Raw genomic sequence first — 228,242 nt, forward strand, 5'->3', positions numbered from 1 at the left:
GAAGATCAGCGCGGAGATGGTGACGGGCTTTGCCCTCTCGGCGTCGAAGGTCGTGCTGGACGGGGGAGTGGGGCGGATGGTGCAGATGGCGCGCTCCAACCTTCGGAACATGCCGCGTCCTTAGGCGCGTTGGCTCTCCCCGTGGCGGCCCCCGAGCCGCCTCGGCCCGAGCCGCCGACGGACTGTATACGGCCGGATCGGCAGCGGGGCATACACAGTTGGCCCGATCGGCCGTGGTCGACGCGTCCCCATGGAGGTCGGTCGGCAGGCGGGTGGGACTCCTCTGGCCGGGCGCCGCCCCGAACGGCAGACGCAACCGCCTCCACCAGAGCCTCCTTCCACCAGCAGCGTCCCCCATGCGCCCCCGTGTGAAGGGTTGTTGACCATTCGACATGACTGCCGCGTTGCTGACGGGGCATGGATCCCGTGAACGTGTTCGAGCGGAAGGGAAACCGACAATCGGCGCGCAGGCGGGGGTCATGAAGAGTCAGGCACGAGGAGGTGGTCCGATGGCCATCGGGCCCTCCTCCGGGAAAGCGGCGGAGGAAACGGCCGACAGCGCGATGGACCGGCCGTCCGGAGCACAGCTCAGACGCAGGCTGGGCAGCGCGGACCTGCGGGCGGTGCCCGAAGTCCGCAAGGCGCTGCGGGAACTGTTACGGCACTGGGGGAGGCCGGGAAGATCGGAAGTCGCCGAACTGCTGACCAGCGAACTCGTCACCAACGCACTCATCCACACCGACCACGACGCGGTCCTGACGGCCACCGTCGGGCCCCGTGGACTCCGGGTGGAGGTAAGGGACTTCGTAGGACGCAGACCGACGCTGCGGGTACCGAACGCCGACGACGGTACGCACGGCAGGGGTCTCGTCCTCGTCCAGTCCCTCGCCGACGCGTGGGGGGTGCGGACCCATGGCGTGGGCAAGGCGGTGTGGTTCGAACTGGACGGCGGCGCGGTGTAGAGCTACCGCGCCGCCGTTCCTGTGTTCGCGGCCCTGACCGAACGGCCGTTGGTTCCAGTCGTCCTAGCCGAACTGCTGCTCGAGATCCTTGAGCTTGCGCTCCAGGGAGTCGAGGCGCGGCAGGGCCATGGTGTCGTCCTCCGCGGTGAGATCGACGGTGAACGGTTCAGCGCTGCTCTTGCGGACGGGCTGGAGCGAGGGCCGTGAGCGGACGGGAAGCTGCTCCGCGGCCGCCGATATGGCAGGCTCCGCGGAGGCCTGGGCGGAGGTCCGCTCCAGGGTCGCAGTCTCAAGCTCCCGTCCGCCACCGCCACCGCCACCACCGGGGCCGCGGCCGGGCAGGCCCTTGTGACCACGGCTGAGCGCTTTGAGGTGCGCCCGCTCGACGCGCTCCTCATTGCGGCGGCGCAGTCGGGTCTGCTCCTTCTGACGCTTGTCCTCACGCACCTCGTCCACGGCCTCGTCGAGGGTGCGCACGTTCTCGAGCAGCATCAGCGACCAGGCGCTGTACGTCTCGCGGGGCGCGCGCAGCCAGCGGACGATCCGGATCTGCGGCAGCGGACGCGGGACCAGGCCCGCCTCACGGAGCGCGGCACGGCGGGTCTGCTTCAGCGCGCGGTCGAACAGCACCGCGGCCGACAGGGACATGCCGGCGAAGAACTGCGGGGCGCCCTCGTGGGAGAGGCCCCGGGGGGCGTGCATCCAGTTGAACCAGGCGGCGGCACCGGCGAACGTCCATACGAGTATCCGGGAGCCGAGCGCCGCGTCACCGTGGCTGGCCTCGCGCACCGCGAGCACGGAGCAGAACATGGCCGCGCCGTCCAGGCCGAACGGGACCAGGTACTCCCAGCCGCCGGAGAGGCCGAGGTTCTCCTCGCCGAAGCCGACCAGTCCCTTGAAGGAGAGCGCGGCCGCGACCGCGGCGCAGATGAAGAGCAGGAGGTAGGAGGCGGTGCCGTAGAGGGCTTCCTTGCGCCTGCGGCGCTCCTCGCTGCGCTCCCACGAGTCTTCCGTGCCCGCCGCTTTCTCCCCGGACCGCTTGCCGCGCGCGAGCACCGCCACCGCCGCCAGCAGGCCCAGGAGCAGAACGGCGCCCGGAAGCAGCCAGTTCAGCGATATGTCGGTCAGTCTCATCTGGGGTCCCTTGCATTGGGATAGGGCGTAACGCCCGTCATAGTGGCCCAATCCCATCGGCCCTCAGGGGTTTTCGGGGCAAGAGGCCGCCAACGGAGTGCAAGGGGATGCGCAGGGCGACATTCTGCTCGAACTGCCGCGCGAGGGACGGGAGTTGAGTGCGATTAACACTACCCGTACGGGTGGTTCAACGGAAAGTGCCTGCGGCGCGTGGGGAAATTGTGAAACGCCCGCAATCCGCGGGGCGCACCCATGGGCAGTGCCGCGGGAGTTGATCTTAGAGCATGCGTGGCGGTGGCTTGTTCTCGATGGTGCCTCAACCGGCGGCGGCACCGGTCAACTTGGCGACACGGTCCGAGTCGCAGGTGCGCGGACAGGTGGCGCAGGTGTCCTCGGGGCGCAGTGTGTAGAAGAGGCAGCAGCTCACCCGGTCGCGCGTGGGCAGCGACTCCCCGTTCGGGCCGGTCAGTTCACGGAACGCGGCGGAACCGGCGTAGGGCCGGGTGGCTCCCGGCAGCAGCAGCTCCAGCTCGTTCCTCGCGCGCCGCTCCTCGCCCAGGAGGCCGGCGACGTACCAGAGGCCCTCGACGATCTCGTCGGTCGCCATGCCCCACAGGGCACGGCCGCGCCGCCGCATGCGCGGTCCGAAGCCGCCGAGCACCGGCTCCAGGTGCTCGGCCACCGCGGCCCGCACTTCGGCCCGTAGAGCCTCCTCGTCAGGTACGACGCGGGCGCCTGGCAGGTCTGCCGCGGGGTCGTCGGGCAGGCAGGCGAACTCGCCGGTCCGCACCGTCATGCGGCCGAGGGTGCGCTGGAATGTGACGTGCTCCACAGGGAAGCGGGGCACGCGGCGCTCCAGGAACCACGGCAGGGTGATCAGCAGGCAGGCCGGCCAGGCGTACCGGTGGAACCCGAAGCCGGCCACCACGTCGGGGCGCGCCCGCTGCCCGTAGTCCTGGATCACCTGCGCCTCGTCCCACGCCAGGAACCCGTCGAGGTCGGCGCCGCCCTCCGCGAGCCCTTCGACCGCGACCCAGCCCGCGCCCCGGGGAGCCACTTCTCCGGGCCCGAGTTCCGTGACGGTCAGGCCGGGGAAGACCTCGGTCAGCCGGGCGTACGCCTCCGCGAGGATCGAACGGGCCGGACGTGCGCCCGCCAGGGCGGAAGTGCCTGCGGTCGGGGCGGGAGCGCGCATGCGGAGACCACCATTTCGCGATCGCTGACAGGTAAGCCTTACCTTACCTCTCGTGGTCGAGGTTTGAACTGGCGGCGACTGGGCCTATGGTGCTTTACGGACGAGTAACAACCACCGCATTGACCCCCAAGGTCCGACAAGCCCGGAGGAGGTTCCCGTGGAGCAGGCCGGCCCGCGCAGCGCGTACGGCTCCACCGGAGTAGGGATCCCGGACCCGCGTACCGGAGCCCGGCGAGTGCCCGCGCAGCCGCAGGCCGCGGACGTGGACCGGGAGCGGGCTGCCGCCGCCCTCGCCGCCTCCGGAGTGGTCGTCGTCCCAGGAGCCCCCGGCCCGGCAGCCGCTTCCGAAGCCGCCGAGGCCCCCGTCGGCGGTGCCGCCGAGGTCCGTGGCGAGCACACGCACAGCGAGGCGCCCGTCCCGCGCCCCCGCGCCGAGTGCACGCGTCCCGTCGTACAGCGTGCCTCCGTACGCGGGCAGATCCTCGACGCCCTGCGCTCCGCGCTCGTCGCGGGCGAACTCGCGCCCGGGGAGGTGTACTCGGCGCCCGTGCTCGGTGAGCGTTTCGGGGTGTCCGCGACGCCCGTACGGGAGGCGATGCAGCAGCTTGCGCTCGAAGGCGCCGTCGAGGTCGTACCCAACCGTGGGTTCCGGGTCGTCGAGCGCGGCACAGGCGAGCTGGCCGAGCTCGCCGAGATCCGCGCCCTGATCGAGGTCCCGGTGATGCTGCGGCTGGCCCGCACGGTGCCCGCCGCGCGCTGGGCCGAGCTGCGCCCGCTCGCCGACGCGACGGTCCTGGCCGCCTCCCTGGGCTGCCGCGCGACCTACGCCGAGTCCGACCGTGTCTTCCACCGGGCGGTCCTCGCTCTCGCCGGCAACAGCCAGCTCGTGCGGATCGCCGACGACCTGCACCGCCGGGCCCAGTGGCCCCTGGTCGGCGGCCCCGCCACCCGCGGACGTGCCGACCTCGTCGCCGACGCCGCCGAACACACCGCCCTCCTGGAGGCGCTCGTCGCCCAGGACCTGCCGGTCGTGCAGTCGCTCGTACGGGAGCACTTCGCGGGCGCGTGACCTCGCGCACATTGCCGGTATGTCCCCTTCGGGGCGCCCGTGTCACGGACGTGTGGGTTCCGCGCGACAGGTCCCGTACAGGAGCAACCCGATAGCCGGCTGGTGGCGTGCTCCCCCGCACAGGAACGACCACACCTGACCTCGGGGGCGACCGGCGATGTATCCCGATCCGGGCCGGCAGGCGCAGCAGCAGTTCGACCAGTCACGGCGATTCCAGCGGATGAACGAGGACATGGACGCCCAGCGCCGCCGCCGAGCCCGCGGCGGCTCCGGCTCCGGCTCGGGCCTCGGGGGGCTGCTGAAGCCGGCCCTCCTCGTGGGCGTCGTCGTCCTCCTCGTCCAGAACCCCGAACTGCGCACCGAGGCCTGGACGTTCGTCCAGAACCTGTGGACGGACGTCCAGAGCGGCTAGCAGCAGCTAGGCCGTCGCCGTCGCCGTCGGCGGATCCAACTGCTGGGCCAGCCAGGTCGGTACGCCGCCCAGGAGTCGGAACAGCCGTCCCGCCTCGGCCCGTAGCCGGGACGCCTCCGGCTCGGTCTCGGCGTCCGCGAGTGAGGCGAGGGCGGGGACCGTACCGACGAGGAAGCCCAACTCCTCGCGGATACGCAGGGATTCGGCGAAGCCGTGCCGGGCCTCCGCCAACTCGCCCTCCTGCAGGGCGAGTCCGGCGAGGTGACGCCAGGTGAAGGAGAGCAGCAGCGTGTCGCCCTGCGCGGTGGCGCCGGCGTGGGCGCGCCGGTAGGCGGCGCGGGCCGACTCCGGTGAGTGCGCGAGGTTCTGGGCGAGCAGACCGCGCCGGAAGTCCAGGAGCGCCCGCCCCGGCGCCCCGGGCGTGATCAGCGCGGCGGCCCGGCTCAGCGCGGCCCGCGCCTCGTCAGCCCGGTCCCGTACGCCGAGCAGTGTGGCGGCGTACGCGAGCTGCCCGCGCTCACACGCCGCCGCGCCCCGCTCGTCGTCGCTCCGGGCCACCGCCTCCGCCGTCCGCAGCGCGTCCTCCGCCTCGGCCCAGCCCTGTTCGGTGTACAGGCACCCCTCGACGAGAAGCGACGCTCTCTGGAGCGCCGGTGCCGCGGTGCCCGGATCGAGCAGCGCCGCCGCGTCGGCCCAGCAGGCGCGCGAGCGCAGCCGCCATACCGCGGTCTGGAGTGGATCGTCACCTGCGGTCGTTCCGGAACCAGACATGGCGGAATGCGCCACGTTGCCCTCCCCGAGCACACCATTGAGCTGTTGAGTGGTGGCATCTCAGCACGGATCCCGGGGCCCGGCCAAGGGGGTAGGTGAAGGATTTCACAAAGTCATGGCTGTCACTCGGCGCATCCGAGGAGTCAGAAATCAGCTCATTCGCAGTGCCAGGAAGAAGTCCAGCTTGTCCTCCAGGCGTGAAAGATCACGACTCGTCAACTGCTCGATACGCCCCACGCGATAGCGCAGCGTGTTGACATGCAGGTGGAGACGGGTGGCGCAGCGCGTCCAGGAGCCGTCGCAGTCGAGGAACGCCTCCAGGGTGGGAATCAGCTCGGCGCGATGGCGACGGTCGTAGTCCCGCAGCGGATCGAGCAGCCGGGCCGTGAACGCCCGGCGCACGTCGTCCGGCACGAAGGGCAGCAGCAGCACGTGCGAGGCCAGCTCGTGATGCCCGGCCGCGCACACCCGCCCGGGACGCGCCGCGGCGACCCGGCGCGCGTGCCTGGCCTCCTCCAGCGCGCCGCGCAGCCCCTCCGCCGAGTGCACGGCGGCGCTGACGCCGAGCGTGAGCCGCCCGTCGTCGTCCAGGCCGGCCGTCAGCGGGTCCCGTACGGCCCCAAGAAGTGTCTCGGCGAGCAGCCCGGACTCCGAGCCGTCGTGCTCCGAGGACACCCCGGGAAGCGCGAGCAGGGCGATGGCCTCCTCGCCCGTGTGGGCGACGGCGATGCGGTCGGAGTGCTCGGCGCCGGAGGACAGCGGATTGACGAGGATCTCCTCAAGGAGCGACTGGGCGACCGGTCCGCCCTCGATGTCCGCGCCGTCCCACTCGACGCGGGCCACGACCACCTGCCAGTGCGGGGCCGCGCCGAGCCCGGGCAGCAGCACCGGAGCGGCCACCCGCAGGCGCGCCGCGATCTCGGCAGGCGCGGCACCCGTCTGCACCAGCTCCAGGACCTCCTGCGCGAGCCGCCGCCGCACCGTACGGGCCGTGTCCCGCCGTTCCCGCTCCACCGAGATCAGCTGGGTGACGCCCTGGAGGAGATCGAGCCGCTCCTCGGGCCAGTCCCCGGCGTCCGCCTCGACCGCGAGGAGCCAGTCGGAGAGCACCGTCTCGCGCACATCCCGGGACGCGCCCGTGGAGCGGCCCGAGGAGGGGACAGGGAAGAGCGAGTACGTCGTCGTGCCGACGGTGACCCGGTGCGGCCCCCGGCGCCCGGTGCGGGACGCCGCCAGATGCTCGGCGGCCAGCTTTGCGCAGACGTCCGGCGGCAGCGCGGCCCCCGCGAGCTTCGAGCCCGCGACGGCCCGGCCGGTGGGGGAGAGCACCCAGGCCCGCAGATCCAGGTCGGTGCCGAGCAGGTCCAGGACGACATCGGGTCCGCCGCCCGCGGGCCCTGACGTCATCATCCGTCTGTGCCGGTCCACCACGGCCGCCAGATCCCCGGCACGCTCGCCCGACACCTGCCGTACGACATGCTCGGTGATCGTCGCGAAGGCCACCGACTCGTTCACCCCGAACAGCGGCAGCCGGTGCCGTGCGCAGGCCTGGATCAGGTCGTCCGGGACGTCGCCGAGCTCCGCCTCGCCCGCGGCGAGGCCCGCGACCCCGGCGCCCGCGAGGATGCGTGCGAAGGGCTCGGAGTCGGCGGCGTCGTGCCGCCAGGCGAGACCGGTGAGGACCAGCTCGCCACCCGAGAGATAACGGCTGGGATCCTTGAGGTCCGTCGTCATCACACCCCGGACGGTGCGGTCCAGCTCGTCCTCGCCGCCGAGCAGCCGCAGGCCCAGCGCGTCGGTGTCCAGCAGTGCGCGCAGCCGCATTCTCGTCGCCGCCGATCTTTGTCTCGAAATCTACGATGGATCTGTATGGCGCTGGGGTGAGGACCCCGCGGGAAAGCTCCTGGGTGACGACCCCGCGGGAGGATCCACCACCCGCCTGAGCCTGTGTCCTGGGCTTTCGAGAGCTGTGCTCACTGTTTCCAGGGAAAAACAGAGAGGTTACCGATGACCTCCGTTCATACGAATCTACAAGATGCGCACCCTGGCCAGCCAACTCCTTCATGGTTTCAGTGACTGACCCTCATGGAGGACGGCGCTGTGTACTGGCCCCACTCCGCGTAAACAACTCATGAACGAGCCGGGCCCGCCGCACCCGATCTGGCTTGATCAGAACCACCACGATACGAATGAAGAGAGCCACTCATGGACTTCCTTCGCCCCGCCAGCTGGGAGGAGGCGCTCGCCGCCAAGGCTGAGCACCCCACCGCTGTGCCGATTGCGGGTGGCACCGATGTGATGGTCGAGATCAACTTCGACCACCGCAGGCCCGAGTACCTCCTCGATCTGAACCGCATCGGCGAGCTGAGCGACTGGGAGGTCGGCGAGGAGAGCGTGCGCCTTGGCGCCTCCGTGCCCTACACCAAGATCATGGAGCAGCTGCGCGGCGAGCTGCCCGGTCTGGCCCTCGCCTCCCACACGGTGGCCTCCCCGCAGATCCGCAACCGCGGCGGCGTCGGCGGCAACCTCGGCACCGCCTCCCCGGCAGGCGACGCCCACCCCGCGCTGCTCGCGGCGGGCGCCGAGGTCGAGGCCGAGTCCGTCCGCGGCACACGCCTGATCCCGATCGACGCCTTCTACACCGGGGTGAAGCGCAACGCGCTCGCTCCCGACGAGCTCATCAGGGCCGTACACATCAAGAAGGCCGACGGCCCGCAGCAGTACTCCAAGGTCGGCACCCGCAACGCCATGGTCATCGCGGTCTGCGCCTTCGGTCTCGCCCTGCACCCGTCCTCGCGCACGGTCCGCACCGGCATCGGCTCCGCCGCGCCGACGCCCGTCCGCGCCAAGGCCGCCGAGGAGTTCCTGAACGCGGCGCTCGAAGAGGGCGGCTTCTGGGACAACGGCCGGATCATCACGCCGTCGGTCGCCAAGCAGTTCGCGGACCTGTGCTCCGCCGCCTGCAACCCGATCGACGACGTCCGCGGTACCGCGAGCTACCGCCGCCACGCGGTCGGCATCATGGCCCGCCGCACGCTCACCTGGACCTGGGAGTCGTACCGCGGCTCCGCCGCCGGCACGGAGGGAGTCGCGTAATGCGCGTCAATTTCACGGTCAACGGCCGTCAGCAGGAAGCCGACGACGTGTGGGAGGGCGAGTCCCTGCTGTACGTGCTGCGCGAGCGGATGGGCCTGCCGGGTTCCAAGAACGCCTGCGAACAGGGCGAATGCGGCTCGTGCACGGTCCGCCTCGACGGCGTGCCGGTGTGTTCCTGTCTCGTCGCGGCCGGGCAGGTCGAGGGGCGCGAGGTCGTCACGGTGGAGGGGCTCGCGGAGTACGCGAAGCAGCGCTCCTGCGGGACCGGCGGTGCCTGCGGTACTTCGGGTACCTCGCTTCAGGACGCCCAGCAGTGGAATTCCAAGCCTCAGGACTCGCACACCGGCGAGGGCGGCGAACTCGCCCCCATCCAGCAGGCGTTCATCGACGCCGGCGCCGTCCAGTGCGGCTTCTGCACCCCCGGTCTGCTGGTCGCGGCCGACGAGATGCTGGAGCACAATCCGACCCCGACCGACGCGGACATCCGCGAGGCGCTCTCGGGCAACCTGTGCCGCTGCACGGGCTACGAGAAGATCATGGACGCGGTCCGTCTTGCGGCCGCCCGGCAGTCCGAGGCGGTCTGATCATGGGAACGACCGGCACACCCACCAACATCACCCAGGGCTCCAAGACCAAGGGCGGAATCGGTGAGTCCACGCTGCGCCCGGACGGCACCCTCAAGGTCACCGGCGAGTTCGCGTACTCGTCCGACATGTGGCACGAGGACATGCTCTGGGGCCAGATCCTGCGCTCCCCGGTCGCGCACGCCGAGATCGTGTCGATCGACACCTCCGAGGCGCTCGCCCAGGCCGGCGTCTACGCCGTCCTGACGTACGACGACCTGCCCACCGCCGTGAAGAACTACGGCCTGGAGATCCAGGACACCCCCGTCCTCGCCCACGGCAAGGTCCGCCACCACGGCGAACCGGTCGCGATCGTCGCCGCCGACCACCCGGAGACCGCGCGCCGCGCCGCCGCCAAGATCAAGGTCGAGTACCGCGAACTGCCGGTGATCACGGATGAGGCGTCCGCGACCGCGCCGGACGCGATCCTCGTCCACGAGGGCCGCGACGACCACCACATCGGCCATGTGCCGCACCCGAACATCGTGCACCGCCAGCCGATCCTCCGCGGAGATGTCGAAGCGGCCCGGGAGCGCGCCGACTTCATCGTCGAGGGCGAGTACACCTTCGGCATGCAGGACCAGGCCTTCCTCGGCCCCGAGTCCGGCCTCGCCGTACCCGCCGAGGACGGCGGCGTCGACCTCTACATCGCCACCCAGTGGCTGCACTCCGACCTCAAGCAGATCGCCCCGGTTCTCGGCCTGCCCGAGGACAAGGTCCGGATGACGCTCTCCGGCGTCGGCGGCGCGTTCGGCGGCCGCGAGGACCTGTCGATGCAGATCCACGCCTGTCTGCTGGCCCTGCGCACCGGCAAACCGGTCAAGATCGTCTACAACCGCTTCGAGTCCTTCTTCGGGCACGTGCACCGCCACCCCGCCAAGCTCCACTACGAGCACGGGGCGACCAAGGACGGCAAGCTCACGCACCTGAAGGCCCGGATCGTCCTGGACGGCGGCGCGTACGCCTCCGCCTCCCCGGCCGTCGTCGGCAACGCCGCCTCGCTGGGCGCGGGCCCGTACGTCATCGAGAACGTCGACATCGAGGCCATCGCGCTCTACACCAACAACCCGCCCTGCGGCGCCATGCGCGGCTTCGGCGCGGTGCAGGCGTGCTTCGCGTACGAGGCCCAGATGGACAAGCTCGCCGACAAGGTGGGCATGGACCGGGTCGCGTTCCGACAGCTCAACGCGATGGAGCAGGGGACGGTCATGCCGACCGGGCAGCCGGTCGACTCCCCGGCGCCGGTCGCCGAACTCCTGCGCCGCGTCAAGGCGATGCCGATGCCGCCGGAGCAGCAGTGGCTCGCGGCCGGCGAGGCCGCCGACGTACGTCAGTTGCCGGGCGGCCTCTCCAACACCACGCACGGCGAAGGCGTCGTACGCGGCGTCGGATACGCGGTCGGCATCAAGAACGTCGGCTTCTCCGAGGGCTTCGACGACTACTCGACGGCCAAGGTGCGTATGGAGGTTGTCGGCGGCGAGCCCGTCGCGACCGTGCACACCGCGATGGCGGAGGTCGGCCAGGGCGGTGTCACCGTCCACGCGCAGATCGCCCGCACCGAGCTGGGTGTCACGCAGGTGACCATCGCCCCGGCCGACACACAGGTGGGCAGCGCCGGTTCGACGTCCGCGTCGCGCCAGACGTACGTCACCGGTGGCGCCGTCAAGAACTCCTGCGAGCTCGTCCGCGAGAAGGTCCTGGAGATCGGCCGCCGCAAGTTCGGTACCTACCACCCGGCCTGGGCCACCGCCGAACTGCTCCTGGAGGGCGGCAAGGTCGTCACCGACGGCGGTGAGGTCCTCGCCGACCTGATCGACGTACTGGAGGACGAGGCCGTCGAGATCCAGGCCGAGTGGCGGCACCGTCCGACGGAGGCCTTCGACCTGCGCACCGGACAGGGCTTCGGCCATGTCCAGTACACCTTCGCCGCGCACCGCGCCGTCGTCGAGGTGGACACCGAACTCGGCCTGGTCAAGGTCATCGAGCTGGCCTGCGCCCAGGACGTCGGCAAGGCGCTCAACCCGCTGTCCGTCATCGGCCAGATCCAGGGCGGCACCGTCCAGGGCCTGGGCGTGGCGGTCATGGAGGAGATCATCGTCGACCCGGTCACCGCGAAGGTGCGCAACCCCTCCTTCACGGACTACCTGATCCCCACCATCCTCGACACCCCGACCATCCCGGTCGACGTGCTCGAACTCGCCGACGAGCACGCCCCGTACGGGCTCCGTGGCATCGGCGAGGCACCGACCCTCTCGTCCACCCCGGCCGTCCTCGCGGCGATCCGGAACGCGACGGGTCTGGAGCTCAACCGGACGCCGGTGCGGCCCGAACACCTCACCGGCACCGCCTAGCACTCTCCGGGCGGCGCAGGGAGCGTCACACTTCGCCGCGCCGCCCGGAGTACTCGAGTACCGCACCGCTCGCGGAACTTGACGCACCATCACCTTGCAGTCGAGCGTTCGTCTCGGGCCGTCCCCCGGGTCGTGCGGCCGAAGCACCTTCCCAAATCCCGCAGCCACCCACGTGGTTGAGCGGCCGTCAGGGCGGCTTGCGCGGGTGTCCCTTTGAACCTTGGGAGCAGGCCCACATGACCCAGCAGTCACTGGAGCCGAAGACCGTCGCGGAAGACGCGGGCGCGGGTAGCCGCGTCCCGGCCGGACGGTCCTGGCTCGACCGGTACTTCCACATATCCCAGCGGGGAAGCTCCGTCGCGCGTGAGGTGCGCGGCGGCACCACCACCTTCATGGCGATGGCGTACATCCTGCTGCTCAACCCGCTGATCCTGTCCGGCAAGGACGTCGCCGGGAACACCCTCGGCCAGCAGGCGCTGATCACCGCGACCGCGTTCGCGGCGGCCTTCAGCACGCTCCTCATGGGCTTCTTCGGCAAGGTGCCGCTCGCCCTCGCCGCCGGACTCTCCGTCTCCGGCGTGCTCGCCTCGCAGGTCGCCCCACAGATGACCTGGCCGCAGGCCATGGGCATGTGCGTGATGTACGGCGTCGTCATCATGCTCCTGGTCGTCACCGGGCTGCGCGAGATGATCATGAACGCCATCCCGCTTGCGCTGAAGCACGCGATCACCATGGGCATCGGCCTGTTCGTCGCCCTGATCGGCCTGGTGAAGGCGGGCTTCGTCCACCAGGGCGAGGCGACCCCGGTGTCCCTCGGCCCGAACGGCGAACTCGCCGGCTGGCCGGTGCTGCTCTTCGCCGCGACACTGCTCCTGATCTTCATGCTGCAGGCCCGCGCCATCCCCGGCGCGATCCTGATCGGCATCGTTGCGGGCACGGCCATGGCCGTCGTCCTGAACGCCCTCGATGTCATCGACCCCAAGCAGTGGGCGAGCGGCGCCCCCGAACTGCACGGAAGCGCCGTCTCGATGCCGGACTTCTCGCTCTTCGGCGATGTCGAGTTCGGCGGCTGGGGCGAGGTCGGCGCGATGACGGTCGGCATGATCGTGTTCACGCTGGTGCTCGCCGGGTTCTTCGACGCGATGGCCACGATCATCGGCGTCGGCACGGAGGCCAAGCTGGCCGACGCGCAGGGCCGGATGCCGGGCCTGTCCAAGGCGCTGTTCATCGACGGCGCGGGCGGAGCGGTCGGCGGGGTCGCCGGCGCCTCGGGCCAGACGGTCTTCGTCGAGTCGGCGACGGGCGTCGGGGAGGGTGCCCGTACGGGCCTGTCCTCTGTGATCACCGGTCTGTTCTTCGCTGCGTGTCTGTTCTTCACGCCGCTCACCGCGATCGTCCCCGGCGAGGTCGCCGCCGCGGCCCTTGTCGTCATCGGCGCCATGATGATGATGAACGCCCGGCATGTGGACTGGGCCGACCGCGCCACCGCGATCCCGGTCTTCCTGACCGTCGTGATCATGCCGTTCACGTACTCCATCACCGCGGGTGTCGCGGCCGGAGTCATCAGCTATGCAGCCATCAAGATCGCCCAGGGCAAGGCCCGGGAGATCGGGGCGTTCATGTGGGGCCTGACGGTGATCTTCGTCGTCTTCTTCGCCCTCAACCCGATCGAGACCTGGATGGGCGTGCACTGATACGCACGCCTTTCTGGATCCCTCCGCGCAACCGCTGTCAAGGAGACCGAGAGATGCTGGACATCGCCGAAGAACTGCACCGGTGGGTCGAGCAGGGACGCGACTTCGCCGTGGCCACCGTGGTGGCCGTCGGCGGCAGCGCGCCCCGCCGACCGGGAGCCGCACTGGCCGTCGACTCCGACGGCACGGCGATCGGCTCGGTCTCCGGCGGCTGCGTGGAGGGCGCGGTCTACGAACTGTGCCAGCAGGCGCTGGAGGACGGGCAGTCGGTCCTCGAACGCTTCGGCTACAGCGACGACGACGCGTTCGCGGTGGGGCTGACCTGCGGCGGCATCATCGACATCCTCGTGACGCCGGTCCGCTCCGGCGATCGCGCCCGGCCGGTGCTCGCGACGGCGCTGGCCGCCGCGGCGGGCGGGGAGGCGGCGGCGGTCGCGCGGATCGTGAGCGGGCCGGCTGAGCTGCTCGGACGCGCTGTTGTCGTCCGCCCCGACGGTTCGTACGAGGGGGGCTTCGGCGCCCATCCCGAGCTGGACCGGACCGTGGTGGGCGACGCGGTCGCCTTCCTGGACGCGGGCCGCACCGGCACGCTGGAGATCGGAGAGCACGGCTCTCGTTGTGGAGCACCGCTCACGGTACTGGTGGAGTCGTCGGTCCCCCCGCCCCGCATGATCGTCTTCGGTGCGATCGACTTCGCGTCGGCGCTGGTGCGCATCGGCAGGTTTCTCGGGTACCGCGTGACGGTGTGCGACGCCCGCCCGGTCTTCGCGACAGCCGCCCGCTTCCCCGACGCCGACGAGATCGTCGTCGAATGGCCGCACAGGTACCTGGCCCGTACGGAAGTGGACTCCCGGACAGTGCTGTGCGTACTCACCCACGACGCCAAGTTCGACGTCCCGCTCCTCCAGCTCGCGCTGCGGCTCCCGGTCGCGTACGTGGGGGCGATGGGGTCACGGCGGACCCACGTCGACCGGAACGAGCGCCTGCGTGAAGTGGGCGTGAGCGAGCTGGAGTTGGCGCGGCTCCGGTCCCCGATCGGGCTGGACCTGGGGGCCCGTACGCCCGAGGAGACGGCCCTGTCCATCGCCTCGGAGATCGTGGCCGACCGGCGTGGGGGGAGCGGGGTGGCGCTGACCGGGGCGCATACGCCGATCCACCATGACGGGGATTCGGTGTCGGCGTCGGCGTCGGCCTCGGTGGGGCGGATCGGGTCGGTGGCTTGACGCGCGTACGACCGACTGGCGGCGCGACGAAGGCCGGTGGCCTGAAGCCCGTACGACCGACTGGGTGTCGGCGGCCCGTACGACTGACTGGGTGTCGGCGCACCGAATGGATGAGGGGCCGGGCCCTCGCGGAACGCGGTGGGCCCGGCCCCTCATCCGTACGCGCGTAATCTCCGCGCCGCGTATTGACGCGAGCATGCTGCTCCAGCACGCTGCTGTGGGAGCGCTCCCGCAAGTCCTCGGTGACCGTTGCGAATCAGGAGTGAACCCAGATGAGACATGCCTCGACGTGGCTTGCCGCCCTGTCGCTCGGACTGGCGGCCCTCGCCCTCGCACCAGCGGAGACACAGGCAGCGGACGCCGCCGATCGCGTCCCCTCTCCGTATGTACCTTCCGCGCACGTGCCCTCGCTGTACGTCCCCGACGCCAACCCGGCGTCCTACCGCCAGGCGTTGGACCTGGCCCGCGCGGGCCGACTCCGCGAGGCCGCGGGCATCGTGGCGATGGTGAACACCCCGCAGGCCGTCTGGTACGGCGACCAGACGCCGGCCCAGGTGGAACGGCTGATCCGGGGGGTGACGCGGGACGCGGACCGGGAGGGCGCGATCCCGGTGTTCGCGCTGTACAACGTCCCGGGGCGCGACTGCTCCAACTACTCGGGAGGCGGGGCCTCCAACACGGCGGAGTACAAGGAGTGGATCGACGCGGTGGCGCGTGGGATAGGGGACCGCGAGGCCCTGGTCACCCTCGAACCCGACTCCCTCGCCCTCCTCCCCGCCGACTGCGGCCAGGACGACGCGCAGGGCACGAAGACAGCGGCCCGGTACACGGAGGTCAACTACGCGGTCTCCGTGCTGGAGCCGCTGCCAGGAACGCGCGTGTACCTGGACACCGGCCACCCCGGCTGGCACACCGTCAACTCCATTGTGCCGCGCCTGATCAGGGGCGGAGTCGCGCACGCCGCCGGCTTCTACACGAACGCCTCGAACTACAACACCGACGACGCCAACTCCTGGTACGGCAAGCTGATTTCCTCCTGCCTCGCGTACGTCGACGCAGGCGGCGACGCCACCGCGTGCCCCCACCAGTGGTGGCCGCGGGCCGACGCGCAGGCCTGGCTCGACTCCCATGTGCACGTTCCCGCGTCCCGGATGAAGCACTTCGTCACGGACTCCAGCCGCAACGGACAGGGCCCCTGGACGCCACCCGCCGGCAAATACCCGGACCCGCAGGACTGGTGCAACCCACCGAACCGCGGCCTGGGCGCCCGCCCGACCCTGCGCACCGGCGACCCCTTGCAGGACGCCCGCCTCTGGATCAAGACACCGGGGGAGTCGGACGGCCTGTGCCTGCGCGGCACACCGGGCCCCGAGGACCCGGAGCGCGGGATGATCGACCCCGCAGCGGGGAACTGGTTCGCCGAACAGGCCCTGGAACTGGTGCGGTTCGCCAACCCGCCGATTCTGCGCTGACGTTCCGGCCCGGACCCCAGCCCAGTTGTAGCGAGCCCGGCATGCCGTCCAGAGCTGTGACCGAGCATTCGTGCGGACCTCTCAACTGGAGCTCACCGAGGCTGAGTTCATGGCAACAGCGCAGCAAGGGCCGAACACCACGGATGTCACAACGGCGGTCGAGACTCTGCGGGAAGCAATGACGGCGGCGGGGATCGTGCTGCCGTCGCTGGGGGCGGATGTGGGGCCGCCTTCACTGAACCTGACCGCTCTCGGCCGGGTGGGCGTGGATGTCGTGCTGCGGCCCGGCCGACGTGATCCGGGGGTGCGTATGAGCGGATACACACCGGAGATCGGTGATCTCGTATGGGACGAGACGACGTGCAAGGTCGGCCGGGTCGTGGACCGCGTCGGCCCGTACTGGCAGCTCAAGCCGCTCGGCGGCGGGAGAGAGTGGGACGCGCACGGCCTCCTGCGACACGCCACGGCGGCGGAGAGGCTATCGGCGGGCGTTGCCCTCGCCAACGCCCGAAGCCGGGGGGAGCTGCCGTGAGCGGGGTTGGGTGGCGGCGCGGCGGCGGACGTGGCCACCTGAGGGCCGGTTACCGGCACCAAGGAGTTCGTCCGGCATCAGATGGCGTACCAGAGGTACTTCGAGCACGCGTCGGCGTACCCGGACTGCGTGGACGGTGTGCGCCCCGAGGCGCGGCGCCTGTGGCGCGTGGTCCGGGAAGGCCGGTCGGCCACGGTGCGGGTCCTGCCGCCCGCCGCGGTCAGGGCCGCCGCAGCAGTCTCTCGGCCGCCCGCCCGAACATCCACCGCCCCGCGCGCGCCAGCCCCCGGTCCAAGAACCCCGGCAACCACCGCACGCTGATCTCCTCCCGCCACACCACCCGAGAAGCCTCGTCGCTCTCCGGATGCACCTCGATCTCGGCCCACCCCGTCACGAACGTGCCGCGCTTGACCAGCCGGCACATGCCCCCGAGGCCGTCCCGCGGGGGCTGCCACACGACCACCTCCATCGGGTCGTCGAAGGCCACGGGGCCGAGCCCCGACCGCGCCACGAACACGGTGCCCTCGTGGGTCGGGGGCGGCGTGAGCACGGTGACGCGGGTCAGTGGGACCGCGTCCGCGTGCCGCTGCCAGTCGGTGAGGCGTCGCCAGGACTGGTCGACGGAATAGGGAGACGCGCGCTCCAGCAGGAAAAAGGCCACGGGGTGATCGTAGGCAGCGGAACGCGACGCGAATTCTCTATGCCGATTGTTGGCAGTTGGGGCGCGGCTGTTGCTCACGGCGGGCGGCTGGTTCGTCCATCGCCGCGCACAGGAGAAGCGGTAGCCGTACGACGACGAGGGCTCCCCACACGCCGGGGGGAGCCCTCGTCGTCGTACCGAAGGTCAGGCGGCGACAGGCAGACCCGGCGTACGGAAGACCCGGTGCTCGGCGTCGACCGCGAACACCTCGCAGCCCTCTCGCGCGGCGGCCCACTCGATGCCCTCCGCACCCATCGCGAACGCGGCGGTCGCCGTGGCGTCCGCCTCGGTCAGTGAGGCGGCCACGACGGTCATGCTGAGCAGTCCGGTCGCCGGACGGCCGGTGCGCCCGTCGACGATGTGGTCCCCGCGTTCGTACCGCGCGGACGTCGCCACCGCACCGTCGCTGATCTCCAGCACCGTGCACAGCCGGTCGGCCTGCTCGGGGTGCCGCACGCCCACCCGCCACGGGCCGCCCACCGAGGCCACGTCGCCACCGGCGTTCAGGCAGAACCTCGTCGCCCCGCGCGCCGCCAGCAGATCCGCGGCCCGCTGCACCGACCAGCCCTTCACCATCGCGCAGGGATCAAGACCGCGGCCCGGCAGCCGCACCTGGAAGGCGCCGAGAGTCGCGACCCGGTAGTCCTCGCACAGGTCGAGGACCTCGACCAGATCGGGGCTGAGCTCATGGGGTTCCAGCTCGCCCCGGTCCAGCCGGGACACCTCGCTGTCGGGCCTGAAGGGGCTGAACCGCGCGTCGACCTCGCGCAGCCATGCGAACACCGCGTCCGCGGTCTCGTCGCAGGCGTCACCGTCGTCGATCCGCAGCGACACCGGGAACCCCATCACCTGCTCGACTCGCCGCACCTCAGGCGCCCTTCGCGTCGAGGGCGGCCTGGAGGGACTCCCTGTAGCCGTCGCTGGTGATGGTGGCGCCGGACACGGAGTCGATGTCGGCGCTCTGCGCCTGAAGGGTCTCCTGGATCAGTACGGGCACGGCGGCCGTGGTCTGCGGGTGGTTCGGCTGCACCAGCATCCGTACGGAGGCGATCGTGTCGCCCTCGAAGGTCACCTCGACCTGCACGTCGCCCTTCTCGGTGGCGACGGTGCTGCCCTGCACGACCTGCGTGGCGGCGGCCGACGCGGACGGCGAGGAACCCGAGGAAGGGGGCAACGAGGGGGACGACGACGAGGGCGCAGGGGCGGCCGGCTCGGCGACCGTGGTGCTGGACGTCGTATCGGCGCCCGGTTCGTAACGCCACACCGTGATCAGGCCCAGGACGGACAGGGCGACGACGGACAGTACTCGCTTCACGGTGTTCCCCTCATCCAGCCAGGCTGAAGCGCTCGGAATGGATCTGCGGTCTGGGCACGCCCAGCTCACGCAGGGTGCGCAGGACGGCGCCGGTCATGCCGGGCGGACCGCACACGTAGACGTCCCGGTCAGCGATGTCGGGCACGAGCCTGACCAGCTCCGGCGGCGCCAGCCGGTCCGGTACAGGCGGTCCGGTGATCAGGTGCAGCACCGCGCCCTTCGCGTGGGCGAGGTCGCGCAGCTCGTCGTAGAGGACGGCGTCCTGGTCCTTGGCGACCCGGTAGACGAGCACCACGTGGCCTTCCAGTTCCTCAAGCAGCGCCCGCATCGGGGTGATGCCCACCCCGCCGGCGATCAGCAGGGTGTCCGGCCGCGTGCGGTGCATCGTGGTGAAGGCGCCGTAGGGGCCCTCGGCGAAGACCCGGGTGCCGACCTTCACGTGCCGCAGGGCGGCGGTGCCGGCGCCGGCCGTCTTCGCGGTCAGCCGCAGCGTCCGGCCGTCCGGGGCCGCCGACAGGGAGAACGGGTTGGCTTGCCACCACCGGTCTCTGGTCAGGAACCGCCAGAGGAAGAACTGGCCTGCCCGCGCGGGCAGTTGGTCCAGGTCACGCCCCGTCATGTAGATCGACACGACGTTGTCGGACTCGGGGACGACCGCGGAGACCCGTAGCTGGTGGCGCAGGTTCCGCCAGAGCGGGAGCACCAGCCGGCCCAGGAACACCGCCCCGAGCGCCGTGCCCCACATGCCCCACCAGTACGCCGTGGCCGCCGACGAGGTGGTGAACGTCGTACCGACCCCGACCTGGTGCGTGAACGCCAGGACCACCGCCACGTACGTGTAGAGGTGGATGAAGTGCCAGGTCTCGTAGGCCAGCCGGCGCCGGGCGTACCGCGCCGACACCGCGCCTATGACCATGATCAGCACCAGCGCGACGATCGCCCGCAGCACACCCTCCACGGTCTCGGCCAGGTTGACCACTTGGTCCACCGGGCCCATCGACGAGGACTCGGCGTAGCCGAAAGTGATGAAGACGGCGTGCCCGAGCAGCGTCCACAGCAGGCCGAAGCCGACCCAGCGGTGCCAGGACGTCAGCCGGTCCATGCCGATCCGCCGGTCCAGCCACGGCAGTCGGGCGACCAGCAGCAGCTGGAAGGCCATCAGGAGCGCCCCGTACAGCCCGGCCAGCCGCCCCAGGAGGATCAGGGCGTTCGAGTCGCGCGGGGACTGGAGGAAGAAGACGGCCACCACGACCACGTTCACGGCCAGCAGGATGTACAGGCCCGCGCGGGCCACCACCTTGGGACGTACCGCCGTGGGGGGCGGTTGGAGACGTTCGAGAGTCGTCACGGACGGGAGCTCCTCGTTCGGGTCCGGGGACACCGAGCCTGCCGGGTGGGAGCTGTCGTTCACCTGTCGATCAACTTTCAAGTTCTTACCGATACGCGTCCGGCGAGCCCGCGGGGATGGCGTACGGAGGCAGGTGAAGCACTATGGGCACGTGGAAAAAGTACGACTTCTCGTTGTGGACGACGATCCGCCCATCGCCGACCTGGTCGCGACGGTCGCCCGTTACGAGGGGTGGGAGGCCGTCACCGCCAATACGGGCGAAGAGGCGCTGAGCCGCGCCGCCGAGTTCCGTCCGGACATCGTGGTCCTCGACCTGATGCTGCCCGGCCTCGACGGCTTCGGCGTCCTGGACCGGCTGCGCCGGTCCGGCACGATGGTGCCCGTCGTGTTCCTGACCGCGCGCGACGGCGTGGCCGACCGGGTCGCGGGCCTCACCCGGGGCGGCGACGACTACCTGGTCAAGCCGTTCGCCGTGGAGGAACTCATGGCGCGGCTGCGGACCGTGCTGCGCCGCGCCGCCGGGCCCGGGTTCCAGCGTTCCGTGCTCAGGGTGGCCGACCTGACGATGGACGAGGACACCCGCGAGGTGCGGCGCGACGAGAAACTCCTCACGCTCACCCCCACCGAGTACGAGGTGCTCCGCTACCTGATGCGCAAGTCACCCACCGTCCTCACCAAGGCGCAGATCCTCGACCACGTCTGGGAGTACGGCTTCGGCGGCCGCTCCAACGTCGTCGAGCTGGTCGTCAGCCGCCTGCGCCGCAAGCTCGACGGCTTCGGCGAGGCCGGCGAACCGCTGATCCACACCGTTCGGGGCGTCGGATACGTGGTGCGGCAGGTCGCCGAGTGATCCGCCGGTTCCGGGAGGCATACCGCGGGATGCGCCTCGGCACCCGGCTGGCCCTGGGCCTGGGCGTGCTGTCGCTGGTGGCGTTCGCCGTCGTGGGCACGGCGCTGACGATGTCCATGCGGGACTACCTGGAACGCCAGCTGACCGAGCAGATGCAGCTCGTCCAGCTCACCCAGACCGAGCAGGTCAAGGAAGACGACAGCATGCACGGCGAGCCGTACTGGGGCTGGTACACGGCCTCGTACCAGGTCTCGGGCGACACGGCCGTGATCCGTCGGCCCGCCGACGCGCCCGCGGACGACGCCGCACTCGCCGCCACCGCCCAGGCGCTGGCCGACTCGGGTTCCGACGACCTCGTCCGTACCGCCGACATCAAGGGCGAGGGCAAGTACCAGCTGCGCGCCTGCGCCGTCGAACCCGGGGTGGTCCTGGTCACCGCGGCGCCCATGAAGGACATCGACAACACCATGCAACGGCTGGTGACGGTCCAGGTCGTCGCGTTCGCGCTCGCGCTGCTCGCACTCGTCGTGATCGGCCGGGCGGCGCTGCGGCGCGGCCTGAAACCGCTCAGCGACATGGCGCACACGGCCCGCGGCATCACCTCGCACGACTTCACCGAGTCGGCCCGGCTGCCGGTCCGCGCCGACCGCGGCAACGGCGGCCCCGAGGTCGAGGAACTGCGCACCGCGTTCAACACCATGCTGGAACACATCGACGACTCCCTCGCCGTCCGCACCGAGGCCGAACAGCGGCTGCGGCGCTTCGTCGCCGACGCCTCGCACGAGCTGCGCACCCCCCTGATGTCGGTACGCGGCTACGCGGACCTCTTCCAGTACGCGGCCGCCAACGAGCCCGAGGAACGCGACAAACACCTGGCCCGCCTGCGCGCCGAGGCCGCCAGGATGGGCATGCTCCTGGACGACCTGCTGCTGCTCGCCCGCCTGGACGCCGGCGAGGTCGAGGCCCCGCTCCGCCTGGTCGACGCGGACCTGGCGGAGCTGGCTCGCGAGGCGGCCGACGCCTTCCGCGCCGGCCACCCCGACCACGAGCTGACCCTGACAACGGGCCCCGACCCGGTCCGGCTGCGCCTCGACCCCCTGCGTATCCGCCAGGTACTCGACAATCTCCTCACCAACTCCGCGGTGCACACCCCGGTCGGCACGAAGGTGTCCGTCTCCGTCTCCGTCTCCGCCGGCGCGGCGGTGGTGCGGGTCGCCGACTCGGGCCCGGGCATCCCCGCCGACGACCAGGAACGGGTCTTCGACCGCTTCTACCGCGTCGACAAGGCCCGCACCCGCGACCGGGGCGGCAGCGGCCTGGGCCTGGCGGTCGCACTGTCCCTGGTGCGGGCGCACGGCGGCACGGTCGAACTGACCAGCCGCCCGGGGGCGACGGCATTCACCATCAGGCTTCCCCTCTGATTGCCATCCTCAGGCTTCCCTTCTGATGTGCAGCCGGTGGACCGCCCGGGAGCTCACTCGCTGCGCAGCACCTGGGCGATCGTCAGCCGCGCCGCACTCCGGGCCGGGACGAACGCGCCCAGGACCGCGATGGCGAGGCCGACCAGGGCCGTACCGGCCAGCGCCGGGGCCTGCCAGACGTCCGTCATGTACGAGGGCAGGGAGATGGACACCGCGTCCGCCATGCGTGGCACCACGAGGTGGTGGCCCGCGATGCCCAACGGGATGCCGAGCAGTGAGCCGATGGCACCGAGTGCGGCCATCGAGGTCACCATCATCGCCGTGACCTGCCGGGGTGTCATACCGATGGACCCCATCTGCGGCGTTGTCGTCGGTTGCCGACTCCCCCACTCTCGGCTGCGCTCGAGCGGGGGGGACCCCCATCGCGTCGTCGCCCTCCTCCGCCTTGCAGCTGCACGCACCACACCCCGCTCACCGGGACCGATAGGGGCGCCGCTGCTTTCCTCCACCGTGATCGGCCGGACAGGTCCTAGTCGTGGACACCTTCACACTCCGCCGCCCCCGGCGCTGCGACGGCCACGCCAGGTGGACCGGAGCTGCTCACCGGCCCGGGGAATCCCCGGCGGGCCGTAGCCAGGTGGTGAGGGCCCACCACCAGTGCAGCGTGCTCAGTGGCCCGGAGCGACTCTCCGCCGGGGCGTCGGTCAGTGATTCGCCGGTGATCTGCTGGAGCCGGCCGAGCCGGTAGCGGACGGTGTTGGGATGGGTGAACAGGACTGTCGCGGTCTGGTCCAGGCGGCGGCCGTTGTCGAGGAAAGTCAGTGCGGTGAGCGCGAGTTGGCGGTGAAAGGCGTCCGACTGGTCGAGCCCGTTCAGGAATCGAGCGCTCAGCACGGAGCCCAGTAGTGGCTGGTCCGCCAGGGCGATCTCGGCGGCGAAGTCGGTGAGGTCGTACAGTCCGCGTCGGCCCTGTCGGCGGCCGATGTCCACCGCCCGTACACACAGCCGGTAGAGCGGGCGGAGCTCGTTCAGGGGAGCGGCCGGGGAGACGACGACAAGGGCGGTCGCCTCGATCTCCTCGCGTGTGGGCGTGCGGGGACACAGGCCGACAAGCCGCCCTTCGACCAGCCCGAAGGTCCCACGCGGCACGGCGAGCCGGCTCATCGGCGGACGCGTGCGCGCGGAATCACCCATGTCCCGGACAAGGCAGTGGTGTTGGCCCCCGGGGCGGATGCCCGCCCGCACCAGTTCCTCGGCGGACGGGGTGACACCGCCGACCAGTAACTGCCGCAGGATCCGGGTCGGGGCACCGAGCGGCTCGTGCGCAGTGCCCCGCTCAGCCGCACGGTATCCGTTGATCACATGACGCTCGACCGCGTCCCCGTACTCCTTCAGGCGCATGACCATCGTGAGCAGTGCGCCGTCGGACACCCCGTCGGACCGGCAGCGGTCGACCATGATCTCCGTGGTGCGCGTGAACGCCGCCTGGAGGCCCTGCAGTACGGCGGTCATCGGGATGCCCTGGCCCGCGCGGTCGGCGCCGAGCAGCAGGGCGGCGGTGAAATCCTGTTCCTCGACCCGCTCGAAGGTGTCGAACCAGGTGTCGGCCGCGTGGATCATGGCGGTGACGTGCGAGCGGGTCTCCGCCTCGGCGAGCCGGGCCAGTTCGGGGGAGCGGTCTCTCGCCGCTTCGACGAGGGCACCGCACACGTCCACGTCCACGACCATGCTCCGCAGGATCCCGGCCACCGAGTCGTGCTCGTCGGCGACGTTCACGATCCCCCTCCCCGTCCAGGTCTGTCACCGGACCACAACAAAGCGGAGGAGCATTGGAGTTGGGCTCCTACCACACCGCTGTCATCGACTGATTTCCTGAGAGCTACCGAAGGTAACAGGACAGCTGTCGCAGTAACACCCTCCGCGTCGCCATGCCCCGCGCATCTCTTCTGGAAGGCAGCCCATGGAGAACTCAGCGACGCCGTCGGGCGTCAGCCGCCGGCACGCCCTGACCGTGGCGGGAGGCGTGCTCGCCGGTGCCGCCCTGACGGCGAACGCGTCATCGGCCTTCGCGGCCGAGGCCTCCGCCGCGGACGCGATCGTCGTCGGCGGCGGCCTCGCCGGTCTCGTCGCGACGGCGGAACTGGCTGCCGCGGGACGCAGGGTACTGCTCCTCGACCAGGAGCCGGAGAGCAATCTGGGCGGGCAGGCGTTCTGGTCCTTCGGCGGCCTTTTCCTGGTCGACTCCGAGGAACAGCGGCTGATGGGCGTGAAGGACTCCCGCGAACTGGCCTGGCAGGACTGGCTCGGCACGGCAGGCTTCGACCGAGGCGTCACCGACCCGGGCGGCCAGGACTACTGGGCCCACAAGTGGGCCGAGGCGTATGTGGACTTCGCCGCGGGGGAGAAGCGGTCCTGGCTGTACGAGTTGGGGGTGCGCTGGTTCCCGATCGTCGGCTGGGCCGAGCGGGGCGGCGGCCTCGCGGACGGGCACGGCAACTCGGTGCCCCGCTTCCACGTGACCTGGGGTACCGGTCCTGCCGTGGTCGAGCCGTTCGAGAAGAAGGTACGGGCGGCGGTCGCGGCCGGGAAGGTGACGTTCAAGTTCCGTCACCGAGTCGACGAGGTCGTCACGACAGGCGGCGTCGTGACCGGCGTACGCGGGGCGGTACTTGAGCCGAGCTCCGCCGCGCGCGGCAAGGCCAGCTCCCGCACGGTGGTCGGAGACTTCGAGCTCAGTGCCCCGGTCGTGATCGTCACCTCCGGCGGCATCGGCGCCAACCACGACCTCGTACGGCAGAACTGGCCGGCCCGGCTCGGTACCCCGCCCAAGTCCATGATCACCGGTGTGCCGGCGTACGTGGACGGCCGGATGCTCGCGATCACCGAGCGGGCGGGCGGGCGGATCGTGAACCCCGACCGGATGTGGCACTACACCGAGGGCCTGCGGAACTACGACCCGATCTGGGCCAACCACGGCATCCGCATCCTGCCGGGGCCGTCGTCGCTGTGGTTCGACGCCACCGGCAAGCGCTTCTCGGCCCCCGACCTCCCCGGCTACGACACCCTCCACACCCTCAAGTCGATCACGGCCACCGGCTACGACTACTCCTGGTTCGTCACGACGCAGAAGATCATCGCGAAGGAGTTCGCGCTGTCCGGCTCCGAGCAGAACCCGGACCTCACGAACAAGGACATCCTGATGCTGCTCTCGCGCATCTGGCAGACTCCCGAGCCGATCGAGCGGTTCAAGAAGAACGGCGTCGACTTCGTCGTCGCCTCAACGCTCTCCGAACTGGTCCGTGGGATGAACAAGTTGACCGGCGAGGGCCTCATCGACCTGGCCGATCTCCAACGGCAGATCGACGCGCGGGACCGGGAGATCGACAACCCGTACACCAAGGACATTCAGGTCATGGGAATCCGCAACGCCCTTGCCTACCCAGGTGACTCGCTCAGCCGCACCGCGGCGGCCCACAAGATCCTGGACCCCGACGCCGGACCCCTGATCGCCGTACGGCTCAACATCCTCACCCGCAAAACCCTGGGCGGCCTGCAGACCGACCTCTCCGGCCGGGTCCTGGACGCCACCGGCGCCCCCGTTCCCGGTCTGTACGCGGCCGGCGAGGTCGCCGGATTCGGCGGCGGCGGAGTCCACGGATACCGCTCTCTGGAAGGCACCTTCCTGGGTGGCTGCCTCTTCTCCGGCCGCCAGGCGGGCCGAGCGGCGGCCGCGGCCACGGCGTCCTGAACGTCGGGACGCGCCGAGCCCCTCTCGGTCCAGACGCTGCACCGTGTCCGCGGCCCGCCCACGCGGACACGCGGGCGGGCCGGTCACCTCGCCGTTGAGGTGCCGGCCGTTTCCGCATCGCTGTCCGTGGTCAGGCTGTCTGCTTCTTGAGCGAGGTCAAGTGGGCGAAGACGACGACGTTGGCCGAGTAGCCGTGCTTCTTGTCGAAGGTTCCGCCGCACGTCAGTAGTCGAAGTTCGGGACGGTTGGTCGTGCCGTACACCTTGTCGTCGGGGAACTTGTCCTTCGCGTACTTCTTCACTTCGTCGACGGTGAAGATGGCGGTTGCCCGGTCGGCCCGGGTGACCTTCACCGTGTCACCTCGGTGCAGGGTGTTGAGATTGAGGAAGATCGCCGGTCCGGTCCTGGTGTCGCGATGACCGACGATCAGGGAGGTTCCCGCCTCGCCGGGTGACGGGCCGTTGCGGAACCACCCCACCTCTTTCGGCCTGCTCAGTGGTGGAGCGCCCAACCGGCCCTTGTCGTCGAGGTCGAGGCCGGTGACCGGGGCCTCGATGAAGATGGCGGGAATGGTGATCTTCAGCGGCCGGGAGCGCGCCAGGGGTGTGTGCGGGGCCTGTTGGGGCGGTGCGTCACCGCCGCCCGCGGCGTCACCGGCGCGGGCGGCGGTGACCGGAGACCCGTCGGAGGAGTCCGAAACCGCCCAGACGATGCCGGTCACCAGCGAGAAGGTCGCACACAGCGTCATCGACAGACGGCACGCACGACTGGGCCCCCGTTGCCGTCGCCGTCGGCGTTGGCTATGCCTCGTGGCGGGCACGGCGGCGCGCGGCTCGACGGATCACGATCATCGCGGAGATGGCGATCCCGCCGGCGGTCAGGGCGGCGACGGTCCCGGAGTTCGAGTCGCTCTGGGAGCTGACGTTCTCCAGGTCCGGGACGCCTCCGCCACCTGCCGGCACCGCACCGATGGGCTTGTGGTGTTCCTTGCCCGGGCCGATCTCCGCGGGGCCGCGGCGCTGGTTCTCCTGGCGGTGGCAGTCGACCGAGAACCTCTTCAGCTTGGGGCCCGCAGGGGTGATCCACACCAGCTGGTACGTGCCCTGCGGGAGCCGGTACTTCGCGCTCTCCGCCGACCCGTTGATCAGCGGCAGCGTGCTCTGCAAGGTGTCGCCGGGTGGCATGGTCGGGGGCTGCGCAGTGATCGTCCAGGCGACCGCCGGCAACGACTCGAAGTTGCTCGCGGCGAGGGTGAACTCGCAGACCTCGACCCCGTCGCCGCCGCGCGAGTGCCAGTCGACCGAGCGGATGTCGATGGCGCCGCTGTCACCGGGAGCGGCGTAGGCAGCTCCCGAGCCGGCGAGGGTGGCGCCGGCGACCACGGCGGCCACCGCGGCACCCCCACGGAGGCCACGGGAGCGGAGGGAAGAGGACATGACCATGCTGGACTCCTTCAAGTCGGGATGATTGTCGTACTTATGGGCCAGACACGTAATGAATGCCATAAAACGGCAAAGGATGCGTTGAGACACCGCGAAGGTCATCAGATATAACTCGAATAGCCCAAGTCGCCCACAACTGGGTCGCTGTCGTCGCAGACCTTGTCATCGGGCTCATGACCACACCGCCACGGGCCGTCCACGCCCTCGCGTGCAACTGGCCCACGCGCAAAAGCCGCTCGTTCGCGCAGCTCGTCCAGCGGGCCGAACTGCACGGGCTCGTTCGGGCGGGCCTTGGCGCAGGCGGGTTCCTGTCCGGCGCCGAGCCGGTCGGAGCACACGGCGCACTGAACGCCCGCCCGCCCTCAGGACGTTGCTCGATGAGGCCGTCCGGCCAGGCGGGTACGCAGCAGCCCCGTTCGCCGACGCCCCAAGACCAAGCAACTCGCGCCGGCTACAGACCTACCGGCGTCCGTCCTCGCCGACTTCACCGACACCAGCATCAGCAAAGCCACCCGCTGGACCGGATACGCCACATGCGACTGGCTACGACATCGCATCCCGCACACAGACCCGGTTCGCACGTGGTGGGTGCGGGAGACCGCGAGCACGTAGACCGGTTCGCCGACCCCTACCAGCAATGTCCTGCGGTAAGTGATCTCGACCGTTGACCGTCCCAGGCAGCCGCCCAGTGTCCCCTAGGTGCCCGATCGGGCGGCAGCGGGCGGGAAATGCCGAGAAGTCGCTACGGCGATGGAGTTGGCCTCCTGCGCCGGGCGAATCGACGCCCGGCAACCCAGAGGTTGATCAGGAACAGCACTGATCCGGCTATGGGCCAGCCCACCGATCCACCGTCGCGGTACGTCTCGATGCCCACCACCAACAGCAACGAGCCGACCGCCAGGCCCATCAGGTCGAGGAGGGCGTCTGCCTGCCTCACGATCTTCGAAAGGTTGACCACGGCTTGATGGTGACAGGTGCCCCGCTCGCCGCCAAGGGCGAGTCTGTGCCGCGACCTGCATGTCTGCCGCGCGGCCGACGGAGCGACTGTCACCGGAAGCTGCTGACACACCGCCAAACTCTCCTGACGAACGGCCAAGACCTTCAGTCAGAGGCCAAGCAAGATCGCGATCTACAGCTGGAGTACCAGCGACGACGGCGCTCCCCAGCGCCGCCCGTACTCCCCGGATTCTCCCCAGCGACGGTCTCGGTCGAAGGCGCGGGCCGGGGGTGGGTCCATGCTTGCCTGGTGGCGGGCAACAGCCACGACGAGTGGCGATCTGGGGAACGGCGCTTTGGAGTCGGATCAGCCGTGCTGTTGGAGCTGTTCGGCCGGCACCGGCCGCCGCCCGGCCACGGGTCGTTCTGTACGACGGCCGGGTACGGCTCCACACGCCCTCGCGGTGCTCCGCGCCCGCGAACTCTTCGGCGAGCAGGCCGGGTTGGTCACCGGCGCGGTCTTCGCCGTCTCCGCGCCGGCCGCGCTGTCGGGCCGGCTGAAGCTGACCGCGTGGGCGAAACGGACCCTGTCCGGCCCGCGCGCCATCGTGTACGGGCTGGTGGTGATGGGTGCGGCCTTCCTGCCGCTGCTGACCCAGTCGTACGGCGTGGTGGCCGGGGTCGGTGCTCTGACGCTGTGCGCGGCACTGCTGGCCTGGGGCGGGGCGCTGCTCTACCCGTTCGAGATGGACACCGTCGTCCGGCTCTCCGGCGACCGGCTGGTGGCCACGCACTACGGCGCCTACGACACGGCCTCCGGCATCGCGATCTCCCTCGGGAACTTGGCCGTGGGGGCGTTGTTCGACACCGGGGTGCGGTGGCTGCCGTGGGCGGCGCTCACCGCCACCGGGATGTTCTGCGCGGGGTCGGTGGCGTGGTTGCACCGTGCCGGGCATCTGACGCCGAAACCGGTACCCGTACCTGTGCAGGGGTGATCGGTCCTCGTCGGCGGATTCAGTGCGCCTCGGTCACGGCCGCCGTGGCCGAGGCGGCGTCGCGCAGGCCCAGGCGCAGGTGCTCGACGTGGTAGAGGGCCTGTTCCAGGAGTTCGGCCACGTGGTTGTCGTACAAGGCGTAGATGATCGAGCGGCCCCGGCGCTCGCCGGTCACGAGGCCGAGGTTGCGCAGCAGGCGCAGCTGGTGGGAGCAGGCGGACTGCTCCATGCCGACGGCGTCGGCGAGTTCGGTGGCCGCGCAGGGGCCCTCCTGGAGGCGGGCCAGGATTCGCAGCCGGGACGGAGTCGCCAGAGCCTGGAGGGTGGCGGCCACGTCGGCAGCGCCCACGGCCTCCAGGCGCTCGCGCGCGGTGGCGGTGGTCTTGGCGTCAGCTCCGTGGCCCATGGCCCACATCCTACGGAGAGACGTCCATGAACGTATGAATGGGTCTTCATGTGGTCCTGTACGGTGGAGTGAGCGGCGCCGGAGTCCCTGGCTGCCGTTACCTCGTCATGCCGTCGGGAAGGACTGCCGCTCCGATGACCTCCACCCTCGCCCCGCCCGCGGCCGACCGGGCCGCGTCCCCGCGCCGGAGCGATTCCTCCGGGCGCCGCACCCGCCTCCTCGCCCTGCCCGAGGCGCGCTGGGCGGCCATCGCCACCGTCTTCTTCCTGCTCGCGCTGCCCCTCCAACTGACCGGCGCTGCGGCCTGGGCGTGGGGCCCGCTGTACGCGCTGTCGTACGTGACCGGCGGCTGGGAACCCGGCTGGGCCGGTCTGCAGGCGCTCAGGGAGAAGACACTCGACGTCGACCTCCTGATGATCGTCGCCGCGCTGGGGGCCGCCGCGATCGGCCAGGTCATGGACGGCGCCCTGCTGATCGTGATCTTCGCGACCTCGGGCGCCCTGGAGGCGCTGGCCACCGCCCGCACCGCCGACTCGGTGCGCGGCCTGCTCGACCTGGCACCCGCGACCGCCACCCGCGTCGCGGACGACGGCAGCGAGACGACCGTCGCCGTCGAGGACCTGTCCGTCGGCGACACGATCCTCGTACGCCCCGGTGAACGCATCGGCGCCGACGGCCGCGTCCTCGACGGGGCGAGCGACGTCGACCAGGCCACCATCACCGGTGAACCCCTCCCCGTGACCAAGGAGATGGGCGACGAGGTCTTCGCCGGCACCCTCAATGGCACCGGTGCGCTTCGGGTACGGGTCGAGCGGGACGCCTCCGACACGGTGATCGCACGGATCGTGCGCATGGTTGAGGAGGCGTCAGAGACCAAGGCGCCGACCCAGTTGTTCATCGAGAAGGTCGAACAGCGCTACTCGCTGGGCATGGTGGCCGCGACCCTGGCCGTGTTCCTCGTACCGCTCGCCTTCGGCGCGGACCTCACGGGCTCGCTGCTGCGGGCGATGACCTTCATGATCGTGGCCTCGCCCTGCGCGGTGGTGCTGGCGACCATGCCGCCGCTGCTGTCGGCCATCGCCAACGCCGGCCGCCACGGCGTGCTGGTCAAGTCGGCCGTGGTGATGGAACGGCTAGGGCAGGTCGACGCGGTGGCGCTGGACAAGACCGGCACCCTGACCGAGGGCACACCGCGGGTCACCGACATCCGGCCGTTCCCCGGATCCGGACTGGACGAGGGCGAGTTGCTGACCCTCGCGGCGGCGGCGGAGAACCCGAGCGAGCACCCGCTGGCCAGGGCCGTGGCGGCCGCGGCGCGCGAACGCGGGCTCGTCCTCGCCCCGGCGGAGGGCTTCGACTCGACGCCCGGCGTCGGCGTGACGGCCACCGTCGACGGGCACGCGGTCGCCGTCGGTGCCCCGGCCCGGCTGCTGCGCGAGACCACCGACGCCGCCTCCGCCCGCGCGGCGATGCTCGCCGGCGAGTTGGAGGAGGACGGCCGGACCGCCGTGCTGATCACCCTCGACGGTGTTCCGGCCGGTGTGCTCGGCATCGCCGACAGGCTCCGACCGGACGCGCGGGAGACCGTGGCCTCTCTCGCCTCCCTCACCGGGACCGCGCCCCTCCTGTTGACCGGCGACAACCCCCGCGCCGCCGCCCGTCTCGCCGCCGAGGTCGGCATCGAAGACGTACGGGCCGGGCTGTTGCCCGAGCACAAGGTGCACGCGGTTCGGGAACTGGAGGACGGCGGGCGCAGGGTGATGGTCGTCGGTGACGGCGTCAACGACGCCCCGGCGCTGGCCGCCGCCCACACCGGTGTGGCCATGGGCCGGGCGGGCTCCGACCTGGCCCTGGAGACCGCCGACGTGGTGATCGTCCGCGATGAACTCGCCACCGTGCCCGCCGTGATCGCCCTGTCCCGCCGGGCACGGGAGCTCGTCGTGCAGAACCTCGTCATCGCCGGAGTCTTCATCGCCGCCCTGGTCGTCTGGGACCTGGCAGGCCACCTGCCGCTGCCGCTCGGCGTCGCCGGCCACGAGGGTTCCACCGTCATCGTCGGCCTCAACGGCCTGCGGCTGTTGCGCGAGTCGGCCTGGCGGCGGGCTGCCGAGTGAGCCGCCGCAGGACTCCCGCCCAGGCCGCGCCCCGGTGCACGGTCACCGTGTGCCGGGGCTGCTGCTGCGGCACGGCCAAGGTCCCCGGCATCGACCACGCCGCCCAACTCGCACGGTTGAAGGCGGAGTTGGGGGCAGTCGCCCAGGTCCGGGCGGTGAACTGCCTGGACGCGTGCGAGCAGGCCAACGTCATCGTCGTGCAGCCCTCGCCCGAGGGGCGGGCCGCGGGCGGCCGACCGGTCTGGCTGGGGCTGGTCAACGACCCGGACGCGACGGCCGACATCGCCGAGTGGGTACGCTCCGGCGGCCCCGGCCTCGCCGATCCGCCCGAGATCCTGGATCTGTACGAGTTCGGGCCGTCCCGGCGGGTGCGGCGGGTTCTGGAGGGTTGAGCGCGGTCTCCACCGTCACGGGTGCACGTGCAAGGCGTCGGTGAGTTCGCCATGCCTGTGCCGCCAGCCGTTGTGCACCCGCTGGGCGCCCGCGAGGTGCGGATGACCCTCGTGCAGGCCGGTGTGCTCGTGCTCGACCGCCTCCTTCTCCGGCCACAGCCGTACCGCGAGCAGCCCTGCGCCCAGGGCTGTCGCTCCAAGTGCCGCCACCGCCGATTCCAGGCCTGCCGTCGCCCCGAGCCAGCCGGCCAGGGGGTAGGTCAGCAGCCAGCAGCTGTGGGAGAGGGAGAACTGGGCGGCGAAGGCGGAGGAGCGCTCTTGGGGTGGTGCCGAGCGGCGGATCAGGCGGCCGGTCGGGGTGAGCACCATGGAACAGGCGGCGCCGAAGGCGGCCCAGGTGAGCAGCAGGGCGGGCCAGCGCCAGCCGCCGCTGCCGGCAACCGTGACGGCGCTGAGCCCGGCGAAGACAAGGGTGAGCAGCAGGGCGCCGCGGAGCATCACGGTGCGGTCGGAGGCGCGGTCGAGTACGCGGGGAAGCAGCAGGGCCACGAGCATCGAGCCGCCGCCGTAGGCGCCCAGGGCCAGTGGTACGTCGGCGGCGCTGCGGTCCAGCTGGTCGCGGACGTACACCACGGTGTTGACGGTGACCGTCGCGCTCGCAGCCGCCACGGCGAGGTTGAGCGCGAGGAGTGCGCGCAGTCGTGGGGTGGCGAAGAAGAGGCGGGTTCCGGCGGTGGCTTTGGCGTACGCGCTGCCGGTGCGTGGTTCGGATGCCGCGGCAGGCTTGGGCACTACCGCGGAGACCACCAGGGCGGCGGAGGCCAGGAAGCCCGCCACTGTGCCCAGAAACAGCCAATTGTAGGTAACCAGGGAGAGCAGTGCGGCTGCCAGTGCCGGGCTGAACAGGCTCTCCAGGTCGTAGGCGAGGCGGGAGAGCGACAGAGCCTGGGTGTAGTCGCGTTCGGCGGGCAGGACGTCGGGGATGACGGCCTGGAAGGTCGGGGTGAACGCGGCCGACGCCGACTGGAGCAGGAAGATCAGGACGTAGATCTGCCAGATCTGGTCCACGAACGGCAGGGACAGGGCCACGGTCGCCCGGATCAGATCCGCGCCGACCATCAGCGCCCGGCGCGGCAGCCGGTAGGCGATCGCACCGACGGCCGGGGCGATGGCGACGTACGCCACCATCTTGATCGCGAGAGCCGTGCCGAGCACCGAGCCGGCATTGGCACCCGCGATGTCGTAGGCCAGCAGGCCGAGCGCGACCGTGGCCAGGCCGGTGCCGACCAGGGCGATGACCTGGGCGGTGAAGAGGTGGCGGTAGGCGCTGTTGCGCAGTACGGAGAGCATGCGGGGACGTCCTCGGGTCCTCGGCGCGGCGGACGGGAGCGGCGGACTCCACTATACGCATAGGTGCGCAACTGCGCACATGTGTTCATGCGTATCTGTCGGTCACGTGGAGCCTCACCGTCACGTTCCGGCCACTACCCTGTCCTCATGCCTGCTCGCGAGTCCTTGCCATCTGCACCTGATGCGCATCTGCGTGCCCCGGACAGCGCGCGCCTGGCCGAAGCCACCGAAGTGTTCACGATGCTCTCCGACGTGACGCGGCTTCATCTGCTGTGGCTGCTGGCGCAGGGGGAGTCGGACGTCGGCTCGCTGGCCGAGCGGTGCGAGGCGTCACGGACCGCGGTGAGCCAGCACTTGGCCAAGCTGCGTCTCGCCGGCCTGGTGGAGACCCGCCGTGAGGGACGGCACATCCACTACCGCCTGCGCGATGGGCACTTGCGCCGGCTGGTGATGGAAGCGCTCAGCCACGCGGACCACCGGGTCAGCGGCCAGGCTCCGCACGACTGACCGGGGCGGGTTCAGGCGGCCGAGGGGGAGGCGCCGTACGAGTCGGACTCCTCGATCGTGCCGCCGAGCCGGTCACGGGCGGCCTCCATCGCCGAGCGCGGGCTCGCCGACAGTGCCCACCGGTTCCCGACGAGTGCGCGGCCGGATCGGCCACACCGAGCAGGAAGCCGACCGGTTCGCCGTCGGCCTCGGCGATGTACGCCTGTGCGTGAGGGCTTGTCAGGTAGGTGCGCCTGTAGGCCGTCAGGTATCGCGGTCCCAGGAGGGCGAAGAAGCCGTCCGGGAAGTGCGCGCGGTGCTCGAAAGGCGCCCGGCCGACTCTCAGCGGTCTGAAAGCCGGCCGGGCAGCAGGTCATGACGAACAGATCACTCGGACGCGGTGGCACCCCGGCGGCGTACGAAGTAGAAGGCACCGCCGACCACGACGAGGACCGCGGCGACGATCCCGGCCCAGACGCCGGCGGACAGCCCGCTGTCGTCCTTCTCCTCGGCCTGGGCGGCGGGGGAGGCCGAGGGCGTGGTCTCCACGGGGATCGGCGAGGCGGAGGGCGAGGCCGAAGCGGTCTCGCTGGGGGACGGGCTGATCGGTGTCGCGCCCGGTGCCGCCGCCTTCAGCGTCAGGACCGGTGCGGGGTTCTCGCCGTTCTCTTCCAGCTCGATCCAGCGGTCGGTACGACCGTCGCTGTAGGTCTGCAGCGTCTTGAACGCCAGTTCCTTGGCGTCGGGGAGCTGCTTGACGACGATCGAGTACTCGGCGTTCACGCCGGCCTTCACCGCAGGGCCCTCGACGGTGTAACCGTCGTCGCTCGCGGTGAACTTCCAGCCCTCGGGGCCTTCGCCGTAGGTCACGTCGGCAGGCGCGATGCCCTCGGGCAGAACCACGCGGATCTCCGTGATCCCGGCGGTGTCCGACTCCGACTCGGCGTCGAAGGAGACCTCGACGTTCTCGGCGAGGGCCTGCGCCTTCTCCGACTCGACCTCCACATGGGCGGCGGCCGGAACGGCGGTGAGGAGGACCAGGGCGGTGGTCGCGGCCGACGCGAGGGTCAGACGGCGTGTGGTGCGGTGCTTGCTGATGGCACGGAACATGGGTGTCTCCAGGCAGGGGGAATACAGGGCGGCGTTCCTCGGAGCGCCCGCCCGGGCGTGGTCAGTTGGCGAGAGTGAGCCCCGCCTGGGGAGGACCTCTCCGTACCACCACGTCCGCGAGCACCGCCCCCTCGGGAGGTGGCCGTTCCAGCCATGTGAGGGCGCACGGCGGCGGCTCCGCATCCGCCAGGGGCGGGCGGTCCGCGAGCAGTGCCCGGACCGTGGCGATCCGGGCCCGCGCGGCCTCGACCGCCGTCGTCAGACCGCGCGCCAGCGACCAGCACACGGTGTCCGCGCGGTGCAGCAGTACGGCGACGAGCACGGCCGCGACAACGTGTACGGCCGTCATGGCCAGCGAGTCGTGCAGGCGCTCGTGCCATGCCTGATGGTCGTCGAAGGCGTGGTGCATGTGGCCGGGCATGGCCATGGGCACCGTGGTCTCCTCCACGTGCGCCGTCATCAGCCACAGATGCAGCCCCGCCTGCGCCGCCCCGCACGTCACCACGACCGCGGTCAGGGAGCGGGGGCGCCGCGTGCCGACGAGACCGACGCCGAAGAGCACAAGAACTGCCAGCGCGCCCGGCCGCCACGGCGCAGGCCCCTCGGCGATCAGATGGTGCGCGCTCACCCCGAGCACCGTCCCGACGACCGCGAACACGGCCGCCCGCAGAACGGGAAGCGGCGCGCGGCGCGACGGCGTACGGAGTGTGCTGAGCGTGGTCATGGCCCGCCCATCATCGGGCATCGGTCGCCTCGGCCGGAGGCAGGATCCCCAAAGAGGCGACACGTCCGGAAAGCAGACATTCGCTCGCGGCGATGCGGCGCACACCGGGACCTCAACTGCCGCTCGCTTGTTCGTGCCGACGGAACCACCCGTCACGGGCTACGCCCTACCCGCCTCCACTTGAGACGCCGGAATGCCGCATTCGCACCAGGGTGCGCTCATGATGCGCCCACGCGTACCCCGTCCTGCGCGCCGACGCCGGCCGCGGTGACGGGTCTGGCCCTGGTCCACCCCTTCCGCAACGGCCACGTGCCACAACCCACGAAACGGATGGGCACAGCAACCTGCTGTGCCCATCCGTTTCGGTGTTCCTCTCCGGGAGCCCGCCACTCTCGGTGCTGACGAGCGCTCCCGGATTGCGCCACAGCAGCGGAGCCCTTGAAGGCCCACGCCGCGATCGCAGCAGGTCGCCTGGATCGAAGGGCGGCTCATTCTCCCCGGATTCTCCCCAGCTTGCCTCGAACACGTCGCCGGCACTCGCGATCCGGGCTGTACTCCGTCACGCCAGTGCCGCGCGCGACGATTACTCAGAGCCAGTCCCGCCGCTTGAAGATCACGTACAGACTGGTGCAGACGACCGCCATCAGGATGAGGGCGAAGGGATACCCAAGCACCCAGTGCAACTCGGGCATGTGCGTGAAGTTCATGCCGTAGATCGTCCCGACCAGCGTCGGGGCGAAGAGGATAGCGGCCCAGGACGAGATCTTCTTGATCTCCTCGTTCTGTTCGAAGCCTGCCTCCGCCAACGCGCGCATTTCGGCGTTCTGTTGCTGGGTGACGAGGGTCGCGTTGACGGTGAGGATTTCGGTGAGGGCCTGGCGGAAGCCGTCGACCTGTTCGCTGGTGTGGGTGACGTGGTCGGCGACGTCGCGGAGGTAGCGCTGGAGTTCCTCGTCGGTGCGGTACTTGGAGAAGCCGGCCATCAGGGCATGCAGCATGCCGACCAGGGGGCGGGTGGCGCGCTGGAACTCCACCATTTCCCGGGAGAGTTCGTAGATACGGCGGGACACCTCGGGATCGCCGCGGAAGACCTCGGTCTCGATCTCGTCGATGTCGTTCTGGACGCCGAACACGACCGGGACGTAGCCGTCGACCACGGAGTCGAGGATCGCGTAGAGGACGGCCTCCGGGCCGAGCTTCAGCAGCTCCGGGGTGTCCTCCATGCGGCGGCGCACCGCCGAGAGGTCCGGTGCCGCGCCGTGCCGGACCGTGATCACGAAGTCGGGGCCCACGAACACGTGCAGTTCACCGAAATCGACCTCCTCCAGCGCGTCCAGATAGCGCGCCGCGCTCAGCACGACGAACAGCGTCTCGCCGTAGCGCTCCAGCTTCGGGCGTTGGTGCGCCTCCATCGCGTCCTCGACGGCGAGCGGGTGCAGGTCGAACTCCGCGGCCAGGGAATGGAGTTCGGATTCAGTCGGGCGGGCAAGACCGATCCATGCCATGCCGTCCGGCTGCTTGCGCAGCTCGCGGAAGGTGTCGGCCAGGGTCTCCGGGGTCGAGACGCGCACGCCGTCACGGTAGAGCGCCGCCTGTACGACGCTGTCGGCGTCGGCGGGTTCCGGCGCCGCCGGGTCGGGGCGAGGGGCCGGCGGCGGGGCGGGCGGCGCGGCCGGTGGGGTAAGGGCGCGCCGCCAGACGGACTTCCTGGCGCCCTTCGAGGCCGGGCGGGCGCGTCGCTCGGACATCGCGGCTGCCTCCCCTGTCGTCTGTCATCTGTCGTCAAGTGAAGCGTGAGGTGTGATGCGTGAAGCGGTGAATGCGGTCGAACGTACGTCTCTCTGATCACCGAGCAGGATATACGGGTCAAATGTGCGTGGCGCGGGCGTGTGCCGCCCCGAGGTACGGATTCCCCAGGAAATGAGGACAGAACCTGTCCGCAAGTCCCGCTAACGTGCGGAGCATGACGAAGAAGACCTCCGCGGCCCCCGTGCTCGGCTCCCGCGCCCTCAACCGCGCGACCCTCGCCCGGCAGCTTCTCCTGCGCCGGTCCGCCCTCGGTGCCAAGGATGCCGTCGAGCACCTTCTCGGCCTCCAGGCGCAGAACGTCAAACCGCCTTACTACGCGCTCGCCGCCCGGCTGGACGGCTTCGCCCCCGAGGCCCTGTCGCGGCTCATGGCCGACCGCGAGGTCGTCCGCCTCGTCACCATGCGCTCCACCATCCACACCCACACCGCCGACGACGCACTCACGCTGCGCCCGCTCGTGCAGGCCGCGCGCGACCGGGAACTCCACCAGTTCCGGCAGGGGCTCCAAGGCGTCGACCTGGACCGGCTCGCCTCGATCAGCCGGGAGCTGGTGGAGGCCGAGCCGCGGACCATGAAGCAGTTGCGTGAGGCGCTGCTCGTCGAGTGGCCGGACGCCGACCCGTTCGCGCTCTCCGTTGCCGCCCGCTGCCGGCTGCCGCTCGTCCAGGTCACCCCGCGTGGCCTGTGGGGCCGCAGCGGCCAGGTCACGCTCACCACCGTCGAGCACTGGCTCGACCGCCCGTCCGAGCCGCCGCCCGCCCCTGACGCAACCGTCCTGCGCTACCTCGCCGCCTTCGGGCCCGCCTCCGTCAAGGACATGCAGACCTGGGCGGGCCTGACCCGGCTGCGCGAGGCCTTCGAAAGGCTTCGCCCCGAACTCATCACCTTCCGCGACGAGAACGGCGTCGAGCTCTTCGACCTCCCCGACGCGCCCCGCCCGGACGCCGACACTCCGGCGCCACCGCGTTTCCTTCCCGAGTTCGACAACGTGTTTCTCTCGCATGCCGACCGCTCCCGGCTGGGATCCGACGACCTCAAGGGCCGGACGTGGAAGGGCAACCAGGCGTACTGCGTGCTGCTCGTCGACGGATTCCTGGCGGGCGTATGGCGGCAGGAGGGGGAGATCCTCACGATCGAGCTCTTCGGCACGCTCACGAAGTCACAGCGGGAGGAGGTCGTGGAGGAGGCCGAGCGGCTGATGAAGGTGATGGGCGGCTCGTCGCCCTCCTCGGACATCCGCTTCGGGACGGTCGTCAGGTAGGTCTCAGTCGCGCCGCCGCGGGTTTCCAACAGGCGTATGCCCGTCGGCGGTTCCGGCTTTGGGGGAAGCGGGACGCCGACGGGCAGGTAGTGGACAGGGGGCGCTGCGGGCCGCTCGTGGAGGCCCGCAACGCCCCCCGGCTTTCACCTGAGGGGTGCTCAGGAGTTCATCGGTGACTGCGAGTTGAAGAACGGTTCGAACTAGGAGTTCACCTGTGTGGTCACCAGGCTGGAGAAGGTCGTCAGGCGGGTGTAGACGCCCGGGTAGCCGGCCTCGGCGCAGCCTTCGCCCCAGGAGGTGATGCCTGCAAGCACGCCGCCGATGAGCAGCGGGCCGCCGCTGTCGCCCTGGCAGGTGTCGACGCCGCCGGAGGTGTATCCGGCGCAGACCATGTCGCTGGAGATGAAGTCGGAGCCGTACGAACTCGCGCAGCTGGTGTTGGAGACGATCGGGACGGTCGCGGTCCGCAGCTGGTTGGAGGAGCTGCCGCTCGCGGAGGTGGTGCCCCAGCCGAGGACGCGGGCGGTGGCGCCGGTCGCGTACACACTGGTCTGCGAGGAGGTCACGTACGACACCGGGGTGTACGACATCGCCGTCGACAGAGTCAGTACGGCCACGTCGTCGCCGTTGGTGGCGTCCGTGTAGCTGGGGTTGATCCAGATCTTGCTGACCCTGCTGACCGTGCCGTTCGTACCGTTGAGGTAGGTACGGCCGCCGATGACGCGGACGCTGCTGGTGGTCTCGCCCACCATGCAGTGTGCGGCGGTGACGACCTTCGTGGCCGAGACGAGCGTGCCGCCGCAGAACTGGTTCTGCGAGGCGTCCGTGATCTGCATGACGAACGGGTACGCGGTCGTGGTGGTCGTCGTGCCGCCGACGATGGGCTGGGGGGCGGCGACGGCACCGGGTGCGCCGAGCAGTGCCGTCGCGGCGGCGGCAGCTGTCGCCACGCAGAGCGCGGCGGTCTTCTTGGCGCGGTTGAGCCCGAACATGGTTCTCCTCGGAAGTTGCCGGTGGGGGACGCGCGGGTGTGGGGGGTGCTGCACGACGCCGGCGGGCCGGCGGCGTGTGCCCGGGCGAGCGGCACTGGGATCAGGCTAGAAGCGGAGCCCCCCATCTCCAATGGGGGAAGCCCCTAAGGGAGTTGGAGGAGGGATAACCCTTGCTGTGCGGCAGCTGGGTTTAGCTTGTGTTTCCGTCCGGTTGGTCCCGTATCTCGTATCTCGTATCCCGGATTGCGGATTGCGGATTGCGTATGACTGGGGAGCAGGTGCCCGCTCTCCCGGATACGACGGAACGTCAGCCCGGTCGGTGCCCGACCGCCAGCCGGACTATGTCCACCCGCGAGCGGATCCCCAACTTCCGGTACACCCGCGTCAGTGTGGCCTCCACCGTCTTCACGCTGATGAACAGACGCGCGGCGATCTCACGGTTGGTGGCGCCCTCCATGACGAGCGCGGCGACCTGCCGTTCGGTCGCGGCGAGGCTGTCCAGAGCGGCGGTTGCGAGACTCTCGGCGTCCGCGGACGCGAGGGGCGAGGCTGCCGAAAGGTCCGCGGAGGCCGTCTCGACCTGGCGCAGCCACGGCAGGGCGCGGCAGCGGCGGAAAAGCCTGGTCGCCTCGTCGTACGAGGTGGGTCCGGGCCGCAGGGTGCGCAGCCCGGCGAGGGCGTACGCGGCGCGCGCCTCCTCGAGGCCGTAGCCCAGCTTGCCGAGCCGGTCCCGGGCCGCGGTCAACTGCCGGGTGGCGAGGTCCTGTTCGCCGCGTGCGGCGCGTACGAGTGCCTCGGCGCGATCGAGTACGGCGAGTACGCTCTCCCGGCCGAGCCGCAGCGCCTGCTTCCGCGTGGCGTCGATGACGTCCTGTGCCTCGTCCGGTTCGCCGATCCGTACCAGTGCCTCGGCTAGGTCCCCGTGCCAGCGGCCCCGGGCGGGATCGACGACCCCGAGGCGCTCCTCCAACTCCCGTACGCGCCGCAGTGACCGGACCGTCGCCGACGCGTCCCCCGCCACCAGCTGGGCGTGGCCGAGGGCGCCGAGGGCGCGCGAGAGGTAGATCAGGTCGCCGTCCTCCTCCGCCCGGTCCACCGCTTCCTGGGCGAGCGTGAGTGCCCGGTCCACGTCACCGCCCGCGGCCTCGGCGAGCGAGGTGAACATGGCGGTGGCCGCCTCGCCGATCCCGGTGTCGCGGGCCAGGCGCAGGCTCTCACGGGCGAGGTCCAGGGCCCGGCCGCAGTGACCGGAGCGCAACTCGGTCTCGGCGAGGCCACGCAGGAAGTGGACCTCGCTCTCGACCATCCCGCGCCGCCGCACCTCGCGCAGCAGCGCGGTGATGGTCGTACGGGCCTCGGCGAGCTGGTCGCCCATGATCAGCCAGCGGAAGCGGGCGGCACCGGCGCCGTTGTGGTCGCACGCCACCCGGGGGTCCTGTGGCTCGCGCATCGCGCGCTGGATGGTCGCCGGGGCGCCGGGGTGCCCCATCAGGGTCTCCATCTGCGCCTGGAAGCCGAGCGCGAGGAGTTCGGTGGGCCGGTCCCCGCCCAGAGCCGCGAGCTCGGCGGCGCAGGCGGCCTCCTCGCGGGCCTTGGTCATCTCGCCTTCGACGAGCAGGGCCCGCCAGGCCAGTTGGTAGCGGACGAGGGCGAGCAGCCGCGGGTCCTCGCCCGCGTCCGCGAGCGCCTGTGGGAACACGGCGTCGACCTCGGCCATCGCCTGCCCCGCCGCGTCGATGACGACCATCCAGGCCCGTACCCGGTCGGCGGGATCGGTGGCGCGGGCAAGCACCTGGCGGGCGATGTCCCGCGCGAGGTCCGTCTCGCCGGCTGTGAGCGCGTCCTCGGCCGCCTGCAGCCTGCGTTCGTCCGGACCCGGGACGGTGTCCGGCGGGGTGTGACGGGCCGCCAGCAGTCCGAGCCCCGCCGCGACCGAGGGTGCGCCCCGGTCCCGGGCCGCCGCCGCTGCCTCGCCGAGCCGTGCGGCGACGCCCGGGTCCGTACCCGTGGCGGCCAGCGCGAGATGGCGGGCCCGCTCGATGGGGTCGGAGGCCGCCTCGGACAGCGCGGCATGGGCGGCGCGCCGCTCCTGCGCGCTCGCCTGCGCGTACAGGGCGGCGGACACGAGGGGGTGCGCGAACCGGATGACGGGAGCCTCGCGATCCGTCGCCAGCAGGCCGAGCGAGGCCGCCGAGGCCGTCTCCGCCTCGGCGTTCTCGCGCCCGGCGGCGTGCAGCAGCGCCAGCGTGGGCCGCGCCCCGGCACTCGCCACCAGCAGGGTCCGGCGGGCCTCGGCGGACAGCATCTCCAGCCGGCTGAGTACGAGCGCGCTCAGCGAGGTCGGCACCGGCAGGGGTTCGCCGGGGCTCGGCGGGGTCGGGCTCTCGGCGAGGGCGCGGCCCAGCTCCAGCGCGAAGAGCGGGTTTCCGCCGCTGGTGCGGTGGATGTCCCGCACAATCGAGCGGGGCAGGCCGGTGTAGCCGCGCCGGCCGAGGAGTTCGGCAACATGCGTACGGGAGAGCGGGTTGAGGCGCACGGCCAAAGTGTCCGGCGGGGACGCGCGTAGATATCGGTCGTGCTGTTGCCCCTGCGGTTCCGTTTCGGTGCGTACGGCGCACAGCATCCGTACGGGCATGCCACCGAGCCGACGGGCGGCGAAGCCGAGCAGCTCGGCGCTGGCCGGGTCCAGCCACTGCAGGTCGTCGGCGACGACCAGTACGGGGCCCTGGGCGGCCAGGGCGCGGAACGCCGACAGGACCGCGAGACGCAGCGCCAGTCCGTCGCGCTGCAGGGTGGATTCACCGCGTCCGGTGAGCGCCGACTCGAGTGCGGTGCGCTGCGGGCCGGGCAGTTGCGCGGAGACCTCGTCGACGACCAGGCCGAGGAGGTCGGCCAGGGCGAGGAAGGGGAGATGGGATTCGGACTCGGTGGCCGAGCAGCGCAACACAATGTGTGCAGATTCGGTGTATTCCGTGGCCAATGCCCGCAGGACGGTCGACTTTCCAATTCCCGCGGGGCCGTGCACCAGCACACTGCCGCCGCCGGAGAGCTGTTCACGCGCCCCGGCGAAGAGCTCCTCCCGGCCGATGACCAGGTCAGGGCGGGGTCTTGCAGGCTCCTTGAAGTCCCCTTGCACGGTCACCGCTCCCCTCGTGTGTCGTGTCCTGACCAATATTAGGCAATGTGTCTTTGAATTACGGACGGTCGGGACGGTGAGGGTAATAACAGCAGACGGTATAAGGGGTTTCAGAGTGTCGCCGAGTGAATGAGAAAACGCCAGGATTTCGTCGGCGGTTACGGCAGAGGCCCGGTCCGCCGCGCGGCGACCACTGCCTCCCACCTGGTGTGGGTGCCCAGTCTGCGCATCGCCGACCGTAGACATCCCTCACGGTCTCCGGCCCAGTCCCAGTCGCTCCGCCGCCCATCGGCTGCCGCTGCCGTCACCTGATCGCCCCTTCGTCGCGGCGCACCCCCTCCGGGGGTGGTGAGACCTGGCCCACGGCATACACGATGGTAGGCGGCGGTCCGGTGACGAGGAGGACACATGACGGCGACGACGAACGCGACGGAGCAGTTCCGCACCGCGCGGGACTTTCTGCTGGCCCACCGCGAGGACTACGCCACGGCCTACGAGGGCTTCGACTGGCCCCGCCCGGAGCACTTCAACTGGGCGCTCGACTGGTTCGACGTCATCGCCCGGGACAACGACCGCACGGCGCTGCACCTCGTCGAGGAGGACGGCTCGCGGACCGAGATCTCCTTCGCCGCGATGTCCGAGCGCTCGAACCGGACGGCCAACTGGCTGAGCGCGCAGGGGGTTCGCGCCGAGGACCGCATCCTCGTCATGCTCGGCAACCAGGCCGAACTGTGGGAGACGGCCCTCGCCGCGATGAAGTTGCGCGCCGTCGTCATCCCGGCGACCACCCTGCTCGGTCCCGCCGACCTGCGCGACCGGGTCGAACGCGGCCGCGTCCGGCACGTGATCGCCCGCGCGGAGGACACCGGGAAGTTCGACGAGGTGCCGGGCGACTACACCAGGATCGCGGTCGGCGGCTCACGGCCCGGATGGCGCTCGTACGAGGAGGCGTACGCCGCCGACGCGGTCTTCGAGGCCGATGACGTCACGCACGCGGACGACCCGCTGATGCTCTACTTCACCTCCGGTACGACGGCCCGCCCCAAGCTCGTCGAGCACACCCACGTCTCCTACCCGGTCGGCCATCTGGCGACCATGTACTGGATCGGGATCGAGCCCGGTGACGTGCATCTGAACATCTCCTCGCCCGGCTGGGCCAAGCACGCCTGGTCCAACCTCTTCGCGCCCTGGAGCGCGGAGGCGACCGTCTTCATCCACAACTACACGCGCTTCGACGCGGGCCGGCTGATGGCGGAGATGGACCGGGCGGGTGTGACGACCTTCTGCGCGCCGCCCACCGTGTGGCGCATGCTCATCCAGGCCGACCTGACCCAGCTGCGTACGCCGCCGCGCGAGGCGGTCGCCGCGGGGGAGCCGCTGAATCCCGAGGTCATCGAGCAGGTGCGGCGGGCCTGGGGGGTCACGATCCGGGATGGTTTCGGGCAGACGGAGACCGCGGTCCAGGTCTCCAACAGCCCCGGGCAGCCGCTGAAGCCGGGCTCGATGGGGCGGCCCAGCCCCGGCTACCGCGTCGAGCTGCTCGACCCGGTGTCCGGCGCGCCGGGCGCGGACGAGGGCGAGATCTCGCTCGATCTGTCGCTGAAGCCGGTGGGCCTGATGACCGGCTACCACGGCGAACCGGACCGCACCGCCGAGGCCATGGGAGGCGGCTACTACCGGACGGGTGACATCGGTTCGCGCGACGCCGACGGTTACATCACCTACGTGGGCCGCTCCGACGACGTGTTCAAGGCCTCCGACTACAAGATCTCGCCCTTCGAGCTGGAGAGCGCGCTCCTGGAGCACGAGGCGGTGGCCGAGGCGGCCGTGGTGCCCGCGCCGGACGAGCTGCGCCTCGCGGTTCCCAAGGCGTACGTCGTTCTCGCAGCGGGCTGGGAGCCGGGCCCCGACACCGCCAAGGTCCTCTTCGAGCACTCCCGCACGGTCCTCGCGCCCTACAAGCGGATCCGCCGCCTGGAGTTCGGCGCACTCCCCAAGACCGTGTCCGGCAAGATCCGCCGCATCGAGCTGCGCGAGGCCACGGCCGCGGGCTCGGACGCCGAGTACCGCGAGGAGGACTTCCGGTGAGTGAGCCGTCGTACACGCACGGGCTGTGGGAGTCGTACGCCGGAGTGAAGGCGGTGCTCAGGCGCCGGTCGCGATGAGCTTGTCGGCCGGGCTGTTCACCGGCTGGGGCGTGCCCGTGAGGTCGAGGACGAAGAGGGGGACGCCGAGGGTGTCGGCGCGGGCGCGGGCGTCGTCCGCGAACCCCGAGAGGGAGAAGTACACGCATCCCGCGGACTCCGTCATCGCCGTCAGCCACAGGCACTCCACGTCGCGCAGCGAGGCGGGCCGGACCGTCGGGTCCACCTGGGCCAGGATTCCGCGGGCGGCGAGGCCGATCCCCCTCGGGGGCCGCTGGTCCGCCCGCCTGATGTCCTGGTAGCCGAGCCAGCGCAGGTACAGCGCGGCGGCCGTGACGGCGTCCCGGGCGGTCCGGATGGTGACCGGCTGGAACGCGGGGCGGGGCGCGGGCGAGGTGTCGCCGGCGGTGTCCGGTCGGCTGTCGGTGTCGTGCGGAGGGTCGTCGGCCGGGTGTGCGCGAGTGCCCTGGGGCGTTCCTTCGCGGGTGCCCTCGTCCGTCTCATGGCTCGCCTCGGCGACGGAGCCGAGTGTGCGCTGGGCGCGCTGCGGGCGGCGTACCCCGCGCACCGGAATCCGCAGCTCCGTCCCGCACGAGCACCCCAGTTCGGGCGCGGGCCACTGGTCCTCGCGGCCGCAGGCCTCGCAGCGGACCGTGACCCATTCCTCGTCCCAGGAGCGGTGGGTGACGGCCGAGGGTTCCGCGAGGCCGTCGAGCGGGGGCGTGACGGGGGCGCCGCACACGCAGGGATAGGACAGCGCCGCGTACAGATGCTCGCGGCGGCAGGCCGGGCATCGCACCGGCACGCTCTCGGCCATGGCCCACTCCTGGACGTCGTCACGTCGTCACGTCGGGACAGCGTGTCCATAGTCCTCCAGTGAGGGTGCCCGCGGCAGGGAAACGGTCCGACAGCCTCCGGCGGGACTCTTGACGCCTCTCGGCACCCCGCCCTACATTGCTTCCAGATAGTAGAAGTTAGTTTCCGCAATACGGAATTCGGACAGGGAAGCCGCTGCGGAACCGCAAACGGAATCACCAGCTCTCCGCGGGCGCGACGGGGGCGAGAAACCGACAGCCGAAGCAGGAGTACTCCATGGCTCGTATGACCGCTGCCCGCGCGGCAGTCGAGATCCTCAAGCGCGAGGGCGTCAGCAACGCCTTCGGCGTCCCGGGCGCGGCGATCAACCCCTTCTACGCGGCCCTCAAGGCCGCCGGAGGGATCAACCACACCCTCGCCCGCCATGTCGAGGGTGCCTCACACATGGCGGAGGGCTACACCCGTACCCACCCGGGCAACATCGGCGTCTGCATCGGCACCTCGGGACCGGCAGGCACCGACATGATCACCGGGCTGTACTCCGCCACCGGCGACTCGATCCCAATTCTCTGCATCACCGGCCAGGCTCCGACCGCCGTGATCCACAAAGAGGACTTCCAGGCAGTCGACATCGCCTCCATCGCCAAGCCGGTGACGAAGATGGCGATCACCGTCCTCGAGCCGGCCCAGGTCCCCGGCGTCTTCCAGCAGGCCTTCCATCTCATGCGCTCGGGGCGTCCGGGCCCCGTCCTCATCGACCTGCCCATCGACGTCCAGCTCGCCGAGATCGAGTTCGACCCGGAGACGTACGAGCCGCTCCAGGCCTACAAGCCCGCTGCCACCCGAGCTCAGGTCGAGAAGGCGATCGCCCTCCTCAACGAGTCCGAGCGGCCGCTGATCGTCGCCGGCGGTGGTGTCATCAACGCCGACGCCGCCGAACTCCTCGTCGAGTTCGCCGAGTTGACGGGCACTCCGGTCGTGCCGACCCTGATGGGCTGGGGCATCCTGCCCGACGATCACGACCTGAACGCCGGCATGGTGGGCCTGCAGACCTCGCACCGCTACGGCAACGCCACCTTCCTGGAGTCCGACTTCGTCCTCGGCATCGGCAACCGCTGGGCCAACCGCCACACCGGCAAGCTGGACGTCTACACCGCGGGCCGCAAGTTCGTGCACGTGGACATCGAGCCCACCCAGATCGGCAAGATTTTCGCGCCGGACTACGGCATCGCCTCCGACGCCAAGGCCGCGCTGAAGCTGTTCGTCGAGGTCGCGCGCGAGCTCAAGGACGAGGGCAGGCTTCCCGACCGCAGCGAGTGGGCCGCCTCCACGCAGGAGAAGCGGGCAACTCTCCAACGCCGTACGCACTTCGACGACATCCCGATCAAGCCGCAGCGCGTCTACGAGGAGATGAACAAGGCCTTCGGCCCGGAGACCCGGTACGTCACCACCATCGGACTCTCGCAGATCGCCGGCGCCCAGATGCTGCACGTCTACCGGCCGCGCCACTGGATCAACTGCGGCCAGGCGGGCCCGCTCGGCTGGACCATCCCGGCCGCGCTCGGCGTCGCCAAGGCCGACCCTCAGGCGCAGGTCGTCGCGCTCTCCGGCGACTACGACTTCCAGTTCATGATCGAGGAACTGGCCGTCGGCGCCCAGCACAAGATCCCGTACGTCCATGTCCTCGTGAACAACGCCTACTTGGGGCTGATCCGGCAGGCGCAGATCGGTCTGGACATCAACTTCCAGGTCAACCTGGAGTTCGAGAACATCAATTCGCCGGAGCTGGGCGTCTACGGCGTCGACCACATCAAGGTCGTCGAGGGGCTCGGCTGCAAGGCGATCCGCGTCACCGACCCCAGCGAACTCGGCGCCGCCTTCGAAGAGGCCAAGAAGCTCGCCGCCGAGTTCCAGGTCCCCGTCGTCGTCGAGGCGATCCTGGAGCGCATCACCAACATCGCGATGAGCAAGACGAACGACATCAGCAACGTCGTCGAGTTCGAGGAGATCGCGACCGAGCCGGGCCACGCGCCCACCTCGATCAGGACGTTGAAGGTCTGACACGCGGGACACGGCAGGCCATACGTCCGGCAAGGGGCGGCTCACCGGGAAGGTGAGCCGCCCCTTCGCCGTCCGATGAACCCCTTAGCCAGCCGCGGATGCGCCCCTCAAGTCGTCCGTGGCGCCCCTTCGCCGTCTAGAAGCCCACCCCGGCCGCCCCGGACCCGCTACCGCCCGAACCTCGCGGCATCGGCACCGTGTCGGCCGCCCCGCCGCGCCCCAACAGCCCTGCGTCACGGGCGAAGCGCGGCGCCAGGACGGTGAGCGCCTCGTCGTCGTAGAGCGCGACGGCGAGCAGGACGTCGTCCGTGGAGAGCCCCTCCCGTTCGACAGGAACAGGCAGTTGGGTGCGCAGGTCGTCGAGGGTGTGTCGCGCGGCCCGCGTCCGCCCGCGCGGGAAACCGCGCAGCAGCCCCACCGCGATCAGCTCGGCGCGGAGCTCCGCCATCGGCTTCCGTACCCGCGGTTCCTTCAGCAAGTCCCGTATTCCCGCCGGGCGGCGGTAGAGGGAGGCGTGCACGGCCTTCTCCAGAGGATGCCCGGTGCGCGCGGCCAGTCCCGACGTCCGCATCGTGCCGGTCCGTGCGGCGCTCGCCACGCCCTGTAGATGCAGGGCGAGCGCGGCGACCTTCACCGCGGCGAGCGGCCCCCCGCGCAGCAGCGCGACGGCGTGTGGCTCAAGCTGAATCGTCGCAGCACTGTCCATGGTGTCTCCCCCCAGAGACGAGGCCCGCCGCCCCCGTGTCGGCGGGCCCCGTGTGCTGAGAATGTGCCCTTGCCCGGGGGGAGTTGAAGCCCTTGGGGCCGTGTTCAGAGGTTGATTTGAGGGTTCCGTACCCGGCGTACGCCCGCTGGCGTACCCACCGAAGAGCCGGCCTCACGGCTCGATGTGCTCCGACAGCCCCGGCCATTCGTCGGGGCCGCCGCCCTGCCAGTCGATGATGTCGCTCTCCTCGACCTCGACGGCATCGAGGTCGACCTCGGCCCGGCGCAGGATGTCGACGACGTCGTCGAGGTGGTAGGCGACACCGAGCGTCTCGTCCCCCGAGGTGACCCGGCGGGACCCGTCCAGACCCGGGGTGTGCACGACGATGCGGGTGTGGTCCATACGTCCAGGCTCCTGTGCGGCGGCGGAAACCGCACCCCGAGAACACGGCAGAGCGCCGGGTACGGGACCGTCCGTACCCGGCGCTCTGGTCCGGTGAACTGTGAAGTTGTGCCGTCCGACGGCGCGAGGCTGGGCGCGACAGGACATTCGCGCCGCCGGACGGAGCCGGTGGGTGTGCCACAGGGACGTGCCGCACTGCTGGGACTCGGTGAGCGTGCCGTACGACTCGGTGCGGATCGTGCCGTACGGCTGGGACCGCGGCGGGTGCGATGGAGCCGGGGCCGCCTTCCCTCACGTCGGGAAGGGGGCCCCGGGACCTTTACCACCGCACTGGCTCGCACACCGCCGCGGTCCTCGGCCTGCCCGCCGCCGACCGTGTGACCACCCCTGATCCGGGTCCACGGCCGTGGCGGGCGTGCGCCCCGGATCAGACCTCCCGTCGGATCCCGGACGCAGCCCTTGAGTTGAGCGCCGGATCGGGCGTCAACGGTTCATTGAAGTTCTGAGTGTGTATCCGGGCCACGGTGGCGCATGGGCGCGACAGGACAGGTGTCAGCGCCGCCGTGGCCCGGAAGTTTCGAGGACGTCGGCAGGGGGTCAGATCTGTGCGCCGGAGAGGCGCTCCACCGCCCGCAGCAGGGCCGAGTGGTCCAGGCCCCCGTCGCCCTGTGTGCGCAGGCTGGCGACGAGCTGGGCCACCACCGCGCCGACCGGAAGGGCCGCGCCGACGTTGCGGGCGGCGTCGGTGACGATGCCCATGTCCTTGTGATGCAGGTCGATGCGGAAGCCCGGCTTGAAGTCGCGGTTGAGGAAGTTGTCCTTCTTCCGCGTCAGCACGGTCGAGCCCGCGAGCCCGCCGTTGAGGACGTCGAGGGCGGCCTTCAGGTCCACGCCCGACTTCTCCAGGAAGACCACGGCCTCGGCGCACGCCTGGATGTTCACGGCGACGATCAGCTGGTTGGCGGCCTTCACGGTCTGGCCCGAGCCGTGCGGACCGCACAGCACGATGGTCTTGCCCAGGGCCTCGAAGATCGGCTCGGCCTCGTCGAAGTCGGCCTGCTCGCCGCCGACCATGATGGACAGGACGGCCTCGATCGCACCGGCCTCACCGCCGGACACGGGCGCGTCGAGCACGCGGATGCCCTTCTCACCGGCCGCCTTCGCCAGGTCCACGGAGGTCTGCGGGGTGATGGAGGACATGTCGATCAGGAGAGCGCCGGACCGCGCGTTCTCCAGGATGCCGTCGGGCCCGTACGCGATGGCCTCGACGTGCGGGGACGCGGGCACCATGGTGATCACCACGTCGGCGTCCCGCACGGCCTCGGCGATCGAGCCCGCCGCCGTACCGCCGGCGCCGGCCAGCCGCTCCAGCTTGTCCTGCTCCAGGGTGAAGCCGGTGACGTCGTATCCGGCCTTGATCAGGTTCTCGGACATGGGGGAGCCCATGATGCCGAGACCGACCCAGCCGACCTTGGGGAGATTGCTCATGAGGGTGCCTCTCTGACTGCTGCGATACGTCGGTGAGTTGCCGCTCAGCGGGCGGCTCGGGCCGCCGCGGGCAGCCACGCGAAGGACTCGGCGCTCGGCCGGTCGCCGGACTTGTACTCCAGGCCGACCCAGCCCTCGTAGCCGGCCTTGCTCAGCTGGTCGAGGAGGTCCTCCAGCGGGAGCGAGCCGGTGCCCGGCGCGCCGCGGCCCGGGTTGTCGGCGATCTGGACATGGCCGGTCTTGGCCGCGTACTGCTCGATGACCGAGGGCAGGTCCTCGCCGTTCATGGACAGGTGGTAGAGATCCATGAGGAACTTGGCGTTGCCGAGGCCGGTGGCCTCGTTGACCTTGTCGACGACCTCGATGGCGGCCGGGGCGGACACCAGCGGGTAGAGCGGCGACTCGGGCTGGTTGAGGGCCTCGACCAGCAGGATCGCACCGATGCGGTTGGCCGCGCGGGCGGCAAGGACCAGGTTCTCCAGGGCGAGTTCGTCCTGCTCGGCCGGGTCCACGCCCTCGACGCGGTTGCCGTACAGCGCGTTGAGCGCCCGGCATCCGAGCGACTCGGCGAAGTCCGCGGCCACGTCGATGTTGGCGTGGAACCGCACGGACTCCTCGCCGGGGATCGACAGGGCGCCGCGGTCCGGGCCCGGCAGTTGTCCGGCGTAGAAGTTCAGGCCCGTGAGCTGGACGCCCGCGTCCTCGATCGCCTGCTTCAGCGCGTCGAGTTCGGACTGCTCGGGGGTGGGGGAGTCGACCCAGGGCCACCACAGCTCGACCGCCGTGAAGCCCGCCGCGGCCGCGGCCGCGGGGCGCTCCAGGAGCGGGAGTTCAGTGAAGAGGATCGACAGGTTGACGTTGAAGCGCTGGTCTGCGAATCCCATGGGGGTCGGCGCTCCCTTCCGTATCAGCGGGTCGGTGTGCTGGCGGTTCTGGCTGATTCCGTATTGCGGAAGTTCGTTTCTGCTTAATGGAAGATTGCCGCCGTGTGTCGGGGGTTGTCAAGAGGGGGCTGCCGGAAAATCGACACCGCGCAGTAGGTTGAGCGCGTGCGATTGAGAGTGGAGTTCACGACCGAGCCCTTCGACCTCGACGAGGCACCGCCGCACGCGCTGGTCGCCCGTGAGGTCATCGAGGCCGCCGAGCTGGACGCGGTGGATGTCGGCCCGTTCGGCAACACCGCGGAGGGTGGTGCGGACGCGGTGCTCGGTGCGGTCGACGCGCTGCTGCGCAAGGCTCTGGCGGCGGGCGCCACCCGGGTCTCGTTGCAGGTCAACGTGGTCGAGGAGGGGGATAAGTGACCGGTTTCGGAGACGACCCCTTCGTCTCGGCCGTCAAGCCGCTCGTCGACGCCATGGGGGGTGAGATGCTGCCGGCGGACCAGGCCGGCCCCGATGACGTCGTGCTGTCCTGGGAGGGCGCGGACGTCGTCGCCGTACGTCTGCCCCAGCTCGCCGACTCCCTCGACCACATCCTGGCCGCCCTGGAGCGCAAGCGGGGCAAGCCGCTGGCCGACCTCGACCGCAAGGCCAAGCAGGAGGTCGTACGGATACTGGAGGCGCGCGGCGCCTTCTCCGTGCGGCACGGCGTGGAGACGGTGGCGAGCGCCCTCGGGGTGAGCCGCTTCACCGTCTACAACTATCTGAACCGCGAGAAGGACTCCTGACCTGGGGAGATTCCATCGGGCTCGCTGAAGGTGGGCCGGTTGCTACCCGCCGCCGTCCGGACGACCCGGGCGGCGGTTTTTGTTACCCGAAGTTTTCAACAAAGTGTTGACGTGATGTTTTCGAGGGCGTTAGCTAGCCGCAGCCAGTCCAGCAACAAGGCCACGGAGGCTCCCGTGACTTCGAGTTCCTCGACACCGGGCCTGACCCGGTTCAACGCCCTTGAGGAGCACGCGGCAGCCGCCGCCCTCCACGAGGCGTGCGCCTCATCCGCGTGGGGCAGCGGTCTGCTCGCCTGCCGCCCCTTCGCAAGCCTCGCCGACCTCCTCGCCGCCAGCGACGACGTCATGGCCGAGCTGACCACCGCGGACCTGGCGGAGGCGATGGCCGGGCATCCGCCCATCGGCCGGCCGAAGCCCGGGGACCCGACCTCCTCCCGGGAGCAGCGCGGCATGGCCGGCGCGTCCGAGGAGCTCAAGGAGGAGATGCTCGAACTGAACCTGGCTTACCAGGAGAGGTTCGGCCACGTCTTCCTGATCTGCGCCACCGGCAGGACCGGCGAGCAGATGCGCGACGCGGTCAAGGAACGGATCGGCAACGCGCCGGGCCAGGAGCGCGAGATCGTCCGCGCCGAACTCGGCAAGATCAACCGCATCCGTCTGGCCAACCTCGTACAGCAGGAAGATGACGTATGAGCACCGACAGCACAGCCTCCGTGTCCACGCACATCCTGGACACCAGCGTCGGGCGCCCCGCCGGGGGTGTCGCGGTTCAGCTCGCGGCCCGCGCCGGGCGTGACGCGGACTGGCAGGCACTCGGCGGTTCCGCGACCGACGCGGACGGCCGGTGCAAGGACCTTCCGGCGCTGCCGGAGGGGACGACCCACGTACGGCTCGACTTCGCGGTCGAGGAGTACCAAGAGAAGAAGCAAGCCGATGCGCAGCAGGACGCCCCCGCGAATCGGGACAGCGGCGCGACCGGAGTGTTCTTCCCCGAGGTGACGATCACCTTCGCCGTCAGGCCGGGCGAGCACTACCACGTACCGCTGCTGCTCAACCCGTTCGGCTACTCCGTTTACCGAGGGAGCTAGCAGACATGACCGACAATGCCCGTCCTGGCCGTCCTGCCCGTCCTGCCCGTCCTGTGGTCCTGGGGCAGAACCAGTACGGCAAGGCCGAGAACCGCGTCGTCAAGATCACGCGGGACGGCGGCACCCATCACATCAAGGACCTGAACGTGTCGGTCGCCCTGAGCGGCGACATGGAAGAGGTCCACTACTCGGGATCCAACGCCAACGTCCTGCCGACGGACACCACCAAGAACACGGTGTACGCCTTCGCCAAGGAGCACGGCATCGAGTCCGCCGAGCAGTTCGGCATCCACCTCGCCCGGCACTTCGTGACCAGCCAGGAGCCGATCAGGACGGCGCGCATCCGGATCGAGGAGTACTCGTGGGAGCGCATCGAGACCTCGGACGCCAACTCGGAGTTCACCGGCGCCGACGAGGCCAAGCACTCCTTCGTGCGCAAGGGCCAGGAGACCCGGGTCAGCCAGATCACCTATGACGGTTCGTCATGGGAGGTCGTCTCGGGGCTGAAGGACCTCGTCGTGATGAACTCGACGAACTCCGAGTTCTGGGGCTACGTCAAGGACAGGTACACGACGCTGCCCGAGGCGTACGACCGCATCCTGGCCACCCAGGTCTCCGCCCGCTGGCGCTTCAACTGGTCGGCCGACGACCAGCAGATGCCCAACTGGGAGAAGTCCTACGACCAGGTCAGGAAGCACATGCTCCAGGCCTTCGCGGAGACGTACTCGCTGTCGCTGCAGCAGAGCCTGTACCAAATGGGTTCGCGGATCATCGACAACCGCAGCGAGATCGACGAGGTCCGCTTCTCGCTCCCGAACAAGCATCACTTCCTGGTGGACCTGAAGCCGTTCGGGCTTGAGAACGACAACGAGGTCTACTTCGCGGCGGACCGCCCGTACGGGCTCATCGAGGCCACCGTGCTGCGCGACGGCGTCGAGCCGCGGATCCCGGTGGACCTCACCAATCTCTGACCCCTGCCCGGTGCCCCCGTCCGGCCGGCCGGGGGCACCCCCTCCTTCGGCACCCGTGGCATCCCCGCCGCGGCACTCAAACCTCCTAGGGTCCTGCCGTGCCCACCTCCGGATACGAAGAAGGACGCACCATGGCAGCATCGGCGGAAGTCCAGCGGATCGTCATCGAGAACTGTGCGATCGCGACGGTTGACGCGGGTGACACCGAGTACGCGTCGGGCCACGTCGTCGTCGCGGGCAACCGCATCGAGTCCCTCGGCGCGGGCAGGGCCCCTCAGGGCCTGGAGAACGTCGTACGCCGCATCGACGGCACCGGCCACCTGGTGACCCCCGGCCTGGTCAACACGCACCACCACTTCTATCAGTGGATCACCCGGGGCCTGGCCACCGACCACAACCTCTTCAACTGGCTCGTCGCGCTCTACCCGACCTGGGCGCGCATCGACGAGCAGATGACGTACGCGGCGGCGCAGGGCTCCCTCGCCATGATGGCCCGCGGCGGTGTCACCACCGCCATGGACCATCACTACGTCTTCCCCAAGGGCTCCGGCGACCTGTCCGGCTCGATCATCCGGGCCGCGCGCGAGACGGGCGTCCGCTTCACCCTTGCCCGCGGCTCCATGGACCGCAGCGAGAAGGACGGCGGGTTGCCGCCGGACTTCGCCGTCGAGACCCTCGAAGGAGCCCTCGCCGCGACCGAGGCGACGGTCGACGAGCACCATGACGCCTCCTTCGGCGCGATGACCCAGGTGGCCGTCGCGCCCTGCTCGCCGTTCTCCGTGTCCACTGAACTCATGCGGCAGGGCGCCGAGTTGGCGCGCCGCAAGGGCGTACGGCTGCACACGCACGGTTCGGAGACCGTGGAGGAGGAGCAGTTCTGCAAGGAGCTGTTCGGCATGGGTCCGACCGAGTACTTCGAGTCGACGGGCTGGCTCGGCGAGGACGTGTGGATGGCGCACTGCGTCCACATGAACGACTCCGACATCGCTGCCTTCGCCCGTACGAAGACGGGTGTGGCCCACTGCCCGTCCTCCAACGCCCGGCTGGCGGCCGGGATCGCGCGCGTCCCCGACATGCTGGCGGCCGGCGTCCCGGTCGGCCTCGGCGTCGACGGCACCGCTTCGAACGAGTCCGGCGAACTGCACACCGAACTGCGCAACGCGCTCCTCATCAACCGCCTCGGCGCACACCGCGAGGCCGCCCTCAACGCCCGTCAGGCGCTGCGCCTCGGCACCTTCGGCGGCGCCCAAGTCCTGGGCAGGGCCGCGGAGATCGGTTCCCTGGAGCCCGGCAAGCTCGCCGACCTCGTGCTGTGGAAGCTGGACACCCTGGCCCACGCCTCGATCGCCGACCCGGTGACCGCGCTGGTCTTCGGCGCGGCGGCCCCGGTCACGCTCTCGCTCGTCAACGGCCGGCCGGTCGTCGAGGACAGCCGGCTTCTGCACGTCGACGAGGACGCCATCGCCCGCTCCACGCGGGACCAGGCACAGCGCCTCGCCCGAATCGCCGCGCAGGCCTGAACAGTTGAAGATCTCCGGCCGAGGGGGACGGCCCCCGGCCGGTAGCCGTGGACCCGAGCGGGGTCCATGGCGGCCGTGTCCGGGGCGTGCATGGAAGTGCGCGCCCCGGAGCGGTCTCCGTTTCCCCCTAACGGTCTCCGTTCCTCCCGAACGGTGTCTGTTCTCCCTCCGTTCCTCCCGAACGGTCTCCGTCAGCCGGTCCCGCACGACCGCGCATCACCTCCCTGAACACCGCGTCAACGCCGACGTGTAACCGACCGGAGGAGCCGCCGTGGCCGCCCAGCAGCCCGAGCACCGCACCGATGCACAACCAACTCACCTGCCCAAACACCCGGTTGACGAGAAACTGCCGCCGCTGAAGATGGCGACCAGCGGCCTCCAGCACGTCGCCGCCATGTACGCCGGGGTCGTCGCGCCGCCCCTGATCGTCGGCGCCGCCGTCGGTCTGAGCGCCACCGAGCTGACCTTCCTCACCGGCGCCTGCCTGTTCACCGCGGGCCTCGCCACCTTCCTCCAGACGATCGGCATCTGGAAGATCGGCGCCAGGCTGCCGTTCGTCAACGGCGTCACCTTCGCGGGTGTCGCCCCGATGACCGCGGTCGTCGCCTCCACCGAGGACAGGAGCGACGCGCTGCCGATCATCTTCGGCGCGGTCATCGTCGCGGGTGTCCTCGGCTTCATGGCCGCCCCCTTCTTCAGCAAGGCGGTTCGCTTCTTCCCGCCCGTCGTCACCGGCACCGTCATCACGCTCATCGGCGTCTCGCTGCTGCCGGTCGCCTTCGGCTGGGCCCAGGGGCCCGACCCGGCGGCCGGCGACTACGGTTCGACGACCTACCTGGGCCTGGCCGGAGCCACGCTCCTCATCGTGCTGCTGCTGCGCCGCTTCACACGCGGCTTCGTGAAGCAGATCGCCGTACTGCTCGGCCTCGTGATCGGCACGCTCGTCGCGATCCCCTTCGGCGTCACGGACTTCGGGCCGGTGACCGACGCGGACATCGTCGGCTTCCCTGTCCCTTTCCACTTCGGCGCACCGCAGTTCCAGGTCGCCGCGATCCTCTCGATGTGCGTGGTGATGGTGGTCTCGATGACCGAATCGACCGCGGACATGCTGGCGTTGGGCGAGATCGTCGAGCGCCCGGCAGACGAGCGGACCATCGCGGCCGGCCTGCGCGCCGACACCCTCGGCTCCGCGATCAGCCCGCTCTTCAACGGGTTCATGTGCAGCGCCTTCGCGCAGAACATCGGCCTGGTCGCGATGACCAGGATCCGCAGCCGGTACGTCGTCGCCACCGGCGGCGGTTTCCTCGTGCTCATGGGCCTGTGCCCGATGGCCGCATCGCTGATCGCCGTCGTACCGCGTCCCGTTCTAGGCGGGGCGGGCGTCGTTCTCTTCGGCTCGGTCGCGGCCAGCGGCATCCAGACCCTCGTCCGAGCGGGACTTGAGAAGGACAACAACGTCCTGATCGTCGCCGTGTCACTGGCCGTCGGCATCATTCCGATCACCGCGCCCGAGTTCTACCACGCCTTCCCGGAGACGGCGAAGATCGTCCTGGACTCGGGGATATCGACGGGGTGTGTGGCCGCCGTGGTCCTCAACCTCGTCTTCAACCACCTGGGCAAGGGGCAGGACGCGGACGACGTGACCCATCCCATGGAGGCGGGCGACGATCTCAAGGCGGTCCCGGCCCACTGACGCCTCACGCAGGGCGCACTGAGGCCCCGGGCATACGGAGGGCGCGGCACCCCGAGGTGTCGCGCCCTCCGCCGTACCTTCGGTCAGGTCAGTCCGCCTTCGGTCAGGTCAACCGATGTGGAAGCTGTCGCCGTACACCTTCCAGTCCAGCGGCGGACTCAGGTTCAGGTTCCGCTGCTGGACGAAGACCCGCTGGGCGGTGTCGACCCGGCTGGTGTCCGAGTGCGCCTCCTCCTGCTTCATCGCCCAGACGCGCGCGTCGAGGAACGCGTTCAGGTACGTCACCTCGTCGCCTCCCTGGGCCGGCGGCTTGGCCTTCGCCAGAGCGCGCCGCCGGATGCTGCTGAAGCTGGTGCTGTCGCCGCCGTCGCCGTGCATCACGATGGCGTCGTAGTACGTGAACTGGCCGAGGACGCCGATCCCGTCGGTCTTGCCCTGCCGGACGGCCGGGTCGAAGTAGACGCGGTCGCGCTCGTCGTTCTGGGCCTGCTGGAACGCCGAGTCCTGGGCGGCCCTGGCCCAGTCGCCCGGGAACCCGGGGTCCAGGCCCTGGTGCGAGTCGGTGCCGTCCACGGTGCGCAGGGCGGGCAGGTACTTGGCGAGTACGTTGCCGGGCTTGCGCTGCGCGTAAAGCTCCACGAGGTCGAGCATGTCGCCGGTGCCGGAGCAGAAGCCGATGATCCCGGCCGTGTAGCCGCGCCCGTCGCCGATGTCCTCGATGTACTTGTACTGCGCCTTCCAGTCCAGCGAGGAGTTCTCCGCGCTGGACACCAGCTTCATGGCGATCTCCTTCTTCGCCGGGTCGTCCAGACCGATCGCCGCCGCGCTCGCGGACGGGGCCGCGATGACAGGACCTGCCACCAGGGAAGCTCCGATCAGAGCGAGCAGGGTGCGGCGTGACGTGCGTACGTGGGGGGTGTGCACGGTACCTCCGAGGGGGAGAATGACGTTTCCGCGTACTGTTAGGAAAGTTTCCTACCAGAGATTGCGGTTGACGTATACCCGTCAGGAAGAGATGGGGATCCGCCGCTGTCTCAGTCAGGCGCGGGTGGTGACACCGACCTTTGGCGTGCCTTCCTCCGCGGCGGAGAGACGTCCCGGACGCAGGAGCACCGCCGCCAGCGCCAGCGCGGTCGCGGTGATCCCCATGGCGACCGTGAACGCCAGCCGGTAGCCGTCCGCCGTCGCTGCGACGAGCCGATCACCCTCCCCGAGCAGCCGTTCCGTGCGGCTCGCCGCCAGGGTTGTGAGGACCGCAAGGCCCAGTGAACCGCCCACCACCTGGGTGGTGTTGAAGAGTCCGGAGGCCAGTCCCGCGTCCTCCTCGCGGGCGCCCGACATGGCGAGTCCGGTGACCGCGGGCATCGCGGCGGCGAAGCCGGCGGCGAGGAGGAGCAGCGGAGGCAGCACGTCGGCGAGATACGTGCCGTCGGCCGGCGCCCGGCTGAGCAGCGCCATGCCCGCCGTGATGAGGACGAGCCCGGCGAGCAGCACCCCGTACCGGCCGAAGCGGGCGATCGTGCGCGCCGACAGGGTCAGCATCAGTACCCCGATCGTGATCGGCGCGGGCAGGAACGCCGTGCCGGTGAGCAACTCGCTGTAGCCCAGCACGCGTTGCAGATAGAGCGCGCCGATGAACTGGAAGCCGTACATCCCCGCGATCAGCAGGATCTGGACGCCGTTCGCACCCGTGAGGGCGCGGGAGCGGAAGAGCCGCAGCCGCAGCAGCGGGCGGGCCGCCCATGCCTGCCGCACGGTGAAGCCGGCGAAGAGGGCGAGCGACACGGCGGCGAAGGTGAGTGTGGTGCCCAGTGTGCGATCGCCGGCGCCGACGATCGCGTACACCGTCAGCATCAGTGCTCCCGTGACCAGTGCCGCTCCGGGATAGTCGGCGCCCTTGCCGAGGCCGGCTCCCTGCCCGGGGGCGAGGATTCGGAGGGCCGCGAGCAGTGCCACGACGCCGATCGGCAGGTTGATCAGGAAGATCCAGTGCCAGCCGACCGCCTGTGTCAGCGCCCCGCCGAGGAAGGTGCCGAGCGCCCCGCCCGCCGCGCCGACCGCGCTGAACACCGCGATGGCGCGGGCCCGTTCGCTCGGCTCGGGGAAGAGGGCGACCAGCATGCCGAGGACGACCGCCGAGGTCATCGCCCCGCCGACGCCCTGCACCGCGCGGGCCGCGACCAGCATGCCCTGGCTGGTGGCGACCCCGCACAGGACGGACGCCGCGGTGAACACGGCGAGCCCGGCGACGAACATCCGCCTGGGGCCCACCAGATCGCCGAGCCGCCCCACGAGCAGCAGCAGCCCGCCGAAGGGAATCAGATACGCGTTCACGACCCAGGCGAGCCCCGGGCCCGAGAAGCCGAGGTCGCTCTGGATCGCGGGCATCGCGACCGTGACGATGTTTCCGTCCAGGATGGTCATCAGCGTGCCCGCGCACAGCACGACCAGTGCGGCCCAGCGGGAGTACGTTCGTGGTGCCGGTGACACGGTTCGGAACTGCATGGCGATGACCTCGGCGTTCTCCATAGGTGCACGACTTGTAACGGGGTACATCGTGAGTGACCATGGAGACCGGCAGAAGGAGGCACTTCGATGTCCCAGGGGAACACCGGTGTTACCGCGCAGGCAGTGCACGCGCAGGCCTGTCCCGTCCGCGAAGTTCTTGACAGGGTCGCCGGAAAATGGAGCGTCCTGATCATCGTGGCCGCCGCGCACGGTCCGATCCGGTTCACCGAACTGGAGCGCAGCGTCGAGGGCATCAGCCGCCGCATGCTCTCCCTCACCCTGCGCAACCTTGAGCGCGACGGACTCGTCACCCGCACCGTCCATCCGACGGTGCCACCGAAGGTTGAGTACGAACTCACCCCCGTGGCCCACGAGTTGTACGAGACACTGCTGTCCCTCACCGACTGGGCCGAGCGGCACCGCGGCACGATCGCCGAATCACGCGCGGCCTACGACGCCCAACACCGGCCGGAGCTGCTGGACGCGTAGGCCGCGTTCGTGCGGTGCCGTGAGGTTCGCGATGCGCAGGGTTCCCCTTCACGGAGTCGCGAGGTTTGAGCTATGACCGTGGTGCGAGCTCCGCGGCATCACGGTGTCGCGAGATTCGCGTTGTCATGGAGTCGCGAGCGCCTCCGTCGGGGACAGGCGCGACGCCCGGATCGCCGGGTAGAGGCCGGCCAGGCCGCCGATCACCAGGGTGGCCGCGATACCACCGGCCAGCGCCCACGCCGGTACGGCGGTCGGCCAGCCCTGGTAGAGGGCGTACCCGGCGGTGACGGTCAGGCCCAGCAGGGCGCCCGCCGCGCCGCCGAGGGCGGACAGCAGCAGGGACTCCGCCAGGAACTGCGTACGGATCTGCCGCCGCGTCGCGCCGAGCGAGCGGCGCAGCCCGATCTCAGCCCGGCGCTCAAGGACCGAGATGACCATCGTGTTCGCCACCCCCACCCCGCCGACGAGCAGGGCGACCGCGCCGAGCCCGAGCAGCAGCCCGGTGAACGCCTCGCCCGCGGCCTGCTTGGCGGCGAGCGCGTCCGAGGGCCGGGAGACCTCGACCTCGCTCGGCGCCTCCGGGTTGGCGGTGGCACCCAGTACCTCGCGGACCCTCGGCACGGAGGTGTCGGCCGAGCGGGTGTAGACCGTGGTGGCATGCCCGTCGAACCCCAGCTCCGACTCGGCCACGGGCCAGCCGACCAGTGTCGCCGTGTCCAACTCCGGTGTCAGCTCGGATGGTTGGAGAATCCCGACCACCGTGAACCAGGTGCCGCCGACCAGCAGCTGGGTGTCCGGACTCGCGCGCCCGATCCCGAGCCGCTGGGCGGCCGTCGCACCGAGCACCGCCGCCGGGTAGCTGCCCGTGCCCCCGTTCAGCCAGGTTCCGCTCGCCAACTCGGCGCCGACCGTGGCCCGTAGAGACGTGCGGGCCGCGTACACCGCGATGCCGTTCGTCTGGGCCTCGGGAATCCGGTCGGTGCGGTAGACCTTTGCGTCCTCGGCCCGGCCGACCGCCGACACGGAATCCACGCCGTCGATGCGGGACACCATGTCCTCGGCGGTGGAGGGGAGTTCGGCGTCCCCGCCGGTCAGGGTGGAGCCCGGTGACACCGTGAGCAGATTGGTGCCGAGGGCTGCCAGCGCACGGTCGAGGTCGGCTCGGGACGAGGACGAGATGCCGACGACGGCGACCATCGCCGCGATGCCGATCGCGATGCCGAGCGCCGAGAGGAAGGCCCGCAGCGGCCGGGTGCGCAGACCGACGGCGCCGACTCTGACGATGTCGGCGGGGCCGAGGTGGGCGGGGCGCAGGAGATCGATGGTCATCGGACCGCCTCCGGTGTCCTGTCCCGTCCACCCTGCTCCGTCGTGTCCTCGACCACCCGGCCGTCCCGCATCCGCACCCGCCGTGGCAGTGAGTCGGCGATCTCCCGGTCATGGGTGATGATCACGACCGTGGTGCCGGTGCCGTGCAGTTCGCGCAGCAGCCGCATCACACCCAGGCCCGACACGGAGTCCAGCGCCCCCGTCGGCTCGTCGGCGAGCAGCAGCGGCGGGTCCCCGGCGACCGCGCGGGCCACGGCGACCCGTTGGCGCTCGCCGCCTGACAACTCCTGCGGCTCATGGTGCATTCGGTGCCCCAGGCCCACCCGGCGCAGCGCCTGCGCCGCGCGACGGCGGCGCTCGGCCGGCCGCAGCCCGGAGTAGAGCAGACCGTCGGCCACGTTCTCCAACGCCGTTGTCCCGCCCGCCAGATGGAACCGCTGAAAGACGAAGCCGATCCGGCGCGCCCGCAGCGCCGACAGCCGCGCGTCCGACAGTGCGCCCGCGTCGTGGCCCTCGACCCGCACCCTGCCCGACGAGGGCCGGTCGAGCGTGCCCAGCATGTGCAGCATGGTCGACTTCCCGGAGCCCGACGGGCCCACGATGGCGACGAGTTCACCGCGCGCGATCGTCAGGGACACCCCGGCCAGCGCGGTGACGCCGCCCGGGTAGACCTTGGTGACATCGGTCAGGGAGATCATGCGGGCATCCCCACTTTCGTACCCTCGGTGATGCCCTCGCCGGTGATCTCCACCCGCCCGTTCGCGAACAGCCCCGTCTCGACAGCGACATACGCCGTGGTCGACCCCCGTACGACCTCGACGCCGAAACCGCCCTCCGCAAGCACTACGAGCGCGGCGATCGGAACGGTGAGGACGTCCTTGCGCTCGCCGGCCGTGAAGAAGACGTCGACGGCGGCCAGTACATAGGACGCGGCCGCTTTCTGCGCCTCGGCGCCGTCCAGCGCGACGGTCACCTTCACCTGGGTCGTCGGGTCCTGCTGCCCGCCGTCGCCGGGATCGATCTCGGTGGAGACGTCCTCGATCCGGCCCTCGACGCTCGTGCCGTCCGGCAGCCCAACGGCAACCTTCGTGCCCTTCTTCGCCAACCGCTGGTCGGCGGTGTCGAGTTCGAGTGTGACGACCTGGGCGGTACCGGTGTACGACAGGACCTTCTGGCCGGGGCCCGTGGCGGCGCCCTCCTCGGCGTCCACCGAGTCCACCCGTACGGCGGCCGGCGCGAACACCACCCGGCCCAGCTCGACGGCCCCGGACTCGTCCAGGCCCCGGTCCTCCTGCCACTCCCGCACCGCGTCGGCGGTGGCGTCGGTGTACTCGTCGTCGACCGTGAAGCCCGAGTAGCCGAGCGCGTCGAGGTTCCGCTCCAGCGCCTCGACGTCCGCGCCCTCGACGCCGGCCTTCAGGTCGCGGTACGCGGGAGTCCCGTCGTACATCAGGGTTACGGGCTTGTCGTCGACCTCGTACAAGGTCCCGCCGCGGGTGATCTTCTCGCCGGCGTCCGGGAGTTCGGTGACGGTGCCGGGGACCCGGCCGGTCGCGCCGGTTGCGGTTCCGTAGCCGAGTTCGCCGTCCTCGGACTGGCTGTCCTTGAGGGTCTGGCGGGTCACCTCGGCGGTGGCCGGGGGGAGTTGCGTGGCGGACGCGGCGGCGGATCCGTCGCGTCCTGCCAGACCGATACCGGCGGTGGCCGCTCCGCCGACCGCGGCGATGACGCCCACGGCGATGACGGCAGTGCGACGGCGGTGCTTGCGGCGCCGGGGACGATTCGGCTCGGCCGGTTCCGAGGGGGAGGACAGGGTCTCGGGTTGGTCGGTCTCGGGCCGGGGTTCGAAGTGCGCCTGCTCGGAGCGGACTCCGCTCGGCGTTTCGGAAGGGGTGCGCTCGGGGGAGGTGTCGTCGGGCACGACCGCCGCCTCATTCATCGCCGGCCTTGTCGTGGGAGGGACCTTCGCCGCCGTCGGGGGCGTACTTGTCGCATGTCTTCTGGGCCTTCGCGAAGTCGGGGTCCTCGGCGACGTCCTGGTTGATCTGAAGGCCCGCACTGCCGGGCTCGGGGTCGGGGAAGTCCTCCACCCCGTTGTCGCGCATGCACTGGGCGAGCTTGCGTATCCGCTCCTCCGCCTCGGGGTCGGCACTGGCGTCCCCGTTCTGCATGGGGTCGTACTTGCGGCAGGCCTCCATCGCCGCGTCGACCTCACCCTTGGGCAGCTGGCCGGTGATCCGGAGACCCTTGCCGGGTTCCGGGTCCTCCACATCCACGCCGTGCTCGCGCAGACACTGCGCGAACTTCACCCCTTGGTCCTCCTGCGCGCTCTTGCTCGCTGCCGCACCGGTCTCCACCGTGTCGCCGCCGGCACCACATCCCGAAAGGGACAGAGCAAGCGCCAGGGCGAGTGCCGGCGGGAGGGCGGCGAGTGTGCCGTGGGTCCGCTTCCGCATCGCGTCGTCTCCTCGTGTCGGGACCGGAGGAACTCTCCGGCCACTCGCCAGGAGGGAACAGGACCGGCTGTTTCTCCAGCGTTTCCACGGCACTTGAGTGCCCGAGGACGCGGCCTGCGGACGATCACTAACAGAAAGGAAACGCGGCTCCCGGCACCCTTGCTCTGCGGAGCGCTCCGTCCAGAGAGAGGTGTGACCGGATGCGGGTACTGGTGGTCGAGGACGAAGCGATGCTCGCCGACGCGATCGCGGAGTGGCTGCGCGGCCATGCGCACGCGGTCGACATCGCGTATGACGGAGCGGCGGCACTGGAGCGTGCGACGGTCGTCGACTACGACGTGCTCGTCCTCGACCGCGATCTGCCGCTCGTGCACGGCGACGACGTGTGCCGGGAACTGGTCGCGTCCGAGTCGAGCGCGCGGGTGCTGATGCTCACGGCGGCCGCCGAGGTCACCGACCGCGTCTTCGGCCTCGGCCTGGGCGCCGACGACTACCTCGTCAAACCCTTCGCCTTCCCCGAACTCACTGCCCGCGTCCTGGCGTTGGGGCGGCGAGCGCGTCCCGCCGCGCCCCCTGTGCTGCGGCGTGCGGGGCTCACCCTGGACCCGGCCCGGGGCGAGGTGTTCCGGGGCAACCGTTACGTCCCCCTGTCGAAGAAGGAGTTCGCCGTGCTGGCCGAGCTGCTGCGCGCCGAGGGGGCCGCGGTCTCCGCCGAGCAGCTCCTGGAGAAGGCGTGGGACGAACACGCCGACCCGTTCACCGGGGCTGTCCGTCTCGCCGTCCTCAAGCTGCGCCGCAAGCTCGGAGACCCGGCGGTCGTGGAGACCGTCACCGGTGTCGGGTACCGGATCCAGTGAGCGTTTTTGTGAGACATCCGGTGAGCGGGGCCGAACCGCGGCCGAAGGTACGGTCCCCGCGGCCCCGCCGGTTGCTTCCGCGCAGGATCACCCTGCGCGCCCGCCTCACCATGATCTACGGCGGTCTCTTCTTCGCGGGCGGTGTGGTCCTGCTCGGTGTCACCTACGCCCTGCTCACCCAGCAGCTGGACCGCTCGGGGCAGAAAGTCGTCTCCGAGTCGCGTGCGGTCGGAGGAACGCCTTCCGCGCAGCCGTCCGGTGAACCGCACAGCGAGCGGACGCTGATCTCCGGCGGCGGCGCGACGCCTCCGCCGCACTTCGACGACCTCGAGCAATGGATGGGCGCCGAGAGCGACCGGCTCCGGGACGTCGCCACCAACTCACTGCTCACCCAGGGAGGCTTCGCGCTGCTCGTCGTCGGCGGTGCCGCGGCCGGGTTCGGCTGGCTGATCGCGGGGCGCGTGCTGGCCCCGCTGCACCGCGTCACGGACACGGCGTACCGCATCGCCAGTTCGCCCGCCGCCGACCGGGGCCTGCACGAGCGCATCGCGCTGCGGGGCCCCGACGACGAGGTCAAGGATCTCGCCGACACCTTCGACACCATGGTCGAGCGGCTCGACCGCTCCTTCGACGGCCAGCGCCGCTTCGTCGCCAACGCCTCCCACGAACTGCGGACCCCTCTGACACTGGGCCGCGCGCTCGTCGAGGTGGCCATGCACCGCAAGACGGCCTCCGAGGACGTACGGCAACTGGGCGAGAACCTGCTGGAGATCAACACCCGGCACGAGCGGCTGATCACCGGCCTGCTGCTCCTCGCCCGCTCGGAGAGCGAGATCGACGAACGGCTGCCCGTCGACCTCGCCGACGTGGTGACCCATGTGGCTGACCAGATCACGGGGGAGGCGGAGCGCGCCGGAATCACCGTCCAGGAGAAGGCGGGGGAGGCGCTCGTCCTCGGTGACGCGCTGCTCCTCGAACGCCTCGTCCACAACCTGGTCGAGAACGGCATCCGGCACAACACCGGCGACGGGGGCTGGGTCCAGGTGGTCAGCCGTACGAACGAGGAGGGCCGGGCGGAGGTGGAGGTCACCAACTCCGGTCCCGCCGTGCCGCCCTACGAACTCCCCGCCCTCTTCGAGCCCTTCCGCCGCCTCGGCGTCGACCGCGTGGTCACCTCGAAGGGCGCCGGCCTCGGCCTGTCCATCGTCCGCTCCATCGCCCGCGCCCACGGCGGAGAGGCCCTGGCAGGGCCGCGCGAGGACGGCGGCCTGACGGTGACGGTGACACTGCCGGGGTGCCCGCAGGACGCGCACCTGTGACGCGGGCGCGTTGCCCTTTGGGGCGGGGCCGTGTCACCGGCGCGCCGGTCTTGAGCGTTGAACCGTGACACCGGCGCCGGCACGGCAAGGCACGGCCGGGCCGGTCAAGGCCGACCCGGTCAGAGGCCGAACTCCTGCGGGTCGGTTGCCAGCGCCCGGAAGTACTCCCGCGGGTCCGCGACCAGCCTGCGCTCCTTGAGGTCCAGCAGCCCGCCGACGCAGGTGAGTTCGGCGGACACCGTGCCGTCCGTCTTGCGTATGGTCTGCTCGATCCGGAAGGATTTTCCCTCCCCCCAGGCGAACCCGCACGTCACCTCGACTTCGTCGCCCGCGCGCAGCTCCCGCAGATAGCGGATGGTCGTCTCCAGGACCACCGGGCCCACGCCCTTGCCGATCAGCTCCGCCTGGCTGATCCCGGCCGCGTGCATCAACGCCCAGCGGGCGTGCTCCGCGTACTGCAGATAGACGCTCTGGTTGAGGTGTCCCTGCACGTCGGTCTCGTACCCGCGGACGGTCACCGGGACGGAAAACTGCTCTGCCACGACTTTCCCTTCAACGACGGTCAGGTCTGAACCAATCAGTCCAACTCCCTTCTACCGCAAGCCATTCCGCCGTTGTCACACGCGCCGGGGCGAAGCGCAGACGAGCACCGCCACCCTGGAGCCGTCACCGCCGTTGTCACACGCGCCGGGGCGAAGCCAGCACATAGCGGGCCCCGGTGCGCGGCTCCGTGTGCTCGCCGACCTGCCAGCCCACCTTCTCCAGCGTGGCCGCGCAGGCACGCAACGCACCGGGGTCCGGCTCGCGCACGGCGACCGCCTCCGGCTGCGGTGTCGCACGCACCCGGTAACCGGCGCTCGCGGCATCCGCGTCCGCGGGCCGGTGGCCCGCCGCCTCCAGAGCGAGCGCCGCGGCCTGCACCAGATGTGTCCGCTCCCATCCGCAGGGACGGTCCGTGGCGCCGTCCGGATTGGTCATCCGGCGCATCTCCAGCAGCCCCTGCCAGGCGCTGTGCACCTCGCGCATCCGGGAGGGGCCGCCGTCGGCCGCCTCCTCGCCGCCGATCCGGGCGGCGAACACCCCTGACCCGGCGGACACGGACGTCTCCGTGACCGGTTCGGGCCCGGGCTCGGGCTCGGGAGCCTCGCGTATGCGATGCCCGGCGGGCGTCAGGAAGTGGGCGTGCGGCGGCCTGGGATGCCGGAAGGCGAGCCCGCGCTTCACCAGCGCGGCGAGCTGGGTCTCCGTACCCTTCAGCCGCCCGGTCACCGGTTCGGCGGCGTCGATGACACGCCGCTGTGCGGCGGTCGGCGGTCGTGTCACGGCGCGCTCCCTCCAGGGTCGGTCAGTGCTCCTCGGGCCGCTGTTCCGACGGGGAGAGCGGCTCATGAGAACAGTACGAGTCGGGTCTGACATTCCAGCCGGCCACCACATGCCGCCGGTGCTCCGTGCTCAGCCGGCTGACCGTCCCGGTGCCGAGCTGGAACAGGGCGCCGTCCCCCGCGGGCAGGCCCAGCCGCCGTGCGGTCAGCACCCGCAGGAAGTGCCCGTGCGACACGACCACCACACTGCCCTCCGCCTCGGCGAGCGCCGCGTCGATCTTGGCCAGCATCCGCTCCGCGCGCGCCCCGACCTCGTCCGGGCTCTCCCCGGGGTGTTCGGGCGGTCCGGGCGTGACCCCGTCCGTGAACAGGAACCAGTCGGGCCGCTCCCGGTGGATCTCGAGGGTCGTGATCCCCTCGTACCCGCCGTAGTCCCACTCGGACAGGTCCGCGTCCACCCGCGCCCCGCCGATCCTGGCCAGCCGTGCCGTCTCCTGGGCCCGTTGCATCGGGCTGACGAAGGCCGCCGCGATGTGGTGGCGGGCGATCAGCGGAGCGAGCCTGCGGGCCTGCTCCCGGCCGTTCTCGGTCAGCGGGACGTCGGTCGACCCCGTGTGCCGCCCGGACAACGACCACTCGGTCTCACCGTGCCGTACGAGGAGAAGGTCACCCATCGCCGAAACCCTTTCTGTCCCTTCGCACGCGACTGTCCTTCGTACGGTGACACCGGCCGACGGCCCTCGCAGCACCGGCTGCGCCGGTCGGCCCTACCGCCAGTACCTGCTACTGCGGGCACGCGCCACTGCGGGCGCCCGCTACTGCCGGTACCTGCTATTGCGGGCACGCGCTACTGCCGGTACCCGCTACTGCCGGTACCCGCTACTGCCGGTACCCGCTACTGCCGGTACCCGCTCAGGAACCGTCCGATCCGGCTGATCGCCGCGTCGAGGTCGTCGGCGTGGGGGAGGGTGAGGATGCGGAAGTGGTCGGGGCGGGGCCAGTTGAAGCCGGTGCCCTGCACGACCTGGATCTTCTCGCGGAGAAGGAGGTCCAGGACGAACTTCTCGTCGTCGTGGATCTTGTGGACCTCGGGGTCGATGCGCGGGAAGGCGTACAGGGCGCCCTTCGGTTTCACGCACGAGACCCCGGGGATCTCGTTGAGCTTCTCCCAGGCGCGGTTGCGCTGTTCGTACAGGCGGCCGCCGGGGGCGGTCAGTTCGTGGATGGACTGGCGGCCGCCGAGCGCGGCCTGAATGGCGTACTGGGCGGGCGCGTTGGCGCACAGCCGCATGGAGGCGAGCATCGTCAGGCCCTCCAGATAGCTGCGGGCGTGCTGCTTGGGGCCCGTGACGACCAGCCAGCCGGAACGGAATCCGGCGACGCGGTAGGTCTTCGACAGGCCGCAGAAGGTGAGGACGACCAGGTCGGGGGCGAGTGCGGCGGCCGAGTGGTGCACGGCGCCGTCGTACAGGATCTGGTCGTAGATCTCGTCGGCGAACACCATCAGGCCGTGGCGGCGGGCGAGGTCGAGGATGCCCTCGATGATCTCCTTGGGATATACCGCGCCCGTCGGGTTGTTGGGGTTGATGATGACGACGGCGCGGGTCCTGTCGGTGATCTTCGCGGCCATGTCGGCCAGGTCCGGGTACCAGTCGGACTGTTCGTCGCAGAGGTAGTGCACGGCCTTGCCGCCGGCGAGCGTGGTCACCGCCGTCCAGAGCGGGAAGTCCGGGGCGGGGATGAGGACTTCGTCGCCGTCCTCGACCAGCGCCTGTACGGCCATCGACACCAGCTCGGAGACGCCGTTGCCGAGGAAGACGTCGTCGACGCCGACCTCCAGGCCGCGGTCCTGGTATCGCTGGGCAACGGCGCGGCGGGCGGAGAGGATGCCGCGTGAATCAGTGTAGCCGTGTGCCTGCGGGAGCATCCGGATCATGTCCTGGAGGATCTCGTCCGGCGCCTCGAAGCCGAAGAGCGCGGGGTTGCCGGTGTTGAGGCGCAGCACGCTGTGGCCGGCCTCCTCCAGCGCGTCGGCGTGCTCGATCACCGGGCCCCGGATCTCGTAACAGACCTCGCTGAGTTTGCTCGACTGCCGGAACTCCATGCGCTGTGCCTCCGGTTCGTTGTGATGCTTGGTTTTACCAAGTAGGCGCTTGGAAAGTCCAACAACATGTCTAGACTGCGTCGCATGTCACCTCGCCGAAGCTACGACCAGTACTGTTCCGCTGCCCGGGCGCTCGACGCCGTCGGTGACCGCTGGACCCTCCTGATCGTCCGCGAACTCCTCGGCGGACCGCGCCGCTACACGGACCTGCACGCGGACCTGCCCGGCGTGAGCACGGACGTCCTCGCGTCCCGGCTCAAGGACATGGAGCGCGACGGGCTGACGACACGACGGCGCCTTCCACCGCCCGGTGCGGTGTACGTGTATGAACTCACCTCGCGCGGAGGGGAGTTGCTTCCCGTGCTGCAGGCGCTCGGTGACTGGGGCGCCGCCGGGCTCGGCGAGCGGCGGCCCACCGACGCCGTACGGGCGCACTGGTTCGCGTTGCCGCTGCTGCGGGGACTGCAGGGCGAGGGGCTGGTGGAAGTCCACCTGGACGAGGGGGAGTTCCATGTGTGGCTGGGGGCCGGGGAGGGGCCCGTGTACGGGGACGGCGCCGCGCCGGAGGAGCCGGATGTCCGGCTGTCCCTCGATACGGGGACGTGCGAGGCCGTGAGCCGGGGGGAGTTGACCTTGCTGAACGCGGTGCGGGAGGGGCGGGTCGGGGTGGTGGGCGAGGGGGCGCTGGCGAAGGGGCTGCGGGAGGGGTGACGGGAGGGGCTGGTTGGTTTTCGCCCCCTCCGCCCCTGCCCATCCCGTAAATGGGGGCTGCCGCCCCCAGACCCCCGCATCGCGCTGAACGCGCTCGTCCTCGAACGCCGGACGGGCTGAAACGGGGCGGAGCCCCAGGAGTACGGGATGGGCAGGGGCGGAGGGAGCGAAAACCCACCCCTGCCTACGGGCGGTCAGACCCCCCGCGGCACCCGCGAAGGCCGCCCCGACCCGCGGGTCAAGGCGTACCCGCCGATGCCCGACAGCGCAGCCAACAGGCCACCGAACGCCGTCCACACCCACCGGTCGGACCACCACCCGGAGGCCCAGCCGTCATCGGGCTCCAGGGACGACAGCGTGGCCGTGGTCGACTCCTCGGAGTCGTCCGAGGTGTCGCCGGTCGTCGCGACCCCCGGAATCAGGGGCTGCGCGAGCGCCCCGTCCACCGCCGCCGCACCGCCGATCTCCTTCGAGTCCACCTGGACCTCGGCGCTCAGCGGCAGGCCCAGATCGGAGGCCTGCAGGCCGGTGGCGGTCAGCCGGATGTAGTACGTGCCCGGCAGCGGATCGTCGGCCCAAGTCTCCGACCAGGCACGGACGTTGCGCAGAGTGCAGGACAGCTCCACGGAGGCCGCGTCCTGCGCCGCCGTCCGCGTCTGCGCCCCGTACTGGCACGCCTGCCGCCGTCGCAGCCCGTCGTACACATCGAGCTGCCAGGTCTGCGCGGCGGTCCGCGTCGAGCCCTCGGGCAGCCGTACCGTCGCCTTCACGGTGGGTCGCTGACCGGCGTCCGCGGGGAACGACCAGTACAGGTAGTCGCTCGTGGACCCACTGGCGGTGGCCTGCTGACCCTGTTCGATCTCGGTCGCCGTACGGAACGACGTACCGGCCTGGGTGGGTGCGGCGCTGTCGTCCGACGGGCTCGCCGAGGGCGAGGAGTCGGCGACGGCAGGGGCCGCGGCCACCCCGAGCAGGAGCAGGGCGGTGGTCAACACTCGTCGGATACGCATCAGTTGGTCCTCCATACGGCGACCCGCAGACGCGAGATCCAGCCCCACAGCACACCGGCGAGGAAGCCGGTGAGCACGAGGGCGCCGAGCAGCCACCAGCCGCGCCCAAGACCGAACGAGGCCACGTCGGAGGCCTGGTCCGGTGCGTCGACGACATCGACGGTCAGCTCCAGCGGAAGTCCGGGCGTGGTCTTCACACCCCCGGCGGCCGAGAAGGAGTTGGCGACCTGGAGGCACACCGTCTCGGCGGTGGCACCCTCGTCGTCGCTCTCGGCCTTCGGATAGCGCAGACCCGTCGAGATGACGTCGGTCCGGCCGCTGCCCGCCGCCTCACCGCGGACGATCTCCCGTCCGCTCACCGTGACGGCCCGCAGCAACACCCCGTAGTCCGGGCTGACTTCGCGGTCCGCCGCGACGCTCACCGAGGCGCGCAGCTCCTGGCCCGGCTCGACGTCCACGCGGTACCAGCGGTGCTGCGCGAACTCCTCACGGTCGGTGAAGAGCCCCGACTCGATCGTGGGCGCCTTGGCGCACGACTCGGCGCCCTCGACTGCCCGCGGCACGACCACCGGATCGGCGGCGCGGTCCACCAACTGGTTGACCTTGTCGGTGAGTTCGTCGGTGTGCTCCACCGACGTGTAGGTACCGCCGGTGGCCTCGGCGATGCAGCTCAACTGCTCGCGCATCTTCGTGTTGGGCACCAGGCCGAGCGTGTCGATGGTGAGACCGATGCCCTTGGCCGCGATCTCCCGGGCCACCTCGCACGGGTCGAGCGGGGCGCAGGTGTCCTCGCCGTCACTGATGAGGACGATGCGCTTCGAACCGTTGCCGCCGTCGAGGTCGTCGGCGGCCTTGAGCAGCGCGGGACCGATCGGGGTCCAGCCGGTGGGGACGAGCGTCGCGACGGCGGTCTTCGCCTCGGTGCGGTCCAGCGGGCCGACCGGATAGAGCTGTGCGGTGTCCTTGCATCCCGTCTTCTGGTCGTCGCCCGGGTAGTTGGCGCCGAGTGTGCGTATCCCGAGCTGGACCTCCTCGGGTGTCGCGTCGAGCACCTCGTTGAATGCCTGCTTCGCCGCGGCCATGCGTGACTTGCCGTCGATGTCCGTGGCCCGCATGGAACCGCTGACGTCCAGGACGAGGTCGACCTTGGGAGCGGCCGCCGTCGTTTCGTCGGCGACCGCGCCGGCCGGGTAGGCGATTCCGGCCGTCAGGGCGGCGAGCAGAGCGCAAAGCCCTGTCGCCAGCCGTTGTCTTGTGATCATCGGCGGATCCTATTGACCAAAGGTGTCGTGCTTCAAAACGAGACTTCACGATGAAGCGTCAAAGGATGCTTCAGAGCGAGGAGTTGAGGAGCGGGTTGGGGAGCTGCGCCCAGGTGTCCCCGGGCGTCTTCGGAGACAGCCGCATCAAGGTCAGCGCCTTGGTGGGGAGCGGCTCGCTCCGGAGGACCGCGAGGTCCGGGGTGTCCGGCAGATCGGGTACGACCGTCTCCAACGCCTCGCGCAGAGCAGTCGTCGATCCCGCTGTCGCGCCCAGTGCGCCGCCGACGAGGGCGCCGAAGAGCTTGCGGCGCAGAGTGGTCTCGTCGTCGGTGACGATGCGGCCGGCGAGGTCCGGCACCGGGATGCCGTGGCGGGCCAGGCGGGCCGGGCTCACCCGGATGTCGGCCAGGTCTCGGTAGACCAGCCGGAGAGGGGCGCCCGTGGGGGAGAGGACCACCAGGAGGTTCTGGCCGTGCGCCTCCAGGGCCACACCCATGTCGAGCAGCCGCAGACCGGCGGTGAGGGCGAGACGGGTGAACTCGGCCATCCAGGCGGGCGATCGGGGCAGCCCGGTGGTGGCGAGGGCGGCCACCGGGACGACCCGCTCGCCGGAGTTCGCGTAGGTGTCCGGGGACTCCCTCAACACAGCCGCCAGATCAGGGCTGTTGGCGGTGGCGGCGCCGAGGGTCCGGGTGATGTGCAGCGGCAGGTCCGCACGTTCAGCCATTGCCTCCATGAACGCCGAGACCGTCGCGGCCGTCTCGATCGAGTACACCGAGATGTCCCGCACGGAGGAGGTCAGCCGGGCACTCAGCGCCGTCTTCACGTGCGGCCCGTCCGGCAGGGCGAGGGTACGCAGGGACATCAACGGATGCGCGGCGAACCCCTCTTGAAGCAAGCCGTCCATGCCCAAGCGGCCCTCACTCCGGCCCCCCTCGCCCAATCCGCCCTCCGTGCCCGTCCCCTCCCGACCCGGCCCGCGCAGCACATGCGCCGCCTGCCAGGGGTGGACCGGAATGAGCACCCGCTCCCCGTCCCGCAGCCACTTCGGCCACTCGCCCGTCACAAGGCAGTCGTCCGAGGCCACCAGTCCCAGCTCCACCAGCGGCCGGTGCTCCGGCCCGTACGCGAGCTGCTCGGCCGCTGAGAACCCGGGCCGCGAACGGCAGTTGGGGTGGTAGGGGTGCCCGTCGACGACCCGCTGCTCCCACTCCCAGCCGGCGACCGGCTCCTTGTCGGCGGCAGGCTGACCGGCGCGGGAAAGGGCCAACGAGGCGACGCTGTTGCCCAGTTCGGCGGCGAAAGCGGCGGCGTGCGGCAGGGCGAGGGCTGTCACGAGCCGGTCGGGCCGGTCGTGCCAGGTGCCGTCGAGCCGTACCTCGGCGACGTACGCGGTGGTGGCGTACGGATCCGCGTGCGGGCCGTGCAGCCGACGACCGTCTGCCAGCCGCAGCGTGAGACCGTCACGCCCGGCCTCGCGGTGCGTGACCCAGGGCATCGGCTCGTACGCCAGCGCACGCCACAGCCGCGTCAGCACGGCCGCCCGCGCACCGGGCAGCGCGGCCGCGTACGACGCCGACAAGCAGGGCCGTACGACACTCAGTTCGTCCGCGAGCGTGACCTCGGCCTCGGGTGTGGGGGGACGGTGCACGGTGGAGCTCCTTGGATACGAGGACGTTCGGCGCGTGGTCGCTCGCGACGAGGGTCGGGCACCGCGGTCGCGGACGACCGACGACGACACACATAATGATCACCAGAGCACCGTATGGAACGAATGGAACGCGTGGCCCCCATGCCCCCCATGCTCCCCCCGCCTCCCGAAAACGACCTGGACGGTCCGGAAGGTCTGAAGGACAGCGAAGAAGCCGCCGACGAGTATGCCGCGGCGCCGCTGCTCAATTGTCTGCTGCGGGAGGTGGGAGAGCCCTCGGGGGCCGCCGGCACATACCGGCTCCGTGCCAGTGGCCGCCTGATCAGGGTCCGCGGCACGCGCCGGCCGACCCGGCCCGAGGTGTACGCCGACGAGACCTGGCACCGGCTCACCCACGCCGAGCTGGTCGGACTCACCGCCGAGGAACTGCGCGCCTACACCGGCCTGGCCAACTCCGAACTGCCCGCCGAGATGACCGACAGCCGAGACGCGGTCGCCGCGATCCTTGCCGCACGTGCCCGTGCCACGCCGCCGTCGGACCCGTATCTGCGCTCCGAGCAGTCCCTGATCACCGGGCATCCGCACCACCCGGCCCCCAAGGCCCGCGGCGGCGGCCCGGTCACCGGCTGGCTGCCGTACGCCCCCGAGGCGTACGCCCGCTTCCCGCTGGAACTGCTCGCGGTGCGCGAGGACGCGGTCGTCGAGGAAGGCGACACGACGGCGCTCGACAGTTTCGGGGACCCGCCGCCCGGTTACCGGATGCTTCCCGCCCATCCCTGGCAGCTCGACCTGGTCGCCGCCCGCCCGGCGATCCGGGACGCCTTCGCGGACGGCCGGCTCGTCCGACTGGGGCGCACCGCGTACCCGCTCTGGCCCACGGCCGCGATCCGCACGTTGTACGCCCCCGACCCCGACGGCGATCCGGACGTCGACCTCTTCCTCAAGTTCAGCCTCGATGTGCGCATCACCAACGACATCCGCCGGCTGTGGCGCCACGACCTGCTGAAGCTGCGCCGCACGGACGAGGCGACCGCCACGGCCTTCGCGGCCATCCCGGGCCCCGCGGCGTGGCTGAGCGACCGCGGCTACCGCACCGCCGACTTCGCCTTCGAGGAACTCGCCGTCATGGTCCGCGACGGACTGCGCGCCCATGTCGTCCCGGGTGCGACCCCGCTCCTCGCCGCCGCCCTGGTCGAAGGCTTCGAAGGCAGCCCCCTCGACCGGCTCACCGATCCCGCCGACTGGTGGGCGGCGTATCTGCGCCAGGTCGTGCCCCCGGCACTGGAGGTGTTCGCGCGCCACGGCGTCGTGGTCGAGGCGCACCTGCAGAACACGGTGGTGGCGGTGGACGCGGGCGGCACGCCCGTGCAGGCGCTCTTCCGGGACGCGGAGGGGGTGAAGCTCCTGGCGGACGTGGACCGGGCTGCCGGTTGGGAGCGGCTGGTCTACTGCCTGGTCGTCAACAACATCACCGAAGTCGCCGTCCTGCTGGCGGAGGACCACCCGGGCTGGGATCCGTGGCCTGCAGTGCGGACCGAGCTGGCCCGGCACGACCTTCCCGAGATCGCGGACCTGCTCTCCTCGCCCACCCTCCCCGGCAAGACGAACCTCCTGCTGCGATGGACGGGCGCGGACGGGGCGGACGCCCGCTATGTACCGCTGCCGAATCCACTCGCGCATCCGCCGGCCGCCGATTAATCCCGATGGCCCAGGTGGCCGGCTGATCTACAGTGGCCAGTGTGCTGCGCGACGTGACTGCTGTTCGATACGTGACCCCGTTGAGGGCGGGCGGTTCCGTGCCCGGAGTCGTCGAGGCCGATGACCTGGGGACGTACGTCGTGAAGTTCACGGGTTCCGCGCAGGGCACGAAGGCCCTGGTCGCCGAGGTGATCGTCGGTGAACTCGCCCGCGCCCTCGGACTGCGGTTCCCCGAGCTGGTCCTGGTGCACTTCGACCCGGCGGTCGCCGCGCACGAGCCCCACCAGGAGGTTCAGGACCTGCTGCGTGCGAGCGTCGGGCTCAATCTCGGCATGGACTACCTGTCGGGTGCGAAGGACTTCACCCCGGAGATCGCCGAGACGTTCGCCGTCGACCCGCTGGAGGCGGGCAAGGTCATCTGGCTGGACGCCCTCACGGTCAACGTCGACCGTACGGTGCACAGTTCGAACCTGATGATCTGGCCCACGCTCGGTGTCGCGCCCCCGCGTCTGTGGCTCATCGACCACGGCGCTGCCCTCGTCTTCCACCACCGCTGGGACACCTCGGCGCCGGAGAAGTCGTACGACTTCAGACGTCATGCCCTCGGCGGCAGCACTCCGGACACCCGCGCGGCGGACGCGGCACTCGCTCCTCTCGTGACCGAGGAACTGCTGCGCGAGATCACAGCGCAGGTGCCGGACGCCTGGCTCGCGGACGAGCCGGGTTTCGCGACTCCCGACGAGGCGCGTGAGGCGTACGTCCGTTATCTCGTCGCCCGGGTGCGGGCCTCCGCGCAGTGGCTGCCCACCGACTTCCCCACCGGGGAACAACTCGCCGCGGAGGACGCGGACCGCGCGGCGACAACCCGGCGAGGCCGGCCGAACTGGCTCAAGCAGGTCCCTGACCTGCACGGCAAACCGGCGGCGGAACAGGACTGGTCGGTACACCTCGGATGACCACGGAGAACACGGAGACAGCGGAGAACATGGCGGACGCGGAGAACGTAGAGGCGACGGACCACTCGGAGGACACGGCCCATCGCGTCCAGATCGAGTACTGCACCCAGTGCCGCTGGCTGCCCCGTGCCGCCTGGCTCGCTCAGGAGCTCCTCACCACCTTCGAGACCGAATTGACGGAACTCGCCCTCAAGCCCGGCACCGGTGGCGTCTTCGTCGTACGAGTCGACGACGAGGTCGTCTGGGACCGCCGTGAGCAGGGCTTCCCGGAGCCGACGGCCGTCAAGCGTCTCGTACGTGACCGAGTGGCCCCGGAGAAGTCCCTGGGCCACTCGGAGAAACCGGCGGGCTGAGTCAGCCGTGAGTCAGCCGTTGAGCTGAGCCGCCTCAGGCGCCCAGCTGCTCGTACGCGGGCAGTGTGAGGAAGTCCGCGTAGTCCTCGTCCAGGGCGACCTTCAGCAGCAGGTCGTGCGCCTGCTGCCAGTTGCCCGCGGCGAAGGCCTCGTCGCCGATCTCGGCGCGGATGTCCGCGAGTTCCTCGGCGGCGATCTTGCGCGCCAGCTCGGGCGTCGCGGTCTCGCCGTTTTCGAAGACGACCCCAGCGTTGATCCACTGCCAGATCTGCGAGCGGGAGATCTCGGCGGTGGCCGCGTCCTCCATGAGGTTGAAGATGGCGACCGCACCCACTCCGCGCAGCCACGCTTCGATGTAGCGGATGCCGACCTGGACGGCGTTGACCAGGCCGTCGTACGTCGGCTTGGCGTCGAGGGAGTCGACGGCGATCAGGTCACCGGCCGCCACCGAGACGTCCTCGCGCAGCCGGTCCTTCTGGTTGGGCCGGTCGCCGAGGACCGCGTCGAAGGAGGCCATGGCGATCGGGACGAGGTCCGGGTGGGCAACCCAGGAGCCGTCGAAACCGTCGTTCGCCTCACGGTCCTTGTCCGCCTTGACCTTCTCGAAGGCGACCTTGTTGACCTCTTCGTCGCGGCGCGAGGGGATGAACGCCGCCATGCCGCCGAGCGCGTGCGCGCCGCGCTTGTGGCAGGTGCGGACGAGGAGTTCGGTGTACGCGCGCATGAACGGAGCTGTCATCGTCACCGCGTTGCGGTCCGGCAGTACGAACTTCTCGCCGCCGTCACGGAAGTTCTTGACGATGGAGAAGAGGTAGTCCCAGCGGCCGGCGTTCAACCCGGAGGCGTGGTCGCGGAGTTCGAAGAGGATCTCGTCCATCTCGTACGCGGCGGTGATCGTCTCGATCAGGACGGTCGCGCGGACGGTGCCCTGCGGGATGCCGACGTAGTCCTGCGCGAAGACGAAGACCTCGTTCCACAGGCGCGCCTCAAGGTACGACTCCGTCTTCGGGAGGTAGAAGTACGGGCCCTTGCCGAGGTCGAGCAGGCGCTGCGCGTTGTGGAAGAAGTACAGGCCGAAGTCGACGAGCGCGCCGGGGACGGGCGTGCCGTCGGCGTCGACGAGGTGGCGCTCGTCCAGGTGCCAGCCGCGCGGCCGCATGACGACGGTCGCGAGCTCGTCGGCCGGCTTGAGCGCGTACGACTTGCCGGTGCGCTCGTCCGTGAAGTCGATGTTCCGGGTGTACGCGTCGGTCAGGTTGACCTGACCGAGGACCACGTTCTCCCAGGTGGGCGCGGAGGCGTCCTCGAAGTCGGCGAGCCAGACCTTGGCGCCGGAGTTGAGGGCGTTGATGGTCATCTTGCGGTCGGTGGGGCCGGTGATCTCGACCCGGCGGTCGTTCAGGGCTGCCGGGGAGGGGGCCACCCTCCAGGAGTCGTCCGCGCGGATCGCGGCGGTCTCCGGGAGGAAGTCGAGCGTGGAGGTGCGGGCGATCTCGGCGCGGCGCTCCGCTCGGCGGACGAGGAGCTCGTCACGCCGGGGCGTGAACAGCCGGTGCAGCTCGGCCACGAAGGCGAGGGCCGCGTCGGTGAGGACCTCTTCCTGCCGGGGCAGGGGCTCGGCGTCGACGATGGCCAGCGAGGACGGCGCTGGTGCGGACATGAGCTGTCACTTCCTTCAGCGAGCGTGGCACCGGGTGCCAGTCAATCTGAGTACGGCTGGGAACGCCCGCGGAGCCGTCGGGCGCTTCTGAACAGTGGATACTAGTTTCCTCATGGTGGAAGTTCAATGGTTTGTTGATGTCGAGATTCTCTGAGTCGAGGAAAACTGGCGCTCAGTGCCACCCCGTTCACTCAAGGTGGACCAGGTCTTCCGTCGTGTCGATGTCGTACGGCCGGGCGACGTCTCCGCACTCGACGAGAGTGATCGCCTCCGCGTGCTCCTTCAGGTATGCGCGTGCCCCGCGATCCCCGGTGGCAGTCGCGGCGATGCCTGCCCAGTGGGCGGCCCCGAAGAGGACAGGGTGACCGCGCACCGCCTCGTAAGCGGCCGAAATCAGCGACTTTTCGTCTTGGTACGCGGCAAGGATCCGGCCCACCGCCTCGGAGCCGATACCGGGCTGGTCGACGAGCGACACCAGCGCGGCCCGCGCCACCGTGCCCGCCAGCGAGTCGAGCCCGGCGCGCAGCGAGGAACCCATGCCCTCCTCCCACCGCGGGTTGTCGACGAGCACACAGCCGGGCAGGGCGGCTTGTTCCCGTACGGCATCGGCCCCGGCCCCCAGGACCACGTGGATGCGCGTGCAGCCGCCCGCACGCAACACCGCGACCGCATGTTCGACAAGAGGCCGCCCCCGGTGGGACAGGAGCGCCTTGGGCCGCCCCCCGAGCCGCCGGCCGCCGCCGGCCGCCAGCAGCAACCCGGCCACCTGGTCTTTGTTCACCGTCATGTCCCCTGCATACCCGACCGGGCGGGGGTGCGCTTCGGCACCCGGGCGGACCGCACGAATTCCGAGGGCTGAATTTCGGTCAGAGGAGTGGCGCCCACCGCGCCGGGTGGCGTTTACTGACCCGCGTCCCTCGGCGCCCGGCCATCGCCATGTCGTGTTCGGCGGACGTACGAAGGACTTGCGCACGAGGATGTGCGAGGGGGAGAGCTGTGTTGCGGAGCTTGGGGCAGAGGCCAGTGACCGGCAGCGACGAGGACCCGAGGGTGGCGGAACTGCGTACCGCCGTCGCTCGGCTGCGCCGTCAACTCGCCGCGCATCCGGCCGAGTTCCCGGACCGGGGAATCGCGGAGGACGAACTCGGGGCCCTCGCCGCGATGGCCATCAGCGGCATCCCCGAGATCCTGCGCCTGCGCCGCTCCTTGCTGCTGATCGCCGGCTCGATCGGCTCGGTCAGCGCACTGGCCGCGAGCCTCGCCGATGTCCGCAGCGCGGTGGAACTGTTCGGGGAACCACCGGGGCGGTAGGGCCGGCCGGCCCCGCGGGGTCACCATGACGGTGGTCCGGCGAGTTCGGGGAATCGCCGTGCCGGGTGGCGCCGTTGGGCTCGGGGAATTGTTGCGACGGTGGTCGGGTGGACCCGTCTCGGTGAACCGCCGGGGCGGTGGGCCCCGCGGAATCGGCGAACCGCCCCGCGACAGTCATGCCACCCAGTGCGGGCGCCCCGCGTCCGCACCGGCCACGTCCAGCCCGCTGTCCAAGGCGGTCGCCACCCGGCGCACCGCGTCGTCGAGAACGTCCGGCGACAGCGTGTACGGGAAGCGCAGCCGCCGTTCGTGCGTGCCGGGATCGGCGCCGAAGCGGGCGCCGCCCTCGACGCGTACCCCCTGCGCCAGCGCCGCGCGGGCCAGCGCCGAGGCGATCGGGCGGCCGAGGTCGATCCACAGGGTCAGCCCACCGAGCGGCAACTGCCAGCGCCAGTCGGGGAGATGACGGGCCAGTGACTCGGCGAGCGCGTCCCGCTGGGCCCGCAACCGTGGCAGCCGCTCGCGCAGTACGTCGTCGGTGCGCGCCAGCAGACCGAGCGCGACCAACTGGTCGAGGACCGGGCCGCCCATGTCGGCCGGCACCCGCGCGGTCGCCAGTTCCGTGATCAGCCGGGACCCCGCCCGCACCCAGCCGACCCGCAGACCGCCCCAGTGCGTCTTGCTCAACGACCCCACGGTCACGATCTGTTCGGCCATCCCGCGCGGTGCGAGCGACGCGAAGGGCGCGGGCGATCGAACGTCCAGTGCGATCTCCGACATCGTCTCGTCGATCAGCAGCCAGGTGCCGGTGGCCCGCGCCGACTCCAGTACGGCCAGGCGCTGTTCGGGCGGCATCAGTCGCCCCGTCGGATTGTGGAAGTCGGGGATCAGATACGCGACCCGGGGCGCCGCCTGCCGCAGAGCACAGTCGATCAGACTCGTGTCCCAGCCGACCTCCGTGACAGGGACGGGAGTTGTCCGCAACCCGGCGCGGCGGATCGCGTCAAGGGCGTTCGGATAGGAGGGGTTCTCCACCAGCACCCGGTCGCCGGGCCGCCCGAGCAGGCCCAGCGTCAGGGCCAGGGCCTGCTGCGCTCCTGCCGTGATGAGGATCTGGTCCGGCAGCGTCGGCAGCCCGCGCCGGGTGAACCGCTCGGCGACCGCCGCCCTCAACTCCGGTATCCCGTAGGGGTGATAGCCCGGTGTCGGCGCATGCCGGGCCAGCATCGTGCCCGCCGCGGCGACCGCGTCCGCGAGCTCGGCCTCGGGCGCGCCGGGCGCGGCGAAGGCCAGGTCGATCACCCCGTCGTCGGCGGGGAACGAGGCCACGTTGGTCGGGCGGTGCCCCTCGGGGAGCTCCGTCCAGGTACCGGCACCGCGCCGGCTGAGCGCGAACCCGCTCTCGCGCAGAAGGTCGTACGCCGCTGTCACCGTGGCCCGGCTGATCCCCAGCGCCGAGGCCAGCTCACGCTCGGCGGGCAGCCGGATGTGCAGCGCGATCCGGCCGTCGAGGAGCAGCTTGCGTACGCCGTCGGCGAGCGCGCGATAGCCGGGGCGGCCGTCGACCTGGGGTGCGGTGGACAGCAGCCCGGCCAGCTGCCGGCTGCCCAGCGTCCTGTCCGCGGAGTGGACCGCCGGTCCGTTCGCCATACCAACTCCCTCGTATTGGCCCTGTGGGGCAGGCCAATCAGCTTACAGACTGGGAGAAGGGACAGAATTCGGCCGGGCCGATTGGCCTGGGAAGGGGAGCAGGTAGATGAAAGCCGGGAACACTCGCGTCCACGGAAAGGGATCCGCCGACGCCGATGCCGACGCCGATGCCGACGTCACCGGCGTCACCGACCGTCTGGAGCGGGAGCTGCAGCGACGTCAGGAGGAGCGCATGCCGGGTGTGCCTCTGCGGGTATGGGCACGGGGCCTGCTCGCCAGATCGCCGAGGCGAGCGGGCGAACACTGATGGCCGCCGGCGGGGGGCGCGTCATCGTCGGGGTCAGCGGCTCGCTCGCGAGTCTCGCCGCGCTCCGGGTCGCCGCCCACGCGGCCCGCGAGAGCGGACGTACGCTCGTCGCCGTCCTGGCCTGGGAGCCGCCCGAGGGCGAGGCACTTCACGTCAGGAACCCCGACAGCGCCTGGGCCGCCCACTGCGAACGTGAGGCCCGAGCCCGCCTGGACCGGGCTTTCGGCGAGGTCTTCGGCGGTACGCCGAAAGGGGTCACCGTCCGTCGGCGGGTGATCCGCGGACGCCCGGACCGCGTCCTGTGCGCGGGTGTCGCGGACCCGGACGACCTGCTCGTCCTCGGCGCCCGTAGCGGCCCGCGCCGGGCGGCCGTCCGCCGACGGGTGCTGGCACGGACCCGCCGGCCGGTCCTGATGGTTCCCGCACCCGAATTGCCGAGGCGGGAGCGCCGTGCGTTGCGGCGCGCGACGGCGGGGGATTTCGAGATGCCGGCGTGAGCAGGCTCGGGTTCGATCAGCACGTGCGACGGAGGGGCAGCGTGGTGTCCGTCTGATCAGGCCGTGCGACGGCGGGACAGTGGTGCGTCGCTCTGGATCAGGCCGCCGGGCCCGAGCTCGCCAGTGCCGCCGACAGTTCCACCGCCACCTGTTGCAGCATGGGCACGATCTTCTCGGTGGCCGCTTCCGTGACGCGGCCCGCCGGGCCGGAGATCGAAATGGCGGCGGCCGTGGGGGAGTCGGGCACCGAGACGGCGAGGCAGCGGACCCCCATCTCCTGCTCGTTGTCGTCGATCGCGTAGCCGAGCCTGCGCACCTCTTCCAGCGCGGTCAGGAAACCGTCCGGTGTGGTGATCGTCTTCTCGGTCGCGGCGGGCATGCCGGTACGGGCCAGCAGTGAGCGCACCTCGTCGGCCGGAGTGTGCGCGAGCAGCGCCTTGCCCACGCCCGTGGAGTGCGGCAGCACACGACGGCCCACCTCGGTGAACATGCGCATCGAGTGCTTGGACGGCACCTGGGCGACGTACACGATCTCGTCCCCGTCGAGCAGTGCCATGTTCGCGGTCTCGCCGGTCTCCTCGACGAGACGCGCGAGGTAGGGGCGGGCCCAGGTGCCGAGGAGCCGGGCGGCGGATTCGCCGAGCCGGATCAGGCGGGGGCCGAGGGCGTACCGGCGGTTGGGCTGCTGACGTACGTAACCGCAGGACACCAGCGTGCGCATGAGACGGTGGATGGTGGGCAGCGGCAGCCCGCTGCTCGCGGCGAGCTCGCTCAGGCCGACCTCGCCCCCGGCGTCCGCCATCCGCTCGAGCAGATCGAAGGCACGCTCGAGGGACTGGACGCCACCGCTCGGTGAGGATGACTTGGCGGCGTCGGTGGTTCTGGCGCTGGACGACGACACGGGCGCGGTCCTTTCGAGGCTGAGAGGCAGACGCAGCCTACCGGGGAGTCGGCCGACCCTCCGGTGGTGCATACCTACGTTCCGGTAGTGCATACCTACGTTCTGCTGGGCGGAATTGTAATTCCACTTTGTGGAAACGTCCAGAGTGGGCGAGTGAGGGGCAGAGTGGAGAAGTGTGCCCTTGACGGCGCGTGGGTCGAAGTGAAGACTCCTTCAACAGAACGTTGAATTTCGTTACGCGGAAGTAAACAGCCGCAGCGAGGTCAACAGGGGCAGAGAGAGGGGTCCGGGTGTCCGACGTCGAACTGGTGCTGCGCTCGACACGCGTCATCACTCCCGAGGGGACGCGCGCCGCCTCGGTCGCGGTTGCCGGCGGAAAGATCACGGCCGTACTCGCGTACGACGCGCAGGTGCCGGCCGGTGCCCGCATCGAGGACTTCGGCGACGACGTCCTGCTGCCCGGGCTCGTCGACACCCACGTACACGTCAACGACCCGGGGCGTACGGAGTGGGAGGGCTTCTGGACGGCCACGCGCGCGGCGGCCGCCGGAGGCATCACCACCCTGATCGACATGCCGCTCAACTCCCTCCCGCCTACGACGACGGTCGACAACCTCCGTACGAAGAAGGACGTCGCCCGCTCCAAGGCGCACATCGACGTCGGCTTCTGGGGCGGCGCGCTGCCCGACAACGTCAAGGATCTGCGGCCGTTGCACGACGCGGGAGTCTTCGGCTTCAAGGCGTTCCTGTCGCCGTCGGGCGTGGACGAGTTCCCGGAGCTGGACCAGGAGCAACTCGCCCGGTCACTGGCCGAGATCGCCGGCTTCGGCGGCCTGCTGATCGTGCACGCCGAGGACCCGCACCACCTCGCCGCAGCCCCACAGAAGGGCGGCGGGAAGTACGCCGACTTCCTCGCCTCGCGTCCGCGTGACGCCGAGGACACCGCCATCGCGAACCTCATCGCCCAGGCGAAGCGCCTCAACGCGCGCGTGCACGTGCTGCACCTGTCGTCGAGCGACGCGCTGCCGCTGATCGCCGCGGCGAAGGCGGAGGGCGTACGGCTGACGGTCGAGACGTGCCCCCACTACCTGACGCTCACCGCCGAGGAAGTCCCGGACGGCGCCAGCGAGTTCAAGTGCTGTCCGCCCATCCGCGAGTCGGCCAACCAGGACCTGCTGTGGCAGGCCCTCGCCGACGGCACCATCGACTGCGTGGTCACCGACCACTCGCCCTCCACGGCCGATCTGAAGACCGACGACTTCGCGACCGCCTGGGGCGGCATCTCCGGGCTCCAGCTCAGTCTGTCCGCGGTCTGGACGGAGGCACGCGCGCGTGGGTACGGCCTGGAGGACGTGGTGCGCTGGATGTCCGCGCGCACGGCGGAACTCGTCGGCCTCAGTGACCGTAAGGGCGCCATCGAGGCGGGCCACGACGCCGACTTCGTGGTCCTCGCACCGGACGAGACCTTCACCGTCGATCCGGCCGCGCTCCAGCACCGCAACCGCGTCACGGCGTACGCCGGCAAGACCCTCAGCGGGGTCGTCAAGTCCACCTGGCTGCGGGGGACACGCATCGTGGCCGATGGGGATTTCGGCGAACCGACGGGGCTGCTACTGAGCCGCCAGTCCTAGTCAGCACACCCGCACCCGCACCCGCACCCGCACCCGCAACCGCAACCGCACCCGCAACCGCACCCGCAACCGCACCCGCAACCGCACCCGCAATCGCACCCGCAGCGGCCGACCCTCGAAAGGCAGACCTGATCATCGTGACGGCGCAGCAGCAATCCTCCCCGGACCGGTTCACGGGCGACGCGAATCCGTACGGAGGCGGCGACCCGTACGCGGACTACCGCACCGCCGACTTCCCCTTCACCCGGTTCACCAATCTCGCCGACCGGCAGCTCGGTGCCGGTGTCATCGCAGCCAACGACGAGTTCTTCGCCGAGCGCGAGAACCTTCTCGTGCCCGGGGACGCCGAGTTCGACCCCGAGCACTTCGGCCACAAGGGCAAGATCATGGACGGCTGGGAGACCCGCCGTCGGCGCGGTGCCTCGGCCGAGCACCCGTGGCCGACCGCCGAGGACCATGACTGGGCCCTTGTCCGCCTGGGCGCGCCCGGCGTCGTACGCGGCATCGTCGTCGACACGGCCCACTTCCGCGGGAACTACCCGCAGGCTGTGTCGGTCGAGGGCGCGTCGGTGCCAGGCTCGCCTTCGCCGCAGGAGCTGTTGGCGGACGACGTGAAGTGGACGACGCTCGTCCCGCGCACGGCGGTCGGCGGCCACGCGGCCAACGGCTTCACGGTGTCGGTGGAGCAGCGCTTCACCCACCTGCGCGTCAACCAGCACCCCGACGGTGGCATCGCTCGCCTGCGCGTCCACGGCGAGGTCGTGCCGGATCCCGCGTGGCTGTCCGCGCTCGGTACCTTCGATGTCGTCGCCCTGGAGAACGGCGGCCGCGCCGAGGACGCCTCGAACCTCTTCTATTCCCCCGCCTCGAACACCATCCAGCCCGGCCGTTCCCGCAAGATGGACGACGGTTGGGAGACCCGTCGGCGCCGCGACCAGGGCCACGACTGGATCCGTTACCAGCTGGTGGCCCGCGCCGAGATCCGCGCGATCGAGATCGACACGGCGTATCTGAAGGGCAACAGCGCGGGCTGGGCCTCGGTGTCGGTGAAGGACGGCGACCACGGCGACGACGGGGGCGACGGGGACTGGACGGAGATCCTGCCCCGTACCCGTCTCCAGCCCGACACCAACCACCGCTTCGTTCTCGACACCGCTGCCGTGGGCACCCACGCGCGCGTGGACATCTTCCCGGACGGCGGGATCTCGCGCCTGCGGCTGTTCGGCTCGCTGACGGAGGAGGGGACGGCACGGCTGACGGCCCGCCACCAGGAGCTGGGCGGCTGAAAAGCGGGTTCGCCCGCTGCAGGGCCCGACGGGCGGACTGTTCTCGACGAACGCCGGATGAAGCGATGAGTTGCGATGAAGCGATGAGTTGCGGGTGCCGGTGGGGTCTGAACTGATGACAACAGACCCCATCCGAAAGAGAAGGCACCCGTCATGGGCAAGCTCGTGTCCCAGATCTTCGTCAGCCTCGACGGCGTCTACCAGGCACCCGGCGGTCCCCAGGAGGACCCCAGGGACGGCTTCGAGCAGGGCGGCTGGACCGTTCCGTACAGCGACGAGGACTTCGGCCGGTTCGTCACCGAGGTCTTCGGCGGCGTCGACGCGTTCCTCCTCGGCCGCCGTACGTACGAAATCTTCGCCGGGTACTGGCCGAAGGTGACCGACCCGGCCGACCCCGTCTCCTCGAAGCTCAACGCCCTGCCGAAGTACGTCGTCTCCTCGACCCTGACCGAACCCGAGTGGGCCGGCTCGACCGTGATCGGCGGAGACCTCGCCAAGGAGGTCACCGCCCTCAAGGAGCGCACCGAAGGCGAGATCCAGGTGCACGGCAGCGGCGCCCTCCTGCAGTCCCTGCTGTCCCTCGATCTCGTCGACACCGTCCACCTGCTGACCTTCCCGGTCGTGCTGGGCGCGGGCCGCCGCCTCTTTAGGGAGGGCTCCCTGCCGACCGCCTTCCGGCACACCGGCGGACTGATCACCTCGAAGGGCGTCTCCATCCAGTCGTACGACCTCGCGGGCCGCCCGGAATACGGCTCCTACGAGCTCCCGGAAAACGCCTAGCTGTAGATCAGCCGCACCGGCACGGTGATCGCTCCACGGGAGCCGCCGACGTGTCCGACCTCGACGGAGACCGGGAGAGCCGCCCCGCCCCCACGATCCTCACGCCGCTCGCCGAGGCGGCTGTGACCCGAGTCCGCCCGCCGCGGGCCTTCCTCGCCGCGGCCGGGATCTCGTTGCTCGGCGTCGTACTCGGTACGGAGCCGTTGTGGGCCGCCGCCGCGGGGATCGCCCTCGGCGGCGAACGGCTCGGCGCGCTGGGCCTGGCGGGGGGTGTCCTGGTGCTTGGGGGGATCGAGTGGGGGCGCCGAGCGGCAGGTTAACTCCCGGAAAATTCATCGGACTTGGTGGGAGAAAACATGGGACTTGTCATTGACATGCCATGGTCTACGCGCGTCATCCTAGGTCCATGAGATTCCCCCCACGCACCACTCGCGCGGGCGCCCTCGTCGCCCTCATGTCCGCCCTGCTCATCGGCGGCACCGCCGCCGTACCGGCCAACGCGGCGGCGACCGCCGTGGGCAGCGTCTGCTACAGCGCGCTGCCGTCGCAGGCGTACACGACGCTCCGTCTGATCGACTCGGGAGGGCCCTTCCCGTACTCGCAGGACGGAATCGTCTTCCAGAACCGGGAAGGCATACTGCCCGCCCAGTCCACCGGCTACTACCACGAATACACGGTCGTCACGCCCGGCGACTCGACGCGTGGCGCCCGGCGCATCGTCACCGGCAACAAGACCAACGAGGACTACTACACCGCGGACCACTACGTCACCTTCAGGCTGATCAACTACGGCTGCTGAACCGAGGGTGATCCGGCCGTCGTGAGTCCGGTCCGTGTTCAGCCGGGCTTCCGGCTCTCGGCCGCGGCGAACAGCGCGAACGACAGTACGAGCAGGGCTACGCTCACATAGATCTCGTAGCCGTCGAAAACACCGAGCCGCTGCACGAGGCCCCACCCCCGCGGCCAGCCGGTGATCGAGTGCAACAGGCCCAGAGCGCCCTGGACCAGGGCGAGAAAGCCGACAATCTCCAGAAACTGCTTCATGAAGAAGATCCTCGCCCCGCGGACCTCCCAGTTCATCGGCCGCGGGGCGAGGCATGCCCGACCTAAGTGCAGACCGCGGAGTGCGGGTCCGGACCAAAGTCTGAAGAGGTACGACTTTGGTCGGTGATGCCGGCTGCGGGGAGGTGATGGCGGGCGTGGCTGCGTAGATTTGTCGACCGTGAGTGGTGACAATCCGGCGCGTGCGCCACGAGACCTTGCCGTGTCGGGGGACCTGGTCCTCGGGGCGGCCTCCAACGCGGTGTCGGCCGGTGCGCAGGCCTTGCCGGGGCGGCGGTGGCTGCTTCCGTCGGCCGTCGCCACGGAGTTCGATCAGGTGCGCGTCGACCGCAAGGGGCGTCCGCGACGTACCGCGCGCGACTGGGTCGTGGACTTCACCTGCTTTCTGATCGCCGTCGGCGTCGGCCTGCTGGGCGCGGACGCGGTGTCCGGCGACCCGAGCGTTCCGCACGCCCTGGCGGTCGTCGACCAGTGGCTCGGTGCCTTTGCCTGTGCCGCCGTATGGCTCCGCCGGCGCTGGCCGGTCGGCTTCGCCGTGGCGATGATCCCGGTCTGCTTCATCTCGAACACCGCCGGGGGCGCGGGGCTGGTCGCCCTCTTCACGGTCGCCGTGCACCGGCCCTTCAGGTACGGGGCCTGGATCGGCGGCATCTCCTCCGCGCTGAGCTTCGTCTTCTTCTGGCTGCGTCCCGACCCCGACCTGCCGTACGGCTGGATCGTCGCCCTCAGCGTGCTGCTCAACGTCGCCGTGGTCGGCTGGGGCATGTTCGTACGGTCCAAGCGGCAGCTCATGCTGAGTCTGCGGGACCGGGCGCGGCGGGCCGAGACGGAGGCGGCGTTGCGGGCGGAGCAGGCGCAGCGGCTCGCACGTGAGGACATCGCGCGTGAGATGCACGATGTGCTCGCGCACCGGCTCACGTTGCTGAGCGTGCACGCCGGCGCGCTGGAGTTCCGGCCGGACGCGCCCCGCGAGGAGGTGGCGCGGGCGGCCGGCGTGATCCGGGAAAGTGCGCACGAGGCCCTGCAGGACCTGCGGGAGATCATCGGGGTGCTGCGGGCGGGGGACTCGGAGGAGGCGGGGCGGCCGCAGCCCACGCTTGCCGCGCTCGACGGGCTGGTCTCGGAGTCCCGCTCGGCGGGTATGAAGGTCGTCCTCGACGGCCGCGTCGCCGATTCGGCCGGCGTGCCCGCGTCCGTGGGTCGCACCGCGTACCGGATCGCTCAGGAGGGCCTGACGAACGCCCGCAAGCACGCGCCGGGGGCGGAGGTGACGGTGTCCGTCTCGGGCGGTCCCGGGGACGGTCTCACCGTGGTCGTCCACAATCCGGCGCCGCCCGGGGAGGTTCCGCACGTTCCCGGGTCCGGGCAGGGGCTGATCGGGCTGACCGAGCGGGCGACGCTCGCGGGTGGGCGGCTGTCGCACGGAGCTGTGGGGGGTGGGGGGTTCGAGGTGCGGGCCTGGTTGCCGTGGGGTGGCTGAGTCCGGGTCCGGGTGCGTGCCGGCCGGTGCGTGTGCCTGCCGGCGCGGGGTGCCGGTGAGTGGGTGGGTCGGGGGCGTGCCGGTACGTCCCGCCCGTCGCCGCCGGATCAGGCGTCGGGCAAGGGTGTGGGGGGCCGGTGACGCGGGCGTACGCGACGGGCATCTGGACGTACTGGCACGCCCCCTTCCGCCGTCGTTCGGCTGCGGGTGACGGCGGCAACGCCTTCGAACCCCGGCCGGCGTTCGTTCGGAGCGATGGCTTGCGCAGGTTCGGAGCGATGGCGGGGTTCTGGGGGCACCCCCAAGTACGGGGCAGACGTGGCGAGGAGACTGGGCGTCACATCCCGCGGCGCGTCACTACGGTAGGGCCATGACTGCGATCCGACTGCTGCTCGTCGACGACGACCCTCTGGTGAGAGCCGGACTGTCCTTCATGATGGGCGGCGCCGACGACATCGAGATCGTCGGTGAGGCCGCCGACGGGAGCGAGGTGGCGGCGCTGGTCGACCGCACCCACCCGGACGTCGTCCTCATGGACATCCGGATGCCGAACGTCGACGGACTGACCGCCACCGAGGAGTTGCGCGCACGCAAGGACGCCCCCCAGGTGGTCGTTCTCACCACCTTCCACGCCGACGACCAGGTACTGCGGGCGCTGCGCGCAGGCGCGGCCGGGTTCGTTCTCAAGGACACGCCGCCGACGGAGATCCTCGCGGCGGTACGACGTGTCGCGGCGGGCGATCCCGTGCTCTCGCCCACCGTCACCCGCCAGTTGATGGCCCACGCCGCCGGATCCGCTCTCGACACCCGCCGGTCCGGCGCCCGCACGAGGATCGCCGCGCTGAACGACCGCGAGCGCGAGGTCGCCGTGGCTGTCGGACAGGGCAGGGCGAACGCCGAGATCGCCGCCGAACTCTTCATGAGCGTGGCCACCGTCAAGACGCATGTCTCGCGCATCCTCGCCAAGCTCGACCTCAACAACCGTGTGCAGATCGCCCTGTTGACGTACGACGCCGGACTGCTCGAAGAGGACGGGCGCTGACGGGCACAAGTCAGGCCCTGGTCCGGCGGCTTGGGCGTCTTGGGGGGAGCCCGCGTCGCTCTCCGCTCCCTGCTGGACCGTTGCCCGGACCTCGCCCTCGACGGGCCGCCCGGCGACAGGCTGCCCGGGATGCCGATGCGGGCCACACTCATGCGGGGCGTGCGCAGTCCGCCGTGCGGTGGTGAGCAGCTCGCGGTGGTGCTGAGCCGGAGAGCCGGGTCGGACGTGACGAGCGAGGGCGCCCGGCCCCAAAGCCGAGCGCCCGCCTACCAGTTCCGTACGCCCAAAGGGGTCGCGGTCAGTCCCGTCCGCCGGGAATCTCCGCCAGTCGGACCATGCGCCGCTCGTGTCGAGACAGTTCGCACGCCTCTGCGACGCGCAGGGCGTGCAGGGCCTCGCGGCCGTCGCACGGATTGGTCCGTTCGCCGCGGACGAGGTCGACGAAGGCGGCGAGCTCGGCCTCGTAGGCGGGGCCGAAGCGGTCCAGGAAACCCATCCACGGCTTGTCGGCGGCCGGTGGCCCGGCAGGCTCCGTGGAGGCGATCGGCGTACGGTCGTCGAGGCCGACGGCGATCTGGTCCAGCTCGCCGGCGAGCTCCATGCGGACGTCGTAGCCCGCGCCGTTCAGACGGGTCGCCGTCGCCGTGGCGAGTGTGCCGTCGTCGAGGGTGAGGACGGCGGCGGCGGTGTCGACGTCGTGCGCCTCGCGGAACATCGTGGGCCCGGCGTCCGACCCGGTGGCGTACACCTCGACGACCTCCCGGCCCGTGACCCAGCGCAGCATGTCGAAGTCGTGGACCAGGCAGTCCCGGTAGAGGCCGCCGGAGAGCGGGAGATAGCCGGCTGGGGGCGGCGACTGGTCGGACGTCATCGCCCGGATCGTGTGCAGCCGCCCGAGCCGTCCGGAGCGCACCGCCTCGCGTGCGGCCGTGTAGCCCGCGTCGAAGCGGCGCTGGAAGCCCAGCTGGAGCACGGTTCCGGCCGCGTCGACCTCGGCGAGCGCGGCCAGTGTGCCGGGCAGGTCGAGGGCGATGGGCTTCTCGCAGAAGACCGGGAGTCCGGAACGTGCCGCGCGGCCGATCAGTTCGGCGTGGGCGGAGGTCGCCGCGGTGATGACCACGGCGTCCACGCCCCAGGTGAAGATCTCGTCCACACCCGGTGCTGCCGTGGCCTCCAGGCGGTCCGCGAGCTCCTGAGCCCGTACGGTGTCCGCGTCCGTGACGATGAGGGAGCCGACCTCGCGGTGGCGGCTCAGAGTGGTGGCGTGGAATGTCCCGATACGACCCGCTCCGATGAGTCCGATGCGCATGGCTACAAAGTGAGGGCGGACCCGGCACCCTGTCAATGGTTTGTCCGGACAATCGAACTTCACAACTTCCCGTCAACATCTCCCGGAGCTACGCTCGGGGCCGTGCCCAAACCAGATGTGGACCCGACCGTGTCGCTCCAGCTCAGCGTCGACCGCAGCAGCCCGGTCCCGCTCTACTTCCAGCTGTCCCAGCAACTGGAGGCCGCGATCGAGCACGGATCGCTGACCCCGGGCAGCCTCCTGGGCAATGAGATCGAGCTCGCCGGACGGCTCGGGCTTTCCCGACCCACCGTCCGCCAGGCCATCCAGTCCCTCGTCGACAAGGGCCTGCTCGTGCGGCGCCGGGGCGTCGGCACCCAGGTCGTGCACAGCCAGGTCAAGCGCCCGCTGGAACTCAGCAGCCTGTACGACGACCTGGAGGCGGCCGGGCAGCGTCCCGCGACCCGGGTGCTCGTCAACACCATGGAGCCGGCGTCCGCCGAGGTCGCGGCCGCCCTGTCGGTGGCCGAGGGCAGCGACGTACACCGTGTCGAGCGGCTGCGGCTCGCCCACGGAGAGCCGATGGCGTACCTCTGCAACCATCTGCCACCCGGGCTGCTGAAGTTCGACTCCGACCAGTTGGAGGCCACGGGCCTGTACCGGCTGATGCGCGCCACGGGCATCACGCTGCACAGCGCCCGCCAGTCCATCGGTGCCCGCGCGGCCACCGCGGAGGAGGGCGAGCGGCTCGGCGAGCCCGCCGGTGCACCCCTGCTCACCATGCAGCGCACCACTTTCGACGACACCGGCCGCACGGTCGAGTTCGGGTCCCACACCTACCGGGCCTCGCGCTACTCCTTCGAGTTCCAGCTCCTCGTACGGCCCTGACGCGCGGCAGCTGCGCTGACAGTTCCTGCCTGTCCTGCCTGAAGATCGTCACTGAGAAGGGCGTACCGCAGCGGCAGAAGTACGCCGTGCGCCGGACCCGCCGGTGGGACGCATGATCCCCGTGACTGATACTTGGGCGTTTGGGCCGGTGAGGTGCCGGCCCCCGGGATCCATGGGACGGCCCTCCGGGCAGTCCGCAGGGCCCGGCGCACCAAGCGGCACGGCAAGAAGGGCACGGCCTCGTGGCACGGACTCGGACCTGGGTAAGCATCGCGCTCGCAGGGGCGCTGGGGGTGTCCCTCGCGGGATGCAGCGCCACCGGCGGTAAGCGGGCCGAGGACGCCCGGCAGGCGGCGGCCGCCCAGGGCAAGGCAGCGGTGAACACTCCTGAGTGGACCTTCGCGATGATCACCCACTCGGGCGACGGCGACACCTTCTGGGACATCGTCCAGAGCGGAGCCGAGCAGGCCGCTGTCAAGGACAACATCAACTTCCTGTACTCGCACGACGACGAGGCACAGCAGCAGGCGCAGCTCGTGGACGCCGCGGTCGACAAGAAGGTCGACGGCATCATCGTCACGCTCGCCAAGCCCGACGCCATGAAGGCGGCGGTCGCCCGCGCCGAGAAGGCCGGCATCCCCGTGATCACCGTGAACTCGGGATCCGAGGAGTCCAAGGCGTTCGGCGCGCTCACGCACATCGGTCAGGACGAGACGATCGCCGGTGAGGCGGTGGGCGACGAACTGAACAAGCGGGGCAGGAAGAAGGCCCTGTGCATCCTGCACGAGCAGGGCAACGTCGGCCACGAGCAGCGCTGCGCGGGCATCAAGAAGACCTTCGACGGCACCGTGGAGAACCTCTACGTCACGGGCACGAGCATGCCCGACGTGCAGTCCTCCATCGGCGCCAAGCTCCAGGCCGACAGTTCCATCGACACGGTCGTCACGCTGGGCGCTCCTTACGCGGACACCGCGGTGAAGGCCAAGGCGGACGCCGGCAGCAAGGCCGAGATCGACACCTTCGACCTGAACGCGAAGGTGGCGGCGGAGCTCAAGGACGGCACGCTCGGCTTCGCCGTCGATCAGCAGCCCTACCTTCAGGGGTACGAGGCCGTCGACCTGCTCTGGCTGTACAAGTACAACGCCGATGTCCTCGGCGGAGGCGAGCCGGTTCTGACCGGACCGCAGATCATCACCAAGGACATGGCCGCCGCTCTGCAGGAGTACGCCGAGCGGGGGACCCGGTGACCGCCACAGCGCCCGCGCCCGCGCCTCGGGCCAAGTCCGACGAGCGCCTCCTCAAGACCTCGCCGCTGCGCAAGCTCCTGGGCCGGCCGGAACTCGGCTCGGTGGTCGGCGCGGTCGCGGTCTTCCTCTTCTTCGCGATCTTCGCGGACAGCTTCGTGCGGGCGGCCAGCCTCAGTACGGTCCTGTACGCCTCCTCGACCATCGGCATCATGGCCGTACCGGTCGCACTGCTCATGATCGGCGGCGAGTTCGACCTGTCCGCGGGCGTCATGGTGACGTCCTCCGCGCTGATCTCCTCGATGTTCAGCTACCAGATGACCGCCAACGTCTGGGTCGGCGTCCTCGTCTCGCTGGTCGTCACGCTGGCGATCGGCGTCTTCAACGGCGTCATGCTGACCCGCACCGACCCGCCCAGCTTCATCATCACGCTCGGCACCTTCCTGATGCTGACCGGTATGAACCTCGGCTTCACCAAGCTGATCAGCGGCACGGTCTCGACCAAGTCGATCTCCGACATGCAGGGCTTCTCCTCCGCCCAGGACGTCTTCGCCTCGACGCTCACCATCGGCGGCGTCGACTTCAAGATCACCATCCTGTGGTGGCTGGGCCTGATCGTCATCGCCACCTGGATCCTGCTGCGCACCCGCATCGGCAACTGGATCTTCGCCGTCGGCGGTGGCGAGGAAGCGGCCCGCGCGGTCGGCGTGCCGGTCGACAAGACGAAAATCGGCCTCTACATGGGCGTCGCCTTCGGCGCCTGGATCTCCGGGCAACACCTGTTGTTCTCGTTCGACGTCGTGCAGTCCGGTGAGGGTGTCGGCAACGAGCTGACGTACATCATCGCGGCCGTCATCGGCGGCTGTCTGATCACCGGCGGCTACGGCTCCGCGGTCGGTGCGGCGGTCGGTGCGCTGATCTTCGGCATGGTCAGCAAGGGCATCGTGTTCGCCGAGTGGAACCCGGACTGGTTCAAGTTCTTCCTGGGAGTGATGTTGCTCCTGGCGACCCTGCTCAATCACTGGGTCCGCAAGCGCGCGGAGGCGACGAAATGACGACGGACGCGAACGCGGAGGCGACGAAATGACGACGGACGCGAACGCGGAGGCGACGAAATGACGACGGACGCGAACGCGGAGGCGACGAAATGACGACAGACACGAAGATGACGAAGGACGCGGCCGCCCCGGAACGTGCGGCACTCGTCGAGCTCGACGACGTCAGTAAGTACTACGGCAACATCCGCGCCCTCGAAGGCGTCTCACTGGAGGTCCACGCGGGCGAGATCACCTGTGTGCTCGGCGACAACGGCGCGGGCAAGTCGACCCTCATCAAGATCATCGCGGGTCTGCACCAGCACGACGCGGGAACCCTGCGCATCGAGGGCGAGGAGACCCGACTGTCGTCCCCGCGCGATGCCCTGGACCGCGGCATCGCCACGGTCTACCAGGACCTCGCCGTCGTCCCGCTGATGCCGGTCTGGCGGAACTTCTTCCTCGGCTCCGAGCCGTCCAAGGGCGTCACGCCCTTCAAGCGCATGGACATCGACCTCATGCGCAGGACCACCCATGCGGAACTCCTGCGCATGGGCATCGACCTGCGTGACGTCGACCAGCCCATCGGCACCCTCTCCGGCGGCGAGCGCCAGTGCGTGGCGATCGCCCGCGCCGTCCACTTCGGCGCCAAGGTTCTCGTTCTCGACGAGCCCACCGCCGCCCTCGGCGTCAAGCAGTCCGGTGTGGTCCTCAAATATGTGGCCGCAGCACGGGATGCCGGTCTGGGCGTTGTCCTGATCACCCACAACCCGCACCACGCCTACCTCGTGGGCGACCGCTTCGTACTGTTGAAGCGGGGCACGATGTCCGGCAGCCACCTGCGCAACGAGATCACGCTCGATGAGCTGACCCGCCAGATGGCGGGCGGGAGCGAACTGGACGACCTGCGGCACGAGCTGGAACGGGCCACTTGAGAGGCGCGTGGCTCTGACACATCCGGCCCCCGCCGCGGGGCGCGGCCCGGTCTGCGCCCGGGATGTACGGATCGGCCGAGGCGCCCCCGGTCTCCCACCGTGCAGGCCAGCGCGTGCGTAGGGCAGAATCGGCGCGATGAGCACCTACCGCGACCTCGCACACCGCGGCTCCGCGCGGGCCACCGTCCTGCGGACCGTGGGAACGCGCGAGCGCCGTTCCCACCTGACGGCCCCTCGCGTCCCCACCGTCGGCATCGACATCGGCGGCACGAAGGTGATGGCGGGTGTCGTCGACGCCGACGGCAACATCCTGGAGAAGCTCCGCGCCGAGACGCCGGACAAGTCCAAGAGCCCCAGGGTCGTCGAGGACACCATCGTCGAACTGGTCCTGGACCTCTCCGACCGGCACGACGTGCACGCGGTCGGTATCGGCGCGGCCGGCTGGGTCGACGCCGACCGCAACCGCATCCTGTTCGCCCCGCACCTGTCGTGGCGCAACGAGCCCCTCCGGGACCGCATCTCCAGCCGCCTCGCCGTCCCCGTCCTGGTCGACAACGACGCCAACGCCGCCGCCTGGGCCGAGTGGCGCTTCGGCGCGGGCCGCGGCGAGGACCACCTGGTCATGATCACGCTGGGCACCGGCATCGGCGGCTCGATCCTGGAGGACGGCCAGGTCAAGCGCGGCAAGTTCGGCGTGGCGGGCGAGTTCGGCCATATGCAGGTCGTGCCCGGCGGTCACCGCTGCCCGTGCGGCAACCGCGGCTGCTGGGAGCAGTACAGCTCCGGCAACGCGCTGGTACGCGAGGCCCGCGAACTCGCCGCCGCCGACTCCCCGGTGGCGTACGGGCTCATCGAGCGGGTCAAGGGCAGCATCCCCGACATCACCGGGCCGCTGATCACCGAGCTGGCCCGCGAGGGCGACGCCATGTGCATCGAGCTGCTCCAGGACATCGGACAGTGGCTGGGCGTCGGCATCGCCAACCTCGCGGCGGCCCTGGACCCCTCCTGCTTCGTGATCGGCGGCGGCGTCAGCGCGGCCGACGACCTGCTGATCGTGCCCGCGCGGGACGCGTTCCGCAGGCATCTCACCGGCCGCGGCTACCGTCCCGAGGCGCGCATCGCCCGCGCCCAGCTCGGCCCCGAGGCAGGCATGGTCGGCGCCGCCGACCTCGCCAGGCTCGTCGCCCGCCGCTTCCGCCGAGCCAACCGCCGCCGGGTGGAGCGCTACGAGCGGTACGAGCGTTTCGTGGAGTCCCGCCGTACGTCCCAGGAGTCGCTGTGACGGCCTCGCTGCCGCGTCAGGCGTCGCCGCCGGACGAGCCCGAACGGCCGCCCGAGAACCCGCGCCACAAGTTCCGCCGCCGCGCTCTCACCCTGCTGATCATCGGTCTGCTCATCGGCGTCCCGGCCGGCTATCTGGTGATCTCCGCCAACCAGAGCCGCGACGCCGGCAAGCAGAAGGAGGAGAAGTACTCGGCGACCGGCCTCACCGTGGGCTGGCCGTCGCGCGTCCAGCGCCGCGTCTACCAGGTCACCATTCCGGGGTTCTCGACCGACGTCGCCTACTACGAGACCAACAACTGGAAGACCAGTCGCCTGTACGTCCAGTTCGGCACCGACAGCGCGGGCCTGGACAGGTTCCTGGGCTACGTCGGCACCAGCCGCGCCGCTCTGAAGCAGGACGACTTCACGATCAGCGCCCGCGACCAGCAGGTCGTCGGCTGGGAGTTCACCGGCCCCGGTCCGTGGTGGGGCCTCGTCCACAAGCAGAAGGACCCGGCACCGACCCAGGACATCGTCGTGAACCTGGCCAACCCCGAGCACCCCATGGTGTACGTGGTCTCGCGCACCACTCCCTGAGCGCGCGGCCGGCCGACAGCGCTGCCGTCGAGGCTGATTGTCAGAGCCCGCCCGTACAGTCGAAGACAACTGATCGGACTGACGGGCGGGAGGTGACCGGGCGTATGGGGGACAGGATGGATGCGGTGGCCGAGAAGGCGGTCCCGGTGCGCCTCGCCGCGGTATTCCTGCCCGCGCCGCTGCCGCGCGAGGGGCGGGTCGCCTTCTGGGATCCGGACGCCGAGCCCCTGCCGTCCGACGCGGGCGAACATGAGGACGAGGACAAGGACGCGCGGGAGCTGCCGTCCGGCGAGAGCGTCGAGCGAGGACCGTCCGGGAAGCCGACGGAGCCGACGGAGCTGACGGTGGTACGGCGGCATGGTGCCGGAATCCGCAGAGGCACCGTCCCGGCTGTGTGCCTGCCGATCGACGAGGCACTGCCGCTGCTGGCCGGGGCGCGCCGCGACCCCGCCGCGCATCCCGCCACGGCCTGCTGGGGCGCGGCCGCGCTGCACGCGCTGCGACTCGTCGCGCGCGGGAGGCTGCTGCCGGGCCTGACAGCGGAAGGCTTCGACGCCTGGCGGGCGGGCCCGCTGGACCCGGACGACATCGCACACCTGAGGGCCGTCGCCGCGGCCCTGCCGTACGAAGGACACGCCGTCCCCCTCCCCGGGAAGGGCCCGCTCCGGCTGCCGGAACCGGAAGCGCTGATGCGGTCCTTCCTGGACGCGGTCGCCGACACACTGCCGCGCACCCCGGCAGCTCGGTACACCTCCGGCAAACCCTTCGCCGCGGTCGCGCCGCAGCGGCTGCCCGGCGCCCACGACTGGGCCGCGGAGGTCGCCGCGGGCATGGACGCGGGTGTGCGGATCTCGCTCCGCCTGGACCTGTCGGCGTACCAGCTCTTCGACGACGGTGAGGGAGCGCGCCGCGCGGGTGCGGCCGTCGTGCAGGTGCACAGCCTCGCCGATCCCACCCTCGTCGTCGACGCTGCGGCATTGTGGGCGGGCGAGGCCGACGCGACGTTCGGTCCGCGCGCGCGTGTGGACGCCGCCCTGGCCGTCCGTCGCGCGGCCCGTGTCTGGCCGCCTCTGGACCGGTTGTCCGAGCAGGATGTGCCGGACGTACTCGCGCTCTCCGAGGAGGAGTTGTCCGACCTGCTCGGCATCGCGGCGAACCGGCTCGGCGCGGCCGGAGTCGCCGTGCACTGGCCCCGGGACCTTGCCCACGATCTGAGCGCGGCGGCGGTGGTGCGCCCGGCGCCGGGATCGGCCACGGACGGCACCGGGTTCTTCGAGAGCGAGGAACTGCTCCAGTTCCGCTGGCAGTTGGCGCTCGGCGGTGACCCGCTCACCGAGGCGGAGATGGACACCCTGGCCGAGGCCCACCGTCCGGTCGTACGGCTGCGTGACCAGTGGGTGCTCGTCGATCCGGCCCTCGTCCGCAAGGCCCGCAAACGCGAACTGGGCCTGCTCGACCCGGTCGACGCCCTCTCCGTCGCGCTCACTGGGAGTGCCGAGGTGGACGGCGAGACGGTCGAGGCGGTGCCGGTCGGCGCACTGGCCGCGCTGCGCGACCGGCTGACGGCGGGCGTCACTCCTGTCGAGCCACCACCCGGTCTCCAGGCCAAGCTCCGGGACTACCAACTCCGGGGTCTCGCCTGGCTGGACCTCATGACGTCCCTCGGCCTCGGCGGCTGCCTCGCCGACGACATGGGGCTGGGCAAGACCGTCACCCTCATCGCGCTGCACCTGCGCCGGGCCCGCCCCGAGCCGACCCTGGTCGTCTGCCCCGCTTCGCTGCTGGGCAACTGGCAGCGGGAGATCACCCGGTTCGCGCCCGGCGTCCCCGTCCGCCGCTTCCACGGACCCGACCGCACCCTGCAGGACCTCGACGGCGGATTCGTCCTCACCACCTACGGCACCATGCGGTCGGCCGCGGCACACCTCTCCCAGCAGAGCTGGGGCATGGTCGTCGCGGACGAGGCCCAGCACGTCAAGAACCCCTACTCGGCGACGGCGAAGGCGCTCCGGACGATCCCGGCCCCCGCGCGCGTGGCGCTGACCGGCACGCCCGTGGAGAACAACCTCTCCGAACTCTGGGCCCTGCTCGACTGGACCACCCCCGGTCTGCTCGGCCCCCTCAAGTCCTTCCGTGCCCGGCACGCGCGCGCCGTGGAGAACGGCGAGGACGAGGAAGCGGTGACACGCCTGGCCCGGCTGATCCGCCCCTTCCTGCTCCGCCGCAAGAAGTCGGACCCCGGCATCGTCCCCGAGCTTCCGCCGAAGACGGAGACGGATCATCCGGTCCCGCTGACCCGCGAACAGGCCTCTCTCTACGAGGCGGTGGTCCGCGAGTCGCTGCTCGCCATCGAGATCGCCGACGGCATCGCGCGCCGGGGCCTGGTCCTGAAACTCCTCACCTCCCTCAAGCAGATCTGCAACCACCCGGCGCTGTATCTGAAGGAGGACGCCCGGGCAGCCGCCCATGGACCCTCCGCCCGGTCCGGCAAACTCGCCCTGCTCGACGAGCTGTTGGACACGCTGCTCGCCGAGGACGGCTCGGCACTGGTCTTCACGCAGTACGTCGGCATGGCGCGTCTCATCACCGAACATCTCGCCGCCCGCGCGGTCCCGGTGGAGCTCCTCCACGGCGGAACCGCGATCCCTGAGCGTGAGCACATGGTGGACCGTTTCCAGAGCGGTTCGACCCCGGTCCTGGTGCTCTCCCTGAAGGCCGCCGGCACCGGCCTGAATCTGACCAGGGCGGGCCATGTCGTCCACTTCGACCGCTGGTGGAACCCGGCCGTCGAGGAACAGGCCACCGACCGTGCCTACCGCATCGGCCAGACCCAGCCCGTCCAGGTGCACCGCCTCATCACCGAAGGCACGGTGGAGGACCGCATCGCCGAGATGCTCGAAGCGAAGCGGGCCCTCGCGGACGCGATCCTAGGATCCGGCGAGGCGTCCCTCACCGAGCTGACCGACCGCGAGCTGTCGGACCTGGTCTCCCTCCGGCGGTCCGGGTGAACGGCGGCGTGGAGGAACCCCCTGGAGTGGCCGAGGGTTCGGGCACCGACCAGTCACGCCCTGCGCCAGGGACGCGCCCCGCTGACGCGGCCCGCCGGGCGCTGCGGGCGGCGAGGGAGCGCGAGGTCCGGGCGGACAAGGCGGCTGACGACTCGGACCAGGCCGACCGGTCCGACCAGTCCGACCAGTCCGACCGGTCCGACCAGTCCGAACGGTCCGAACGGTCGGACCAGCCGGACCAGTCCGATCAGTCGGCTGAGCGGGTCGCGGCCGGTGCGCCTCCCAAGAGGGCGTCCTCCCGAGGGGCACGACCGGGCGACGCGGCGCGCGAGGCGCTGCGGCGGGCGGTGGCGGGGAGGTCCGCCGCCGGTACCGGAGCGGGTCAGGGCGCCCGTGCCGGCGCGGCTGAGGTGTCCGACGGAGCCGTGGACCCGAGCCAGGCACAGTCTCCTGCCGAGGCCGATACGCCGGTAGAGGCGTCGGTCGAGACGCCGATGGAGGCGCCCGTGGAGACGGGGGCTGAGACGCGGGTGGAGAAGGGGGCCGAGGCGCCCGCGGCGACGGAGGCTGAGACGCCGGTGGAGACGGGGGCTGAGACGCCGGTCCGTACGGGGGCCGAGACATCGGCCACCCCCACGGGCAGTCCCGCAGCAGGGGCCTCGCGCCCGGGGGACATTGCGCGCGAGGCATTGCGTGCCGCGCGGGGTGAGGCGAGGCAGGCGGCGCGGACGGGCGCCGGAACCAAGCGGGTGACAAACCCCGGCAACAGGGGGGGTGAGGTGGGACGCCGTTCCGCCGACCCCGCGCCAACGGCCTCCCGGGCCCGACGGAACACCGGGAGCCAGGACCGGCGAACCGCGCCTCAAGACGTACGCGAGCTGCTCGCCGGCGCCTTCCACCCGCCCTCCGACACGGCACCGCGCGACACGACCGGAGCCGACTTCTCCGCCCCGGTCGACGCCAGGACAGCGAAACACCGGCCGGCACTCGCGGACGACCGGCCCGAAGCGACCTCAAGTGCGGGCCCGGCGCGGCGCGGTGGCGATGGCGAGGCAATCCGGGAATCGCGCTCGGCGCAGGCCGGGGACACGTCCGAGGCGCCCCGGAATGCGCAGCCCGAGCGAGCCGTTGCCGCGTGGGAGCCGATCCGGGACTCGGGGGCGCGGCCTGCGGACCCACACGGCACGACTTCCGATTCGCCTGGGGCGCAGCCTGACGGGGCACCGCGCGGACCGGTTGTGGTCCAGGGCGCGCAGCCCGGAGCCGCAGGCGGGACGACCTCGGACGCGCACCCTCCGCAGTCCGATCCCGCGACCGTCGCCTCCCCGGACGCCACGCCCCCGTCCCCGCCCGAAGCAACCCGCGCCCCGCGCCCCGCGCACCCCGGGCCGACAGCGCGGTCTGCGGCCACGGCCATGCGGCAGCTCCCGCGTTCCATGGGATCCCCTGGTCGCGACGGTGAGTTGCGCCGTACGTTCGAGGCCTTTCCGGCGCGGGCGTCGGGGGACGACGGCTTCGCGGAGACGTGGTGGGGGAACGCGTGGGTGAGGGCGCTGGAGGAGGGGGCGCTCGATACGGCGCGGCTCGCACGGGGGCGGGCGTATGCCGGCCGCGGGCACGTGGACGCGGTCACCGTCACGCCGGGACTGGTCCTCGCGTACGTGCACGGGAGCCGTCCGCGGCCCTATCGCGTGCAGGTCGCCGTCGGGACGCTGTCGGACGCCGACTGGGACCGTTTCCTCGACGCGGTCGCCGAACGGCCCGGGGACATCGCCGCCCTGCTCGACAAGGAGATGCCCAAGTCGCTCGCCGAGTGCGGGGTCGCCCTGCTCCCCGGCCCCGGCGAGCTCGAACCGCACTGCAGCTGCCCCGACTTCGGGCACCCCTGCAAGCACGCAGCGGCCCTCTGCTACCAAACCGCACGGCTGCTGGACGAAGATCCCTTCGTGCTCCTCCTCCTGCGCGGCCGCGGCGAACGCGAGCTGCTCGACGCGCTGTCCCGCCGCAACGCGGCCCGGACCGCCCGCGCCGCCCAGGACCAGAAACCGACCCCCCTCCCCGGCATCCGCGCCCGCGACGCCCTCGCGCGGCGCGTACTGCCACCCCTCCCGTCGCCACTCCCACCGCCCGCGCACCCCGAGCAGCCGCCGACCTACCCGGACGCACCGGGCGGCCCGGACCCGTTCGCGCTCGACCAGTTGGCCACCGACGCGGCCGCCCGCGCCCACGCGCTGCTCACCGCGGGCCGCGATCCGGTCGCGGGCCTGACGCTCTGGCAGGACGCGGTGCGTCTCGCCGCCGCCCGGCCCGGTTCCGGCCTCACCGCAGCGACCCGCACCCTCTACGCCTCGCTCGCCGCCGCGGCGGGACGCACCCGGCCCGACCTCGCGCGTGCGGTCGCCGCCTGGCGGCAGGGCGGCTTCGAAGGGCTCACCGTCCTCGAGGAGCCCTGGGATCCACCGGCGGGCCGCTTCGACCGGGCCCGTCCGCTGCTCCTCGCCGCCGATCTCCCCGCTTTCCGCCCCTGGCGCAACCACCTCACCCACCCGCGAGGCCACGCCCAACTCCGCCTCGGTCACAGCGGTCTCTGGTACGCGTACGAGTCCGAACCGGGCCAGGACGACTGGTGGCCCCGTGGCACCCCCGACCTCGACCCGGTCGGCGCGCTCACGGGCCTCGGCGCACCGGGCGACCTCTGACGCAGGCCCGACCCCGAATATCCCGAAGTCGCTCTCGGTGATCCCGTGCTGCACGGCCTCGGACGGGCGGGCCGCTCCGCCGTAGGGGTTCTTGTGGGGCTTATGTGATGCCTCGTAAGGTGAACTGCTCTGCGTGGCACGTGAGTTCGAGGTCGTCGACCAGGGGAGAGCCGTGGAGATCAAAAAGGTAGTGATCCGCGAAGAGGAGCGCACGAACCGCAAGCCCGCCGTCATGGAAAAGCGCCCGCCGACCCGCTGACCGGGCGGGAACGTGAGCGACAGCGGGACATCAGAGGGACGGCGACGGGGGAGAGTGGTGTGCGCGTACAGCTGGTGACCATGCCGTGGCATCCGATCGATCTGCCCTCTCTCCAAGTGGGCCTGCTGCACCAGCTGTTACGGCAGGTCCGCCCGGACGACGATGTGCGTGAGTTCCACGGCTCGCTGCGCTGGGCGGAGTTCCTCCTCGAACGGTCCGGCGGGCGGCTGCGCCCCGGTGACTACGAGGCGATCGGCAGCGATTCGATCTTCGACGGCCTCGGTGACTGGGTCTTCTCGGGTGTGCTGTACGAGGACGAGAACTGGGGCGTCGCCCGGCTGAAGGAGTACGCCGCACGTCGCGGCCTCTGCATCGACACCGCCTCCGACATGAGGGTCCACGCGACCGAGTTCATCGCCGAGTGCGCGACGGCGGTGCTCGCCCAGGAACCGGACGTTGTCGGGTTCACCAGCACGTTCATGCAGAACGTACCCTCGCTCGCGCTGGCCAGGGAGCTCAAGCGCCACCGTCCAGGGCTCACCGTCGTCTTCGGCGGCAGCAACTGCGACGGCCCGATGGGGCACGCCCTGCACCGCAACCATCCCTTCGTCGACCACGTGGTGCGCGGCGAGGGCGAGTACGCCTTCCCGGCGCTCCTGCGCCACCTGGACGCCGATACGCCACCGGCCGATGTACCGGGCCTGTGCTGGTGGGAAGGGCGGACGGACGGCCGGGTCTCGCGGGCGAACACCGAGTCCCGGCGCACCGTGGCGCCTTCCGACATCCCCGCGCCCGACTACGACCACTGGCAGGCAGCCCTCGACGCATCCCCCGTCCTCGAATACGTCTACCCGAAGCTGGTGGTGGAGGGGGCACGCGGCTGCTGGTGGGGCGAGAAGCACCACTGCACCTTCTGCGGGCTCAACGGCTCCTCCATGGCGTTCCGCGCCAAGTCCGGCGAGCAGTTGTGGAGCGAGATCGACCACCTCGTACGACGGCACCGCATCCTCGACGTCGTCACCGTCGACAACATCATCGACATGGCGTACTTCAAGGACTTCCTGCCCCGCGCAGCCGAGAGCGGCTGGGACCTGCGCATGCACTACGAGGTCAAGTCCAACCTCACTCGTGAACAGATCGCCCTCCTCGGGCGGGCCGGAGCCGTGCTCATCCAGCCCGGCATCGAAAGCCTGAGCAACCGGGTCCTGGACCTCATGGACAAGGGCGTCAGCGGTGCCCGTAACGTCCGCACACTCCGTGAGTGCGAGAACCACGCGCTGACCGTCACCTGGAACTACCTGTACGGCTTCCCGGGCGAGACCGTCGAGGACTACGCCCCGGTCGTCGACCAACTGCCCGCCCTCGTCCATCTGCAGCCCCCGGGCGGCGCCCACCGCATCCAACTGGAGCGTTTCAGCCCGAACTTCACGGACCCGGGGTTCGGCTTCGGCAAGCGGCGACCGGCCGAGATGTATCACCATGTCTACGAGCTGCCCGAGTCCGAACTCACCGACCTCGTCTACCTGTTCACGACGGAGGACGCGGGCATCGGCGGAGAGACCGAGAGCCGGCTCAAGCGGGCCGTCGCGGCATGGCGCGACGGACATCACGGATCGAGCCTGGTGATGGAGGAAGCGGAGCCGGAGGAGGGCGTGGACGTACTGCTCGTACACGACCGGCGCCACGGCTGGCCCCGCCGCACCCACCGGCTGACCGGCTGGCAGGCGCAAGCGCTGCGCCGCCTCGAGGACGGGCGGACGGAGCCGGCCCTGCGCCGGCTGCTGACCGGCGACGGACACGACATCCCGGCCGAGGAGCTGAGCGAGTGGATCCAGCAGGCTCAGGCGACGGGGCTGGTGTTCCGCGACGGGCGGACGTACGTGTCCCTGCCCACGTGGGACGTGCCGGTCCGTATCGACCCGAACCCTGCTCCGCAATCCACGGACCGTCAGGAGGTGGCCGGATGACCGGGCTTCCCGAGACCGTCCCCCACCGCGTGATCGGCCGACAGGTCCACGTGGACGTGCCGCTGCGCCTGGGCGGGTCGGGACGCGAGACCGCGGTGGCGGTCCAGTTCCTGCGCGAGTGCCAGTGCCAACAGCTCCGTACGCACTGGGAGATCGCCTACGAAGACCGGCCGCGAGGCGACGACGAGCTCGCCACACATGACGCCCCGTACGTACGGATGCTGCATCACCTCCCACCGCCCGTCGAACGGCCTGACGAAGCAGGCGAGTTGAGCGCGTGGCGCACCTCGTACGCCGCCTTTCCCGCGGGCATGCTCTACCACCGCCGCGGCCCGGACTTCATCACCGTCATGGACCGCAGAGAGCGGCCCGCCTCGGCGAGGTTCACCCTCGACCACCCGGATCTGCTCGCCACCTTCGCCACGGTCCAGGAGCCCACGGCGCTCGGTGAACTCGACGCCGTGCAGCGGGAGGCCGTCGACCTGCTCGCGGCCGAGCGGCTCGCTCTCGTCGCCGACGGCTGGGCGGTGGCCCTGCCGCCGCGGCTGCGCCGTTGGCCCGTTCCCTGCACGGGGATCTGAGGGTGGGCGCGTCACGGGCCGACGGGACGGTCCCCCTGCGTCGCCACCGTCCCTTCGTGCTGCTGTGCGGCGAGCAGGTCGCCAGCTCCGTCGGGCGGCAGATCACCGCTCTCGCACTGACCCTGCTGGCAGTGACCGACCTCGGCGCGGGACCGCTCGGGGCGGCCGCGCTGCTGGCGCTGACCTATCTGCCCGGCGCCGTGCTGAGCCCGCTGGCCGGAGCGATCGTCGACCGGATCAGGCTGCGCCTGCTCCTCGTGTGGGTGACCATCCTGCAAACCCTGGTCGTCGGTTCGATCCCGTTGGCCGGCGCAGTGGGGCATGTCACCTTGGCGCACCTGTACGTGGTCGCAGGCGTCTCGGGCACCCTGACCTTCACGCTCTCGGTCGCACTCCAGGCAGCGCTGCCGCGCGTCGTCGGACCGGAGCGGCTCCTCGCCGCCAACTCGGCGCTGACCGCGGCCCGTACGAGCGGACAGGTCGGCGGACCTGCGCTCGGCGGTGTCATGGTCGGGCTGCTGGGAGCCGACGCGGCGCTCCTCGCGGGCAGTGCGGCCTACGCAATCGAGGCGCTCTTTCTGTTCGCGCTGCCCGCCGCGCTGAACGGGCTGACAGGCTCGCGGGGGGCCGCCCGCGCGAAGTCCCTGGCCGGCTCGCTGCGTACGGGACTCGCGGTGGTGCGCGCCGAGCGCCGGCTGCGCCGCATGGTCCTGGCGGGCGCCGGACTCAACGCCGGCAGCGGTGCGGCGGCCGCCCTCTACGTCTTCTACGCGACTCGCGATCTCGCCCTGCCTGCCTGGCAGTTGGGCACGACGTACGCGGCCTACAGTGCGGCCACCCTGGCGGGCGCTCTGCTCGCCGGACGCTTTGCCAGGACCTCGGGGCTGTGGCGGGCCACGCAGATCTTCGGACTCGCGGCAGGCGCTGCCGTCTTCCTGATCCCCGCCGCGTCGCTGGGTCTCGCCTTCCCTGTGCTGCTCGCGTACCAGGTCTGCTACGGCCTCTCCGGCACCATATGGATGATCTCCATGACGACCACGCAACAACTGGTCACCCCTGACGGCATGCAGGGCCGCGTCGCGGGACTCGTGCAGGCGGTGCTGCTCACGACGGTGCCGGTCGGAGCCCTTACGGGCGGTGCGCTGGCCGCCTGGCTCGGCAACGTACCCATGCTCATGGGTGCGGCGGCCGTGACCCTGATCTCCGCGGCGACCCTTTGGGCACCCATGGGGGCGGGCGTCACGGCGCCGGAGCGGGTCTTGGACGCGGAGGCGGAGAGCCGCCGCTAGTCATTACTCGGACGAGGTTGAAATGGCCGACCGGCGGCGTCCCCATATGGGAGGACGAGGCAGGCTTCGACTCGGTGAACCGGTCCAGGCGGTACCGCCGACCCGTCCAGTGTCACGGAGAGGTGGGCAGGTGCGGGGATCGGACCACGACGCGGTGGTGCGACACCCCGACCTGGTGTCCTGAGCGCATGCACCCGCATGTGGCGGACCCGTGTGGGCGGCGTGCACAAACAGGGCCTGTGTCCGCGCCCACAGGGACGGAAGTTAGCTTGGAACGGTGAGTGAGACGACGATCCCTGCCCTCCAGTACCGCTTCGACGGCCCGGAAAACGCCCCGGTCCTGATCCTGGGCCCGTCCCTCGGCACCACCTGGCACATGTGGGACCGGCAGGTCCCGGAGCTGGCGAAGCACTGGCGGATCTTCCGCTTCGACCTGCCCGGACACGGTGGCGCGCCCGCCTACCCGGCGGGTTCGGTCGCCGAAGTCGTCCAGCGGCTGCTCACCACGCTCGACGGGCTCGGCGTGCAGCGCTTCGGGTACGCGGGATGCGCGTTCGGCGCCGCAGTCGGGATCGAGCTGGCGTTGAGCCGCCCGGAGCGGCTCGCCTCGCTCGGCGTGATCGCCGCCTCACCCCGCTTCGGAACGGCGGACGAGTTCCGGCAGCGCGGTGTGATCGTACGTACGAACGGGCTCGACCCGATCGCCCGGATGTCGCCCGAGCGCTGGTTCACGGAAGGGTTCGCCGCCACCCAGCCCGCGATCACCGAGTGGGCCGTGCAGATGGTGCGCACCACCGACCCCGGCTGCTACATCGCCGCCTGCGAGGCACTCGCCGCGTTCGACGTACGGGCCGAACTCCCCCGGATCGGTGTGCCGACCCTCGTCCTGGTCGGCTCCGACGACCAGGTCACCGGGCCCGCCGAGGCCCGCACCCTGGTCGCCGGCATACCGGACGCCCGGCTCGCGGTCGTACCCGGCGCCTCGCACCTGGTCCCCGTGGAGCAGCCCGCCGCGGTCACCGATCTGCTGGTACGGCATTTCTCCAGCGCCTGGCAGCCCGCGTTCGACTCGGCGACCGGCCAGACGGCGATCCCGGCGGGCCCGGTCAAGCCGGTCCTGGTCCCGCCCGCTCCGGGAGTCCCGGTGGCAGAGATCGCGGCGCCCGTCGCGCGGGCCGAGACCCTGGGGCGGCCCGACCCGTACGACGCCGGGATCAAGGTGCGCCGCGAGGTGCTCGGCGACGCGCACGTGGACCGGGCACTGGCCTCGGCGGACGAGTTCTCCGGGGACTTCCAGGAATTCGTCACCCGGTACGCCTGGGGCGAGATCTGGGACCGGCCCGGGCTCGACCGGCGCTCGCGCAGTTGCGTCACGCTCACCGCGCTGGTCGCGGGCGGTCACCTCGACGAACTCGCCTTCCACATCCGCGCCGCCCTGCGCAACGGCCTCACCCCGGTGGAGATCAAGGAGGTGCTCCTCCAGGCGGCCGTCTACTGCGGAGTACCGGCCGCGAACAGCGCCTTCAAGGTGGCCCAGCGGGTCATCCGCGAGGAGACAACTCCCCAGGAGTGACCGCCCCCGTGATCTTCATCCGGGCAGTAGGACCACCAGTCTCAGCAGGCCGTCGCCGGGCCGACGGGGGCAGGATGGAGCCATGACGCTGATGAAGTTCACCAAGAAGTCCCACGCCTGCATCCGCCTGGAGAAGGACGGACGCACGCTCGTCATCGACCCGGGCGCCTTCAGTGAGGAGGACGCGGCGGTCGGCGCGGACGCAATCCTGATCACCCACGAGCACGCCGACCACTTCAGCGAGGACCGGCTGCGGGCCGGCCTGGAGGCCAACCCGGGCGCCGAGATCTGGACTCTGAAGTCGGTCGCCGACCAGATCTCGGCGGCCTTTCCGGGACGCGTGCACACCGTCGGCCACGGCGACACGTTCACCGCCGCGGGCTTCGACGTCCAGGCGCACGGCGAACTGCACGCCGTGATCCACCCGGACATCCCGCGCATCACCAACGTCGGCTATCTCGTCGACGGCCGTGTCTTCCACCCGGGCGACGCCCTCACCGTCCCCGACCACCAGGTCGAGACGCTGCTGCTCCCCGTGATGGCCCCCTGGAGCAAGATCTCCGAGGTCATCGACTATGTGCGCGAGGTCAAGCCGCAGCGTGCGTACGACATCCACGACGCCCTGCTCACCGACCTCGCCCGGCCGATCTACGACAGCCAGATCGGCGCCCTGGGCGGCTCTGAGCACGTGCGGCTCACGCCGGGGGACTCGGCGCAGGTCTGAGTCACCGGAGACGGACGGCTCCCGCACGCACCCGGCGACCCGTGCACCCGCCCCTCCGCGCACAAGGCCCACGCACAAGGCGCCGCCGGGCTCGTTGTCGTACCCGGCCGGTAAGTTGTGAGTCATGCGCATCGCCACCTGGAACGTGAACTCGATCACCGCCCGTCTCCCGAGGCTGCTGGCCTGGCTGGAGAGCAGCGGCACCGACGTGCTGTGCATCCAGGAGACCAAGACCACCGCCGAGCAGTTCCCCGCCGATGAGCTGAGAGCACTGGGCTACGAGTCGGCGGTGCACGCCACGGGGCGGTGGAACGGCGTGGCGGTGGTCTCCCGAGTGGGTCTGGAAGACGTCGTCAAGGGCCTGCCGGGCGACCCCGGCTTCGACGGTGTCCAGGAGCCCCGCGCGGTCTCCGCGACCTGCGGCCCGGTCCGCGTCTGGTCGGTGTACGTGCCGAACGGACGCGAGGTGGACAACCCCCACTACGCGTACAAGATCCTGTGGTTCGAGGCCCTCAAGGCGGCGATCGCGGGCGACGCGGCGGGCAGCCGGCCGTTCGCGGTGCTGGGTGACTACAACGTGGCGCCGACGGACGAAGACGTCTGGGACATCACTCTCTTCGACGGCGCCACGCACGTCACACCGGCCGAGCGCGCCGCTCTCGCCGCCCTGCGCGAGGCGGGCCTCTCGGACGTGGTCCCGCGTCCCCTCAAGTACGAGCACCCGTTCACCTACTGGGACTACCGCCAGCTCGGCTTCCCGAAGAACCGCGGCATGCGCATCGACCTGGTCTATGGGAACGAGCCGTTCTCGAAGGCCGTCACCGACGCGTACGTGGACCGCGAGGAGCGCAAGGGCAAGGGCGCGTCGGATCACGCGCCGGTCGTGGTGGACCTCGACGTCTGAGGGGAGGCGGGTCGGCGGTGAACTTCCTTGGTCCGGCGTCCACTTGGAGCGCAGCCTCCACACAGGGGAACGTCTCTCGAACAGACGACCCCGCGCGCCTGTGGTGTGCCGCCCGGCGTGAATGACACGCTGGGTTGATGAACATCCCTTTTCTCGGCAAATGGCGCAAGAAGCGTGCCCCCGCGTTCGGTGTCGCGGTGGTCTCCGACGGCGCGGCCGACTCCGAGGGTGTCGCCGAACTCCTCGCCGAGTGTGATCTGCTGCGCTCCCAGGCGGAGTTGGCCGGAGTCGAACTCGACGACTCCGTGGCCTCGTTGGAGGCGCTCGACCAACTGCTGCCACGCTGGCGGGACGACGAGGAAAGCCTTCCCTGGCTCGGCAACGACGCGGGGCTGTACGTCGGCACGGTGATCGTGCGCACCGTCCCAGGAGCCGTCTGGCAGGTCTGGCCCGACGGCCATCCCGTGGTGCGTCTGACGTCCGGCCGGGAGATCGATGTGGTCGCCTCCGGCCAGACCTGGGCGTCCAGTGGCGAGCCTGAACTCTCGCAGCTTTACGCAGAGGTTTCGGAGGGCTAACCGCACAATACGGCTAATGCCTGAAAAGTGCGTGTCGCGCAATAAGTCCATTCTTGCCCGGATAGTTTGCGGCAACTGCGACACAGCTGAGAGTGGGTAGGGCCGGGCATGGCTGTCGATCCGTTGATCGAGCTGCACGACGTGAACAAGTACTTCGGGGAGTTGCATGTCCTTCAGGACATCAACCTCACCGTCGGAAAGGGGGAGGTGGTCGTCGTCATCGGCCCGTCGGGGTCGGGCAAATCGACATTGTGCAGGGCGATCAACCGACTGGAGGCCATCGCGTCGGGGACGATCAAGCTCGACGGCAAGCCGCTTCCGGATGAGGGCAAGGCGCTCGCCCAGCTCCGCGCCGAGGTGGGCATGGTCTTCCAGTCCTTCAACCTCTTCGCCCACAAGACGGTCCTCGACAACGTCTCGCTCGCCCAGATCAAGGTCCGCGGCCGCAAGCGACAGGAGGCCGACAAGCGCTCCCGCGAACTCCTGGACCGCGTGGGCCTCGCCTCGCAGGCTTCGAAGTACCCGGCACAACTCTCCGGCGGGCAGCAGCAGCGCGTGGCGATCGCCCGCGCCCTCGCCATGGATCCCAAAGCCCTTCTCTTCGACGAGCCGACCTCGGCGCTCGACCCCGAGATGATCAACGAAGTGCTTGAGGTCATGCAGCAGCTCGCGCGCGACGGCATGACGATGGTCGTCGTCACCCACGAGATGGGCTTCGCCCGCTCCGCCGCCAACCGCGTCGTCTTCATGTCCGACGGCCGCATCGTCGAAGACCGGACACCGGAGGAGTTCTTCACCGCCCCGCGCAGCGAGCGCGCCAAGGACTTCCTCTCCAAGATCCTCAAGCACTGAGCGGGGGAACGCACCGCATGATCCGTAACCCACGTGCGTGCCGCGCCCTCGCGGCGCTTACGGCACCGACCGCCACGGCCGTGGCCTGCGGCAAGGAGGGCAGCCTGCCGGGGGCGTTCAGCGTCACCGAACTGCTCGGCACGCGCAAGACCCAGGTCATGTCGTACGTCCTGGTGCCCCAGGCCGTACGGTCCATGCCGGCCACCGTCATCAGCCAGTCGGTGGTGGCAGTGACGGGCACCTTGCTCGGCCGGCTGATCACCTACGAAGAGTTTCTGCACGCCGACCAGCTCATCGCGTCGAACCTGGACTACGATTTGCCGTTCATCCCCGCGGTGATGGTGATCTCACCGATCTGCATCGGGATGTGCATGCTGCTCAGCTGGTTCGCCCCATGGGTGTTCCGGCGGGAGCAGCGCAGTCCCAAGACCGAGGCCGTGAATGTGGCACCGGCCGAACCAGGGACGCTGCTGCCGGGTGGGGGTCCCCCCACAGCCCCGAGGTTGTAGGGGAGCAGCAGCTCACGGGCCCTCAACCCGCCCGGCAGCAGCCGGAGATCACTGCTTGCGCAGAGGCACCGACACATACGAAGGGTCGTGCCCCGGCCAGGAGAAGGTCAGCTGCGTGCCGGACGGGTTGTGCTCGATTTTGAGGCTCTCTTCCCCGCGAACTGAACGGGGGAGATTCCTCCCTACCTCGCGGTGGCGGGTTTGACGCCGTGGGAAGCGCGCCTGGCGACTGCTCTCCCGCCAGCCGGGACGAGCGCGTGTCCCGTCCGGTATCACCGGTCGCCAGGTGGTCTGCAGTCGGGCGTCTGCCCGTGGAAGCATGAAACCTAGGAGGCGCGGTGGGAGTTCCGTGCCGCCGTCGCCTCCGGCAGCGGGGCCCGCGCCGCGCGCGTCACATCCGCGACCAGCTCGACGACATCAGGGCCGTACGCCTGGGAGTTGACGACCTTCAGGAGGAGGACGAAGGAGTCGTTGCCGTGCTTGCGCGCCAGCCGTTCGTGGTTGCGGACCAGATAGCGGGAGGCCGCCTGGTTGGTGATAGCGCGCTGGCCGCAGAACAGGAAGACGGGCCGGGCCGGGCCGGGTTGCCCGGCCGTGAGCCGGGCGAGCAGCACGTACTCGGTCACGCCCTGCTCCATGCGGTAGCGCTCACTGCCGACCTGGAACGCCAGCCGGTCGGGGACCGGTTCGGGGTCGGTGTTCACGCGGACCCCGGGCAGCATGGCCTGCATATGGGCCGCCATGCGCCGGTTCGACCCCGGGCCGCCGACGCAGAACTCCGTGCGCTCCCCGAAACCCTGCCGGGCCGCGTCCTGGGTGATCACGTCGGCGTGCGCGCCGCAGTCCTTGATGAGCGCGGCGAGTTCCAGGAGCGCGAACACGTCGTAGCGGTGCACCGCGAGGTCGGCGCTGCCCGCGTCGCGGTTGACCACCAGCAGCGACTCGGAGTTGGCCGGCAGCCCGAAGAAGGCCTGCTTGCGGCGGAGCTTCCGCTTCCACAAATAGGTCCGTGCCAGCCAGCCGAGTGCGGCGCTGATGCCGGCGGCGAGCACGCCCAGGACGATGTTGCGCACGTCGTCAGTCATGGGCGCGCATGCTAGCGGGAATGCGCAACGGTGTTCGAGGGGGTCCTGACGTGAGCACCGCGCTGAAGTTACGCTGCGCGGAAAGTTGTTGACTGGAGGTACGGATGCGTCGCCCTGTTGCGCGGAATCTGGCGGTGTTGGCGGTTTCGGCCGTGGTGGTGTCGGTCGGCGCGGCGGCGCCGCCTTCCGCCGTCGGCGGAACGGCCGTCGCCGAGAAGGTGCCGGTCGCCGTCGGTTACGGCGGTGCGGTGGCCAGTGTCGACGCGGACGCCTCCGCCGCCGGGATCGAGGTCCTGAAGAAGGGCGGCAACGCGGTCGACGCGGCGGTCGCCACCGCGGCGGCCCTCGGTGTCACCGAGCCCTACTCGTCGGGCATCGGTGGGGGCGGCTACTTCGTCTACTACGACGCCAAGTCCCGCAAGGTGCAGACCATCGACGGCCGGGAGACCGCGCCGCTGACGGCCGACTCCGGGCTGTTCCTGGAGAACGGGCAGCCGATCCCCTTCGCCGACGCGGTCACCAGTGGGCTGGGTGTGGGCACGCCGGGCACGCCCGCGACCTGGCAGACGGCGCTGGAGAGCTGGGGCAGCAAGCGGCTGAGCACCGTGCTCGAGCCCGCCGAGCGCCTCGCACACGACGGCTTCACCGTCGACGCCACCTTCCGCTCGCAGACCGAGTCCAACCAGGCCCGCTTCAAGAACTTCCCCGACACCGCGGAGCTGTTCCTCCCCGGCGGCTCGCTCCCGGTGGTCGGCTCGACCTTCAAAAATCCCGATCTCGCCCGTACCTATCAGGAGTTGGGCACGAAGGGCGTCGACGCGATCTACGACGGCGACCTCGGCCAGGAGATCGTCGACACGGTGAACAACCCGCCGGTTGACCCGAGTTCCGGCTACAACGCCCGCCCCGGCGAGCTGTCCCTCGACGACCTCGCGACGTACGAGGCCAAGCGGCAGGCGCCCACGAAGACCTCGTACCGAGGTCTGAACGTCTACTCGATCGCCCCGTCCTCCTCGGGCGGCACCACGGTCGGCGAGGCGCTCAACATCCTTGAGAAGACCGACCTTTCGAAGGCGAGCGAGGCGGAGTACCTGCACCGCTACATCGAGGCGAGCCGGATCGCGTTCGCGGACCGGGGGCGCTGGGTGGGCGACCCCGCCTTCGAGGACGTACCGACGAAGGAACTGCTGTCGCAGCAGTACGCCGACTCGCGCGCGTGCCTGATCAAGGATGACGCGACACTGACGAGCCCGCTCGCGCCGGGTGACCCGCGGAACCCTGCGGCCTGCTCGACGGCCGGATCGGCGGCTCCGACGACGTACGAGGGCGAGAACACCACGCACCTGACGGTGGCCGACAAGTGGGGCAACGTCGTCGCGTACACCCTGACCATCGAGCAGACCGGCGGCAGCGGCATCACGGTCCCGGGTCGCGGGTTCATCCTCAACAACGAGCTGACGGACTTCTCCTTCACTCCGGCGAGCCCGGCCGTGCCCGACCCGAACCTGCCCGGTCCCGGCAAGCGGCCGCGTTCGTCGATCTCGCCGACGATCGTCCTCGACCAGCACAACAAGCCGGTCGTGGCGCTCGGTTCGCCGGGCGGCGCGACCATCATCACGACCGTGCTGCAGACCTTGACGGGCGTCCTGGACCGGGGTCTCCCGCTGGTGGACGCGATCGCGGCGCCGCGCGCGAGCCAGCGCAACCAGACCACCACCGAGCTCGAACCGGGCCTGTGGAACAGTCCGTTGAAGGCTCAGCTGGAGTCCGTCGGACAGGCCTTCCGGCAGAACCCCGAGATCGGCGCGGCGACGGGCGTGCAGCGGCTGCCCGACGGGCGGTGGCTCGCGGCGGCGGAGACGGTTCGGCGGGGCGGCGGTTCGGCGATGGTGGTGCGGCCGGCGCCGTAGCGGCGGGTGGGGCGGACGGCCTCGCCGCCCGCCCCACCGGGTACGGTCGTCCCGCTCCGAGGGGACGCGCGGGTACGGTCGGCCGCTTCACCGCCGCACATCGGTACCGGGATCAGCGGGCCGTCAGGATTCGCGGGCCCGCGTCCGTGATCGCCACGGTGTGTTCCGCGTGGGCCGCGCGGGAGCCGTCGTTCGTGCGGAGGGTCCAGCCGTCGGGGGCCTCGTGGTAGCCGTCGGTGCCGCCGCCGATGAGCATGGGCTCGATGGCGATGACCATGCCGTGGCGGAGCGGGAAACCGCGGCCGGGGCGGCCCTCGTTCGGGACGGACGGGTCCTCGTGCATATGGCGGCCGATGCCGTGCCCGCCGAACCCCTGCGGGATGCCGTACCCCGCGGTGCGGCACACCGTGCCGATGGCGTGCGCGATGTCTCCGATGCGGTTGCCGACCACGGCGGCCGCGATGCCCGCGGCGAGGGCGCGCTCGGCTGCCTCGATGAGGCGTACGTCGGCGGCGCGCGGTGTCCCGACGGTGAAGCTGAGCGCCGAGTCGCCCACCCAGCCGCCCAGTTCGGCACCGAAGTCCATGGAGACGAGGTCGCCGTCGCGCAGCCGGTAGCCGGTCGGGATGCCGTGCACGATCGCGTTGTTCACGGAGGCGCAGATGACCGCGGGGAACGGGGTGGTCGCGAACGAGGGGCGGTAGCCGAGGAAGGGAGAGCTCGCGCCCGCGTCGCGCAGGATCTGGTGCGCGATCTCGTCCAGTTCCAGGAGTGAGACCCCCACGTCGGCGGCCTCCCGTACTGCCGTCAGGGCTCGGCCCACGACCTGGCCGGCCTCGTACATCTCGTCGATCGATGTGTCCGTCTTCAGTTCCACCATGCCAATTACTATACCGGTATTAGAATGCCGTCATGGTCCGTAACCCCCTGACCCCCGAAGAGCGCGAACGCGGCGAGCGGCTCGGGCGACTACTGCGTGAAGCCCGCGGCGGCCGGAGCATGGCTCAGGTCGCCGCACACGCCGGGATCTCCGCCGAGACCCTGCGCAAGATCGAGACCGGGCGGGCGCCCACCCCGGCCTTCTTCACCGTGGCGGCGCTCGCGCGGGCGCTCGGGCTGTCCATGGACGACCTCGCGGGGGAGTGTGCGCTGTTGGCCGTGATGTGAACCGGGATTGGCCGCCGTCCGGTCTGTGGCGGCACTCCGACTCCCCGCCGGATCACGGCAACTCCGTGGGAATCGTCCCAACTCCGTTGGGGATCACAGGAGTCTGCGGCCGGTCCGAAAACTGCTCGTAGCCGTTCCGTAACACGGAGGGTGTTTTCTACGGATCAGAGCACTCCATTCTCGCGGGAGTTGTGTGATGGCTGTGGAACAACTCCCGGTTCAGGTGGGGGAGTTCGCAAGGTTTCTGAACACGCTGATGGAACGGCTCGACCAGGGCGGTGGCTGGTGCGGAGTGTTCTGGCAGCGTGATCCCGACGGTATGCGGGCCTGCCTGGGCGGGTGGGAGGTGCCGCCCTGGGACGTCGTGGAGGCGCTCCTCCAGGACGTCGCGGCTGAGTACGGTGACCGCGCCGCCGCCCGGGAGGCCGAGCGGGCCCGCGCCCTGCACGGTGCCTCCCTCGCCGCGTACGACGCCCGGCCGGGCGGCCGCGACGCCCTCGGTGACCGTCTCGACATCGTCCTCCGTGAACAGCGCTACGCCGCGGAGCGCCAGGCGGAGCTGGGCCGGCTGCTCCGCTCGGCCGCCTCGCCGGAAGAGGCCGACTCGATCCGCCTCGACCTCGCCTGGGCCCATGACGACCACGAGCGGGCGACCGCCCGCTGCGCGGAGATCCGCCGCCGCATGGAGGACGTCGACCGGAGTGGTCTCCAGCCACACTCCCGGAGCGCGCCGAACCTCGGCCTGTGGGAGCCGGAGGACGGGGCGGAGCCGCCCGACGGGGCCGCCGCCGGGCAAGGCGGTGGGGACCAGCCGTCCGAGGCGAGCCGCGGGGGACTCGGACCTGGCCGAGCGGCCCGCCGCCGCGCGAGGGCCCCCGAGCAGACGGAACCGCGGTCGCCGTCCACGGACGGCGCGATGCCTGACGCAGGGATACCGGACGCGGGGATGCCGGACGACAGGATGCCGGACGACTGGGCGATCCCTGGGGCGCCCTCCCCGGGCGCCGCACGCCCCACCTCGAACACCGCTGCCGGTGCGTATCCGGACGGGTACGTCCCGCAGTACGCCTCGCACGCCCAGCGTGAAGGTGCCTACGCCGCCGAGGGCTCCGGCCCCGGCGCGCACGGCCGGCGCGAAAGCGGGTACGCACCCACCGCCCACCGAGACGACGGCTCCCGCCCTGCTGCGGCGCACCGCGACGGCATGCACGCCGCCGACCCGCACCGCGACGGCATGCACGCCCCCGACGCGCAACCCGAGGGCATCCGCGCGCCCGGCGCAGAGTCAGACGGCTCCCAGCCCCCGGCCGAGGACCGCACGGCCCCCACCACCAAGCAACGCTCGAAGCGCCGGACCCGAGGCAGCGCCCGCTTCGCCGGAATGACGGAGCCCGAGGCGGAGACGGCTCCCTCGGGCGCCCCCGAGACAGTGGCGCTCACCCCGGCCGCGAAAGGCGGCCGTACCCCCCGCGGGGCCCGCTTCGCCGGAGCCGCCACGGAGAGCGAAGCGGCGCAGCCGAAGCGGGTCCCGCTGGACGACGATGCCCGGCGGGACACCGTCGAGACCGTGGGAGCGCTGGTCCGATTCCGCAGGGAGGGCCGCAGCGGTGAGGCGCACGCCCTGCTCGTGGAGGCCGCGTACTGGCCGGCCCCCCGCTTCCCGCTGCTCGCCGCCGAACTGCACCGCGCGGGCCTCGACGCCGACTGGGCCACCCTGCTCTGGGAGGCCGCCTCGCTCCCCGCCGACCGGCTGGTCGCCGCCGCGGACGCGCTCGTCGCCGCGGGCCGCACGGCCGACGGGCAGCAGTTGCTGCGGCAGGGCGTCGCCCGCCCCGCGCCGGAGATCGGGGCCGCCGTACTGGGCCTCGCGGAGGACGGCCGCCACCGGGAGGCCCGCGCGCTCCTCGGCGCGTACGTACGGATGCGCACCCCCGAGGAGACGGCCCGCAGCGCGGAAGCGGACCCGCAGCGGCTGGTGCCGCTCCTTCTGGAGGCCGCGAAGGGTGTTTCCGAGGAGCGCCACTGGGATCTCATGCACGCCCTCCGGGTCGCCGGGTTCACCACCTGACCGGTCCGGCGGGGTCCCCCGCGCTCACCCACAAGAGGTGCGAAACGTGATCGACTCAGCGGGTTAACGACGATGGTCTTGGCAAGGCTGTTCAGTGGGCTTACTTTCGAGCCTCTACCGCCTTTGTCTACGGGCGTAGAAGCTCTCTGACATCCCTGTCGAAGGAGCAGCTCATGGCCAACGTCGTACGCGCCGCTCTCGTCCAGGCCACCTGGACCGGCGACACCGCATCCATGGTCGCCAAGCACGAGGAGCACGCCCGCGAGGCGGCCCGGCAGGGCGCCAAGATCATCGGCTTCCAGGAAGTCTTCAACGCCCCCTACTTCTGCCAGGTCCAGGAGCCCGAGCACTACGCCTGGGCGGAGCCCGTGCCGGACGGGCCCACGGTCACTCGCATGAAGGAGCTCGCCCGCGAGACCGGCATGGTCATCGTCGTGCCCGTGTTCGAGGTCGAGCAGTCCGGCTTCTACTTCAACACCGCAGCCGTGATCGACGCCGACGGCACCTATCTCGGCAAGTACCGCAAGCACCACATCCCCCAGGTCAAGGGATTCTGGGAGAAGTACTACTTCAAACCGGGGAACCTGGGCTGGCCCGTCTTCGACACCGCGGTGGGCCGCGTCGGCGTCTACATCTGTTACGACCGGCATTTCCCCGAAGGCTGGCGTCAGCTCGGTCTCAACGGCGCCCAGCTCGTCTACAACCCGTCGGCGACCTCCCGCGGCCTCTCCTCCCACCTCTGGCAGCTGGAACAGCCCGCCGCGGCCGTCGCCAACGAGTACTTCATCGCCGCGATCAACCGGGTCGGCGAAGAGGAGTACGGCGACAACGACTTCTACGGGACCTCGTACTTCGTCGACCCGCGCGGCCAGTTCGTCGGCGAGACGGCGAGCGACAAGGCGGAGGAACTCATCGTCCGCGACCTCGACTTCGACCTGATCCAGGAAGTGCGCCAACAGTGGGCGTTCTACCGCGACCGGCGTCCCGACGCCTACGAGGGGCTGGTGCAGCCGTGACCGACCTGTACGCGCGCCACAAGGCCGTGCTGCCCGAGTGGCTCGCCCTCTACTACGAGGACCCGATCGAGATCACCCACGGCGAGGGCCGGCACGTCTGGGACGCAAAGGGCAAGCGGTACCTCGACTTCTTCGGCGGCATCCTCACCACCATGACGGCGCACGCGCTGCCCGAGGTGACGAAGGCCGTGAGCGAGCAGGCCGGGCGGATCATCCACTCCTCGACCCTCTATCTCAACCGGCCGATGGTCGAACTCGCCGAGCGCATCGCCCAGTTGTCCGGCATCCCGGACGCGCGGGTCTTCTTCACCACCTCCGGCACGGAGGCCAACGACACGGCCCTGCTGCTCGCCACCGCCTACCGGCAGAGCAACCAGATCCTGGCGATGCGCAACAGCTACCACGGCCGCTCGTTCACCACCGTCGGCATCACCGGCAACAAGGGCTGGTCGCCGACCTCGCTCTCACCGCTCCAGACGCTGTACGTCCACGGCGGCGTCCGCACCCGCGGTCCCTACGCCCATCTCAGCGACGCCGAGTTCATCGCGGCCTGCGTCGCCGACCTGGAGGACCTGCTCGGTCATGTGCGCCCGCCCGCGGCCCTGATCGCCGAACCCGTGCAGGGCGTCGGCGGTTTCACGGCGCCGCCCGACGGTCTGTTCGCGGCCTTCCGCGAGGTTCTGCAGCAGCGCGGCATCCTCTGGATCGCCGACGAGGTGCAGACCGGCTGGGGGCGTACGGGCGAGCACTTCTGGGGCTGGCAGGCGCACGCCGAGGCCGGCCCGCCGGACATGCTCACCTTCGCCAAGGGCATCGGCAACGGCATGTCCGTCGGCGGTGTCGTGGCGCGCGCCGAGATCATGAACTGCCTCGACTCCAACTCCATCTCGACCTTCGGCGGCTCGCCGGTCACGATGGCGGCGGGTCTCGCGAACCTCACGTACCTCCTCGAACACGACCTCCAGGGCAACGCCCGGCGCGTCGGCGGTCTGCTCATCGAGCGGCTGCGGGCGATCACCGCGCACGTGGACGGCGTACGGGAGGTCCGCGGCCGTGGGCTGATGATCGGCGTCGAGCTGGTCAAGCCAGGCACGGACGAGGCTCATCCGGAAGGAGCCGCGGCCGTGCTCGAAGCGGCCCGGGACGAAGGCCTGTTGATCGGCAAGGGCGGCGGTCACAACACCAGCGTGCTGCGCATCGCGCCGCCGCTGACCCTCACCGTCGCGGAGGCGGAGGAGGGCGCGGCGATCCTGGAGCGCGCGCTGAGGTGTATCACCCCGTAGGACTGAGCAAGGGAACGTCGCCCATGACCACCGCCTTGGAACCCGCGCTTTCGGTACGCCAGGTCCTTAACATGGACCGGGTGCTCGCCGGAGAGCCCGAGGTGGTGGCCGGGGCGAGCCATCTCGACCGCGCCGTTCGCTGGGTGCATGTCGCCGAGGCCGCCGACGTCGGTGTGATGCTCACGGGCGGCGAAATGGTGCTCACCACCGGGGTGTTGCTCGCCGGCGACGTGGAGGCACAGGCCGAGTACATCCGTTCGCTGCACCGCGCGGAGGCCGCGGCCGTCGTCCTCGGGCTCGGCCGGGCCTTCCCCACGCCTCCGGACGTGATGCGCAGGGCGGCCGAGCGGTGCGGGCTGCCGATGGTGGTGCTCCATCGGCCCTTCCCCTTCGCAGAGTTGACGGAGGAGGTTCAGTCCCGGCTGGTCAGCAGCAAGTTCGCGGCCGTGAGTCTCTCCGAGGCCGTACGGACGGCGCTGACCGGGCTCATCACCTCGGGCGCTCCGCTGCAGCGCATGCTCGACGAGATCGCCGGGCACGCCGCCTGTCCCGTCGTCGTCACCAACCTGGCTCACCGTGTCCTCGCCACGGCGGGGGAGCGGTCGGCCGTGGACGACGTGTTGCGTGACTGGGAGCGCATCTCCCGGCAGGCGGGCGGCAGTGAGGGCGACGGGTGGATCAGGGCCGAGCTGGGCGGCCGAGGGGAGCGCTGGGGCCGCATCGTGCTGTGCGGGTACCGCGGCGACGCGGCCACCGGGCGACTGCTCGCCGACCGGGCGGCCGAGGCCCTCGTCCTGCACCGGCTGCTTGCCGGCTCCGCGCACACCTGGGAGGAGCAGGCCGCGCAGAGCCTGCTGACCGACCTGGTGAGCGGTGTCGTACCGGCCCGGCAGCTGTTGCCGCGGGCGCGGGCGGCCGGGCTGCCCGTCAACCGGCGTGCGTTCGTGCCGTTGGTGGTGCGGGACGGCGATCCGGCTGAACTCGACCGTGTGCTGCGGTTGTTGGGGCTTTTGGGCCTGGTCGCCGAGCTCGCGGACGGAGTCACCGCCGTGCTGCTCAGCCTGGCCCGGGACCAAGACGCGGAGGCGCTGGCCACGCACTTCGCCCTACGGCTGCGGCACGAGAGCGGCGCCCCCACGACGGTGGCCGCCGCGTCCCCCCGTACGGCATGGGACGACGTCCCCGCGGGCCTGCGCGAGGCACTGCACGTCGTCGAGGCGGCCGCCGACGCGCCCGCCGACCAGGAACAGCCCGTGCTTCTGCGGCTCCGTGACGTCCATCTGCGCGGTCTGGTACGGCTGCTGCGTGACGACCCGAACGTGCAGTCCTTCGCCGAGCGGGAGCTGGACGGGCTGCTGTGCGGCGCCGACGCCGATCAGGAGCTGCTGCCCGTGCTGCGGACGTACCTCGCGACAGGCCGCAACAAGTCCCGCACCGCGCAGCTCCATCACGTCAGCAGGCCGGCGCTGTACCGCCGTCTCGAGGTGATAGAGGCCAGTCTCGGCGTCGACCTCGACGACTTCGAACAGGCCGCGTCCGTACACATCGCGCTCCTCGCGCACGATGCGCAACAACGATGAAACGCCGCACGACTCAGCTGAAACATGGGACTACGAGGAGGTGACACCGTGGAACGGCAGAGCGCTTCAGACGTGACACGGTGCACCTCAAACCCGGCTCCAGTACTTCCTAGGCTCCTGGGGCGGACGACGGCACTTTCGACGCCCGCCCCAGCACACCGAGCGACCGGAGGTCCCGATGAGCAGAGTGATCCGAGCCGCCGTCTTCCAGGCCGCGTGGACCGGCGACAAGGAGTCGATGATCCAGGTCCACGAGCAGGCGGCCCGCGACGCGGCCGCGCAGGGCGCCCAAGTCCTGTGTTTCCAGGAACTGTTCTACGGGCCGTACTTCTGCCAGGTCCAGGACAAGGCGTTCTACGAGTACGCCGAGCAGATCCCCGAAGGCCCGATCGTCCGGCGTTTCCAGGCGCTGGCCAGGGAACTGGGCATCGTCCTCGTGCTGCCGATGTACGAGGAGGAGCAGCCCGGCGTCCTGTACAACACCGCGGCGGTGATCGACGCCGACGGCTCGTACCTGGGCAAGTACCGCAAGACCCACATCCCCCAAGTGCAGGGATTCTGGGAGAAGTTCTACTTCCGGCCGGGCAACTCCGGCTGGCCCGTCTTCGACACCGCCGTCGGGAAGATCGGTGTCTACATCTGCTACGACCGGCACTTCCCGGAGGGATGGCGGGCGCTGGGCCTGGCGGGCGCCGAGATCGTCTTCAACCCCTCGGCCACCTCGCGCGGACTGTCCGGCTACCTGTGGCAGCTGGAGCAGCCGGCCGCGGCCGTCGCCAACGAGTACTTCGTGGGCGCGATCAACCGGGTGGGCGTCGAGGAGTACGGCGACAACGACTTCTACGGGACCTCGTACTTCGTGGACCCGGAAGCCCAGTTCGTCGGCGAGGTGGCCGGCGACAAGGAGACGGAGCTCGTCGTCCGGGACCTGGATCTGGCCAAGCTCCGCGAGGTGCGCGACCGGTGGCAGTTCTACCGGGACCGCGCTCCGGGGGCGTACGGGCCGCTGACGGCTCCGTAGCCGCCTCGAACTCCGCGGGCCCGGCTCACGGGGGGTCGGGCCCGCGGGACCCATTGCTCTACCAGGGAACAGCGTCGACCTCAGCTTTCAGCGGCTTCGGTGTTCTCCCAGTGCACGTACGACCGGAAGGAGAGGGAGCATGAGCCGTACCGTCATCCGTGGTGGCCTCGTCGTCACCGCGTCCGACGAGATCCATGCCGACGTCCTGATCGAGGACGGCCGCATCGCCGCTCTCGCCGCCACCGGCACCCCGGCGGCCGACGCGTGGACGGCCGAGCGGACCATCGACGCCACCGGCAAGTACGTCATCCCGGGCGGCGTCGACGCGCACACCCACATGGAGCTGCCCTTCGGCGGCACCTTCGCCTCCGACACCTTCGAGACGGGCACCCGGGCCGCGGCCTGGGGCGGCACCACCACCATCATCGACTTCGCGGTGCAGAGCGTGGGCCACTCCCTGCGCGAGGGCCTCGACGCCTGGAACGCCAAGGCGGACGGCAAGTGCGCCATCGACTACGCCTTCCACATGATCGTCTCCGACGTCAACCAGGAGACGCTCAAGGAGATGGACCTCCTGGTGGAGGAGGGCGTCACCTCCTTCAAGCAGTTCATGGCCTACCCCGGCGTCTTCTACAGCGACGACGGCCAGATCCTGCGCGCCATGCAGCGCTCCGCCGAGAACGGCGGTCTGATCATGATGCACGCGGAGAACGGCATCGCGATCGATGTGCTCGTGGAGCAGGCGCTGTCCCGTGGCGAGACCGACCCCCGCTTCCACGGCGAAGTGCGGAAGGCGCTGCTGGAGGCCGAGGCCACCCACCGTGCCATCAAACTCGCGCAGGTGGCCGGGGCGCCCCTGTACGTCGTGCACGTCTCGGCGCAGGAGGCGGTCGCCGAGCTGGCACGGGCGCGCGATCAGGGCCTGAACGTCTTCGGCGAGACCTGTCCGCAGTACCTGTTCCTGTCCACGGACAACCTGGCCGAGCCCGACTTCGAGGGCGCGAAGTACGTGTGCAGTACGCCGCTTCGGCCCAAGGAGCACCAGGCCGCCCTGTGGCGCGGACTGCGTACGAACGACCTCCAGGTCGTCTCCACCGACCACTGCCCCTTCTGCTTCGTGGGCCAGAAGGAGCTCGGCCGCGGCGACTTCTCGAAGATCCCCAACGGCCTCCCGGGTGTCGAGAACCGGATGGACCTGCTCCACCAGGCAGTCGTCGACGGGCACATCTCGCGCCGCCGCTGGATCGAGATCGCCTGCGCGACCCCGGCCCGGATGTTCGGCCTGTACCCGAAGAAGGGCACCATCGCGCCGGGCGCCGACGCCGACATCGTCATCTACGACCCGCACGCCGAGCAGGTCCTGTCGGTGGAGACCCACCACATGAACGTCGACTACTCGGCGTACGAGGGCAGGCGCGTCACCGGCCGGGTCGAGACGGTGCTCTCGCGCGGCGAACTCGTCATCACCGAGCGGGAGTTCACCGGACGCGCGGGCCACGGCGTCTACACCCCCCGCTCCACCTGTCAGTACCTTCTCTGAGCGACCAGGAGCGGCGCCATGGACTTCGGACTCGTCCTGCAGACAGACCCCCCTGCCTCCCGCGTCATCGACCTGATGAAGCGGGCGGAAAGCAACGGATTCACGTACGGCTGGACCTTCGACTCCGCCGTGCTCTGGCAGGAACCCTTCGTGATCTACAGTCAGATCCTCGCGAACACCGAGAAGTTGACGGTCGGCCCGATGGTCACCAACCCGGGCACCCGCACCTGGGAGGTCACCGCCTCCACCTTCGCGACGCTCAACGACATGTACGGCAACCGCACGGTGTGCGGCATCGGACGCGGTGACTCGGCGATGCGCGTCGCCGGCCGCAAGCCCAACACGCTGGCCCGGATCAGCGGTGCCATGAAGGTCATCCGTGCCCTCGCCCGTGGCGACGAGGCCGACCTCGGCGGCACCCTCATCAAGTTCCCCTGGGTCAGGCCGGGTGCCGAACTCCCGGTCTGGATGGCCGCGTACGGACCCAAGGCGCTGAAGATGACCGGCGAGGAGGCAGACGGGTTCATCCTCCAGCTCGCCGATCTGTACCTCACCGAGTACATGGTCAAGGCCGTGAAGGACGCGGCCGCCGGCGCGGGCCGTGACCCGTCCGAGGTCAAGATCTGCGTGGCGGCGCCCGCCTACATCACGGCGGACGACTCACCCGAGGCGCTCGCCCACGCCCGCGAACAGTGCCGCTGGTTCGGCGGCATGGTCGGCAACCACGTCGCCGACCTCGTCTCCAAGTACGGGGAGCACTCCGCCGCCGTACCCGACGAACTCACCGAATACATCAAGGCCCGTGAGGGCTACGACTACTCGCACCACGGCCGCAGCGACAACCCCGACACCAGGTTCGTGCCCGACGAGATCGTCGACCGGTTCTGCCTGATCGGCACGGCCGAGCGGCACATCGAGAAGCTGAACGCGCTGCGTGCGCTGGGCGTGGACCAGTTCGCGGTGTACGACATGCACGACGCGCAGGAGGCCACCATCGACGCGTACGGGACGAAGGTCATCCCGGCCGTCAACGGTCTGTAACATCCGCTCGCAGAAGGGTCCTTGAGGCCCTCCTCCCCGTTCTCCCCTTCCCGCCGTCCCGGGAAGGGGATCAAGGCGCTCCCCGCGCCCCGCGAATCGCCCCGCACGGCCTTTCCCGTCACTCTCCTCACTTGATTGGCCTGCCCATGACCGAGACCGTCCCCACCGACAGTCCGCCGCCCGTAGCCCAAGTCACGCTCCCGGACGGCCGGGTGGAGATAGCCCCCGGCGCGCCCGTGCCCAGCGGTCCCTACGCCAACGAGGATCTGCTGCCGGTTCCGATCGAGAAGCGGACCTGGACCACGTACAACTTCTCGGCGCTCTGGGTCGGTATGGCGCACAACACCGCGTCCTGGACCCTGGCTTCCGGTCTGATCGCCGTCGGCATGGACTGGAAGCAGGCCGTCTTCACCATCGCGCTGGCCAACCTGATCGTGCTCGTCCCGATGCTGCTCACCGGGCATGCGGGACCCAAGTACGGCATTCCGTTCCCGGTCTTCGCGCGTGCTTCCTTCGGTGTCCGCGGCGCCAACCTGCCCGCTGTCGTACGGGCGTTGGTGGCCTGCGGGTGGTTCGGTATCCAGACCTGGATCGGTGGCGAGGCGATCTTCTTCCTCGCCGGGAAGCTGTTCGGGGACAGCTGGGCCGCTGCCGGCCACATCGGCGGCTACCCCTGGACGATGTGGCTGTCCTTCGCGATCTTCTGGGTGCTCCAGGTCGCCATCATCTACCGGGGCATGGAGACGATCCGCCGCTTCGAGAACTGGGCGGCGCCCTTCGTGCTCGTCGGCGCGGGCGTGATGCTGTGGTGGATGAGCGACAAGGCGGGCGGCTTCGGCCCGCTGCTCGACCAGCCGTCCAAGCTCGGCTGGGGCGCGGACTTCTGGACCCTGTTCGCTCCCGCGCTCATGGGCATGATCGGCTTCTGGTCCACGCTGTCGCTGAACATCCCGGACTTCACCCGGTACGGCAAGAGCCAGAAGGCCCAGACCTGGGGCCAGGCGCTCGGCCTGCCCACCACCATGACGCTGTTCGCCTTCCTGTCCGTCATGGTCACCTCGGGCTCACAGGCGGTGTACGGCGAGGCGATCTGGGACCCGGTCCAACTGGCCGCCAAGACGGACAACGTCTTCGGCATCATCTTCGCGCTGGTGACGGTGCTGGTGGCGACCCTGTCCGTGAACGTCGCGGCCAACCTGGTCTCGCCTGCCTTCGATTTCTCCAACATCGCGCCCCGGAAGATCAGTTTCCGGGCCGGCGCTCTGGTCACCTGCGTCCTCGGCGTACTGATCTTCCCGTGGAGGCTGTACTCCGACCCGCAGGGTTACATCTTCACCTGGCTCGGCCTGGTCGGTGGTCTGCTCGGCACGGTCGCGGGCATCCTCATCGCCGACTACTGGATCCTGCGCCGCACCAAGCTCGACCTCGCCGACCTGTACAGCACGGGCGGCCGCTACTGGTACGACGGCGGCTGGAACTGGCGGGCCGTCGTCGCCTTCGTCACCGGCGGTGTGCTGGCCATCGGCGGCGCCGACTTCCATCCGCTGATCGACGGGCGGCCCATTCCGGCACTGGAGTCGCTGGCCGACTACGGCTGGGCGGTCGGGCTCGGTACGTCGATGGTGCTGTACCTGGCGCTGATGCTGGCGCGTGGGCGGGGGAAGACGGCTGTCTGATTCAGGGCATTTGAGTGGGGCTGGCCGTTTGCGGCGGTCAGCCCTGCTGGGTTCCGACCTTCCCTGCTGTGTTCCGACCTTGAGCCGCTGTGCTTTGACGGTCCGCTCGGCTGTGTCTGACGGGTCAGCTCTGCTGCGTCTTCTCGAGTGCGGCCACGGCGTCCTTGGCGGCGCTGATGGCGCCCTTGTTGATCACGTCCGCGCTGGGCGACTTCTTCGTCTCGAAGTCGCTGCCGTTGTACGTGATGACGACCACCGCGTTGGACACGCGGGCGATCACCACTCCCTCGCGGGTGTCCTGCTTGTCCTCGGTGGTGAGGTTCACGACGGAGTAGGCCGTGTCGCCGACGCCGGGGACCGCCCCTCCGCCGCTCTTGTCCGCGACGCGCTCCTTGTAGGACGTCTCCGCCGCCGCGTCCGTCTCCTTGATCTCGTACGAGACGTCGAGCCAGCGGTAGTCGAACCCCTTCAGCGCGTTCCAGGAGCAGGTGCGCCGGACCGACTTGTCGGTCGACGCGATCTCCTGGCCGGCCGTCTTGGCGCCCGGGACCAGCGCCTTGATCGTCTTTTCGGTCACGCTGACGCAGGGGGCGGGGGATGTGGCGTACGTCTTGGTGGCCGCGGACGTCGAGGGCGCCGACGCCGATTCCGTGGGCTTCTGCGGCGATTTGTCCTCAGCGGCGGTCGGGGTCGCGGCGAGTGGACCGGACGTCAACGCCCAGCCCACCGAGGCGAGCACGGCGACCGGCAGCAGACGCGCGGTGAGAGCGAGCGGCAAAGGAAGAGAACTCACGGCGCACTTCTCGTGGGGGACGGTGCGGAGGTGGCCCGCACTGCGGACGGGACGCCAGTGTCACACGAGTCCCTGTGGGGTGGAAGTGCGAACTCGCTCTGTGCCTGTGCGGTGACAGTGACTCACCCTCGACGGGCTGTGGGGCTCGTCACCTGTACGGGCGCCGGGTGGGGCATGCGGTGTGCGGGTTCCTGGCGTACGCCCAACTGCCCCCGGGATACGGGAAGTCGTGAGGGCTCGCAGCTTTGCGGCTCTCATCGAGGCCGCATGCCATGATCGGCGCGTGATCGCGATACGTCAGAAGCCGACCCGTGGTGCCGTCCTCGCCTGTGTGCTGGCGCTGACCGCGAGCGGGTGCGGGCTTTCCACCGAGCTGGACCGCGAACTCAACCCCGAGCGCACGCCCACGCCGACCGAGACCCGGGCCGCGCCACCGCCCGTGTCCGCCACGTCCCCGCCGGTCCAGCAGGCGAGCGGCTGCCCCTCCTCCGGTCTGCGCTTCGCGACCGGTCCCGTCAACGGGGCCATGGGGCTGCGAGCCATGACGCTCTCCATGACCAACTGCGGCGATCAGCCGTACGAGGTGAACGGCTACCCCTCCGTCAGCGTCCTGGACGAGGCGGGCGACCCGATTCCGGGCGTGCGCACGATCGAAGGGACGGAGGGTGTGCCCATGGCGTCGGAAGACACCGGCCCCGAGCCCTTCACCCTCGCACCCGGCGAGACCGCGGAGGCGGGCCTGGTGTGGCGGATGGCGGCCGAGGAGGGCACGTACCTCAACGTCGCCCCGGACAAGGACCGGGACGCTGTGAACGTACGCCCTGAATGGCCCCTCGACATCGGCCCGGAGAACATACTCGGTACGCATCCCTGGGCCCCCGCCCCGAAGTCGGCGTCCTGAAGAGCATGCGGGCGGGCGGCTGAGCCGGTCCGCCCGCAGGGCAGTTCCCTCGGCGAAGACGACGACGTACGCGGCCCGCGCCTACGGCACCCGGCTCGTCCACTCCGGCGTCCCGAACTTCGCCCGCGCCAGTTCCTGGGCGCGCGCCAGTTCCTCCGGTGTCACCTTGCCGTCCGTCAGCCCGTACCGGCCGCGGAACGAGTCGATCATCCGCTCGATGACCGCCTCGCGCGCCAGGCCGGTCTGCCGACGCAGCGGATCAACCCGCTTCTTCGCGCTCGTCGTGCCCTTGTCGGAGAGCTTCTCCCGCCCGATACGCAGCACTTCGAGCATCTTGCCGGCGTCGATGTCGTACGCCATCGTCACGTGGTGGAGCACCGCGCCGGGCCCGCCACCCGGGCCGACCATCCGCTTCTGCGCGGCACCCGCGACCTGGGCAATGCGGCGAGGTGCGTGCGGTGGCCGCGTGTCTGCGGTGCCCGCGTGCCCTGTCCTCGCGGGAGCCGCAAGTGCCATAGTCGAGAGCGAGGTTGATCGTCCGGCTCAGCGAGGTGGCAGGCATGTTCACGACCCGACCGACGCTTCAGGGCACCTTCGGCATGGTGTCCTCGACGCACTGGCTCGCCTCGCAGTCGGCGATGGCCGTCCTGGAGGACGGCGGCAACGCCTACGACGCCGCGGTCGCCGCCGGTTTCGTCCTGCACGTCGTCGAGCCGCACCTCAACGGACCCGCGGGCGAGGTCCCCGTCATCATCGCCCCCGCGGGCGGCGAGGTGCGGGTGCTGTGCGGACAGGGCGTCGCGCCCGCCGGAGCGACGATCGCCCACTACAGGGGACTCGGTCTGGATCTCGTACCCGGCACCGGGCCGCTCGCCGCGGCCGTGCCCGGCGCCTTCGACGCCTGGATGCTGCTCCTGCGCGACTATGGCACCAAGTCCCTCGCCGACGTCCTGAAGTACGCCATCGGGTACGCGCAGGACGGGCACGCGCCCGTGGAGCGTGTCGGCGAGACGGTGGAGACCGTGCGCGAGCTCTTCGAGAAGGAGTGGACGTCCTCGGCCGAGGTGTATCTGCCGGGCGGCAGGGCTCCGCGACCCGGCGAGCTGTTCCGCAATCCCGCGCTTGCCGATACCTGGCGACGGCTGCTCGCGGAGGTCTCCGAGGAGACCGACCGAGTGGCACAGATCGAGGCCGCGCGGAATGTGTGGCGCTCCGGTTTCATCGCCGAGGCGCTCCTGCGCCAGGCACGGCGTCCCACGGTGGACACCAGCGGCGAGCGCCACACAGGCACCCTGACGGCCACCGATCTGGCCTCCTGGTCGGCGAGCTACGAGGCCCCGGCGACGTACGACTGGCGCGGCTGGACCCTGTGCAAGGCGGGCCCCTGGAGCCAGGGCCCGGTGCTGCTCCAGCAGTTGGCCCTGCTGCCGTCGGAACTGCCCCGGTACGGTTCCGCCGACTACGTCCACCTGCTGATCGAGGGCTGCAAGCTCGCGATGGCCGACCGGGAGGCCTGGTACGGGGACGCGGCCGAGGTGCCGCTCGACGTGCTGCTCTCGGAGTCGTACAACGCCGCCCGGCGCGCGCTCGTCGGCGACAAGGCGTCGTACGAGCTATGCCCCGGCAGTCCTGGAGGGCGCCTTCCGCGGCTGAGCGGGCACGCGCGCGTGGTTGCCGCCGGGGAGGCGGGCTTCGACGCGCTCGGGATGCCGGGTGCCGGTGAACCCACGGTGGCCCGGGCCGCCGCGGACCCCGGGGTGGCGCCGGACGGCGGTACCCGCGGCGACACCTGCCACCTCGACGTCGTCGACCGCTGGGGCAACATGGTCGCCGCCACGCCCAGTGGAGGCTGGCTGCAGTCCAACCCGGTCGTGCCCGAACTGGGCTTCCCGCTCGGCACCCGGCTCCAGATGGCCTGGCTGGAGGAAGGACTGCCCAACTCCCTGACGCCGGGCCGCCGTCCGCGCACCACCCTGACCCCCTCGCTCGCGCTCCGCGACGGGGTGCCGGTCATGGCCTTCGGCACGCCGGGCGGTGACCAGCAGGACCAGTGGCAGACGCACTTCTTCCTCTCGGTGGCCCTGCGCGCCGAGGTGCGCGGAGGCCTCGATCTCCAGGGCGCGATCGACGAGCCGAACTGGCACAACGACAGCTTCCCCGGCTCCTTCTACCCGCGCGGTATGCACCCCGGCAGCGTCACCGTCGAGGCTCGCATGGACGCCGCGGTCGTCGAGGAGCTGCGGCGGCGCGGCCACGACGTCCAGGTCGGCGATGCCTGGTCCGAGGGCCGGCTGTGCGCGGTCGCCCGGGATCCGGAGACGGGTGTGCTGTCGGCTGCGGCGAACCCGCGAGGGATGCAGGGGTACGCGGTGGGGCGCTGATCCGCGCACGGGGAGTGGCGACGTAGTCGACTGCCGTGATGCGGTCCGTTGCTCCGCGTAGCCGTGGGCGCCGGGAATTCATGGGTATTCCACCCGGAGTGCACCGGCCCGGTGAGGATTGTCAGAGGCGCGTGCTGTCATGGGGACATGATCGTAGACATCGAAACCATCGACGAGTTTCTCACCCACCGCGTCTCCGACGTCGAAGAAGTGGTCCGGCAGGCGGCCGCCGCCGAGGTCATGCCGCGCTTCCGGCAGCTCGCCGCGCACGAGATCGACCAGAAGACCGGCCCGCACGATCTGGTGACGGACGCCGACCGCCTGGCCGAGGCGTATCTCACCGAGGCCCTCACCGCGCTGCTGCCCGGCTCGGTCGTGGTCGGCGAGGAGGCGGTGCACGCCGACCCGATGACGTACGAGGCGATACGCGGCTCCGCGCCGGTCTGGATCGTCGATCCGGTCGACGGGACACGGCAGTTCGTCCACGGCGACCCCGGATTCTGCATGCTGGTCGCCCTCGCGCTGGACGGCGTCGTGCACGCGTCCTGGACGTTCGCTCCCGCACGCGACGAGTTCGCAACCGCGATCCGCGGCCGGGGCGCCGTCCTGGACGGCGCGCCCCTGCGGGCGGGTTCGCCCGTGCCCGGCCGCGACGTCGACATCGCCACCTCGCACCCGGACTACACCACGGACGAGCAGAAAAACGCCCTGCTCGCCCTGCACACCGAGGGTGTCGTCACCCGCCCGTGCGGCTCGGCGGGCCTGGAGTATCTGGCCGTGGCCCGCGGGGAGTTGGACGCCACGGCCTTCTCCTGGGAAGCCGCGTGGGACCACGCGGCGGGCCTGCTGCTGGTCGAGGAGGCGGGTGGCGCCCACCTGACGCTCACGGGCGAGCCGTTCCGGATCACCGGGGGCAACGCCCTGCCGTTCGCGGCGGCCCGGGACGAGGCGACGGCCCGCAGGGTGGTCGCGCTGCTGGCGGCCGGAGCGTGAGTGCCGGGGCGGGAGCCGAGGTGCCTGGGGTGGGCGGGAGCCTGAGTCCCGTGGGCGGACCGGAGCCCGAGCGCAGGGGTGGCCGGAGCGTGAGTGCCCGGGCGGGAGCCGAGGTGCCTGGGGTGGGCGGGAGCCTGAGTCCCGTGGGCGGACCGGAGCCTGAGTGCCGGGGGCGGATGTCCTCCGACAGCCCTTCGCAACCGCCCGCGCCGTCAGGGCTGTCAATCCTCCGGCATATCCTGATCCCAGTTGCCATCGGCTGACAAAGGAGTCCGAAGGTGCCGTCGATGCTCGATGTGGTCGTGGTGGGTGCCGGGCCGAACGGACTGACGGCTGCCGTGGAGCTGGCCCGCCGGGGCTTCTCCGTGGCCGTGTTCGAGGCGCGGGACACCGTGGGCGGCGGAGCACGCACCGAAGAGCTGACACTGCCCGGATTCCGGCACGACCCCTGTTCGGCGGCGCATCCGCTGGCCATCAACTCCCCGGCGTTCAGGGCGATGCCCCTGGAGCGGTACGGACTGGAGTGGCTGCACGCGGAGTTTCCCATGGCGCATCCGTTCCCGGACGGCACGGCGGCGGTGCTCTCGCGGTCGGTGGCGGAGACGGCCGCCTCCTTCGGGCCGCGCGACGCCGGTGCGTACCGCCGCCTGGTCACCCCCTTCCTCCCCAAGTGGGACACGCTGGTCAATGACTTCATGTCGCTGCCCCTGACCGCACTGCCCCGCGACCCGGTCACCCTCGCCCGCTTCGGCCTCGCCGGACTGCCGCCGTCGACCTGGCTGATGCGCCGCTTCCGCGACGAGCGGGCCAAGGCGCTGTTCGCCGGGCTCGTCGCCCATGTCATGGCTCCGCTCGACGGGATCGCGACCGGCGCCGTGGGCCTGGTCTTCGCCCTCGCCGCGCACGCCCGCGGCTGGCCGGTGGCCCGGGGCGGCTCCCAGTCCATCTCCGACGCGCTCACCGCGTATCTGAAGGACCTCGGTGGCAGCGTCCACACCGACTACGAGGTCAAGCGCCTCGACGACCTGCCGCCCGCGCGCGCCTACGTTTTCGACACCTCACCCACCGCGCTGTCCCGGATCGCCGGCTTCGGCCGCTACTACGAGCGGTACCGGTACGGAGCGGGCGTCTTCAAGATCGACTACGCGCTCGACGGCCCCGTGCCGTGGACGGCGAAGGAGGCGCGCACCGCCGGGACCGTCCAGATCGGGGCCAGCCGTGCGGAGATCAGCACCGCGCTGCGGGCGGCCTCGCGCGAGGGCCGGGCGCCCGACGCGCCGTTCCTGATCACCGTGCAGCCCGGTGTCGTCGACCCCTCTCGGGCACCCGAGGGCAAGCAGGTCTTCTGGGCGTACGGGCACGTCCCGAACGGCTGGACCGGGGACCTCACGGACGCGATCGAGCGCCAGCTGGAGCGCTTCGCGCCGGGCTTCCGCGACCGCGTCCTCGCCCGTGCGACGGCGGGCCCTCCCGAGCTGGCCGCACGTAACGCGAACTACGTGGGCGGTGACATCGGCTCCGGCGCCGCCTCCGGGCTCCAGCTCTTGCTGCGCCCCAAGATCTCCCTCTTCCCGTACAGCACTCCGCACCCAGCCGTCTTCATCTGCTCGTCGGCCACCCCGCCGGGACCCGGCGTCCACGGCATGTCGGGACACAACGCGGCGAAGGCGGTATGGAGAAGGCTGAGACAGTCATGACCACGATCACTCTGGTGCAGGGCGACATCACTCGGCAGAGCGTCGACGCCATCGTCAACGCGGCGAACTCCTCGCTGCTCGGCGGGGGCGGCGTCGACGGGGCCATCCATCGCCGGGGCGGTCCCGCCATCCTCGCCGAGTGCCGCAAGCTTCGCGCCTCCCAGTACGGCAAGGGCCTGGCCACCGGACGGGCAGTCGCCACCACCGCCGGTGAGCTGGACGCGCAGTGGGTGATCCACACCGTCGGCCCGGTATGGCAGGGCCCCGGCAGCGACCCCTCGCTCCTCGCCTCGTGCTACCGGGAGTCCCTGCAGGTGGCAGCCCAACTGGGGGCGCGGACCGTCGCCTTCCCGGCCATCTCGACCGGCGTCTTCAGGTGGCCGATGGAGGAGGCCGCCCGCGTCGCCGTGCAGACAGTCAGGGACGCGGACACGACGGTCGAAGAGGTCAGGTTCGTGCTCTTCGACGAGGGGGCGTACGAGGCGTTCGCGGAGCAGGTCCGCTGACCGTCCCGGTCGGGGGTGACAGGTCGTCCCGGTCGGGAGCACGGGTTGTCCTGGTCCCGGTCGGGAGTGACGGGTTGTCCCGGTCGGGAGCACGGGTTGTCCTGGTCCCGGTCGGGGGTGACGGGTCGCCCCGCACCGGAAGTGGCGGACCGCCGAAAAATGGCGGGTGTTGAAGGCGCCTTCGGAAGTACGGTCCTGCGGTGACTGATGCGGATGGGTACTTCGGAGAGAGTGTCGCGGCGACCTACGACGAGTCGGAGGGGGCCGAGTTCGAACCGGCTGTCGTGCAGGCGGCGGTCGACGTACTGGCGGGGCTCGCCGGCGACGGCCGGGCCCTGGAACTGGGTATCGGGACGGGGCGCATCGCGCTGCCACTGGCACACAGGGGAGTCCCGGTCCACGGCATCGACCTGTCGCGGGCGATGGTCGACCGGCTGCGCGCCAAGCCCGGCGGCGACGGGATCGGTGTGACGATCGGTGACTTCGCGACGACGAGGGTGGACGGGAAGTTCTCCGTCGCCTATCTCGTCTTCAACACGATCATGAACCTGACGACACAGGCGGCGCAGGTGGCCTGCTTCCGCAACGTCGCGGCCCACCTCGAACCCGGTGGCCGATTCGTCATCGAGGTCATGGTCCCCGACCTGCGCAAGCTCCCGGCGGGGCAGACCGTCGTGCCGTTCCACGTCAGCCCGACGCGATGGGCGTTCGACGCCTACGACGTCGCCACTCAGGAGATGAGCTCCAACTACATCGAGGTCGTCGACGGGCGAGGCGAGTACCACTCGATCCCTTTCCGCTACGTATGGCCGGCGGAACTCGACTTGATGGCTCAGCTCGCCGGGCTGCGGCTGTCCGAGCGGTGGGACGGATGGACCGGGGAACCGTTCACCAGCGAGAGCGGCCGCCATGTCTCGGTCTGGGAGAAACCAGCCACGCAGCCGCTCGTATAGCTGTTCGCGCAATCGCGCAGCGAGCTGCTCGGTGCCGGCTGGTAGCTGTTCGCGCAATCGCCCAACGCGCGCTCGGTGCCGGCTGGACAAGTGCTGGCCCAAGCTTTACTGCGAATAGATTGCAGGTGGGAAAGCTGAGCATGAGGGTGGGAGGCGCACCGCCCGCCCCGAAAGAAGGTCCCCACCATGCGTCGTACGTCGCTCACGCGGCAGGAGTGGGGCCGGCTCGGCGGCATGGCCGCGTTCATTCTCGGGCTGCACGTGATCGGCTGGTTCACGCTCGTCGCCGTCGTCGCACCGGAGCACTACAGCATCGGCGCGAAATCGTTCGGCGTCGGGATCGGTGTGACGGCGTACACGCTGGGCATGCGGCATGCCTTCGACGCCGATCACATCGCGGCCATCGACAACACCACCCGCAAATTGATGGGCGAGGGGCAGCGGCCCCTGTCGGTCGGTTTCTGGTTCTCGCTCGGCCACTCCAGCATCGTGTTCGGGCTGGCCTTCCTGCTCTCCCTGGGCGTGCGGACGCTGGCCGGACCGGTGCGCGACGACAACTCGGGCCTGCACGACGTCACCGGGCTGATCGGCACGACGGTCTCCGGGACCTTCCTGTACGTCATCGCCGCCATCAACCTCGTCATCCTCGCCGGGATCTGGAAGGTCTTCCGGCAGATGCGCTCCGGCCACTTCGACGAGGCGGCCCTGGAGGAGCAGCTGGGCAACCGCGGGCTCATGAACCGCCTGCTCGGCCGCGTCATGAAGTCGGTCACCAAGCCCTGGCAGATGTACCCGGTGGGCCTGCTCTTCGGCCTCGGCTTCGACACGGCCACCGAGGTCGCCCTCCTGGTCCTCGCGGGATCGGGTGCGGCGTCCGGGCTGCCCTGGTACGCGATCCTGTGCCTGCCCGTCCTGTTCGCGGCGGGCATGTCCCTGCTGGACACGATCGACGGTTCGTTCATGAACTTCGCGTACGGGTGGGCCTTCTCCAAGCCGGTGCGCAAGGTCTACTACAACCTCACCATCACCGGCCTGTCCGTCGCCGTCGCCCTGATCATCGGCACGGTCGAACTTCTCGGCCTGCTCGCGGAGCGGCTGCACCTGCGCGGGGTCTTCTGGGACTGGGTCGGTGGCCTCGACCTGAACGTCATCGGCTTCGTCATCGTCGGCCTCTTCGTCGCCACCTGGGTCATCGCCCTGGTGGTTTGGAAGGTGGGGCGGATCGAGGAGAAGTGGACGGCGGGGCTGCGCCGCCCCGAGGCGTGAGGGGATCGCCCGGTCCTTATGACCGCTTCCTCAGCGGGGATCGCCCGGTCCTCATGACCCGCTTCCTCGGCGGGGATCGCACGGGATCTTCATGACCCGCTCCCTCTGAGGAGGTCGCGCAGGGCCTTTTCCTCCTGGGGGCTCAGCCCGGTCACGAACTGCCGGAGGGTCGCGATGGAATCGGGGCCGCGGTCGAGCGCCTCGTGCATGGCCTCGGCGGTCAGCTCGGCGGCGTTCTTGGCGGGCCGGTACGCGCCGCGTCGCCCGTCCACGTCACGCAGGACCAGGCCCTTGTCGTAGAGGCGCTTGAGGATGGTGTGCACGGTGTTGTACGCGAGACCGCCGCCGATCTCAGCCTGGATGTCGGCGGGCGTCAGGGGGTCGTCGGTGGCCCAGAGGGTGGCGAGGACTTCGCTCTCCAGCTCGCCTGCACTGCGTCGATCCGCCCTGCCGCGGGGGCCTGTGCCAGCCATGCCGGCAACCTTACAGCGCGTAGGGGAATGGTGGTGGCGACCTTCGGGCGGTGCCTCGGACGCCTGCCGACGGAGCGTCCGGATGCCGCACCCGCCCTGCGCTCCTGCCTGGTACACGGTAATTTGGCCACGATTTACGAGATTTAGCCCTATCCCGTCAGTTTTCCCTCTACCCTACGCTCTGTAGGGTAGACGATCCTACAGTCTGTAGGGCTGAAGGGTTGAAGATGGCCAAGGCCTTGTACGTCCCGTTCCTCGGCGCCGAGCGCAACGGCTCGCCCCCGGCGGCCCGTGCGTCACGACGCTCCGGCGGTGCGCTGTCGCTCGCACTGGTGGCGGGTGCCTTCACCCTGGCCCAACTGCTCCTCGTACGCCCCGGGATGGGCCTCGGGTGGGACGAGACGGTGTACGTCAGCCAAGTCAGTTCGCACGCTCCCTCGGCATACTTCAGTGCCCCGCGCGCCCGCGGTGTCTCGCTGCTCGTGGCGCCGATCGCCTCCTGGTCGTCGTCCACAGAGCTACTGCGGGTCTACCTGGCGCTGCTCTCCGGACTCGGCCTCTTCCTGGCGCTGCGCGTCTGGCGGGGGCTGTTCCCTCTGCGGGTGCTGGCCCTGGCAGGTGCCCTCTTCGCGACGCTCTGGGTGACCCTGTTCTACGGCCCGCAGGCCATGCCCAACTACTGGGTCGCGATCGGCGCCCTGGTCTGCGTCGGCTGCTTCCTGCGCGCCCGGGACGACCGCTTCGACCGGGCGGCGCTGTGGGGGGTGGGCCTGAGCGCCGCGCTGATGGCGTGGATGCGGCCCACCGACGCGGTCTGGGTGACCCTGCCGCTTCTCGTCCTCGCGGTGTGCTTCCGCGGTTGGCGCAGACCGCGCCTGCTGGTCGCGCTCGTCGCGGGCCTGGTGGCCGGAGCCGGCGAGTGGGTCGTGGAGGCGTACGTCAGCTACGGCGGCCTGGGGCAGCGACTCGCCGACGGCTCTCGGATCCAGGGCGGCCTCGGCTGGAACTTCGCCGTCGGCGACCAACTGCGCAGCCTGGGCGGGCGCACCCTCTGCCGCCCGTGCACCGGGCCGATGCCCAACGCCGCCGTGACGGTGTGGTGGTTCGCCCTGCCGCTGCTCGCCGCCCTCGGCCTCGCGCTCGCGATCAGGGCCCAGCGCGCGACGAACACGCTGCTGCTTCTGTCCTGCGCCACGACGGCGGGCGTCCCGTACCTGTTCATGATCGGATACGCGGCTCCGCGCTTCCTCCTGCCCGCCTACGCGCTCCTCTCGATCCCGGTTGCCGCCGCCCTCATCCACCTGGTCACCGCCCCGAGCCGGACCTGGCGGCCGGTGGCCGTGACCCTGGTGACGCTCGGCCTGACCGGTCATCTGGCGGTGCAGTACGTGGTGCTGGAACGCACTGTGCACCGCACCACCGTCGCCCGTCAGAGCTGGGCCCACACCGTGTCGGAACTGCACCGGCTCGGCGTCCGTCCGCCCTGCCGGCTGACCGGACACGAGGCCATCCCGATCGCCTTCTACGCCGGCTGCTCCGCCGTCGCGACGAGCGGCCCCAACGCCAACACGACCCGGGCGGACATCGTGCGTCTCGCACGGCGCGAACCCGTCGCCGTACTCACCACCCTCGGCGGTCGACCGCCCGCGTACGCCCGTACCTGGGCCTCGCACGTCGCGGGTGATCTGCGTGTCTACGTCGCGGGAAGCCCGGCGACATGACCGCTCCGCCGACCGCCCCTGCGACTTCGAACGCCGTCGGCAGACGGGTCTCCTGGCAGACCGGGGTCTCGATCCTCGTGATGGTGTGCGCGGTGTATCTGGCGCGACGCCATTGGCCGGTGATCGAGAGCGGAGCCGCCCGGCTCGCCGTCGCCGATCGCGGCTGGCTGCTCGTGGCGACCGCCGCCACGGCGGCGACCTGGGTGTGCTCGGCGCTCGCCCAGCAGGGCGCGGTCGCCAGGCCGTTGCCGGCCCGCAGGTTGGTGGCGGTGCAGTTCGCGGCGTCCGCGGCCAACCATCTGCTGCCCGCGGGCCTGGGGGCGGGCGCGGTCAACCTGCGTTTCCTCACTCGGTGCGGGCTCCCGGTCGGCCGGTCGGCGACCGCGCTCGCGGTGAAGGCAACCGCGGGGACCGTGGTGCGAGGCTTTCTGATCGCCGTACTCGCGCTGGCCTGTCCCGGCGTCATCCACCCTCCGCACGTGCCCGCCGTGGCGGTGGCGGTGGCGGTCGCGGTGGTCGGCGTCGGCGTGGTGCTCCTGAAGGGTCCACTGCGGCGCGCCCTGCGAGCTGTCCTGGCGGATGTCCGCGCCGTGCACGAACTCCCCGCGCGGGCGGCCGCGTTGTGGGGTGGGTCGCTCGCCTTCGCCTCGCTGCACGCGGCAGTGGTGATCGCGGTGACCCAGGCTCTCGATCTGCCGCTGCCCCCGGCCCAGGTCGCCCTCGCCTACCTCGCCGCGAGCAGCGCCGCCGTGCTGCTTCCCACCCCTGGCGGCCTCGGTGCGCTGGACGCCGCACTCGCCCTGGCCCTCACACTCGCCGGAGCACCAGGAAGTGCGGCGGCATCCGCGGTACTCGGCTACCGGCTCCTGACCGTGTGGCTGCCGCTGCTGCCCGGGCTGCTGGCACTGGGGGTGCTGATACGGCGCAGGGTCGTGTGAACCGCCGTGATCGGCCGGACAGGTCCTAATAGTGCTTCGTTAGGTTCTCGTTCTGGTTCTGCTGGCTTTGAGGGGGTGGCCGCAGGTGGTGCAGGTGCCGGTCCAGCACCTCAGTAGGTCTTGGAGTAGGTCGAGGGTCTCGTAGAGGCTCGGGCTGGTGGCTGGACTTTTGGGTCGAGCCTGCGGAGTGTGAGGAAGGCCTGCGCGGCGGTGACGAGGGTGACGTGGTGGTGCCAGCCGCGCCAGGTGCGGCCTTCGAAGTGGTCCAGGCCCAGGCCGTGTTTGAGTTCGCGGTAATCGTGCTCGATCCGCCAGCGCATCTTCGCCCGCCGCACCAGGTCAGCGACCGGTGTGGTGGCCGGCAGGTTCGATATCCAGTAGTCCGTCGGGGCATCCTGGCCGTCCGGCCATTCGACCAGGAGTGTCTGGACGGGCAGGACGCCGCCCCACCGGTTGCGGCCGCCGCCCGCCTCCTGAGCTGCGGCCAGGGACTGCTTTCCCGCGGGCCGCACCGTCAGTACCGCGAACCGGGAGATCATCGCGCCTTTGCTGCCCTGCCGCCAGGTCACCTTGCTGAACCGCTCCACACCCGTCTCCACCGCGAGGGCGGAGATGGCTCGCGGCGCAGTGCGGTAACGCATAAGGGTGGGAGGCCCGAGCCCGCCATAAGCGGGCTGCTGCGGCTCGACATTCTCCGGGTGAGCAACTTCCTTCCCGTTCAGCGCCAGGACATAGGACAATCCTCGCTCCTGGAGACCGAGCCGGAAGGGAGTGCTGACGCCGTAGCCGGCGTCGGCGACCACCACCGGCGCCTTCAACTGCCACGCGGCCAGTGTGTCCAGAAGACCGAGCGCCAGACGCCACTTCTCCTGGTGTACTACGGTGCCGGGAACTCCTGCCCTGCGGCACCGGTCCGACTCCTCCGTCCACTCACGCGGCAGATACAACTGCCACTCCAACGGGCACGAGGCGGTATCGGTGGCAGCATGAACACTGACCGCGACCTGGCAGTTTGCCCGTTTGCCGACCGCTCCGCAGTACTGGCGGGCAACCCCGACCGACGCGTTGCCGCACTTGGGGAACGACACGTCGTCGATCACCCACACCTCGGGCCTGACCACCCCGGACAACCGCTCGGCAATCCGCTGCCTGACCGGCAGTGGATCCCACGGCGACTGGTTCACGAACTGCTGCAGCGCCTGCATGTCCCCGTCCGGCAGTCGCTGAGCCATCGGCTGGATCGACTTGCGGCGACCGTCGAGCATCAGTCCCCGCAGATAGCACTCGCCCTTGGCCCGCTGATCCTTGCGCGGCACCGAGGCGAACACATCCTCTACGAATAGCCCCAACGAAGCCCGTAATCGGTTCACTTCATGCTTGTCCACACTCCCAACATGCTCTTGATCAGTAAGAACGGAAAGACCTAACGAAGCACTACTAATTGAGTTCGAGACGGTAGCCGTGCCCTCGAAGTGTCGTGATCAGTGGCACGTGGTACGGCTGCGGCGCTGCGCCGGTGAGGCGGCGGCGCAGCCCCGCCATGGTGACATCGAGCGTCTTCGTCGAACCGAACCAGTTCTCGTCCCACACCTCGGCCATCAGCGTCTCGCGGGCCACGGCCTCACCCGCGTGCCGCGCGAGCACGGCGAGCAGCTCGAACTCCTTGGGCCGCAGGTCGACTTCATGGTCGTCGAGGGTGCAGCGGCGCGCTGTGATGTCGACGACGAGGTCGCCCAGCCGGATCGGTTCCTGGGGCGGCGAGGCGATGGCCCGCCTCCGCAGATGGGCCCGCAGCCGGGCGAGCAGCACGGTCATACTGAACGGTTTGACCAGGTAGTCGTCGGCCCCCGCGTCGAGCCCCGCGATGACGTCGATGTCGTCGGTACGGGCGGTCAGGATGAGGATCAGCAGATCGGGGAAGCGGGCGCGCAGCGTGCGGGCCACGTCGAGCCCGTCCATGTCGGGCAGCCCCAGGTCGAGGAGCAGGACGTCGTACGAGGACCGCGCGGCCTCCGCGAGGGCGGCCGCGCCGGTCCGGCTCCACGTGGGGCCATAGCCGTTGCCCCGCAGTCCGGTTTCCAGATGGCGGCCGATGGTGTCGTCGTCCTCCACGACGAGAACGTGGGCGCGACTGAAGCGGCTGCGGTCCGGTGCGGCGGGCGTGCTCATGGTGCGCAGCGTAGAGCCGGACGGGGTGTTCACAGATCCCGGAGTTCCTCCACGGCGGGTCGGGCGGCCCGGCGTACCCCGTTCAGGGCCGCCGCCAGTACCGCCGCCGCGGCTGCGCAGCCGGTGAGAACCAGGTAGGTGCCGGGGACCGACAGCGAGGCCGGCGGGGGGTCGAACACACCCGTCAGCACCTTGACCAGCATCTCCGAAAGGCCCCAGCCGATCAGCGCGCCACCGGCCAGGCCCCCGCCCGTCAGCAAAAGCGCCTCGGTGAGGACCATGCCGCGCAGTTGGCCCGCCCTGGCGCCCAGCACGGTGGCGATGGCGAAGGTCCGCCGCCGTTCCGCCAGGCCGAGCGCGAGGACCAGTCCGCCTGCCCCGGCCGCGAGCAGCACCGCGAAGGCCAGCTCGATCCGGGTGAGTCCGGCCAGGTCCACGGAGGTCAGGCTGCTACCGACGGTGCCCCGGGTCCGGGCGAGGTCGGTGACGGTCGCACTGGTGCCGAGCTGCTTGCCCAGCTGCGCCGCGACCTGCTTCTGGTGGGTGCCGCCGGTGTCCACGAGGAACGCGCCGACCGCGTCGCTGCCGGTGGCCTTGGCCACGTACGAGGCGTTGGCGACGAAGAAGCTGTCCTTGGGCGCGGTCGGGAACTCCTTGGCGATCCCGGCGTAGTGGAACGTCACCGTGCGCAGCGACTGGGTGTGAGCGTCCTGGATGCGCAGCCTGACGGTGTCACCGGGCGACAGCTGGAAGTCGGTGACGGTCTCCGCGCTGACCAGCAGCGCGTCCGGCTGCTTCGCGAGCTTGTCCATGAGCGAGGCGGCGGTGCCACCGGAGAAGTACGCGTCCTGGAGCGAGGTGGCCGAGGCGATGGTGCCCGGGTTCACGCCGTACAGGTCCTGAAGGTCGGAGCCGACATAGGCGAACCGGTGCTGAAGCGGCTCGACATGGCGTACGCCGGGGACCTTGAGGGAGGCCGCGGCGCTGGGCGGCGTCTGCGCCCCGGGGGGCTCGGTCACCGTGACGTCCGCGCCGTTGGTGAGGCGCGCGTCGACCTCGGCCTGCTGCTTGTACGTCGCGTTGAAGGTCGCCGTCGACACCGCGAACGACACGGCGAGCGCCAGCAGGACCACCGAACGGGCCAGCGGACGCCGGCGCCGGGAGAGCACCGCGGCCGTCGTTCCCGCCAGATTCGACGTCAGCGGACGCGACAGCCGGGTCAGCACCCCGCGGCCGTGCGTGAGGGCGAGGAGCGTGAGCCGCCACAGCAGCAGGGCGGAGCCGACCCACAGCAGCGCGGGGCCGAGGAACGCCCAGTACGACACGGAGATGCTCGGCACTCCTTCGGGGGCCAGGACAAGGGCGTACTGGTTGCCGGACGAGGCCCGGAAAACCAGCCAGGAGGCGATCAGCAGGGCGAGGTCGAGCCCGTACCGCATCCACCACACCGAGCCCGTACGCCGCCCTGGCCTGCGGGTGTCGGCGACCGTCACCCCGCGCAGGTCGCGCAACGCGGGGACCAGGACGGCAGCCGCGGCCACGGCGGCGCCGAGCAGGAAGGCAAGGGCGTACCAGAAGGTCCACGCCCCGGCGCTCGTCCCGAACGACGCCGATCCGAAGGCGACGCGACCTGTCAGGGCGGCGATGCCGAGTCCGGCGAGGCCGCCGGTGACCCCCACTAGCCCGGCTTCCAGGCCCGACAGCGAGGCGATCCGCCTGGGCCGCAGCCCACGCAGCCGCAGCAGGGACTGCTCCTGGCGGCGCCGTTCACCACCGGCGGCGGCGACCGCGGCGGTCAGTGCGGCGGCGAGGATCGCACCCGGCACACCGAGGAAGAGGAAGAGGATCTGAGCGTAGGCGGCGTCCTGGCGGGCGGCGTCGAGTGCGGCGCCGAGGTTGTTCCCGACGATCACGCCGCCCGAGGAGCGGGCCTCCAGGTTGTGGGCGGCACGCGTCACGGTGTTGAACGCGGAGGCGGGGTCGGCGGGCAGCCTGGCGTCGCCGGTGGTGTGGATCTGCGTGGTGACCGGGGTGTTGGCCGTAAGGGAGGTGAAGTCGGTGGACGGGAGGAGGACCACGTTGTCGGGCGGTGCGGCGGGCTGGGACTGGGTGGGCGCGCCGACCTTCTGGAACAGCGAGTCGGCCTGCGGGAGTTCGACGACGCCGGCCACCCGGACCTGCCGTACGCCGGAGCCGGGGAGCTGGATGCCGATGGTGTCGCCGGGTGCCGCGTGCAGGTTGGAGGCGGTCTGCTGGGCGAGGAGTACGCCGCTGGAGGAGCCGGTCAGCGGACGGATCTCGCCCGGGAAGAGCTTCTGGTAGTCGGCCGGGAGACCCAACACCATGCCCGGCCCGGTCGTCTGCGTCGTGCCCTGAACCTTCGACGTGAACGCGCTGCTGTGGGCGAAACCGACCGGGACGGCGGCCTGTACGCCGGGCGTCTGCCGAACCAGGGACAGGGCGGTCCCCGCGTCGGCGCCCGGCTGCACCTCGACCTGCCAGTCGACGGCGACCGAGCGGACGGCGCGCTGGGTCATGGTCGCCTTCGACGCGTTGAGGAACGAACCGAGCGAGGCGATGAGGGCGACGGCCAGGGCGATCCCGGCCACGGCGGCCATCAGCCGCCCGGAGCGGTGGCGAGCGAGGCCGCCGGCCCACGCGGTGTTCATGACGTCTCCTTGGCCTGCTGTCGGGTGGTCAACGGGCGGTCCGGCTTGGTCTGTTGGTTGCTCAGTGGGCCGACGGCCCAGGCGGTTTTCATGACGTCTCCTCGGCCCGCTGGGGGGTGGTCAACCGGCCGTCTCGCATGGTCAGTCGGGTGGTGAAACGGGCGGCGACGGCCGGGTCGTGCGTGGTGACGACGAGGGCCGCGCCTGTCCGCCCGGCCGCCGTCAGCAGTGCCTCCAGGACGCGCCCTCCGGTGGCGTGGTCGAGCCGGCCGGTGGGTTCGTCCGCCAGGATCAGGCGGGGGCCCTGGGCCAGCACGCGGGCTGCGGCGACGCGTTGCGCCTGACCGCCGGAGATCTCCTCGGGCAGCCGCTCGGCCAGCTCGGAGGCGTTCACCAGGGCGAGGGCCGCGATGGCCTCCTGGTGGGCGCGGTCGTCCGGCACTCCGGCGAGCACCAGCGGCAGCGCGGTGTTCTCGGCGACATCCAGGGCGGGGATCAGGCTGTCGCCCTGGAAGACGAGCCCGATGCCGGGGGGCCCGGCGTCCGGGGCGGGCCAGGTGACGCTGCCGCTCGTGGGGCGTTCGAGGCCGGCCAGCAGATGCAGCAGCGAGGACTTGCCCGAACCCGAGGGGCCGACGATGGCGAGCCGGTCACCGGCACGCACCCGCAGGGTCGCGCCGTGCACGGCGACCACGGCGTTCGCGCCGCGGCCGAAGGTCAGGGCGGCGTCGTCGCAGGCGACGAGTACGTCGTCGGCGGCGGCGGGCGTGGTCTTACGCGTCGACATCATGTGCCCTCCCGTCGTCCAGAGCGATCACCCGGTCGGCGATCCGTACGGCCTCCGCGCTGTGCGTCACGATCAGGACCGCGCAGCCCAGGGCGGCTCGGTCGCGCAGCATCCGCAGGATCAGGCGCTCGGTGTCGCCGTCGAGTTCACCCGTGGGTTCGTCCGCGAGCAGGACGCCGGGGGAGTTGGCGAGTGCGACGGCCAGGCCGGCCCGGGCCAGCTCCCCGCCGGACAACTGACGGGGCAGCGCGTGCGCCCGCCCGGCGAGCCCCACCTGATCCAGCAGCTCCCCCGCCGACACCGCGGGCCGGCCCCGTACGGCACCGTGTGCAAGCCGCACGTTGTCGCGCACATTGAGATGCGCGACAAGATTGCGGGTCTGGAGAAGTACGCCGATGTGGCGGGCCCGCAGCCGGGCGCGCTCGGTCTCGGGCCGATGGCTGACCCGTACGTCCCCGACACGCACCTCTCCGCCCGAGGGCTCGTCGAGGCCGGCGAGGCACGACAGAAGCGTCGACTTGCCCGCCCCCGACGGCCCCACGACGGCGACCGTCTCACCGGGCCGCACCCGCAGGGACACTCCGCGCAGGGCGAGCGTCTCCTCCTCGCCGGCTCGGAAGAAGCGGTACAACTCCCGTGCACTGAGCCCCGCTTCGGACTTCAGGGCGGTTTCCCGCACGACGTCTGGCACAGTGCTCGCCCTCACTTCCATGTGAAGGAGTCGCTGACGATGCGCCAGGGATCCACGTTGTCGGCGTTCACCGGCCCGGACAGCGTGACGTCCACCTCGTGTCCCTGCCGGTAGAACGCGTAGCGCTCGAACGCGTCGCGCACGACCTTGCCGGTGACCGGGTCCGGGGCCGAGTCGCCCTGGTACTTCAGCAGTACGGCACTCCCGCCTTTCCGGGCCACCTGCGACACCTTGGCTCCGCTGAACTTCGCTACCTGGCCGGTGAGTCGGGGAACGACCGTGCCGGTGACGGACGCGGTGGTGGGGGCCGAGGACGCCGACACGGGGGAGACCTCGACGCGGTTCAGTTTGTCGGTGAAGACCGTGGTGCCGCCCTGGGTGCTACGGGCCCAGCCCTCCGGCACCTTCACCGTGAAGCCTCCGCCGGACGGCTGGTAGGCGACGTAAGCCTGGTTGTCGGGGATGTCACCGGGTGGATTGGACTCGGTGGGTGCCGCCGCGGCGCTGCTGGATCCGCCGGTGGAAGCACCGCCGGACGTGGAACATCCCGCGGTCACCGCCGCCGCGAGTACGAGTCCAAGGACACCGATGGTCCGTACGCGTGCCATGGTCATGGCCACTTCCCTCCTGAGAAACCTGCCGACCGACCGGACGCGGTCATGGCACCGACGCTAGGAAGTGACGGGTTAACGCCCCGCACAGCGAGGGTTAGACGACGGCAAAAGCGCGTGGCGGGCTTCGCCGGGCCGGGTGGGCGGCCCGCATGATGAGGGGCATGAGACAGCGTGTCGTGCGGGTCGCGATCACCGCGGTGCTGGTCGCGCTGATCCTCCTCGCGATCCCCCTGGCCCTCGCCGTCAGGTCCACCCTGTACGCCGACCAGCGGGACACCCTCGAACGGGCTGCGCTCGCCGCTGCCGTACGCGTGAACCCGGACTACGCGACCGGCGACCCGGTGGAACTGCCGCCGCCCGGGGCGGGCGAACGCCTCGGCCTGTACGACCCGAAGCTGATCCTGCGGACGGGCACCGGTCCCCGTACCGGCGACGCGGCGGTCAGCCAGGCGCTCGGGGCCGTCGTCGCCCGGGACCAGACGGCCGGCCAGCTCGTCGTCGCCGTACCCGTCTCGCACAACGAGCAGGTCATCGGCGTCGTGAGGGCCTCGTCGGCCGTATCGGTGGTCCGTGACCGTGTCCTGCTCGGCTGGGCCGCCCTGCTCGGTGCGGCGGTGCTCGCCCTCACGGTCGCCGTGCTCGTCGCCCGGCGTCAGGCGCGTGCGCTCGCGGCCCCGCTGGAGGCGCTCTCCCGGCACTCCCGGGCCGTCACCGAGGGTGACCTGACCGCCAGGGCCGAGCCCAGCGCCATCGCCGAGATCGACCAGGTCGCCCGCGCGCACAACGACATGCTGCACAGCCTGTCCGAACTCCTGCGGCACGAAAGGGACTTCACCGCCAACGCCTCCCACCAGCTGCGCACCCCGCTCACCGGGCTCCAGCTCACCCTGGAGGCGGGGCTCGCACAGGACGACACCAGGCTGCGTCCCGCGCTGGAGGAGGCCCTCGCCGCCACCCGGCGGCTGCACCACACCGTGGAGGAGGTGCTGCGCCTGGCGGGCTCACCCGGTCTGCCGCACCGAGTCACACCGGACCGGCCAGTGGCACAACTGCTCGAAGAGACCGACGAACGGTGGCATGGACTCTTCGCCCAGGACGGCCGACGCCTGGACTGCGGCTCCCAGGACGCCCCGGCCGACGTACGCGTCCCGGGCGGACCCGTCGCCGAGATCCTCGGCGTCCTGCTCGACAACGCCCGTATGCACGGGCACGGCAGCGTCCGCGTCACCGTCCGGGACCTCGACGACGCCCTCGCCTTCGACGTCACCGACGAGGGCGGCCTGCGCACCGAACCCGGCCGCCTCTTCGCCCGCGGGCACACCGGCGGCGGCGGCACGGGCATCGGCCTCGCCCTCGCCCGTGACCTGGCCGTCTCCCTGGGCGGCAGGCTGTTCCTGGCGAGCGGCGACCCTACGACGTTCACGCTGTTCGTCCCGGTCCGCCAGGACGAGGGGGCTGTTTCCGCACGGTAGTCAGGATGCGTTCAGGCTCCGGCTGGCACGGTCGGCCTCATGACATCCGAGACCTCTGAGACATCGGCTTCCGACACGTCCACGGCCTACGGCGGTGCCGGCACCCCCGGCACCGGCGCCCCCGGACACCGCCTCCGCTGGAACAAGGTTCCCGAAGTCACCGCGTACTTCTGGATCATCAAGGTGCTGTGCACCACGGTCGGCGAGACCGCGGCGGACCTCCTGAACGAGAAGCTGGGCCTGGGTCTGACCGGCGTATCGCTGCTGATGAGCGCGCTGCTCGCGGTGGTCCTCGTCGTCCAGTTCCGCACCAGCGCCTACCGGCCCGGCGTCTACTGGTCGGCCGTGGCCCTGATCAGCGTCGTCGGCACGCTGATCAGCGACAACCTCACCGACAACCTGGGCGTGCCGCTGACGACCAGCACCACGGTCTTCGCCGTGGCCCTGGCCGTCGTCTTCATCGCCTGGTACCGCAGCGAGCAGACCCTGTCGATCCACAGCATCGACACCCCGCGCCGCGAGTCGTTCTACTGGCTGGCGGTGCTGTTCACCTTCGCGCTGGGCACCGCCGCCGGTGACCTGGTCGCCGAGCGGATGGCCCTCGGTTACTGGGTGTCCGCCGTCCTGTTCGGCCTCGCGATCGCCGCGGTCGCGCTCGTCCACTTCGCGTTCGGCCTGAACGCGGTGTGGAGCTTCTGGATCGCGTACGTCCTCACCCGGCCGCTCGGAGCCTCGATGGGCGACTACCTGTCGCAGCCGACCGCTGACGGCGGCCTGGGTCTTGGCACCGTGATCACGAGCGTGCTCTTCCTGGCGGTCATCCTCGGCCTGGTGGTGTTCCTGTCGGTGACGCGGAAGGACGTCGCTGGGCCCGACCGGCTCACCCCGCAGGGAGGCTGACCACGAACTTCGCACCGGGGGTGTGCCGTTCGTCGTGATGCACCTCGCCGCCGCAGGAGCGGGCCAGGCGTCGCGCGAGCGGCAGGCCGAGGCCCGCTCCGCCGTGTCCGTCGGCGGGATCGGCCCGGCGACCCGGCTGGAAGAGCAACGTGGCGAACGACGGCGGTACGCCGGGACCGTCGTCGGTGACCTCGACGCGTATGCCGTGGGTGTGCGCGCCGGCCCGGATCTCGACCCGGGTGTGCGCGTACCGCAGGGCGTTGTCGAGCAGGGGGCTGACGATCCGTTCCAGGAGGGCGTCCGGCACCCCGGCCGAGAGTCCGGCGTCCGGGACGGTGGCGACGACGGTGACGTCATGTGCGGGACCGAGGCGGTCCGTGAGGCGTCGCAGCACAGGCAGGACGTCCGCCGTGCCGGGTGCGGTGGGCGCGCTGTCGCGGGCGTCGTCGAGGAGGGTGTCGCAGATCGTGCGCATGGACCGGGCGGCGTCGGCGATGGCCGCGTGAGTGGCCGTGGTCTCGGCGGCGGAACGGGGGCGGGCCTGCCACCAGTCCAGTTCGGCAATGATCCGGGCGAGCGGGTTGCGCAGCTCGTGCGACAACTCCCGGGTGAGCTGACGCTCATGCCGCAACAGTGCGCGGATACGGTCCAGGAGGGCGTCCAACGACCCGCCCAGCCGGGCGAGTTCGGTGGGACGGGTCAGGCTCCCGAAGCGTTCCTCGGAGGCTATGGCGCTCCACCGGGTGGCGTCGTCGGTCATGGTGCGCACGGGACGCAGCGCGCGCCCCACCGCCAGCCGCGTCAGCCCGTAGGTGCACGCCAGCATGGCGGCGTCGAGTGCGAGCGACGCGAGGAGCAGGGTGTCGGCCGAACTGCGGTAGGGGGAGAGATCCAGCGCCGTGACGACCGTCGCGGCGCCCGTGTCGCCGGGCACCGCTCGCGAGCACAGCCGGACAGTGCCCTGGGCGCCGGCGGTGACGCACTGCGGGCCTCCGGGCGCGGCGAGCCGCGTGGCGGCCCGTGTCAGCGTGCCGGTGGCGGTGGTGGACGGAGGCTTCTCCAGGAGCCGGTCGCCCGCGTAGATCCATACGTTCGTATCGAGGAGCTCCTCGCCGGGCGTCTCAAGGACGCGCACCTGGGAGCCGCGGGTGTCGACCGTCGCGGCGACGGCGGCGGCCCGCGTGTCCAGCACGTCGTCCGCCTGGTGCTGGAGGTGCTGCCGTACGACGGCGTTGAACGCGACGGTGAGGATCACCATCAGCAGCGTCGCGGTGGTGAGCGCGACCAGGGAGAGCCGGCCGCGCAGGGTGCGCGGCCACCAGCGGGAGGCGAACTCCGTGACGGCAGGCGGTGGGCGACGGGACCCGGTCGTCTTCCTGGGAGGCGGTGGCCGGCGGGGGGCGAACGTCTTCATGACATGCGGTGGCCGGCGTGAGGCGAACGTCTTCATGACAGGCGGTGGCCGATGCCGCGCGCCGTGGTGACGGTCACCTCGCTGCCACTGTCACGCAACTTGCGCCGCAGCCTGGTCAGATACTGGTCGAGGGTGTTCTCACTGACCTGGGCACCCTCGGGCCAGCCCGCCCTGAGCAGTTCGCGTCGGCGCACGATGCCCCCCGCCGCCGCCATGAGTACCGCCAACAGCCTGAACTCCGTAGGAGTGAGGGCGACTTGGGAGCCCCGGACGGTGAGGCCGTGCCCGACCGGGTCCAGGACCAGGTCTCCGGCCGTGGCCGCAGGGAGGGGACCCGTGCGCTTGAGCGCCGCCCGCAGCCGGGCCGCCAGTTCCGTCAGATGGAACGGCTTGGGCAGATAGTCGTCGCCCCCGGCCGAGAAACCGGCCAGCCGGTCCGTGAGGTGGTGATGTGCCGTCAGGAAGATGACGGGGGAGAGGAACCCATTGGCCCTGATCGCCTGGCACACGTCCCGCCCGTCCGCGTCCGGCAGGCCGACGTCGAGCACGGCCGCGTCGACGTCGTCCCCCGCCAGCCGAAGCGCGGTCGCGCCGTCCCGCGCGGGCACGGTGTCGAAGCCCTCGTCGCGCAGCCCGCGCCGCAGCACGTCACGCAGGGCGTGATCGTCCTCGACGACCAGAATCCGGTTCCGCATGGTCCACCCTCACCCGCTCTCGTACGACGTGGCCTCTGCGAGGTGCGGCGCGACAAGGAGCGGCCCGAGCGGCGTCGCCGTCAGCCGCCCCGGGAGCGACTCCGGGATCTTTCGCAGCGCCGCCGTCAGCAGCATCGCGACCAGCGTGCCGACCAGCACACCTGCGGCGACGTCGTGCGGATAGTGCAGGCCGACCCAGACGCGGGAGACGGCCATCGCGCAGGCGGCCGGTACCGCGACGCTGCCGAGGCGACGGGACACCTGGAGCAGGGCGACGGCAGCAGCGGCAGCGATGGCCGCGTGATTGCTGGGGAACGACCAGTCACCCGGTGCCGGACACGCCTCCAGCGTCGAGACGTGCAGGCTCCGACAGGGCCGGTCCTCGCGAACCGCCATCTTGAGCAGGGTGTTCACCCCGTACGCCACGACGACGATCAGCGGCACGGCGAGCGCGATCAGCGAGGTCCGCGCGCTCACCCGCCGCGCCCGCCACCAGCCCAGCCCCATGAGGACCGCGAACAACCCGAGCCCGTACGCCGACCACGCGGACACCAGGCTGTCCAGCCAGCCGGGGGAGTCCTGGGCCAGGTCCACCACGTATCGGTAGGCGGAGCCGTCGACCGAGGAGCCGTCGAACGCGAGGATCATCCCTGGGCGCCCTTCTCCGCGGTGGCCGCCCGGCGGGAGCGGTACAGCTCGGCGGCGAGCGGGAGCAGGGACACGGCGATGATCACCGCGATGATCGGGAGCAGGTAGCGGTCGACGTTCGGGATCGACGAGCCCAGCGCATATCCGGCGAGGGTGAGGCCGAGGGTCCAGATCAGGCCGCCGACGACCTGCCACAGGGTGAACGTCCGCGTCGGCACGTTCAGCGCGCCCGCCACCGGGTTCAGCACCGTGCGCACCACCGGCACGAAACGGGCCAGCACGATCGCTTTCGCGTAGCCGTAGCGCTCAAGGAGCTCTTCGGCACGCTGTGCCCCTGCGTGCAGCCGGGGTGAGCGGCCGCGGGCGAGCAGGGCTCCGCCTGCCTTGCGCCCGAGCAGGAAGCCGGTCTGCGAACCGGCCAGCGCACCGATCGCGGCGGCGGCCAGCAACGGCGCCAGCGAGAGCTTCAGGCCGCCCTGCCCCGACCCGGTGCACAGCAGGCCCGCCGTGAACAGCAGCGAGTCACCGGGCAGGAAGAAGCCGATCAGCAGGCCCGTCTCGGCGAACATCACCACACCGACGCCCAGCACGCCGAAGGCGGCGAGCAGGGACTGTGCGCTGAGTACGTTCACCGCGAGCTGTGAGCCTGCGAGCTGTGACCCCGCGAGCTGTGAAGCTGCGAACAAAGTTGCCGCCATCGTCGCGTGCCCTCTCATACTGGACGAGCGGGTACGGCCGAGACGCACCCGAGTGACTACAATGCTGTAGACGGTCTACTGAACTGTAGACGATAGCGGGGTGAGGATCGTTCCATGACCAGCGACAAGGACGAGCGCCGTCCGGCGGGCGAGCTGGAGGCCACTGTCATGGCCGCGCTCTGGGCCGCCGACGCGCCCCTCACACCGGGCCGCGTACAGCTGGAGCTGGACTCGGGCCTCGCCCGTACGACGGTGACGACGATCCTGTCCCGCCTGCATGAGAAGGGCATCGTCGGCCGCGAGCGCCAGGGCCGCGGTTTCGCGTACTTCCCGGTCCAGGACCCGCACGGGCTCACCGCCCGGCGTATGCACACCGAACTCGACCGGGACGAGGACCGCGAGACGGCGCTTGCCCGCTTCGTGGCCCAGCTCAGCCCCGATGACGAGCGCCTGCTGCGCGACCTGTTGGAAACGGGTGAGGGACTGCCGGAGCCGGCTGCCGGCCCGGGACAGGGCGAGCGCCCGGAATCGGGTGACCGGTGAGCGCTCTGCTGCTGCTCGTCCCGCTGCTACTGCCCTTCGCGGTACCGCCGCTGGCCCGCCGCTGCCTCGACCGGCTGGAACCCTCCGCTGCGCTGTGGGCACTGACCCTCGCGGTCCTCGTGCTGGCCGGTTCCTCCGTGGCCGCACTGGGCGCGCTGGTCCTGACCGGCGTGCTCAAGCTGCCGCTCTTCGCGGGCCTGGGCGAGCTGATCCACCCGCTGCGCACCGCGTCGGACTTCTTCGTCCTGCCCGCGGCCGCTGTCGCCACCGGCGTTCTCACGGTCGGCGCCTGGACCCTCGTACGCTCGGCGCTGCACCAGCTGCGCGCCTTCCGCAGCGCCCGCACCCTGGCCGGTAGCCGCCCCACCGCGGGCGACCTGTGCGTCATCGACTCCCCGCACCCGGACGCGTACGCCCTGCCGGGCCGCCCCAACCGCATCGTTGTCACCACCGGGATGCTCCGCAGCCTCGGCGTCGACGAGCGCGAGGCGCTCTTCGCCCACGAGCGGGCCCACAACGCGGGCGGTCACCACCGTTTCCTCCTCGCCGCCGAACTCGCCGCCCACTGCCACCCGGGACTGCGCCCGGTCCGTGCGACCGTCGCGCTCGCCGCGGAACGCGTCGCCGACGAGGCCGCGGCCGCCGCGGTCGGGGATCGCCGGCTGGCCGCGCGTGCCATCGCCCGCGCCGCCCTCGCCGCCACGCGGGCCGCCGAGTCCCTCCGCCCCGGTTTTGCCCCCGCGGCGGCCACGGGGCCTGTCCCTCAGCGAGTCGCCGCTCTCCTCGCCTCCCCCGTACGCAGGCCCCGGGCCGCCTCCTGGATCGCCTTGCTCCTGGCCGTGTGCGCAGCCGTCTCGGCCGGTGCCGCGGCCGGGGGTGTGCTCGCCTTCCATCACGAGGTGGAGGTCGCACAGGGCGAAGAGCCGCGCTGAGTCACTCCGGGGGCACAGCGGCAGAGTTCTCGCCGGCTCTTCACAGGTCCTGGACGCCGCTCCGGCGGGCGCCACCCGAGCGACTCCGCAACAGCACGGCCGCCACCGGCCCCATCGCCAGCAGCACGGCGAGTGCCCCGTACCCGTACGTCAGTGTCGCCACCGTCGCGACCCCCGCGACCAGCAACGGCCCGCCGGCGTCGCCCAGTTCGCGCCCGAGCTCAGCGGCTCCCATGGTCTGGCCGAGCCGTTCCTGAGGAGTGCTGGAAGCCAGCGCGGCAAAGCCCAAGGGTGTGATCAATCCCGTGCCGACGCCGATCAGTGCGGCGGCGAGAAGAACGCCCGTCAGGCCCGGGAGCATCGCGCAGGCCAGCCCCGCAGCGGTGAGGACCAGCCCCGCCCCGATGCCCACGCGGGCGGTCAGCCGGCCCGCGTCCAAGGCCCGCCCGGCGCGCGGCTGGACGACCGCCGCGCAGGCCGCGAGCACCGAGACGGCCGCACCGGTCGCCACGGTGCCGAGCCCCGCGACCGCACCGGAGACGGGCAGGAACCCGACACCCACGGAGAGCGCGGCGGTCGCCCCCGCGAGAGCGGCCGTCGGGGTGAGGAAGACCGGGTCGGCGAGGCGGCGTGCCAGATCGAGCACGGTCTGCCGGGCGCGCGGCAGCGGAGGCACGTGCGGCACGGCCGACAGAGCCCATACGGCGACGACGGCGGCGAGCGCCGCGAGCACGGTGAACAGCAGCCGCAGCCCGCCCGCCCACACAAGGACTCCGCCGAGCAGCGGACCCATGGTATAGCCGAGGGATTTGTAGAAGCCGTAACTCCCGTACACCCGCCCGTGCTTGGCCGCCGGATTGAGCCGGGCCAGCAGAGCCGACGCCGCGGGCGAGAACGCCGAGGCCGCCGCGCCCTGACCGAGGCGGGCTGCCCACAGCCACCCGGGGCTGTCGACGACGGCGTACAGAACGGACGCGGCACAGAAGGCGACGAGGCCGCCGAGTAGGACGGGCCGGGCGCCGATCCGGTCGGCGATCGTGCCGAACACCGGCTTGAGCAGCACCTCGGCGCCGTCGTACAGGGCGAGCAGGCCGCCCAGGACGAGCAGTGAGGTGACCCCGTCCTCGGAGCCCCCGCCGAGGTTCGCGGCGATGCCGTGCGCCCCGAAAGCTGTGGTGAACCCGGCGGCGTACAGCGGCCACATCTGCCGTGCGGACGCTCCGTTCCGCGGATTCCGCGGAGAGGATGTCCCCCTTCGCGGCGAGTCCGCCCCCGTCACCTCATTCGGGCGTGTCACTGAGGCCCAGCCGCAGGTGTTCCACGTGGTAGACCGCCTGGTCGAGGAGTTCGGCGACGTGGTGGTCGTGCAGCGCGTAGACCACCGAGCGTCCGCTCCGCTCGCCGACGACCAGGCCCAGGTTGCGCAGCAGCCGCAGCTGGTGCGAGCACGCGGACTGCTCCATGCCCACCTCGGCGGCCAGCTCGGTGGCCGGCAGCGGGCCTTCGCGCAGCCGCGCGAGGATCAGCAGGCGCGAGGGGGTGGACAGCGCCTGGAGCGTGGTGGCCACCTTCGCGACGTTGGCCGCGTCCAGACGTACGCGCGGCGTGGCGTCCTGCGTGGTGGTGACGGCTCCATGACCCATGGACGGCATCCTACTCGGCGCACATGAAGGAATGAAGGTATGAATGAGTCTTCATGTGTTCCTGTTTGGTGTCCGCGTGTCGTCTCCCAACTCTCGCCCCGTCGGCCCGAGGGCTCGACGGTCCTGGTCGGTCTGAACGGGCTGCGGCTGCTGCGGGACTCCGCATGGAGGTCCGGCAAGGTCGCAGGAGCGTAGCAACGTAGGAGAAGGCCGATGGCGCGTCCCAGGGCGCGTGAGGTTGATGTCGGATTCCCGCCAGCTCCGGCCTCGCGGGTGCCCGATGCTTGGGGCATGCAGAACGGGATGCACACCGATACGGAGAACTGCGTGCGCGCCGTCCAGTCGAAGGACGCGCGCTTCGACGGCTGGTTCTTCACAGCCGTCCTGACCACGCGGATCTACTGCCGGCCCAGCTGCCCGGTGGTGCCGCCGAAGCCGGAGAACATGACGTTCTATCCGAGTGCGGCGGCCTGCCAGCAGGCCGGATTCCGGGCCTGCAAGCGATGCCGGCCCGACACCAGCCCCGGTTCGCCCCAGTGGAACCAGCGCGCCGACCTCGTCGCCCGCGCGATGCGCCTGATCGGCGACGGGATCGTGGACCGCGAGGGCGTACCGGGCCTCGCCACCCGGCTCGGCTACAGCACCCGCCAGATCGAGCGGCAGCTCCTCGCCGAGCTCGGCGCGGGACCGCTCGCGCTCGCCCGGGCCCAGCGTGCCCAGACCGCGCGGCTGCTCATCGAGACCACCCCGCTTCCGATGGCGGAGATCGCCTTCGCGGCCGGGTTCTCCTCGATCCGTACCTTCAACGACACGGTCCGCGAGGTCTTCGCACTGTCACCGAGTGAACTGCGGGTGCGGCTGCCCGAGAAGAACGCGAGGGCTGCCACACCGGGAGTGCTGAGCCTCCGGCTTCCCTTCCGCGCCCCGCTCAACCCCGACAACCTCTTCGGCCACCTCGCGGCGACGGCCGTACCCGGCGTCGAGGAGTGGCGCGACGGGGCGTACCGGCGCACCCTGCGCCTGCCCTACGGCCACGGGATCGTCGGCCTCACCCCGAACCCTGACCACATCGCCTGCCGCCTCATCCTGAGCGACCTCCGCGACCTGCCCGTCGCCATCAGCCGCTGCCGCCGCATGCTCGACCTGGACGCCGACCCGGTCGCCGTCGACGACCAGTTGCGCACCGATCCGTTGCTGGCGCCGCTCGTGGACAAGGCACCCGGCCGCCGGGTGCCCCGGACGGTCGACGAGGCCGAGTTCGCGGTACGGGCCGTGCTGGGCCAGCAGGTCTCCACGGCCGCCGCCCGCACCCACGCGGCCCGCCTGGTCACCGCGCACGGGGTACCCGTCGACGATCCGGAGGGCGGCCTCACCCACCTCTTCCCGTCCCCCGAGTCACTGGCCGGGCTGGACCCCCAGTCCCTCGCGATGCCGCGCACCCGTCGAGCCACCTTCACCACGCTCGTACGTCAACTGGCCGACGGATCGATCCACTTGGGCATCGACAGTGACTGGGAGGAGACCCGCGCCCGGCTCCTCTCGCTGCCGGGCTTCGGCCCCTGGACGGTCGACGTCATCGCGATGCGAGCTCTTGGCGACCCCGACGCCTTCCTCCCCACCGACCTCGGAATCCGGCGCGCCGCCCAGGAGTTGGGCCTGCCGTCCACCCCCGCCGCGCTCACGGCACGCGCGGCGGCCTGGCGTCCCTGGCGGGCGTACGCGGTCCAGTACCTGTGGGCGACGGACAGCCACCCGATCAACTTCCTTCCCGTGTAAGGCCGTACGAGATCACCCACACGAAATCACCCAGTCCGAGGACGCATGAGCCCGCACAAGGACCTTCCATGAGACACCACACCGTGACCGACAGCCCCTACGGCCCTCTGACCCTCGTCGCCGACGAAGGCGCCCTCTGCGGCCTCTACATGGTCGGCCAGCGCCATCGCCCTCCGGAGGAGACCTTCGGAGCACGCGGCGACAACTCCCTCTTCGACGCGGCGACACGCCAGCTCACGGCCTATTTCGCGGGCGAGTTGAAGGAGTTCGACCTGCCGCTGCGGCTCGACGGCACGCCCTTCCAGCGCGGAGTCTGGGAGCAGCTGCGCAAGATTCCCTACGGCGAGACCCGCTCGTACGGCGAACTGGCCGGAGTCCTCGGCAACTTGGGCGCCTCCCGAGCGGTGGGCCTGGCCAATGGCAAGAATCCGGTCGGCATCATCGTGCCCTGCCACCGCGTCGTCGGCGCGAACGGAAGTCTCACGGGATACGGCGGCGGTCTGGACCGCAAGCAGCGTCTCCTGGACTTCGAGAGCGGTGCCGCCCTTTTCTAGAACCCGTCGGGCGAACAGCCTGTCGGGCGGACAGGGTGGAGGACAGCTGCGGTGTCCAATCAATGCGGTGAGCGGGGGCTTGGCGCGTCCGGCCGCACGGCGGAAAAGGGCGGCGGTCACGCGACGGGGGCACCCGGCCCTCATCCGGCTCGCATGGCTCGGAGGCCCGGGTCCGGCCCACCTGACGAGGGGGAGTGGCCGGACCCGGGAGGCACGGGCTCCCGCACCCGTGTCCTTGCCCGTCGCCGAAGGGCGGATGCGGGAACGGGCGGCGCCGACCCCGTCCGTCCTGTCTGCGTCCGCGCCCTTCGGAAGGCGGTACGGAAACCGTACGGCGGCACGCGAGCCGGCGTCGCTCCGCATTGCGCGGCGCTGTCCGGATTGCGCGGGAGGTTTCCTTCTCCGCGCGTTCCGTTGCCATGGAGCCAACGGCATCCATGGCTCAACCGGCCTCTGTGGACGCACTGGTGGCGGTCTGTGACTCCGCTGGTTCCGGTGGTTTCTGCGGTTCCGGTGGTTTCTGCTCAGAGGCACAAGCAGCGCAGTGTCTGGGACGGCGTTTCCCCGAACCGGGCCCGGTAGCGCCGCGCGAACCGGCCCAGATGCGCGAACCCCCACCGGTAGGCGATGTCCGTGACGCTGACCGTCCCCGGAATCGAGACCTTCAGCTGCTCCCGCGCCCGTTGCAGCCGCACCTCGCTGACGTACGTCATCGGGGACATGCCCAGATTCTTGCGGAAGGCGTCCTGCAGCGTGCGCACGCTGACCTGGGCGATGGCCGCGAGCGCGGCGGCGTCGTAGGGCTCGGCGGGCTGCTCACGTACCGCGTCCATCACCCGCTTGACCGCTGCGGGCCGCATGGACGGCGGCGGCGCGTCCAACGCCGCCCGGTACTGGTGATCGCTCGCCAGTAACAGGCCTTCCAGCAGGGCCTGTTCGATCCGTCCGGCGAAGATCGGCTGCCGCAGCAGGCCGTCGGGCACGTCTCTGTCCAGCAGGCTCCAGGACAGCAGATTCAGCCAGCTGAGGCCCGGACCGCTGCCGATGTCGAATGACGGCTCGATGGTCGGGCGGCGCTGTACCGGTCGGCCCAGGAGCGTCTCCAACTGCCCTACCAGGGCAGCCTTGTCGATCTTCACGTTGATGGTGGCACAGTCGGGCGAGTAGTCGGCGATGAGGTTGTCGCCGCTCGCGGGATCGACGACCACTGCGCGGCGGGTACTGGCGTACCAGACCGGCCCCCTGCCCTGCCGCACGCTGTGGGAGCCGGCGATGGGCGCCGACACGTGGTAGTAACCGAGTTCGCCTGTACGCGCCTTGACGGGTGTTCCGTAGCTGACCTTGCCGACCGTCAGTGCGCCCAGGTTGATGACCGCGAAGTCCGCGACGAGGTCGCCGGCGTTTCCCACGACATCGAAACGAGCCTCGCTGAAGACCGTGTTCACGGTCGCCCGGACCTCGTCCACTTCGCGCGTCACAAAGCTGGCGAACTCGACGGTTTGTGGCTTCTGCACCTCCATGGTGGTCCCCTCGTCACCACCAGAATGGCTGAATGCGCCACGGGCGTCAGCAACGCCGCCAGAGTCCGTCGAGCGATTCGCGCAGGGCGGTGCGCGCCGAGGGACGCATCACCCCGCAGTCGCTGCCGGCGCCACGGACGCGAGTGCCGAGAGCCGAGTGCCGAGAGCCGAGAGCCGTGAGCCGTGAGCCGTGAGCCGTGAGGACGCCACGGTCACCGGCACGCCGACCTATCCGGCGCCGGGCAAGCTGGGGCGGGGCCCTATGACTCGCTCTCGGTGCCCAGCCGATGAAGCAGCTCGGGCAGGGCGGTGCCGATGGGCTCCCGGATGACCTCGTCCGCGCGGTCGTCGTACGGCGTCGGTTCGGCGTTGACGATGATGAGCCGGGCCCCGTGGTCCGCGGCCACCCCGGCGAGTCCGGCGGCGGGCTGTACCTGGAGGCTGGTCCCGACGGCAATGAAGACCTGGCACCCCTTGGTGATCGCGAGGGCCTCGCCGAGTACGACGGGGTCGAGCCGCTCGCCGAACATCACCGTCGCCGACTTGAGGATTCCGCCGCACGCCAGGCACCGGGGGTCGTCCTCTCCGGCCTCCACTCGCGCGAGCGCGTCCTCCATCGGTGCCCTGGCATCGCACTGGGTGCACACCACGGTCCGGGCGGTGCCGTGCAGTTCGAGCACCTTGCGGGCGGGCATGCCGGCGAGTTGGTGCAGCCCGTCCACGTTCTGTGTGATCACCCGCACCGGTACACCGGACCGCTCCAGCTCCGCCACCGCCCCGTGCGCCGTGTTGGGTTCGGCCCGCAGCGTCCGGTTCTTCCGGCGCATCTGCCAGGACCGATGCCGGATCTCCGGATCGCCCATGTAGTACTCGTAGGTCACCAGCTTCTCGGCCTCCGGATCCCGGCGCCACAGGCCGTTCGGCCCGCGATAGTCAGGGATCCCGGAATCGGTGGAGATACCGGCTCCACTCAGGATGGCGACGAGAGGCTTGCTCATGGGCCGAGGGTAGGACGAGTGCCTGCGCGAGGCGAATGGGTTCTGCCGTCGGAGGGTGCACGTCAAGCCGCTGGACCCTGCCCGAGGCTGATCCGGAGGCCGGCTTCCGGAGTCAGCCGACTCGGCGCCCGTTTCCGGCTTCCGAAGTCAGCCGACTCGGTGTCCGTTTTCCAGCTCCGCGGTCCCCGTGCCCTCGGCCAGTACGTCGAGCGCGGTCATGACGCGACGCCCCAGTGCGCCCGGGAGGTGCTCGGCCAGCTCGTCCCGTGGGACGAGGCGCCAGGACAGGAGCTCCTCCTCCTGCAAGCGGATCGCCTTGAGTTCCCGCTCCGTGAGGACTCCACCGTCGTACAGATAGGCCACCAGCGGGGGCCGAGCCGTGCCGTGCACCCAGTCCACCGCGAGCAGCCGGCCGAGTTCGATGTCGAGGCCGATCTCCTCGGCGGTCTCCCGGCGGGCGCCCTGGCGCGGAGTCTCCCCTTCGTCCGACTCGACCGTGCCGCCCGGCAGCGCCCAACCGTCACGGTAGTTCGGCTCGACGAGCAGGACACGCCCGTCGGCGTCGCGGAAAAGGGCGGCCGCACCGGCGAGGACGCGGGGGAGGCCCGCGATGTATGTCGCGAAGTCTTGAGTGGTCACCCACGAAGGGTAGCGAGCTTGCGCAGTCGTTCCTCGGACTCGCTGCCCGGTTCGGAGGATGGGTGGATCGGACGGACTCAGCCACGGAGCCCCCTCCAACGCCGGGCGTACGCACGCCACTTCGAGGTCGCCGGCAACCGGACGGCGACAACGGCAGACCGGGGAACGGAACGCGATGACGTCGTGGTTCGTTTGCCGCTGCCGCTGCCGCTGCCGCTGCCGCTGCCGCTGCCGCTGCCGCTGCCGCTGCCGCTGCCGCTGCCGCTGCCGCTGCCGCAGCCGCCGTGACGCCCCCGCTCCTGTGAGCTAGGGGGCCCGCGTCAGCGCGACCGTCCGGGCAGCCAGCTCGCTGATCCGCACCCCGTCGAACCCGAACACCGCACTGCGTACGGTGTCCTCCAGCGGGTCCTGCCACTGAGGTGGGATCGCCGCAGCCCCGCACAGGACACCGGCCACGGAGCCCGCGGTCGCGCCGTTGGAGTCGGTGTCCAGGCCGCCGCGGACGGTCAGGGCGATGGTGCGGGTGAAGTCGCCGTCGCCGTACAGCAGCCCGGCGGTCAGGACCGCGGCGTTCGGGATCGCGTGGATCCAGCCGAGCCCCCTGGTCTCCTCGGAGACCGTGGTGAGCGTGTCCTCCCAGGTCATCCGGGTCTCGTGGAGCGTGAGCACCCGGCGCACGGTGCGCGCGAGGCGGCAGCTCGCGGGGATCACCGTGAGGGCCGTGTCCAGCGCGTGCCGCACGGTCGGCGCGGTGAAGGCCGCCGAGATCAGTGCCGCGGCCCACATAGCGCCGTACACACCGTTGCCGGTGTGCGAGAGGACGGCGTCACGGCGGGCCAGTGAGGCCGCGCGGCGTGGCGCGTCGGGGCAGGTCCAGCCGTAGACGTCGGCGCGGATCAGAGCCCCGATCCACTCCTGGTAGGGATTGTCGTACGTCGCTGTCAGCGGCGGTTTGAGCCCGTTGGCGAGGTTGCGATACGTGGCTCGCTCCGCCGTGAACGTCTGCAGATACGGCAGCCGCAGCAGCCACAGGTCGCCGACCTGCTCGGTGCTGAAGTCGAAGCCGTGTGTCTCCAGCAGGTCGAGTCCGAGGATCGCGTAGTCCACGTCGTCGTCGCGGCAGCTGCCGTGGATACGGCCCCGTACGCAACTGCGCCACTCGGGCCGCAGCTCGAACTCGCCACTCCCGCTTCCGCTTCCGCCTCCGTCGGCGGCAGGTCCGGGCAGGTAGTCGGTGAGGGGCAGGGCCGCGGCCTGCCGCAGATAGCGGTCGATCCGGTCCCGCGTCCAGTGGTCGCCCTGCTCGACCGGTTTGCCGAGCATGTTGCCCGCGATCCGGCCCAGCCAGCCCCCATGGATGCGGTCGGCGAGCTCGGTGCCCACAGAGGTCATAGCTCCGGTCTACCCAATTCCGGGCATACACGCGCGGTGTTCCTGGGGACCGGCGGGGCATGACGGCGGGGGCTTCCTCCGGTTAAGGTCGCAGCGGCGCGACTGCCTTGACGTGTGCAAGGCCAGAAAGCAAGGGGATGCAAGGTGGCGGACGCTGCTGTGAACCGGACTCGGCAGGCGGCACATGTGCTGATCGCCGCGGACAAGTTCAAGGGATCGCTGACGGCCGTGCAGGTCGCCGAGCGGGTGACGGCCGGGCTGCGCCGTGTCGCGCCGCAGGTCGAGGTCGAGTCGCTGCCGGTGGCCGACGGCGGCGACGGGACGGTCGCCGCGGCCGTCGCGGCCGGGTTCGAACGGCGTGAGGTGCGGGTCGCCGGGCCGCTCGGTGACGAGGTCACGGCGGCGTACGCCTTGCGGGGCGACACAGCGGTCGTGGAGATGGCGGAGGCCAGTGGGCTGCAGCGGCTGCCCGCCGGGGTCTTCGCGCCGCTCACGTCCTCGACGTACGGATCAGGGGAGCTGCTGCGGGCCGCGCTGGACGCCGGGGCGCGGTCCATCGTGTTCGGCGTGGGTGGCAGCGCCACGACGGACGGGGGCGCGGGCATGCTGTCGGCGCTCGGTGCGCGGTTCCTGGACGCGGAGGGTGAGCCCGTCGCCCCTGGCGGTGGTTCTCTGAGCGATGTCGTGACCGCGGATCTGTCCGGTCTCGACGCCCGGATCTCCTCGGCCTCGGTGGACTTCGTGCTCGCCTCCGACGTGGACAACCCGCTCACGGGTCCCAAGGGCGCGCCCGCCGTGTACGGCCCGCAGAAGGGCGCGAACCCCGACGATGTGGCCACCCTGGACGCGGCGCTCGGCCATTTCGCCGCCGTCCTGGAGAAGGCCATCGGTTCCAAGGCCGCTGAGTACGCGGCGGCGCCCGGTGCGGGTGCCGCGGGCGGTATCGGGTACGGCGCGCTCGTGCTCGGCGCCCGCTTCCGCCCCGGAATCGAGGTCATGCTCGACGTCCTCGGCTTCGCGGCGGCGCTGGAGCGGGCCACGCTGGTGATCACCGGTGAGGGTTCTCTCGACGAGCAGACCCTTCATGGCAAGGCTCCTGCCGGGGTTGCCGCCGCCGCGCGTGCCGCGGGCAAGGAGGTGGTCGCGGTCTGCGGGCGCCTGCGCCTTCGCCCGGAAGCCCTCGGCAAGGCCGGCATTCGCCGTGCCTACCCCCTCACAGAGGTGGAGCCCGACATCGCGAAGTGCATCGAGGACGCGGGGCCGATCCTGGAGAAGGTGGCGGAGAACATCGGGCGGGACTTCTTGTCCTGAGCGGGTGGGGACTGGGGGCGGAGGGGGCGAGATAACGCCTCACCGCCCCGCCACTCCCGACAACCGATACGCATCCAACGCCAACGTCATCTCGATCAGATCCCGAGGCCGGGCCAGCGACCGCGATGTCAGTTGCTCCAGCCGGCGCAGGCGGTTGAACACCGTGTTCCGGTGGCAGTACAGCCGGCCCGCGGCCCGTCCGGCCGAGCCCTCGCACGCCAGCCACACGTCGAGCGTCTCCAGGAGCACGGCCCGGTCGCCGGGCTCCAGCTCCAGCAGCGCCCCGAAGACATCCGCCACCAGGCGCCCCGCCAGCTCCGGCTGGCTCACGACGAGCGCGGTCGGCATCCGCTGGTCGAGGCGTACGACATCCCTGGCGTCCGGCGGGCAGGTACGCAGCGCCAGCTCGGCGAGCCGCCGGGCCCGGCCCAGCTCGGCGAGACCGGCCACCACGGGACTGATACCGCCGGGCCCCAGACACCGTCCGTCGAGGAGACGGGCCACCCCGTCGAGCCCCTGCCCGGTCCCCAACGCCACCACGCCCACCTCGCAGTCCGCCCGCATCCGCCAGATGAGACGCAGCCCCGCACCGAGCACGGGCCGGGAGCACACGTCCCGGCCGTCGTGGCGCTCGGCACGCAGCACGACCACGGCGTACGGCCCGTGCTCCGGCAGGTCGAGCCCGGCGGCGGCGCGCGCCGCGAGCCCGGGCGTCTCCTGCCCCTCCAGCAGGGCGTCAAGGAGCGCCTGCAACTGCTCGTCCGTACGCCGCCGCAGCTCCGTCTCGGTGGCCCGGTACGCGTCCGTGGCGGTCGTGGCCTGCGCGTCCACGGCGGACCACACCATGGTCGCCGAACGCATGAGCATCGCGATCCGCTCCGGTTCCCGCCCCACCGCGCCTTCCATCAACGCGTCCCACACGAGGTAGCCCGCGGCGCGGTAGGCATGCACCAGCAGCTCCAGCGGAAGCCCCTGCTGGGCCCTGCGGCGGCCCGCGTCCTCGGCGTACTCCAGATCGCGGCGTGGTGAGTCCCGCGGCGCGGAGATCGTCTGGATGCCGACGCGCATCGCGGCCTCCGCCTCCCGCCACTGCTGGTCGTACGGCAGCACCTGTCCGTAGACGGGGGAGTACTCGGTGAGCTGCCTCAGGTGCTCGTCGACGAGCTCGGGCAGCCGTTCCAGCAGAGCCGCGCAGGACTCCGCGAGCAGCTTCCAGTCTTGACCGGTCCGCGGTCGGCGTCCGCCCATGGCCGGAGGATGCCACCGGGACGGCGCCTCGGACAGGCCCCTGACACGCGGTGTTGTGCGCGTGCACAACGGCCGGCCACCACCTCTGGGCACCCGCCGCGTTTCGCCCGCATCCCGTGGACGTGCGCCCGGACCGGTGCTGAGGTGAGCGCCACACCGAGCGAGGAGACGGGGAGGGGGCAGCGCCATGGGCGGTTCCGCTCTGCTCGTACGGGATCTGTCGGTCGGCTACGGCCCCGTACGCGCACTGCGCCAGGTGTCTCTGGAAGTACCCGAGGGAGCCGTGGTCACCGTCCTCGGCAGCAACGGCGCGGGCAAGTCGACGCTGCTGCGGGCCATCTGCCGGACGCTCTCCTTCCACGGGGGAGCGGTGACCGGCGGCACGATCGGTCTCGGCGGGCGCCCGCTCGACCGGCTGTCCCCGGACCGGGTGGTGGCCGCCGGGGTGTCCCAGGTACCGGAAGGACGAAGGGTGTTCGCCCGGATGACGGTCGCGGACAATCTGCGGGCCGGAGCGCTCGGCGCGGTGGGCGGCCGGGCGCAGCGGGCGCGGGCCCTGCGCCGCGTGCACGACCTGTTCCCCGTTCTCGCCGAGCGCGCGCAACAGCGGGCGGGCCTCCTGTCCGGTGGCGAACAGCAGATGCTCGCGGTCGCGCGGGCTCTGATGGCCACCCCGCAATTGCTCCTGCTCGACGAACCCTCCCTCGGTCTGGCACCGTTGATGGCCCGGCGAATCGCCGACACCGTGCGGGAGATCAACGCCCAGGGCACCTCGGTCCTGCTCGTCGAGCAGAACGCGGCGCTCGCCCTGCGGCTCGCCTCGCGCGCGTACGTCCTCGAAGTCGGCGAGGTGACCCTCTCCGGATCGGCCGACGAACTCGCCGCCTCCGACGAGGTCCGCCGCCGCTATCTGGGCGTGGTCGACGAGGACGCGGCGGCCGACGCCGCACCGGCGCGCGGGATCCGGCCGACCCTGTCCCGGTGGGAGGGGTGAGTCCCGTGCCGGACGTTCCCCCGCTCGCGGTAAGGGAGTTGACGGTCCGCTTCGCCGGCCTGACGGCCCTGGACACCGTGAGCTTCACCGTCCGCCCCGGTACGGTGCACGCGCTCATCGGCCCCAACGGGGCGGGAAAGTCCACCTGCTTCGACGTCCTGTCCGGTGTCTGCCGCCCCGCATCCGGCAGTGTCCGCTTCGGCGACCACGAGCTGACGGGTCTGCCTCCCCACCGGATCGCGGGCCTGGGCGTCGCCCGGATCTTCCAGAACCTCGCCCTGCCGCCGCACACCACGGTCGAGGACTGCCTGCTGCTCGGCCGTCACCGGCTGACCCGCACCGGCTTCGTCGCCGCCGGACTGCGGCTCCCGGCGGCGGCACGCGAGGAGGCCCGGCATCGCGAACGCGTGCGTGAAATCGCCGAGTTCGTCGGTCTGGAGCACCAACTCGGCCGCCCCGCGGGCTCGCTCCCGTACGGGCAGCAGAAGCTCGCCGAACTCGCCCGGGCCCTGTGCATGGAGCCCCGGCTCCTGCTCCTCGACGAACCGGTCGCGGGCATGACCGCCGACGAACGGCGCCGCACCGCCACGGTCGTCGCGGGCGTCCGCGACAGCCTCGGCATCTCGATCGTGCTGGTGGAACACGACATGGGGGTGGTGATGCGGCTCGCGGACGCCGTGACGGTACTGGACTTCGGCCGCCTGATCGCGGACGGCGCCTCCGCCGACGTACAGAACGATCCGGCGGTCGTACGGGCCTATCTGGGCGAGCGCTCGGACGGTGAGCGTCCCGACGGCCAGCACCCCGACGGAGAGGTGGCCCCCTCATGAGCACCTTGGCCGAACTCCTCCTCAACGGCGTCTCGTTGGGCTCCGTCTACGCCCTCATCGCCCTCGGCTTCGTCGTCATCTTCCGTGCCACCGAGGTCGTCAACTTCGCGCACGCCTCGCTGCTGCTCGCGGGCGGGTACGTCACCGCCGTACTCCACGACGACATCGGCTTCTGGCCCGCGCTGGCCGCCGGAATCGCGGGCGCCGCGCTGGTGGGGGCGGCGGTGGAGTTCCTGGTGATGCGGCGCTACCGAGGGTCCGACCACAGTGTCCTGGCCATCGTCACCATCGGCGTGGACATCCTGCTCACCACCGAACTGACCCGCAGGATCGGCACGGACGTGCTGCCGCTCGGCGACCCGTGGGGCGACGCGGTGCTCACCGTCGGGCCGGTCTCCCTCGCGCACACGCGAATCGCCGCGTTCGTCGCCGCGGCCCTGCTCATCACGGCCTTTCTGCTGGCCTTCCGGTACACATCCTGGGGCGTGGCGATGCGCGCCGCCGCGGAGAACCCGGAGACCGCCGCCCTCATGGGCGTACGGCTCGGGCGGGTCTCGCTCGGCGCCTGGGCGGTGGCAGGCGGACTCGCCGCGGTCGCCGCCCTGTTCCTCACCGTCTTCCCGACCCCGGGTCTGGAGCGGGCCACCTCGCTCGCCGCGCTGAAGGCGTTCCCGGCCGCGATCCTCGGGGGCCTCGACTCCACGACGGGCGCGCTGGTCGGCGGTCTGCTCGTCGGGATCACGGAGTCCCTCGCCACCGGCTACCAGAGTGATCTGGCCTTCCTGGGAAGGGGACTTGGCGACCTCGCCCCGTACCTCGTGATGGTCGTGATCCTCCTCATCCGGCCCGCCGGGCTCTTCGGTACGAAGGAGCTCGCCCGTGTCTGACGTCCTGACGAGCGGCACCCGACCGCTGTGGCTCACCCGCCCCCGGACGTACGCCCGGTGCGCCGCCGCAGTCCTCCTGCTCGCTCTGCCCTTCTACCTGGACCGCTTCTGGCTCCAGGCGGGCCTGTTCGCGATGGCCTTCGGGATCGGCGCGATCGGCATCAACCTCCTCACCGGCGCGACCGGACAACTCTCCATGGGGCACGCCTTCTTCCTCGCGGTCGGCGCGTACGGCTACTGCGTGTTCGCCGGTGACGGAGGCGACGGCCTGACCGGGCTCGGGCTTCCGACCTGGCTCGCCACCGTCCTGGCCGTGCTGGCCGCGGGCGTCGCGGGCGGCCTGTTCAGCCCCATCGCCGGGCGGCTGCGCGGCGCGTACCTCGGCATCGCGACCCTCGCCCTGATCTTCATCGGCCAGCATGTGCTGTTCAACGCGCGTGACCTGACGGGCGGCTTCAACGGCCGCGACGTACCGCCCCTCAGCCTCTTCGGCCTCACCTTCGACGACCGTGAACTCATCGTCGCCGCCGTGCCGTTCGGCTCCGCCGAGAAGCTCTGGTACGCGGGACTCGTGATGCTGCTCGGCTGCGCGCTCTTCGCCCGGGGAGTGCTGCGGGGGCGGCCGGGCCGGGCCATGAACGCGATCCGTGACCACCGGATCGCGGCCGGAGTGATCGGCGTGCCGGTCGCCCGCTACCGCGCCGCGGTCTTCGTACTGTCCTCGATGTACGCGGGTCTGGCCGGTGTCCTGCTCGCGCTGATCTTCCAGCGGACGGTGCCGGACTACTTCGGCGTGATCCTCTCGCTGGAGTACCTCGCCATGATCGTGATCGGCGGACTCGGCTCGGTCGCCGGGGCGGTGGTCGGGGCCGCGTTCGTCTCCCTGCTGCCTCAGCTGCTGACCCGCTACAGCGACGCGCTGCCCCTGGTCTCCGACCCCGGGACCGGCGGGATCACACCGGGCGAGGCATCCCGCTACCTGTACGGCGCCGCAGTCGTGGCGGTGGTGCTCTTCCTACCGGGCGGCCTGGTCAGGGTGGCCGCCCGGCGTAGCGCCGAGCCGAACGGAAAAACCGACCCAAGGCCCGACCCAAGGCCCGACCCAAGGCCCGTCGAAGGGCCCACTCCAGGGGAGGAACGATGAGGACGACATATGTGGCAAGGGCGGCCGCCGGAACGCTGGCCGCCCTGCTCGTGCTGGCCGGGTGCAGTTCCAAGGCCAAGGACGGGGACGACGACAAGGAGACGGCCACCGGCGGGGTGAAGACCGGCGACGGCATCTCCGGCGGGACCATCACCCTCGGCGCGCTCACCGACATGACCGGCGTCTACGCCACTCTCGGCAAGAGCGTCACCCAGGCACAGCAGCTCTATGTGAAGCAGCTCAACGCCGACGGCGGTGTGTGCGGCTACCGGCTGGCACTCACCGTGCGCGACCACGGCTACGACCCGCAGAAGGCGGTGTCCGGATACACGGAGCTGGCACCCAAGGTGCTGGGCTTCACGCAGTTCATCGGCTCGCCGTTCGTCGCCGCCGTCAAACAGCGCGTGGACGGCCAGGACAAGGGGCTCGTGCTGCCGCAGGCCTGGTCGGCCACCCTGCTGGGCAGCCCGTACATCCGGGTCATCGGATCCACGTACGACATCGAGACGATCAACGCCGTCGACTTCCTGATCAAGGAGAAGGGCATCAAGAGAGGCGACAGGATCGGTCACGTGTACTTCGAGGGTGACTACGGCGAGAACGCTCTGGTCGGCTCCAAGTACATGGCGAAGGAGTCCGGGCTCACCGTCGTCGAGCAGAAGATCAAGCCGACCGACAACGACATGACCGCCCAGGTCGCCGCCCTCAAGCAGGCCGGTGTCAAGGCGATCGTGATCAGCGCGGGCCCGCGCCAGGCGGCCTCGCTGGTCGGTGTCGCGGCGGCCGGGCAGTTCAATGTGCCGATCATCGGCAACAACTCGGCCTTCGCCCCCCAGCTGCTCGCCACCCAGGCGGGCCCGGCCCTGATGGCCAACTACCACGTGGCCTCGCCCTCGCTCCCCATCGGAGCCGACACCCCGGAGGGCAAGAAGCTCGTCGAGGACTACACGACCGCGTACCCGAAGGACTCCCTCGACAACGGAGTGGTGGCCGGCTGGACCGCGGCCGCCGCCTTCGGCGAGGCCCTCAAGAAGGCCTGCGACAGCAAGGACCTCACCCGCGAGGGCGTCGACAAGGCTCTGCTGACCATCACCGCCTTCGACCCGGGCTTCGGCGTCACCCAGGACTTCAGCGACCCGAAGTCACCGTCCTCGAAACAGAGCATCATCCTGCGGCCGGACAAGGACGCGGTGGGCGGGATGACGGTCGTACGGGAGGCCGCGGCCTCGTCCGTCGCGGAGAGCTACACGCCTGGCACCTGACAGACAACGCCGAAGGGCCCCGAACCGGGTGGTTCGGAGCCCTTCGGTCACGTACGAGCGCGCTACGGCAGTTGTGCCGCCCGCGCCTCACGCCGGTTGTCCCGGAAGTTGTTCACCCTGCGGGCCGTGGCGAAGAGCGGGATCACCGCGCCCGTCACCAGCTGCAGCGCACAGCCGGTCTGGAGCAGCAGCTGACCACCCGGGGCGTCGAAGGCCCAGGCGGCGAGCAGGCCCATGGAGACCACGATCCAGGAGAGCATCGCCACCGCGAGGGGCCCCCGCGGCTTCGGGTACTCGACCCGGCTCACCATCAGCCAGGCGATGCCGAGGATCGCCATGAGCGTGGCGACGAACGGCAGCTCCAGCAGGACGATGGAGACCACGGTGAGCGCCCCGAAGGGCGACGGCATGCCCTGGAACGTGCCGTCCTTGACCGTGACGCAGGAGAAGCGCGCGAGTCTCAGTACGACCGCGAGGAGGACCACGATGGCCCCGACCGCCGCCACCCGCTGGTGCGCGTCGTCCGCGACCATGCCGTAGACCAGCACGAAGTACGCCGGAGCGAGCCCGAAGCTGATCAGGTCGGACAGGTTGTCCAGTTCGGCGCCCATGGGGGAGGAGCGCAGCTTGCGGGCCACCAGGCCGTCGAAGAGGTCGAAGACCGCCGCGCACAGCATGAGGATGACGGCCGTGGCGGCGCTGTGCCGCGCCATGCCGGTCTCCTGGCTGCCCGTGAGGTGCGGGATCAGGATGCCGGTGGTGGTGAAGTACACCGCCATGAAGCCGCAGGTCGCGTTGCCCAGGGTGAGGGTGTCCGCTATCGAGAGGCGGAGGGAGAGGGGCATCTCCTCCTCGTCGTCCGCCTCGTCGGCCTCCGGCACCCAGCCGCTGCGGGCCTGCGTCTCGGGATCAATCACGGTCAATTCGAGTCACCCCAGCCACGGTCTTCTGACCGACCTCCACGTCCACCTCGACACCCTCGGGGAGGTAGATGTCGACGCGCGAGCCGAAGCGGATCAGACCGATCCGCTCGCCCTGCTCGACCTTCGTACCCTGAGGGATGTAGGGAACGATACGGCGGGCGACCGCGCCGGCGATCTGGATCATCTCGATGTCACCGAGCTCGGTGTCGAAGTGCCAGACGACGCGCTCGTTGTTCTCGCTCTCCTTGTTGAACGCCGGAACGAACCCACCGGGGATGTGCTCGACCGATGTCACCGTGCCGGCGAGAGGCGCGCGGTTGACGTGGACGTTCAGCGGGCTCATGAAGATCGCGACGCGGGTGCGTCCGTCCTTCCAGGGCATGATGCTCTGCACCACGCCGTCGGCGGGCGAGATGACCCGGCCCTGGGTGATCTCGCGCTCGGGGTCCCGGAAGAACCACAGCATGCCCGCCGCGAGCGCGGTGGCGGGTACGGCCACGGCCTTGGCGGCGCCGGAGCGGCGCGCGCGTACCAGGCTGAGTGCTGCGGTGGCGACGGTCGGGAGAAGCCACGGCGATGCTCCGCGCGCGAGGCGTACGCCTGCCAGGCTGTCGCGAGGTGCAGAGGTTTGGCTGTGGGGCATGGATGACCTTCGTAGCGGATGATGCCGCGCTGAGAAAACGGGGGACGGCGGCTTTCCCGGGATCGTACCGGTCGCGGGCCACAACTGGGCAAGCCAGGAAGCCGAGTCGGCGGCTGAAGAGCGCTGACGGGGTGTGATGTTCTTATCGAAGGAAACACCCCTAACCGGGACATCTATCCCTGCAGTCGGTACTCTTCGAGCAGCCTGCGCCCGATGATCATTTTCTGGATCTCGGCGGTACCTTCGCCGATCAGCAGCATCGGAGCCTCGCGGTAGAGGCGCTCGATCTCGTACTCCTTGGAGAAGCCGTAGCCGCCGTGGATCCGGAAGGCGTCCTCGACTACTTCCTTGCAGTATTCGGAGGCGAGGTACTTCGCCATCCCTGCTTCGAGGTCGTTTCGTTCGCCGGAGTCCTTTTTGCGTGCTGCGTTCACCATCATCGCATGGGCGGCCTCGACCTTGGTAGCCATCTCGGCCAGCTTGAACTGGATCGCCTGGTGCTGGGCGATCGGCTTGCCGAAAGTGTGACGCTGCTGGGCATAGGAGACACCCAGCTCGAACGCACGTTGTGCGACGCCGCAGCCACGCGCCGCCACATTCACGCGCCCCACCTCGACACCGTCCATCATTTGGTAAAACCCCCGGCCGGTGGTCCCGCCGAGCACACGATTGGCCGGAATGCGTAGTCCGTCCATGATGAGTTCGGTGGTGTCGACACCCTTGTAACCCATCTTGTCGATCTTCCCGGGGATGGTGAGGCCGGGGCGGACCTCCCCGAAGCCGGGCTCCTTCTCGACCAGGAAGGTTGTCATCGACTTGTGAGCAGGGGTGCCCTCCGGGTGTCCTTCGTCACTCTTCACGAGGACGGCCACCAGGTTGGACGTACCGCCGTTCGTCAGCCACATCTTCTGACCGTTCAGGACGTACTCGTCGCCGTCCTTGACCGCCTTTGACGTGATCGCCGACACGTCCGAGCCAAGCGCCGGCTCCGACATCGAGAAGGCGCCCCGCACCTCGCCCAGCGCCATGCGCGGCAGGAAGTGGTCCTTCTGCTCCTGAGTGCCGTGCTGCTTGAGCATGTACGCCACGATGAAGTGGGTGTTGATGATCCCGGAGACCGACATCCAGCCGCGGGCGATCTCCTCGACGCACAGCGCGTACGTCAGGAGGGACTCGCCCAGACCGCCGTACTCCTCGGGGATCATCAGCCCGAAGAGGCCCAACTCCTTGAGGCCGTCGACGATCTGCTGCGGGTACTCGTCGCGGTGCTCCAGCCCGGTAGCGACCGGGATGATCTCCTTGTCCACGAAGTCCCGGACGGTGGAGAGGATTTCCTGCTGGATGTCGGTGAGACCGGCGGTCTGGGCGAGTCGCGCCATGGCTACTTCTCCTGCTCCTTGAGCTGGGGGCGGCCGGGCTGCTCGCCGCCGCGCTCCTTGATGTACGTCTCGGTGGGGACCATCACCTTGCGGCGGAACACACAGACCAGCGTGCCGTCCTGCTTGTAGCCCTTGGTCTCGACGTAGACGATTCCGCGGTCGTTCTTCGACTTCGAGGGCGTCTTGTCGAGGACCGTCGTCTCGCCGTAGACCGTGTCGCCGTGGAAGGTCGGCGCCACGTGCTTCAGTGACTCGACCTCCAGGTTGGCGATCGCCTTGCCGGACACGTCCGGCACCGACATGCCGAGCAGCAGTGAGTAGATGTAGTTGCCGACCACGACGTTCTTGCCGAAGTCCGTGGTGTTCTCGGCGTAGTTGGCGTCCATGTGGAGCGGGTGGTGGTTCATGGTCAGCAGACAGAAGAGGTGGTCGTCGTACTCCGTGACCGTCTTTCCGGGCCAGTGCTTGTAGACCGCGCCGACCTCGAACTCCTCGTAGGTGCGTCCGAACTGCATGGTGCTCAGGCCTCCGGAGCTTCGAACTTGGACGTGCGCTGCATACCTGCTGCCCGGCCCTTGCCCGAGATGACGAGCGCCATCTTGCGGCTGGCCTCGTCGATCATCTCGTCGCCGAGCATCGCGGAGCCCTTCTTGCCGCCGGCCTCGGACGTGCAGTACTCGTAGGCGTCCAGGATCAGTTCGGCGTGGTCGAAGTCCTCCTGGGAGGGCGAGAAGATCTCGTTCGACGCCTCGACCTGGCCCGGGTGCAGCACCCACTTGCCGTCGAAGCCGAGGGCGGCGGCGCGCTGCGCGACCTCGCGGTAACCGTCCACGTTGCGGATCTGCAGGTAGGGGCCGTCGATCGCCTGGAGGTCGTAGGTACGGGCCGCCATCAGGATCTTCATCAGGATGTAGTGGTAGGCGTCCGCGCCGTAGCCGGGCGGCTGTTCGCCCACGACCAGGGTCTTCATGTTGATCGACGCCATGAAGTCGGCCGGGCCGAAGATGATGGTCTCGGTGCGCGGCGAGGCGGCCGCGATCTCGTTGACGTTGACCAGGCCCTTGGCGTTCTCGATCTGCGCCTCGATGCCGATCCTGCCGACCTCGAAGCCCATCGTCTTCTCGATCTGTGTCAGCAGCAGGTCGAGAGCGACCACCTGCTGGGCGTCCTGCACCTTCGGCAGCATGATGCAGTCGAGGTTCTGGCCCGCGCCCTCGACCACGGTCACGACATCGCGGTACGTCCACTCGGTCGTCCAGTCGTTGACGCGCACGACCCTCGTCTTGCCGGTCCAGTCGCCCTCGTTGAGGAACTTGACGATGGTGTGCCGCGCCTCGGGCTTGGCGAGCGGCGCGCACGCATCCTCGAGGTCCAGGAAGACCTGGTCCGCGGGGAGGCCCTGGGCCTTCTCCAGGAAGCGGGGGTTGCTTCCCGGCACCGCGAGGCAGGAGCGTCGCGGGCGAAGCCGGTTCACGGGGGCGGGGCTGGTCATGCGGGGACCTCCAGGGGATCGAGCTTGTTCGCTTTGCGGATCTCGTCGACGATACGGCCGATGATTCCGGTGATGTCGAAGTCCTTCGGGGTGAAGACCGCGGCCACTCCCGCGGCCCGCAGCAGTTCGGCGTCGGCGTTCGGGATGATCCCGCCGGCGATCACCGGGATGTCGCCCGCTCCGGCCTCGCGCAGCCGCTCCAGCACGTCCGGCACCAGCTGGGCGTGCGAGCCGGACAGGATCGACAGACCGACACCGTGCACGTCCTCGGCGACGGCCGCGGCCACGATCTCCTCAGGGGTGAGCCGGATGCCCTGGTAGACCACCTCGAACCCGGCGTCGCGGGCCCGCACGGCGATCTGCTCGGCGCCGTTGGAGTGCCCGTCCAGGCCCGGCTTGCCCACCAGGAAGCGGAGCTTGCCGACCCCGAGGTCGCGGGCGGTCACCTCGACCTTGCGGCGCACCAGAGCCATCGCGGTGCCCTCCTCGGCGCTGACCGTGACGGGCGCGGAGGAGACACCGGTGGGGGCGCGGAACTCGCCGAACACCTCGCGCAGGGCCCCGGACCATTCGCCCGTCGTGACGCCGGCGCGGGCGCACTCCAGAGTGGCCTCCATGAGGTTCTCGGTGCCCTTGGCTGCGGCCTTCAGCCGCTCCAGCGCCTTGCACGGGCGCGGGTGGTTGAAGGGCGGCTGATAGCGGGTGTCACGCCACTCCTGGAGGGCGGCGACCACCCGGGCCTCGACCGCCGGGTCGACCGTATGGATCGCCCCGTCCAGGTCGGCCGTGAGCGGGTTCGGTTCGGTCGTCTCGAAGATGTTGACCCCGACGATCTTGTCGGTGCCGCCCTCGATACGGGCCCGGCGCTCGGCGTGCGAGGCGACGAGCTGCGACTTCAGGTAGCCCGACTCGACGGCGGCCATCGCGCCGCCCATCTCCTTGATGCGGTCCATCTCGGCGAGCGACTCCTCCACCAGGGAAGCCACCTTGGCCTCGATGACGTGCGAGCCCTCGAAGATGTCCGCGTACTCCAGCAGGTCGCTCTCGTAGGCCAGCACCTGCTGCATGCGCAGCGACCACTGCTGGTCCCAGGGCCGGGGCAGGCCCAACGCCTCGTTCCAGGCAGGGAGTTGCACGGCACGCGCGCGTGCGTCCTTCGACAGTGTCACGGCCAGCATCTCAAGGACGATCCGCTGGATGTTGTTCTCCGGCTGGGCCTCGGTCAGGCCGAGGGAATTGACCTGGACGCCGTACCGGAAGCGGCGCTGCTTGGGGTCCTCGATGCCGTACCGCTCGCGCGTGATCTTGTCCCAGATCCGCCCGAACGCCCGCATCTTGCACATCTCCTCGATGAAGCGGACGCCCGCGTTCACGAAGAAGGAGATACGCGCGACGACATCGCCCTTGCGTTCCTCGGCGATCTGCCCGGACGCGAACACCGCGTCCAGTACGGCGATCGCGGTGGACATCGCGTACGCGATCTCCTGGACCGGAGTGGCTCCCGCCTCCTGGAGGTGGTAGCTGCAGATGTTGATCGGGTTCCACTTGGGGATGTGGTTCACCGTGTAGGTGATCATGTCTGTCGTCAGTCGCAGCGAGGGCACCGGCGGGAAGACGTGCGTTCCCCGCGACAGGTACTCCTTCACGATGTCGTTCTGGGTCGTCCCCTGGAGCTGGGTGATGTCCGCGCCCTGCTCCTCGGCGACGACCTGGTAGAGCGCCAGCAGCCACATGGCGGTGGCGTTGATGGTCATCGAGGTGTTCATCTGCTCCAGCGGGATGTCCTGGAACAGCCGGCGCATGTCACCGACGTGCGAGACCGGCACGCCGACCCGGCCGACCTCGCCGCGGGCGAGGATGTGGTCGGGGTCGTACCCGGTCTGCGTCGGCAGGTCGAAGGCCACCGAGAGACCCGTCTGCCCCTTGGCGAGGTTGCGCCGGTACAGCTCGTTGGACGCCTCGGCGGTGGAGTGACCGGCGTACGTCCGCATGAGCCACGGCCGGTCTTTGTGTCGCTCAGTCATCTACGTGACCTCAGACGTTCCGGAAGCGGTTGATGGCGTCGATGTGCTGGGCGCGCTTGTCCTCGTCGCGGACGCCCAGGCCCTCGCGGGGTGCGAGCGCCAGGACTCCGACCTTGCCCTGATGGAGGTTGCGGTGCACGTCGTAGGCCGCCTGGCCGGTCTCCTCCAGGGAGTACACCCGGGAGAGCGTCGGGTGGATCTTGCCCTTGGCGACGAGCCGGTTGGCCTCCCAGGCCTCGCGGTAGTTGGCGAAGTGCGAGCCCACGATCTTCTTCAGGGACATCCACAGGTAGCGGTTGTCGTACTCGTGGTTGTACCCGGAGGTCGAGGCGCAGGTGACGATGGTGCCGCCCTTGCGGGTGACGTAGACGGACGCGCCGAAGGTCTCGCGGCCCGGGTGCTCGAAGACGATGTCCACGTCCTCGCCGCCGGTCAGCTCGCGGATCCGCTTCCCGAAGCGCTTCCACTCCTTGGGGTCCTGGTGGTGCTCGTCCTTCCAGAAGCGGTAGTCCTCGGCGTTGCGGTCGATGATCGCCTCGGCGCCCATCGCCCGGCAGATGTCCGCCTTCTGCGGGCTGCTCACGACACAGATCGGGTTGGCGCCGCCGGCCAGCGCGAACTGCGTGGCGTACGAGCCGAGGCCACCGCTTGCACCCCAGATCAGGACGTTGTCGCCCTGCTTCATGCCGGCGCCGTTGCGGGAGACCAGTTGGCGGTACGCGGTGGAGTTCACCAGGCCCGGGGCGGCAGCCTCCTCCCAGCTCAGATGGTCCGGCTTGGGCATGAGCTGGTTGGACTTGACGAGGGCGATCTCGGCGAGGCCGCCGAAGTTGGTCTCGAAGCCCCAGATGCGCTGCTCGGGGTCGAGCATCGTGTCGTTGTGGCCATCCGACGATTCCAGCTCGACGGACAGACAGTGCGCGACGACCTCGTCACCGGGCTGCCAGGCGTTCACTCCGGGGCCGGTGCGCAGGACGACGCCCGCGAGGTCGGAGCCGATGATGTGGTACGGCAGGTCGTGCCGCTTGGTGAGTTCGCTGAGCCTGCCGTAGCGCTCCAGGAACCCGAAGGTCGCCATCGGTTCGAAGATCGAGGTCCACACCGAGTTGTAGTTGACGGAGGAGGCCATCACGGCCACCAGGGCCTCGCCCGGGCCGAGTTCGGGCACCGGAACATCGTCGAGGTGGATCGACTTGCGGGGATCCTTGTCGCGGGTTTCGAGGCCGGCGAACATCTCCGTCTCGTCCTTGTGCACGGTGATCGCGCGGTACGACTCGGGGAGCGGCAGAGCGGCGAAGTCGGCGGACGTGGCCGTCCCCGACTGAATCGCGTCCAGGATTTCCTTCACGGTGTTGCCTCCGGCGACTGGCGTCTTGAGGGAAGACGCTGAGGGTTACGTCGGTGCTGCTGCTGGGTGTGAGGGGTGTGCCGTCGGTTCGGCGGAGGTGGTGCTGTGGCAGCGCCGGGTGGGCGCAGGAAGTTGCCTGTGACGCAGGCGTCCGGGCGCGCTCGCCATTGGCTTACGGGGACAGCCGACGTACGAAAGGTCTCTGCACGCCGGCCGCCCGGACTCCTTCAAGGTATGGCACGCCGTGTCACCTGACAAGGCACGGAGTGCCAGAAAGTGTGCTCAGGTGAAATCTTTACGTAACACTTGAGCGATGATCGATCAGGTGAGGGTCGGGCGGGGGTACAAAAAAGGCCGGACGAGCCCAAATCGGACGCGTCCGGCGAATCGGTGAGTGTGTTACATCAGTGGGTGCGTTACATCGGTGCGTGCGTCAAATCGGTGAGTGCCTTACTTCGACCGCTCCCTGAGAGCCTGCTCGATGGTCCGCATGACCTGGTCCAGCGGGGCGTCGACCCGGGCGACGGTCACCAGAACGTCCCCCTCCGCGAAAGAGGACGCCGAGGACACCTGGGGAGCGAGCTCGCGCCCCGCGCCGATCCCGGTCCCGAAGGTCTTCCGCACGATCGAGAAGGCGTGGTCGAGCTGGGACTCGACATCGCCCTGCGCCCCCGCCCGGAGCCAGCGCCGCAGCACATGGTTGTGTGCCGTGACGACCGCGGACGCGGCGACCTCCGCGAGCAGCGGGTCGTCGTTGGCGTCGTCGTCGTGCGCGTGCTCGTCGAAGTGGCCCAGCAGATAGCGGGTGAACAGTCGCTCGTAGCGCGCCACGGAGGCGATCTCGGCCTCGCGCAGCGTGGGCACCTCGCGGGTGAGCTTGTAGCGCGAGACGGAGATCTCGGGCTGGGCCGCGTACATCTTCATGACTTCCTTGATGCCGCGGCACACCGTGTCGAGCGGGTGCTCGTGCGCGGGAGCCGCGTTCAGCACGGCCTCGGCCCGGATCAGGGTGTCGTCGTGGTCGGGAAAGATCGCCTCTTCCTTGGAACGGAAGTGGCGGAAGAACGTGCGACGGGCGACCCCGGCCTGGGCCGCGATCTCGTCGACGGTGGTCGCCTCGTATCCCTTGGTCGCGAACAGCTCCATGGCCGCCGCCGCCAGCTCGCGACGCATCTTGAGCCGCTGGGCCGCCGCGCGACTGCCCGCGGCACTCTCCGGCGCGTCGGACGTGGCAGGTGTACGTGAGGACTTGGCGGGCTGGGACATGCCCCGAACGTACTGCATCTGTGCAGGAGAGTGCGCGTGTCCGGGGATCCCCCCGCCCTCCGTGGGCGGGGGGTTTCCGGGCGGGTCGAGCAGGCCGCCCCAGTGGGCGCTGTCGTCGACCCCGTCGCCCGCTCGCTCAGCGCCGGGCATATTCGCGGAAGCCGCGGCCCGTCTTGCGGCCGAGGCAGCCCGCGGCCACCAGATGCTCCAGGAGCGGCGCCGGGGCGAGCCCGGGGTCACGGAACTCCCGGTGCAGGACCTTCTCGATGGCCAGCGAGACATCGAGCCCGACCACGTCCAGGAGCTCGAAGGGGCCCATGGGATATCCGCCGCCGAGCTTCATCGCGGCGTCGATGTCGTCCAGCGTCGCGTAGTGCTCCTGGACCATCTTGATCGCGTTGTTCAGGTACGGGAACAGCAGCGCGTTGACGATGAAACCGGCCCGGTCCCCGCAGTCCACCGGGTGCTTGCGGATCTTCGCGCAGACCTCGCGCACGGTGGCGTGCACGTCGTCCGCGGTCAGGACCGTGCGCACGACCTCGACGAGCTTCATCGCCGGCGCCGGGTTGAAGAAGTGCATGCCGATGACGTCCGCCGGGCGTGAGGTGGCGCGGGCGCAGGCGACGACGGGCAGCGAGGACGTGGTGGTGGCGAGGATCGCGCCGGGCTTGCAGACCTTGTCGAACGTCGCGAACAGCTGCTGCTTGACCTCCAGGTCCTCGGCGACCGCCTCCAGCGCGAGATCGACGTCCTCGAAGGCGTCGTACGAGCCCGCCGGGGTGATCCGGTCCAGCGTCTGAACCGCCGCCTCCGCCGTCAGCCGCCCCTTGTCGACGGAGCGCGAGAGCGACTTGCCGATACGGGCCTTGGCGGCCTGCGCCTTCTCCTCGCTGCGGGCCGCGAGGACGACCTCGTAGCCGGCCTTCGCGAAGACCTCTGCGATGCCGGACGCCATGGTGCCGGAGCCCGCGACACCGACCGAGCGGACGGTGCGGCCCGGGGCGAGGGCGACGCCTTCAAGGGGAGTCAGCGCGTCCCGCACGACGACCGGGCTGCCGGGAGCCTCGTAGGAGTAGAAGCCGCGCCCCGACTTCCGGCCGGTCAGGCCCGCCTCGCTGAGCTGTTTGAGGAGGGGCGCGGGGGCGTGCAGCCGGTCGTGCGACGCGGCGTACATGGCCTCCAGGACCGTCCGCGCGGTGTCGATCCCGATCAGATCGAGCAGGGCGAGCGGGCCCATCGGCAGTCCGCAGCCGAGCTTCATCGCGGCGTCGATGTCCTCGCGGGAGGCGTACTTGGCCTCGTACATCGCGGCGGCCTGGTTGAGGTAGCCGAACAGCAGCCCGTCGGCGACGAAACCGGGGCGGTCGCCGACCGCGACGGGCTCCTTGCCGAGCTCGATGGCCAGGTCGGTGACCGCGGCGACGGCCGCCGGCGCGGTCAGCACCGAGGAGACGACCTCGACGAGCCGCATCGCGGGCGCCGGGTTGAAGAAGTGCAGGCCGAGGACGCGCTCGGGGTGGGCCGAGTCGGCGGCCAGACGCGTCACGGACAGCGCGTTCGTGCCGGTGGCCAGGATCGTCCCCGGACGGACGATGCCGTCCAGCGCGCGGAAGACCTGCTGCTTGATGTCGTACGACTCCGGAGTCACCTCGATGACCAGGTCGGCGTCGGCCGCGGCTGCCAGGTCGCCGGACGTACGGAAGTGCGACAGGACCTCGTCGCGCTCCTGCTCGGTGAGACGCTCGCGGCGCACTGCGCGGGCGGTGGAGGCTTCGAGCGCCGTGACCGCCTGGGCGGCAGCGGCCTCGCTGATGTCGATGCCGATGACGTCGCGGCCGGCGCGCGCCAGGACCTCGGCGATGCCGGTGCCCATCGTGCCGAGGCCGATGACGGCGACGGTCTTCAACGGGGACAGAGAGGTGTCGGAAAGGGGAGTGGCCATCGCGGGACTCCAGGGAGAGGGTGACGACTGAGGACCGCACGCGGGGACGCCGACAGGCGCACACGGAGCGGGAGTTGTTGCGGGTGATGCCGGGCTGACCAGCGCACACGCCCGGTGCCGTCCCTGGGCGAAGCACATGGGCCCAGCGAAACGGTGAAGCCGACCGGCTCTGTCCCGGAGCCATGTCGTACTGAGGTACCTGAAGTACCGAACCGACTGCTCTTACGGCGGCTGCGTCACCAGGCCACCGCAAGAAAGGGGCGAGTGGGTAACTCGCTCGTCTGAGCTTAACCCGCCAGTAACGAGCGCGCCAGCCCCCGAGTTTGTGATGTACATCCCCGCAGTTCAAAGGTTTGCCTAGGCTCGACGTCATGGACGAAGAGTTGCGATCACTCACGGAGCGTGTACACGGCGAGGCCGGAGCTTCGGTGACGTACGACCGGCTCGTAACCACCGAGGACGTGGACGAACTGGCGGAGGTGCTCACCGAACCCGGGCAGCCGCTGTGGGCCCGGGAGTTGGCCGCCTTCCGGCTCGGGGTCGCGGGGGACCGGCGGGCCTTCGAGGCGCTCGTCCTGCTGCTCAACCACCGCGACCCGGAGCGCTGCGGGTCCGCCGCGTACGCTCTGGCCCGCCTCGGCGACCCCCGCACCGCACGAGCGGCCGCCGCACTCGCCACCAACGAGCTGCGTGTCGCCTACGCCCTGCACCCCGTACGCCTGCTCACCGAGCTGCGTGCCCCGGAGGCCGCCCCCGCCCTGATCACCACGCTGGAACGCAGGCTGCGTCCGCACGACCCCTACCGCAGGGTCGCCCTCGCCTGCGTGGAGGGACTGGGCGCGCTCGGCGACATACGCGCGCGACCGGTCCTCAACGAGGCGCTGGCGCATCCGGCACTCGCTCAGGCGGCGGTACGGGCACTTGCCCGGCTGCCGAGAACGTAGGTCAGCCGATCTCGGCGCCCGTGAGCGCGCGTAGGTAGCGGACCTCGGGCACCGCGACACCATCGGCGTCGAAGGGTTCCTCTGCGCCGTCGGGGGTGAACCCGGCCCGTTCGTAGAAGCGACGGGCCGGGGTGTTCTCCTTGAGCACCCACAGCAGCATCCGCTCGTACCCGGCGGCGGCGCACCGCATGGTCGACTCCCTCAGCAGCGCGCTCCCCACCCCGCAGCCGACCCGGTCGGGACGGACGTAGATCGCGTACAACTCGGCGTCCCCGGTTCGGACTTCACCGTCCCGGCTCGGCCCGTGGCAGACCCAGCCGACCACCTCGTCGTGCTGCTCCGCGACCAGGTTCACGACCTCGCCGCCGCCCTGTCCGAAGCGCGCGCGTCGCCGTGCCGTGTCCTCGGCCACGCTGAGAGCGTCGAGGTAGGGCTGCGGTATCAACCCCCGATACGCGGCCTGCCAGCCGCGGACGCGGATCTCCGAGACGCGGGGGCAGTCGGCGAGGGTCATCTCGCGGATGAGGAGATCACTCACGCGGACACCCCCGCGTACATCTCGGTCGACATGGCGAACCCGTCGGGGACGGGAACACGGGTCAGCTCGTTCATGTGTCCAGAGTGGACCATGGGTCTGACAACGCCCCCGACGGGCCTGTGGTCAGCCTCGGTAGCCGAGGATGCCGTGCAGGGTCGAGCCGCGTGAGGTGGTGGAGGCCGCCTTGGTGCTCAGCGGCTTCGGGTCGGGCAGTGTCTCGCACACCGCGTCGATCTCGCCGCCACTGCGCGGCACCTTGCCGTCCGTCAGATACGCCGCCAGGTACTTGTCCAGGCAGGCGTTGCCGCTCAGCGAGATGCCATGGTTACCGCCGCCCTGCTCGACCACCAGGCTGGAGTCGGCCAGCAGGTTGTGGACGGTGACACCGCCCTCGTACGGGGTGGCCGCGTCGTTCGTTGCCTGGAAGAGCAGCGCCGGCGGGATGGCGTCGTTGGCGACGTCGACCGGATGGAGCGAGCGCGTCGGCCAGAAGGCGCACGGCGCGTTGTACCAGGCGTTGCTCCAGGCCATGAACGGCGCCTTCTCGTACACCGCCCAGTTGTCCTCGCGCCACTGGTCCCAGTCGCGCGGCCAGGCTGCGTCACGGCACTGCACCGAGGCGTAGACGCTGTAGCCGTTGTCCCCGGCGGCGTCGATGGCGGCGAAGTTGTCGTACGCCTCGACCAGCGGGTCCGCGTTCTTGTCGTTCACATAGGCGGCGAACGCCTCGGCGAGGTAGGGCCAGTAGCCGTTGTAATAGCCGCCGGGGATGAACGTGTCCTCCAGTTCGGAGGCGCCCACCTTCTTGTCCGCGGGCTTCTTGGCGAGCGCCGCGCGCATCGCGTACCACTTGGCCTCGATCCCGGCGGGGTCGGTGCCGAGCTTGTACGTGCTGTTGTGCTTCGCCACCCAGGACATGAAGGCCAGGTGACGGTCGTTGAAGGCATAGTCCTGGGTGAGGTTGTCCTCGTACCAGACTCCGGTCGGGTCGACGATGGAGTCGAGGACCAGGCGCCGTACGCGGTCCGGGTAGAACTTGGCGTAGACGGCGCCCAGGTAGGTGCCGTACGAGTATCCGAAGTAGTTGATCTGCCTGGCGCCGAGGGCGTGCCGGATCGCGTCCATGTCCTGGACCGCGCTCACCGTGTCGATGTACGGCAGCAACTTCGCGTACTTGGTGGCGCACGCCGTCGCGAAGGACTCGGCCCGCGCGAGGTTGGCCCGTTCGAGCGCCGGGGTGCTGGGCACCGAGTCGGGGCGCACCGGGTCGAAGTACCCCGGCTTGCAGTCGAGGGCGGGCTTGCTCGCGCCGACGCCACGGGGGTCGAAGCCGATGACGTCGTACTGCGCCGCGACGGCCTTGGGCAGCGCGGACGCGACGTACCCGGCGAGGGTGAGCCCGCTTCCGCCGGGACCGCCGGGGTTCACCAGCAGTGGTCCCTGGTACTTCTTCGCGGTGTGCGGCACGCGCGAGAGCGCCAGGGTGATCCGCTCGCTGTACGGGTTGGAGTGGTCCAGCGGCACCTCCAAGGACGCGCACTGGAGCGTCGGATAGGCGGTCGTGGCGCACTTCTTCCAGCTGAGCTTCGCGGTCTGGGCGGTGCGCGGTGCGGTCGCGGAGCCGGAGCTCGCGTCGGCGGGGATCGACGTGATCATCCCTGCCACGACAGCGGCAGCACCGCACAGAGCGGCTGCGCGCTTCTTCATGGGGAGCCTCCCAGGACGGAGGATTCTGAGCCGTGCACACCACGGCCTTCGCCGCATCGTCCCGGAAAGAGGGTCCGGAAGAACCCGTTCTGGCAAGACTTGACCCGATCGGGCCGCCGGATGCGCTCGGATGACGTCAGGGAACCGCCCTCACAGGAGTGTGAGCTGAGTCCCCTCCGGCGTGGCCGGCTCGGGTGTCGGCGTGATCCTGCGCGGCATCCCCGCGCGCGAGGGACCGATGCCGTACTCCTGCGCCAGCTCGTGGACCTGACGGGTGATCCGGCGCTGGTACCACTTCGGGGCGTAGGAGCCCTCGGCGTACAGCCGCTCGTAACGGCGTACGAGATGCGGGTGGTGGTGCTCCAGCCAGGCCATGAACCACTCGCGTGCGCCGGGCCGCAGATGCAGCACGAGCGGGGTCACGGAGGTGGCGCCGGACGCGGCGATCGCCCGTACGGTGGCGCGCAGTTGGGCCGGGTCGTCGCCCAGGAAGGGGATCACCGGGGCCATCAGGACCCCGCAGCCGATGCCGTGGTCCGTCAGAGTGCGTACGACGTCCAGGCGGCGCTCAGGGGCGGGCGTGCCCGGCTCGACGGTGCGCCACAGCTCGGGGTCGGTGAAGCCCACGGAGACAGAGATCCCGACGTCGGTGACCTCGCAGGCCTGCTTCAGGAGGTCGAGGTCGCGCAGGATCAGCGTGCCCTTGGTGAGGATCGAGAAGGGGTTCGCGTGGTCGCGCAGGGCGGCGATGATGCCGGGCATCAGCCGGTAGCGGCCCTCCGCCCGCTGGTAGCAGTCGACGTTGGTGCCCATCGCGATGTGCTCGCCGTGCCAGCGGCGTGAGCCGAGCCGTCGGCGCAGCAGTCCGGCGCGTTGACCTTCACCACGATCTGGGAGTCGAAGTCGAGACCCGAGTCGAGGTCCAGATAGCTGTGCGTCTTGCGGGCAAAGCAGTACACACACGTACAGTGCTCTGTATGACCCCATTTCAGAACGGCGCCACGTACAACCGCATCAGCAAGGCTGACGTGGGCGACGAGGACGGTGTGATCCGGCAGGGCGAGGACACCGCCGCCCTGGCCCTGCGCAGGGGCATCCCGGTTGCCGACCAGCACCGGTACGTGGACAACAACATCAGCGCGACGAGTGGCAAGCACCGCCCCCAGTACGAGGCTCTGATGACGGCCGTTCAGCGCGGCGAGGTCGACTGCATCATCGTGACCTACATGAGCAGGCTCTGGCGCGGCCCGCGCGAACGCCTCGACGGCATGGAGATCCTGAAGAAGCACCGCGTGCCGCTGCTGACCGTGAAGGGGCCGGAGTTCGATCTCACGACGGCTCAGGGCCGCCTGATGGCCGGGGTGATCGGGGAGTTCGACACGTTCGAGGTCGAGCAGATGCGGGAGCGGGAGCAGCGTGAGGCCCTCCAACGCGCCGAGCGGGGCGAGTTCCCCACCGGCCCCCGCTGCTTCGGGTACACCGCGACCGGCGGTGTGATCGTCGAGGACGAGGCCGCCGAGGTGAAGGCGATGTTCGAGGCGCTGCTCGCCGGGGCCAACGTGTCCGGCATTGCGGCCGACCTGAACGCGCGGGGCGTCCTCAACCGCAACGGGAAGTCGTGGACCCACAACTCCGTGCGCGGCGTGCTCCTCAACGAGCGGTACGCGGGCATCCGTGAGTTCCGGGGCGAGGAGTACGCGGGAACCGGCTGGAGCCCCATCGTCGACGAGGACGTGTGGCGCAAGGCCGTGGCCGTCCTGACCGATGATGCGCGCAAGACGTCGCCGGGACCTGCCCGCAAGCACCTGCTCTCCGGCATCGCCCGGTGCGGCGTGTGCAACAACGGCACCACGGTCACGAGCGCGCAGCGCGGCGACGGCAAGACCGGCTACAAGTGCCGGGGCAAGGTCAAACACCTGATGCGGGTGGCGGAGCCGATCGACGCGCTGATCACCAACACCGACCCGGCCAAGGGCCCGATGGGCGTGGTGATCCAGATCCTGTCGCGGCCCGACGCGCGCGCCCTGCTGGCCGACGAGGACCGCCCTGACGCGGCCGAACTGCGCACCCGCGCAACGGCGCTGAGGGCCCGTCTGGACACCCTGGCGGACGCCTTCGCGGACGACGACGAGGCCGACCCTGTGGAGTACAAAGCCGCCGCGAAGAGGATCAAGGCTCGGCTCGCGAAGATCGAGGCCGAGATGGCACACCCGACCCGGGGTCCGGTGCTCGCCGGGTTGGTCGGCGCCGAGGACGTCCCTGCCGCCTGGGACGCCCTCCCGCTGGACCGCAAGCGCGCCGTGATCAACCTGCTGATGACGGTGACGATCCACCGCGCCGGGCCCGGCCGCGCACACTTCCGCCCCGAAACCGTGGTGATCGAGCCGCGCCTTGGGTGAAATTGGTATATGCCACGGGGGGTGCACACACCCCTGGGGCGGGGGTTCAGATCCAACAAAGCCTCTGTTGCAGGGTATTGTTGGGCGCAGACCTAGACCGCAGCACCCCGAATCCGGGGCTGCGGTCTTTCTGCATTCTGAGGGGACCACCGTGGCCCAGAAATACATCAACTTCGACTCGCCCGATCTGCGGAAGGCGCGCATGGCTCTGGCCCGCCGTGACTGCCCGGAGACCCGCGCCGCGTACTTGCGCGCCATTGCCGCATCGGCCCGCACCCAGGCCGACCGGCTGGACCGCGAGGCGAATGCCCTGCTCGTCGCCGACGGGGCGTTCGACTCCGCCGACCAGAAGATCAGCGCCTAGCACGACCGGCACGGAAGGGAATCCGGGATGCAGCGTCCCGCCCTGGATTCCCTCCGCGCGGGTGTACGAGACCGAGACCGCGACGAAGGAGTAATTGTGATCTGGAAGAGCCGACATGGCCCAGAAAAAAGTCCGCCCCGGCGACAACGGGGCGGACCACACAGACGAAATGACCTGCCCCCAGCATAACGCCGTTGCGCGGTACATCGAGAGCCGCGTTGCGGAATTCCCGCCGCTGACGCCCGAACAGCTCGACCGGCTGCGCGCTCTCGGCTGGGGGCCGCGATGAGCGCCGACGCCCTGGCGGGGCGAGGCTGGTACCGCCACCCGCTCGACCATCCGTCGCACCCGCACTGCCTCGCCGCGCACACCCGACAGCCGTGCGACGGGACGCGTGGGAAGCACCCGCTGACGCGGTGGTCCATCCGCGCGACCACCGACCCGGCGACGATCCGGCGATGGGCCGTGCGGTGGGGCGCCGTGAACTTCGCGATCTCGTGCGGGCCGTCCGGCCTGGTGGTCATCGACGAGGACGCCGAGGGCGAGTTCGAGCGCTGGTGCCGCAACCACGGGCACGAGGTGCCGGACACCTACCGGGTGCGGACCGGCCATGGCTGGCACTACTACTTCCGCCAGCCCGTCGGCAAGCTGCTCGGCAACGCCGAGGACGCCTTTGTGGGCTACAAGATCAACGTCCGTGGGGTCGGCGGGTACGTCGTGGCCGCCGGATCTGAGCACGCCTCCGGGGTGGTCTACACGGCCGAGGACGACGCGGCCGAGGTGATTGGCTGCCCGGAGTGGATCGCCGGTGAGCTGACCGAGTGGGACGGACCCGGCGCGGTGGCGGCGACCCCGGCCGCGCTGGCGGCCTTCCTGGACGAGCACACGGGCAACGACTTCCCGGGTGCCCTCGCGGCCCCCCTGAAGCAGATGAGGGACGCCGTGTACCCCAAGCGGCACAAGACGGCCACAGTCATGGCCTGTTGGGTCGCCAGGGAGGCAGCGGCAGGCGCCTATCCGGCCCAACTCGCCTACGACGAACTATTGTTGGCATTCGAGGAGACGCTGGACCGCGACGGTGAGGGAGAGTTCGGGGAACTGTTCGGCTGGGCCGTCGGCCAGGTCGACGAGCAGGGCGTCGCGGACGCCCGCCAGCGGCTGGAGCACAGGAGCGACGAGGAGGCCGAGGAGCGGGCGGAGCTGGCCGACCTGGTGGGCCCGGCAGCGACGGGCGCGGTGGACCCGTACCGGCTGCCGGAGACCTTCTGGACCGCGCGCCCGGAGCTGGCCGCCGTGCGCCAGTTCGCGCACGCCCGTGCGGTCGGCGCTGACGCCGTATTCCATTGCCTTCTGGCCGAGTTGGCGTCGCTGTTGCCCGGTGACCTGCGAGTGGACACCGGCCTGATGAAGCCCGCCAGCCTGAACTACTTCGCCGGACTAGTAGGCGGGTCCGGCATCGGCAAGTCGTCCAGCGCGGGCATCGCGGCCGACCGGGTGCCGGTCCCGCCGTGGCTGCGCGATCACCGGTCGGGGCTGCCGCTGGGGTCCGGCGAGGGGCTGTGCGAGGCGTACATGGGCACGGTCACCAGGGAGGTCGGCGAGACCTACAAGGACGGCACTCCGAAGCCATCCAAGGTCCGCGAGCAGGTCCGGCACAACGTCAGCTTCTACGTGGACGAGGGCAAGACCCTGGTCGCGCTCATGGGCGAGCGCAACGGGTCCACGCTCGGACAGGTGATCCGTACCGCATGGATGGGGGCGGTGATCGGCCAGACCAACGCGTCCGCCGAGCGCACCCGCGAAGTCCGGGAGTACGCGCTCGGTCTCACGGTCGGCTTCCAGCCCTGCACGGCTACGCCGCTGCTCCTGGACGGGGTGGACGAGGGCACCCCGCAGCGGTTCGTCTGGTGCGTCACCGACGACCCCTCGGTGCCCGACGACGCCCCCGACGACCCCGGCCCGATGCCGGATGTCGTCGCCGCCGCTCTGAGCCCGTTCGGTGACGCTCCCAGCGCTCCGCGCATGGAGCTGGCCGCCAGCATCCGGGGCCGTCTCCGGCAGGCTCACGTGGCCCGCCAGCGCGGCCAGCGGGCGGACGGTGAGAGCCCGTACGACTCGCACCGGCCGCTGACCCTGGTCAAGATCTCCGGGCTGCTGACGGTGTTGGCCGGGCGCTCCGAGATCACCGAGGAGGACTGGTCACTGGCCGAGACGATCTACGGCCGGTCGGCCGCGATCCGTGACCGCCTGATCAAGAAGGCCCAGCAGGACGCGGCCAGGGCGAGCGAGGCGAAGACGGCCGCGACGGTCGCCACGGCGCGGCGGGTACACGAGGCGACCGCCGGGGCGAGTGAGCGGGCCGACCAGGTCGCCCGGAACCTGGTCCGGAAGATCGACAAGGCCGGGCCGATGGCGCCGGGTGCGCTGCGGAGGTCGCTCCGCAGCACCATGCGCGATCACTTCGAGGCGGCCCTGGAGCACGCCGATGCCCGGGGCTGGCTGACCGAGGACAACAACAAGATCGCTCTCGGCGATTCGAGGCCGTCTTGATCGCCCAGGGGTGGACAGGGGTGGACGGGGTGGACCGTCCACCCCCCTGGTGGCTCGCGCGCGTAATACGAGTCAACACTCTCTATCTATCTATGCAGGTGAGAGGCATTCGCCCTCACCGTGGAGATCGGCAATTTTCCGCCGCGAGCGGGGACAGGGGTGGACGCGTCCACCCCTGTCCACCCCTTAGCGATCAAGAAAACAAGGAGTCCTGGTCATGACCCCACGCACACCCCGCGAGATCATCGCCGGACTCGCGGACACGTACCACTGCGGCGACTGCCGCAGCGATCCGCCGGAACTCCGCGAGATCGCGCCGGAGATCTTCGTCCTCCAGATCGGCCATGCCGACGGATGTCCCGTCCTCGTCGGCGCGGTCTCCGACCGAGCGGACCTGCTCCGCGCCATCGACCGCGCCTCATGATCCACCGGCACCCGATCGCCGGCCGATACGACGAACCTCCCGAAGGAGCCCCGTCATGACCAGCCCCACGCCCGAGCAACTGGCCGAGTTCGTCGCCGCGAGCGCGGTGACCCTCATCGAGCAGTTCGAGAAGTCCGTGACCGAGATGACGCGCGACCCGATGGCCCCCGCGTACTTCGCCGGGCTGGCGGAGCACGTCCTGAAGATCGAGATCGAGGGTGAGCGGTTCCGCATCGTCCCGCTGCCCGCCGAGCCGGATGACACGGAGCCGCCCGCCGAGTACCAGCCGCCCGGCTACCTGTGACGCTGCGTCACCCGTACGGGACCGCGTTCGCCGAACGCGCGGAAACCATGTCGGGCGACACCAATGCGCGCGGACACGACGCGCCCGCGCGAGGCTCGTCGTGTCCGCGCAGGTCAGACCCGTTCACCCCATCTGACCTGCGCGAACACGGCTGGCCAGCTCAGATGCGATGAATCCGTTCGCACCTGTTGACTCCCCCGAACGATCACTCACAGCAAGGAAACGCACCGATGGACATCTTCCTCGGCCTGATCGGCTTCTTCGCCTGCACTGTCCTCCCGATCGCGGGACTGTGGTGGGCGATCAAGCACTTCCGCCGGGACTCGGCCCGCCGGATGGCCCGACGCAACGCGGCGAACCAGCGGTACGTGGACGAGAGGCGACTCTGGTGGCCTCATCGCGGCCCCTGGACGCCCTTCTGACGGCCTTGGTGCTCGGCCAGGTACCGGGCACCCATACCGCCCCCGACGGCACCAGATCGGCGCACAGAGCGATTCCGGCGTACGCTGGGGTCACGCACCGGGCGCCGCCAGCCGTCAGCTCGCGGACTCAACGCCCCAGCCCCGCCGGACTCTGCGGACTCCACGGGACAGCGGACTCCCCAACTTCCGTACGCCTCCATGGAGTTCGTCATGTCCGAGTACGTCCGCGCCCTGAAGCGCGGCACCATGAACAACCTTCACGCCCCGGCGGGCGACCGGCACATCGGGTTCGACCGGGGCGACCTGATCCCGGATGACCACTGGTCGGTCCGGCAAGCGAGTGATCCCACCTGGTTCTCCGCCCCCGTCGACCTCGGCTCGGCCGAGGCCGAACTCGCCGCCGACCACTGGCGGACCGGCCGCGAGCTGGCCGCCGTCGAGGAGCGCAACAGCGGCGCCCTGGAGACCTGGCCCGCTGGCCAGCAGGAGCGCTTCGGCAACCTCACCCGGCGTCAGGAACGCACCCGTGAGGCGCTGCACGGTCACCAGGTGGACCACATCCGCTCGCTGGCCGCCGGTGGCGCCACCGAGTCCGGTACGCCGTTTACTGCCGGGGGCACTCCCCGCCGGGGTGACCCGCTTCAGGGTGCCCAGACCCTCGCCCGGGGCCAGAAGATCACGGACTGGCTGCGCACGAACCATCCCCACACCCACGACCGGGGCGGCGGCGACCTCAGCTTCGACAGGTACCTCCGTGGCATCGTCACGGCCGACTGGCGCGGCGCCGACGAGGAGCGTGCCCTGTCCGTGGGCACCGCGACCGCCGGTGGTCACCTCGTGCCGAGCCCGCTGGCGGCCACGGTGATCGACCTCGCGAGGGCCAAGATGCGCGTCGCGGAGGCCGGGGCAACGTTCGTCCCCATGACGACCTCGACGCTCAAGGTCCCCCGGCTGACCGGCGAGGGAGCCCCGGCGTGGCGGAACGAGAACGCCACGATCACGGCGGGGGACTTGACCTTCGACGCGGTGACCTTCACGGCGCGGTCCCTGGACCGGCTGGTGATCATGTCACGGGAACTCTTCGAGGACAGCGACCCGTCGGCGTCGACCGTGATCGCCCACAGCTTCGCGGCCCAGCTCGCCCTCGAACTGGACCGGGCGGCGCTCCGGGGCACCGGCTCCGCTCCCGAACCGAGGGGGATGCTCAACCAGTCCGGCATCACTGCCACGGCGCACGGTGCGAACGGCACAGTGATCACGAACTACGACTGGTGGCTCGATGCGGTGGGTGCGGTACGGGCCAACAACTTCGAGCCGACGGCGCATATCCAGGCCCCCCGGACCTCGACGTCGCTGGCGAAGCTGAAGGAAGCCACGACCAACGCGTACATGTCGCCGCCGCCGTCGATGCTGCCGATGCTGACCACGAAGCAGGTCCCGATCAACCTCACCGTCGGCACGAGCACCGACGCATCGGAGATCTACACCGGTCAGTGGAACCAACTGGCTATCGGCATCCGCGTCGGCTTCCGGCTCCAGCCGCTGTTGGAGCGGTACGCGGACTCGGGACAGATCGGGTTCATTGCCAACCTGCGCGCTGACGTGCAGGTATTCCAGCCGACCGCATTCGTGGTCGACACAGGTGTGAGGACGTGACGATGGACGGCTTCGAGGTACTTCGAGACGTCAACAAGTACAACGCCCAAGCGCTCGACGACGAGATGGATTCCATGTCCCATTGGCTGGAATTGCATCGCGAAGGAATTCCGCTGGAAACGTGGCGCGCACTGCCGGATTCAAATTCGGAATAGCGTCCAATAAACTCCCTCGCGCATTCTCCGGCCCTCGATCTCCGGGGAATGCGCGAGGGCTCCGGAGTTTATGCCGAGCAAGATCGGCTGTAATGCAATTCGAATTGAATTACTCGGCAATTCCCTGCTAATTCATTAGCGGGGAATTCGCGTGAATAGTGGCGGGTAAACGTGCAGGTTAGAGGGGTGTGGATCACGGGGAGGGGGTAGGTGATCAGCGTAAATCAAGATCGCTCCCACCCCGATACACTTATCGGCCGCTGAACCCCCCAGCTCCCGCCAAAGGTCGCGAGAGCTTGACGATCTAGTATAGCCGCAGGTCAGAGGGATGTGGATCACCGCCGGCCTTGATGATCCTTTACGCGGCGTGCCGGTCCTTGATCGCCGGGCCAGTGATCCAACAGTCGCTATTCCCCGGGAATTCGGCCCGCTATTCCTCGCCTATTTGTGATCGCCAAGCCTTGATAAACTCGCAGCGAGTGATCGTTGGGGAATTCAAAGGACGCCATAAACTCGGCCCGTCAGGCCTGGATATCCGGGATATAATCAGAGGCGAGGGATGCAGGGGCGCGCCCTCAGGCGGGACCCCGGGATACGCACTCCTCTTGCGTTGGGGCTCGGGGCCCCGTCGCCACCGGCCGGGACAGATCACATGCCGAGACGGACACGGTCCGGATGTCGAGCACCAAGATCGCGCCGGAGGCGCTGACCATGGTGGACATGGGGACAGCTGCACCTGCCACGTGTCGCGCGACAAGATCACGCCTGGCGGCGATGGCAGGCGCAGGTGCACCGGCGCACGAGCAAGATCCCGCGCGCATGAGGCAGCGGGACATCCTTATCCCGGCGGCAGTCGCGGTGAAGATCCCCGTACCCCGGCCGCTGAGCGACCGCGCACTCGGCGGACATGGTGTCGGTGTCGACGGCGGGCGCGGTCATCGTGCGACCTTCGCGCCCCGGTGCCGGGGGCAGCGGCAGGGCGGGTAGCCGAGATCCATCTGGAGCCGCTCCGGGTCCGCGTCGCCGCCGACCTCGTACCGGGGAACGATCTCCGTCCGCCGCCCGTTCTTGTCGATCTTGTACACCTGGATCGTCATCGTCATGGTGCCTCGTCCCCTCGCAGGTCACCTCACCTTCCCGAGCGGAGTGGATCTCCTGGAGGCGCCCCGGAGGGGGCCAGGGAGGGGCCAGAATGGGTGCAGGGGGGAGGCCCGCGATGCAGACCACGGAGCGAAAGAAGCAGTTCGGCCAGTACCTCGCACGCCTGCGCCGGGACGCGCGCCTGTCCCAACGCGCCCTCGCTGACCGGCTGTGCACCGTGTCCGGCGTCGCCTCCGTCACCCGCAACGAGGTCAGCCGGTGGGAGCGCGGCGATCGCGTCCCGGGCGCCTGGCTGCCCGCGCTGGCCACCGTCCTCGGGGCCCGGCTGGAGACCCTGGAGGCCGCCGCCGCGTACGCCCGGGGAGAGACGGCCGGACGCCTGCCCGGGGCATTCGCCACCCTGGCCGAGCTGTTGCCACCAGGGGACCCTCTGGAGCCGCTGAGTGCTCGTACCGGCCGCCGCATCGGGCCGGACACCGTGGCCGGTCTCGCGGGCCGGGTGCACGGCCTGCGCCTCGCCGACGACGTCCTGGCCGGTGGCGACCTGATCGGCCCGGCGTTCCGCGAACTCGGCTCTGCCGTCACGCTGCACCGCGAAGCCAGCTACGACGAGGCCACCGGACGTCAACTCCTCGTGCAGATTGGGGAGTTGGGCCAGATCGCGGGATGGATTGCCAGCGACGCGGGCGAGCACGAGCAGGCCGAACAGGCGTACCGGCTCGGCATCAGCGCCGCCCGGCAGGCCGGTGACGGCGTCTTGGTGGCCAACCTCGCCGGGTCACTCGGCTACCAACTGTCCAATACAGGGCGCGAGTTGGAAGGCGTCGACCTGGCGGAGGCCGCCGTGACCGAGGCCGGGCCCGACGCGCCCCCGAAGACGCGCGCCCTGTTCTTCGACCGCGTCGCCTGGGCCCGGACGCGGGCCGGACAGGCGCACGCCCAGGCGGCCATGCGCGCCCTTGGGCAGGCGCATGAGGCCCTCTCGGAGGACGGCGGACCCGAGGCCCCGGACTGGGCCTACTGGGTGTCGCGAGATGAACTTGAGGTTATGGACGCCAGGGTGTTCACCGAGCTGCGGCGTCCGCTGCGGGCCGTGCCGTTGCTGCGGTCGGTCCTCACCCGCTACGACGCCACGCACGCCCGCGAGCTGGCCCTGTACCTGAGCTGGTTGGCGGTCGCGTACGCCGACGCCAACGAGCCCGAGGAGGCCGCCGCGACCGCCGCCCGGATGTTCGACCTGTCCGCCGACGTCGCCAGTGATCGCACCTCGGAGCGGGGCCGGTTGGTGCTGCGGCGGCTGGCCGACTTCGACGACGTACCCGAGGTGCGCGCCGTCCTGGCGGAGCACCCGGTCTCGTGACGTGTCGGTGCGTGTCGGCTGATCTTGTCAGCCCATGCCAGTGATGCAGGTGAGGTGAATGCAGTAGATCATCCGGCTGTTTGTCAGCCGCTGACACAGCCGCTGGCCTATAGGTTCGCGTCCTGATATCCGCGCCGACGTCGTCCGGCGCCCTCAGGATCCGTCTGAGGCAACTTTGCGATCATGAGCGGCTGCCAAGGTCAGCACAGCCGCGCACACCTGGATCACGCGGTCCGGGTCCTCGCGTGCGGCGCCTCGCATGAGTACGGCGTAGGCGACTGACCTCCGCTGGGCGGGACGTTCCCGGGTGAAGGGTGACCCCGCCATGCCCTTCCAGGCCGTGTCTGCGTTCGGGTTGCCGGGCATGGGTACCTCCTGACCTGAATAGGGTTACGGAGTGCAGTACACACACGCGTGCGTGCAGCCTCGATAGGGGTTCACGGTCCACTCGAAGGGCATGCGGGAGGCCCCCGGCACCCGGTTCACGATCGACTTCGCCCGGATCTCGTGGAAGGTGATGCCCCGGAACTCCGGGGTGTCGAACGTACGGGTGATCACCGCGTCCGCGCCGAACAGCGCGGCGTCCTTGGCGGGATTCCCTGTGGGGTCCGCTGTGGGGTCCGCTATGGGGTCCGCTATGGGGTCCGCTATGGGGTCCGCTGTGAGGTTCTCCCAGCGCATGAGGCCTCCTCGGTAGCACTGACCACAGAATAGAACACATGTTCCCTTGATCGTGCGACCTGGTATTCGGCGACCCGTGCGGCACCCTGTGGGCACCCCGATTTGGGCGGCCCGGCCGGGGGGTGGTTGGCTGGCCGCACACCCCGGAAAACCAAGTGCTGGAGGAAGTGCAATGGCGCAGGTCGAGGCCACGACGGAACGGGTCATCGCGGCGGACGCGGAGGCGGTGTTCGACGCTCTGGCCGACTACACCGGCACGCGCGCGAAGCTGCTGCCCGAGCACTTCAGCGAGTACGAGGTGCGCGAGGGCGGCGACGGCCAGGGCACCCTCGTCCACTGGAAGCTGCAGGCCACCAGCAAGCGCATCCGTGACTGCCTGCTGGAGGTGACTGAGCCCACCGACGGCGAACTCGTCGAGAAGGACCGCAACTCCTCGATGGTCACCACCTGGCGTGTCACGCCCGCGGGCGAGGGTAAGTCACGCGTCGTCGTCACCACCGTCTGGAACGGCGCGGGCGGCATCGGCGGCTTCTTCGAGAAGACCTTCGCGCCCAAGGGCCTCGGCCGGATCTACGAACTGGTGCTCGCCAAGCTCGCCACCGAGGTGGAGAAGTAGCCCCGGCACCGACTTCACGGAATGTGCGGCCCAAGGAGCAGTTCTCCAGGGCGCGTTGCAGTCCTCACCGATTCGAGTGGATCTCTTCGGTGTGGGGCGTTACGCCGTAACTCGTCGCGCTTGCCAGCAGTTGTCGCGTAAGCGGGAATTGTGCGAGTAGGCGCGACGAGGGGAGCGGTACGTGGGCGGGATCACTCTGGTGAAGGACGAACCGGCTGCCGCACCCCCGCAGGACCCCCCGCCACCTGCCGCGGAGACCGGCCAACTAGGTCCGCGCCAGGTCCGGTTGGTCTTCCTCGGGCTCATGCTCGCGCTGCTGCTCGCGGCGCTTGAGCAGATGATCGTGGCCACCGCGCTACCGAAGATCGTCGGTGAGCTGCACGGCCTGGACAAGATGTCCTGGGCGATCACCGCCTATCTGCTCACCTCGACCGTCGGACTCCCGATCTACGGCAAGCTCGGCGACCTCTTCGGTCGCAAGGGCGTCTTCCAGTTCGCGATCGTCGTCTTCGTGATCGGCTCCGCGCTGGCCGGCTGGTCACGCACCATGGACGAGCTGATCGCCTTCCGCGCACTCCAGGGCGTCGGGGCGGGCGGCCTGATGATCGGCGTGCAGGCGATCATCGCGGACATCGTGCCGCCGCGTGAACGCGGCCGTTTCATGGGCCTGATCGGCGCCGCGTTCGGCCTCGCGTCCGTGGCAGGCCCTCTCCTGGGCGGCTATTTCACGGACCACCTCACCTGGAGGTGGTGCTTCTACATCAACGTGCCCTTCGGCCTGCTCACCCTGGCCGTCGTCACCGTCGTACTGAAACTGCCCAAACCCCGGACCAGAGCGCGCCTCGACGTGCTGGGTGCGCTGCTGCTCGCCGCCGCGTCGACCTGCCTCGTCCTGCTGACCAGTTGGGGCGGCACCGAGTACGCCTGGGACTCGCGGGTCATCCTGGGGCTCGGCGCGGGCGCGCTCGCCGCCACGGTCCTCTTCCTCGTCGCCGAGCACTTCGCGGCCGAACCCCTCATCCCCCTGCGGCTGTTCAGGGACGGCGTCTTCAACATCACCGCCCTGGTGGGCCTGGTCGTCGGCGTCGCCCTGTTCGGCGCGGCCAGCTATCTGCCGACGTTCCTGCAGATGGTGGACGGGGCCTCGGCGACCGAGTCCGGGCTCCTGATGCTCCCGATGATGGGCGGCATCGTCGGCGCGTCGGTCATCTCCGGGCAGCTCATCAGCAAGACCGGGCGCTACAAGGTGTATCCGATCCTCGGCGGTGCCCTCTCGGTCCTCGGCATGTGGCTGCTGTCCCGGCTCGAAGTCGACACACCCAGGCTGCACTACAGCATCTGGATGGCGGTGCTGGGCGCGGGAATCGGCATGGTGATGCCGGTACTCGTCCTCGCGGTGCAGAACTCGGTACGCCCGGCCGACCTCGGCACCGCGACCAGCGCCAACAACTACTTCCGGCAGATCGGCGGCAGTGTCGGCGCGGCCGTCTTCGGCACCCTCTTCGCCAACCGGCTGGCCGACGAACTCGCCGACCGCCTCCCCGCGAGCGGGGGCACCGGAGTCCCGGACTCCGAGTCCCTCACCCCGCAGCTCGTGCACACGATGCCGGCAGCGCTGCGCGACACCTACATCGGGGCGTACGCGGAAGCCATGCCGCGGATCTTCCTCTACCTCGTGCCGGTGCTCGTCCTCGGCCTGCTGATCGCCTTCTTCCTCAAGGAGAAACCGCTGGTGTCCTACAACGCCCCCGCCACCGAAGCCGAGTCCGGACCGCTCACCCAGATCCCGCACGCCCGCACCTCGTACGCCGCCGGGATCCCCGTCTGCGGCACGGTCCAGCACCCCGACGGCACCGTCGTGCCGCGCGCCGCGCTCACCCTCATCGACATCGCCGGGCAGCAGATCGGACGAGGCGCCAGCGGTGAGGACGGGCGGTACGCGCTGTCCACGCCCGGATCAGGGTCGTACGTCCTGATCGCCGCGGCGGGAGGCCACCAGCCGCAGGCCGTCTCGGTGACCGTCGGCGAACGGCCCGTGGAGCTGGACGTCGTGCTCGGCGGGGCTGGACGCCTCGCCGGAAGCGTGCTGACCGCGGACGGCACGCCGGTGCGCGAGGCCATCGTCACGCTCACCAACGTCCACGGCGAGGTGGTCACCACCACCCGCAGCGGGCGCGAAGGGGGTTATGTCATCACGGAGTTGGTGGCGGGCGAGTACACCCTCGCCGCCAGCGCGCCCGCTTTCCGCCCGGCCGCGCTCCCCGTCAGCGTGCAGGCCGCACGCGAGACCCGCCAGGACGTCGAGCTCGCGGGCGGCGCCGTCCTGCGCGGCACCGTGCGGGCCGGGGGCGGTCGCCCCGTCGAGGACGCGCGCGTGACCCTCCTGGACGCCGCGGGCAACGTGGTGGACACGCTCACCACCGGCGCCGACGGAACGTTCCGGTTCGTCGATCTGTCCTCCGGCGAGTACACCGTCATCGCGGCGGGCTATCCGCCGGTGGCCACCGTGCTTCAGGTCGCCGGGGGCGGCAGGACGGAACGCGACCTGCAACTGGGGCACGAGGACTAGGCATTGCGAAGTCCCCGGGCCCCCGAACCTTACTCGTGGGTTCAATTCCGGTATTGCCACACATCGCGACGGCCCCCCGCCGTACGGTAGTAGTGGCGGCACAGATCTTGCGGAGCCGTGGGGAGAGAGGGCCTGGGCCATGGACCGTGGCACGGAAACGGGCGCAGCTCCCAGCCGCAGAGCTGGGGACAGCGCAGTGGAGCACGCCTCCGCGGGCCGGATTCCCCTGGCCGTGGTGGCCGTGGACCGCGACGGCCTTGTCTCGCACTGGAGTACCGGCGCCAGGCGCCTGTTCGGTGCGTCCAAGGAGGACGCGGTGGGCCGCCCCGCCGTCGATCTGCTCCCGGTCTCCGGCGCACTCCCCGAAGATGAGGGAACGGCGCCCTACGGGGCGTACGCGGCGTACGACGGACTCGGTCCCGACCTGGAGTCCTCCCTCGACGGACGGCTCTCCTACCCGGCCGCGGGGCGCGCCCGGCTCACGGTGAGCGGCCGCGACCGGGTCGACGTGCTGTGGTGGGCGTACCCGCTGGTGGGCCCCGGCCCGGAGCGACTGCTGGTGCTGGCCGCCGACGCGGGCGCGATGTTGCCCGAGGGTCACGAGGCAGAGGGGGCCGCCGTCGAGCGCATCGCGCCCGCTTTCGCCCTGCACACCGACTTCCCCGGTGCCGAGGAGCTGGCCCGCGGACTCCCCGAGATCCTGCCCAGCATGAGCGTCGGCGAAGGCGCCCGGATCGTCGCACAGGTCCTCGAACTGGGCTATCCCGTCCTGGAGTTCAGCCAGAACGACCGGGTGCCCGTCACCCCCGACTGGGGCGTGCCCCGGCGCGCCGAGCGCATGGCGCGCCGCGAGCGAACCGCCCGGGCGGCGGCCGCCGGTGAACCCCTGCCAGGGGACGTGCAGGACGAGGGCGAGGACCTCGAATACGTCGCCGTACGCGAGCGCTTGGAGTTCCTCAACGAGGTCAGCGGGCGTATCGGCACCTCGCTCGACCTGGCGCAGACCATCCTCGAGGTCAGCCGTGCCGTGGTGCCGCGCTTCACCGATGTGGCGGGCACCTACCTGCGCGAACAGGTCGTCGCCGGTGAGGGGTTCCCCGAAGGCGTGCCCGACACGACCACCATGTGGCACCGCGTCGCGCTGGAGCACACGGACGAGCCGGGCCGCTGGGACGACGTGGTGCCGGTCGGTGAGGCCATGCCTTTCCCGGCGCACACCCCGTTCTTCCAGTGCATGACCACCGGCGAGCCCGTCCTCGTGCCGCGCATCAGCGAGCAGATGGGGCACATGATCGCCGCGCAGTTCGAGAAGCGCGACATCAGGCCGCTCATCACCCACCGCTCCATGCTGGTCGTCCCCCTGAAGGCCCGCAATGTGGTGCTCGGCTTCATGATCCTGCTGCGCCACCCCGAGCGGGTCGAGTTCAACGACATGGACCGCGTGACCGGCGCCGAACTGGCCGCCCGCGCCGGGCTCGTGCTCGACAACGCGCGCATGTACACGTATCAGGAGAGCGTCGCCGAGACCCTCCAGGACAGCATGCTGCCGCACATCGCGCCCCGCATGGCCGGCTGCGACATCGCCACCCGCTACCTGCCCGGCACACTCCTGGGACGGGTCGGCGGCGACTGGTTCGACTCCGTGAAGCTGCCCGGCTCGCGGACCGCCCTGGTCGTCGGCGATGTGATGGGGCACGGCCTCAACTCCGCGGCAATGATGGGCCAGTTGCGCACCGCCGTCCAGACGATGGCCGCGCTCGACCTGCCGCCGGCCCAGCTCCTGCGCAACCTCGACGACCTCGCCCAGCGGCTCGGCGACAACTACCTCGCGACCTGCCTGTACGCCGTCTACGACCCCATCGCCGGCGAACTGCACATGGGCAACGCCGGCCACATCCCACCCGTCATCGTGCGCGCCAGGGACGGCCGCAGCGACCTGCTCGACCTGCCGACGGGCGCGCCCATCGGAGTCGGCGGGGTGCCCTTCGAAGCGGTACGCGTGCCCGTGGAGCCCGGCGACCGGCTCGTCATGTGCACCGACGGACTGGTCGAGGTCCGCGGCGAGGACATCGGCGTCGGCCTCGCCACGCTCTGCGAGTCCGCCGCCCACCCGGCCGCGTCCATGGACGACGCCTGCGACACCATCATCCGCGCGCTCAACACCCGCGGCGGACGCAAGGACGACGTGGCGCTGCTGATGGCCCGCCTCAACGGCATCGAACCCGAGGACGTCGCCGAATGGCGGCTCGCGCTCGACCCGGTCGAGGCGGGACGGGCCCGCGCCGTGGTCCACGAGCAGCTCCATGTGTGGGGGCTGGCCGCGCTCACCGATCCGGCCGAGCTGATGGTCAGTGAGCTGGTCACCAATGCCGTACGGCATGCGCACGGCCGTCATATCGCGCTGCGCCTGGTGCGCGGCGAGACCCTGCTGTGCGAGGTGGACGACGACGACCACACGCTGCCGACCTTGCTCAGCGCGGGCCCTGACGACGAGTTCGGGCGCGGTCTGCGCGTCGTCAGTACGCTGGCCCGTGAGTGGGGGACGAGCCGCACGACCGCCGGCAAGACCGTGTGGTTCGAACTTGCGCTGCCGCGACGTCGTTGACCGCCCGGGCGGTTCGGGGCGTGCGGGGCGGTTACGGGGCGCGCGACGGCGTGCAGTTGTCGAGTGAGCGTGAAGGAATGTGCCACGAGCTTGTGGCTGTAACCGGGGCGCGATAGACCGATCTGGCCCCGTCTCCTTGACGGTCGGCGTCACAACCTGGGGAGTTGGGCATGAGCGTGACGAGTCGGTACAGAGAGGCCTGGGAGGGCTTCTGGCGCGAGGCCCCCGACGAACAGGGGGCGGTCTTCTGGGACGCGGAGCCCGTGCTGACCGCCGGCATCCACCTCGCCCGCTTCGAACCGCGCATGGTGGACTTCGAGTTGCCCCTCGTGGACCTCGGTTGCGGCAACGGCACCCAGACACGGTTTTTCGCCGAACGGTTCAGCCGGGTCGTCGGCGCCGACATCTCGGCCGCCGCGCTGGAGCACGCGCGCCGCGCGGATCCGGAGGGCACAGCCGAGTACCGGCTGCTCGACTCCGCCGAGAAGAGCGAGGTCGAGGCGCTCCACGCGGAACTGGGCGATGTCAACCTCTATATGAGGGGCGTGCTCCACCAGTGCGAGGCCGACGACCGGCAGAACCTGGTCGACGGCATCGCGACACTCATCGGCGAACGCGGCCGGGCCTTCCTGGTCGAACTGTCGGAGACCGCACGCCCCGTCCTGATGGGTCTCGCCCAGAGCGCCGAGGGGCCACCGCCCAAACTGCGGCCGGTCCTGGCGCACGGGATCGTCCCCGGCGAGGTGGCGGACGCGGCGGTGCCGGTGTATCTGGGCGCCGCCGGTCTGACGGTGCTCGGGAGCGGTGAACTCCCGCTCATCACCACGGAGTACACGCCCGACGGAACACGGATCGAACTGCCGTCGACATGGCATGTGGTGGGGCGTGCGGGCTGAACCGCCCACCCTCGCGGGGCCGGACGACGTCCGGCCCTGGTTCGGGTGGGGTGGGAACCACCCGAAAACGCCAGACTCCACAAGGTGTACGCGGACTGATTCAGCGCCGGTGCCGGGGGCACCGGAGCCGGAAGTCCTCCGGTGGATCACCGGATCAGGCCCAGGTGATGACCTGCTCGTGTTCCAGGCGGGGGAGCCGCTGGAACCAGGGCCGCTCGCTGGGGTGCCCGAGGTTGACCACCAGTGTTGACCGCAGACGTCCGTCGGGGAAGAACTCCGCATCCAGCCCGGCGGCGTGGAAACCCTTCATCGGCCCGGCGGCCAGACCCAGTGCACGGACGGCGAGTATGAAGTAGCCCGCCTGGAGGGCGCTGTTGTAGTCGGCGACCGACTCGCGCTTCTCCGTGGCGGTCTCGAAGATCTCCCGGGCCTCGGGACGGTAGGGCAGCACCTCGGGGAGGTGTTCATGAAACCGGGTATCGGCGGCCAGCACCGCGATGACGGGTGCCGAGGCGCTCTTGGGCCGATTGCCCTCGGCCAAGTGCTTCAGCACCCGGGCGCGGCCCTCCGGAGTGCGTAGGTACAGGACGCGCAGGGGCTGGCTGTTGGTCTCCGTGGGTGCCCACCGAGCCAGCTCCCAGATACCGCGCAGCTCCTCATCGCTCACCGGAGTGCCGGCGAAGCTGTTCGCCGTGCGTGCCTGGGTGAAGAGGGTGGCAAGCCCGGCCTCGTCTAGACGGGAGAGAGGCTGCGGCAGGGTCTCTGCCAAGGGTGCGGACATCATTGCTCGCTTTCTCGACGGACCACCACGGTGCTGCCGTTGGGTCCGTCCGGGTTCGGACCAGGAATACGGCTCAACTCCCCCTCGCCGAGCGGGGTGGCGTACGTCGCAGGCGTCTCGTGGCGCACAGGTCAGCCCAGCGGGCCCATGAAGGTCTGATCGGCGTAGCTGTCCGACAGAGGGAGCAGTGTGTCGGGCCACGGGTTGGTGACCGCGCGGCGTTCGCTCTGCGGCCTGGGCCTTCCGTCCCATCCGATCTGTTCCATATAGGAGTAGAGGCAGACCAGGTGACCGTCGGGGTCGCGCAGGTGGGCCGCGTAGTCGATGCCCAGGTACAGCTCGGCGGGGACGTCGTCGACGAGGGTGTAGCCCTCCTGTACCAAATAGCGCACGGCGGCTCGCAGTTGGCTGTAGCTGCCCACTTCCATGCCGATGCTCAGACACGAGGTGTGCTCGCTCAGCCCGAGCCTGCCGCGCAGCGCCTTGTCCGCCAGGACGAAGGTGTGGTGCTCGCTCGCGCTGCGCAGGTGCACGATGCGCTTGCCGAGGTGCTGGGCCTCTTCGGCGATCTGGAAGCCGAGCAGTTCGGTGTAGAACGCGAGCATCTCCTCCATCCGCTCGGTGAACATCGAGATCGGACCGAGACGGGTGATCTTGAAGGGGCGCGGGAGCAGGACGCCACCGACGTCGTACGTCTCTTTCAGGTGTGCCTCCGACGGGCTCCAGCCGGAGTCGGTGTCGATGCCGCGGTTCAGCGCCTCCTGGAGTTCGGCGGCCTCCGACATCTGCGGCAGCGAGGGCACCGTGTTGAAACCCCGGTAGTGCATCGCGGCCGGCCGGGACTTCCGTGACCAGCCGATCTGCTCCATGCCGTAGTAGAGCTCGACCGTGTTCCCGTCCGGATCGAGGAAGTAGACGTGCCAGTTGCCGCCGGGCATGTCACGTCCGACGCGTCCGATCCGCACGCCGCGGGCGCGCAGGTACGCCTCGGCGTCGACGACCTCCTGCAGGCTGCCCACCTGCCAGGTGATCTGGCTGAGCGTGTTGTCATCGGCGTGCAGGTCGTTGCCGAAGAAGGTGCCGAAGGTGCGGTGCGCGAGCAACAGGGCGTGATGGTCGGCGGAGTTGCTGGTGAAGATCAGCCGGGGGTCGGTGACGACCTGCTGCGCGGCGGGGAGTGCCTGCGGCGGCATCTCCTTGAACATGTCCACTTCGTCGGTGACGCGGAACCCGAGCTTGTCGACGTAGAAGGTGATCCCCTCGTCGAGCCGGTCCAGATTGAAGCCGAAGTGGCCGAAACGCCTGATCTTGAAGGGGTGGGGCAGCAGGACTCCGCCGACGTCGAACTGCTCGTTGTGTACTGCGGTCGCCATGACCGGTCTCCTTGCTACTTGTTCTCGTCGGAGTAGTCGGGGCCCGCTGTCACCGGGTTTCTCAGCTCGCCGACGCCTGTTGCCCAACTGACCAGCGTGTCACCGGGCTTGAGGAAGACACTCGGGCTCCGCAGCGCGCCGACGCCCCCAGGCGTGCCGGTGAAGATGACGTCGCCGGGCAGCAGCGGGCACACCGCGGAGATGCGCGCGATCAGTTCGGCGACGGAGTGGACCATGGTGGACGTACGGCTCTTCTGCATCACCCGGCCGTTGAGGGTGCAGCCGATCTCCAGGTCGTCGGGGTCGTCGAGCGCGTCGGGCGTGACGAGGACCGGCCCCATCGGCCCGAACCCCGGGAAGGACTTGCCCATGGAGAACTGCGGTGCGGGCCCCGCCATCTGTACGGCCCGTTCGGAGATGTCCTGCCCCACGGTGAGGCCTGCCACGTGGCGCCAGGCATCCCGCTCGGCCACTCGTTCGGCGCGGCGTCCCATCACGACGACGAGTTCGACCTCCCAGTCGACGTGCCGGCTGGGCAGGGGGATGGCGTCGCCCGGGCCCGAGAGACAGCTCGGAAACTTGGTGAAGATCAACGGAGCCTCGGGCAGGTCGACCTTGGCCTCCTCCACGTGCTCACGGTAGTTGGCGCCGACGGCGAAGACCTGGCGCGGCGGCGGGACGGGGAACTGAAGGCGGTCCAGGGGAAGTCGCTCTCCGCCCGGTGCTGCCGTGGCGGCCCACTCGACGAGGGTGTCCCACACGTCGAAGAGGCCTGCCGGAGCGGCGGAGATCCGGCCGTTGCTGGCCCGTTCGATGTCGACGGCCGACTCGCCGTCGACCAGGACCAGCCGGTTGTCGATGATTCCGATGCGCATGTGGGCGCTCTCCTTGCTTGTGGATCGGCTACTGGTCGAGGCGCGGGCCCGGCGGCGCCTCGTCGAGGGGGACACGCAGCGCCCGAAGCGTGTCGGCCAGCATGATGTAGTGGCCCACCAGCATCGGCAGTTCGATCAGCTGCTCCGTGGTCAGGCGCGCACTCAGCTCACGCCAGGTGGCATCCCCGATCGTGTGGTCGTCGTGGAGTTCGTCCACGGCGGCGACGAGCAGCCGCTCACGAGGCGTCCACGTCCGTGCGGGCCCGCCACCCGTCAGCGCGGCGAAGTCGTGGTCGGTGAGCCCCGCCCTGGCACCGATGGCGCGGTGGTTCTCCAGCTCGTAGGCACTCCCACACCGCCAGGACACCCTGATGATGAGCAACTCCCTCTCGCGGGGCGGGAAGACCGAGTCCCGCAGGAGCTGTATGCACAACGGCAGCCAGGCGCGGAAGAGAGCCGGGTGCTGCACCAGCGTGCTGAACAGATGAGGGACCTGATCGCCCCGGACCACCGAGAGAAGCTGACGCTGCTCCTCCGAGTGATCCGCAGGACCGAGCGGCGCGAGCCGGGGCTCGGCGGCCGCCAGGGGCTGGGGCGTGGCCGGTTGTGGATCGGGCATGGCACGAGCTCCGAATTCATCGATGGGCCCAGCAGCTCAGTCGCTGCCTCCTACAGCTGGAAGGACTTGATCTCCTGGAACTCCTCCAGCCCGTACCGGCCGTACTCGCGGCCGTTGCCGGACTGCTTATAGCCGCCGAAGGGCGCGTTGGGGTTGAAGCCGCCGCCGTTGATCTGCACCTGTCCGGCACGGATGCGCCCGCCGACGGCCAGCGCGAGCGCCTGCTCGGGGGCCCATACGCCGGCGGCCAGGCCGAACGGGGTGTCGTTGGCCAGCGCGACGGCCTCCTCCAGGGTTCGGTAGACCTGCACCACCAGGACCGGACCGAAGATCTCCTCCCTGGCGATGGGGGCGTTCGGCGGGACTCGGGTGAAGACGGTGGGCTGCACATAGAAGCCGCGCTCCAGCCCTGCCGGTGTCTTCGCCCCGCCCACCAGCAGGCGTTGCCCTTCGTCGACGGCCGAGGAGATGTACGTCAGAACCCGGTGGCGCTGTGCCCTGGAGGCGAGCGGCCCGTACTGGGTCGACTCCTCTCGCGGGTCACCGAGCCGCAGGGCCGCGACCTCGGCCGCGAGCAGCTCTTCGACCTGGTCGATCTCGTCGGCGTGGACCAGCAGGCGCGTCAGCGCGAAGCAGGTCTGCCCGGAGTTGAGGAAAGCGGCGGGCAGCACCTGGGAGAGGGTGGTGGGCAGGTCGGTGCCCGGCAGCACGATCGCCGGGCTCTTGCCGCCGAGCTCCAGGGACACCTTCTTGATCGTGGGGGCCGCGGCCTGGCTGACCTTGACGCCTGCGGCGGTGGATCCGGTGAAGGAGACCAGGTCCACCCCGGGGTGGGCGGCGAGCGCCTGTCCGACGACCGGTCCGTCGCCGCTGACCAGGTTGAACACGCCGGGCGGCAGTCCGGCCGCCTCGATGACCTCGGTCAGCGCCCAGATGGTCAGCGGCGCGACCTCACTGGGCTTGAGCACCACGGTGTTGCCAGCTGCCAACGCCGGTGCGACCTTGGCGGTGCTCTGGTGCAGCGGATAGTTCCACGGCGAGATCGCGCCGACCACTCCGAAGGGCTCGCGCACCACGCGGGAGCTGCCGATCTGCTCGAAGGCTTCGGCGCTCTCCGCGATGGCCTGTGCCACGAAGGCGAAGTTGTTGAGGGGCAGTCCGACGTGCGCCGGCCGTGACAGGCCGATCGGCGTACCCACGTCGTCGGTGGCCAGGACGGCCAGTTCATCGGCGCGCTTCTGGAGCCCCGAGACGATACGGCCCATCGCCGCGGCCCGTTCCTTGGCCGGAGTGCGGGCCCACCCTTCCGAAGCGTTATGGGCCGCGGCGACGGCCTTGTCGACGTCTCGACGGCTGCCCATAGGCACATGGGCGATGACCTCCTCGGTGGCCGGGTTGACCACCTCGGCGGCCGAGGTCGCGTCCGGTGCCACCCAGCGTCCGTCGATGAAGATCTTGCTGTAGTCGGGCATGGTCACCCCTCCAGGGCGGTGTTGACGTGAGTGAGCCAGGCGTGATGGGGACGGCGTGATGGGGACGGATCGTGAAGACCGTCTGCGTGGATCCGCTCGGCGAAGGTGGGTTGCTGCCGGTAGTTCCTGGTCACGCCCCCGAGCCGAGGGCCGGCTCCGGTCCCTGGTCCTGGTAAGCCGTCGGTTCGGCGGGCCGGCCGACCGCCTCCCTGGCTGACGCCAGCGCTCGTTCCTGCCGGTGGTGCCATGCGGCGGGCCTGCGGCGCAGACGGCCCCGGCGCCGGCCGATGACGCGGATGACGGGGCCGAGCGCGGCATCGGCCGCCGCAGTCCGTGGCAGACACAGCTCGTCCGCGGCCACGCGGCCATGGAAACGGCGGGTGAGCGCGTACAGCACCGGCAACCCCACACGGGTCGGGATGCGGGCAAGGCGCCGCAGGTCATCGGCGATCGCCTCCAGAGTGGCGGAGGCGAGCCGGGACGATTCCGGGATGGCCGGTCCTGTGACGGCCTGCAGCAGTTCGTCGACCCGTTCGGCGGCCAGGTGAGAGGTGATGCCCTGGACCAGGGCGGCGTCGATGCCCAGCAGGTGGGCGATGTACCACCAGTACCGGTACAGCGAGGCGGTCTCGGCGGACGTCCGGGCCCAGCCCATCCTTGCCTCGGCGCGGTAGGAGGTGAGGGTGAAGTCCATCCAGGTGCGGGCCAGGTCGACCTGGTTGATCGGCGCACCGTACACATCGGGGTCGTAGCCCTTGCTGAGCGCCACCCGTCGCATGTGCGCGTGCAGCATGCGCACCTGCACGGTGGCCACGTAGCCGGGCTCGCCCCGCCGCAGCGATCCGGGCAGCATCGCGGTGACCACCCACTTGCCGGTCTCCTGCAGGCGGCGCGGGACGCCGTCGAGCAACTGGCCCGTGATGGCCAGGACCTTGGCTATCGAGGGTGATTCGTAGATGCGGACGAGCGCCCCGGCGCTGAGCGAGATCGCGTGCGCGGGTGCCGGCGCGCTGAAGAACGGCAGCGACCCGCGATCCAGCAACTCGTCGTCGACGTAGCCGGGCAGGGTCTCGCACTGCGCCAGCAGGGCGGCGACCGCGGGCGGGGGATCGGTCAACGAGGCCAGCCCGGAGGTGAGGCCCTTCTGCAGCGCCGCACGCACCGGCCGGCCGTGCGCGTGCATCTCTTCGACGACGGCGTCGGCCAGCGGGTCGCCTGTGGTGAGCGCCCAGCCCACCAGGTCGGCGCGCCCCTGCCCGAACTGGGTGACGATCGCGGCACGGCCGGCGCGCTCGGTGGGCCATCGGCGGCCGTCGTGACATGTCACGGACCCGGACCCGGCTTCTTCGTTCCTCATCTGAGGATGCCCCCTTGACCGACGACAATATCTGACACCCGTCAGGTTATTCGTAATCTGACAGGCGTCAAGTATTTGACCGGGAGGATTCAGGGCTACGTCTAGACTCGGATGCGCGTCGCACCAGGGCCGCGCGAGCATTCGAAGGAGTACGGCATGACGGTTCGGCAGACTCGTGGGCCGGGTCGCCCTTCCGCCTCCGGGCCTGTGCCGCCCTCTGGGGATCAGATCCTGCGGCAGGGGCTTGAGGCCTTCGTGGAACTCGGCTACGACGGTGCGTCCATGCGGGAACTCGCGAACAGGCTCGATGTCAGCCACAACTTCATCAATGACCGCTACGGCTCCAAGCAGGCGTTCTGGCGCGCGGTCGCGGACTATGCACTCGAAGGAGCGACCGGCGTCCTCACGGCGGCGCTGGAATCGAGCGACGACGACGAGGAGCGGCTGACCGCGATCGTCCGCCGCTTCTACCAGGTGGCCGTCCGCATGCCCCAGCTCAACCAGCTCATGCTTGAGGAGTCGCACCTCCGCAGCGAACGCCTGGACTACGTTTTCGAGCGGTACGTCGCTCCGCTCATCTCCAGCATCGAGCCCAGCGTGCGGCGCATGGTTGCGGCGGGCCGGCTCCCCGACATTCCGATGTACCTGCTGTATTCGGCCGTGATCGGACCCGCCGCCGCACTGACGCGTCGCCCCATGGTGGAGCGACTCGGATGGCCGCCGCACCCCGATGAGGCGGAATTGGCCGCCATCGCCGAGGACTTGGCGCGCCTGGCCCTGAACGGACTGCTCGGTCGTCCCGGATCACGGACCGAACCTCCGCACTGAGCCGCGCGATCGGGCGCGTTCAAGACCGGATCCCCGCACGGTCGACCGCCGTACCACCGGTGCCTGGAGTGTGCGGCTGAGGATCGCGGAGGCTGGACAGGAAGCGACCGCTCCTCATAGCTTAACGAATGTTCGATCGCGATGACCGGTCGGCGGACCCGTGTGGTCGGCCACCGTCACGTCATCGGCAACACACCCTCCAGAGCCGGGAGTCCGACATGGCCGACGCAGTACTCGCCGAATTCCGTGAGGACGGTACGACCGTCATCACCATCAACCGTCCCGAGGCGCGCAATGCCATCAACCGCGCGGTGGCCGAGGGCGTCGCGGCGGCCCTCGACGAACTGGACCGCAGGGACGACCAGGTCGTCGGCGTCATCACGGGCGCGGGCGGCTCCTTCTGCTCGGGGATGGACCTCAAGGCATTTCTCGCGGGCGAGGATCCGTCGATCGAGGGCCGGGGTCTCGCCGGGATGACCGAGGCCCCGCCGCGCAAGCCGATGATCGCGGCGGTGGAGGGCTACGCACTCGCGGGCGGCTGCGAGATCATGCTGGCCTGCGACATGGTCGTCGCCGCTCACGATGCCCGATTCGGCATCCCCGAGGTCAAGCGCGGCCTCGTGGCGGCGGCCGGCGGCCTGCTCCGGCTTCCGCAGCGCATCCCGAGTGCGGTGGCCCTGGAGCTGGCCCTCACCGGTGACTTCCTCGACGCTCGGCGTGCCCACACCTACGGCCTCGTCAACCGCGTCACGGAGAAGGGCGGCGCACTGGAAGGCGCCCTGGCGCTGGCTCGGGCCATCGCCGCGAACGGGCCGCTCGCCGTGCGGGCGACCAAGCAGATCATGGCCGAGGCGCCGAACTGGCCCGCCGACCAGGCCTGGGAGCGGATGCGGGAGATCACGCGGCCCGTCTTCGCCTCAGAGGACGCCAAGGAAGGGCCCCGTGCCTTCGCGGAGAAGCGCGCGCCGCGCTGGACCGGCCGCTGAGGCTCGGTGGCTGCGGCACCTGACCGCGCCTCACATGCCGTAAGGGCGGCCGGACCTCGGGAACCGGCCGCCTTTACGGCATCTCCGCGCGGAGTGGCCCAGCCGCCGTTTGCCGGCCGCCGCCTGCTCGGCCTCCCGGTTGCCCGGTTGCTCGGCCTCCCGGCTCCCGGCCTCCCGGCTTCCCGGCCTGCTCGGCCTGCTCGGCTTCCCGGCTTCCCGGCCGCGCCGAGTGGCCCGGCCACCCGCGCGTCGGTCGGAGAAAGGCCTCGTCGATCAGAGAAAGAGGTCCCTGTGCAGCGGTTCCGTGCTCGCCGGGTTCGCCCGGTATCCGTCGAACCCGGCGACGCCGGACTCGCGCAGCACCTCCTCGTCGACGAACGTCTGCCCGGTCGTCTGTCCCGCGGGACGGCTGAGGATCTCGTACGCGGCGTCCGCCATGATGCCCGGCGTGCGGCTGCAGTTGACGGTGTCCTCCCCGCCGCCCATGTTGAGGGTCGCGGCGGTGACGATCGTGGTGGCCGGCCACAGGCAGTTGGCGGAGAGGGCGCTGCCCCGGTGCTGTTCCGCGATACCCAGGGTCAGCATGGTCATGCCGTACTTGCTGACGGTGTACGGCGCATGGTCACGCAGCCAGCGCCGGTCCGGGTTGAGCGGCGGCGACAGGGTGAGGATCTGCGCGTGCGAGGACTCGCGGAGGTGGGGCAGGGCGAGGGAGCTGAGCAGGAAGGTGCCGCGGACGTTGATGTCCATCATCAAGTCGTAGCGTTTGAGCGGTAGTTCGCCGGAACTGAGCAGCGCGATGGCGGACGCGTTGTTGAGGACCACGTCTATGCCGCCGAAGCGTTCGACGGTGGCTTGTACGGCGCGGCGCACATCCTCCGCCTCGCGTACGTCTCCGACGATCCCCAGGGCCTTGCCCCCGGCCGCCTCGATCTCCGCGGCAGCCGTGTGCACGGTGCCGGGCAGTCTGGGGTCGGGTGTGTCGGTCTTGGCGAGCAGAGCGATGTTCGCGCCGTCCCGGGCGGCACGCAGGGCGATGGCCAGCCCGATGCCGCGGCTGCCGCCCGACATCAGCATGGTGCGCCCGGCAAGGCGGGACTGTGCTCCGGTCATGGGAAGGAGGTCCTTTCGGCGGCGGGCCGTCGACGGGCCCGCGTGAAGCAGGTCACCTGTCCGGGACGTGGACAGGTCCTGCGCTGCGGATTACCTTAACGATCGTTCGACAAGATATCTGCGATGTAGGCCACACCGGCCGAGCAGAACGAGGCAAGAACGAGAAGAGGCTGCCGTGCGCCGTACGGTGTTCAACGACGATCACGAGGCATTCCGCGCGACGCTTCGCGACTTCATCGAGAAGGAAGTCGTGCCCGTCCATCATGAGTGGGAGAAGGAAGGGCACCCGCCGCGCGACTTCTACCGAAAGCTCGGCGAGCTCGGCGTGCTCGGTATCGAGGTGCCGCAGGAGTTCGGCGGCGCGGGAGAGAGCAGTTTCAAGTATCACGCGGTGGTGACAGAGGAGTTGACCCGCGCCGGCGTCTCGTTCGGCAGCTACTCGGTACACGCCCATCTGATCCTTCCGTACCTGATGGCGTACGCCACCGAGGAGCAGAAGAAGCGCTGGCTGCCCGGCTTCGTGAGCGGCGACATCATGACCGCCATCGCGATGACCGAGCCGAGTACCGGCTCCGACCTCGCGAACATCAGTACCCGCGCCACGCTGTCGGCGGACGGGAAGCACTACCTCCTCAACGGCGCCAAGACCTTCATCACCGGCGGTGTCCTCGCCGATCTGATCCTGGTCGTCGTACGCACCACGCCGTTCAACCCCGAGGACCGCCGGGCGGGGCTGTCCATCCTGTGCGTGGAGACCGCGTCGGAGGGCTTCACGGTCGGCCGCAAGCTCGACAAGATCGGGCTGAAGACCACCGACACCGCTGAACTCTCGTTCATCGACGTCAAGGTGCCCGCCGAGAACCTGCTCGGCGAGGAGGGCGAGGCCTTCTCCTACCTCTCGCACAACCTCGCCCGGGAACGCCTGACCATCGCGCTGGGCAGCGCCGCCGCGGCCGAGGCCGCGCTCATGCACGCCATCGCCTACGTCAGGGACCGCACGGTCTTCGGCCGGCCCGTCGCCTCCTTCCAGAACACCAAGTTCGTACTCGCCGAGTGTGTCACCGAGACCGAGGCGGCCCGTCTGTTCGCCGACCGCGCGCTCGACCTCCTCGACGCCGGTGAGCTCACCATCGCGGACGCCGCGAAGGCGAAGCTGTTCTGCACCGAGGTCGCGGACCGCGTGATCGACAAGTGCCTCCAGCTGCATGGGGGTTACGGCTACATCACCGAGTACCCGATCGCCCGCCTGTACGCGGACGCCCGTGTCTCGCGCATCTACGGCGGTACCAGCGAAGTCATGAAGATCGTCATCGCCAAGTCGCTCGGCCTCTGAGGCTCCGCCAACTCGCAGACCCCAGACCCCAGACCCCAGACTTCAAGAGAGGGAATTTCATGCGGATCGACAACACCTCCTCCGCCCTGATCACCGGCGGTGCCTCGGGCCTTGGCCGGGCAACCGCCGAGCTCCTCGCGGCGCGCGGTGCGCACGTCGTCATCTTCGACCTGCCCTCCTCGGACGGCGAGGCCGTCGCCAAGGACCTCGGCGCGACCTTCGTCCCTGGTGACGTCACCAGCGAGGCAGACGCCTCGGCCGCCGTGGCTGCCGCCGTCGCACGCGGACCGCTGCGCATCACCGTCAACTGCGCGGGCATCGGCGACGCCCAGCGCACGGCCGGCAAGGACGGCCCGTACCCCCTGGACAAGTTCCGCAAGATCGTCGAGGTGAACCTGATCGGCACGTTCAACGTGATCCGCCTCGCCGCCCAGGAGATGAGCGGCAACGAGCCCTATGACGGCGACCGAGGCGTCATCGTCAACACCGCGTCCGTGGCGGCCTTCGACGGACAGATCGGGCAGTGCTCGTACTCCGCCTCGAAGGCCGCCATCGTCGGCATGACCCTGCCCATCGCCCGCGACCTCGCGAAGGCGAACATCCGCGTGACGACCATTGCGCCGGGCCTGTTCGAGACCCCACTGCTCGGCCAACTGCCGCAGGCGGCCCGTGACTCGCTGGGCGCACAGGTCCCGCACCCGAGCCGCCTGGGCCGGCCGGCCGAGTACGCGCAGCTCGTCGAGGCGATCGTCACCAACCCCATGCTGAACGGCGAGACCATCCGGCTGGACGGCGCCATCCGCATGGCCCCGAAGTAGGCCCCACCGTGTTCACCTTCGCCATGCCTCTTCGTACGAGCAGGAGTTCCCCTGATGCGTGACGCAGTCATCGTCGACGCCGTTCGCACCCCGGTCGGCAAGGGCAAGCCGGGTGGCGCCCTGTCCGGCATCCACCCCGTGGACCTGTCCGCCCATGTCCTCAAGGCCCTCGCCGAGCGCAACGATCTCGCCCCGGTCACCGTCGACGACGTCATCTGGGGCTGTGTGTCCCAGGCCGGCGAGCAGGCCGCAGGCGTCGGCCGGTACGCGGTCCTCGCCGCGGGCTGGCCGGAGAGCGTGCCCGGCCTGACCATCGACCGCCAGTGCGGTTCCTCGCAGCAGGCCGTGCACCAGGCGGCAGCCGGCATCATCGCCGGGCAGTACGACATCGCCGTCGCCGGCGGCGTCGAGATGATGTCCCGGGTACCGATGGGCGCCAGTGGCGCGGACGGCCGCTTCGGCAAGCCGTACGGCCCCTTGGTCGCCGAACGCTACGACAACTACCGGTTCGACCAGGGCATCGGCGCCGAGATGATCGCCGAGGAGTTCGGGCTCAGCCGCGCGGAACTGGACCGGCACGCCCTCGACTCGCACGCCCGCGCCGCCCGCGCCATCGACGAGGGCCGCTTCAAGGAGCAGATCACCCCGGTCACCGTCACCGGGGCGGACGGCGTCGAACGCGTCCTCGACACGGACGAGGGCGTCCGCCGAGGCGGCACCCTTGAAGCCCTGGGAAACCTGAAGACCCCGTTCAAGGAGAACGGTGTCATCTCCGCGGGCAACGCCTCGCAGATCTCCGACGGTGCCGCCGCGCTGCTCATCACCACCAGCGAGGTCGCCGCGCGCCACGGCTGGACACCGATAGCCCGCTTTCACACGGGAGTTGTCACGGGCGTCGACCCGATCACGATGCTCAAGGGCCCGATCCCGGCGACGGCGAAGGTCCTCGAGCGCTCCGGTCTGACCATGGGTGACATCGGCGCGTACGAGATCAACGAGGCGTTCGCCTCGGTCTCGCTCGGCTGGCAGCGGCAGACCGGCGCCGACTACGAGCGGATGAACCCCAACGGCGGTGCGATGGCCCTCGGCCACCCGCTCGGAGCCTCCGGCGCCCGGCTGATGACGACCCTCGTGCACCACATGAAGGACAGCGGCATCCGCTACGGCCTGCAGGCGATGTGCGAGGGCGGCGGCATGGCCAACGCGACCATCCTCGAACTGCTCTGATCCACCTCCGCGAGGGCGGGCCCTGTCGGGCCCGCCCCACACCGTGACAGGAGCCGCCCGGGCGTCATTCGGTGCCGCCCGCCCGCGAGGCCTGTTCGAGGAGCTTCCGGTTGGGTGTGAACGCGCAGGTCGCCTGTGCGCACAGCCGGCCCGTCGCATCGGTGATCTCCGCGCGGACCAGAGTGCGTGTGGCACCGCTCTGTTGTACGGAGCCGGCGGCCGTGTAGGTCTCGCCCGCCAGCAGGGGCCGCAGGTAGTCCACGTTCAGACTCATCGTGAGGTACGGAGTCGCCGGGTTGCTGAGGCTGATGGCCGTGACACCGCACACCTCGTCGAAGGCGGCGGCGATGTAGCCGCCGTGCACGACTCCCGCGGGGTTGCGCACCGCGTCGGACGGTGTCCAGACGAGCTCGACCTGCCCCTTCTCCACCTCGGAGAACCGCAGGCCGAGATGGGCGTGGAGGGGGTGGGGAGGAGAGTCGGCGAGGGCACGGATCCGATCGAGCCCGGTGCCCGTTCCCCAAGTGAAATCGCTGATGATGGCCGGCTCCTCACACGTCGCATCCGCAGGCCGGCGCCCCGCCAGGGCGAAGACCCGCGCATTGATTCAGCGAATATAACTTATCGATCGTTCGAGTGGGAGGTGGGTGGCGATCCGGGACGACGAGGGGTCGGAAGCTGTCGTCGAGGAGCGACTGATGCCCCTCACCAGGTAATCGGAGCAGCTACGGAAGAGCGCCCGCCCTGCTCGGGAGCCGTACGGCGGGACTGCAGATTCCCTCTCATCCCACCTGACTTATCCAGAACGTTCGTTCAACCCATTGACAGGGGGAACCCCGCGGACGATTCTCGTTCCCGTCATCACGGATGACCGTTTGTTCATGACCGTTTGTTCGTGGCTGCGGGTCATGACTGCGGGTCATGTCGGCGGGTCATGTCGGCGGGTCAGGGACGGCCCCAGCCAGGCATGCGTCCGTGCGGCGCTACCGCTGCCAGGTCCTGAGCACGGTGTCCGTCCTGAGCCGCCACCCGGTGTCCGCTGCCGCGTACGTCCGGCACCGCACCCAGCACCTCCCCACCTCAAGCCCCTTGCCGAAGATGGATGTTGGAGGGATCTCATGGGCCCGTTCCTGCCCGATTCTGTTCGCCGCCACGCGGTGCTGCGCCCGGACGCACCGGCCGTCACCGAAGCCGGGCAGACCCTGTCCTACGCGTCACTGGACGCACGCAGCAACAAGATCGCCCAAGCCCTGCTCGCCGCCGGTCTGCAGACCGGGTCGCGGGTGGGCTTCCTGGTGCGCCCGGGCCGGATGTCGGCGGAACTGCTGCTTGCCTGCGCCAAGGCCGGGCTGGTCGCGACCCCGCTGAACTGGCGCCTGGCCGAACCCGAGCTCGTCGCTGTCGCGCGCGACGCGGAGCTCAAAATGGTCATCACGCAGGAGGAGTTCGAGACCGGCGCGCGTGCCGCGATGCCGGAACTGCCGCTGGTCACCACCGGGAAAGCCGGACCCGGTGAGTATGCGTACGAGCCCTGGCTGGACGCCGCACCCGCCGACGACCCTGGGCGAGGCGGCCAGGCCGACGCGGACACGGTCTTCCTGCAGCTCTACACCTCGGGGACCACCGGTCTGCCCAAGGGCGTCCAGATGACCCTGTCGAACATGTACGCCGGGGAGCGCGAGACCGCAGAGGTGGGCTGGAGCGAGGAGAGCGTCTCACTGAACGTGCTGCCCGTCTTCCACGTCGCGGGGACCGGCTGGTTGACCGCCGCGCTCAGCGCCGGCGCCCATACCGTGACGCTGCCCGAACTGGTCCCCCAGCAGGTCGTCGACGTGCTGGAGAGCGAACGCGTCACGCACGTCCTGTTCGTCCCCGCCGTGCTGCAACTGCTCATACAGGTGCCCGGCATCCGCGAACGGGACCTCTCGGCACTGCAGTTGATCGTGTACGGCGCCTCGCCCATCACGCCTGCGCTGCTGCGCCGTTCCATGGAGATCTTCGGCTGCGACTTCTGTCAGAGGTACGGGCAGACGGAGACGACCGGCTCCGTCACCCGGTTGCTGCCCGCCGACCACGACCCCGACGGTCCGCGCGCGCATCTCCTGCGCTCGGCCGGCAACGCCTGCCCCGACACCGATCTCGCCATCGCCGACCTGGTCACGGGCAAGCCGGTCCCGGCGGGCACGGTGGGGGAGATCCTGACCCGCTCCCACCACGTCACCCCCGGCTACTGGCAGCGGCCCGACGAGAACGAGAAGCTGTTCACGCAGGAGGGCTGGCTGCGCACCGGGGACGCCGGGTACCTCGACGAGGAGGGCTATCTGTTCATCACCGACCGGATCAAGGACATGGTGATCACCGGCGGTGAGAACGTGTACCCCATCGAGGTGGAGTCGGCGCTCGCCGAGCACCCGGCCGTCTGCGACGTCGCCGTCTTCGGCACGCCCGACGAGCAGTGGGGCGAAGCGGTCACCGCCGCGATCGTCCTGAACGCCGGCGCCGGTGACACCGGCGAGGACGAGCTGATCGACTTCACCCGGGCCAGGATCGCGTCGTACAAGAGCCCCCGCATCATCCACTTCGTGGACGAACTGCCGCGCAACCCCAGCGGCAAGGTCCTCAAGCACGTGCTGAAGGAAGGCCTGTCGGGCGGGGGTTCAGGTACGCGCTGACGGCGGTCGACCCGGCCCGGGCCGCCCCGCGCGGCGGATTCCGGGCCGACGCCGACCCGTACCGGGCAGCCGTCGCGCACGCGGGGAGCGGCCGGCCCCCTCAGCCGCGCGCCTGCTCGCCCCCTCGCCAGGGCAGGTAGTCCGGCAGGTCCTCCGGCACTCGCCCGGGGAAATTCGGCTCCCGCCGCTCGAAGAACGACTGCACGCCCTCCAGCGCGTCCGGCCCGCGCAGTGTGTCGAAGACCAGCCGGGAGTCGAGCCGGTGGGTCTCCTCGGGGGAATCGGCCCACGCCATGCGGTACACCATCTGCCGGATGAGCGCGACGGACACCGGGGCGGTGTGCGCGACCAGCTCGGCGGCGAGGTCGTACGCAGCGTCGAGGACCTTGTCGGGGTCGTGCAGGCTGTTGACGAGGCCTGTCCGCAATGCCTCGTCCGCCGCGACGATCCGCCCCGACACAAGCCAGTCCAAGGCCGGGCCCGTGCCCACCAGCCTCGGCAGGAACCACACCGACGCACCCTCCGGCACGATGCCGCGACGGCTGAAGGGGAAGCCGAACTTGCAGTCGACGGAGGCAAGCCGGTAGTCGGCGGGCAGCAGCATCGTCGAGCCGACACCTACGGCCGCGCCACGCACCGCCGCGATCACCGGCTTGTTCATCGCGTACAGCACCCGGGTCACGAGCCCCGCGGGCTCCTGGTACGTGCCCGCCGCGACCTCGGCGAGCGTCCGCTCGTCGTCGCTTGTCGAGAAGCTCCGCTCCTTTCCCTCTGCACCCTCGCCTGCCGCAAGGTCCGCGCCGACGCAGAAGTTCCGTCCCGCACCCGTCAGTACGACCACGCGTACAGCCGGGTCGGCCTCGGCGGCGCACAGCGCGGAAGCGATTTCCTCGGCCATCCGCAGGGTGTAGCCGTTGCGTGCCTCGGGCCGGTTGAGAGTGACGGTGGCGACGCGGTCCGTGACGGCGTACGTGATCTGCTCGTAGGGGTCCGGTGTGCTCGGTTCACTGTGCTGTTCGCTCACGGTGCACCTTCCGTGTGTTGGGGTCACGCCGTCGGCGCGCAGGGCGGACCGTACGAGGTCGAGTGGATTTGAACGAACGTTAGCTAAGTGAGGATGAGCCCACAAGGGACTTGGCGATGCAGGACACCGTCCTCGTGCCTCGGCAGGGCGGACCGACATCGGCGTATGGCGGCGTGGCGCGGGGGTATTGGATCCATCGTGGGTGTATTTGCCGCTGATCGTGCGGCTGTAGCATCGGAGGAATCGGCGCCACTGTTCGAATGATCGGTCAGTTTCCGGAGCCGGGACCGTGACGGAGATTGGAGAAACCGTGCCCGCTCGACCCGCAGGCCAGAGAGCCATCATCGGGGCAGCTCGCCAGGAGTTCTCCGAGCAGGGGTACGGGGCGACGTCGATCCGCGACATCGCCCAACGGGCCGGAGTGAGCCTCTCCGCTCTGTACTACTACTACAAGGGCAAGCAGGAGCTGCTCGTCGCCATCCTCGACGAGGGGCTCGATGCCTACTTCGACGCTTGTGACGCAGCCCTGGCGGGCGTCGGGGACGACCCGGCGGAACGTCTGGAGGCGCTTGTCTCCGCGAGCGTACGGTTCCGTACGGACCATCCCGTCCAGAGCACCATCGTCCTGACCGAGGGGCGCAGCCTGGAGCCCGAGCACCTCGAGCGCTACCGCAAGAACGAGGAGCGTGCCTCGCAGCAGTTCCGGGAGGTCATCGAACGCGGGGTCGCCGAAGGGATCTTCCTCACTCCCTACCCCGACGATGCCCGGCGTGCCGTGATCGCCATGTGCAACGCCATCGCCCAGTGGTACCGGGCGGACGGCCCGGTGGATGTGGACGAACTCGTCGAGCGCTACGTGTCGTTGGCGCTGGTCGTCGTCGAGTACCGCCCGCGCACGGCGAGGCGAGGGGCGCGGGGCTGACTGACGTACGAAGGCGTGCGCGGGCTTCTACCGGTCGGCGGCCGGGTGGGCTGCGGTCAGACCACCGATGAGGATGTCGGCGACGGTTTCGGCGTGGCGGCGGACGGTCTCCTGGTCGGGATGTTCGGGTGCGCCGAGGAGCCTGGCCTCCACGGGGTTGGTGAAGGGTCCGCCGCCGCCCTGGCCCACCAGGTAGTGCAGCGTGGTGTAGGGCACGGGGCGGATGCGCCCCGCCTCGACGAGCCGGCCTAACCGGCGCTCGATGCCCGGGCGCAGCGGATCGAGGAAATGCTCCACGACGAACCGCACGCGCGGGCTGTCGGTCGCGCCCTCGTGGTTCATGATCCGTCCCACCTGCGGGCACGCGGCCGAGAACAGCACCAGTTCGACGACGGTGCGCCGCAGTGCTTCCAGATCGTCCACGTCACCCGAATCGCCGATCGCGCGCAGGGTGCGCCGGGTGTGGGCCAGCGCATGCTCCATCGCCGCGAACCACAACTTCTCCTTGGAGCCGAAGCGCGCGGTGAGCAGGGCGTGGCTCACGTCGAGGCGCCGGGCCAGCTCGCGTACGGAAGTCCCGTCGTAGCCCTTCTCGGCGAACGCCTCCAAGGCGCCCTGGAGCAGCGTGGACTGGTCGGGCTCGTCGCCGGCGTGGGGGCGGCCGCGCCTCCTGGAGAGCTTCGGCTTGGTCACTGCTTGCCTCGTTTGTCCGATTCGAGTGGTGGATGCATACTCGGACAAGTAAATGTCCGTCTGGCAATTTCTGCCACGGTGACACCCTCGCCCAAGGATTCGGTGATCCTGTGTTCCGTACCAATTCCGGCGTCCTGCCCACCCGCCTGGCCGGCAGGCCCGAGGACTACGCGCGCCTGGGCATCGAACCCCGCGCGATCAAACCGTTCGAGGACGGTATGCGCACCGACGGACTGCCGGGATCCTTCGAGTGGTGGTACTTCGACGCGCACCTCGCGGACGGAGCGAAGCTGGTGGTGGTCTTCTACACGAAGGACGCCGTCAGTGGCCTCGGCACCCAGCTGGCTCCGCAGGTTCGTATCGACCTGACGCTGCCCGACGGCACCACGACGGCCAAGGTCGCCGAACTCGACCCGAAGACCTTCTCGGCGTCATCCACGTCCTGCGATGTGCGCATCGGTGAGAACAGCTTTGCCGGCGACCTGCACACGTACACCATCAAGGCCCGTATCGAGGAGGTCTCGGTCGAGGTCACGCTCACCGGAGAGGTGCCCGCCTGGCGCCCGGAGACCGGGTACTGGCTCTTCGGCGCCGACGACGAGCGCTACTTCGCCTGGCTCCCCTCGGTCCCCCAGGGGCACGTCGAGGCGACCTACAGCGTCGGCGGCGACAGTCACACCACCAGCGGCGTCGGCTACCACGACCACAACTGGGGCAACGCCTCCATGGTCGACCTCATGCACCACTGGTACTGGGCGCGCGGCGCGGCGGGCCCCTACTCGGTGATCGCCTCGTACATCACCGCACACGAGCACTACGGGTACACCGAACTGCCCGTGTTCATGCTGGCCCGCGACGGGAAGCTCATCGCTGACGACGCCGCGAAGGTCACCTTCGAGGAGCTCGGACGCTATACCGACACCGAGACCGGCAAGCCGGTGGGCAACGTCACCCGCTATACCTACACAGCCGACGACGAACGCTATGTCGTCACCTTCAGCCGCCACTTCGACATCGCCAGCGAGAAGTTCGTCGACCAGCTCAAGGGGCCGAAGAAGGCCGCCGCGAAACTGGTCGGTTTCGACGGCGCGTACCTGCGCTTCACCGGCGAACTCCGGATCGAGCACTACCAGGGCGAGAAGCTGGTGGACGTGCACAGCGACGACGCGCTGTGGGAGCTCATGTACTTCGGCAAGGCCCGCCCCTGAACCGAGGCCATGATCTCCTTGGACCTGCTGCGCAGGTCACGCTGAGTGATCCCAGGCTGCGCGCTCATACACTCTTGATACCCCGCTGATGCCACACGGTGCCGCGAGGTAGCACACCCAGTGCGCGCCCTTGAAAGGACCGGCACGTGAACCGGTCCTTCCAGGGTCCGCTCACAGCCGGCCGGGCGTCCCGCCTGCGTCCTCCGCCGTCACGTAGTTGCCGTCGGCGTGGGCACGAAGGCTGATCACTGGGTGGTGGCCGCGGAGAACAGATCCAGGTTCACCGCATTCGCGATCGCCTGCAGACCTGCTTCGTTCGGGTGCAGATGGTCGCCACTGTCGTAGGCGGCCAGCAACCGGGTCGGGGCGGCCGGGTCGTGCGTCGCCGCGTCCTGATCGACCACGCCGTCACAGCCGCTGCCCGAGCCGCGCACGAAAGCATTGAATGCGCCACGCGCCGTCTCGCCCTGCTGGGTCCAGTAGGCCGCACCTTGATAGGGCGTCAGGGTGGAGCAGAGGAACTTCATACCGTTCTGATGGGCACTTGAGATGAGCTGCTGCAGGCCCGCGATGAGCTCGCTGGAGCTTGGCGGCGGAATGGACGAGCCCAGGTCGTTGAGCGGATCGTCAGAGAAGATCACCCACGCGACTCCCGGCTGAGCGAGCACGTCCCGGGAGAATCGATGTATGGCGCTCTGGCTCGTACCGTCGACCAGCAGCCGGTTGCCGCTGATTCCCTGGTTCAGCACGCCGATGGTGCGGCCGGAGTTCGCCAGCCGAACGGCCAGGTCGTTGGGCCAGCGCCGGTTCGAGTCCGTCGAGGACCCAACGCCATTGGTGAGGGAAGCCCCGAGCGTCGCTATGGCCCCCTGCGCCGCGGAGTTCACCACGTCCAGGTTCGCCAGGAAGTAGTAGCTCTCGGTGGTCTGCGCGCCCGGCAGGCTGGTGTTGCCGCTGACGTCACCCGACGCGATGTAGTTGGTCACGGCTCCTTGCTGGTGATTCGTCGACGGACCCGTCGCTTGCGGCAGGTAGAAGCTGATCGCGACGTCCGAGAGTGCGGGGACGGTAAAGGCGACCGTGTCGCTGACGGCCAGTCCGCCGGCCGGGATCGTCGTCGAGGTCTGACCGCCGAAGGTGACCGTGCGGTCGGTGCCGGAGGTGATCGTGGCACCAGAGGAGCGCAGCGCGACGTGCACGTCTGCGATCACCAGCGGTTGGGAGCCGAAGGCGTTGGACAGTTCCACGCGCGCGGAGGTTCCTCCGATGCTGGTGTGCACGATCTGTCTCAGCGTCTGCTGGTTGAAGGATGCGCCGCCGCTCTGCGGGGAGGCTGACCAGGTACCCGTCCACGATGCGCTCGCGGCAGTGCCGCTCGTCGCGGCAGTGTGTGATCCCATCGCGGACGCCGGCTCTCGGGAGGACGTCGCGAGTGACAGCCCGGCGGCCAACACCACACACATGACGGCGAGCAGACGGCTTCTCGTTCTTGCCCCGAACGCGAACGCGCGGCGGGGTGGAGCCAGAGGGCTGAGCCGACCGCGCCCGAACCGGTCCGCCCGATGTATCCACCCCCGGAAAGACGCTCCGATATTGAATTCATTCACCATGAGTCCGCCAAGAGTTGTCAGAGAGGTACCTTTTTTCGAGGTCTGGCTGGGCGGCGCGGTCGGGTCAGCGGCCACGCCCACGAGAAGGTATCCGATTCAGATGTGCTGGACGGGGCGAAATGCCTGGCCACGGAGGCGTACTGCTGGAGGGGGTTGGCTTCGGCGGTGCGGAAGTTCGTGGCATCCACGCACAAACCGTTGTTCTGGTTGATCAGTTCGTACCATTCCGACGGGCTTATGCCGCTGCCGGTCGAGGGGTGAATGTGAGGTGATTGACGTTCCAGCCGCCAGTGTCCTGATGGACAGTCAGTGTCACGGTGTGGCGGAACGGGCGTGGGGGTCTGCCGGCTGTTGTTGTTCACCGCCGCGGTGGGCTCAGCCTCCTCTCCGCCTTGTGCAAAGTCCCCTCGCCGACGCGTAACGTGAGGCGGCATGAAGATCCTTATCAGCGCCGACATGGAAGGCGCCACAGGGGTGACCTGGCCCGCCGACGTGCTGCCCGGGACGCCGCAGTGGGAGCGGTGCCGTTCGATGTTCACCTCGGACGTGAACGCGGCCGTGCTCGGCTTCTTCGACGGCGGCGCCGACGAGGTGCTGATCAACGAGGCCCACTGGACCATGCGGAACCTGCTGCTTGAGCAGTTGGACGAGCGGGCGGAGATGCTCACCGGGCGGCACAAGTCGCTGTCCATGGTGGAGGGCGTCCAGCACGGCGACGTGGACGGGATCGCCTTCGTCGGCTATCACGCGGGCGCCGGCATGGAGGGCGTCCTCGCGCACACCTACCTGGCGAACTCCATCACCGGGGTGTGGGTGAACGACGTACGGGCCAGCGAGGGGCTGCTCAACTCCCATGTGGTCGCCGAGTACGGGGTGCCCGTCGTGCTCGTCACCGGGGACGACCTGGCCTGCGAGGACGCGCTCGGATACGCGCCCGAGGCACTGAAGGTCGCCGTCAAGGACCATGTGTCGCGGTACGCGGCGGTGTGCCGTACGCCGTCCAGGACCGCCGCCGACATCCGCGCGGCGGCGAAGCAGGCGGCGCCCCTGGCGGTCCGTCAGGAACCTCTTGTGGGCGGCCCGTTCACCGTGGCGCTGGAGTTCGACGCCGAGCACCTGTCGATGGCGGCGACCGTGGTGCCGGGCGTCGAGCGTGTCGGGGAGCGGAAGGTGGCGTACACCAGCGGCACCATGTACGAGGGAATTCGCACGTTCAAGGCGGTCACGACGATCGTGTCGGCCGCGGTGGAGGAGCAGTATGGCTGACGGGCAATCGCTGGACGAGGTCGTACGGTTCACCTCCGACCTCATCCGCGTCGACACCACCAACCGGGGCGGCGGGGACTGCCAGGAGCGCCCGGCCGCCGAGTACGCCGCCGCGCTGCTCGCCGAGGCGGGCCTGGAGCCCACCCTCCTTGAGCGCACCAAGGGACGTACCAACGTCGTCGCCCGCCTCGAAGGCACCGACCCCTCGGCCGACGCGCTGCTCGTGCACGGTCACCTGGACGTCGTGCCCGCACAGGCGGAGGACTGGAGCGTGCACCCGTTCTCGGGGGAGGTTCGCGACGGCGTCGTCTGGGGGCGCGGGGCGGTCGACATGAAGAACATGGACGCGATGATCCTGGCGGTCGTGCGGGACTGGGCGCGCAATGGCGTACGGCCCCGGCGTGACCTCGTGATCGCGTTCACGGCCGACGAGGAGGCGAGCGCCGAGGACGGCTCGGGCTTTCTCGCCGACCGTCACCCGGGCCTCTTCGAAGGGTGCACCGAGGGCGTCAGCGAGTCCGGGGCGTTCACCTTCCACGACGGGAGCGGGCGCGAGCTCTACCCGATCGCGGCGGGTGAGCGCGGCACCGGCTGGCTCAAGCTCACCGCGCGCGGCCGGGCGGGGCACGGCTCCAAGGTGAACCGGAGCAACGCGGTGACCCGCCTGGCCGAGGCGGTCGCCCGGATCGGGGCGCACGAGTGGCCGCTGCGGCTCACTCCGACCGTGCGCGCGGCGCTCACCGAGATGGCCGCCCTGTACGGCGTCGAGGCCGACCTCGATGATGTCGACGGGCTCCTGGCCAAGCTGGGGCCCGCCGCCACGCTCGTCGAGTCGACCGTGCGCAACAGCGCCAACCCGACGATGCTCAGCGCCGGTTACAAGATCAACGTGATTCCTGGGGAGGCCGTCGCGTACGTCGACGGCAGATATCTGCACGGCCACGAGGACGAGTTCCGCACGACCCTCGACCGGCTCACCGGACCGGACGTGGAGTGGGAGTTCCAGCACCGCGAGGTGGCGCTGCAGGCGCCGCTGGAGTCGGCGACGTACGCGAAGATGCGTGCCGCCGTCGAGGAGTTCGCTCCCGAGGGGCATGTCGTGCCGTACTGCATGTCCGGTGGCACGGACGCCAAGCAGTTCTCGCGCCTCGGCATCACCGGATACGGATTCACACCGCTGAGGCTCCCGGAGGGGCTCGACTACCAGGCCCTCTTCCACGGCGTCGACGAGCGCGTCCCCGTAGAGGCGCTCCACTTCGGCGTCCGCGTCCTCGACCGCTTTCTGCGTACCGCCTAGAACACCGGGATGCGGGGATAGTGGGGGAGGATGCGGGGATAGTGGGGGACATGGTGCACACCCTGGCGTACGGATCGTGGCCCTCGCCCATCGACGCGGCGCTCGCCGCCGCACACGACGGACACCCCGAGTCCGTCGGCTTCGTCGGCGACGAGACCTGGTGGACCGAACCCCGGCCCACCGAGGGCGGGCGACGCACGCTCGTCCGGCGGAAGGCAGACGGCACCGAGGAGTCGGTGCTGCCCGCCCCGTGGAACGTACGCAGCCGTGTCATCGAGTACGGCGGACAGGCCTGGGCCGGGGAGATGCGCCCCGAAGGACCACTGGTGGTGTTCGTCGACTTCGCCGACCAGCGGCTGTACCGGTACGAAGTCGGCAGTGAGCCAAGCCCGTTGACTCCCGTCTCGCACGTGGGTGGTGGACTGCGCTGGGTTGACCCGCAGTTGCGTGTGGAGCGGGGCGAAGTGTGGTGTGTGCTGGAGGAGTTCACGGGGGAGTCGTCGACGGATGTGCGGCGGGTCGTCGTCGCCGTTCCGCTGGACGGCTCGGCGGCGCGGGACCGCGACGCCGTAC

Annotated in this window: 204 protein-coding genes and 7 pseudogenes (2 of these 211 running past the window's edge); 119 read left to right on the plus strand and 92 right to left on the minus strand. The window is 70.4% G+C overall.

The window, feature by feature from the left end:
* On the plus strand, nt 1–124 hold the end of the coding sequence (locus ACFYPC_RS03780; protein WP_388670219.1) for a pyruvate dehydrogenase. The gene continues 1,619 nt to the left of window position 1, outside the view; the window shows 124 of its 1,743 coding nt (coding positions 1,620–1,743); its start codon lies beyond the left edge, outside the window; its stop codon occupies nt 122–124.
* A 385-nt stretch (nt 125–509) separates the two neighbouring features.
* The gene (locus ACFYPC_RS03785; RefSeq protein WP_388670222.1) at nt 510–962 is read left to right on the plus strand and encodes an ATP-binding protein; all 453 of its coding nucleotides are present in this window, start codon (nt 510–512) and stop codon (nt 960–962) included.
* Between the two features lie 63 nt (nt 963–1,025).
* Here the strand turns inward: ACFYPC_RS03785 and ACFYPC_RS03790 are convergent, their stop codons facing one another.
* Nucleotides 1,026–2,096 carry a DUF2637 domain-containing protein gene (locus ACFYPC_RS03790; protein WP_388670225.1) on the minus strand — a complete coding sequence of 357 codons (1,071 nt, stop codon included), beginning with the start codon at nt 2,094–2,096 and terminating at the stop codon, nt 1,026–1,028.
* A gap of 316 nt (nt 2,097–2,412) precedes the next feature.
* Nucleotides 2,413–3,291, minus strand: a complete 879-nt coding sequence (locus tag ACFYPC_RS03795; RefSeq protein ID WP_388670228.1) for a (2Fe-2S)-binding protein — start codon at nt 3,289–3,291, stop codon at nt 2,413–2,415.
* A 157-nt stretch (nt 3,292–3,448) separates the two neighbouring features.
* Between ACFYPC_RS03795 and ACFYPC_RS03800 the strand changes: the two genes are divergently transcribed.
* Nucleotides 3,449–4,360: a GntR family transcriptional regulator gene (locus ACFYPC_RS03800; protein WP_388670231.1), complete on the plus strand. Its 912-nt coding sequence runs from the start codon at nt 3,449–3,451 to the stop codon at nt 4,358–4,360.
* Between the two features lie 157 nt (nt 4,361–4,517).
* A complete protein-coding gene (locus tag ACFYPC_RS03805; protein ID WP_388670234.1) occupies nt 4,518–4,772 on the plus strand; it encodes a hypothetical protein in 255 nt (84 codons plus the stop codon).
* Nucleotides 4,773–4,778: 6 nt separating this feature from the next.
* Here the strand turns inward: ACFYPC_RS03805 and ACFYPC_RS03810 are convergent, their stop codons facing one another.
* Nucleotides 4,779–5,558, minus strand: coding sequence for a hypothetical protein (locus tag ACFYPC_RS03810; protein ID WP_388670237.1), 780 nt, complete (start codon nt 5,556–5,558; stop codon nt 4,779–4,781).
* Between the two features lie 135 nt (nt 5,559–5,693).
* On the minus strand, nt 5,694–7,367 hold the full coding sequence (locus tag ACFYPC_RS03815; protein WP_388670240.1) for a PucR family transcriptional regulator: 1,674 nt from the start codon (nt 7,365–7,367) through the stop codon (nt 5,694–5,696).
* A gap of 381 nt (nt 7,368–7,748) precedes the next feature.
* Between ACFYPC_RS03815 and ACFYPC_RS03820 the strand changes: the two genes are divergently transcribed.
* The 7 genes from ACFYPC_RS03820 to ACFYPC_RS03850 all read left to right on the plus strand — a co-directional run bounded on the left by ACFYPC_RS03820 (nt 7,749) and on the right by ACFYPC_RS03850 (nt 16,534).
* Nucleotides 7,749–8,639 carry an FAD binding domain-containing protein gene (locus ACFYPC_RS03820; RefSeq protein ID WP_388670243.1) on the plus strand — a complete coding sequence of 297 codons (891 nt, stop codon included), beginning with the start codon at nt 7,749–7,751 and terminating at the stop codon, nt 8,637–8,639.
* Nucleotides 8,639–9,223 carry a (2Fe-2S)-binding protein gene (locus ACFYPC_RS03825; RefSeq protein WP_388670246.1) on the plus strand — a complete coding sequence of 195 codons (585 nt, stop codon included), beginning with the start codon at nt 8,639–8,641 and terminating at the stop codon, nt 9,221–9,223. The genes ACFYPC_RS03820 and ACFYPC_RS03825 overlap by 1 nt, the downstream gene beginning before the upstream one ends.
* Nucleotides 9,224–9,225: 2 nt before the next feature.
* Complete coding sequence (locus ACFYPC_RS03830) at nt 9,226–11,613, plus strand: xanthine dehydrogenase family protein molybdopterin-binding subunit (protein WP_388670249.1); 2,388 nt, start codon at nt 9,226–9,228, stop codon at nt 11,611–11,613.
* Nucleotides 11,614–11,849: 236 nt separating this feature from the next.
* Nucleotides 11,850–13,307, plus strand: coding sequence for an NCS2 family permease (locus tag ACFYPC_RS03835; protein ID WP_388670252.1), 1,458 nt, complete (start codon nt 11,850–11,852; stop codon nt 13,305–13,307).
* A 53-nt stretch (nt 13,308–13,360) separates the two neighbouring features.
* Nucleotides 13,361–14,530, plus strand: coding sequence for an XdhC family protein (locus ACFYPC_RS03840; RefSeq protein ID WP_388670255.1), 1,170 nt, complete (start codon nt 13,361–13,363; stop codon nt 14,528–14,530).
* A gap of 272 nt (nt 14,531–14,802) precedes the next feature.
* On the plus strand, nt 14,803–16,002 hold the full coding sequence (locus tag ACFYPC_RS03845) for a glycoside hydrolase family 6 protein (protein ID WP_388670258.1): 1,200 nt from the start codon (nt 14,803–14,805) through the stop codon (nt 16,000–16,002).
* Between the two features lie 109 nt (nt 16,003–16,111).
* Entirely contained in the window at nt 16,112–16,534 is a 423-nt protein-coding gene (locus tag ACFYPC_RS03850; RefSeq protein ID WP_388670261.1) for a hypothetical protein, read from the plus strand.
* Between the two features lie 220 nt (nt 16,535–16,754).
* Here ACFYPC_RS03850 and ACFYPC_RS03855 read toward each other — a convergent pair whose 3' ends face one another.
* The 4 genes from ACFYPC_RS03855 to ACFYPC_RS03870 all read right to left on the minus strand — a co-directional run bounded on the left by ACFYPC_RS03855 (nt 16,755) and on the right by ACFYPC_RS03870 (nt 19,897).
* Entirely contained in the window at nt 16,755–17,195 is a 441-nt protein-coding gene (locus ACFYPC_RS03855) for an SRPBCC family protein (protein ID WP_388670264.1), read from the minus strand.
* Between the two features lie 183 nt (nt 17,196–17,378).
* On the minus strand, nt 17,379–18,101 hold the full coding sequence (locus ACFYPC_RS03860; RefSeq protein ID WP_388670267.1) for an FAD:protein FMN transferase: 723 nt from the start codon (nt 18,099–18,101) through the stop codon (nt 17,379–17,381).
* Between the two features lies 1 nt (nt 18,102).
* Nucleotides 18,103–18,549, minus strand: coding sequence for an FMN-binding protein (locus tag ACFYPC_RS03865; RefSeq protein WP_388670270.1), 447 nt, complete (start codon nt 18,547–18,549; stop codon nt 18,103–18,105).
* A gap of 10 nt (nt 18,550–18,559) precedes the next feature.
* Nucleotides 18,560–19,897 (minus strand): ferric reductase-like transmembrane domain-containing protein, encoded by a 1,338-nt coding sequence (locus ACFYPC_RS03870; protein ID WP_388670273.1) that lies wholly within the window; start codon nt 19,895–19,897, stop codon nt 18,560–18,562.
* Nucleotides 19,898–20,048: 151 nt separating this feature from the next.
* On the opposite strand from ACFYPC_RS03870, the gene ACFYPC_RS03875 reads away from it, so the two are divergent.
* Entirely contained in the window at nt 20,049–20,747 is a 699-nt protein-coding gene (locus ACFYPC_RS03875; protein ID WP_388670276.1) for a response regulator transcription factor, read from the plus strand.
* The gene (locus tag ACFYPC_RS03880) at nt 20,744–22,168 is read left to right on the plus strand and encodes an ATP-binding protein (RefSeq protein WP_388670279.1); all 1,425 of its coding nucleotides are present in this window, start codon (nt 20,744–20,746) and stop codon (nt 22,166–22,168) included. The genes ACFYPC_RS03875 and ACFYPC_RS03880 overlap by 4 nt, the downstream gene beginning before the upstream one ends.
* 53 nt (nt 22,169–22,221) lie before the next feature.
* On the opposite strand, the gene ACFYPC_RS03885 is transcribed toward ACFYPC_RS03880, so the two are convergent.
* Nucleotides 22,222–22,509 carry an FtsX-like permease family protein gene (locus ACFYPC_RS03885; protein WP_388670282.1) on the minus strand — a complete coding sequence of 96 codons (288 nt, stop codon included), beginning with the start codon at nt 22,507–22,509 and terminating at the stop codon, nt 22,222–22,224.
* 259 nt (nt 22,510–22,768) lie between these two features.
* Nucleotides 22,769–23,944 (minus strand): PucR family transcriptional regulator, encoded by a 1,176-nt coding sequence (locus tag ACFYPC_RS03890; RefSeq protein ID WP_388670285.1) that lies wholly within the window; start codon nt 23,942–23,944, stop codon nt 22,769–22,771.
* Nucleotides 23,945–24,128: 184 nt separating this feature from the next.
* Here ACFYPC_RS03890 and ACFYPC_RS03895 point away from each other — a divergent pair, with 184 nt between their 5' ends.
* Nucleotides 24,129–25,916 carry an FAD-binding dehydrogenase gene (locus ACFYPC_RS03895; RefSeq protein WP_388670288.1) on the plus strand — a complete coding sequence of 596 codons (1,788 nt, stop codon included), beginning with the start codon at nt 24,129–24,131 and terminating at the stop codon, nt 25,914–25,916.
* A 130-nt stretch (nt 25,917–26,046) separates the two neighbouring features.
* Here ACFYPC_RS03895 and ACFYPC_RS03900 read toward each other — a convergent pair whose 3' ends face one another.
* From ACFYPC_RS03900 to ACFYPC_RS03910, 3 genes are all read right to left on the minus strand, one after another.
* Entirely contained in the window at nt 26,047–26,664 is a 618-nt protein-coding gene (locus tag ACFYPC_RS03900; protein ID WP_388670291.1) for a class F sortase, read from the minus strand.
* 52 nt (nt 26,665–26,716) lie between these two features.
* The gene (locus ACFYPC_RS03905) at nt 26,717–27,358 is read right to left on the minus strand and encodes a hypothetical protein (RefSeq protein ID WP_388670294.1); all 642 of its coding nucleotides are present in this window, start codon (nt 27,356–27,358) and stop codon (nt 26,717–26,719) included.
* Nucleotides 27,359–28,100: 742 nt separating this feature from the next.
* Nucleotides 28,101–28,316, minus strand: a complete 216-nt coding sequence (locus tag ACFYPC_RS03910; protein WP_388670297.1) for a hypothetical protein — start codon at nt 28,314–28,316, stop codon at nt 28,101–28,103.
* 442 nt (nt 28,317–28,758) lie between these two features.
* On the opposite strand from ACFYPC_RS03910, the gene ACFYPC_RS03915 reads away from it, so the two are divergent.
* Complete coding sequence (locus tag ACFYPC_RS03915) at nt 28,759–29,289, plus strand: hypothetical protein (protein WP_388670300.1); 531 nt, start codon at nt 28,759–28,761, stop codon at nt 29,287–29,289.
* A gap of 19 nt (nt 29,290–29,308) precedes the next feature.
* Here ACFYPC_RS03915 and ACFYPC_RS03920 read toward each other — a convergent pair whose 3' ends face one another.
* Nucleotides 29,309–29,695, minus strand: coding sequence for an ArsR/SmtB family transcription factor (locus ACFYPC_RS03920; protein WP_388670303.1), 387 nt, complete (start codon nt 29,693–29,695; stop codon nt 29,309–29,311).
* A gap of 134 nt (nt 29,696–29,829) precedes the next feature.
* Between ACFYPC_RS03920 and ACFYPC_RS03925 the strand changes: the two genes are divergently transcribed.
* Together ACFYPC_RS03925 and ACFYPC_RS03930 are read left to right on the plus strand one after the other, a co-directional pair.
* A complete protein-coding gene (locus ACFYPC_RS03925) occupies nt 29,830–31,809 on the plus strand; it encodes a heavy metal translocating P-type ATPase (protein ID WP_388670306.1) in 1,980 nt (659 codons plus the stop codon).
* Nucleotides 31,806–32,201: a (2Fe-2S) ferredoxin domain-containing protein gene (locus ACFYPC_RS03930; protein ID WP_388670309.1), complete on the plus strand. Its 396-nt coding sequence runs from the start codon at nt 31,806–31,808 to the stop codon at nt 32,199–32,201. The genes ACFYPC_RS03925 and ACFYPC_RS03930 overlap by 4 nt, the downstream gene beginning before the upstream one ends.
* Before the next feature lie 15 nt (nt 32,202–32,216).
* Here the strand turns inward: ACFYPC_RS03930 and ACFYPC_RS03935 are convergent, their stop codons facing one another.
* Nucleotides 32,217–33,551: an MFS transporter gene (locus ACFYPC_RS03935; protein ID WP_388670312.1), complete on the minus strand. Its 1,335-nt coding sequence runs from the start codon at nt 33,549–33,551 to the stop codon at nt 32,217–32,219.
* Nucleotides 33,552–33,698: 147 nt separating this feature from the next.
* Between ACFYPC_RS03935 and ACFYPC_RS03940 the strand changes: the two genes are divergently transcribed.
* Entirely contained in the window at nt 33,699–34,058 is a 360-nt protein-coding gene (locus ACFYPC_RS03940) for an ArsR/SmtB family transcription factor (protein ID WP_388670315.1), read from the plus strand.
* A 366-nt stretch (nt 34,059–34,424) separates the two neighbouring features.
* On the opposite strand, the gene ACFYPC_RS03945 is transcribed toward ACFYPC_RS03940, so the two are convergent.
* The 3 genes from ACFYPC_RS03945 to ACFYPC_RS03955 all read right to left on the minus strand — a co-directional run bounded on the left by ACFYPC_RS03945 (nt 34,425) and on the right by ACFYPC_RS03955 (nt 37,619).
* Nucleotides 34,425–35,147, minus strand: a complete 723-nt coding sequence (locus ACFYPC_RS03945; RefSeq protein ID WP_388670318.1) for a DUF1775 domain-containing protein — start codon at nt 35,145–35,147, stop codon at nt 34,425–34,427.
* Between the two features lie 61 nt (nt 35,148–35,208).
* Entirely contained in the window at nt 35,209–35,871 is a 663-nt protein-coding gene (locus ACFYPC_RS03950; protein WP_388670321.1) for a hypothetical protein, read from the minus strand.
* Between the two features lie 587 nt (nt 35,872–36,458).
* Nucleotides 36,459–37,619 carry a magnesium and cobalt transport protein CorA gene (locus tag ACFYPC_RS03955; protein WP_388670324.1) on the minus strand — a complete coding sequence of 387 codons (1,161 nt, stop codon included), beginning with the start codon at nt 37,617–37,619 and terminating at the stop codon, nt 36,459–36,461.
* A gap of 215 nt (nt 37,620–37,834) precedes the next feature.
* On the opposite strand from ACFYPC_RS03955, the gene ACFYPC_RS03960 reads away from it, so the two are divergent.
* Nucleotides 37,835–38,941, plus strand: a complete 1,107-nt coding sequence (locus tag ACFYPC_RS03960; RefSeq protein WP_388670326.1) for a winged helix DNA-binding domain-containing protein — start codon at nt 37,835–37,837, stop codon at nt 38,939–38,941.
* Between the two features lie 200 nt (nt 38,942–39,141).
* Here ACFYPC_RS03960 and ACFYPC_RS03965 read toward each other — a convergent pair whose 3' ends face one another.
* From ACFYPC_RS03965 to ACFYPC_RS03975, 3 genes and pseudogenes are all read right to left on the minus strand, one after another.
* Complete coding sequence (locus ACFYPC_RS03965; RefSeq protein WP_388670329.1) at nt 39,142–39,933, minus strand: S1 family peptidase; 792 nt, start codon at nt 39,931–39,933, stop codon at nt 39,142–39,144.
* A gap of 307 nt (nt 39,934–40,240) precedes the next feature.
* On the minus strand, nt 40,241–43,075 hold the full coding sequence (locus ACFYPC_RS03970) for an AAA family ATPase (RefSeq protein WP_388670331.1): 2,835 nt from the start codon (nt 43,073–43,075) through the stop codon (nt 40,241–40,243).
* A gap of 152 nt (nt 43,076–43,227) precedes the next feature.
* Nucleotides 43,228–43,354: pseudogene (locus ACFYPC_RS03975) on the minus strand (helix-turn-helix transcriptional regulator); the annotation flags it as partial.
* 123 nt (nt 43,355–43,477) lie between these two features.
* Here ACFYPC_RS03975 and ACFYPC_RS03980 point away from each other — a divergent pair.
* Nucleotides 43,478–45,157 (plus strand): AMP-binding protein, encoded by a 1,680-nt coding sequence (locus ACFYPC_RS03980; protein ID WP_388670334.1) that lies wholly within the window; start codon nt 43,478–43,480, stop codon nt 45,155–45,157.
* A gap of 57 nt (nt 45,158–45,214) precedes the next feature.
* Here the strand turns inward: ACFYPC_RS03980 and ACFYPC_RS03985 are convergent, their stop codons facing one another.
* A complete protein-coding gene (locus ACFYPC_RS03985; RefSeq protein ID WP_388670336.1) occupies nt 45,215–46,030 on the minus strand; it encodes a hypothetical protein in 816 nt (271 codons plus the stop codon).
* 275 nt (nt 46,031–46,305) lie between these two features.
* Here ACFYPC_RS03985 and gcl point away from each other — a divergent pair, with 275 nt between their 5' ends.
* Nucleotides 46,306–48,090 carry a glyoxylate carboligase gene (gene gcl / locus ACFYPC_RS03990; RefSeq protein WP_388670339.1) on the plus strand — a complete coding sequence of 595 codons (1,785 nt, stop codon included), beginning with the start codon at nt 46,306–46,308 and terminating at the stop codon, nt 48,088–48,090.
* Nucleotides 48,091–48,226: 136 nt separating this feature from the next.
* Here the strand turns inward: gcl and ACFYPC_RS03995 are convergent, their stop codons facing one another.
* From ACFYPC_RS03995 to ACFYPC_RS04010, 4 genes are all read right to left on the minus strand, one after another.
* Nucleotides 48,227–48,796 carry a TIGR04222 domain-containing membrane protein gene (locus tag ACFYPC_RS03995; RefSeq protein WP_388670342.1) on the minus strand — a complete coding sequence of 190 codons (570 nt, stop codon included), beginning with the start codon at nt 48,794–48,796 and terminating at the stop codon, nt 48,227–48,229.
* A 171-nt stretch (nt 48,797–48,967) separates the two neighbouring features.
* A complete protein-coding gene (locus ACFYPC_RS04000; RefSeq protein WP_388670345.1) occupies nt 48,968–49,198 on the minus strand; it encodes a hypothetical protein in 231 nt (76 codons plus the stop codon).
* Nucleotides 49,199–49,795: 597 nt separating this feature from the next.
* Nucleotides 49,796–50,686 (minus strand): 2-hydroxy-3-oxopropionate reductase, encoded by an 891-nt coding sequence (locus ACFYPC_RS04005; protein WP_388670348.1) that lies wholly within the window; start codon nt 50,684–50,686, stop codon nt 49,796–49,798.
* Nucleotides 50,687–50,730: 44 nt separating this feature from the next.
* Complete coding sequence (locus ACFYPC_RS04010; protein WP_388670351.1) at nt 50,731–51,570, minus strand: TIM barrel protein; 840 nt, start codon at nt 51,568–51,570, stop codon at nt 50,731–50,733.
* A gap of 165 nt (nt 51,571–51,735) precedes the next feature.
* Between ACFYPC_RS04010 and ACFYPC_RS04015 the strand changes: the two genes are divergently transcribed.
* From ACFYPC_RS04015 to ACFYPC_RS04045, 7 genes are all read left to right on the plus strand, one after another.
* Entirely contained in the window at nt 51,736–51,987 is a 252-nt protein-coding gene (locus ACFYPC_RS04015; RefSeq protein ID WP_388670354.1) for a hypothetical protein, read from the plus strand.
* Nucleotides 51,984–52,352, plus strand: a complete 369-nt coding sequence (locus ACFYPC_RS04020) for a helix-turn-helix domain-containing protein (RefSeq protein ID WP_385735093.1) — start codon at nt 51,984–51,986, stop codon at nt 52,350–52,352. Before ACFYPC_RS04015 ends, ACFYPC_RS04020 begins: the two co-directional genes overlap by 4 nt.
* Before the next feature lie 174 nt (nt 52,353–52,526).
* Nucleotides 52,527–53,045 carry a 2-oxo-4-hydroxy-4-carboxy-5-ureidoimidazoline decarboxylase gene (uraD, locus tag ACFYPC_RS04025; RefSeq protein ID WP_388670358.1) on the plus strand — a complete coding sequence of 173 codons (519 nt, stop codon included), beginning with the start codon at nt 52,527–52,529 and terminating at the stop codon, nt 53,043–53,045.
* Nucleotides 53,042–53,440, plus strand: a complete 399-nt coding sequence (uraH, locus tag ACFYPC_RS04030) for a hydroxyisourate hydrolase (RefSeq protein ID WP_388670361.1) — start codon at nt 53,042–53,044, stop codon at nt 53,438–53,440. The genes uraD and uraH overlap by 4 nt, the downstream gene beginning before the upstream one ends.
* 5 nt (nt 53,441–53,445) lie before the next feature.
* The gene (gene pucL / locus ACFYPC_RS04035; RefSeq protein WP_388670364.1) at nt 53,446–54,411 is read left to right on the plus strand and encodes a factor-independent urate hydroxylase; all 966 of its coding nucleotides are present in this window, start codon (nt 53,446–53,448) and stop codon (nt 54,409–54,411) included.
* A gap of 131 nt (nt 54,412–54,542) precedes the next feature.
* Complete coding sequence (locus tag ACFYPC_RS04040) at nt 54,543–55,931, plus strand: 8-oxoguanine deaminase (protein ID WP_388670367.1); 1,389 nt, start codon at nt 54,543–54,545, stop codon at nt 55,929–55,931.
* A gap of 319 nt (nt 55,932–56,250) precedes the next feature.
* Nucleotides 56,251–57,624 carry a nucleobase:cation symporter-2 family protein gene (locus ACFYPC_RS04045; protein WP_388671972.1) on the plus strand — a complete coding sequence of 458 codons (1,374 nt, stop codon included), beginning with the start codon at nt 56,251–56,253 and terminating at the stop codon, nt 57,622–57,624.
* A 108-nt stretch (nt 57,625–57,732) separates the two neighbouring features.
* On the opposite strand, the gene ACFYPC_RS04050 is transcribed toward ACFYPC_RS04045, so the two are convergent.
* Both ACFYPC_RS04050 and ACFYPC_RS04055 read right to left on the minus strand, forming a co-directional pair.
* The gene (locus ACFYPC_RS04050) at nt 57,733–58,548 is read right to left on the minus strand and encodes a chitosanase (RefSeq protein ID WP_388670370.1); all 816 of its coding nucleotides are present in this window, start codon (nt 58,546–58,548) and stop codon (nt 57,733–57,735) included.
* Nucleotides 58,549–58,662: 114 nt separating this feature from the next.
* Nucleotides 58,663–60,153: an MFS transporter gene (locus tag ACFYPC_RS04055; RefSeq protein WP_388670373.1), complete on the minus strand. Its 1,491-nt coding sequence runs from the start codon at nt 60,151–60,153 to the stop codon at nt 58,663–58,665.
* Between the two features lie 66 nt (nt 60,154–60,219).
* Between ACFYPC_RS04055 and ACFYPC_RS04060 the strand changes: the two genes are divergently transcribed.
* On the plus strand, nt 60,220–60,621 hold the full coding sequence (locus tag ACFYPC_RS04060) for a winged helix-turn-helix transcriptional regulator (protein ID WP_388670376.1): 402 nt from the start codon (nt 60,220–60,222) through the stop codon (nt 60,619–60,621).
* Nucleotides 60,622–60,744: 123 nt separating this feature from the next.
* Here the strand turns inward: ACFYPC_RS04060 and ACFYPC_RS04065 are convergent, their stop codons facing one another.
* Genes ACFYPC_RS04065 through ACFYPC_RS04080 form a run of 4 tightly spaced genes read right to left on the minus strand, consistent with a single transcriptional unit; the run spans nt 60,745 to nt 64,406 of the window.
* Nucleotides 60,745–61,950, minus strand: a complete 1,206-nt coding sequence (locus ACFYPC_RS04065; RefSeq protein WP_388670379.1) for an ABC transporter permease — start codon at nt 61,948–61,950, stop codon at nt 60,745–60,747.
* Nucleotides 61,947–62,648: an ABC transporter ATP-binding protein gene (locus tag ACFYPC_RS04070; RefSeq protein WP_388670381.1), complete on the minus strand. Its 702-nt coding sequence runs from the start codon at nt 62,646–62,648 to the stop codon at nt 61,947–61,949. The genes ACFYPC_RS04065 and ACFYPC_RS04070 overlap by 4 nt, the downstream gene beginning before the upstream one ends.
* Nucleotides 62,645–63,871: an efflux RND transporter periplasmic adaptor subunit gene (locus ACFYPC_RS04075; protein WP_388670383.1), complete on the minus strand. Its 1,227-nt coding sequence runs from the start codon at nt 63,869–63,871 to the stop codon at nt 62,645–62,647. Before ACFYPC_RS04075 ends, ACFYPC_RS04070 begins: the two co-directional genes overlap by 4 nt.
* Before the next feature lie 10 nt (nt 63,872–63,881).
* Nucleotides 63,882–64,406 (minus strand): hypothetical protein, encoded by a 525-nt coding sequence (locus ACFYPC_RS04080; RefSeq protein WP_388670386.1) that lies wholly within the window; start codon nt 64,404–64,406, stop codon nt 63,882–63,884.
* A gap of 200 nt (nt 64,407–64,606) precedes the next feature.
* On the opposite strand from ACFYPC_RS04080, the gene ACFYPC_RS04085 reads away from it, so the two are divergent.
* Nucleotides 64,607–65,263 (plus strand): response regulator transcription factor, encoded by a 657-nt coding sequence (locus tag ACFYPC_RS04085; RefSeq protein ID WP_388670389.1) that lies wholly within the window; start codon nt 64,607–64,609, stop codon nt 65,261–65,263.
* An 8-nt stretch (nt 65,264–65,271) separates the two neighbouring features.
* On the plus strand, nt 65,272–66,582 hold the full coding sequence (locus ACFYPC_RS04090; RefSeq protein WP_388670393.1) for a sensor histidine kinase: 1,311 nt from the start codon (nt 65,272–65,274) through the stop codon (nt 66,580–66,582).
* Nucleotides 66,583–66,701: 119 nt separating this feature from the next.
* Here ACFYPC_RS04090 and ACFYPC_RS04095 read toward each other — a convergent pair whose 3' ends face one another.
* The 4 genes from ACFYPC_RS04095 to ACFYPC_RS04110 form a co-directional block, all read right to left on the minus strand.
* Nucleotides 66,702–67,124, minus strand: a complete 423-nt coding sequence (locus tag ACFYPC_RS04095; protein WP_388670396.1) for an acyl-CoA thioesterase — start codon at nt 67,122–67,124, stop codon at nt 66,702–66,704.
* A 136-nt stretch (nt 67,125–67,260) separates the two neighbouring features.
* Nucleotides 67,261–67,905, minus strand: a complete 645-nt coding sequence (locus tag ACFYPC_RS04100) for a hypothetical protein (protein ID WP_388670399.1) — start codon at nt 67,903–67,905, stop codon at nt 67,261–67,263.
* 22 nt (nt 67,906–67,927) lie between these two features.
* Nucleotides 67,928–68,578, minus strand: a complete 651-nt coding sequence (locus tag ACFYPC_RS04105; protein WP_388670402.1) for a histidine phosphatase family protein — start codon at nt 68,576–68,578, stop codon at nt 67,928–67,930.
* Nucleotides 68,579–68,799: 221 nt separating this feature from the next.
* Nucleotides 68,800–70,008 carry a pyridoxal phosphate-dependent aminotransferase gene (locus ACFYPC_RS04110; RefSeq protein ID WP_388670405.1) on the minus strand — a complete coding sequence of 403 codons (1,209 nt, stop codon included), beginning with the start codon at nt 70,006–70,008 and terminating at the stop codon, nt 68,800–68,802.
* Between the two features lie 84 nt (nt 70,009–70,092).
* On the opposite strand from ACFYPC_RS04110, the gene ACFYPC_RS04115 reads away from it, so the two are divergent.
* Nucleotides 70,093–70,719: a winged helix-turn-helix transcriptional regulator gene (locus ACFYPC_RS04115; protein ID WP_388670408.1), complete on the plus strand. Its 627-nt coding sequence runs from the start codon at nt 70,093–70,095 to the stop codon at nt 70,717–70,719.
* Nucleotides 70,720–70,913: 194 nt separating this feature from the next.
* Here the strand turns inward: ACFYPC_RS04115 and ACFYPC_RS04120 are convergent, their stop codons facing one another.
* The 3 genes from ACFYPC_RS04120 to ACFYPC_RS04130 form a co-directional block, all read right to left on the minus strand.
* A complete protein-coding gene (locus ACFYPC_RS04120) occupies nt 70,914–71,729 on the minus strand; it encodes a hypothetical protein (protein ID WP_388670411.1) in 816 nt (271 codons plus the stop codon).
* On the minus strand, nt 71,729–72,991 hold the full coding sequence (locus tag ACFYPC_RS04125; RefSeq protein ID WP_388670414.1) for a VWA domain-containing protein: 1,263 nt from the start codon (nt 72,989–72,991) through the stop codon (nt 71,729–71,731). Before ACFYPC_RS04125 ends, ACFYPC_RS04120 begins: the two co-directional genes overlap by 1 nt.
* A gap of 70 nt (nt 72,992–73,061) precedes the next feature.
* On the minus strand, nt 73,062–74,642 hold the full coding sequence (locus ACFYPC_RS04130; protein ID WP_388670417.1) for an IucA/IucC family protein: 1,581 nt from the start codon (nt 74,640–74,642) through the stop codon (nt 73,062–73,064).
* Nucleotides 74,643–74,792: 150 nt separating this feature from the next.
* On the opposite strand from ACFYPC_RS04130, the gene ACFYPC_RS04135 reads away from it, so the two are divergent.
* The 3 genes from ACFYPC_RS04135 to ACFYPC_RS04145 are packed head-to-tail and all read left to right on the plus strand — an operon-like array spanning nt 74,793 to nt 77,649.
* Entirely contained in the window at nt 74,793–76,340 is a 1,548-nt protein-coding gene (locus ACFYPC_RS04135; RefSeq protein ID WP_388670420.1) for an IucA/IucC family protein, read from the plus strand.
* Between the two features lie 41 nt (nt 76,341–76,381).
* A complete protein-coding gene (locus ACFYPC_RS04140; protein WP_388670423.1) occupies nt 76,382–77,296 on the plus strand; it encodes a HipA family kinase in 915 nt (304 codons plus the stop codon).
* Nucleotides 77,297–77,325: 29 nt separating this feature from the next.
* The gene (locus tag ACFYPC_RS04145; RefSeq protein WP_388671975.1) at nt 77,326–77,649 is read left to right on the plus strand and encodes a SelT/SelW/SelH family protein; all 324 of its coding nucleotides are present in this window, start codon (nt 77,326–77,328) and stop codon (nt 77,647–77,649) included.
* Nucleotides 77,650–77,683: 34 nt separating this feature from the next.
* Here ACFYPC_RS04145 and aceB read toward each other — a convergent pair whose 3' ends face one another.
* A complete protein-coding gene (gene aceB, locus ACFYPC_RS04150) occupies nt 77,684–79,309 on the minus strand; it encodes a malate synthase A (protein WP_388670426.1) in 1,626 nt (541 codons plus the stop codon).
* Between the two features lie 187 nt (nt 79,310–79,496).
* Complete coding sequence (locus ACFYPC_RS04155; RefSeq protein WP_388670429.1) at nt 79,497–80,096, minus strand: NTP transferase domain-containing protein; 600 nt, start codon at nt 80,094–80,096, stop codon at nt 79,497–79,499.
* Nucleotides 80,097–80,305: 209 nt separating this feature from the next.
* On the opposite strand from ACFYPC_RS04155, the gene ACFYPC_RS04160 reads away from it, so the two are divergent.
* Entirely contained in the window at nt 80,306–80,620 is a 315-nt protein-coding gene (locus ACFYPC_RS04160; protein WP_388670432.1) for a DUF5955 family protein, read from the plus strand.
* 174 nt (nt 80,621–80,794) lie between these two features.
* Here ACFYPC_RS04160 and ACFYPC_RS04165 read toward each other — a convergent pair whose 3' ends face one another.
* On the minus strand, nt 80,795–82,270 hold the full coding sequence (locus ACFYPC_RS04165; RefSeq protein ID WP_388670435.1) for a PLP-dependent aminotransferase family protein: 1,476 nt from the start codon (nt 82,268–82,270) through the stop codon (nt 80,795–80,797).
* A 106-nt stretch (nt 82,271–82,376) separates the two neighbouring features.
* Between ACFYPC_RS04165 and ACFYPC_RS04170 the strand changes: the two genes are divergently transcribed.
* Nucleotides 82,377–82,577 (plus strand): hypothetical protein, encoded by a 201-nt coding sequence (locus ACFYPC_RS04170; RefSeq protein ID WP_388670438.1) that lies wholly within the window; start codon nt 82,377–82,379, stop codon nt 82,575–82,577.
* A complete protein-coding gene (locus ACFYPC_RS04175) occupies nt 82,577–83,074 on the plus strand; it encodes a universal stress protein (protein WP_388670441.1) in 498 nt (165 codons plus the stop codon). The genes ACFYPC_RS04170 and ACFYPC_RS04175 overlap by 1 nt, the downstream gene beginning before the upstream one ends.
* Nucleotides 83,075–83,171: 97 nt before the next feature.
* On the opposite strand, the gene ACFYPC_RS04180 is transcribed toward ACFYPC_RS04175, so the two are convergent.
* A complete protein-coding gene (locus ACFYPC_RS04180) occupies nt 83,172–83,975 on the minus strand; it encodes an IclR family transcriptional regulator (protein WP_388670444.1) in 804 nt (267 codons plus the stop codon).
* Between the two features lie 290 nt (nt 83,976–84,265).
* Between ACFYPC_RS04180 and allB the strand changes: the two genes are divergently transcribed.
* The 5 genes and pseudogenes from allB (at nt 84,266) to ACFYPC_RS04205 (ending at nt 88,471) form a co-directional block, all read left to right on the plus strand.
* A complete protein-coding gene (gene allB / locus ACFYPC_RS04185; RefSeq protein ID WP_388670447.1) occupies nt 84,266–85,606 on the plus strand; it encodes an allantoinase AllB in 1,341 nt (446 codons plus the stop codon).
* 137 nt (nt 85,607–85,743) lie between these two features.
* Nucleotides 85,744–86,892, plus strand: a complete 1,149-nt coding sequence (gene alc, locus ACFYPC_RS04190; protein WP_388670450.1) for an allantoicase — start codon at nt 85,744–85,746, stop codon at nt 86,890–86,892.
* A gap of 153 nt (nt 86,893–87,045) precedes the next feature.
* Entirely contained in the window at nt 87,046–87,672 is a 627-nt protein-coding gene (locus ACFYPC_RS04195; protein ID WP_388670453.1) for a dihydrofolate reductase family protein, read from the plus strand.
* Between the two features lie 185 nt (nt 87,673–87,857).
* Nucleotides 87,858–87,992, plus strand: a pseudogene (locus ACFYPC_RS04200) (EamA family transporter); the annotation flags it as partial.
* Nucleotides 87,993–88,078: 86 nt separating this feature from the next.
* Nucleotides 88,079–88,471: a ribonuclease domain-containing protein gene (locus tag ACFYPC_RS04205; RefSeq protein WP_388670456.1), complete on the plus strand. Its 393-nt coding sequence runs from the start codon at nt 88,079–88,081 to the stop codon at nt 88,469–88,471.
* A 38-nt stretch (nt 88,472–88,509) separates the two neighbouring features.
* On the opposite strand, the gene ACFYPC_RS04210 is transcribed toward ACFYPC_RS04205, so the two are convergent.
* Nucleotides 88,510–88,716, minus strand: a complete 207-nt coding sequence (locus ACFYPC_RS04210; RefSeq protein WP_388670458.1) for a hypothetical protein — start codon at nt 88,714–88,716, stop codon at nt 88,510–88,512.
* A gap of 232 nt (nt 88,717–88,948) precedes the next feature.
* Here ACFYPC_RS04210 and ACFYPC_RS04215 point away from each other — a divergent pair, with 232 nt between their 5' ends.
* Both ACFYPC_RS04215 and ACFYPC_RS04220 read left to right on the plus strand, forming a co-directional pair.
* The gene (locus ACFYPC_RS04215; protein WP_388671978.1) at nt 88,949–90,214 is read left to right on the plus strand and encodes a sensor histidine kinase; all 1,266 of its coding nucleotides are present in this window, start codon (nt 88,949–88,951) and stop codon (nt 90,212–90,214) included.
* A 370-nt stretch (nt 90,215–90,584) separates the two neighbouring features.
* Nucleotides 90,585–91,256 (plus strand): response regulator, encoded by a 672-nt coding sequence (locus ACFYPC_RS04220; RefSeq protein WP_388670461.1) that lies wholly within the window; start codon nt 90,585–90,587, stop codon nt 91,254–91,256.
* A 298-nt stretch (nt 91,257–91,554) separates the two neighbouring features.
* On the opposite strand, the gene ACFYPC_RS04225 is transcribed toward ACFYPC_RS04220, so the two are convergent.
* Entirely contained in the window at nt 91,555–92,565 is a 1,011-nt protein-coding gene (locus ACFYPC_RS04225) for a Gfo/Idh/MocA family oxidoreductase (protein WP_388670464.1), read from the minus strand.
* Nucleotides 92,566–92,694: 129 nt separating this feature from the next.
* Between ACFYPC_RS04225 and ACFYPC_RS04230 the strand changes: the two genes are divergently transcribed.
* The 18 genes and pseudogenes from ACFYPC_RS04230 to ACFYPC_RS04315 form a co-directional block, all read left to right on the plus strand.
* Complete coding sequence (locus ACFYPC_RS04230) at nt 92,695–93,432, plus strand: GntR family transcriptional regulator (protein ID WP_388671981.1); 738 nt, start codon at nt 92,695–92,697, stop codon at nt 93,430–93,432.
* Between the two features lie 242 nt (nt 93,433–93,674).
* The gene (locus ACFYPC_RS04235; protein ID WP_388670467.1) at nt 93,675–94,679 is read left to right on the plus strand and encodes a sugar ABC transporter substrate-binding protein; all 1,005 of its coding nucleotides are present in this window, start codon (nt 93,675–93,677) and stop codon (nt 94,677–94,679) included.
* Nucleotides 94,676–95,731 (plus strand): ABC transporter permease, encoded by a 1,056-nt coding sequence (locus ACFYPC_RS04240; protein WP_388670470.1) that lies wholly within the window; start codon nt 94,676–94,678, stop codon nt 95,729–95,731. The genes ACFYPC_RS04235 and ACFYPC_RS04240 overlap by 4 nt, the downstream gene beginning before the upstream one ends.
* Nucleotides 95,732–95,823: 92 nt before the next feature.
* On the plus strand, nt 95,824–96,645 hold the full coding sequence (locus ACFYPC_RS04245) for an ATP-binding cassette domain-containing protein (protein WP_388670473.1): 822 nt from the start codon (nt 95,824–95,826) through the stop codon (nt 96,643–96,645).
* A 136-nt stretch (nt 96,646–96,781) separates the two neighbouring features.
* Nucleotides 96,782–97,927, plus strand: coding sequence for an ROK family glucokinase (locus ACFYPC_RS04250; RefSeq protein WP_388670476.1), 1,146 nt, complete (start codon nt 96,782–96,784; stop codon nt 97,925–97,927).
* Complete coding sequence (locus ACFYPC_RS04255; RefSeq protein WP_388670479.1) at nt 97,924–98,505, plus strand: sugar kinase; 582 nt, start codon at nt 97,924–97,926, stop codon at nt 98,503–98,505. The genes ACFYPC_RS04250 and ACFYPC_RS04255 overlap by 4 nt, the downstream gene beginning before the upstream one ends.
* Nucleotides 98,506–98,609: 104 nt before the next feature.
* Nucleotides 98,610–101,513, plus strand: coding sequence for a DEAD/DEAH box helicase (locus tag ACFYPC_RS04260; RefSeq protein ID WP_388670482.1), 2,904 nt, complete (start codon nt 98,610–98,612; stop codon nt 101,511–101,513).
* Nucleotides 101,514–101,923: 410 nt separating this feature from the next.
* Nucleotides 101,924–104,212, plus strand: a complete 2,289-nt coding sequence (locus ACFYPC_RS04265; protein ID WP_388671984.1) for an SWIM zinc finger family protein — start codon at nt 101,924–101,926, stop codon at nt 104,210–104,212.
* A 133-nt stretch (nt 104,213–104,345) separates the two neighbouring features.
* Nucleotides 104,346–104,471, plus strand: coding sequence for a hypothetical protein (locus ACFYPC_RS04270; RefSeq protein ID WP_388670485.1), 126 nt, complete (start codon nt 104,346–104,348; stop codon nt 104,469–104,471).
* Nucleotides 104,472–104,530: 59 nt separating this feature from the next.
* The gene (locus tag ACFYPC_RS04275) at nt 104,531–106,438 is read left to right on the plus strand and encodes a RiPP maturation radical SAM C-methyltransferase (RefSeq protein ID WP_388670488.1); all 1,908 of its coding nucleotides are present in this window, start codon (nt 104,531–104,533) and stop codon (nt 106,436–106,438) included.
* Nucleotides 106,435–107,019, plus strand: a complete 585-nt coding sequence (locus ACFYPC_RS04280; RefSeq protein WP_388670491.1) for a DUF5825 family protein — start codon at nt 106,435–106,437, stop codon at nt 107,017–107,019. The genes ACFYPC_RS04275 and ACFYPC_RS04280 overlap by 4 nt, the downstream gene beginning before the upstream one ends.
* Before the next feature lie 2 nt (nt 107,020–107,021).
* Complete coding sequence (locus ACFYPC_RS04285; RefSeq protein ID WP_388670494.1) at nt 107,022–108,308, plus strand: MFS transporter; 1,287 nt, start codon at nt 107,022–107,024, stop codon at nt 108,306–108,308.
* A 277-nt stretch (nt 108,309–108,585) separates the two neighbouring features.
* Nucleotides 108,586–109,881: a 4-carboxymuconolactone decarboxylase gene (gene pcaC / locus ACFYPC_RS04290; protein ID WP_388670497.1), complete on the plus strand. Its 1,296-nt coding sequence runs from the start codon at nt 108,586–108,588 to the stop codon at nt 109,879–109,881.
* A gap of 91 nt (nt 109,882–109,972) precedes the next feature.
* Nucleotides 109,973–110,605 (plus strand): MBL fold metallo-hydrolase, encoded by a 633-nt coding sequence (locus ACFYPC_RS04295; protein WP_388671987.1) that lies wholly within the window; start codon nt 109,973–109,975, stop codon nt 110,603–110,605.
* Nucleotides 110,606–110,729: 124 nt separating this feature from the next.
* On the plus strand, nt 110,730–111,509 hold the full coding sequence (locus tag ACFYPC_RS04300; protein ID WP_388670500.1) for an exodeoxyribonuclease III: 780 nt from the start codon (nt 110,730–110,732) through the stop codon (nt 111,507–111,509).
* Between the two features lie 137 nt (nt 111,510–111,646).
* Nucleotides 111,647–112,087, plus strand: a complete 441-nt coding sequence (locus ACFYPC_RS04305) for a DUF6278 family protein (protein ID WP_388670503.1) — start codon at nt 111,647–111,649, stop codon at nt 112,085–112,087.
* A 108-nt stretch (nt 112,088–112,195) separates the two neighbouring features.
* Nucleotides 112,196–112,939 carry an amino acid ABC transporter ATP-binding protein gene (locus ACFYPC_RS04310; RefSeq protein WP_388670506.1) on the plus strand — a complete coding sequence of 248 codons (744 nt, stop codon included), beginning with the start codon at nt 112,196–112,198 and terminating at the stop codon, nt 112,937–112,939.
* A 134-nt stretch (nt 112,940–113,073) separates the two neighbouring features.
* Nucleotides 113,074–113,448: pseudogene (locus ACFYPC_RS04315) on the plus strand (amino acid ABC transporter permease); the annotation flags it as partial.
* A gap of 326 nt (nt 113,449–113,774) precedes the next feature.
* Here ACFYPC_RS04315 and ACFYPC_RS04320 read toward each other — a convergent pair.
* Nucleotides 113,775–114,533, minus strand: a complete 759-nt coding sequence (locus ACFYPC_RS04320) for a hypothetical protein (RefSeq protein ID WP_388670509.1) — start codon at nt 114,531–114,533, stop codon at nt 113,775–113,777.
* A 104-nt stretch (nt 114,534–114,637) separates the two neighbouring features.
* Between ACFYPC_RS04320 and ggt the strand changes: the two genes are divergently transcribed.
* Entirely contained in the window at nt 114,638–116,443 is a 1,806-nt protein-coding gene (ggt, locus tag ACFYPC_RS04325) for a gamma-glutamyltransferase (protein WP_388670512.1), read from the plus strand.
* Nucleotides 116,444–116,555: 112 nt separating this feature from the next.
* On the opposite strand, the gene map is transcribed toward ggt, so the two are convergent.
* Nucleotides 116,556–117,323, minus strand: coding sequence for a type I methionyl aminopeptidase (gene map / locus ACFYPC_RS04330; protein WP_388670515.1), 768 nt, complete (start codon nt 117,321–117,323; stop codon nt 116,556–116,558).
* A 32-nt stretch (nt 117,324–117,355) separates the two neighbouring features.
* Between map and ACFYPC_RS04335 the strand changes: the two genes are divergently transcribed.
* From ACFYPC_RS04335 to ACFYPC_RS04375, 9 genes are all read left to right on the plus strand, one after another.
* On the plus strand, nt 117,356–117,610 hold the full coding sequence (locus tag ACFYPC_RS04335) for a helix-turn-helix domain-containing protein (RefSeq protein WP_388670518.1): 255 nt from the start codon (nt 117,356–117,358) through the stop codon (nt 117,608–117,610).
* 196 nt (nt 117,611–117,806) lie between these two features.
* Complete coding sequence (locus tag ACFYPC_RS04340) at nt 117,807–119,678, plus strand: hypothetical protein (protein ID WP_388670520.1); 1,872 nt, start codon at nt 117,807–117,809, stop codon at nt 119,676–119,678.
* A 173-nt stretch (nt 119,679–119,851) separates the two neighbouring features.
* Nucleotides 119,852–120,694 carry a nitrilase-related carbon-nitrogen hydrolase gene (locus tag ACFYPC_RS04345; protein WP_388670523.1) on the plus strand — a complete coding sequence of 281 codons (843 nt, stop codon included), beginning with the start codon at nt 119,852–119,854 and terminating at the stop codon, nt 120,692–120,694.
* On the plus strand, nt 120,691–121,977 hold the full coding sequence (locus ACFYPC_RS04350) for an aspartate aminotransferase family protein (RefSeq protein ID WP_388670526.1): 1,287 nt from the start codon (nt 120,691–120,693) through the stop codon (nt 121,975–121,977). The genes ACFYPC_RS04345 and ACFYPC_RS04350 overlap by 4 nt, the downstream gene beginning before the upstream one ends.
* A 23-nt stretch (nt 121,978–122,000) precedes the next feature.
* The gene (locus ACFYPC_RS04355) at nt 122,001–123,557 is read left to right on the plus strand and encodes a PucR family transcriptional regulator (protein WP_388670529.1); all 1,557 of its coding nucleotides are present in this window, start codon (nt 122,001–122,003) and stop codon (nt 123,555–123,557) included.
* A gap of 178 nt (nt 123,558–123,735) precedes the next feature.
* Nucleotides 123,736–124,578 carry a nitrilase-related carbon-nitrogen hydrolase gene (locus ACFYPC_RS04360; RefSeq protein ID WP_388670532.1) on the plus strand — a complete coding sequence of 281 codons (843 nt, stop codon included), beginning with the start codon at nt 123,736–123,738 and terminating at the stop codon, nt 124,576–124,578.
* 139 nt (nt 124,579–124,717) lie between these two features.
* Entirely contained in the window at nt 124,718–126,118 is a 1,401-nt protein-coding gene (hydA, locus tag ACFYPC_RS04365) for a dihydropyrimidinase (protein ID WP_388670535.1), read from the plus strand.
* 18 nt (nt 126,119–126,136) lie between these two features.
* Nucleotides 126,137–127,159, plus strand: coding sequence for a TIGR03842 family LLM class F420-dependent oxidoreductase (locus ACFYPC_RS04370; protein ID WP_388670538.1), 1,023 nt, complete (start codon nt 126,137–126,139; stop codon nt 127,157–127,159).
* 146 nt (nt 127,160–127,305) lie between these two features.
* A complete protein-coding gene (locus tag ACFYPC_RS04375; RefSeq protein ID WP_388670541.1) occupies nt 127,306–128,835 on the plus strand; it encodes an NCS1 family nucleobase:cation symporter-1 in 1,530 nt (509 codons plus the stop codon).
* A 124-nt stretch (nt 128,836–128,959) separates the two neighbouring features.
* Here the strand turns inward: ACFYPC_RS04375 and ACFYPC_RS04380 are convergent, their stop codons facing one another.
* Entirely contained in the window at nt 128,960–129,628 is a 669-nt protein-coding gene (locus ACFYPC_RS04380; RefSeq protein ID WP_388670544.1) for a hypothetical protein, read from the minus strand.
* A 283-nt stretch (nt 129,629–129,911) separates the two neighbouring features.
* Between ACFYPC_RS04380 and ACFYPC_RS04385 the strand changes: the two genes are divergently transcribed.
* Complete coding sequence (locus tag ACFYPC_RS04385; RefSeq protein ID WP_388670547.1) at nt 129,912–130,529, plus strand: DUF4232 domain-containing protein; 618 nt, start codon at nt 129,912–129,914, stop codon at nt 130,527–130,529.
* A gap of 81 nt (nt 130,530–130,610) precedes the next feature.
* Here ACFYPC_RS04385 and ACFYPC_RS04390 read toward each other — a convergent pair.
* Nucleotides 130,611–130,970, minus strand: a pseudogene (locus ACFYPC_RS04390) (biotin/lipoate A/B protein ligase family protein); the annotation flags it as partial.
* Nucleotides 130,971–131,089: 119 nt separating this feature from the next.
* On the opposite strand from ACFYPC_RS04390, the gene ACFYPC_RS04395 reads away from it, so the two are divergent.
* The 6 genes from ACFYPC_RS04395 to ACFYPC_RS04420 all read left to right on the plus strand — a co-directional run bounded on the left by ACFYPC_RS04395 (nt 131,090) and on the right by ACFYPC_RS04420 (nt 138,325).
* Nucleotides 131,090–132,910 (plus strand): gamma-glutamyltransferase family protein, encoded by a 1,821-nt coding sequence (locus ACFYPC_RS04395; protein ID WP_388670550.1) that lies wholly within the window; start codon nt 131,090–131,092, stop codon nt 132,908–132,910.
* A gap of 147 nt (nt 132,911–133,057) precedes the next feature.
* Nucleotides 133,058–133,903: an inositol monophosphatase family protein gene (locus ACFYPC_RS04400; protein ID WP_388670553.1), complete on the plus strand. Its 846-nt coding sequence runs from the start codon at nt 133,058–133,060 to the stop codon at nt 133,901–133,903.
* Between the two features lie 287 nt (nt 133,904–134,190).
* On the plus strand, nt 134,191–135,600 hold the full coding sequence (locus ACFYPC_RS04405) for a phytoene desaturase family protein (protein WP_388671990.1): 1,410 nt from the start codon (nt 134,191–134,193) through the stop codon (nt 135,598–135,600).
* Complete coding sequence (locus tag ACFYPC_RS04410) at nt 135,597–136,106, plus strand: O-acetyl-ADP-ribose deacetylase (RefSeq protein ID WP_388670556.1); 510 nt, start codon at nt 135,597–135,599, stop codon at nt 136,104–136,106. The genes ACFYPC_RS04405 and ACFYPC_RS04410 overlap by 4 nt, the downstream gene beginning before the upstream one ends.
* A gap of 200 nt (nt 136,107–136,306) precedes the next feature.
* A complete protein-coding gene (locus ACFYPC_RS04415; protein WP_388670559.1) occupies nt 136,307–137,059 on the plus strand; it encodes a class I SAM-dependent DNA methyltransferase in 753 nt (250 codons plus the stop codon).
* A gap of 186 nt (nt 137,060–137,245) precedes the next feature.
* Entirely contained in the window at nt 137,246–138,325 is a 1,080-nt protein-coding gene (locus ACFYPC_RS04420) for a HoxN/HupN/NixA family nickel/cobalt transporter (RefSeq protein WP_388670562.1), read from the plus strand.
* 89 nt (nt 138,326–138,414) lie between these two features.
* On the opposite strand, the gene ACFYPC_RS04425 is transcribed toward ACFYPC_RS04420, so the two are convergent.
* The gene (locus tag ACFYPC_RS04425; protein ID WP_388670565.1) at nt 138,415–138,798 is read right to left on the minus strand and encodes a BlaI/MecI/CopY family transcriptional regulator; all 384 of its coding nucleotides are present in this window, start codon (nt 138,796–138,798) and stop codon (nt 138,415–138,417) included.
* A 227-nt stretch (nt 138,799–139,025) separates the two neighbouring features.
* On the opposite strand from ACFYPC_RS04425, the gene ACFYPC_RS04430 reads away from it, so the two are divergent.
* Together ACFYPC_RS04430 and ACFYPC_RS04435 are read left to right on the plus strand one after the other, a co-directional pair.
* Nucleotides 139,026–140,519, plus strand: coding sequence for a hypothetical protein (locus ACFYPC_RS04430; protein ID WP_388670568.1), 1,494 nt, complete (start codon nt 139,026–139,028; stop codon nt 140,517–140,519).
* Nucleotides 140,516–141,457 (plus strand): lysylphosphatidylglycerol synthase domain-containing protein, encoded by a 942-nt coding sequence (locus tag ACFYPC_RS04435; protein ID WP_388670571.1) that lies wholly within the window; start codon nt 140,516–140,518, stop codon nt 141,455–141,457. Before ACFYPC_RS04430 ends, ACFYPC_RS04435 begins: the two co-directional genes overlap by 4 nt.
* Before the next feature lie 110 nt (nt 141,458–141,567).
* Here the strand turns inward: ACFYPC_RS04435 and ACFYPC_RS04440 are convergent, their stop codons facing one another.
* The 6 genes from ACFYPC_RS04440 to ACFYPC_RS04465 form a co-directional block, all read right to left on the minus strand.
* Entirely contained in the window at nt 141,568–142,842 is a 1,275-nt protein-coding gene (locus tag ACFYPC_RS04440; protein WP_388670574.1) for an IS701 family transposase, read from the minus strand.
* Nucleotides 142,843–142,894: 52 nt separating this feature from the next.
* Nucleotides 142,895–143,626 (minus strand): response regulator transcription factor, encoded by a 732-nt coding sequence (locus ACFYPC_RS04445; RefSeq protein WP_388670577.1) that lies wholly within the window; start codon nt 143,624–143,626, stop codon nt 142,895–142,897.
* 29 nt (nt 143,627–143,655) lie between these two features.
* Nucleotides 143,656–146,295 (minus strand): FtsX-like permease family protein, encoded by a 2,640-nt coding sequence (locus ACFYPC_RS04450; RefSeq protein WP_388670580.1) that lies wholly within the window; start codon nt 146,293–146,295, stop codon nt 143,656–143,658.
* Between the two features lie 88 nt (nt 146,296–146,383).
* Nucleotides 146,384–147,085, minus strand: coding sequence for an ABC transporter ATP-binding protein (locus ACFYPC_RS04455; RefSeq protein WP_388670583.1), 702 nt, complete (start codon nt 147,083–147,085; stop codon nt 146,384–146,386).
* Nucleotides 147,069–147,773, minus strand: coding sequence for an ABC transporter ATP-binding protein (locus ACFYPC_RS04460; RefSeq protein ID WP_388670586.1), 705 nt, complete (start codon nt 147,771–147,773; stop codon nt 147,069–147,071). Before ACFYPC_RS04460 ends, ACFYPC_RS04455 begins: the two co-directional genes overlap by 17 nt.
* Nucleotides 147,774–147,784: 11 nt before the next feature.
* Nucleotides 147,785–148,387: a hypothetical protein gene (locus ACFYPC_RS04465; protein WP_388670589.1), complete on the minus strand. Its 603-nt coding sequence runs from the start codon at nt 148,385–148,387 to the stop codon at nt 147,785–147,787.
* Nucleotides 148,388–148,548: 161 nt separating this feature from the next.
* Here ACFYPC_RS04465 and ACFYPC_RS04470 point away from each other — a divergent pair, with 161 nt between their 5' ends.
* Nucleotides 148,549–149,859 (plus strand): histidine kinase dimerization/phospho-acceptor domain-containing protein, encoded by a 1,311-nt coding sequence (locus ACFYPC_RS04470; protein WP_388670592.1) that lies wholly within the window; start codon nt 148,549–148,551, stop codon nt 149,857–149,859.
* Between the two features lie 39 nt (nt 149,860–149,898).
* Nucleotides 149,899–150,759: a hypothetical protein gene (locus tag ACFYPC_RS04475; RefSeq protein ID WP_388670595.1), complete on the plus strand. Its 861-nt coding sequence runs from the start codon at nt 149,899–149,901 to the stop codon at nt 150,757–150,759.
* Here ACFYPC_RS04475 and ACFYPC_RS04480 read toward each other — a convergent pair.
* The 4 genes from ACFYPC_RS04480 to ACFYPC_RS04495 are packed head-to-tail and all read right to left on the minus strand — an operon-like array spanning nt 150,740 to nt 154,214.
* Nucleotides 150,740–152,173, minus strand: coding sequence for a sensor histidine kinase (locus ACFYPC_RS04480; RefSeq protein WP_388670598.1), 1,434 nt, complete (start codon nt 152,171–152,173; stop codon nt 150,740–150,742). The two genes, ACFYPC_RS04475 and ACFYPC_RS04480, sit on opposite strands and share 20 nt — an antisense overlap.
* A 32-nt stretch (nt 152,174–152,205) precedes the next feature.
* The gene (locus ACFYPC_RS04485) at nt 152,206–152,868 is read right to left on the minus strand and encodes a response regulator transcription factor (protein WP_388670600.1); all 663 of its coding nucleotides are present in this window, start codon (nt 152,866–152,868) and stop codon (nt 152,206–152,208) included.
* A 9-nt stretch (nt 152,869–152,877) separates the two neighbouring features.
* Nucleotides 152,878–153,516, minus strand: coding sequence for a phosphatase PAP2 family protein (locus tag ACFYPC_RS04490; protein ID WP_388670603.1), 639 nt, complete (start codon nt 153,514–153,516; stop codon nt 152,878–152,880).
* Complete coding sequence (locus ACFYPC_RS04495) at nt 153,513–154,214, minus strand: DedA family protein (protein WP_388670606.1); 702 nt, start codon at nt 154,212–154,214, stop codon at nt 153,513–153,515. The genes ACFYPC_RS04490 and ACFYPC_RS04495 overlap by 4 nt, the downstream gene beginning before the upstream one ends.
* 114 nt (nt 154,215–154,328) lie before the next feature.
* Here ACFYPC_RS04495 and ACFYPC_RS04500 point away from each other — a divergent pair.
* Together ACFYPC_RS04500 and ACFYPC_RS04505 are read left to right on the plus strand one after the other, a co-directional pair.
* Nucleotides 154,329–154,694 (plus strand): annotated as a pseudogene (locus ACFYPC_RS04500) (BlaI/MecI/CopY family transcriptional regulator); the annotation flags it as partial.
* Nucleotides 154,695–154,753: 59 nt separating this feature from the next.
* Complete coding sequence (locus ACFYPC_RS04505; RefSeq protein ID WP_388670609.1) at nt 154,754–155,689, plus strand: M48 family metalloprotease; 936 nt, start codon at nt 154,754–154,756, stop codon at nt 155,687–155,689.
* Between the two features lie 40 nt (nt 155,690–155,729).
* Here ACFYPC_RS04505 and ACFYPC_RS04510 read toward each other — a convergent pair whose 3' ends face one another.
* Together ACFYPC_RS04510 and ACFYPC_RS04515 are read right to left on the minus strand one after the other, a co-directional pair.
* Nucleotides 155,730–156,893 carry an MFS transporter gene (locus ACFYPC_RS04510; RefSeq protein ID WP_388670612.1) on the minus strand — a complete coding sequence of 388 codons (1,164 nt, stop codon included), beginning with the start codon at nt 156,891–156,893 and terminating at the stop codon, nt 155,730–155,732.
* A gap of 76 nt (nt 156,894–156,969) precedes the next feature.
* The gene (locus ACFYPC_RS04515; RefSeq protein ID WP_388670615.1) at nt 156,970–157,332 is read right to left on the minus strand and encodes an ArsR/SmtB family transcription factor; all 363 of its coding nucleotides are present in this window, start codon (nt 157,330–157,332) and stop codon (nt 156,970–156,972) included.
* Between the two features lie 291 nt (nt 157,333–157,623).
* Between ACFYPC_RS04515 and ACFYPC_RS04520 the strand changes: the two genes are divergently transcribed.
* Both ACFYPC_RS04520 and ACFYPC_RS04525 read left to right on the plus strand, forming a co-directional pair.
* Nucleotides 157,624–159,108: an AlkA N-terminal domain-containing protein gene (locus tag ACFYPC_RS04520; protein WP_388670618.1), complete on the plus strand. Its 1,485-nt coding sequence runs from the start codon at nt 157,624–157,626 to the stop codon at nt 159,106–159,108.
* 68 nt (nt 159,109–159,176) lie between these two features.
* Nucleotides 159,177–159,662 (plus strand): methylated-DNA--[protein]-cysteine S-methyltransferase, encoded by a 486-nt coding sequence (locus ACFYPC_RS04525; protein WP_388670621.1) that lies wholly within the window; start codon nt 159,177–159,179, stop codon nt 159,660–159,662.
* Nucleotides 159,663–160,186: 524 nt separating this feature from the next.
* Here ACFYPC_RS04525 and ACFYPC_RS04530 read toward each other — a convergent pair.
* The 4 genes from ACFYPC_RS04530 to ACFYPC_RS04545 form a co-directional block, all read right to left on the minus strand.
* Nucleotides 160,187–161,182 (minus strand): AraC family transcriptional regulator, encoded by a 996-nt coding sequence (locus ACFYPC_RS04530; RefSeq protein WP_388670624.1) that lies wholly within the window; start codon nt 161,180–161,182, stop codon nt 160,187–160,189.
* A 260-nt stretch (nt 161,183–161,442) separates the two neighbouring features.
* Nucleotides 161,443–162,180 carry an NAD-dependent deacetylase gene (locus ACFYPC_RS04535; protein WP_388670627.1) on the minus strand — a complete coding sequence of 246 codons (738 nt, stop codon included), beginning with the start codon at nt 162,178–162,180 and terminating at the stop codon, nt 161,443–161,445.
* A gap of 147 nt (nt 162,181–162,327) precedes the next feature.
* Complete coding sequence (locus tag ACFYPC_RS04540; protein WP_388670630.1) at nt 162,328–162,819, minus strand: NUDIX domain-containing protein; 492 nt, start codon at nt 162,817–162,819, stop codon at nt 162,328–162,330.
* A gap of 306 nt (nt 162,820–163,125) precedes the next feature.
* On the minus strand, nt 163,126–164,211 hold the full coding sequence (locus ACFYPC_RS04545; RefSeq protein WP_388670633.1) for an ADP-ribosylglycohydrolase family protein: 1,086 nt from the start codon (nt 164,209–164,211) through the stop codon (nt 163,126–163,128).
* A gap of 186 nt (nt 164,212–164,397) precedes the next feature.
* Between ACFYPC_RS04545 and ACFYPC_RS04550 the strand changes: the two genes are divergently transcribed.
* On the plus strand, nt 164,398–165,522 hold the full coding sequence (locus tag ACFYPC_RS04550) for a glycerate kinase (RefSeq protein WP_388671993.1): 1,125 nt from the start codon (nt 164,398–164,400) through the stop codon (nt 165,520–165,522).
* 39 nt (nt 165,523–165,561) lie between these two features.
* On the opposite strand, the gene ACFYPC_RS04555 is transcribed toward ACFYPC_RS04550, so the two are convergent.
* Nucleotides 165,562–166,770, minus strand: coding sequence for a helix-turn-helix domain-containing protein (locus ACFYPC_RS04555; protein ID WP_388670636.1), 1,209 nt, complete (start codon nt 166,768–166,770; stop codon nt 165,562–165,564).
* A gap of 187 nt (nt 166,771–166,957) precedes the next feature.
* Between ACFYPC_RS04555 and ACFYPC_RS04560 the strand changes: the two genes are divergently transcribed.
* Genes ACFYPC_RS04560 through ACFYPC_RS04580 form a run of 5 tightly spaced genes read left to right on the plus strand, consistent with a single transcriptional unit; the run spans nt 166,958 to nt 171,887 of the window.
* Entirely contained in the window at nt 166,958–167,764 is an 807-nt protein-coding gene (locus ACFYPC_RS04560) for an ABC transporter ATP-binding protein (RefSeq protein ID WP_388670639.1), read from the plus strand.
* Entirely contained in the window at nt 167,761–168,594 is an 834-nt protein-coding gene (locus ACFYPC_RS04565; RefSeq protein WP_388670642.1) for an ABC transporter ATP-binding protein, read from the plus strand. Before ACFYPC_RS04560 ends, ACFYPC_RS04565 begins: the two co-directional genes overlap by 4 nt.
* Nucleotides 168,591–169,481 carry a branched-chain amino acid ABC transporter permease gene (locus ACFYPC_RS04570; protein ID WP_388670645.1) on the plus strand — a complete coding sequence of 297 codons (891 nt, stop codon included), beginning with the start codon at nt 168,591–168,593 and terminating at the stop codon, nt 169,479–169,481. Before ACFYPC_RS04565 ends, ACFYPC_RS04570 begins: the two co-directional genes overlap by 4 nt.
* Nucleotides 169,474–170,625, plus strand: a complete 1,152-nt coding sequence (locus ACFYPC_RS04575) for a branched-chain amino acid ABC transporter permease (protein WP_388670648.1) — start codon at nt 169,474–169,476, stop codon at nt 170,623–170,625. The genes ACFYPC_RS04570 and ACFYPC_RS04575 overlap by 8 nt, the downstream gene beginning before the upstream one ends.
* A complete protein-coding gene (locus tag ACFYPC_RS04580) occupies nt 170,622–171,887 on the plus strand; it encodes an ABC transporter substrate-binding protein (protein ID WP_388670651.1) in 1,266 nt (421 codons plus the stop codon). Before ACFYPC_RS04575 ends, ACFYPC_RS04580 begins: the two co-directional genes overlap by 4 nt.
* A gap of 62 nt (nt 171,888–171,949) precedes the next feature.
* On the opposite strand, the gene pssA is transcribed toward ACFYPC_RS04580, so the two are convergent.
* From pssA to ACFYPC_RS04625, 9 genes are all read right to left on the minus strand, one after another.
* A complete protein-coding gene (pssA, locus tag ACFYPC_RS04585; protein WP_384387248.1) occupies nt 171,950–172,768 on the minus strand; it encodes a CDP-diacylglycerol--serine O-phosphatidyltransferase in 819 nt (272 codons plus the stop codon).
* 28 nt (nt 172,769–172,796) lie between these two features.
* Entirely contained in the window at nt 172,797–173,453 is a 657-nt protein-coding gene (locus tag ACFYPC_RS04590; protein WP_385740337.1) for a phosphatidylserine decarboxylase, read from the minus strand.
* 173 nt (nt 173,454–173,626) lie between these two features.
* On the minus strand, nt 173,627–174,832 hold the full coding sequence (locus ACFYPC_RS04595) for an acyl-CoA dehydrogenase family protein (protein ID WP_388670655.1): 1,206 nt from the start codon (nt 174,830–174,832) through the stop codon (nt 173,627–173,629).
* Nucleotides 174,833–174,834: 2 nt separating this feature from the next.
* Complete coding sequence (locus tag ACFYPC_RS04600; RefSeq protein ID WP_386673519.1) at nt 174,835–175,347, minus strand: MaoC family dehydratase; 513 nt, start codon at nt 175,345–175,347, stop codon at nt 174,835–174,837.
* Nucleotides 175,348–175,352: 5 nt separating this feature from the next.
* Nucleotides 175,353–176,324 carry an HpcH/HpaI aldolase/citrate lyase family protein gene (locus ACFYPC_RS04605; protein ID WP_388670659.1) on the minus strand — a complete coding sequence of 324 codons (972 nt, stop codon included), beginning with the start codon at nt 176,322–176,324 and terminating at the stop codon, nt 175,353–175,355.
* Nucleotides 176,321–178,348: a protein meaA gene (locus ACFYPC_RS04610; RefSeq protein WP_388670662.1), complete on the minus strand. Its 2,028-nt coding sequence runs from the start codon at nt 178,346–178,348 to the stop codon at nt 176,321–176,323. Before ACFYPC_RS04610 ends, ACFYPC_RS04605 begins: the two co-directional genes overlap by 4 nt.
* Before the next feature lie 10 nt (nt 178,349–178,358).
* Entirely contained in the window at nt 178,359–179,696 is a 1,338-nt protein-coding gene (gene ccrA, locus ACFYPC_RS04615; protein WP_388670665.1) for a crotonyl-CoA carboxylase/reductase, read from the minus strand.
* A gap of 450 nt (nt 179,697–180,146) precedes the next feature.
* A complete protein-coding gene (locus ACFYPC_RS04620) occupies nt 180,147–180,962 on the minus strand; it encodes a TetR family transcriptional regulator (RefSeq protein WP_388670668.1) in 816 nt (271 codons plus the stop codon).
* A 136-nt stretch (nt 180,963–181,098) separates the two neighbouring features.
* Nucleotides 181,099–182,904, minus strand: coding sequence for a 3-hydroxyacyl-CoA dehydrogenase family protein (locus tag ACFYPC_RS04625; protein WP_388670671.1), 1,806 nt, complete (start codon nt 182,902–182,904; stop codon nt 181,099–181,101).
* Between the two features lie 371 nt (nt 182,905–183,275).
* Between ACFYPC_RS04625 and ACFYPC_RS04630 the strand changes: the two genes are divergently transcribed.
* The gene (locus ACFYPC_RS04630) at nt 183,276–183,848 is read left to right on the plus strand and encodes an adenylosuccinate lyase (protein ID WP_388670674.1); all 573 of its coding nucleotides are present in this window, start codon (nt 183,276–183,278) and stop codon (nt 183,846–183,848) included.
* Nucleotide 183,849: 1 nt separating this feature from the next.
* Here the strand turns inward: ACFYPC_RS04630 and ACFYPC_RS04635 are convergent, their stop codons facing one another.
* The 3 genes and pseudogenes from ACFYPC_RS04635 to ACFYPC_RS04645 all read right to left on the minus strand — a co-directional run.
* A complete protein-coding gene (locus ACFYPC_RS04635) occupies nt 183,850–184,362 on the minus strand; it encodes a GNAT family N-acetyltransferase (RefSeq protein ID WP_388671996.1) in 513 nt (170 codons plus the stop codon).
* Between the two features lie 147 nt (nt 184,363–184,509).
* Nucleotides 184,510–186,093 (minus strand): alpha/beta hydrolase, encoded by a 1,584-nt coding sequence (locus ACFYPC_RS04640; protein WP_388670677.1) that lies wholly within the window; start codon nt 186,091–186,093, stop codon nt 184,510–184,512.
* Between the two features lie 150 nt (nt 186,094–186,243).
* Nucleotides 186,244–187,061 (minus strand): annotated as a pseudogene (locus ACFYPC_RS04645) (radical SAM protein); the annotation flags it as partial.
* Between the two features lie 9 nt (nt 187,062–187,070).
* Between ACFYPC_RS04645 and ACFYPC_RS04650 the strand changes: the two are divergent.
* The 8 genes from ACFYPC_RS04650 to ACFYPC_RS04685 all read left to right on the plus strand — a co-directional run bounded on the left by ACFYPC_RS04650 (nt 187,071) and on the right by ACFYPC_RS04685 (nt 194,367).
* A complete protein-coding gene (locus ACFYPC_RS04650) occupies nt 187,071–188,492 on the plus strand; it encodes a recombinase family protein (protein ID WP_388670680.1) in 1,422 nt (473 codons plus the stop codon).
* A gap of 151 nt (nt 188,493–188,643) precedes the next feature.
* On the plus strand, nt 188,644–188,856 hold the full coding sequence (locus ACFYPC_RS04655; protein WP_388670683.1) for a hypothetical protein: 213 nt from the start codon (nt 188,644–188,646) through the stop codon (nt 188,854–188,856).
* Nucleotides 188,857–189,141: 285 nt separating this feature from the next.
* Complete coding sequence (locus ACFYPC_RS04660; RefSeq protein WP_388670686.1) at nt 189,142–191,406, plus strand: bifunctional DNA primase/polymerase; 2,265 nt, start codon at nt 189,142–189,144, stop codon at nt 191,404–191,406.
* Between the two features lie 217 nt (nt 191,407–191,623).
* Nucleotides 191,624–191,830 (plus strand): hypothetical protein, encoded by a 207-nt coding sequence (locus ACFYPC_RS04665; RefSeq protein WP_388670689.1) that lies wholly within the window; start codon nt 191,624–191,626, stop codon nt 191,828–191,830.
* A 55-nt stretch (nt 191,831–191,885) separates the two neighbouring features.
* Nucleotides 191,886–192,134 (plus strand): hypothetical protein, encoded by a 249-nt coding sequence (locus tag ACFYPC_RS04670; RefSeq protein ID WP_388670692.1) that lies wholly within the window; start codon nt 191,886–191,888, stop codon nt 192,132–192,134.
* Between the two features lie 230 nt (nt 192,135–192,364).
* A complete protein-coding gene (locus ACFYPC_RS04675) occupies nt 192,365–192,556 on the plus strand; it encodes a hypothetical protein (protein ID WP_388670695.1) in 192 nt (63 codons plus the stop codon).
* Between the two features lie 210 nt (nt 192,557–192,766).
* Nucleotides 192,767–194,212 (plus strand): phage major capsid protein, encoded by a 1,446-nt coding sequence (locus ACFYPC_RS04680; RefSeq protein WP_388670698.1) that lies wholly within the window; start codon nt 192,767–192,769, stop codon nt 194,210–194,212.
* On the plus strand, nt 194,209–194,367 hold the full coding sequence (locus tag ACFYPC_RS04685) for a hypothetical protein (protein WP_388670701.1): 159 nt from the start codon (nt 194,209–194,211) through the stop codon (nt 194,365–194,367). The genes ACFYPC_RS04680 and ACFYPC_RS04685 overlap by 4 nt, the downstream gene beginning before the upstream one ends.
* Nucleotides 194,368–195,302: 935 nt before the next feature.
* On the opposite strand, the gene ACFYPC_RS04690 is transcribed toward ACFYPC_RS04685, so the two are convergent.
* Complete coding sequence (locus ACFYPC_RS04690; RefSeq protein WP_388670704.1) at nt 195,303–195,470, minus strand: hypothetical protein; 168 nt, start codon at nt 195,468–195,470, stop codon at nt 195,303–195,305.
* Nucleotides 195,471–195,583: 113 nt separating this feature from the next.
* Between ACFYPC_RS04690 and ACFYPC_RS04695 the strand changes: the two genes are divergently transcribed.
* Nucleotides 195,584–196,828: a helix-turn-helix domain-containing protein gene (locus ACFYPC_RS04695; RefSeq protein WP_388670707.1), complete on the plus strand. Its 1,245-nt coding sequence runs from the start codon at nt 195,584–195,586 to the stop codon at nt 196,826–196,828.
* 399 nt (nt 196,829–197,227) lie between these two features.
* Here the strand turns inward: ACFYPC_RS04695 and ACFYPC_RS04700 are convergent.
* Nucleotides 197,228–197,509, minus strand: a pseudogene (locus ACFYPC_RS04700) (radical SAM protein); the annotation flags it as partial.
* A gap of 172 nt (nt 197,510–197,681) precedes the next feature.
* On the opposite strand from ACFYPC_RS04700, the gene ACFYPC_RS04705 reads away from it, so the two are divergent.
* The 4 genes from ACFYPC_RS04705 (at nt 197,682) to ACFYPC_RS04720 (ending at nt 204,195) form a co-directional block, all read left to right on the plus strand.
* A complete protein-coding gene (locus tag ACFYPC_RS04705; RefSeq protein WP_388670710.1) occupies nt 197,682–198,125 on the plus strand; it encodes an SRPBCC family protein in 444 nt (147 codons plus the stop codon).
* 181 nt (nt 198,126–198,306) lie between these two features.
* Entirely contained in the window at nt 198,307–200,694 is a 2,388-nt protein-coding gene (locus ACFYPC_RS04710) for an MFS transporter (RefSeq protein WP_388670713.1), read from the plus strand.
* A gap of 139 nt (nt 200,695–200,833) precedes the next feature.
* Entirely contained in the window at nt 200,834–203,299 is a 2,466-nt protein-coding gene (locus tag ACFYPC_RS04715; protein ID WP_388670716.1) for a SpoIIE family protein phosphatase, read from the plus strand.
* A gap of 170 nt (nt 203,300–203,469) precedes the next feature.
* Entirely contained in the window at nt 203,470–204,195 is a 726-nt protein-coding gene (locus ACFYPC_RS04720) for a class I SAM-dependent methyltransferase (protein ID WP_388670719.1), read from the plus strand.
* A gap of 154 nt (nt 204,196–204,349) precedes the next feature.
* Here the strand turns inward: ACFYPC_RS04720 and ACFYPC_RS04725 are convergent, their stop codons facing one another.
* From ACFYPC_RS04725 to ACFYPC_RS04750, 6 genes are all read right to left on the minus strand, one after another.
* Nucleotides 204,350–204,979, minus strand: coding sequence for a malonic semialdehyde reductase (locus ACFYPC_RS04725; protein WP_388670722.1), 630 nt, complete (start codon nt 204,977–204,979; stop codon nt 204,350–204,352).
* 128 nt (nt 204,980–205,107) lie between these two features.
* Nucleotides 205,108–206,349: a VOC family protein gene (locus tag ACFYPC_RS04730; protein ID WP_388670725.1), complete on the minus strand. Its 1,242-nt coding sequence runs from the start codon at nt 206,347–206,349 to the stop codon at nt 205,108–205,110.
* 14 nt (nt 206,350–206,363) lie between these two features.
* Nucleotides 206,364–207,224, minus strand: coding sequence for a fumarylacetoacetate hydrolase family protein (locus tag ACFYPC_RS04735; RefSeq protein WP_388670728.1), 861 nt, complete (start codon nt 207,222–207,224; stop codon nt 206,364–206,366).
* Nucleotides 207,225–207,252: 28 nt separating this feature from the next.
* Nucleotides 207,253–207,843, minus strand: coding sequence for a carboxymuconolactone decarboxylase family protein (locus ACFYPC_RS04740; RefSeq protein WP_388670731.1), 591 nt, complete (start codon nt 207,841–207,843; stop codon nt 207,253–207,255).
* 50 nt (nt 207,844–207,893) lie between these two features.
* Entirely contained in the window at nt 207,894–209,315 is a 1,422-nt protein-coding gene (locus tag ACFYPC_RS04745; RefSeq protein WP_388670734.1) for an aldehyde dehydrogenase family protein, read from the minus strand.
* 130 nt (nt 209,316–209,445) lie between these two features.
* Nucleotides 209,446–210,672, minus strand: a complete 1,227-nt coding sequence (locus ACFYPC_RS04750; protein WP_388670737.1) for an oxygenase MpaB family protein — start codon at nt 210,670–210,672, stop codon at nt 209,446–209,448.
* A gap of 156 nt (nt 210,673–210,828) precedes the next feature.
* Between ACFYPC_RS04750 and ACFYPC_RS04755 the strand changes: the two genes are divergently transcribed.
* Nucleotides 210,829–211,500, plus strand: a complete 672-nt coding sequence (locus tag ACFYPC_RS04755) for a TetR/AcrR family transcriptional regulator (RefSeq protein WP_388670740.1) — start codon at nt 210,829–210,831, stop codon at nt 211,498–211,500.
* 218 nt (nt 211,501–211,718) lie between these two features.
* On the plus strand, nt 211,719–212,486 hold the full coding sequence (locus tag ACFYPC_RS04760) for a crotonase/enoyl-CoA hydratase family protein (RefSeq protein ID WP_388670743.1): 768 nt from the start codon (nt 211,719–211,721) through the stop codon (nt 212,484–212,486).
* Nucleotides 212,487–212,759: 273 nt separating this feature from the next.
* Here ACFYPC_RS04760 and ACFYPC_RS04765 read toward each other — a convergent pair whose 3' ends face one another.
* Nucleotides 212,760–213,599, minus strand: coding sequence for an SDR family oxidoreductase (locus ACFYPC_RS04765; protein ID WP_388670746.1), 840 nt, complete (start codon nt 213,597–213,599; stop codon nt 212,760–212,762).
* A 175-nt stretch (nt 213,600–213,774) separates the two neighbouring features.
* On the opposite strand from ACFYPC_RS04765, the gene ACFYPC_RS04770 reads away from it, so the two are divergent.
* From ACFYPC_RS04770 to ACFYPC_RS04780, 3 genes are read left to right on the plus strand one after another with little or no spacing between them, the layout of a single operon-like run.
* Entirely contained in the window at nt 213,775–214,932 is a 1,158-nt protein-coding gene (locus tag ACFYPC_RS04770; RefSeq protein ID WP_388670750.1) for an acyl-CoA dehydrogenase family protein, read from the plus strand.
* 59 nt (nt 214,933–214,991) lie between these two features.
* The gene (locus tag ACFYPC_RS04775) at nt 214,992–215,750 is read left to right on the plus strand and encodes a 3-hydroxyacyl-CoA dehydrogenase (RefSeq protein ID WP_388670753.1); all 759 of its coding nucleotides are present in this window, start codon (nt 214,992–214,994) and stop codon (nt 215,748–215,750) included.
* A 54-nt stretch (nt 215,751–215,804) separates the two neighbouring features.
* Nucleotides 215,805–216,977: a thiolase family protein gene (locus ACFYPC_RS04780; RefSeq protein WP_388670756.1), complete on the plus strand. Its 1,173-nt coding sequence runs from the start codon at nt 215,805–215,807 to the stop codon at nt 216,975–216,977.
* A 64-nt stretch (nt 216,978–217,041) separates the two neighbouring features.
* Here the strand turns inward: ACFYPC_RS04780 and ACFYPC_RS04785 are convergent, their stop codons facing one another.
* On the minus strand, nt 217,042–217,584 hold the full coding sequence (locus ACFYPC_RS04785) for a PaaI family thioesterase (protein WP_388671999.1): 543 nt from the start codon (nt 217,582–217,584) through the stop codon (nt 217,042–217,044).
* Nucleotides 217,585–218,095: 511 nt separating this feature from the next.
* Here ACFYPC_RS04785 and ACFYPC_RS04790 point away from each other — a divergent pair.
* Nucleotides 218,096–219,649: a long-chain-fatty-acid--CoA ligase gene (locus ACFYPC_RS04790; RefSeq protein ID WP_388670759.1), complete on the plus strand. Its 1,554-nt coding sequence runs from the start codon at nt 218,096–218,098 to the stop codon at nt 219,647–219,649.
* 100 nt (nt 219,650–219,749) lie between these two features.
* Here the strand turns inward: ACFYPC_RS04790 and ACFYPC_RS04795 are convergent, their stop codons facing one another.
* Nucleotides 219,750–220,673, minus strand: coding sequence for an enoyl-CoA hydratase-related protein (locus tag ACFYPC_RS04795; protein WP_388670762.1), 924 nt, complete (start codon nt 220,671–220,673; stop codon nt 219,750–219,752).
* A 310-nt stretch (nt 220,674–220,983) separates the two neighbouring features.
* Here ACFYPC_RS04795 and ACFYPC_RS04800 point away from each other — a divergent pair, with 310 nt between their 5' ends.
* A complete protein-coding gene (locus ACFYPC_RS04800) occupies nt 220,984–221,595 on the plus strand; it encodes a TetR/AcrR family transcriptional regulator (protein WP_388670765.1) in 612 nt (203 codons plus the stop codon).
* A gap of 27 nt (nt 221,596–221,622) precedes the next feature.
* Here ACFYPC_RS04800 and ACFYPC_RS04805 read toward each other — a convergent pair whose 3' ends face one another.
* On the minus strand, nt 221,623–222,288 hold the full coding sequence (locus ACFYPC_RS04805) for a TetR/AcrR family transcriptional regulator (protein WP_388670768.1): 666 nt from the start codon (nt 222,286–222,288) through the stop codon (nt 221,623–221,625).
* Between the two features lie 110 nt (nt 222,289–222,398).
* Between ACFYPC_RS04805 and ACFYPC_RS04810 the strand changes: the two genes are divergently transcribed.
* Nucleotides 222,399–223,496: a hydroxyneurosporene dehydrogenase gene (locus tag ACFYPC_RS04810; RefSeq protein ID WP_388670771.1), complete on the plus strand. Its 1,098-nt coding sequence runs from the start codon at nt 222,399–222,401 to the stop codon at nt 223,494–223,496.
* A gap of 245 nt (nt 223,497–223,741) precedes the next feature.
* On the opposite strand, the gene ACFYPC_RS04815 is transcribed toward ACFYPC_RS04810, so the two are convergent.
* A complete protein-coding gene (locus ACFYPC_RS04815) occupies nt 223,742–224,743 on the minus strand; it encodes a GDSL-type esterase/lipase family protein (protein WP_388670774.1) in 1,002 nt (333 codons plus the stop codon).
* Nucleotides 224,744–225,538: 795 nt separating this feature from the next.
* Here ACFYPC_RS04815 and ACFYPC_RS04820 point away from each other — a divergent pair.
* The 3 genes in view from ACFYPC_RS04820 to ACFYPC_RS04830 are tightly spaced (at most 50 nt apart) and all read left to right on the plus strand, a layout consistent with a single transcriptional unit that may run on beyond the window.
* A complete protein-coding gene (locus ACFYPC_RS04820; RefSeq protein ID WP_388670777.1) occupies nt 225,539–226,372 on the plus strand; it encodes a M55 family metallopeptidase in 834 nt (277 codons plus the stop codon).
* Complete coding sequence (locus ACFYPC_RS04825) at nt 226,365–227,669, plus strand: M20/M25/M40 family metallo-hydrolase (protein WP_388670780.1); 1,305 nt, start codon at nt 226,365–226,367, stop codon at nt 227,667–227,669. Before ACFYPC_RS04820 ends, ACFYPC_RS04825 begins: the two co-directional genes overlap by 8 nt.
* Before the next feature lie 50 nt (nt 227,670–227,719).
* On the plus strand, nt 227,720–228,242 hold the 5' end (the start) of the coding sequence (locus ACFYPC_RS04830; protein ID WP_388670783.1) for a prolyl oligopeptidase family serine peptidase. 1,439 nt of this gene lie beyond the right edge of the window; the window shows 523 of its 1,962 coding nt (coding positions 1–523); its start codon is at nt 227,720–227,722; its stop codon lies beyond the right edge, outside the window.

The sequence above is a fragment of the Streptomyces sp. NPDC005808 genome (assembly GCF_042871385.1).
In the GTDB taxonomy this organism is placed as follows: domain Bacteria; phylum Actinomycetota; class Actinomycetes; order Streptomycetales; family Streptomycetaceae; genus Streptomyces.

Bases quoted from the DNA above. Each gene is read 5' to 3' on its own strand.
- ACFYPC_RS03785 (WP_388670222.1), top strand. From the start codon at position 510: ATGGCCATCGGGCCCTCCTCCGGGAAAGCGGCGGAGGAAACGGCCGAC.
- ACFYPC_RS03790 (WP_388670225.1), bottom strand. From the start codon at position 2,096: ATGAGACTGACCGACATATCGCTGAACTGGCTGCTTCCGGGCGCCGTT.
- ACFYPC_RS03795 (WP_388670228.1), bottom strand. From the start codon at position 3,291: ATGCGCGCTCCCGCCCCGACCGCAGGCACTTCCGCCCTGGCGGGCGCA.
- ACFYPC_RS03805 (WP_388670234.1), top strand. From the start codon at position 4,518: ATGTATCCCGATCCGGGCCGGCAGGCGCAGCAGCAGTTCGACCAGTCA.
- ACFYPC_RS03815 (WP_388670240.1), bottom strand. From the start codon at position 7,367: ATGCGGCTGCGCGCACTGCTGGACACCGACGCGCTGGGCCTGCGGCTG.
- ACFYPC_RS03820 (WP_388670243.1), top strand. From the start codon at position 7,749: ATGGACTTCCTTCGCCCCGCCAGCTGGGAGGAGGCGCTCGCCGCCAAG.
- ACFYPC_RS03825 (WP_388670246.1), top strand. From the start codon at position 8,639: ATGCGCGTCAATTTCACGGTCAACGGCCGTCAGCAGGAAGCCGACGAC.
- ACFYPC_RS03830 (WP_388670249.1), top strand. From the start codon at position 9,226: ATGGGAACGACCGGCACACCCACCAACATCACCCAGGGCTCCAAGACC.
- ACFYPC_RS03835 (WP_388670252.1), top strand. From the start codon at position 11,850: ATGACCCAGCAGTCACTGGAGCCGAAGACCGTCGCGGAAGACGCGGGC.
- ACFYPC_RS03840 (WP_388670255.1), top strand. From the start codon at position 13,361: ATGCTGGACATCGCCGAAGAACTGCACCGGTGGGTCGAGCAGGGACGC.
- ACFYPC_RS03845 (WP_388670258.1), top strand. From the start codon at position 14,803: ATGAGACATGCCTCGACGTGGCTTGCCGCCCTGTCGCTCGGACTGGCG.
- ACFYPC_RS03850 (WP_388670261.1), top strand. From the start codon at position 16,112: ATGGCAACAGCGCAGCAAGGGCCGAACACCACGGATGTCACAACGGCG.
- ACFYPC_RS03885 (WP_388670282.1), bottom strand. From the start codon at position 22,509: ATGACACCCCGGCAGGTCACGGCGATGATGGTGACCTCGATGGCCGCA.
- ACFYPC_RS03895 (WP_388670288.1), top strand. From the start codon at position 24,129: ATGGAGAACTCAGCGACGCCGTCGGGCGTCAGCCGCCGGCACGCCCTG.
- ACFYPC_RS03900 (WP_388670291.1), bottom strand. From the start codon at position 26,664: ATGACGCTGTGTGCGACCTTCTCGCTGGTGACCGGCATCGTCTGGGCG.
- ACFYPC_RS03905 (WP_388670294.1), bottom strand. From the start codon at position 27,358: ATGGTCATGTCCTCTTCCCTCCGCTCCCGTGGCCTCCGTGGGGGTGCC.
- ACFYPC_RS03920 (WP_388670303.1), bottom strand. From the start codon at position 29,695: ATGGGCCACGGAGCTGACGCCAAGACCACCGCCACCGCGCGCGAGCGC.
- ACFYPC_RS03925 (WP_388670306.1), top strand. From the start codon at position 29,830: ATGACCTCCACCCTCGCCCCGCCCGCGGCCGACCGGGCCGCGTCCCCG.
- ACFYPC_RS03935 (WP_388670312.1), bottom strand. From the start codon at position 33,551: ATGCTCTCCGTACTGCGCAACAGCGCCTACCGCCACCTCTTCACCGCC.
- ACFYPC_RS03940 (WP_388670315.1), top strand. From the start codon at position 33,699: ATGCCTGCTCGCGAGTCCTTGCCATCTGCACCTGATGCGCATCTGCGT.
- ACFYPC_RS03945 (WP_388670318.1), bottom strand. From the start codon at position 35,147: ATGTTCCGTGCCATCAGCAAGCACCGCACCACACGCCGTCTGACCCTC.
- ACFYPC_RS03950 (WP_388670321.1), bottom strand. From the start codon at position 35,871: ATGACCACGCTCAGCACACTCCGTACGCCGTCGCGCCGCGCGCCGCTT.
- ACFYPC_RS03955 (WP_388670324.1), bottom strand. From the start codon at position 37,619: ATGTCCGAGCGACGCGCCCGCCCGGCCTCGAAGGGCGCCAGGAAGTCC.
- ACFYPC_RS03960 (WP_388670326.1), top strand. From the start codon at position 37,835: ATGACGAAGAAGACCTCCGCGGCCCCCGTGCTCGGCTCCCGCGCCCTC.
- ACFYPC_RS03965 (WP_388670329.1), bottom strand. From the start codon at position 39,933: ATGTTCGGGCTCAACCGCGCCAAGAAGACCGCCGCGCTCTGCGTGGCG.
- ACFYPC_RS03980 (WP_388670334.1), top strand. From the start codon at position 43,478: ATGACGGCGACGACGAACGCGACGGAGCAGTTCCGCACCGCGCGGGAC.
- ACFYPC_RS03985 (WP_388670336.1), bottom strand. From the start codon at position 46,030: ATGGCCGAGAGCGTGCCGGTGCGATGCCCGGCCTGCCGCCGCGAGCAT.
- gcl (WP_388670339.1), top strand. From the start codon at position 46,306: ATGGCTCGTATGACCGCTGCCCGCGCGGCAGTCGAGATCCTCAAGCGC.
- ACFYPC_RS03995 (WP_388670342.1), bottom strand. From the start codon at position 48,796: ATGGACAGTGCTGCGACGATTCAGCTTGAGCCACACGCCGTCGCGCTG.
- ACFYPC_RS04000 (WP_388670345.1), bottom strand. From the start codon at position 49,198: ATGGACCACACCCGCATCGTCGTGCACACCCCGGGTCTGGACGGGTCC.
- ACFYPC_RS04005 (WP_388670348.1), bottom strand. From the start codon at position 50,686: ATGAGCAATCTCCCCAAGGTCGGCTGGGTCGGTCTCGGCATCATGGGC.
- ACFYPC_RS04010 (WP_388670351.1), bottom strand. From the start codon at position 51,570: ATGGGATTCGCAGACCAGCGCTTCAACGTCAACCTGTCGATCCTCTTC.
- uraH (WP_388670361.1), top strand. From the start codon at position 53,042: ATGAGCACCGACAGCACAGCCTCCGTGTCCACGCACATCCTGGACACC.
- pucL (WP_388670364.1), top strand. From the start codon at position 53,446: ATGACCGACAATGCCCGTCCTGGCCGTCCTGCCCGTCCTGCCCGTCCT.
- ACFYPC_RS04040 (WP_388670367.1), top strand. From the start codon at position 54,543: ATGGCAGCATCGGCGGAAGTCCAGCGGATCGTCATCGAGAACTGTGCG.
- ACFYPC_RS04055 (WP_388670373.1), bottom strand. From the start codon at position 60,153: ATGGAGAACGCCGAGGTCATCGCCATGCAGTTCCGAACCGTGTCACCG.
- ACFYPC_RS04060 (WP_388670376.1), top strand. From the start codon at position 60,220: ATGTCCCAGGGGAACACCGGTGTTACCGCGCAGGCAGTGCACGCGCAG.
- ACFYPC_RS04065 (WP_388670379.1), bottom strand. From the start codon at position 61,950: ATGACCATCGATCTCCTGCGCCCCGCCCACCTCGGCCCCGCCGACATC.
- ACFYPC_RS04070 (WP_388670381.1), bottom strand. From the start codon at position 62,648: ATGATCTCCCTGACCGATGTCACCAAGGTCTACCCGGGCGGCGTCACC.
- ACFYPC_RS04080 (WP_388670386.1), bottom strand. From the start codon at position 64,406: ATGCGGAAGCGGACCCACGGCACACTCGCCGCCCTCCCGCCGGCACTC.
- ACFYPC_RS04085 (WP_388670389.1), top strand. From the start codon at position 64,607: ATGCGGGTACTGGTGGTCGAGGACGAAGCGATGCTCGCCGACGCGATC.
- ACFYPC_RS04105 (WP_388670402.1), bottom strand. From the start codon at position 68,578: ATGGGTGACCTTCTCCTCGTACGGCACGGTGAGACCGAGTGGTCGTTG.
- ACFYPC_RS04110 (WP_388670405.1), bottom strand. From the start codon at position 70,008: ATGGAGTTCCGGCAGTCGAGCAAACTCAGCGAGGTCTGTTACGAGATC.
- ACFYPC_RS04115 (WP_388670408.1), top strand. From the start codon at position 70,093: ATGTCACCTCGCCGAAGCTACGACCAGTACTGTTCCGCTGCCCGGGCG.
- ACFYPC_RS04120 (WP_388670411.1), bottom strand. From the start codon at position 71,729: ATGCGTATCCGACGAGTGTTGACCACCGCCCTGCTCCTGCTCGGGGTG.
- ACFYPC_RS04125 (WP_388670414.1), bottom strand. From the start codon at position 72,991: ATGATCACAAGACAACGGCTGGCGACAGGGCTTTGCGCTCTGCTCGCC.
- ACFYPC_RS04135 (WP_388670420.1), top strand. From the start codon at position 74,793: ATGCTCCCCCCGCCTCCCGAAAACGACCTGGACGGTCCGGAAGGTCTG.
- ACFYPC_RS04145 (WP_388671975.1), top strand. From the start codon at position 77,326: ATGGCGGACGCGGAGAACGTAGAGGCGACGGACCACTCGGAGGACACG.
- aceB (WP_388670426.1), bottom strand. From the start codon at position 79,309: ATGTCCGCACCAGCGCCGTCCTCGCTGGCCATCGTCGACGCCGAGCCC.
- ACFYPC_RS04155 (WP_388670429.1), bottom strand. From the start codon at position 80,096: ATGACGGTGAACAAAGACCAGGTGGCCGGGTTGCTGCTGGCGGCCGGC.
- ACFYPC_RS04165 (WP_388670435.1), bottom strand. From the start codon at position 82,270: ATGGCGAACGGACCGGCGGTCCACTCCGCGGACAGGACGCTGGGCAGC.
- ACFYPC_RS04170 (WP_388670438.1), top strand. From the start codon at position 82,377: ATGAAAGCCGGGAACACTCGCGTCCACGGAAAGGGATCCGCCGACGCC.
- ACFYPC_RS04175 (WP_388670441.1), top strand. From the start codon at position 82,577: ATGGCCGCCGGCGGGGGGCGCGTCATCGTCGGGGTCAGCGGCTCGCTC.
- ACFYPC_RS04195 (WP_388670453.1), top strand. From the start codon at position 87,046: ATGGGCAAGCTCGTGTCCCAGATCTTCGTCAGCCTCGACGGCGTCTAC.
- ACFYPC_RS04205 (WP_388670456.1), top strand. From the start codon at position 88,079: ATGAGATTCCCCCCACGCACCACTCGCGCGGGCGCCCTCGTCGCCCTC.
- ACFYPC_RS04210 (WP_388670458.1), bottom strand. From the start codon at position 88,716: ATGAAGCAGTTTCTGGAGATTGTCGGCTTTCTCGCCCTGGTCCAGGGC.
- ACFYPC_RS04220 (WP_388670461.1), top strand. From the start codon at position 90,585: ATGACTGCGATCCGACTGCTGCTCGTCGACGACGACCCTCTGGTGAGA.
- ACFYPC_RS04225 (WP_388670464.1), bottom strand. From the start codon at position 92,565: ATGCGCATCGGACTCATCGGAGCGGGTCGTATCGGGACATTCCACGCC.
- ACFYPC_RS04245 (WP_388670473.1), top strand. From the start codon at position 95,824: ATGACGACAGACACGAAGATGACGAAGGACGCGGCCGCCCCGGAACGT.
- ACFYPC_RS04250 (WP_388670476.1), top strand. From the start codon at position 96,782: ATGAGCACCTACCGCGACCTCGCACACCGCGGCTCCGCGCGGGCCACC.
- ACFYPC_RS04260 (WP_388670482.1), top strand. From the start codon at position 98,610: ATGGGGGACAGGATGGATGCGGTGGCCGAGAAGGCGGTCCCGGTGCGC.
- ACFYPC_RS04280 (WP_388670491.1), top strand. From the start codon at position 106,435: ATGACCGGGCTTCCCGAGACCGTCCCCCACCGCGTGATCGGCCGACAG.
- ACFYPC_RS04295 (WP_388671987.1), top strand. From the start codon at position 109,973: ATGAAGTTCACCAAGAAGTCCCACGCCTGCATCCGCCTGGAGAAGGAC.
- ACFYPC_RS04300 (WP_388670500.1), top strand. From the start codon at position 110,730: ATGCGCATCGCCACCTGGAACGTGAACTCGATCACCGCCCGTCTCCCG.
- ACFYPC_RS04305 (WP_388670503.1), top strand. From the start codon at position 111,647: ATGAACATCCCTTTTCTCGGCAAATGGCGCAAGAAGCGTGCCCCCGCG.
- ACFYPC_RS04310 (WP_388670506.1), top strand. From the start codon at position 112,196: ATGGCTGTCGATCCGTTGATCGAGCTGCACGACGTGAACAAGTACTTC.
- ACFYPC_RS04320 (WP_388670509.1), bottom strand. From the start codon at position 114,533: ATGACTGACGACGTGCGCAACATCGTCCTGGGCGTGCTCGCCGCCGGC.
- ggt (WP_388670512.1), top strand. From the start codon at position 114,638: ATGCGTCGCCCTGTTGCGCGGAATCTGGCGGTGTTGGCGGTTTCGGCC.
- map (WP_388670515.1), bottom strand. From the start codon at position 117,323: ATGGTGGAACTGAAGACGGACACATCGATCGACGAGATGTACGAGGCC.
- ACFYPC_RS04335 (WP_388670518.1), top strand. From the start codon at position 117,356: ATGGTCCGTAACCCCCTGACCCCCGAAGAGCGCGAACGCGGCGAGCGG.
- ACFYPC_RS04340 (WP_388670520.1), top strand. From the start codon at position 117,807: ATGGCTGTGGAACAACTCCCGGTTCAGGTGGGGGAGTTCGCAAGGTTT.
- ACFYPC_RS04345 (WP_388670523.1), top strand. From the start codon at position 119,852: ATGGCCAACGTCGTACGCGCCGCTCTCGTCCAGGCCACCTGGACCGGC.
- ACFYPC_RS04355 (WP_388670529.1), top strand. From the start codon at position 122,001: ATGACCACCGCCTTGGAACCCGCGCTTTCGGTACGCCAGGTCCTTAAC.
- ACFYPC_RS04360 (WP_388670532.1), top strand. From the start codon at position 123,736: ATGAGCAGAGTGATCCGAGCCGCCGTCTTCCAGGCCGCGTGGACCGGC.
- hydA (WP_388670535.1), top strand. From the start codon at position 124,718: ATGAGCCGTACCGTCATCCGTGGTGGCCTCGTCGTCACCGCGTCCGAC.
- ACFYPC_RS04370 (WP_388670538.1), top strand. From the start codon at position 126,137: ATGGACTTCGGACTCGTCCTGCAGACAGACCCCCCTGCCTCCCGCGTC.
- ACFYPC_RS04375 (WP_388670541.1), top strand. From the start codon at position 127,306: ATGACCGAGACCGTCCCCACCGACAGTCCGCCGCCCGTAGCCCAAGTC.
- ACFYPC_RS04395 (WP_388670550.1), top strand. From the start codon at position 131,090: ATGTTCACGACCCGACCGACGCTTCAGGGCACCTTCGGCATGGTGTCC.
- ACFYPC_RS04400 (WP_388670553.1), top strand. From the start codon at position 133,058: ATGATCGTAGACATCGAAACCATCGACGAGTTTCTCACCCACCGCGTC.
- ACFYPC_RS04405 (WP_388671990.1), top strand. From the start codon at position 134,191: ATGCTCGATGTGGTCGTGGTGGGTGCCGGGCCGAACGGACTGACGGCT.
- ACFYPC_RS04410 (WP_388670556.1), top strand. From the start codon at position 135,597: ATGACCACGATCACTCTGGTGCAGGGCGACATCACTCGGCAGAGCGTC.
- ACFYPC_RS04420 (WP_388670562.1), top strand. From the start codon at position 137,246: ATGCGTCGTACGTCGCTCACGCGGCAGGAGTGGGGCCGGCTCGGCGGC.
- ACFYPC_RS04425 (WP_388670565.1), bottom strand. From the start codon at position 138,798: ATGGCTGGCACAGGCCCCCGCGGCAGGGCGGATCGACGCAGTGCAGGC.
- ACFYPC_RS04430 (WP_388670568.1), top strand. From the start codon at position 139,026: ATGGCCAAGGCCTTGTACGTCCCGTTCCTCGGCGCCGAGCGCAACGGC.
- ACFYPC_RS04435 (WP_388670571.1), top strand. From the start codon at position 140,516: ATGACCGCTCCGCCGACCGCCCCTGCGACTTCGAACGCCGTCGGCAGA.
- ACFYPC_RS04445 (WP_388670577.1), bottom strand. From the start codon at position 143,626: ATGAGCACGCCCGCCGCACCGGACCGCAGCCGCTTCAGTCGCGCCCAC.
- ACFYPC_RS04450 (WP_388670580.1), bottom strand. From the start codon at position 146,295: ATGAACACCGCGTGGGCCGGCGGCCTCGCTCGCCACCGCTCCGGGCGG.
- ACFYPC_RS04455 (WP_388670583.1), bottom strand. From the start codon at position 147,085: ATGATGTCGACGCGTAAGACCACGCCCGCCGCCGCCGACGACGTACTC.
- ACFYPC_RS04465 (WP_388670589.1), bottom strand. From the start codon at position 148,387: ATGACCATGGCACGCGTACGGACCATCGGTGTCCTTGGACTCGTACTC.
- ACFYPC_RS04470 (WP_388670592.1), top strand. From the start codon at position 148,549: ATGAGACAGCGTGTCGTGCGGGTCGCGATCACCGCGGTGCTGGTCGCG.
- ACFYPC_RS04475 (WP_388670595.1), top strand. From the start codon at position 149,899: ATGACATCCGAGACCTCTGAGACATCGGCTTCCGACACGTCCACGGCC.
- ACFYPC_RS04480 (WP_388670598.1), bottom strand. From the start codon at position 152,173: ATGAAGACGTTCGCCCCCCGCCGGCCACCGCCTCCCAGGAAGACGACC.
- ACFYPC_RS04485 (WP_388670600.1), bottom strand. From the start codon at position 152,868: ATGCGGAACCGGATTCTGGTCGTCGAGGACGATCACGCCCTGCGTGAC.
- ACFYPC_RS04490 (WP_388670603.1), bottom strand. From the start codon at position 153,516: ATGATCCTCGCGTTCGACGGCTCCTCGGTCGACGGCTCCGCCTACCGA.
- ACFYPC_RS04495 (WP_388670606.1), bottom strand. From the start codon at position 154,214: ATGGCGGCAACTTTGTTCGCAGCTTCACAGCTCGCGGGGTCACAGCTC.
- ACFYPC_RS04510 (WP_388670612.1), bottom strand. From the start codon at position 156,893: ATGTGGCCGCTGTACGCCGCCGGGTTCACCACAGCTTTCGGGGCGCAC.
- ACFYPC_RS04515 (WP_388670615.1), bottom strand. From the start codon at position 157,332: ATGGGTCATGGAGCCGTCACCACCACGCAGGACGCCACGCCGCGCGTA.
- ACFYPC_RS04520 (WP_388670618.1), top strand. From the start codon at position 157,624: ATGCAGAACGGGATGCACACCGATACGGAGAACTGCGTGCGCGCCGTC.
- ACFYPC_RS04525 (WP_388670621.1), top strand. From the start codon at position 159,177: ATGAGACACCACACCGTGACCGACAGCCCCTACGGCCCTCTGACCCTC.
- ACFYPC_RS04530 (WP_388670624.1), bottom strand. From the start codon at position 161,182: ATGGAGGTGCAGAAGCCACAAACCGTCGAGTTCGCCAGCTTTGTGACG.
- ACFYPC_RS04535 (WP_388670627.1), bottom strand. From the start codon at position 162,180: ATGAGCAAGCCTCTCGTCGCCATCCTGAGTGGAGCCGGTATCTCCACC.
- ACFYPC_RS04545 (WP_388670633.1), bottom strand. From the start codon at position 164,211: ATGACCTCTGTGGGCACCGAGCTCGCCGACCGCATCCATGGGGGCTGG.
- ACFYPC_RS04555 (WP_388670636.1), bottom strand. From the start codon at position 166,770: ATGGGCGGACGCCGACCGCGGACCGGTCAAGACTGGAAGCTGCTCGCG.
- ACFYPC_RS04560 (WP_388670639.1), top strand. From the start codon at position 166,958: ATGGGCGGTTCCGCTCTGCTCGTACGGGATCTGTCGGTCGGCTACGGC.
- ACFYPC_RS04570 (WP_388670645.1), top strand. From the start codon at position 168,591: ATGAGCACCTTGGCCGAACTCCTCCTCAACGGCGTCTCGTTGGGCTCC.
- ACFYPC_RS04580 (WP_388670651.1), top strand. From the start codon at position 170,622: ATGAGGACGACATATGTGGCAAGGGCGGCCGCCGGAACGCTGGCCGCC.
- ACFYPC_RS04590 (WP_385740337.1), bottom strand. From the start codon at position 173,453: ATGCCCCACAGCCAAACCTCTGCACCTCGCGACAGCCTGGCAGGCGTA.
- ACFYPC_RS04595 (WP_388670655.1), bottom strand. From the start codon at position 174,832: ATGGCGCGACTCGCCCAGACCGCCGGTCTCACCGACATCCAGCAGGAA.
- ACFYPC_RS04600 (WP_386673519.1), bottom strand. From the start codon at position 175,347: ATGCAGTTCGGACGCACCTACGAGGAGTTCGAGGTCGGCGCGGTCTAC.
- ACFYPC_RS04605 (WP_388670659.1), bottom strand. From the start codon at position 176,324: ATGACCAGCCCCGCCCCCGTGAACCGGCTTCGCCCGCGACGCTCCTGC.
- ACFYPC_RS04610 (WP_388670662.1), bottom strand. From the start codon at position 178,348: ATGACTGAGCGACACAAAGACCGGCCGTGGCTCATGCGGACGTACGCC.
- ACFYPC_RS04620 (WP_388670668.1), bottom strand. From the start codon at position 180,962: ATGTCCCAGCCCGCCAAGTCCTCACGTACACCTGCCACGTCCGACGCG.
- ACFYPC_RS04625 (WP_388670671.1), bottom strand. From the start codon at position 182,904: ATGGCCACTCCCCTTTCCGACACCTCTCTGTCCCCGTTGAAGACCGTC.
- ACFYPC_RS04630 (WP_388670674.1), top strand. From the start codon at position 183,276: ATGGACGAAGAGTTGCGATCACTCACGGAGCGTGTACACGGCGAGGCC.
- ACFYPC_RS04635 (WP_388671996.1), bottom strand. From the start codon at position 184,362: ATGACCCTCGCCGACTGCCCCCGCGTCTCGGAGATCCGCGTCCGCGGC.
- ACFYPC_RS04640 (WP_388670677.1), bottom strand. From the start codon at position 186,093: ATGAAGAAGCGCGCAGCCGCTCTGTGCGGTGCTGCCGCTGTCGTGGCA.
- ACFYPC_RS04650 (WP_388670680.1), top strand. From the start codon at position 187,071: ATGACCCCATTTCAGAACGGCGCCACGTACAACCGCATCAGCAAGGCT.
- ACFYPC_RS04660 (WP_388670686.1), top strand. From the start codon at position 189,142: ATGAGCGCCGACGCCCTGGCGGGGCGAGGCTGGTACCGCCACCCGCTC.
- ACFYPC_RS04665 (WP_388670689.1), top strand. From the start codon at position 191,624: ATGACCCCACGCACACCCCGCGAGATCATCGCCGGACTCGCGGACACG.
- ACFYPC_RS04670 (WP_388670692.1), top strand. From the start codon at position 191,886: ATGACCAGCCCCACGCCCGAGCAACTGGCCGAGTTCGTCGCCGCGAGC.
- ACFYPC_RS04675 (WP_388670695.1), top strand. From the start codon at position 192,365: ATGGACATCTTCCTCGGCCTGATCGGCTTCTTCGCCTGCACTGTCCTC.
- ACFYPC_RS04680 (WP_388670698.1), top strand. From the start codon at position 192,767: ATGTCCGAGTACGTCCGCGCCCTGAAGCGCGGCACCATGAACAACCTT.
- ACFYPC_RS04690 (WP_388670704.1), bottom strand. From the start codon at position 195,470: ATGACGATGACGATCCAGGTGTACAAGATCGACAAGAACGGGCGGCGG.
- ACFYPC_RS04695 (WP_388670707.1), top strand. From the start codon at position 195,584: ATGCAGACCACGGAGCGAAAGAAGCAGTTCGGCCAGTACCTCGCACGC.
- ACFYPC_RS04705 (WP_388670710.1), top strand. From the start codon at position 197,682: ATGGCGCAGGTCGAGGCCACGACGGAACGGGTCATCGCGGCGGACGCG.
- ACFYPC_RS04715 (WP_388670716.1), top strand. From the start codon at position 200,834: ATGGACCGTGGCACGGAAACGGGCGCAGCTCCCAGCCGCAGAGCTGGG.
- ACFYPC_RS04720 (WP_388670719.1), top strand. From the start codon at position 203,470: ATGAGCGTGACGAGTCGGTACAGAGAGGCCTGGGAGGGCTTCTGGCGC.
- ACFYPC_RS04725 (WP_388670722.1), bottom strand. From the start codon at position 204,979: ATGATGTCCGCACCCTTGGCAGAGACCCTGCCGCAGCCTCTCTCCCGT.
- ACFYPC_RS04730 (WP_388670725.1), bottom strand. From the start codon at position 206,349: ATGGCGACCGCAGTACACAACGAGCAGTTCGACGTCGGCGGAGTCCTG.
- ACFYPC_RS04735 (WP_388670728.1), bottom strand. From the start codon at position 207,224: ATGCGCATCGGAATCATCGACAACCGGCTGGTCCTGGTCGACGGCGAG.
- ACFYPC_RS04740 (WP_388670731.1), bottom strand. From the start codon at position 207,843: ATGCCCGATCCACAACCGGCCACGCCCCAGCCCCTGGCGGCCGCCGAG.
- ACFYPC_RS04745 (WP_388670734.1), bottom strand. From the start codon at position 209,315: ATGCCCGACTACAGCAAGATCTTCATCGACGGACGCTGGGTGGCACCG.
- ACFYPC_RS04750 (WP_388670737.1), bottom strand. From the start codon at position 210,672: ATGAGGAACGAAGAAGCCGGGTCCGGGTCCGTGACATGTCACGACGGC.
- ACFYPC_RS04755 (WP_388670740.1), top strand. From the start codon at position 210,829: ATGACGGTTCGGCAGACTCGTGGGCCGGGTCGCCCTTCCGCCTCCGGG.
- ACFYPC_RS04760 (WP_388670743.1), top strand. From the start codon at position 211,719: ATGGCCGACGCAGTACTCGCCGAATTCCGTGAGGACGGTACGACCGTC.
- ACFYPC_RS04765 (WP_388670746.1), bottom strand. From the start codon at position 213,599: ATGACCGGAGCACAGTCCCGCCTTGCCGGGCGCACCATGCTGATGTCG.
- ACFYPC_RS04775 (WP_388670753.1), top strand. From the start codon at position 214,992: ATGCGGATCGACAACACCTCCTCCGCCCTGATCACCGGCGGTGCCTCG.
- ACFYPC_RS04780 (WP_388670756.1), top strand. From the start codon at position 215,805: ATGCGTGACGCAGTCATCGTCGACGCCGTTCGCACCCCGGTCGGCAAG.
- ACFYPC_RS04790 (WP_388670759.1), top strand. From the start codon at position 218,096: ATGGGCCCGTTCCTGCCCGATTCTGTTCGCCGCCACGCGGTGCTGCGC.
- ACFYPC_RS04820 (WP_388670777.1), top strand. From the start codon at position 225,539: ATGAAGATCCTTATCAGCGCCGACATGGAAGGCGCCACAGGGGTGACC.
- ACFYPC_RS04825 (WP_388670780.1), top strand. From the start codon at position 226,365: ATGGCTGACGGGCAATCGCTGGACGAGGTCGTACGGTTCACCTCCGAC.